The sequence below is a fragment of the Affinundibacterium flavidum genome (assembly GCF_014284175.1).
Lineage (GTDB): Bacteria > Pseudomonadota > Gammaproteobacteria > Burkholderiales > Burkholderiaceae_D > Undibacterium > Undibacterium flavidum.
In genome coordinates this window covers 1-230,686 of sequence record NZ_JACOGA010000008.1, presented here as the reverse complement: position 1 = coordinate 230,686, position 230,686 = coordinate 1, and the positions used below count along the sequence as shown (strand labels likewise).

At 45.9% G+C, this 230,686-nt stretch carries 182 protein-coding genes, 1 tRNA gene and 1 pseudogene (1 of these 184 cut by a window edge); 110 read left to right on the top strand and 74 right to left on the bottom strand.

Annotation, left to right across the window (positions count from 1 at the left end):
• The 9 genes from H8K55_RS10390 to H8K55_RS10350 form a co-directional block, all read left to right on the top strand.
• Positions 1-455: the 3' portion of a rhodanese-like domain-containing protein gene (locus tag H8K55_RS10390; protein WP_186942022.1), read on the top strand. Its footprint begins 85 nt before the window's first position; the window shows 455 of its 540 coding nt (coding positions 86-540); its start codon lies off the left edge, out of view; it ends in the stop codon at positions 453-455.
• Positions 456-466: 11 nt separating this feature from the next.
• Entirely contained in the window at positions 467-1,468 is a 1,002-nt protein-coding gene (locus tag H8K55_RS10385) for a cytochrome b/b6 domain-containing protein (RefSeq protein ID WP_230408558.1), read from the top strand.
• A gap of 245 nt (positions 1,469-1,713) precedes the next feature.
• Positions 1,714-2,721 carry a sulfate ABC transporter substrate-binding protein gene (locus H8K55_RS10380; RefSeq protein WP_186942021.1) on the top strand — a complete coding sequence of 336 codons (1,008 nt, stop codon included), beginning with the start codon at positions 1,714-1,716 and terminating at the stop codon, positions 2,719-2,721.
• A gap of 547 nt (positions 2,722-3,268) precedes the next feature.
• Positions 3,269-4,501, top strand: a complete 1,233-nt coding sequence (locus H8K55_RS10375; protein WP_329605019.1) for a sigma-54 interaction domain-containing protein — start codon at positions 3,269-3,271, stop codon at positions 4,499-4,501.
• A 191-nt stretch (positions 4,502-4,692) separates the two neighbouring features.
• Positions 4,693-5,553 (top strand): EAL domain-containing protein, encoded by an 861-nt coding sequence (locus tag H8K55_RS10370; RefSeq protein WP_186942020.1) that lies wholly within the window; start codon positions 4,693-4,695, stop codon positions 5,551-5,553.
• A 160-nt stretch (positions 5,554-5,713) separates the two neighbouring features.
• Positions 5,714-6,568, top strand: a complete 855-nt coding sequence (gene cysT, locus H8K55_RS10365; RefSeq protein ID WP_186942019.1) for a sulfate ABC transporter permease subunit CysT — start codon at positions 5,714-5,716, stop codon at positions 6,566-6,568.
• Positions 6,568-7,467 carry a sulfate ABC transporter permease subunit CysW gene (gene cysW / locus H8K55_RS10360; protein ID WP_186942018.1) on the top strand — a complete coding sequence of 300 codons (900 nt, stop codon included), beginning with the start codon at positions 6,568-6,570 and terminating at the stop codon, positions 7,465-7,467. The genes cysT and cysW overlap by 1 nt, the downstream gene beginning before the upstream one ends.
• Positions 7,468-7,741: 274 nt before the next feature.
• Positions 7,742-8,824, top strand: coding sequence for a sulfate/molybdate ABC transporter ATP-binding protein (locus H8K55_RS10355; RefSeq protein WP_186942017.1), 1,083 nt, complete (start codon positions 7,742-7,744; stop codon positions 8,822-8,824).
• 8 nt (positions 8,825-8,832) lie between these two features.
• Positions 8,833-9,774 (top strand): CysB family HTH-type transcriptional regulator, encoded by a 942-nt coding sequence (locus H8K55_RS10350; RefSeq protein ID WP_186942016.1) that lies wholly within the window; start codon positions 8,833-8,835, stop codon positions 9,772-9,774.
• Positions 9,775-9,842: 68 nt separating this feature from the next.
• On the opposite strand, the gene dxs is transcribed toward H8K55_RS10350, so the two are convergent.
• The 3 genes from dxs to H8K55_RS10335 are packed head-to-tail and all read right to left on the bottom strand — an operon-like array spanning position 9,843 to position 12,831.
• Positions 9,843-11,687, bottom strand: a complete 1,845-nt coding sequence (gene dxs, locus H8K55_RS10345; protein WP_186942015.1) for a 1-deoxy-D-xylulose-5-phosphate synthase — start codon at positions 11,685-11,687, stop codon at positions 9,843-9,845.
• 2 nt (positions 11,688-11,689) lie between these two features.
• Positions 11,690-12,577, bottom strand: a complete 888-nt coding sequence (locus H8K55_RS10340; protein ID WP_186942014.1) for a polyprenyl synthetase family protein — start codon at positions 12,575-12,577, stop codon at positions 11,690-11,692.
• Positions 12,574-12,831, bottom strand: coding sequence for an exodeoxyribonuclease VII small subunit (locus H8K55_RS10335; RefSeq protein ID WP_186942013.1), 258 nt, complete (start codon positions 12,829-12,831; stop codon positions 12,574-12,576). The genes H8K55_RS10340 and H8K55_RS10335 overlap by 4 nt, the downstream gene beginning before the upstream one ends.
• Positions 12,832-13,355: 524 nt before the next feature.
• Between H8K55_RS10335 and H8K55_RS10330 the strand changes: the two genes are divergently transcribed.
• From H8K55_RS10330 to H8K55_RS10305, 6 genes are all read left to right on the top strand, one after another.
• Complete coding sequence (locus tag H8K55_RS10330) at positions 13,356-15,917, top strand: DUF1631 family protein (RefSeq protein ID WP_186942012.1); 2,562 nt, start codon at positions 13,356-13,358, stop codon at positions 15,915-15,917.
• Between the two features lie 569 nt (positions 15,918-16,486).
• Positions 16,487-17,773, top strand: a complete 1,287-nt coding sequence (locus tag H8K55_RS10325) for a Glu/Leu/Phe/Val family dehydrogenase (protein WP_186942011.1) — start codon at positions 16,487-16,489, stop codon at positions 17,771-17,773.
• 301 nt (positions 17,774-18,074) lie between these two features.
• Positions 18,075-18,965, top strand: a complete 891-nt coding sequence (locus tag H8K55_RS10320; RefSeq protein ID WP_186942010.1) for an amino acid ABC transporter substrate-binding protein — start codon at positions 18,075-18,077, stop codon at positions 18,963-18,965.
• 211 nt (positions 18,966-19,176) lie between these two features.
• On the top strand, positions 19,177-20,217 hold the full coding sequence (locus H8K55_RS10315) for a DUF6174 domain-containing protein (RefSeq protein ID WP_186942009.1): 1,041 nt from the start codon (positions 19,177-19,179) through the stop codon (positions 20,215-20,217).
• A 166-nt stretch (positions 20,218-20,383) separates the two neighbouring features.
• Entirely contained in the window at positions 20,384-21,436 is a 1,053-nt protein-coding gene (gene pyrC / locus H8K55_RS10310; RefSeq protein WP_186942008.1) for a dihydroorotase, read from the top strand.
• Positions 21,437-21,443: 7 nt separating this feature from the next.
• Positions 21,444-22,244 carry a DUF3025 domain-containing protein gene (locus tag H8K55_RS10305; protein WP_186942007.1) on the top strand — a complete coding sequence of 267 codons (801 nt, stop codon included), beginning with the start codon at positions 21,444-21,446 and terminating at the stop codon, positions 22,242-22,244.
• A gap of 132 nt (positions 22,245-22,376) precedes the next feature.
• On the opposite strand, the gene H8K55_RS10300 is transcribed toward H8K55_RS10305, so the two are convergent.
• The 5 genes from H8K55_RS10300 to H8K55_RS10280 all read right to left on the bottom strand — a co-directional run bounded on the left by H8K55_RS10300 (position 22,377) and on the right by H8K55_RS10280 (position 26,145).
• Positions 22,377-22,622 carry a YdcH family protein gene (locus H8K55_RS10300; RefSeq protein ID WP_186942006.1) on the bottom strand — a complete coding sequence of 82 codons (246 nt, stop codon included), beginning with the start codon at positions 22,620-22,622 and terminating at the stop codon, positions 22,377-22,379.
• Between the two features lie 90 nt (positions 22,623-22,712).
• Entirely contained in the window at positions 22,713-23,591 is an 879-nt protein-coding gene (locus H8K55_RS10295; protein WP_186942005.1) for a MurR/RpiR family transcriptional regulator, read from the bottom strand.
• Between the two features lie 411 nt (positions 23,592-24,002).
• Positions 24,003-24,455, bottom strand: a complete 453-nt coding sequence (locus H8K55_RS10290; RefSeq protein WP_186942004.1) for a DUF2147 domain-containing protein — start codon at positions 24,453-24,455, stop codon at positions 24,003-24,005.
• A gap of 360 nt (positions 24,456-24,815) precedes the next feature.
• Positions 24,816-25,802 carry an SRPBCC family protein gene (locus H8K55_RS10285; RefSeq protein WP_186942003.1) on the bottom strand — a complete coding sequence of 329 codons (987 nt, stop codon included), beginning with the start codon at positions 25,800-25,802 and terminating at the stop codon, positions 24,816-24,818.
• Positions 25,765-26,145 (bottom strand): ArsR/SmtB family transcription factor, encoded by a 381-nt coding sequence (locus H8K55_RS10280; RefSeq protein ID WP_186942002.1) that lies wholly within the window; start codon positions 26,143-26,145, stop codon positions 25,765-25,767. The genes H8K55_RS10285 and H8K55_RS10280 overlap by 38 nt, the downstream gene beginning before the upstream one ends.
• Before the next feature lie 199 nt (positions 26,146-26,344).
• Between H8K55_RS10280 and H8K55_RS10275 the strand changes: the two genes are divergently transcribed.
• The 12 genes from H8K55_RS10275 (at position 26,345) to H8K55_RS10220 (ending at position 35,397) form a co-directional block, all read left to right on the top strand.
• Positions 26,345-26,569, top strand: a complete 225-nt coding sequence (locus H8K55_RS10275; protein ID WP_186942001.1) for an addiction module protein — start codon at positions 26,345-26,347, stop codon at positions 26,567-26,569.
• Positions 26,566-26,859: a type II toxin-antitoxin system RelE/ParE family toxin gene (locus H8K55_RS10270; RefSeq protein WP_186942000.1), complete on the top strand. Its 294-nt coding sequence runs from the start codon at positions 26,566-26,568 to the stop codon at positions 26,857-26,859. The genes H8K55_RS10275 and H8K55_RS10270 overlap by 4 nt, the downstream gene beginning before the upstream one ends.
• A gap of 98 nt (positions 26,860-26,957) precedes the next feature.
• Positions 26,958-27,425 (top strand): VOC family protein, encoded by a 468-nt coding sequence (locus H8K55_RS10265; RefSeq protein ID WP_186941999.1) that lies wholly within the window; start codon positions 26,958-26,960, stop codon positions 27,423-27,425.
• Between the two features lie 350 nt (positions 27,426-27,775).
• On the top strand, positions 27,776-28,315 hold the full coding sequence (locus tag H8K55_RS10260; RefSeq protein WP_186941998.1) for a hypothetical protein: 540 nt from the start codon (positions 27,776-27,778) through the stop codon (positions 28,313-28,315).
• Between the two features lie 81 nt (positions 28,316-28,396).
• Positions 28,397-28,822: a hypothetical protein gene (locus H8K55_RS10255; RefSeq protein WP_222612438.1), complete on the top strand. Its 426-nt coding sequence runs from the start codon at positions 28,397-28,399 to the stop codon at positions 28,820-28,822.
• Between the two features lie 33 nt (positions 28,823-28,855).
• Complete coding sequence (locus H8K55_RS10250; RefSeq protein WP_186941996.1) at positions 28,856-29,095, top strand: hypothetical protein; 240 nt, start codon at positions 28,856-28,858, stop codon at positions 29,093-29,095.
• Positions 29,085-29,600, top strand: a complete 516-nt coding sequence (locus tag H8K55_RS10245; RefSeq protein ID WP_186941995.1) for a hypothetical protein — start codon at positions 29,085-29,087, stop codon at positions 29,598-29,600. Before H8K55_RS10250 ends, H8K55_RS10245 begins: the two co-directional genes overlap by 11 nt.
• Positions 29,601-29,680: 80 nt before the next feature.
• The gene (locus H8K55_RS10240) at positions 29,681-30,199 is read left to right on the top strand and encodes a hypothetical protein (RefSeq protein WP_186941994.1); all 519 of its coding nucleotides are present in this window, start codon (positions 29,681-29,683) and stop codon (positions 30,197-30,199) included.
• Positions 30,200-30,279: 80 nt separating this feature from the next.
• A complete protein-coding gene (locus H8K55_RS10235) occupies positions 30,280-30,828 on the top strand; it encodes an STM3941 family protein (RefSeq protein WP_186941993.1) in 549 nt (182 codons plus the stop codon).
• 414 nt (positions 30,829-31,242) lie between these two features.
• Entirely contained in the window at positions 31,243-32,322 is a 1,080-nt protein-coding gene (locus tag H8K55_RS10230; protein ID WP_222612437.1) for a potassium channel family protein, read from the top strand.
• 215 nt (positions 32,323-32,537) lie between these two features.
• Positions 32,538-34,325: a hypothetical protein gene (locus tag H8K55_RS10225; protein WP_186941992.1), complete on the top strand. Its 1,788-nt coding sequence runs from the start codon at positions 32,538-32,540 to the stop codon at positions 34,323-34,325.
• Positions 34,326-34,416: 91 nt separating this feature from the next.
• Entirely contained in the window at positions 34,417-35,397 is a 981-nt protein-coding gene (locus tag H8K55_RS10220) for a hypothetical protein (RefSeq protein ID WP_186941991.1), read from the top strand.
• Positions 35,398-35,519: 122 nt separating this feature from the next.
• Here the strand turns inward: H8K55_RS10220 and H8K55_RS10215 are convergent, their stop codons facing one another.
• Positions 35,520-38,339, bottom strand: coding sequence for a valine--tRNA ligase (locus H8K55_RS10215; RefSeq protein ID WP_186941990.1), 2,820 nt, complete (start codon positions 38,337-38,339; stop codon positions 35,520-35,522).
• A gap of 624 nt (positions 38,340-38,963) precedes the next feature.
• On the opposite strand from H8K55_RS10215, the gene H8K55_RS10210 reads away from it, so the two are divergent.
• The 8 genes from H8K55_RS10210 (at position 38,964) to H8K55_RS10175 (ending at position 47,428) form a co-directional block, all read left to right on the top strand.
• Complete coding sequence (locus tag H8K55_RS10210) at positions 38,964-40,958, top strand: tetratricopeptide repeat-containing diguanylate cyclase (RefSeq protein WP_186941989.1); 1,995 nt, start codon at positions 38,964-38,966, stop codon at positions 40,956-40,958.
• Positions 40,959-41,396: 438 nt separating this feature from the next.
• Positions 41,397-43,310 carry a phosphomethylpyrimidine synthase ThiC gene (gene thiC / locus H8K55_RS10205; RefSeq protein ID WP_186941988.1) on the top strand — a complete coding sequence of 638 codons (1,914 nt, stop codon included), beginning with the start codon at positions 41,397-41,399 and terminating at the stop codon, positions 43,308-43,310.
• Positions 43,311-43,330: 20 nt separating this feature from the next.
• Positions 43,331-43,531: a sulfur carrier protein ThiS gene (gene thiS, locus H8K55_RS10200; RefSeq protein ID WP_186941987.1), complete on the top strand. Its 201-nt coding sequence runs from the start codon at positions 43,331-43,333 to the stop codon at positions 43,529-43,531.
• 62 nt (positions 43,532-43,593) lie between these two features.
• Positions 43,594-43,827 (top strand): endonuclease domain-containing protein, encoded by a 234-nt coding sequence (locus H8K55_RS22300; protein WP_186942046.1) that lies wholly within the window; start codon positions 43,594-43,596, stop codon positions 43,825-43,827.
• 230 nt (positions 43,828-44,057) lie between these two features.
• On the top strand, positions 44,058-44,852 hold the full coding sequence (locus tag H8K55_RS10190) for a thiazole synthase (protein WP_186941986.1): 795 nt from the start codon (positions 44,058-44,060) through the stop codon (positions 44,850-44,852).
• Complete coding sequence (gene thiD / locus H8K55_RS10185; protein ID WP_186941985.1) at positions 44,852-45,727, top strand: bifunctional hydroxymethylpyrimidine kinase/phosphomethylpyrimidine kinase; 876 nt, start codon at positions 44,852-44,854, stop codon at positions 45,725-45,727. Before H8K55_RS10190 ends, thiD begins: the two co-directional genes overlap by 1 nt.
• Positions 45,724-46,386, top strand: a complete 663-nt coding sequence (gene thiE / locus H8K55_RS10180; protein WP_186941984.1) for a thiamine phosphate synthase — start codon at positions 45,724-45,726, stop codon at positions 46,384-46,386. Before thiD ends, thiE begins: the two co-directional genes overlap by 4 nt.
• Before the next feature lie 166 nt (positions 46,387-46,552).
• The gene (locus H8K55_RS10175; RefSeq protein ID WP_186941983.1) at positions 46,553-47,428 is read left to right on the top strand and encodes a response regulator; all 876 of its coding nucleotides are present in this window, start codon (positions 46,553-46,555) and stop codon (positions 47,426-47,428) included.
• A gap of 163 nt (positions 47,429-47,591) precedes the next feature.
• Here the strand turns inward: H8K55_RS10175 and H8K55_RS10170 are convergent, their stop codons facing one another.
• On the bottom strand, positions 47,592-48,725 hold the full coding sequence (locus H8K55_RS10170; protein ID WP_222612435.1) for a hypothetical protein: 1,134 nt from the start codon (positions 48,723-48,725) through the stop codon (positions 47,592-47,594).
• An 11-nt stretch (positions 48,726-48,736) separates the two neighbouring features.
• Entirely contained in the window at positions 48,737-49,819 is a 1,083-nt protein-coding gene (locus tag H8K55_RS10165) for a lipase family protein (RefSeq protein ID WP_186941981.1), read from the bottom strand.
• Positions 49,820-50,355: 536 nt separating this feature from the next.
• On the opposite strand from H8K55_RS10165, the gene H8K55_RS10160 reads away from it, so the two are divergent.
• From H8K55_RS10160 to H8K55_RS10150, 3 genes are all read left to right on the top strand, one after another.
• Positions 50,356-51,471, top strand: a complete 1,116-nt coding sequence (locus H8K55_RS10160; RefSeq protein ID WP_186941980.1) for an aromatic ring-hydroxylating oxygenase subunit alpha — start codon at positions 50,356-50,358, stop codon at positions 51,469-51,471.
• Between the two features lie 336 nt (positions 51,472-51,807).
• Positions 51,808-52,752, top strand: coding sequence for a DMT family transporter (locus H8K55_RS10155; RefSeq protein ID WP_186941979.1), 945 nt, complete (start codon positions 51,808-51,810; stop codon positions 52,750-52,752).
• Positions 52,753-52,761: 9 nt separating this feature from the next.
• Complete coding sequence (locus H8K55_RS10150) at positions 52,762-53,637, top strand: sulfurtransferase (RefSeq protein WP_186941978.1); 876 nt, start codon at positions 52,762-52,764, stop codon at positions 53,635-53,637.
• Between the two features lie 2 nt (positions 53,638-53,639).
• On the opposite strand, the gene H8K55_RS10145 is transcribed toward H8K55_RS10150, so the two are convergent.
• Entirely contained in the window at positions 53,640-54,344 is a 705-nt protein-coding gene (locus tag H8K55_RS10145; protein WP_408057967.1) for a ZIP family metal transporter, read from the bottom strand.
• Between the two features lie 304 nt (positions 54,345-54,648).
• Positions 54,649-54,978, bottom strand: coding sequence for a hypothetical protein (locus tag H8K55_RS10140; RefSeq protein WP_186941977.1), 330 nt, complete (start codon positions 54,976-54,978; stop codon positions 54,649-54,651).
• Positions 54,979-55,253: 275 nt separating this feature from the next.
• Between H8K55_RS10140 and H8K55_RS10135 the strand changes: the two genes are divergently transcribed.
• The 3 genes from H8K55_RS10135 to H8K55_RS10125 all read left to right on the top strand — a co-directional run bounded on the left by H8K55_RS10135 (position 55,254) and on the right by H8K55_RS10125 (position 59,003).
• Positions 55,254-56,456 carry an RCC1 domain-containing protein gene (locus H8K55_RS10135; protein WP_186941976.1) on the top strand — a complete coding sequence of 401 codons (1,203 nt, stop codon included), beginning with the start codon at positions 55,254-55,256 and terminating at the stop codon, positions 56,454-56,456.
• Positions 56,457-56,651: 195 nt separating this feature from the next.
• Positions 56,652-58,430 (top strand): PglL family O-oligosaccharyltransferase, encoded by a 1,779-nt coding sequence (locus H8K55_RS10130; RefSeq protein WP_186941975.1) that lies wholly within the window; start codon positions 56,652-56,654, stop codon positions 58,428-58,430.
• 24 nt (positions 58,431-58,454) lie between these two features.
• Positions 58,455-59,003: a hypothetical protein gene (locus tag H8K55_RS10125; RefSeq protein WP_222612433.1), complete on the top strand. Its 549-nt coding sequence runs from the start codon at positions 58,455-58,457 to the stop codon at positions 59,001-59,003.
• A 13-nt stretch (positions 59,004-59,016) separates the two neighbouring features.
• On the opposite strand, the gene H8K55_RS10120 is transcribed toward H8K55_RS10125, so the two are convergent.
• The 3 genes from H8K55_RS10120 to H8K55_RS10110 all read right to left on the bottom strand — a co-directional run bounded on the left by H8K55_RS10120 (position 59,017) and on the right by H8K55_RS10110 (position 61,793).
• Complete coding sequence (locus tag H8K55_RS10120; RefSeq protein ID WP_329605017.1) at positions 59,017-59,529, bottom strand: glutathione peroxidase; 513 nt, start codon at positions 59,527-59,529, stop codon at positions 59,017-59,019.
• On the bottom strand, positions 59,526-60,662 hold the full coding sequence (locus H8K55_RS10115) for a PilT/PilU family type 4a pilus ATPase (protein WP_186941974.1): 1,137 nt from the start codon (positions 60,660-60,662) through the stop codon (positions 59,526-59,528). Before H8K55_RS10115 ends, H8K55_RS10120 begins: the two co-directional genes overlap by 4 nt.
• 87 nt (positions 60,663-60,749) lie before the next feature.
• Positions 60,750-61,793 carry a type IV pilus twitching motility protein PilT gene (locus H8K55_RS10110; RefSeq protein WP_186941973.1) on the bottom strand — a complete coding sequence of 348 codons (1,044 nt, stop codon included), beginning with the start codon at positions 61,791-61,793 and terminating at the stop codon, positions 60,750-60,752.
• Positions 61,794-61,918: 125 nt separating this feature from the next.
• On the opposite strand from H8K55_RS10110, the gene H8K55_RS10105 reads away from it, so the two are divergent.
• From H8K55_RS10105 to H8K55_RS10085, 5 genes are all read left to right on the top strand, one after another.
• Positions 61,919-62,635, top strand: coding sequence for a YggS family pyridoxal phosphate-dependent enzyme (locus H8K55_RS10105; RefSeq protein WP_186941972.1), 717 nt, complete (start codon positions 61,919-61,921; stop codon positions 62,633-62,635).
• Positions 62,625-63,461 carry a pyrroline-5-carboxylate reductase gene (proC, locus tag H8K55_RS10100; RefSeq protein WP_230408556.1) on the top strand — a complete coding sequence of 279 codons (837 nt, stop codon included), beginning with the start codon at positions 62,625-62,627 and terminating at the stop codon, positions 63,459-63,461. Before H8K55_RS10105 ends, proC begins: the two co-directional genes overlap by 11 nt.
• A 51-nt stretch (positions 63,462-63,512) precedes the next feature.
• Positions 63,513-64,367 carry a PA4780 family RIO1-like protein kinase gene (locus H8K55_RS10095; RefSeq protein WP_186941971.1) on the top strand — a complete coding sequence of 285 codons (855 nt, stop codon included), beginning with the start codon at positions 63,513-63,515 and terminating at the stop codon, positions 64,365-64,367.
• Between the two features lie 805 nt (positions 64,368-65,172).
• Complete coding sequence (locus H8K55_RS10090) at positions 65,173-67,389, top strand: NHL repeat-containing protein (RefSeq protein WP_186941970.1); 2,217 nt, start codon at positions 65,173-65,175, stop codon at positions 67,387-67,389.
• Positions 67,390-67,584: 195 nt separating this feature from the next.
• Entirely contained in the window at positions 67,585-68,217 is a 633-nt protein-coding gene (locus tag H8K55_RS10085) for a TMEM175 family protein (protein WP_186941969.1), read from the top strand.
• 84 nt (positions 68,218-68,301) lie between these two features.
• Here the strand turns inward: H8K55_RS10085 and H8K55_RS10080 are convergent, their stop codons facing one another.
• From H8K55_RS10080 to H8K55_RS10050, 7 genes are all read right to left on the bottom strand, one after another.
• A complete protein-coding gene (locus H8K55_RS10080; RefSeq protein ID WP_186941968.1) occupies positions 68,302-68,694 on the bottom strand; it encodes a YqjK family protein in 393 nt (130 codons plus the stop codon).
• 3 nt (positions 68,695-68,697) lie between these two features.
• On the bottom strand, positions 68,698-69,123 hold the full coding sequence (locus H8K55_RS10075) for a phage holin family protein (protein WP_186941967.1): 426 nt from the start codon (positions 69,121-69,123) through the stop codon (positions 68,698-68,700).
• Between the two features lie 6 nt (positions 69,124-69,129).
• The gene (locus tag H8K55_RS10070) at positions 69,130-69,441 is read right to left on the bottom strand and encodes an ElaB/YgaM/YqjD family protein (RefSeq protein WP_186941966.1); all 312 of its coding nucleotides are present in this window, start codon (positions 69,439-69,441) and stop codon (positions 69,130-69,132) included.
• Positions 69,442-69,578: 137 nt separating this feature from the next.
• On the bottom strand, positions 69,579-70,445 hold the full coding sequence (gene ubiA, locus H8K55_RS10065; RefSeq protein ID WP_186941965.1) for a 4-hydroxybenzoate octaprenyltransferase: 867 nt from the start codon (positions 70,443-70,445) through the stop codon (positions 69,579-69,581).
• A gap of 110 nt (positions 70,446-70,555) precedes the next feature.
• Complete coding sequence (locus H8K55_RS10060) at positions 70,556-71,500, bottom strand: hydrogen peroxide-inducible genes activator (protein WP_186942041.1); 945 nt, start codon at positions 71,498-71,500, stop codon at positions 70,556-70,558.
• A gap of 179 nt (positions 71,501-71,679) precedes the next feature.
• Positions 71,680-72,438 (bottom strand): LytR/AlgR family response regulator transcription factor, encoded by a 759-nt coding sequence (locus tag H8K55_RS10055; protein ID WP_186941964.1) that lies wholly within the window; start codon positions 72,436-72,438, stop codon positions 71,680-71,682.
• Between the two features lie 9 nt (positions 72,439-72,447).
• Positions 72,448-73,761 carry a histidine kinase gene (locus H8K55_RS10050; protein ID WP_186941963.1) on the bottom strand — a complete coding sequence of 438 codons (1,314 nt, stop codon included), beginning with the start codon at positions 73,759-73,761 and terminating at the stop codon, positions 72,448-72,450.
• Between the two features lie 343 nt (positions 73,762-74,104).
• Between H8K55_RS10050 and H8K55_RS10045 the strand changes: the two genes are divergently transcribed.
• A complete protein-coding gene (locus H8K55_RS10045) occupies positions 74,105-74,998 on the top strand; it encodes an ABC transporter ATP-binding protein (protein ID WP_186942040.1) in 894 nt (297 codons plus the stop codon).
• 34 nt (positions 74,999-75,032) lie between these two features.
• Positions 75,033-78,623, top strand: a complete 3,591-nt coding sequence (locus tag H8K55_RS10040) for an ABC transporter permease/M1 family aminopeptidase (protein ID WP_186941962.1) — start codon at positions 75,033-75,035, stop codon at positions 78,621-78,623.
• A 130-nt stretch (positions 78,624-78,753) separates the two neighbouring features.
• Here H8K55_RS10040 and H8K55_RS10035 read toward each other — a convergent pair whose 3' ends face one another.
• Positions 78,754-79,245 (bottom strand): GNAT family N-acetyltransferase, encoded by a 492-nt coding sequence (locus H8K55_RS10035; RefSeq protein ID WP_186941961.1) that lies wholly within the window; start codon positions 79,243-79,245, stop codon positions 78,754-78,756.
• Positions 79,246-79,424: 179 nt separating this feature from the next.
• Entirely contained in the window at positions 79,425-79,937 is a 513-nt protein-coding gene (locus tag H8K55_RS10030; RefSeq protein WP_186941960.1) for a peptidylprolyl isomerase, read from the bottom strand.
• 519 nt (positions 79,938-80,456) lie between these two features.
• On the opposite strand from H8K55_RS10030, the gene H8K55_RS10025 reads away from it, so the two are divergent.
• From H8K55_RS10025 to H8K55_RS10015, 3 genes are all read left to right on the top strand, one after another.
• Complete coding sequence (locus H8K55_RS10025; RefSeq protein ID WP_186941959.1) at positions 80,457-81,839, top strand: DUF3422 family protein; 1,383 nt, start codon at positions 80,457-80,459, stop codon at positions 81,837-81,839.
• Between the two features lie 208 nt (positions 81,840-82,047).
• A complete protein-coding gene (locus H8K55_RS10020; protein ID WP_186942039.1) occupies positions 82,048-82,983 on the top strand; it encodes a histone deacetylase family protein in 936 nt (311 codons plus the stop codon).
• Between the two features lie 60 nt (positions 82,984-83,043).
• Positions 83,044-85,722: a bifunctional acetate--CoA ligase family protein/GNAT family N-acetyltransferase gene (locus tag H8K55_RS10015; protein WP_186941958.1), complete on the top strand. Its 2,679-nt coding sequence runs from the start codon at positions 83,044-83,046 to the stop codon at positions 85,720-85,722.
• 25 nt (positions 85,723-85,747) lie between these two features.
• Here the strand turns inward: H8K55_RS10015 and H8K55_RS10010 are convergent, their stop codons facing one another.
• Positions 85,748-86,518, bottom strand: coding sequence for a helix-turn-helix domain-containing protein (locus tag H8K55_RS10010; protein ID WP_186941957.1), 771 nt, complete (start codon positions 86,516-86,518; stop codon positions 85,748-85,750).
• Positions 86,519-86,732: 214 nt separating this feature from the next.
• Here H8K55_RS10010 and msrA point away from each other — a divergent pair, with 214 nt between their 5' ends.
• Positions 86,733-87,263 carry a peptide-methionine (S)-S-oxide reductase MsrA gene (gene msrA, locus H8K55_RS10005; RefSeq protein ID WP_186941956.1) on the top strand — a complete coding sequence of 177 codons (531 nt, stop codon included), beginning with the start codon at positions 86,733-86,735 and terminating at the stop codon, positions 87,261-87,263.
• A 145-nt stretch (positions 87,264-87,408) separates the two neighbouring features.
• Here msrA and pdxH read toward each other — a convergent pair whose 3' ends face one another.
• Both pdxH and H8K55_RS09995 read right to left on the bottom strand, forming a co-directional pair.
• Complete coding sequence (gene pdxH / locus H8K55_RS10000) at positions 87,409-88,044, bottom strand: pyridoxamine 5'-phosphate oxidase (RefSeq protein WP_186941955.1); 636 nt, start codon at positions 88,042-88,044, stop codon at positions 87,409-87,411.
• Positions 88,045-88,156: 112 nt separating this feature from the next.
• The gene (locus tag H8K55_RS09995; RefSeq protein WP_186941954.1) at positions 88,157-88,693 is read right to left on the bottom strand and encodes a hemerythrin domain-containing protein; all 537 of its coding nucleotides are present in this window, start codon (positions 88,691-88,693) and stop codon (positions 88,157-88,159) included.
• A 247-nt stretch (positions 88,694-88,940) separates the two neighbouring features.
• Here H8K55_RS09995 and tcdA point away from each other — a divergent pair, with 247 nt between their 5' ends.
• Positions 88,941-89,759, top strand: a complete 819-nt coding sequence (gene tcdA / locus H8K55_RS09990; RefSeq protein WP_186941953.1) for a tRNA cyclic N6-threonylcarbamoyladenosine(37) synthase TcdA — start codon at positions 88,941-88,943, stop codon at positions 89,757-89,759.
• Between the two features lie 57 nt (positions 89,760-89,816).
• Here tcdA and H8K55_RS09985 read toward each other — a convergent pair whose 3' ends face one another.
• The 8 genes from H8K55_RS09985 to H8K55_RS09950 all read right to left on the bottom strand — a co-directional run bounded on the left by H8K55_RS09985 (position 89,817) and on the right by H8K55_RS09950 (position 101,529).
• Entirely contained in the window at positions 89,817-91,874 is a 2,058-nt protein-coding gene (locus H8K55_RS09985) for a sensor histidine kinase (RefSeq protein ID WP_186941952.1), read from the bottom strand.
• A 313-nt stretch (positions 91,875-92,187) separates the two neighbouring features.
• Complete coding sequence (locus tag H8K55_RS09980; RefSeq protein WP_186941951.1) at positions 92,188-93,081, bottom strand: DMT family transporter; 894 nt, start codon at positions 93,079-93,081, stop codon at positions 92,188-92,190.
• Between the two features lie 52 nt (positions 93,082-93,133).
• Complete coding sequence (locus tag H8K55_RS09975; protein WP_186941950.1) at positions 93,134-94,222, bottom strand: M48 family metallopeptidase; 1,089 nt, start codon at positions 94,220-94,222, stop codon at positions 93,134-93,136.
• 32 nt (positions 94,223-94,254) lie between these two features.
• On the bottom strand, positions 94,255-95,478 hold the full coding sequence (locus tag H8K55_RS09970) for a YjgN family protein (RefSeq protein ID WP_186941949.1): 1,224 nt from the start codon (positions 95,476-95,478) through the stop codon (positions 94,255-94,257).
• Between the two features lie 139 nt (positions 95,479-95,617).
• On the bottom strand, positions 95,618-96,610 hold the full coding sequence (locus tag H8K55_RS09965) for a metallophosphoesterase family protein (protein WP_186941948.1): 993 nt from the start codon (positions 96,608-96,610) through the stop codon (positions 95,618-95,620).
• A gap of 627 nt (positions 96,611-97,237) precedes the next feature.
• The gene (locus H8K55_RS09960) at positions 97,238-100,057 is read right to left on the bottom strand and encodes a M16 family metallopeptidase (protein ID WP_186941947.1); all 2,820 of its coding nucleotides are present in this window, start codon (positions 100,055-100,057) and stop codon (positions 97,238-97,240) included.
• A gap of 144 nt (positions 100,058-100,201) precedes the next feature.
• Positions 100,202-100,930, bottom strand: a complete 729-nt coding sequence (locus tag H8K55_RS09955; protein WP_186941946.1) for an SOS response-associated peptidase family protein — start codon at positions 100,928-100,930, stop codon at positions 100,202-100,204.
• A 26-nt stretch (positions 100,931-100,956) separates the two neighbouring features.
• Positions 100,957-101,529: a 5-formyltetrahydrofolate cyclo-ligase gene (locus tag H8K55_RS09950; protein ID WP_186941945.1), complete on the bottom strand. Its 573-nt coding sequence runs from the start codon at positions 101,527-101,529 to the stop codon at positions 100,957-100,959.
• Positions 101,530-101,604: 75 nt separating this feature from the next.
• Here H8K55_RS09950 and H8K55_RS09945 point away from each other — a divergent pair, with 75 nt between their 5' ends.
• The 5 genes from H8K55_RS09945 (at position 101,605) to H8K55_RS09925 (ending at position 107,911) form a co-directional block, all read left to right on the top strand.
• Positions 101,605-103,596, top strand: a complete 1,992-nt coding sequence (locus tag H8K55_RS09945) for a lytic transglycosylase domain-containing protein (protein ID WP_408057966.1) — start codon at positions 101,605-101,607, stop codon at positions 103,594-103,596.
• A 31-nt stretch (positions 103,597-103,627) separates the two neighbouring features.
• Positions 103,628-104,347 carry a glutathione S-transferase family protein gene (locus H8K55_RS09940; RefSeq protein ID WP_186941944.1) on the top strand — a complete coding sequence of 240 codons (720 nt, stop codon included), beginning with the start codon at positions 103,628-103,630 and terminating at the stop codon, positions 104,345-104,347.
• A gap of 33 nt (positions 104,348-104,380) precedes the next feature.
• A complete protein-coding gene (locus H8K55_RS09935) occupies positions 104,381-105,631 on the top strand; it encodes a multifunctional CCA addition/repair protein (RefSeq protein ID WP_186941943.1) in 1,251 nt (416 codons plus the stop codon).
• 360 nt (positions 105,632-105,991) lie between these two features.
• Positions 105,992-106,819, top strand: a complete 828-nt coding sequence (locus H8K55_RS09930; protein WP_186941942.1) for a hypothetical protein — start codon at positions 105,992-105,994, stop codon at positions 106,817-106,819.
• 75 nt (positions 106,820-106,894) lie between these two features.
• Positions 106,895-107,911: a PstS family phosphate ABC transporter substrate-binding protein gene (locus H8K55_RS09925; protein ID WP_222612432.1), complete on the top strand. Its 1,017-nt coding sequence runs from the start codon at positions 106,895-106,897 to the stop codon at positions 107,909-107,911.
• 147 nt (positions 107,912-108,058) lie between these two features.
• Here H8K55_RS09925 and H8K55_RS09920 read toward each other — a convergent pair whose 3' ends face one another.
• The gene (locus tag H8K55_RS09920) at positions 108,059-108,559 is read right to left on the bottom strand and encodes an Lrp/AsnC family transcriptional regulator (RefSeq protein ID WP_186941941.1); all 501 of its coding nucleotides are present in this window, start codon (positions 108,557-108,559) and stop codon (positions 108,059-108,061) included.
• Between the two features lie 201 nt (positions 108,560-108,760).
• Between H8K55_RS09920 and hppD the strand changes: the two genes are divergently transcribed.
• The 3 genes from hppD (at position 108,761) to H8K55_RS09905 (ending at position 111,863) form a co-directional block, all read left to right on the top strand.
• Complete coding sequence (gene hppD, locus H8K55_RS09915) at positions 108,761-109,879, top strand: 4-hydroxyphenylpyruvate dioxygenase (protein WP_186941940.1); 1,119 nt, start codon at positions 108,761-108,763, stop codon at positions 109,877-109,879.
• Between the two features lie 81 nt (positions 109,880-109,960).
• Entirely contained in the window at positions 109,961-110,845 is an 885-nt protein-coding gene (phhA, locus tag H8K55_RS09910; protein ID WP_186941939.1) for a phenylalanine 4-monooxygenase, read from the top strand.
• A gap of 223 nt (positions 110,846-111,068) precedes the next feature.
• Positions 111,069-111,863 (top strand): type IV pili methyl-accepting chemotaxis transducer N-terminal domain-containing protein, encoded by a 795-nt coding sequence (locus H8K55_RS09905; RefSeq protein ID WP_186941938.1) that lies wholly within the window; start codon positions 111,069-111,071, stop codon positions 111,861-111,863.
• A gap of 108 nt (positions 111,864-111,971) precedes the next feature.
• Here H8K55_RS09905 and H8K55_RS09900 read toward each other — a convergent pair whose 3' ends face one another.
• The 3 genes from H8K55_RS09900 to H8K55_RS09890 are packed head-to-tail and all read right to left on the bottom strand — an operon-like array spanning position 111,972 to position 114,750.
• Positions 111,972-112,943, bottom strand: a complete 972-nt coding sequence (locus H8K55_RS09900) for an alpha/beta fold hydrolase (RefSeq protein WP_186941937.1) — start codon at positions 112,941-112,943, stop codon at positions 111,972-111,974.
• A 50-nt stretch (positions 112,944-112,993) separates the two neighbouring features.
• Positions 112,994-113,893 (bottom strand): LpxL/LpxP family acyltransferase, encoded by a 900-nt coding sequence (locus tag H8K55_RS09895; RefSeq protein WP_186941936.1) that lies wholly within the window; start codon positions 113,891-113,893, stop codon positions 112,994-112,996.
• Entirely contained in the window at positions 113,890-114,750 is an 861-nt protein-coding gene (locus H8K55_RS09890; RefSeq protein ID WP_186941935.1) for a lysophospholipid acyltransferase family protein, read from the bottom strand. The genes H8K55_RS09895 and H8K55_RS09890 overlap by 4 nt, the downstream gene beginning before the upstream one ends.
• A 313-nt stretch (positions 114,751-115,063) precedes the next feature.
• Between H8K55_RS09890 and metK the strand changes: the two genes are divergently transcribed.
• The 5 genes from metK to H8K55_RS09865 all read left to right on the top strand — a co-directional run bounded on the left by metK (position 115,064) and on the right by H8K55_RS09865 (position 123,186).
• Positions 115,064-116,242, top strand: coding sequence for a methionine adenosyltransferase (metK, locus tag H8K55_RS09885; protein ID WP_186941934.1), 1,179 nt, complete (start codon positions 115,064-115,066; stop codon positions 116,240-116,242).
• A 16-nt stretch (positions 116,243-116,258) separates the two neighbouring features.
• On the top strand, positions 116,259-117,173 hold the full coding sequence (locus H8K55_RS09880) for a M14 family zinc carboxypeptidase (RefSeq protein WP_230408554.1): 915 nt from the start codon (positions 116,259-116,261) through the stop codon (positions 117,171-117,173).
• Between the two features lie 186 nt (positions 117,174-117,359).
• On the top strand, positions 117,360-119,444 hold the full coding sequence (locus tag H8K55_RS09875; protein WP_186941933.1) for a prolyl oligopeptidase family serine peptidase: 2,085 nt from the start codon (positions 117,360-117,362) through the stop codon (positions 119,442-119,444).
• A gap of 157 nt (positions 119,445-119,601) precedes the next feature.
• A complete protein-coding gene (locus H8K55_RS09870) occupies positions 119,602-121,353 on the top strand; it encodes an ABC transporter ATP-binding protein (protein WP_186941932.1) in 1,752 nt (583 codons plus the stop codon).
• A gap of 87 nt (positions 121,354-121,440) precedes the next feature.
• Positions 121,441-123,186, top strand: a complete 1,746-nt coding sequence (locus tag H8K55_RS09865; RefSeq protein WP_186941931.1) for an ABC transporter ATP-binding protein — start codon at positions 121,441-121,443, stop codon at positions 123,184-123,186.
• Positions 123,187-123,199: 13 nt separating this feature from the next.
• Here the strand turns inward: H8K55_RS09865 and H8K55_RS09860 are convergent, their stop codons facing one another.
• Positions 123,200-123,862 carry a hypothetical protein gene (locus H8K55_RS09860; protein ID WP_186941930.1) on the bottom strand — a complete coding sequence of 221 codons (663 nt, stop codon included), beginning with the start codon at positions 123,860-123,862 and terminating at the stop codon, positions 123,200-123,202.
• Positions 123,863-124,056: 194 nt separating this feature from the next.
• On the opposite strand from H8K55_RS09860, the gene H8K55_RS09855 reads away from it, so the two are divergent.
• On the top strand, positions 124,057-126,300 hold the full coding sequence (locus tag H8K55_RS09855) for a penicillin-binding protein 1A (protein ID WP_186941929.1): 2,244 nt from the start codon (positions 124,057-124,059) through the stop codon (positions 126,298-126,300).
• Between the two features lie 187 nt (positions 126,301-126,487).
• Here H8K55_RS09855 and H8K55_RS09850 read toward each other — a convergent pair whose 3' ends face one another.
• Positions 126,488-127,087: a DUF2242 domain-containing protein gene (locus H8K55_RS09850; RefSeq protein ID WP_222612431.1), complete on the bottom strand. Its 600-nt coding sequence runs from the start codon at positions 127,085-127,087 to the stop codon at positions 126,488-126,490.
• Positions 127,088-127,119: 32 nt separating this feature from the next.
• Positions 127,120-128,193 (bottom strand): 3-deoxy-7-phosphoheptulonate synthase, encoded by a 1,074-nt coding sequence (locus H8K55_RS09845; RefSeq protein ID WP_186941928.1) that lies wholly within the window; start codon positions 128,191-128,193, stop codon positions 127,120-127,122.
• Positions 128,194-128,470: 277 nt separating this feature from the next.
• Here H8K55_RS09845 and H8K55_RS09840 point away from each other — a divergent pair, with 277 nt between their 5' ends.
• On the top strand, positions 128,471-129,010 hold the full coding sequence (locus H8K55_RS09840; protein ID WP_186941927.1) for a hypothetical protein: 540 nt from the start codon (positions 128,471-128,473) through the stop codon (positions 129,008-129,010).
• 288 nt (positions 129,011-129,298) lie between these two features.
• On the opposite strand, the gene H8K55_RS09835 is transcribed toward H8K55_RS09840, so the two are convergent.
• The 7 genes from H8K55_RS09835 to ggt form a co-directional block, all read right to left on the bottom strand.
• Complete coding sequence (locus H8K55_RS09835; RefSeq protein ID WP_186941926.1) at positions 129,299-130,189, bottom strand: S41 family peptidase; 891 nt, start codon at positions 130,187-130,189, stop codon at positions 129,299-129,301.
• Positions 130,190-130,433: 244 nt separating this feature from the next.
• Entirely contained in the window at positions 130,434-130,694 is a 261-nt protein-coding gene (locus tag H8K55_RS09830) for a hypothetical protein (RefSeq protein ID WP_186941925.1), read from the bottom strand.
• 128 nt (positions 130,695-130,822) lie between these two features.
• A complete protein-coding gene (locus H8K55_RS09825) occupies positions 130,823-131,290 on the bottom strand; it encodes a hypothetical protein (protein WP_186941924.1) in 468 nt (155 codons plus the stop codon).
• 126 nt (positions 131,291-131,416) lie between these two features.
• Positions 131,417-132,196, bottom strand: coding sequence for a response regulator (locus H8K55_RS09820; protein ID WP_222612440.1), 780 nt, complete (start codon positions 132,194-132,196; stop codon positions 131,417-131,419).
• Positions 132,197-132,235: 39 nt separating this feature from the next.
• Entirely contained in the window at positions 132,236-133,942 is a 1,707-nt protein-coding gene (locus H8K55_RS22170; RefSeq protein WP_222612430.1) for an ATP-binding protein, read from the bottom strand.
• 131 nt (positions 133,943-134,073) lie between these two features.
• Positions 134,074-134,862, bottom strand: coding sequence for an oxygen-binding di-iron domain-containing protein (locus tag H8K55_RS09810; RefSeq protein WP_186941921.1), 789 nt, complete (start codon positions 134,860-134,862; stop codon positions 134,074-134,076).
• A gap of 173 nt (positions 134,863-135,035) precedes the next feature.
• On the bottom strand, positions 135,036-136,829 hold the full coding sequence (ggt, locus tag H8K55_RS09805) for a gamma-glutamyltransferase (RefSeq protein WP_186941920.1): 1,794 nt from the start codon (positions 136,827-136,829) through the stop codon (positions 135,036-135,038).
• A gap of 256 nt (positions 136,830-137,085) precedes the next feature.
• On the opposite strand from ggt, the gene H8K55_RS09800 reads away from it, so the two are divergent.
• A complete protein-coding gene (locus tag H8K55_RS09800) occupies positions 137,086-139,515 on the top strand; it encodes a GspE/PulE family protein (RefSeq protein ID WP_186941919.1) in 2,430 nt (809 codons plus the stop codon).
• A 121-nt stretch (positions 139,516-139,636) separates the two neighbouring features.
• Here the strand turns inward: H8K55_RS09800 and H8K55_RS09795 are convergent, their stop codons facing one another.
• From H8K55_RS09795 to H8K55_RS09770, 6 genes are all read right to left on the bottom strand, one after another.
• Positions 139,637-140,224 (bottom strand): 50S ribosomal protein L25/general stress protein Ctc, encoded by a 588-nt coding sequence (locus H8K55_RS09795; protein ID WP_186941918.1) that lies wholly within the window; start codon positions 140,222-140,224, stop codon positions 139,637-139,639.
• Positions 140,225-140,364: 140 nt separating this feature from the next.
• Complete coding sequence (locus H8K55_RS09790) at positions 140,365-141,321, bottom strand: ribose-phosphate pyrophosphokinase (protein ID WP_186941917.1); 957 nt, start codon at positions 141,319-141,321, stop codon at positions 140,365-140,367.
• 148 nt (positions 141,322-141,469) lie between these two features.
• A tRNA-Gln gene (locus H8K55_RS09785) sits at positions 141,470-141,546 on the bottom strand.
• 97 nt (positions 141,547-141,643) lie between these two features.
• Positions 141,644-142,531, bottom strand: a complete 888-nt coding sequence (gene ispE / locus H8K55_RS09780; RefSeq protein ID WP_186941916.1) for a 4-(cytidine 5'-diphospho)-2-C-methyl-D-erythritol kinase — start codon at positions 142,529-142,531, stop codon at positions 141,644-141,646.
• Positions 142,532-142,613: 82 nt separating this feature from the next.
• A complete protein-coding gene (gene lolB, locus H8K55_RS09775) occupies positions 142,614-143,249 on the bottom strand; it encodes a lipoprotein insertase outer membrane protein LolB (RefSeq protein ID WP_186941915.1) in 636 nt (211 codons plus the stop codon).
• Between the two features lie 38 nt (positions 143,250-143,287).
• Positions 143,288-145,144 carry a tetratricopeptide repeat protein gene (locus tag H8K55_RS09770; protein ID WP_186941914.1) on the bottom strand — a complete coding sequence of 619 codons (1,857 nt, stop codon included), beginning with the start codon at positions 145,142-145,144 and terminating at the stop codon, positions 143,288-143,290.
• A gap of 188 nt (positions 145,145-145,332) precedes the next feature.
• Between H8K55_RS09770 and mutM the strand changes: the two genes are divergently transcribed.
• The 12 genes from mutM (at position 145,333) to H8K55_RS09710 (ending at position 160,923) form a co-directional block, all read left to right on the top strand.
• Positions 145,333-146,154, top strand: coding sequence for a bifunctional DNA-formamidopyrimidine glycosylase/DNA-(apurinic or apyrimidinic site) lyase (mutM, locus tag H8K55_RS09765; protein WP_186941913.1), 822 nt, complete (start codon positions 145,333-145,335; stop codon positions 146,152-146,154).
• Positions 146,155-146,371: 217 nt separating this feature from the next.
• Positions 146,372-148,297 (top strand): dynamin family protein, encoded by a 1,926-nt coding sequence (locus H8K55_RS09760; protein ID WP_186941912.1) that lies wholly within the window; start codon positions 146,372-146,374, stop codon positions 148,295-148,297.
• Between the two features lie 73 nt (positions 148,298-148,370).
• Entirely contained in the window at positions 148,371-149,483 is a 1,113-nt protein-coding gene (locus H8K55_RS09755; RefSeq protein ID WP_186941911.1) for a WD40/YVTN/BNR-like repeat-containing protein, read from the top strand.
• Between the two features lie 31 nt (positions 149,484-149,514).
• Positions 149,515-150,753 carry an A/G-specific adenine glycosylase gene (mutY, locus tag H8K55_RS09750; RefSeq protein WP_186941910.1) on the top strand — a complete coding sequence of 413 codons (1,239 nt, stop codon included), beginning with the start codon at positions 149,515-149,517 and terminating at the stop codon, positions 150,751-150,753.
• A 250-nt stretch (positions 150,754-151,003) separates the two neighbouring features.
• The gene (locus tag H8K55_RS09745; protein WP_186941909.1) at positions 151,004-152,473 is read left to right on the top strand and encodes an alpha/beta hydrolase; all 1,470 of its coding nucleotides are present in this window, start codon (positions 151,004-151,006) and stop codon (positions 152,471-152,473) included.
• A gap of 1 nt (position 152,474) precedes the next feature.
• A complete protein-coding gene (locus H8K55_RS09740; protein ID WP_186941908.1) occupies positions 152,475-153,308 on the top strand; it encodes an ABC transporter ATP-binding protein in 834 nt (277 codons plus the stop codon).
• On the top strand, positions 153,305-154,468 hold the full coding sequence (locus H8K55_RS09735; RefSeq protein WP_186941907.1) for an ABC transporter permease: 1,164 nt from the start codon (positions 153,305-153,307) through the stop codon (positions 154,466-154,468). The genes H8K55_RS09740 and H8K55_RS09735 overlap by 4 nt, the downstream gene beginning before the upstream one ends.
• A gap of 519 nt (positions 154,469-154,987) precedes the next feature.
• Positions 154,988-156,898: an acetate--CoA ligase family protein gene (locus H8K55_RS09730; RefSeq protein WP_186941906.1), complete on the top strand. Its 1,911-nt coding sequence runs from the start codon at positions 154,988-154,990 to the stop codon at positions 156,896-156,898.
• Between the two features lie 121 nt (positions 156,899-157,019).
• Positions 157,020-157,472 (top strand): hypothetical protein, encoded by a 453-nt coding sequence (locus tag H8K55_RS09725; protein WP_186941905.1) that lies wholly within the window; start codon positions 157,020-157,022, stop codon positions 157,470-157,472.
• A gap of 42 nt (positions 157,473-157,514) precedes the next feature.
• On the top strand, positions 157,515-158,717 hold the full coding sequence (locus H8K55_RS09720) for a cytochrome P450 (RefSeq protein WP_186941904.1): 1,203 nt from the start codon (positions 157,515-157,517) through the stop codon (positions 158,715-158,717).
• 27 nt (positions 158,718-158,744) lie between these two features.
• Positions 158,745-159,584, top strand: a complete 840-nt coding sequence (locus tag H8K55_RS09715; protein WP_186941903.1) for a hypothetical protein — start codon at positions 158,745-158,747, stop codon at positions 159,582-159,584.
• 46 nt (positions 159,585-159,630) lie between these two features.
• Positions 159,631-160,923, top strand: a complete 1,293-nt coding sequence (locus H8K55_RS09710; protein WP_186941902.1) for a glucosidase family protein — start codon at positions 159,631-159,633, stop codon at positions 160,921-160,923.
• 143 nt (positions 160,924-161,066) lie between these two features.
• Here H8K55_RS09710 and rapZ read toward each other — a convergent pair whose 3' ends face one another.
• From rapZ to ilvA, 6 genes are all read right to left on the bottom strand, one after another.
• Positions 161,067-161,930, bottom strand: a complete 864-nt coding sequence (rapZ, locus tag H8K55_RS09705) for an RNase adapter RapZ (protein ID WP_186941901.1) — start codon at positions 161,928-161,930, stop codon at positions 161,067-161,069.
• Between the two features lie 14 nt (positions 161,931-161,944).
• Positions 161,945-162,889: an HPr(Ser) kinase/phosphatase gene (hprK, locus tag H8K55_RS09700; protein ID WP_186941900.1), complete on the bottom strand. Its 945-nt coding sequence runs from the start codon at positions 162,887-162,889 to the stop codon at positions 161,945-161,947.
• A 99-nt stretch (positions 162,890-162,988) separates the two neighbouring features.
• Positions 162,989-163,453 carry a PTS sugar transporter subunit IIA gene (locus H8K55_RS09695; RefSeq protein WP_186941899.1) on the bottom strand — a complete coding sequence of 155 codons (465 nt, stop codon included), beginning with the start codon at positions 163,451-163,453 and terminating at the stop codon, positions 162,989-162,991.
• A gap of 241 nt (positions 163,454-163,694) precedes the next feature.
• Complete coding sequence (locus H8K55_RS09690) at positions 163,695-166,331, bottom strand: bifunctional diguanylate cyclase/phosphodiesterase (protein WP_186941898.1); 2,637 nt, start codon at positions 166,329-166,331, stop codon at positions 163,695-163,697.
• 236 nt (positions 166,332-166,567) lie between these two features.
• Positions 166,568-167,428, bottom strand: coding sequence for an NADPH-dependent 7-cyano-7-deazaguanine reductase QueF (gene queF, locus H8K55_RS09685; protein WP_186941897.1), 861 nt, complete (start codon positions 167,426-167,428; stop codon positions 166,568-166,570).
• A gap of 206 nt (positions 167,429-167,634) precedes the next feature.
• Complete coding sequence (gene ilvA, locus H8K55_RS09680; protein ID WP_186891898.1) at positions 167,635-169,170, bottom strand: threonine ammonia-lyase, biosynthetic; 1,536 nt, start codon at positions 169,168-169,170, stop codon at positions 167,635-167,637.
• Between the two features lie 259 nt (positions 169,171-169,429).
• On the opposite strand from ilvA, the gene H8K55_RS09675 reads away from it, so the two are divergent.
• A complete protein-coding gene (locus H8K55_RS09675) occupies positions 169,430-169,921 on the top strand; it encodes a YqaA family protein (protein WP_186941896.1) in 492 nt (163 codons plus the stop codon).
• 228 nt (positions 169,922-170,149) lie between these two features.
• Here the strand turns inward: H8K55_RS09675 and H8K55_RS09670 are convergent, their stop codons facing one another.
• Complete coding sequence (locus H8K55_RS09670) at positions 170,150-170,569, bottom strand: hypothetical protein (protein ID WP_186941895.1); 420 nt, start codon at positions 170,567-170,569, stop codon at positions 170,150-170,152.
• A 45-nt stretch (positions 170,570-170,614) separates the two neighbouring features.
• Complete coding sequence (locus H8K55_RS09665; protein WP_186941894.1) at positions 170,615-171,634, bottom strand: tetratricopeptide repeat protein; 1,020 nt, start codon at positions 171,632-171,634, stop codon at positions 170,615-170,617.
• Between the two features lie 386 nt (positions 171,635-172,020).
• Between H8K55_RS09665 and H8K55_RS09660 the strand changes: the two genes are divergently transcribed.
• The 3 genes from H8K55_RS09660 (at position 172,021) to H8K55_RS09650 (ending at position 175,150) form a co-directional block, all read left to right on the top strand.
• A complete protein-coding gene (locus tag H8K55_RS09660) occupies positions 172,021-173,463 on the top strand; it encodes an aminopeptidase P N-terminal domain-containing protein (protein WP_186941893.1) in 1,443 nt (480 codons plus the stop codon).
• Positions 173,464-173,637: 174 nt separating this feature from the next.
• Positions 173,638-174,303, top strand: coding sequence for a hypothetical protein (locus H8K55_RS09655; protein ID WP_186941892.1), 666 nt, complete (start codon positions 173,638-173,640; stop codon positions 174,301-174,303).
• A 310-nt stretch (positions 174,304-174,613) separates the two neighbouring features.
• Positions 174,614-175,150: a DUF2058 domain-containing protein gene (locus H8K55_RS09650; protein ID WP_186941891.1), complete on the top strand. Its 537-nt coding sequence runs from the start codon at positions 174,614-174,616 to the stop codon at positions 175,148-175,150.
• Positions 175,151-175,398: 248 nt separating this feature from the next.
• On the opposite strand, the gene H8K55_RS09645 is transcribed toward H8K55_RS09650, so the two are convergent.
• The 3 genes from H8K55_RS09645 to H8K55_RS09635 form a co-directional block, all read right to left on the bottom strand.
• Positions 175,399-176,184: a LytR/AlgR family response regulator transcription factor gene (locus tag H8K55_RS09645; RefSeq protein WP_186941890.1), complete on the bottom strand. Its 786-nt coding sequence runs from the start codon at positions 176,182-176,184 to the stop codon at positions 175,399-175,401.
• A gap of 10 nt (positions 176,185-176,194) precedes the next feature.
• Positions 176,195-177,298 carry a sensor histidine kinase gene (locus H8K55_RS09640; RefSeq protein ID WP_186941889.1) on the bottom strand — a complete coding sequence of 368 codons (1,104 nt, stop codon included), beginning with the start codon at positions 177,296-177,298 and terminating at the stop codon, positions 176,195-176,197.
• Positions 177,299-178,076: 778 nt separating this feature from the next.
• Positions 178,077-179,087, bottom strand: a complete 1,011-nt coding sequence (locus H8K55_RS09635; protein WP_186941888.1) for an ATP-dependent Clp protease proteolytic subunit — start codon at positions 179,085-179,087, stop codon at positions 178,077-178,079.
• A 313-nt stretch (positions 179,088-179,400) separates the two neighbouring features.
• Here H8K55_RS09635 and H8K55_RS09630 point away from each other — a divergent pair, with 313 nt between their 5' ends.
• The 21 genes from H8K55_RS09630 to H8K55_RS09530 all read left to right on the top strand — a co-directional run bounded on the left by H8K55_RS09630 (position 179,401) and on the right by H8K55_RS09530 (position 209,148).
• Entirely contained in the window at positions 179,401-183,393 is a 3,993-nt protein-coding gene (locus tag H8K55_RS09630; protein WP_186941887.1) for a DUF3683 domain-containing protein, read from the top strand.
• A gap of 21 nt (positions 183,394-183,414) precedes the next feature.
• Entirely contained in the window at positions 183,415-183,834 is a 420-nt protein-coding gene (locus H8K55_RS09625) for an HIT family protein (protein ID WP_186941886.1), read from the top strand.
• Positions 183,835-184,333: 499 nt separating this feature from the next.
• Positions 184,334-184,765 (top strand): gamma-butyrobetaine hydroxylase family protein, encoded by a 432-nt coding sequence (locus H8K55_RS09620; protein WP_186941885.1) that lies wholly within the window; start codon positions 184,334-184,336, stop codon positions 184,763-184,765.
• A gap of 176 nt (positions 184,766-184,941) precedes the next feature.
• Complete coding sequence (gene ubiE / locus H8K55_RS09615) at positions 184,942-185,712, top strand: bifunctional demethylmenaquinone methyltransferase/2-methoxy-6-polyprenyl-1,4-benzoquinol methylase UbiE (protein ID WP_186941884.1); 771 nt, start codon at positions 184,942-184,944, stop codon at positions 185,710-185,712.
• Positions 185,713-185,807: 95 nt separating this feature from the next.
• Entirely contained in the window at positions 185,808-186,767 is a 960-nt protein-coding gene (locus H8K55_RS09610) for a Tim44 domain-containing protein (RefSeq protein WP_186941883.1), read from the top strand.
• A gap of 162 nt (positions 186,768-186,929) precedes the next feature.
• Complete coding sequence (locus H8K55_RS09605; RefSeq protein ID WP_186941882.1) at positions 186,930-187,535, top strand: ubiquinone biosynthesis accessory factor UbiJ; 606 nt, start codon at positions 186,930-186,932, stop codon at positions 187,533-187,535.
• Positions 187,532-189,103, top strand: a complete 1,572-nt coding sequence (ubiB, locus tag H8K55_RS09600; protein WP_186941880.1) for a ubiquinone biosynthesis regulatory protein kinase UbiB — start codon at positions 187,532-187,534, stop codon at positions 189,101-189,103. Before H8K55_RS09605 ends, ubiB begins: the two co-directional genes overlap by 4 nt.
• Positions 189,100-189,723: a methyltransferase domain-containing protein gene (locus H8K55_RS09595; protein WP_186941879.1), complete on the top strand. Its 624-nt coding sequence runs from the start codon at positions 189,100-189,102 to the stop codon at positions 189,721-189,723. The genes ubiB and H8K55_RS09595 overlap by 4 nt, the downstream gene beginning before the upstream one ends.
• Before the next feature lie 1,007 nt (positions 189,724-190,730).
• A complete protein-coding gene (locus H8K55_RS09590) occupies positions 190,731-194,792 on the top strand; it encodes an FG-GAP-like repeat-containing protein (RefSeq protein ID WP_186941878.1) in 4,062 nt (1,353 codons plus the stop codon).
• Between the two features lie 122 nt (positions 194,793-194,914).
• Positions 194,915-198,880, top strand: coding sequence for an RHS repeat domain-containing protein (locus H8K55_RS09585; protein WP_186941877.1), 3,966 nt, complete (start codon positions 194,915-194,917; stop codon positions 198,878-198,880).
• 831 nt (positions 198,881-199,711) lie between these two features.
• The gene (locus tag H8K55_RS09580; RefSeq protein WP_186941876.1) at positions 199,712-200,269 is read left to right on the top strand and encodes a hypothetical protein; all 558 of its coding nucleotides are present in this window, start codon (positions 199,712-199,714) and stop codon (positions 200,267-200,269) included.
• Complete coding sequence (locus H8K55_RS09575; protein WP_186941875.1) at positions 200,266-200,820, top strand: hypothetical protein; 555 nt, start codon at positions 200,266-200,268, stop codon at positions 200,818-200,820. The genes H8K55_RS09580 and H8K55_RS09575 overlap by 4 nt, the downstream gene beginning before the upstream one ends.
• 83 nt (positions 200,821-200,903) lie before the next feature.
• Entirely contained in the window at positions 200,904-203,183 is a 2,280-nt protein-coding gene (locus tag H8K55_RS09570; protein ID WP_186941874.1) for a cohesin domain-containing protein, read from the top strand.
• A gap of 9 nt (positions 203,184-203,192) precedes the next feature.
• Positions 203,193-203,663 (top strand): type II secretion system protein, encoded by a 471-nt coding sequence (locus H8K55_RS09565; protein ID WP_186941873.1) that lies wholly within the window; start codon positions 203,193-203,195, stop codon positions 203,661-203,663.
• Positions 203,657-204,046, top strand: a complete 390-nt coding sequence (locus tag H8K55_RS09560; RefSeq protein ID WP_186941872.1) for a type II secretion system protein — start codon at positions 203,657-203,659, stop codon at positions 204,044-204,046. Before H8K55_RS09565 ends, H8K55_RS09560 begins: the two co-directional genes overlap by 7 nt.
• On the top strand, positions 204,021-204,515 hold the full coding sequence (locus tag H8K55_RS09555; protein ID WP_222612429.1) for a type II secretion system protein: 495 nt from the start codon (positions 204,021-204,023) through the stop codon (positions 204,513-204,515). The genes H8K55_RS09560 and H8K55_RS09555 overlap by 26 nt, the downstream gene beginning before the upstream one ends.
• Positions 204,512-204,934 (top strand): type II secretion system major pseudopilin GspG, encoded by a 423-nt coding sequence (gene gspG, locus H8K55_RS09550; RefSeq protein WP_186941871.1) that lies wholly within the window; start codon positions 204,512-204,514, stop codon positions 204,932-204,934. The genes H8K55_RS09555 and gspG overlap by 4 nt, the downstream gene beginning before the upstream one ends.
• A gap of 11 nt (positions 204,935-204,945) precedes the next feature.
• Entirely contained in the window at positions 204,946-206,133 is a 1,188-nt protein-coding gene (locus H8K55_RS09545; RefSeq protein ID WP_186941870.1) for a type II secretion system F family protein, read from the top strand.
• Between the two features lie 3 nt (positions 206,134-206,136).
• The gene (locus H8K55_RS09540; protein WP_186941869.1) at positions 206,137-207,840 is read left to right on the top strand and encodes a GspE/PulE family protein; all 1,704 of its coding nucleotides are present in this window, start codon (positions 206,137-206,139) and stop codon (positions 207,838-207,840) included.
• Positions 207,833-208,627, top strand: a complete 795-nt coding sequence (locus H8K55_RS09535; protein ID WP_186941868.1) for a hypothetical protein — start codon at positions 207,833-207,835, stop codon at positions 208,625-208,627. The genes H8K55_RS09540 and H8K55_RS09535 overlap by 8 nt, the downstream gene beginning before the upstream one ends.
• Positions 208,627-209,148: a hypothetical protein gene (locus H8K55_RS09530; RefSeq protein WP_186941867.1), complete on the top strand. Its 522-nt coding sequence runs from the start codon at positions 208,627-208,629 to the stop codon at positions 209,146-209,148. The genes H8K55_RS09535 and H8K55_RS09530 overlap by 1 nt, the downstream gene beginning before the upstream one ends.
• Positions 209,149-209,355: 207 nt before the next feature.
• On the opposite strand, the gene H8K55_RS09525 is transcribed toward H8K55_RS09530, so the two are convergent.
• From H8K55_RS09525 to kynU, 4 genes are all read right to left on the bottom strand, one after another.
• A complete protein-coding gene (locus tag H8K55_RS09525) occupies positions 209,356-211,467 on the bottom strand; it encodes a M13 family metallopeptidase (RefSeq protein ID WP_186941866.1) in 2,112 nt (703 codons plus the stop codon).
• 208 nt (positions 211,468-211,675) lie between these two features.
• The gene (locus H8K55_RS09520; RefSeq protein ID WP_186941865.1) at positions 211,676-214,525 is read right to left on the bottom strand and encodes a TonB-dependent receptor plug domain-containing protein; all 2,850 of its coding nucleotides are present in this window, start codon (positions 214,523-214,525) and stop codon (positions 211,676-211,678) included.
• A gap of 901 nt (positions 214,526-215,426) precedes the next feature.
• Complete coding sequence (kynA, locus tag H8K55_RS09515; protein WP_186941864.1) at positions 215,427-216,284, bottom strand: tryptophan 2,3-dioxygenase; 858 nt, start codon at positions 216,282-216,284, stop codon at positions 215,427-215,429.
• An 84-nt stretch (positions 216,285-216,368) separates the two neighbouring features.
• Positions 216,369-217,631: a kynureninase gene (kynU, locus tag H8K55_RS09510; protein WP_186941863.1), complete on the bottom strand. Its 1,263-nt coding sequence runs from the start codon at positions 217,629-217,631 to the stop codon at positions 216,369-216,371.
• A 216-nt stretch (positions 217,632-217,847) separates the two neighbouring features.
• Between kynU and H8K55_RS09505 the strand changes: the two genes are divergently transcribed.
• On the top strand, positions 217,848-218,321 hold the full coding sequence (locus H8K55_RS09505) for an Lrp/AsnC family transcriptional regulator (RefSeq protein ID WP_186941862.1): 474 nt from the start codon (positions 217,848-217,850) through the stop codon (positions 218,319-218,321).
• 48 nt (positions 218,322-218,369) lie between these two features.
• Here H8K55_RS09505 and H8K55_RS09500 read toward each other — a convergent pair whose 3' ends face one another.
• Positions 218,370-220,580, bottom strand: coding sequence for a phosphocholine-specific phospholipase C (locus H8K55_RS09500; protein WP_186941861.1), 2,211 nt, complete (start codon positions 220,578-220,580; stop codon positions 218,370-218,372).
• Positions 220,581-220,685: 105 nt separating this feature from the next.
• On the bottom strand, positions 220,686-222,641 hold the full coding sequence (locus H8K55_RS09495; protein ID WP_186941860.1) for a beta-galactosidase: 1,956 nt from the start codon (positions 222,639-222,641) through the stop codon (positions 220,686-220,688).
• A gap of 619 nt (positions 222,642-223,260) precedes the next feature.
• On the opposite strand from H8K55_RS09495, the gene H8K55_RS09490 reads away from it, so the two are divergent.
• The 3 genes from H8K55_RS09490 (at position 223,261) to H8K55_RS09480 (ending at position 230,511) form a co-directional block, all read left to right on the top strand.
• Positions 223,261-226,368 carry a TonB-dependent receptor gene (locus tag H8K55_RS09490; protein ID WP_186941859.1) on the top strand — a complete coding sequence of 1,036 codons (3,108 nt, stop codon included), beginning with the start codon at positions 223,261-223,263 and terminating at the stop codon, positions 226,366-226,368.
• A 187-nt stretch (positions 226,369-226,555) separates the two neighbouring features.
• Positions 226,556-227,200 (top strand): 2-dehydro-3-deoxy-6-phosphogalactonate aldolase, encoded by a 645-nt coding sequence (locus H8K55_RS09485; RefSeq protein WP_222612428.1) that lies wholly within the window; start codon positions 226,556-226,558, stop codon positions 227,198-227,200.
• A gap of 344 nt (positions 227,201-227,544) precedes the next feature.
• Positions 227,545-230,511: a TonB-dependent receptor plug domain-containing protein gene (locus H8K55_RS09480; protein ID WP_186941858.1), complete on the top strand. Its 2,967-nt coding sequence runs from the start codon at positions 227,545-227,547 to the stop codon at positions 230,509-230,511.
• Between the two features lie 67 nt (positions 230,512-230,578).
• On the opposite strand, the pseudogene H8K55_RS09475 reads toward H8K55_RS09480, so the two are convergent.
• A pseudogene (locus H8K55_RS09475) lies at positions 230,579-230,686 on the bottom strand (IS110 family transposase); the annotation flags it as partial.

Genomic DNA, 230,686 nt, shown 5'->3' with positions numbered 1-230,686 from the left:
CTAGTTCAAGCGCACCAACCGCGGCAGCAAAACCCTATGTTGCACCACCATGGGAATACAAAACGCGTCAGCTGCAAAGAAATGAAATCGATGCTCTGTTTTTTTATCCATCACAAATCGTGGTGATCGATGTGCGTCGCCCCGATGAGTTAATTAAGAATGGTAGTTTTCCCGTTTATTTAAGCATACAGCTAGCTGACTTGGAAAAGAGCCTGGATCTGATTCCCAAAGATCGCACGATTATTACCGTCTCGAATCGAGCGCATCGTGCTGGCGCAGCTGGTGATTTGTTGACTGCCAAAGGTTATAAAGTAGCGGGTGCTGCCGGTAGTCTCGATTACGAAGATCAGGGTGGAAAAATTGCACGTATTACGCCTCCGCCACCACGCAATCCAACGGCTGCCGTTAGCACCAATGCTGCAACTGCGCAGGCGAGTGCTGCGAATCCGAAGTAGAGGATTTCATTATGCCAAGCTCACGCGCCCTTGCTAAACCCCCAGCTAAAAAAACTGCTCAAAACGCTGCTGAAAGTTCTGCTGAAAATTTGACGTTCAATTTTGCACAAGACTTCGATCAAGAATCGACATTACAGGAACCACTGCAATTGTCGCGTACTTCGGTGGCGACGGCTGTTGTGCCTGCTGTTCCTGTTGTGTCTTCAGCAGCAATTTTATCTATAGATAGAAATGCTACTAGAAATTTTTTAGCGATGCCCTTATGGGATTTGCCGATTCGTATTTTCCATTGGACATTGGTGATAGCGGTGCTGGTGGCGGTCGTGAGTGCGAAGCTGGGGGGGGAGTGGATGACACTACATGGCAAGGCAGGATTTGCTATCTTGGGCTTGCTCAGTTTTCGTTTGGCGTGGGGATTTGCGGGAAGTAAATACGCACGTTTTGCACAATTCTTTCCTACACCTTCCAAACTTCGACGCTATTTGCAGGGTAGTTGGAAGGCGCGAGGGCATAATCCACTAGGCGCCATTTCGGTGTTTGCTTTACTCGGACTTTTAGCGCTGCAGGCTGGAGGTGGATTGCTGACCGACGACGAAATTAGTTTTACTGGACCGCTGGCACATCTAATAGACACCGAACTAGCTGTTCGTTTGACTGGACTACATCATCAACTCTCGAACATCGTATTAGGATTGGTCGCTTTGCATATTGTGGCGATTATTTTCTATCGCGTAGTGAAGCGTAAAAATCTGCTCACTCCCATGATTACTGGGGTCGAGCAGGTTCCAGCCGAGTCTGCCTTTGAAGATATTGAGGAACAGAATGAGCGTCGCGGACAGCGTCGGCACACTGTCGCACTTGCTGTATCACTTGCGCTTGCCATTGCAGTCGCTTATGGCGCGAGTAGCGGTTTTGGTACGCGCACTCAGGCTGAACTTGTGGTTGCCCCCGCAGTGTCATCGTCGAACTTACAAGACAACGTGCAAAAGCCTGCGCCAGCGCCTGCTTGGTAGTGAGATTTGCTTAACTAGAAGAAAATCATATAAAGAACGAAGAAATGATTAGTTCTGGTTTTAAAGCTTTACCAGTATTCTCAATCCTGTCGAGAAATTTGCTTGCTTGCCTCGCAGTTCTCAACACCGATTTTGGCTAGTTCGCTGACAGTGAACAGCAGGTATTTTTATCCTTTATTTGTATCCGTTATCTGTATCCGCTATTTGTATCCATCAATATTTTGAATAAGACTAGAAAGTAAATTATGAATTTGAAGAAATTAGTATTAGCGGCTTCGCTCTCAGTCAGTAGTGTATTGGCAGTGTCTGCTTTAGCCGCAGATGTGAGCTTATTGAATGTCTCTTATGATCCAACTCGCGAACTGTATCAAGAAGTGAATGGTGCGTTTGCGAAGTATTGGAAGGCGAAGTCCGGTGACAATGTCACGATCAAGCAATCACATGGTGGCTCTGGCAAGCAAGCACGCGCCGTGATTGATGGCTTGGACGCGGATGTGGTGACGCTGGCTTTGGCCTATGATATTGATGCAGTGGCAGAGAAATCTTTGTTGAATAAAGATTGGCAAAAACGCTTGACGCATAACTCTTCTCCTTACACATCCACGATCGTTTTCCTGGTGCGCAAAGGGAATTCAAAGAGTGTGAAAGATTGGAATGATTTGACCAAACCAGGTGTTTCAGTCATCACACCAAATCCTAAGACTTCTGGCGGTGCTCGCTGGAATTACTTGGCGGCTTGGGGTTATGCTTTAAAACAAAAAGGCGGTAGCGAAGCGACTGCTAAAGACTTCGTCAAAAACTTGTATAAAAACGTACCGGTGTTAGATTCAGGTGCACGTGGTTCGACGGTGACTTTCGCCGAGCGCGGTTTGGGTGATGTTTTGATCACTTGGGAAAATGAAGCCTATCTGGCATTGAAAGAATTCGGTGCCGATAAGTTTGAAATCATCACACCTCCATTGAGTATCTTGGCAGAGCCACCAGTGGCTGTGGTTGATAAAACTGTCGACAAACGTGGTACGCGTAAAGTGGCAGAAGGCTATTTGAATTATCTGTACACAGATGAAGCGCAAGACATTATCGGTAAGAATTTCTATCGCCCGATTTCCGAAAAAGCAGCGAAAAAATATGCTGGTCAATTCGGTAAAGTGAATTTGTTTAAGATCGACGACGTATTCGGTGGCTGGACAAAAGCACAGAAAGATCACTTCGCAGATGGCGGTTCATTCGATCAGATCTACCAAGCGAAATAATTTTTTGTCGTACAGGTAGGTCTGTCGGTGGAATAAATACACTGAACCTACCCAACGCATTAATACACACCACACTAGACGATATTTGAAAAAATTTCGCTAAGATAGGGAGTGCAGTATGAGGCTCCCTGAGTATCTGGAACATAGTAAACCGGTATTTTCTTTACGCAGGTTTACTGTGTTTCATATGCGAACTGTGCTTTGCTTGAGGCGTGAACGAAATTACAAACAAAGCTGTAAAAAAATTCTGAAAAAACGCTGAAAAATCGCCGGACATCAAGTAGTAACTGTAAGCACCCTGATCTCGCAGAAATCGAGAAAAGTATAGAGAAAAAAGGATGCTTACAATTTCTTCCTGATTAACATCACTTTGTTTTTCGTACCGGCCTGTACATCCACAAGGCCTATAGTTTCGAAAAATGTTTGCCCGAATCTATGGGTGTCTGCACGGCATCAGTCGTAATTGCTTAGCACTCATTTAGTAACACTCATTTAGTAACACTCAATTAGCAACATTAATTTATCAACGTCAGACGAGAATTTATCCGTGAACAAACTCCTTACTTTTCCTGAATCGAGCGGCAGCCCTTTATCGATACGGGCTAAGGCAATGTTATTTCATGATCAGCGATCATCGGAATTATTGGAGCAAGTCGAACGTATCGCACGCTCGGACGCAACTGCTTTGATCATCGGTGAAACCGGTACTGGTAAAGAATTGATCGCCAGACATATTCATACTTCCAGTGGACGTAAAGGTCCCTTCATCGCCGTCAACTGCGGGGCATTTAGCGAAACCTTGATCGATGCTGAATTATTTGGACACGAGTCCGGCGCATTTACCGGCGCTAATCAAGCACGTTCTGGATGGTTTGAGGCCGCGAATGGAGGTACTTTATTTTTGGATGAAGTCGGCGATTTATCGCTCGCTTTGCAAGTGAAATTACTGCGCGTACTGCAAGAGCGACAAGTCGTGAGAATTGGTTCACGTCGGCCTGTCGCGCTTGACGTGCGGCTGGTTGCGGCGACCAACGTAGATTTGCAAAAAGCAATTGCGGCTGACCGCTTTCGTTCGGATCTTTACTATCGTCTCAGTGTGGCGACAATTGACCTGCCACCCTTGTGCGATAGGCCCGGCGACATCTTGCCTTTAGCACGACACTTTATTGAAATCTATAGTGAACGACTACAAGTGAATCGGGTCAGTTTGTCGAGCGAAGCTGAGTCCGCTTTGTTGGCTTATGAATGGCCGGGCAATATTCGAGAACTTGAAAATGTGGTGCACTATAGTTTGATCGTCTGCCGGAATAATATTATTGAAGCCGATGATTTACGCTTGGTCGGCGCGCTACATCGTAGCCGGGGAAGATCCGTGCCAGTGCGTGCGGACTCTGCTAGAAGCGTGCCTGATTCTCTTCCTGCAGTGCGCGACGCTGAACTGGACGAACAGCGTCCAAACGCATCTGTAGAAAGTGAACCAGCCGTGGCGGATGCTGCGTCTGATCATATCGGTGCAGAGCTACATCCGCTGCAACAAATCGAGCAACTGATAGCATGTTTGATCGAGAACGAACAAGTCAGTTTATTGGACACTGTAGAGCAATCTTTGATTCGCATCGCGTTTGCCAAGTGTAAGGATAATCAGGTGCAAACCGCCAAGGTCTTGGGCATTAGCCGCAACATATTGCGCACCTACTTGAAGCGTTATGGCTTAATCGGACAAGAAGGAAAAGAACCTGAAATTCACATCGCTAATACGGAAGAAGTTGAATTGGTATAGCCGCTAAAATAGTAATATTTGCAGGACAGTAAGCCCGCTCATCTTCAAGCAACTTCAAGCTTTTGAGTGGGCTTTTCTCCACTGAAAATGGCGATATCTTTTCTCAGAATAAGCTTGCGCGAAACGATTCCTTATCAAAATCTGTGCTTGCCCCTATGCTTAAGTCATGATTCACATTCTGACTTACATTTATGAACTATCCCGCATTAACTCGCTATATTCAGCATTTACAAAACAAACTACCCGCTAACACGAATCTTTATTTTGATGAAGATGGGCGGGTGCATGGTCGATTTTTCCATGCGCGACTTGCTAGTGTTTATCAAACCATATGTTCTGCAAATACGCTAGAAGTAAAAGCCTGCGAGGCCTATGCGCGCAGCGTGTCGAATGAAGAACCCGGGTTGAGTATTTGGAAACTGCTAGAAAATATTGCTAGTGATGAAGAGTCGGTTGAACTCGATCGCTTATGTCGCTTGCTACACACGATCAATTATTTCAAACAGTTAGATAACTCGGTGAAAGACCTTTATTTGACCGTGCACAATCGCCTATTAGTTGCGGTCGCAGGTAATCACGGAGCCGCATTCAGACGTGTTCTGGAGAGTTTGGAGTTGCCGCAGCAAAAAGTGATCTTACAGTTGCCGAGAATTACGCCCAGCCAGCGATGGGTATTGAGTCACGTAGCGGAGAACTATCGTAGAAATGGTTTTAGGATTGGTGCCAATGCGGGTAGTTTAGATGAAGCGCATGATTTATTAATACGTATCCGTCCGGCTTCAATTAAGTTAGATGTCGGCTTGGTGAATGAAGCTAGGAATTTTCAACATCTGTTAAAAAATGCGGCAGAGATAGGCACACAGATTGTGGTGCGCAAGATAGAAACCGAGCAATCGTATTTATCTTTGCAAGAATACTACGATGGAACATCGCCCTTCCTGGTGCAAGGCTATTTCTTCGACCTGCCGAAATCTGACACACCGACGCGATTCCTTGCTAAGCCTAAGGAATTAGGGCTTGCTAGTGATGCCATACTCGCGCTCCCCTTGTAATCTGCAATTTACAATTGGTGGTAATGCCCGCTAGATTTATGCATTACCAAGGCAGCATATTCTTAAAACAGATAAAGAAATGCAGAAAAAATCGTTTTCCATATAACACGCCTATGTAATGATGTGACTCTCTTAGTCATATCAGTAATAAAGGCATCACATGGCATTTTTCTCCAGCAATCGGGCAAAAGCACGGCGAGTCATTCCTGGCTTTAGTCTGTCAGTGGGCTTTACCATATTTTACCTGGGCCTCATTGTCTTGATTCCACTCTCAGCGGTGTTTTTCAAGACCTTCACGATGACCTGGGATGCCTTCTGGCACACCGTGACTTCCGAACGCGTGATGGCATCGTATCGCCTGACGTTTGGCGCCTCTTTGCTGGCCGCTTTCATTAATGTCATTTTCGGCGGCATCCTGGCGTGGGTATTGGTGCGCTATAAATTTCCGGGCAAGCGTTTGATTGATGCCTTTGTTGACTTACCGTTTGCTTTGCCGACAGCCGTGGCGGGAATTACCTTAGCGACCTTATATGCGCCGAATGGCTGGATCGGCAAACTGCTTGCGCCTTGGGGCATTAAAGTCGCTTATACACCTTTAGGCGTTTTAGTCGCCTTGATTTTTATTGGTCTGCCCTTCGTCGTGCGTACCGTACAGCCAGTCTTGGAAGAAGCCGAAAAAGAATTAGAAGAGGCGGCGATCAGCCTCGGCGCAAGTCATTGGCAAACCTTCATCAAGGTCATTTTTCCGACCATACTTCCGGCGGTCTTGACTGGCTTTGCGCTCGCCTTTGCGCGTGCAACGGGTGAATATGGCTCAGTGATTTTTATTGCAGGCAATATGCCCATGATTTCTGAAATCACGCCCTTATTCATGATCACCAAATTGGAGCAATATGATTATGCGGGAGCGACGGCGATTGCGGTGGTGATGCTGATTATCTCTTTCATTTTGTTATTGGCGATTAATGGTTTGCAAGCGTGGACGCGCCGTCGTCAAACTGCGGGGAGAGAATAATGGTCAGCACAAGCAACGCTAACGCATCAGCGTCACAAAAACGAATCGAACCGCCATTGCAATTGCAAGCGACGATGGAGCCAGTTTGGGTCAGAGTCATATTGATTGTATTGGCATTGGCTTTTGTAACGCTGTTTTTGTTCGTGCCTTTAGTGGCTGTATTCTCAGAAGCTTTACGCAAAGGTTGGGAAACCTATCTGACAGCAATCCAAGAACCAGACGCGCTGTCAGCGATTAAATTGACTTTGATTTCCGCCGCCATTGCGGTGCCACTCAACCTCGTGTTTGGCGTGGCTGCAGCGTGGGCGATTGCGAAATTTGAATTTCGTGGCAAGAATGTTTTGCTGACTTTGATCGATTTGCCGTTCTCGGTATCGCCCGTGATTTCTGGCTTGATTTATGTCTTGCTATTTGGTGCCCAAGGTTGGTTTGGCGAGTGGTTGCGCGCACATGATATTAAGATTTTATTCGCGGTGCCCGGGATTGTGTTAGCCACGATTTTTGTCACCTTCCCGTTTGTCGCCCGCGAATTAATTCCTTTGATGCAGGCGCAAGGGAGCGAGGAAGAAGAAGCCGCACTCGTGCTCGGCGCTTCAGGCTGGAAGACCTTTTGGCACGTGACTTTGCCTAATATCAAGTGGGGTTTGTTGTACGGCGTGATTCTATGTAATGCACGTGCCATGGGCGAATTCGGCGCGGTGTCGGTCGTGTCAGGTCATATTCGTGGTGAGACTAATACCATGCCTTTGCAAGTCGAGATTTTGTATAACGAATATAACTTCACCGCCGCGTTTGCTGTAGCGTCTTTACTGACTCTGTTGGCCTTAGTGACCTTGGCATTGAAGACGATAGTGGAATGGAAAACTGACGAGTCGCGTCAGCGTATTCCGCAAGAGTAGCAGTTAGTGCCTCTCTCGCAAGCGATCGGCGGATGTAAGGACAAAACTCCCTCTCCCGTGAGCGGGAGAGGGTTGGGGTGAGGGCGGTTCAGATTGGCGAAATGCCTATTTAGTGCTTATTTAATGCCCGTGGCTCTATCTAGTATATGCAGATGAAATGTCAATTGACTTACTTGACGCTCCTCATCTCAAACCCTTCTCCAGCTTCTTTCGCTAGCTGGAGAAGAGAGTAAGTGTGTACGTTTTTGAAAAAATTTGGAAGATTGGAAAAACCATGAGCATCGCTGTCAATCAATTGCAAAAACGCTTCGGCAATTTTACTGCCTTAGATAAAGTGTCTTTAGATTTTCCGAATGGCGAATTAACTGCACTGTTGGGACCATCTGGTTGTGGTAAGACGACTTTGCTGAGGATTATTGCTGGTTTGGAGTATGCCGATAGTGGTCAGGTTTTGCTCGATGGTGAAGACGCGTCGAATCAGCATGTGCGTGAGCGCCAGGTAGGTTTTGTGTTTCAGCATTATGCGCTGTTTAAACACATGACGATCTTTGAAAATATCGCTTTTGGCCTGCGTGTGAAACCACGTCATTTACGTCCATCTGAAGCGCAGATCAAAGAAAAAGTCACCAAGTTACTGGAGCTAGTGCAACTCGATTGGTTAGCGGATCGTTACCCGCCGCAACTGTCTGGCGGACAACGCCAACGTATTGCCTTAGCACGCGCCTTAGCAGTTGAGCCGCGGGTCTTGTTGTTGGATGAACCCTTCGGTGCGCTTGACGCGAAAGTGCGTAAAGAACTGCGCCGTTGGTTGCGTCGTTTGCATGACGAATTGCATGTCACCAGTATTTTTGTCACGCATGATCAGGAAGAGGCTTTGGAAGTTGCCGATCAAATCGTGGTGATGAATCATGGCAAAGTCGAACAAGTTGGTGCACCGAATGAAGTCTACCAACACCCGGCGACGCCGTTTGTGTATGGATTCTTGGGTAACGTGAATCTGTTTCATGGTCGCGTGCATGAAGGCATACTCGATGCCGATGGTGTTGCATTCGATGCGCCGGGTCATGCCGATACCCGCGATGCGGTCGGGACTGGTTATGTGCGTCCGCATGAGCTCGATATCGACCGCTACACGGCGGGCGCGACTGGCTTGGTCGTGAAATTGCGACGCGTGCATGGCATAGGCCCATTGGCGCAGTTGGAATTGGTGCGGGAAGATAATGGTCAGGTCTTAGAAGCGATGATTACGAGCGAGCGTGCTGTGCATTTAAATTTACAAGTGGGCGAAGCCTTGATTGTGAAACCACGTCGCCTGCACGTATTTGTTGAAAACCACATTGAAAGCCAGTTGGCTTAGGACAGATTATGAATTTCCAACAATTACGCTCCATCCGCGAAGCTTGCCGTTGTGGTTATAACCTCACTGAAGTGGCAAATGTTTTATACACGTCGCAACCTGGCGTGAGTCGTCAGATTCGCGAAGTGGAAGAAGAGTTAGGTGTCGATATTTTTGAACGTAACGGCAAACGCTTAACTGGATTGACTGAGCCAGGTAAGGGCATTTTGCCCATCATAGAAAGATTATTGTTAGAAGCCGAGAATTTACGTCAGGCTGGCAATGATTATTCGGATCAGGCACGCGGCACTTTAGCGATTGCGACTACGCATACTCAAGCACGTTATGTGCTGCCGAAAGTCGTACAGCAATTTCGTTTAGCATTTCCCGAAGTGCGCATAGCCTTGCAACAAAGCGCGCCCGAGCATATTGCCGAATGGGTCTTATCAGGTAAAGCGGATATCGGTATTGCGACTGAGGGTTTGTCGGCATTTAAGGACTTAGTGTCTTTCCCTTGCTATGAATGGAATCACGTGGTCGTAGTGCCAGACGGCCATCCCTTATTAGCACATGCGGAATTAAGTTTAGAAGATCTCGCGAAATTTCCTTTGATTACTTACGATGTTGGTTTTACCGGGCGTGGCCATATTGATGATGCATTTAAGCGCGCGGGTTTGCGTACTGATATCGTATTAACTGCGATGGATTCTGACGTTATTCAACAATATGTAGCGCTTGGTTTAGGCGTCGGTTTGGTCGCTTCGATGGCGATTGAATCTGGGAATGAGAATCAACGTGCGCAAGGTTTGCGCACGATTTCTGCGAGTCATTTATTCCAATCGAATGTGACTAGATTGGCAGTGCGTCGTGGTGCCTATCTGCGTGCCTATACTTTCGACTTCATTCAAAAATTTGCACCAGATTTAAGTCGTGAAGACATTCGTGCTGCTTTGGCGGAACAAGAAGTTTAGGCTATAAAAGAAATGCCGCCAGTACCTGCACAGGTATTGACGGCATGGATAGCTAACGAGAACTTCGGTTACATTGTAGTGAAGCGTTGACGAATGGATGCTTCTATACCTTCTGCATTCAAGCCGCACTGCGCTAACAGGAGTGCTGGATCGCCGTGATCAACAAACTTGTCTGGCAATCCTAGTATCAATAGCGGCTTGCTGATATTTGCCGCTGCCAATGCCTCGGCGACAGCCGAGCCTGCACCGCCCATCACACAGCCTTCTTCTATCGTGACTAGTGCTTCGTGACTTGCCGCCATCTCTTTAATCATGTCCAGATCTATCGGTTTGATAAAGCGCATATTGACCACGCTGGCATCGAGTGATTCTGCCGCCGTTAAGGCCGGATGCACCATAGAGCCAAATGCCAGAATCGCGATTTTTTTGCCCTGACGTTTGAGTTCTGCTTTACCTAAAGGAAGTTCCGTTAAGGCAGTTTCGATTGTGGCGCCTATACCAGCCCCACGCGGGTAGCGAATCGCCGCTGGACCCGGATAGTTGTAACCGGTTGTCAGCATTTGGCGGCATTCATTTTCATCACTAGCTGCCATTACTACCATATTGGGAATGCAGCGCAGATAAGCTAAATCGTAATTGCCTGCATGCGTCGCACCATCGGCACCGACCAAACCAGCGCGATCTAAGGCGAAGGTGACATCCAGATTTTGCAAGGCGACATCATGAATCAATTGATCATAAGCGCGTTGTAAAAAGGTTGAGTAAATGGCGACTACCGGTTTCATTCCTTCGGTCGCCATGCCACCCGCAAACGTGACGGAGTGTTGTTCAGCGATGCCGACGTCGTAGTAACGCTTAGGAAAGCGCTGTTCAAATTCCACCATGCCCGAACCTTCGCGCATCGCTGGCGTAATGCCGATCAGCTTGTCATCGGCAGCGGCCATATCGCACAGCCAATCACCAAATACTTGCGTGTAAGTTTTCTTAGCTGGTGCGGCGGCAGGTTTGATGCCTTCGGCTGGATTGAACTTGCCGGGGCCATGATACAAAATCGGATCAGCTTCCGCGAGCTTATAGCCCTGACCTTTTTTCGTTACCACATGCAAAAATTGCGGGCCTTTTAGATTCTTGATATTTTGCAACGTAGGAATTAAAGATTCCAGATCATGTCCGTCGATAGGCCCAATATAGTTGAAGCCAAATTCCTCAAACATGGTCGCGGGCACGATCATGCCTTTGGCATGTTCTTCAAAACGACGTGCTAGTTCTAGCATAGGCGATGGCAAAACGGATTTGCCAACATTACGCGCTGCTGCATAAAACTTGCCAGACATCAGGCGCGCCAGATAACGATTCAAAGCACCGACGGGTGGCGAAATCGACATATCGTTATCGTTGAGCACGACCAGCATGTTGATGTCATCATAGACACCCGCATTATTCAAAGCCTCGAACGCCATACCAGCAGTCATAGAACCATCACCGATGATCGCAACAGCATGACGTGATTCACCTTTGGTACGCGCGGCTAATGCCATGCCGAGCGCCGCAGAAATCGAAGTCGATGAATGCGCAGTACCAAAGGTATCGTATTCACTTTCTACTCTGCGCGGAAAGCCGGAAATCCCATCAAGCTGACGTAAGCTATGCATCTGGTCGCGTCGGCCAGTGAGAATTTTATGCGGATAGGTTTGATGACCCACATCCCACACTAATCGGTCTTCGGGAGTATTGAACACATAATGCAGTGCGATAGTGAGTTCAACTGTGCCCAGATTTGAGGATAAATGACCGCCAGTTTTTGATACTGAGTCAATCACATATTGGCGTAATTCGTCTGCCAGCGCGCTTAATTGCGCACGGTTGAGTTGACGCAGGTCGGCGGGGGAATTGATCGTAGATAATAGGGACATGTTTATGCTTTCCGCTGAACGATGAGATCTGCTAAATCATGCAGATGCTGGGCGGATTCTCCAAATGGGGATAAGGCTTGATGGGCGTCTTTACATAGCTGATCTGCTAACTGGCGCGAAGCCTCTAAACCTAAAAGTGAGACATAGGTCGGCTTATTATCAGCAGCATCTTTGCCAGCGGTTTTACCTAAAGTCGCCGAATCAGCAGTCGCGTCAAGGACATCATCGACGACTTGAAACGCAAGGCCAATCGCACGTGCGTAGTGATCGAGCGCGCTGATTTCTTCTGCAGTAAGTCGCTTACCACTCATCGCTCCCAGCAACACCGAAGCACGTAGTAATGCGCCAGTTTTTAGTCTGTGCATTTGTTCCAATTCAGGCAGGCTTAAAGCCTTACCCACACTGGCTAAATCAATTGCCTGACCGCCACACATACCGACTGAACCTGAAGCCTGTGCTAATAATTGCAACATGGGCAGCTTGTGATCTGCACAAGCTTGTGCTTCGCTAAGCACTAAAAATGCCTGTGCCTGTAAGGCATCACCCACTAATAAGGCAGTCGCTTCGTCATATTTCTTATGAACGGTAGGTTTGCCACGACGAAGTGCATCATCATCCATGCAAGGCATGTCATCATGTACCAAAGAATAGGCATGAATCATTTCGACTGCGCAGGCGGCACGGGATAATAATTCTGTAGGTGCTTCGAACAATTTGCCTGCTGCAAATACCAATAAGGGACGAACGCGTTTACCACCGTCTAATACCGCATACGCCATGGCTTCATGTAAGGTTTGCGGTTCTTGGTTCAGCGCGGGTAAATAGTTGGTGAGGGCAACTTCGACATCGGCTTGTATGGATTTCATCCATGTCTGAAATTGACTACTCATGCCTGATCCTCAGAATTGCTGGTATCTGTCGCGAAAGGTTTCAACATGCCGGCATCGAGGATTTTGACTTGTTGTTCAACTTTTTCTAATTGGGTAGCACAATATTTGATCAGGTCAGAGCCACGTTGGTAAGCGGTGATGGAAGCTTCCAAAGGAAGTTGGCCAGTTTCCATTTGTGATACCAATTCGCTCAGTTCGGCCATCGCACTTTCGAACGAATTTGGTGTGGAATTAGACGGTAATTTCTTTGACATAGAGTAGTATGCACGGTAGATTGCAGGAGCGGCAAATGAAGACTAGCCAGCGATCCTCGAAAACCCTGTATTTTAGAGCAAAGGGACTGGCTGTGTGGAGTTATCCTACTACTTGTTATGAATTGCAAAGTAGCACAAAGAAATCTGAGGAAGTGCGCGTGCGAAATCGGGTAAAGTAAATATATCGCTGTAGTTCGATATGAAAATCAAAATAAAAATATTATTTGCATAAGAAAATCGAATCCAAAACAAGAAAAAGCCAAGAAAAATCCAAAAATATGCTCAAAAAATGAGCGGAATTGCGTTTCGAACATTTCCATGTGGAAATAATTTGAATATAGTCGTAAATATAGCCGTGAATATAGTTGTGAATAAAATCGTGATTGCTGAAACTTAATAAATTGCCGAAATTGCCGAAATTGCCGAAATTGTCCCAATAGCTATTTGATTATTGTATTGTTGTATTCTTGTATTGTTGCTAGTCGAGTAATTACTCATCAGCTTAGTGTTGTTAAAATTCTTGTATGTCCAAAAACCAAGCACATCGAAAGCAAGTCGAGGGGAATCCTAAGGTCAAAGCGCCAATTTCATTGGAAAAGCTGGATACTTGGCAAGCCTTGGTACAACACGCCTATCAATTGACCGCTCTGCAGATCGACGCATTTGCGGCGCGCTTATCGCATGCCTTATTTGTAAAATCCGAAGAAGCTAGTGACGCAAAAGAAGCCGCTCTGTATTTTCACGGTGCGCAATTACTGAAAAACAGTACGTATACTTATTACTATCTTTGTTCCGGCATACTGGAAAAAACGCTGAAGAGTGAAGCTGCAGTGATCCGCAGCCCGGAAAAAAAAGCACCCATTGCTTTGTCCGATGAAGGCATGACGCTCGTCTCTTACGAAGAGATGGATTTGAAGCTCAGTATCAGCCGTGCGAGTCGTTCTCTGGAGTTGGATCATGCCGAAAGTTTGGCTGCGTTGAACATGCGCTTGGCCAGCTTGTTGGATGTAGAAACAATTAATTTGGTTCAAAACCCATTTAGGCCTGAGATTTTTTTGCGTGTACTCAACGCTGCTTGGTGTGAGTTCAATCCTGAAAAATCAGCACACGACTATGTATTGCCTATGCTCAGTGATCTGATTTTTGATTTAGGACCTGTGTATCAAGCATTAAATGAGTTATTGGTGGTTCGTGGTGTCCTGCCCGATTTGCAAGAATCCTACCGCATGAAACGTAAGCAGGCGAGTGCCGAAGCTGAGCGTGTGGGCGAAGTGGTTAAAAACGAAGTCACCAAAAAACTTGAACAATATTTCTCCGAGCAATCTGGTGTGCCATCTGGTGGCTCTGGTGGCGTCAGTGGCATGGGCGGTGGAAGTGGACTCGGCGGCGGTGGTGGCGGTAGTAGTGGTGGTGCCGGTTCTGCCGGAATGGCAGGCTCTGGTGCGGCGATGTCGCAAGCAATGGGTGGAATGCATTTCCCCAATTCATCGGCTAGTTTTCAGCCCGCTAATTCAGAGCTGTTTCAATATCTGGCGGGTGTCCAGAAAAACATGGCGATACATCAATTGGTATCGGGCGCTCAACAAGCTATGCGCTTGTCGAATTTGCGCCAAGAAATGCCATCGATGTTTCATAGCGGCGTCGAGAAGCATACTTTTGATTTGATGTCGCATGTGTTTGACGGTGTTTTGAGCAATCATGAAATTGCTGACCCGATTAAAGAGCTCATTAGTGCACTGCAAGTGCCGGTGTTGAAGGCGGCTTTAATTGATAAAGATTTTTTCTTCCAAGATGCGCATCCGGCACGCCGCTTGATCGACTTATTGTCGAAATACAGTGTTGAGTTAGATCCTGAAAAAGGTCAGAACGATCCATTATTTCAGGAGATGCAGCGCAATGTTATACGCGTACAAAAAGAATTTGATCAGCAGTTAGATTTATTCGATGAAGTTGTCACCGACCTTGAAAATTTCATTAAGAAAGAGGAAGCCGCAACGATAGAAGCTTTGCAAGCGCCGATTAATCGTGCACTGCAAAGGGAGAAATTTAAACAAGCCAGTATTTCCGCTACTAATGACATCTCTATGCGCATAGGTACGGGTGAGGTAATGGCATTTGTTGAGACATTCTTAGAGCATCGTTGGACTAAAGTATTGACGCTTGCCTATAGCGTACAAGATCAAAAGCCACACGCAGTTGAAGATGCGATCAAGACCATGGATGATTTGATCTGGAGTATCAAACCAAAGATGACACTGGCGCAGCGACAAGACATGATCAATCGCTTGCCCGGCATATTGGCACGCCTGAACAAATGGTTAAGTCTGATCAAATGGGAAGATGCAGATCGCGTGCAATTTTTTGCCGATCTGGCTGAATGCCATGCGTCCATCGTACGTGCACCGTTAGAATTGTCTCCAGAGCGCCAGATGGAAATCGCGGTAGAAGCCGCCAAGATTGCCACCGAACGCCGCTTAGAAAAACGCGCAAAAGCAGAGGCCGAGGCGAAATCGAAAGCGCAGGCTGAAGAAGCTGAAAAAATGCGCTTGGTCGCTCAGGAATTAGAAAAAGCCAAAGCCGATGCGGAACAAAAAGCCTTGGAAGAAGCTCAAGCACAAGCCCAAGCACAAGCAAAAGCAACTGTTGCAACTGACAATGCTGAAGTCGTGAACGAGGCTGATACTGTTCCTGGTGAAGAGCAAGCACAGGCGCAAAATAAAGCGAAACCTGCAGCGCCAACGCCAGAAATTAGTCAAGAATCGATAGTCGCGAAGATTGAGCGGGCGATCGAAGAAGCTGCCACCACGGTCGCTGGTCTGGAACGCGGCGTTTGGGTGCAGTTCCGCAAACTAGACAACACTTTACAAAAAGTGAGGTTAGCTTGGGTTAGCCCCATGCGCAGCCTGTTTATTTTTACTTCTAGTCAAAAAGAGAAATCATTCTCGGTAGCAGTCGATGAGCTAGAAAGAAATTTCCGCGATGGACGTGCGACGGTGGTGTCCGTTGATCATGTCGTCGATAAAGCTTTGCTAGAAGCTTTGAATCACCCCAAATCAATATCAGAGCCAGAGGCAGTTCCTGCTTAAATCGCCAGTTTTTTGTTTGTCGATTGATTCTTTGCGCTTTCGTTTCTCACATACCCGCTCCGTCGGGTGGCCGTAAGGTTTACAGACAACAGGCTTGGATGAAGTGATTTTTTCTTTTCCGATTTCCAATCTCCAACCTTACACATAAAGATTCAGTACTGAAAATGTCTGAAGGCTTGTGCCAGCTCAAGAAAAATTCTCTTTTCTAGCATCTAGAGATTTCCTCCCCACTCCTGCCTCAAAATCACATTTAACACATTCCACAATTCGCTCGAAAGTCTTATGGGGCTTGATTCTTGTTAGTTTTTGCAAGGCATAAATCCTCATTCGGATAAAGACTAAAAAATGACCATTTAGGTAGCGAAATAAGTAGTGAAAATAAATATTATGCATTTCGCGCATAGTTGAATGCAAACAAAGCATTGGAGGGCGTGCAAAGATTTGCCTTAAGATTCGCTGCCTTTGATGGGCTCGGTGCAAATTTTTTTCCAGTGCCGAATGCAGTCAAATATAAGAATTTAACCCCAAGAAGATTTACCCGAAATTTACCAAAATAAGCGAGACTTACCATGTCTAGTAATCATCAAATCCCTTCCTACCTGACCCCACATGCGACAGGTCCTTGGAATGTTTATCTGGAACAAATCGACCGCGTAACGCCTTACCTCGGCAGCTTGTCACGCTGGGTCGAAACTTTAAAACGTCCTAAGCGTATTTTGGTGGTGGATGTACCTATCGAACGTGATGACGGCACGATTGCCCACTTCGAAGGTTATCGCGTACAGCACAATACCTCTCGTGGCCCTGGTAAAGGCGGCGTGCGTTTTCATCAAGACGTGACTTTGTCGGAAGTAATGGCGTTGTCAGCTTGGATGACGATTAAAAACTCCGCAGTGAATGTTCCTTACGGTGGCGCTAAGGGTGGTATCCGTGTTGATCCTAAGACGCTGTCACGTGGTGAATTGATGCGCATGACGCGTCGTTATACGTCAGAAATCGGCATTATCATTGGCCCGGACAAAGACATTCCTGCACCAGACGTCAACACCAATGAACAGACTATGGCGTGGATGATGGATACCTACTCCATGAACGAAGGCCGTACCGCAACTGGTGTGGTCACAGGCAAGCCAATTTCTCTCGGTGGCAGTTTGGGGCGTCGTGAAGCAACAGGTCGTGGCGTTTTTGTGGTCGGTTGCGAAGCTGCTGCAAAAAAAGGCGTGACCATCGCTGGTGCAAAAATCGCGGTGCAAGGTTTTGGTAATGTCGGTGGTATTGCCGCTCGTTTGTTCGCCGAAGCCGGTTCCAAAGTCGTCGCAGTACAAGATCATGGTGGCACGATTTTCCACTCAAATGGCTTGGATGTTCCAAAACTGTTGGATCACGTGGCAGCACACGGCAGCGTGGCTGGATTCGAAGGCATAGAAGCCGTATTGCCGAACAATGAGTTCTGGTCAGTCAATTGCGACATCATGATCCCAGCCGCGTTGGAGCAACAAATTACCGAAGCGAACGCGAATGAGATCAAAGCCAAAATTATCCTTGAAGGTGCAAACGGCCCAACTACACCAGAAGCTGATGATATCTTGCGTGATCGTGGCGTGTTAGTCGTACCAGACGTGATCGCAAATGCTGGTGGTGTGACGGTTTCTTATTTTGAATGGGTGCAAGATTTCTCCAGTTATTTCTGGACAGAAGACGAAATCAATAATCGCTTGACCCGCATCATGAAAGAAGCCTTCCATTCAGTATGGCATGTCACAGAAGACAAGAAAGTGTCTCTGCGTACTGCGGCGTTTATTATTGGTTGTACGCGTGTATTGCAAGCGCGGGAAGTCAGAGGTCTCTACCCTTAATTGAGCGCGGCGATAAATTTGATTTTCGGGCGCTGTGCGTTGTTGCTTGTCCTCGCAATACTTGGGTATTGCTGCGGGAAGCGCCTAGCACAGCATCCCGAGAATCAAATTTCTCTTGGCTCAATGGTTCGTGATGTTAGATAAAGAAAAGTGAGTGGCCGCCGAGCCACTCCCGGCCAGAGGTCGTAAAGTTGAGCTCTGATAACCGAAAACAAAAGAAATCCAAACCAGCCCACGCAACACACAAACCCTTCAAAGTGTAAAATACCACGGCAAACATCTCCCCCCAAGAAAGAACACCGTGTTCAAGTTGTTAAGTTACGCCTTAATCCTGCTATTCACCGCAGAAGTTACAGCAGAAGCCAACGCCGCCGACACCTTAGCGCGTATCAAAGAGCGTAAAACTATTGTCATCGCACATCGTGCTGCCAGCATACCAATTTCTTATTTATCTGAAGACAGCAAGCCCATAGGCTATGCAATGGATATTTGTAGCAAAGTTGTTGAGCGTATCAAACGCGAATTGAAGCTTCCACAATTGGCTGTCAGTTACTTATTGGTAAATCCCAGTAATCGATTCATCGCCCTCCAGGAGGAAAAAGCTGATATGGAGTGCGGTACTACCGCCAATACCGCTGAGCGACGCAAGCAAGTTGCCTTCACCATTCCTTATTTTTTCTCTGCAACTCGCATACTGACAAAAGTCGAATCAAGCATTAAAAATTGGTCAGATTTAACGCAAAAACGCGTAGTCATATTGAGAGGCAGTAGCACTGCGAATTTATTGCGACAACAAACTCGATTGAGCGATACATCAGTAAACTTAATAGAAGCCAGCACTTCAAGTGCGGCGTTTGAAACATTATTAGCAGGAAAAGCAGATGCAGTGGTAATGGAGGAAGTGAATCTGGCGGGTTTACGCGCCATCGTTACTCAACCAGAAAAGTGGAAAATCGTTGGTGACGGCATAGGCATAGAAGCACAAAGCATTGTGTTTGCAAAAGATGATTCGGCCTTGAAAGCCTTGGTCGATAAAGAGATCGCCAGAATGATAAATGAAGGTGAGCTCAGCAAACTCTATGAAAAGTGGTTCATGCAGCCATTGCCGACATCGGGCCTTAATTACGGATTACCGATGAATTTTCTGCTACGTGATAGCTTACGATTTCCTTCGGATAAAGTTTTTAACTAGCTCAGTTCCGATAACATGGTGCGATTAACGCTATCGCACTCACTGCACCCATTGCACCTCACTATTCGAGATTTAGTAGGAACATTCCTTTACGGCATCAATCGTGATCATCACATCTGATACAGATTTCAGACAAATTAAATAAGTCATTTCAGCCTTAAATTACTTTTTTGCATTAAAATTCGCTCACTTTTTTCAGGGAGTGGTGTGGATGAAATCATTATCTTTAATCTTGTGCATAGGCGTTTCTGGATTGCTGCTTGCCTGCGGAGGTCAGGAGTCCGCTGTACAAGACAATCCGCAGTATCTGACGGGTCTCGCCTTTGATGCGCAGCCTGTTGCTGGCGCACCAGTTTTAGCAAAATGTCGACGTGGAAGTGGAAGTGCGACAACGCAAGCGGATGGGAAATTCAGCATCGCAGTGCGTCAGCTTGAATTGCCCTGTATGTTAGAGCTGAGCATAGACAATGGCAAACAAAAGCTACATGCCCTGAGCATGCAAGGCGAAGCAGTCAATATTACCGATTTAACAGAACTATTAGCGACCCGTGTTTTGCGATCTGAGTTGTCCGATTTTTTTGCACATTTCAACCCAGATGCTATTTCAAAGGGCGTGACACTAAGCAGCATCACTGCTGCAGAAGAAGACGTGAAGAGCGCGCTGCACAATGTCCTCAAACTGAGCATGTTAAGCGACTTTCATCACATCTCACCAAGTCAACAAGTGCCTGACCTAGAGGCCTACAACGATGAACCGAAGACGGTTACTTACGCAGACAAACTTGGCGCGATGAAACGAGGCTTAGGTACGGTGCAGTTCAGTCAAATTAGCACCTTGATGCGACAAGAAGTAGCGCTTCAGAAGCTTAATCTCAATATTGATGCCTTGTTGCTGACAGCAGGAAAACAAAAGTGGGAAGCGGCAAATCTGCAAAATTATCATTATAGCTATGGTTATCGCTGTTTTTGTGGGCTCGTTGACGTCACCGTTGTGGTACGCAATGGTCGTATTACTGAGGCGTATACTAGGCTCAAACATGTTCCGGTTGATCGAGGAATCAATGACAAGAACATAAGAACTATTCAAAGCCTATTTGATTTTGCCGATCAAGCTTATGTGAGACAAGCAGTATTTGTAGGATTCTCGTTTGACACACAATATGGTTATTTGAAAAACATCAATGTCAACTACGTTGCAGATATAGCCGATGACGAAATTGGAATTGACGTGTTTGATTTTGGTATTGATTGAACCTTGCACGTGATTAGTGGCGGCGGGGTAGCATGCTGACGCCGTCATAAAATCGATCTTTGCGAACTAAAACGGTAAAATAGCGGTTTTCTTGGCGAATGAAGATAAGTAAGCGAGAAAGCTGCTTTACCATTTTGTTGCCTATTACTCGATTCTGAGAGCCACTATGACAAATCCACCGCAAATTCAGGAATTAAAAATCACCCGTTCAGATGACTGGCATCTTCACCTACGCGATGGTGATGCACTCAAAACAGTCTTGCCACACACAGCAGCGCAATTTGCACGGGCGATTGTGATGCCAAATTTGAAGCCGCCAGTGACTACCACTGAATTGGCTGGTGCCTACCGTCAACGCATCTTGGCGGCTTTACCTGAAGGCATGACGTTCGAGCCTTTGATGACTTTGTATTTGACTGACAATACGCCACCTGATGAAATTCGCCGTGCCAAAGACAGTGGTTTTGTACACGCAGTGAAATTGTATCCTGCCGGTGCAACGACCAATTCGGACGCGGGTGTAACGGATTTGCGTAAGTGTTATAAAACTTTAGAAGTGATGCAAGAAGTCGGCATGCCGTTCTTGGTGCATGGTGAAGTGACGAGTCCTGAGATTGATTTGTTTGATCGTGAAGCGGTGTTTATCGATACGGTGATGAAGCCTTTACGTGCCGATATGCCAGAACTCAAAGTTGTGTTTGAACACATCACCACCAGCGAAGCAGCAGCTTATGTCGCCGAAGCGAGCGGCCCGATAGCCGCAACGATTACTGCGCATCATCTGTTATACAACCGTAACGAAATTTTTAAAGGCGGTATCCGCCCACACTACTATTGTTTGCCAGTGTTGAAGCGCGAAACCCATCGCCAGGCTTTGGTGAAAGCGGCGACGTCGGGTAATCCGCGTTTCTTCCTCGGGACTGATTCTGCACCACATGCTAAAGGTGTGAAAGAACACGCCTGCGGTTGCGCTGGTTGCTACACCGCTTTGCATGCGATGGAATTGTATGCACAGGCTTTTGACCAAGTTGATGCCTTGGATAAGTTGGAAGGTTTTGCCAGTTTCTTTGGCCCAGATTTTTATCAGTTACCACGCAATACTGGCAGCATGACTTTGAAGCGCGAGAGCTGGACTTTGCCGAATGAGTTGAGTTATCTCGATGGAAGTCTCGTGCCTTTGAATGGCGGGGAAACCATTAATTGGAAAGTGACGGCGTAAATTTGCGATGACAAAGTTTTACTCGGTCATCGATTGGTCGCGTCCTTGGTTGGCATCGATACTTCCTGCTGCCAATCAAATTCTGGCGCAGGACGATTGGCGTGCCGCATTGAATCAAGCAGCACGCGCTCAGGGTTTGCAAAATCATTGCAGCCTGTCTTTGCAATTTATTTTGCAAGAAGAATTACCTGAAGGTGTTGCCTACGAAAGTCACATCAGTGCAGCGGGAAAAGTACCGACGCGGGAAAATCTGCATGATTTTTTTAATGCGCTTGTGTGGCTAAGTTTTCCGCTTATTAAACGTCAACTCAATGCACTACAAGCTGCGCAGATTGCCAGTTTAGGCATAGGGAAATCGCGTGGCCCAGCCCGCGATGCCGCGACGATATTCGATGAAAATGCGGCGCTCTTGGTGTTAGAAAATTCTGAGTGTGGACAAAGCATTTTAGAGTCTTTGCGAGCGCATCATTGGCAAGAAGTCTTTGTGCATCAACGCGCGCAATTTGCCGAAGTGGCACAGGTGTGGAGTTTTGGTCATGCCTTGATGGAGAAGCTGGTGCAACCCTATAAAGCAATTACCGCACATGCCTGGGTAGTGTGGGTAGAGGCGGATTTCTTTTCCCAAGATCACGCACAACAAGCACGGCAATTAGATACGCAAGTGAGTGCTCAACTGCAAACACATAGTCTAAGTACTGGCGATTACACGCCTTTACCCGTGTTGGGTGTGCCAGATTGGTGGCAGGGACAAGATGCAGATTTTTATGCGGATGCATCGGTGTTTCGACCTAAGCGCTTAAGCACCTAAGCACCTAATTGCCTGAATTATTTAAAACTTCGAAGATAAAAAAGGCGAACCTAAGTTCGCCTAAAATTATCGTACTACTTTTTGCCTGCCAATCGAAACACAATTGAGCCTGCAAGATCACTGCGTGTGTATTTACGCGGCGTGAGTTTGCAATAATTGGAACAATTGATCTTTCAAACTAATACGTACCTTTTTCAAAGTTTCTAAAGCTGCATCTGCCAAATGTTCTACGCCATTTTCTGCGCGGTTGATCGCTTTGTCAGTGTCTGTGTATTCATCAAATAATTTAGCGAAATGAGCATTCGCTAATTTCAAAGTATGAATGGTTTCTTTAAATTCTGGGAATTCGAGTGCTAACGGATGATGTTCAACTTGCATGAGTAAAGCTCCTATCATTTCTGGGGGAAGTGCTACCCAGCAATGATAGGCCTTGCGTCAAAGCCTGAACTGATCTAAATCAAGCGCGCGCTACTTTTTGCCGTGATGCAACCATGGCAGCATTAATTCCGTCGTTTCTGCCGCGATATCAACGGAAGCTTCGGATTGATTCGCAACCGCCGCACAGATTGCTTCGATCAGGCATAGGACGATGCCTTCTGAATTGAATTGCGGTTTGGTTTGTGCATACAAGGTGACATCGGCCATCGCCGCGACCGGTGAAGCCGGTCTGTCAGTCAACGCCAGGATAGGAACTTTACGTTTGCTTGCCTGCGTCACCAAAGTGACCACGTCACTGGAATAACGTGGAAATGAAATCGCAATGACTAAATCACGTTCAGTGAATTTATACAGCGTCCGTGATACTTGCGCCGATCCACCGGTGCCAATATTGGTCTGCACACTATTGCAATAGTTGGTAAGCGCATGACACATAATGCCGCCCAGATAGGCGCTGGCACCATAGCCTACGATGTAAATATGTTCTGCTTCCAAAATCATATTTACTGCGCGTTCGCAGATATCAGGACGAAATTCTCTACGTGTGATTTCCAGATTGCTGATGTCGTCGGCGAGTGATCTGCTGATGACTTCGGAGCTACTCGATGCGCGGCTGATTTCTGAGCGAAGCTCTTCTATCGGTGCCAACATGGTTTCAAATCCAGACACCAGTTCGGCACGAAATTGCGGATAACCATCAAACCCTAGCGCACGTGCAAATCGATTGGCGGTAGCGTTGGAGATGCCGACCGCATCGGCTAGCTCATCAATCGACATCGTGGCAGCTCTAAAAGAGTTAGCGACGACGTAATCTGCGGTGATTTTGTGCGACTTCGATAATGCGCTGTAGTGTTGACCAATACGCTCATTAATTGACCCCCCCCGGGTCTTACTCTTTTTTGGACTCATTATATTTTTCTTGGTGGTACTGATGATTGCTGGCTTGCGAATGCATAAAAAATACTGATAAGCCAGCGAAAATTTTTTTGGTTCTGTTATTGAACTATGATGCATTGAACCTTGGTACTGACTATTTTATTGTTTTATTAATCATCTGGAAGCCTTGCGGAATACGAGCTTAACTTCAGTATTGATTAATTTATAGGCTGGAAAATACCACAGGAAGTCAGTCTCATCAATCTTTGTGATGAAATCTGCTATGACAATACTTGCGTTTGCTATGCAAAATTTTTAGCATTTTGCTTTGCTGCAACTCGTGCGATAAAAACGCGAGGCAAAAAAATGGCAGCCTAAGCTGCCATCCTTGATTTTTCACTGACGTCCTAAATGACTTCCTCAATGACTTTTTCAATGACGAAATTATTCTTCTCTGAGCCAGATTTGGGTGCGACCAAACATAGGCATACCTATATAGCCGCGCACTTCTAATTTCTTATTGTTTTCAACTAACTTAAGTTTGCTGCTGTAGAGTTTGCCATTTGCAGGATCGAGGATTTTGCCGCCACTAAATTCGTCTCCATCTTTTTTGATGTTAAACAAGATAGTCAATCCGATAAATGGTTGGTCTTTGTTAGTGCCTTCGCATTTGTCGCATTTAGGGTTTTGATCTTGGTCAGCATCACGAAATAGTTTTTCGATTTTCCCTTGAAACTCACCGCCACTCTCGCTAATGCGAACCAAGGATTTGACTTTGCCAGTCTTGTCATCGATTGTTTTCCATAAGCCCGCTGGGGAATTTTGCGCGCTGGCGATTTGCGCAAGTAATAGGGTTACCGCAGCGATACTGAATTCAAGCAGACCAGATTGATTCATATTGTCTCCATATTGTTGTTGGCTAGTTATTTGTTGTGATAAAAACTGCTCTCAGATTGTACGTGGCGTTTTTAACAGCGGAAACCAATTTACTAGAGTAAGAACTTTAAAAGATCTATATACAACATACAAGCCAAGCCAAATCTCATGTCACTGATGGTCGATTGCCTTGCTGAATTCGCGTGGTACCAATGCGTGGGGCGAGTGTGATTCTCAATGGAGGGGGAAATGAGAGGGGGCGCAGATGAACTACTAAGATGAAGTAAACCACATCGACTACGATCCATGAATGTCGTGTTGACCACACCAACATAGATCGCAAATTGGCGAGACGCAACAAGTCGTCTCGCCACCAGTTCATCAGGATGTTGGTAACAGTGTTTCCAAATGGCTTTCCAACTTGTCGAAGGAGCCTGTCCATCCCATTGTCATACCACCGCGTGCCTTCATGAATGTCTCTAATTCCTCAGCCGTCACAGCGCCGTGTGGTTCCCATGTGACGGTAACGCGGGTGCGATCAGGTGTTTCTTCCGTGAACTGCACTGTCGTCAACATGGTCTCTGGCCACGTCGGTGACATGGGGTGACGTGAGATGTTTTCGTCTGCATCGCAGAACTGTTGCGTATAGACGAGGCGATTTGGTTTGTCCATTTCCAAATACGCGGCGCGGCCATACATGGTCACATTATTTTCGCTGCTGCCATTCGTCATCTTGTAGAACGAACTACCACCAGCGCGAATGTCGGCACGGATAAATGACATCGTAAAACCCGTCGGCGGCAACCATTTTGAAAATTGTTCGGCTTGGGTCCACAAGTCGTACATGAAATCGATAGAAGTATCAAAACTGCGATTGATAACGAAGCGCTCTTTGTGCTCGATCTGCTCAGCGAGATATTCTGCAAAACGATCCCAAGTCGCATCGCCACCCGCTTGCTTGATGAACTTGCGAGTTTCTGCAGCAGCTTCTGCCGTCGCCAAGGCCATCGTCATTTCCATCTGCGTTTTTTTACCTACGGTGGAAAATAAAACCGTCACGCGAAACAGCGGTGGAGTGAGTTCCGTCGCGCCGTGGTCATACACGAGTTTTTGGTGTTGTTCAATTTCGTGATAAGTCGCGATATTCGGATAATCAGTGCCGTCAGGTCCATGCATGGTGTAACGCCAAGTGCCACCCACGCGCAAATCTTTGCTGTGCGTGGTGAGCGTGAAACCACGCGGCCCCCACCACTGTGCTGCTTGCGCCGGATCGGTCCAGGCATCCCACACCATATCGACGGGGGCATCATACAGACGCACGAGGCGGATTTCATTTGCTTTTGCTTGTGCTTTTGGATTTTGGGACATTCTTCTTACCTTTCTTTTCAGCAGTGACGGTTTGTAGATAGAGATCAAGGCGATCAAAACTTTGCTCCCAAAACAGGCGATATTGATCCACCCAGTCCGCCGCCAGCTTGAGGTTTTCACCATTGAGCTTACAAGGACGACACTGTGCATCGCGTGTTTTAGTTATCAGACCAGCGGTCTCGAGCACCTTGAGATGTTTAGTAACAGCAGGCAGACTCATGTCATTCAGAAATGGCCGCGCCAAATCCGAGACATTCGCCTCACCTTGAGAAAGCTGCGCCAAGAGTGCTCGGCGCGTAGGATCGGCTAATGCCGAAAAAGTTAAACTCAGTTGATCTTGCATAATGTACCGATTGGTTAATTAACCGAATGGTTTAATAGTAGATTGAGATTTTGAAGGCGTCAAGAAGTTTTTGTCATACGTGCATTGCAGGGACATAGAGAAGATCAATGTGGGTTCCATTATTTCTCCCTTCAAAGTTTGACGGCCTTATCAGCTTGTGGCAACCTAACCTAACTACGCCTTTGCATTGGAAATAATCATGTCATTACCTGTCGAAATTTTGGAAGCAGAAGTGCTGCAATTGCCACCTGCTGAGCGTGCGCACTTAGTTGAAAGACTGATCGCGAGCTTGGATGTTGATCCAGATGTGGAAGAGGCTTGGGCTGCAGAAGTAGAGCGACGCCTTCTTCAAATTGAAAGTGGTGAAGCGGTGATATTGTCTGGGGCTGAAACCCTGGCAAGATTGAAAGCAGAATTTCAATGAAATTTACTCTGCACTCATATGCGGAAATCGATCTTCGAGAGGCTGCAGAATTCTACAAACAACGTGCCGGTAATAGTTTCTCGCGCGCGTTTCTCGAAGAATTTGAACACACGGTTACACTTCTTCTCCAGCACCCTAAGCTCGGCACGCCATGGCGACACGATACTCGCATGTTCGCATTGAAACGCTTCCCTTATTCTCTGATTTACAAAGAATTGGATGAGCAGTTAATTATTGTGGCTGTAGCGCACCAGAGTCGTCGACCTGGCTATTGGGCGAGTCGGAAATAACGCTTACGCGCTAACATGCTATTTTCAACTACCGCCGTGTGAATTGAAGTTAATCTGCACCCAATCCAATCCACTCAACTCTATAAAGGAGCAACACCATGAGCAATTCCATTCGCACCTGCCTTTGGTTTCGTGACGGGCGAGGTCAAGAAGCTGCTGAGTATTACTGTTCTTTAATCCCCAACAGCAAAGTCGAAAACTCATTTGTTGGCGACAACGGTTATGGCGTCTTCTCTGTGATTGACTTCAATCTCGGCGGTGTGCCGTACCAAATCCTTGATGCAGGGCCGATGTTCACATTGAGTGAGGCAGTGTCGATTGCAGTCGCGACAGATGATCAAGCTGAGACCGACCGACTCTGGGCTGCGTTCACCAGCAATGGTGGTGAAGAAAGTGTCTGCGGATGGCTGAAAGATCGTTTCGGTGTGTCTTGGCAGATCTATCCTAAGCGTCTGCTTGAATTGACTATGCATACCGACAAAACAGTATCGAGCAAGGCAATGACGGCGATGATGAAGCAGAAGAAGATCGATATTGCTGAGATTGAGGCGGCGGTTAGGGCTTAGTATTCAGCGATCCAAGCGGTTTATACATTCGATGTTTCTGCAGACATGTAGGGCGGGTGCAACCCGCGCGGTTTATGAGTTGATCAACTTTGTACATTGGTTAGGTGCAGGTTACGCCCACAGTACTAGGATGAAGTCTCACTATCTTGATTTCGCAACCATTGGAGATATTCGAAAAAAACACTTGGCTGTTTTCTTTTTTGGGCTAGCGTGAATATCTCACGAAGCCTGATTTTGTGTATTTGATTTACTTTGATTTTCCTTTATGATCCTTGCAGTTAATAAAACAAGTCTGCCTGTTAATTTTCAATCTTGTCCGTTTAAATTAAAGTTATACATAAAGGTTTCACATGCCTATAAAGCAGCTGCTTGCCCTATTTACAGTATTTATTTTGAGTCTTAGTAGCAATGCTACTGAGTCGAAAAATAAAGTATATGAAATTACCTTCTCCGTTACAGCAACCCCTGATCAGGAAAAAGAATTCAAAGATAAGATCGTACCGTGGGCAAGCATAAAGAATTCAGAGGTAGATTCGAAGAGGTTAATCGATTCAACTCGTAAAGTTATCAGCGAAAGTGAAGCCACGGTAATTATTGACTATCCGGTTCGCAAACCTGTTAACTTCAAAATTACTTCTAAGGACGGCTTTACGAGAGGTGATCTACTAAGAAGAATCGGACAAATTTATAGACAAATGTATAGAGACGAAGAAGCAAGTAGTACTATCAAAACTGTGCCAATTGATAAACGCAAAGGCCTTATAAACAGGAATGCCACAGATGGGAAATACGGTATCTGGGGGCATGACATAGACGATCTCGATATTAGTTCAGCTACAATTTCATGTAGTAATGGAAAATGTACTATCGACCTTGGGATCGAATCATGATGCATAACCTAACAATCGACTCGGACAGGATGCGTCAGTCATTTCGGCGTTTGGCCATACAAAATGCGCAACTTGTACAAGATGATTGAACGCTGGAAAAGCGAAGGGGTTGTTCTCCTGCCTCCAGAGACTGAACAGGTTACTCGCTCAACCTTCTCAAAAATCGGCGCGGTTGCGACATCTGATGTCGTGTCTATGTACGCAATCTTGGGGGGGATGCAAGAGATGGATAAGGAGTGTTGGCGCCTCTGGTCACTGGCAGACATACAGGTCGACAACACCAAAAGTATTGCAACGGGCGTTCTCTTTTCCGACTACCTCATAGAATGCTGGAGCTACAGGCTGGTTCCAAATGATAACGATACAAGCTCGGTATTCGCGGACTATTTCAACGACGACAAATGCATACGCGTTGCAAACAGCCTTGAAGAGTTCTTCGGCTTATATGCTGAGAACCCATATTCCGTACTAGAAGATCCGCATCCGGGCCAAAATGCCAAGTATTGATGTACCGCTTAAATTAAAGTTGGGCTTCCTGATATGACCAATACACTTAACGACGATGTCACAGTAACTCTCACGTCCGACGAGGCTGTGGTGTTGTTTGAGTTCCTTCGCAGGTTTAGCGACACCGACAAGTTAACGATCGAAGATCAAGCGGAAGAACGGGTCCTTTGGAACCTATGCTGTATTTTTGAAAAGGCTTCAGTGCTACCGCTTGAAGCCAACTATCCGCAGGCGCTACTAAGTGCACGTGATCGGCTGCGCGATGAAAACTAGACTAGGTTGTATTGCCCAACCGCTCATTCAACCCGGACGCGAAAGCGCGCCGGTTAATTCAAGCACGTTGGGCCACAAAATGAGATTCTTGAAATATCTAATTCCCTTCTTCCTGTTTCCGATCGGGACTTCGTTTCTGGTTGGGGTGACGGAAATCGGGCTATGCCAATTCTCTGACGCACTGTATTCGTCGAAATATTGCGCAGATTTCACCCAGGCGTGGTCGCCGAAGTTCGTCGATTTTTCTCTGTTCGCTTTCATTTATCTGATCTTTTTCACCAAGTTTAACGTTGACCGCAGTGCCCTCGCTGCCATTGTCCTTGGTACCTTCGCTATGTCGGCGGTTGTTTTTTTGGGGATGAATCGTGGGTTTGAATCCGTCCTGCCCGGATATTCAACTTTATATATTCTCTTACACTCGCTGGTTAAGGCCTTGCTACCTATTGTTGCCTGGCTTGTGCCCAACTTTTTATTCAACAAGGGTGCGCTAAAGCGTGCCGGTTGATCGTCACGTTGATGCGGCATTGAACGCCATCGTCATCTCACTGAGCATTTCAGATTGCGTCATCTCCATAGGAAATAAACATGAAAGCCATTTCGCCACCATCCATTAGCAAGGCCTTGTTTGCGGCACTTTTGACGTCGTTGATGATATCCAGCGCAATAGCAGCTGAAGCCACCCCTGCAGAAACAAAAACAAGAATGATCCGACTCATCAATCAGCTTGAGACCGATCCATTCTTGAAGGATGGCAAGAGCGTTCGTAGTGAAGTATTGAGCTGGCTCACTGAAGCTCCTGACGTATCGGTAAATGTTTGTACGAATGTGCTTGGAGATATCAGCAAGATCAAAGGCGATGATGGTGGCACACTGCTTGTGCAGTTGATGTTCTCGGAAGCCAAGTTCATTTTAGAGCATCCTGACAAGGCGACGGATCAGCACGCCATCAACGTTGCGGGGATTGAGGGCGTACTGAGGACGTACGCCTCCATGCAGAGATCTAAACCCACGCTAACTATTCGCGAATTTGATCAACTAACGCAAATGAAAACATCGGGGCAGCTTGGTGCGGAAGTCGAAAAGCGTTTAACCGAATGCAAGTAGATTGGGAGCCGGCATCCGCGTAACATACATTGTGGTCGTGCAGGCCGCTTATCTTAGAAATGATGAGAACTAGGATTTCCATGAATAACACCGATGAAAAAGTAATAGAGCTTAGTAAAACCAAAATACTGTTTCTGATCACAATTGCATGCGGATTTGTCGTTGGTGGTCTTTGGATGCTTCAGTTAGATTCTGCTGAAATCGCAGCTCAACGCCGTTTCAATAACCCCATACTTGTTCACGGAATTGGAGTGGTATCGATCGCGTTCTTTGGTCTTTGTGGATTGTTCGGAGTCAAAAAGATTTTCGACAAAAAACCTGGGCTTATTTTGAGTGCAGCTGGAATATTCGATAATTCAAGCGGTGTATCGGCGGGGCTGGTTCCGTGGTCAGAAATCCTAGGGTTCGACATATTTGAAGTGCAAAAGCAAAAGACGCTGATCGTCAAAATAGCTAAGCCCGAGCGGTATATTGAGAGAGGTGGCTTCGCAAAACGCGCGCTCAACAGAATGAACTACAAATTATGCGGTAGCCCCATCGCCATAACATCGAACTCATTAAAAATCGACTTCGACGAACTACACAATGTCTGCAATGCGTATTTTAAAAAATATGGAAAAAATGCATAAATGACGTTCGACTAGAAGTCGCGAATCAAGATTTTATTAGTATTCTTTTCGGCGGCCATGTAGAGAGGGTGCGACCACATATAGGGCACAATCCGCGCGGTACATCGTTCGTCATGCTATGCGCATTTTGTAGGTGGCGGCAGTTGCGCTGATCCCGCTAGACATTTTCCGTTTTCCATCCACACACACGATCACGAGTCAGCCAGCAAGAAGATGCGCCTATGACTCTGCAATTCAAGAACGCTATCATTTGCGTTTATTGAGTGGTTGCAATTGATTAAAGTCAAACTGAGGCCAAAAACTGTAAGAATCGATTCACGAAAAAACGACAATGTGCGCTTACTTGCACAAATGTCGCCGACGCAAAATTGCACAAGGATACAATGACGCCTAAAGAAAAAATCAGTTCAATTTATGCAGATTCCAGAAAAAAATAATCCGGCTTCGATGTCGACTATGCAGCCACGCGCGGCGAGCGAAAATGCGCAGCTCATGCGCATTCTGGCGCGCATAGGCTGGGCGACTTTAATTCTTCTGGCTTTGATTGTTATCGGCATCCTTGGCTTCTATCTTATTGGCGATCAGGCCAGCTGGGAGAATGCGATCTATATGACGCTGATCACGATCTCCACAGTTGGCTATGGTGAAGGCGTGCCGCTTACATCGTTTGGCGCCAAGGTGTTTGCCGGCGTGATGAGTATTGCAGGCCTAGGTGTGCTGACCTTTTTATTCACTAGCTTGACGGTATTTTTTCTTGAGAAAGACCTGGATTATTCCCTGCGGAGACGACGAATGGAAAAACGTATTAGAAAATTGCGACAACATTTTGTCGTTTGCGGCTTTGGGCGGGTCGGCCGTAATGTGGCAGACGAGTTGCAAAAGACAGGGCGTCGGTTCGTGGCGATTGATCCTGAACAAACTAACTTCGACGAATATTTAGACAAGTTTCCCAATCTGCTTTACTTGCATGGCGACGCTTCTGATGACGATCTTTTGCTCGACGCAGACATTCTAGATGCGCGTGGCTTGTTTGCCGTGACGGGTGATGATTCCCGTAACCTGATGATCATCATTACCGCCAAGCAGTTGAATCCCCAATTGCGCATTGTGGCGCGTTCACATGAACTACGTAATGTGGAAAAGATGCGTAAAGCCGGTGCCGATGAAGTGATTTGCCCAGACTTTACCGGCGGCATGCGCATGGCGTCGGCGATGGTGCGACCGCATGTGGTGAGCTTTTTGGATGAGATGTTGAAATCAGAAAAAAATCTACGGGTTGAAGAAGTCGCGACACCGCCTAATTTTCCAGCCACAGCGATGGGCAAGCTGCGGCTTCGTAGCCCAGACTATATTTTGATCGCAGTTCGCGCTGACAGTGATTGGACCTTTAATCCCGATGATGAATACTTACTGCGCGCTGGCGATGTGATTGTGGCGATGACTAGCGCTGAAGGTCGCGCTGAGATTGAACGGCATTTGTTGGATATGATTTGAGGCTAATTTGAATTGGGTTGATGAGGACGATTGGTACACATACATGGGTGACTTCTTCGTCGGTCATGTAGGACGAGTGCAATCCGCGCAGTTCATTGGTCGATCAACTACGCAAATAGCTTACGCGGCGCGGGTTGCACCCGCCCTACATGGCTGATTAGGCGACGCGGATTGCGTCGCCTCTACTACGTCAAGAAAAAAGTAAGGAATCACGAATGACAATTAACAGCATCGAAATTCATAATGTTCGCGGTATTGATTCACTCAAAATTTCGAAGAAGATTTTAAAAAATCGCCCCACCATTTTGATTGCCGCCAACGGCTTTGGAAAAACTTCTATTGCGGTGGCATTTAAGTGCATTGCACATCAAACATCGCTTAAATTGCCTGACGAAGCGCGACATGGACATAATGCATTGGCACAAGCTGAGATTAATTTGGAGTTGGACGATAACGGAGTGGTAAAGACGCTCTGTGTGACAGAAGTTGCGCATTCAAATGAGATTAGAAAAACCTTTGATATTCATGTTATTGGTGACATGCGGCGCATTAAGGCTAGTGCGAGAAATATGGGCGGATTTTCTAGCGCCACGGCAAAACAAATTATAGATCCAATCGTCATTTGCAGTAAACCGAGTGAGGCTGATAATCCTTACAAAATTTCTTCCACTAAACAGGCGTTTGGTAATCACGCTAATTTGCTACATAACCTCGATAAATCACTTTTTCCATTAAGACAATTTATAATGCGTTCGACCGAATTTATGGAGATTGTAACGCCATTAATAAAAGAACGACGGTGGGTGAAGATTGAAACGATAAGAAAAAAAATTTCCGGTCACGGTGGGAGTGACCTAGAAGCCATTAATAACGTTACTGTCGACATCCAACAAATTCTTGTTGATGACGATTTCAGGCGAGCAGTTGACATTATCGTCGCTACTTCTGAACAAGATGAAAAAACTGCATTTTCGTCACTTTGGCAGCTGGTCTTTCTTGCAAAAACTCATCTAGTACAACTAAAATCTTACTTAGAATACTTGCGTTACAAGGAAATTAAGAAGTCTTTAAAGGCACATGTCGCTGATCTTAATACTTCGTGGAAAATTCCAGCTGTAAAAGAAATTAAGGGTGAGTTAGTTGTCGAGCTGCCGGATCCTTCACACATATCCAATGGTCAGCGAGATATTCTTTTGCTGGTAGCTATGTTTCACGTTGCAAAACATCGACTGACCAAAGAAAAAGCCATTCTCATTATCGACGAAGTTTTTGACTATTTGGATGATGCGAACTTAACTGTTGCCCAATACTACATCACAGAGCTGATTGAGGATTACGTTCGCCAAGGCCGATCAATTTACCCGATTATACTCACGCACTTGAATCCTGCGTTTTTCAAAAATTATGTCTTCAGTAAACAAAACGTCATTTACCTAGATAAAAGTGAGGCATTCGATTCTTGCGATGCAATGAAGAAGTTAATTGCAGCCAGAAATGACGCAAGTGTTGAAGCTCAAATCAAGCATAACATCTCAAAATATCTTGTCCACTACCATGTGGATGATTTTGATTTCTCTGCAGACTTGAAGGCGTTAAACGGAATTCGGTTTAGTTGGGGAAAGTTTGGAAAGTTTCAAGCATTTACCGAAGAAGAATTTAATAAATACAAAAACAACCAAGCATATGATCCACTAGCGATTTGCGCCATAACGCGCAGAACCATCGAGAAGCTTGCCTATAATCAAATTGCACTTCATGGAGATGCAAACGATTTTTTCGATGTTGTTAAGAAGACTAGCCCCAAACTTGATTGGGCCAGTCAGCGTGGAGCTGTCGTTCCTGAATCGCACTATCTACTTCGAGTTATTTTTGATGATGGTTTACATTGGAATTTAAACAGAGATAACACGATTCCTATCGTCGCAAAATTAGGTAATCCGATTATAAAAAAGTTGATTGTTGAACTTGTGTCCCCACACTTGGCTATGAAAAAAGAGCAATGAGCAAGTGCTTATATACAATGGTCAGGCGGCACGGGGTGCAACCACCGACAGCTCCCGCCCTACAAAGTTTGAATGTGGTATCGAGAATCATATGCAAAATAAAGAATTTTCATGGATAGAATTTGTTCGAAATGATGACCGATTTTGGCTTGATATAAGGTCAAATTTAATTGGTTTTGTTGCGTTTGATCCGATTGCTCGGATCAGTAGTAATTTAGGGACTGGGTTTATTTTAGGCGGGGCTTTTCATTTGTCCGATGTTGGTCCCATGTATTTGGCGATTACTGCGAAACATGTTGTTGAAGATGCATACAAATTTCAAGACATAGCAAAGTATTCTGCACATAGAGAGCGTCGCGCACCTTCAGCGCCATCAGTATTCTTCAATGACATAACTTCAATAGAGGAAACAAAACTTCGCGCAATTTGGATGGGAGAATCACATGCTGACATGATGCGCATAAGACATATCAGCTATGCCAAAAACTTAGATCTTGCAGTATGCATTTTGGAGCCGCAGGATCATTCGAAAACTGCGGTGGAAAAAGAGGCCCGAGGATTGTTACTGGATGTTAGTTTACCAAGCGTTGGCGATACCGTACATCTTGTTGGACTGACAGATTTTAAACTTGAAGGAGCTTTCTCTAATTCGGGTCAACCGTTTACTTTGCATAATAGACCTTTTGTGCGGGAAGCCAAAGTGCTTTCAATTGAAGAATCGGCAATGGGGCACTACGGGCAATGTTTTCGGGTAAGTTGCCCAACAGTTGGGGGGATGAGTGGAGGGTTTGTGTATAAGCCGGGAATAGGTGGTTCTTCATTAGGCGTATGTGGAATTATTTCATCCAGCCCACAAGTCCAGAATGCAAATCACTTTTCAACTGAAAGCGATACTTCGATTGCGTCAATTTTAGGCGTGCTGGGGTTAGATTTACCTTTCGGGGATCCATCTGAGAAAATTCGACTTTTTAATCTGGTGAAGCAAGGACACCTTTTGGATGTCAGTAAATCACCGTCTGATTTCATCTTAAATGAATTCGGAAATGATGGATTATCAATTCAAATTTTGTAGACGAGCGAGGGGAGTTGTGTTTGATGAAACCTCCTCGGTAATCCCCCCAGAAAAAAAGCGCTTCAAACCTCGAAGCGCTTTTTGCATTTACAACCCAATCAAAAACCAAATCAAAAACAAAATCACCCCAACTTAGCAAACGATTCCTTCATCTTACTCAAAGTCGCAGAGAAGCCCGCTACGCGTTCTTTCTCTTGTTCGACCACCGCTGCTGGTGCACGTGCCACAAAACTTTCGTTGCTGAGTTTGGCTTGTGCTTTGTTAATTTCGGCTTCGAGTTTTGCCATTTCTTTCGAGAGGCGTTCGCGTTCTGCTGCGACGTCGATTTCTACTTTCAACATCAGTTTGGTTTCGCCGACGATGGAGACTGGTGCTGGTGAATCAGGTAAGACATCGACGATCTGGACTTCCGATAATTTCGCCAAAGCTGCCATGTAAGGTGCGTAGCTTTCCATGCGTGCTTTGTCTGCTGCGTTCGCTGGTTGCAATAACAGCGGTACGCGTACGGCTGGAGATAATTGCATTTCACCGCGCAAGTTACGGCAGGCATCGGTGGCGGCTTTGAGGCCTGTCATCCAGCTTTCGGCGGCTTCGTCGATTGCTTCTGCGTTCACCAATGGGTAGGCTTGCATCATGATGGAGTCGCCCGCTGGGTTCAGCGTTTTGCCTGCCAATGGGGCGACAGTTTGCCACAAGGCTTCAGTGACGAATGGGATTACTGGGTGCGCCATGCGTAAGGTGACTTCTAACACGCGTAACAAGGTGCGACGAGTGGCGCGTTGTTGCGCTTCGCTGCCTTGTTGTACTTGGACTTTCGCTACTTCCAAATACCAATCGCAGTATTCGTCCCACACAAATTTGTAGATGCTGGATGCGATATTGTCGAAGCGGTAGTCGGCAAAACCTTTTTCCAGTTCTGCTTCTGTGCGTTGCAGCGTGGAGATGATCCATTTATCGGCTTGTGAATAATCGAGATCATTGTCGCTGGCTGTGCCAGTGAAGCCGCAATCTTTATCTTCCGTGTTCATCAACACAAAGCGTGTGGCGTTCCACAACTTATTGCAGAAGTTGCGATAGCCTTCGCAACGACCTAAGTCGAAGTTGATGTTGCGGCCGAGTGATGCGTAGCTCGCCATGGTGAAGCGCAGCGCGTCTGTGCCGTAGGCTGGAATGCCGTCAGCGAATTCTTTGCGTGTGGCTTTGTCGATGCTGGCCGCTTGCTTAGGATTCATCAAACCGATAGTGCGTTTTGCGGCTAGTTCATCTACGCTGATGCCATCAATCAAATCGATAGGGTCTAGCGTATTGCCTTTGGACTTAGACATTTTTTGGCCGCTAGAATCGCGTACCAAGCCATGTACATACACGGTGTGGAAAGGCACCTTACCGGTGAAGTGCGCAGTCATCATGACCATACGCGCTACCCAGAAGAAGATGATGTCAAAGCCTGTGACCAACACAGACGATGGCAAGAAGAGTTTGCTATCGACTGTCAACTCTGGCCAGCCCATGGTGGAGAATGGTACTAAAGCAGACGAGAACCAAGTATCGAGCACGTCGTTGTCACGGTTCAATGCGCCTGTGTAACCAGCGGCGGCGGCTTTCGCTTTGGCTTCGGCTTCATCGCGTGCAACGAAGATTTCGCCATTGTCGCCATACCATGCTGGGATTTGATGACCCCACCAGAGTTGACGTGAGATACACCAGTCTTGAATATTATTCAGCCATTGGTTGTAAGTCGTGTTCCAGTTTTCTGGCACGAATTTGACTTCACCATTCGCCACTTTTTCTAGCGCGACTTCGGCAATCGATTTGCCTGGGAAGTGCGTGCCTTCTGGAGCAGGTTTGCTCATCGCCATAAACCATTGATCGGTCAACATTGGTTCGATGACGACATTCGTACGATCACCACGTGGCACCATGAGTTTATGTGGCTTAACGGATTCTAACAAGCCTTGTGCATCGAGATCGGCCACCATTTGTTTACGGGCGACGAATCTGTCCATGCCTTGATAAACCGCCGGGCCATTTTCATTGATCTTGGCATCCAAAGTTAAGATGCTGATCATTGCTAAGTTATGACGTTGGCCAACAGCGTAATCGTTGAAGTCATGCGCAGGTGTGATCTTCACGCAACCAGTACCGAATTCTTTGTCGACATAGCTATCTGCAATGACTGGAATCTCGCGGTCAGTCAAAGGCAATTTCAACATCTTGCCAACGAAAGCAGCGTAGCGCTCATCAGTTGGATCAACCGCTACCGCTACGTCACCCAATAAAGTTTCTGGACGTGTAGTTGCAACAGTTAAGTGACCGCTACCATCCGCGAACGGATAGCGGATGTGCCACATAGAGCCGTCTTCTTCCTCCGACACCACTTCCAAATCAGACACCGCCGTACCTAAGACCGGATCCCAGTTCACTAGGCGTTTGCCGCGATAAATTAAACCTTGTTCGACTAGGCGTACAAACACTTCAGTCACGACTTTGGAACGCTCGGCATCCATCGTAAAGTATTCGCGTTTCCAATCCGCAGAAGCGCCCATGCGGCGCATTTGGCCGGTAATGGTGGAGCCGGATTTTTCTTTCCATTCCCAGACTTTTTCTAAGAATTTTTCACGACCTAAATCATGGCGAGAAATCTTTTGTGCATCGAGCTGGCGTTCGACTACGATTTGCGTCGCGATACCTGCGTGATCTGTACCTGGTACCCATGCGGTGTTGTGACCACGCATACGATAGTAGCGCGTCAAGCCGTCCATAATCGTTTGGTTGAACGCATGACCCATGTGCAAAGTGCCAGTGACGTTGGGTGGCGGCAATTGGATACTAAAAGAAGGCTTGGATTCATCAGTCGTCGCTGTGAAATATCCGCGATTTTCCCACTCTGTACGCCAGAAGGATTCGATGTTGGCAGGTTCAAAAGACTTGGCTAATTCCATGATGTATATGCAAACTCTCAGTTAGTGCGAACGCAAGCTTTGTTTTGCTGCCTGCGTTCGGGTATTTGATTGGCGAAACCTTTGATTATAAAGGACTGTGAATGACTGCAATGCATTACTTGAATTAAACCGCAGTTTTTTCTTCAATCTGATGTGCGCGGCGGCATAGATTTAGTGGAGTTGAAGTACAAAGCGCTGGCAGCTTGAATTGGACACGTTCGGTCTTGGCATTCTGAAAACAACAAAATTGCCAATAAAAATAATTCGTTAAGCAATGAAAAATTGTAGGAATCCACTAAAACTGTGGCTTATTTCTACGTGCATTAAAAAAAATCAAAGATGCTTTTAGGAAAGTGCTAGCATACGGAAATCTGCACATTAGAAGAAAAATACATGCACACTGCACCAGCACTGCTGGTCGCGAATGAATTTTTTTCGTGCACGCACAGGCAACGTGAACGAGGTGATTAGTACATGAAACGCTTTTTCAATTTATTTGCTTTTTCAAGCGACAAAAAATTGAGTGTTTTTGATGAGCTAAAAAACTACTCATTGTTGCAAATAATTTCCCTCCTGATAATCGCTACTGTCGCACTGCCCAGCGCAGCTGACGACAAGCAAATCATGGCGGAAATTGACACCATCCAAGCTTTGTCAGACAAAAATAATGACGAAGGTTTGCGCCAACTTTTACAATTCAAACAAAATTTACCGGCAGATACGAAGCCAGGCATCCGACTTGAAGTGTTGGCGATCTTAAGTAGTCTTTATTACGATGCGGGCAAGGCAAAACTTGGTGAACAGACGGTTAAAGAATTTCGTGAACTTGCCAAGCAACTGAAGGATAAAGAAGCACTGCTGTTGCTAGAAATTTTCGACGCCTACGATATCTATGAAAAGACTGGTTATGCCGAGGCGATTGCGCATCTTGAAAAATTACAAGATGCGGTTTCTAAATCGAAGAGCATAGAAGTGCAGTTTAGATATTCTGCTAGTTACGCCGTGTTTTATAGTAATAGCTTTAAATTTGATCAGGCACTCAGGCAATACTTGAATATGCTCAAATTGAGTGAGCAATTGCCACGTCGTCAGCTGCAGGCAAAGATGCGTACCTGGGACGCAATTTCTGGCCTGTATTTGCAAATGAAAGATCCTGAGAAAGCGCTTGCGGCAACGACTGAAGCTTTAGCGGTATCCTCCGCAAGCCAGGCTCCCAAAGCTTTTGTAGCGATCTCAATTTCGCGCGGGGTGGCTTTGAGTAGCTTGAAGCGAAATGATGAAGCTTTGAAAGAATACGAAACAGCACTGAAAATTGCGAAGGAAGAAAACCTTCCCTACGCCGTTGCTTTGGCGCTTTTCAATATGGCGGATCAATATCTGATCAAGAAGGATTACAAACGTGCTGAATCGGTTGCCAGAGATGCGATGGCAAAGTCTGCGGCATTGGAAAATAATTGGGGCGTCGCTGGCGCTCGTGTCAATTTGGGGCTCGCCTTAGGCTATCAAGGTAAGGTGAAGGAGGGGGCGGATTTAGTCAAGGAGAGTATTGATTTCTTTGACAAAGCCCATGCACAGTCTGATGTGGAAGCGATCGTAGGGGAATTTTCGCAAATGTACGAGGCGGCGGGTATGTACAAAGAAGCCTTGGATCAAGTACGCACACAACAGAAATTAAGCGATCAGATTTTTCAATCGGATAGAGCCAAGACAGTCGCTACTTTGCAAGAAGAATTTGATACCGAGCAAAGAAAAAAACAAATAGAAATTCTAGCGAAAGATAATGCGTTGAAAGATGCAGATATCAAAAATCACCGATTGCAACAATTAGTCGCAGGACTGGCATCATTGGTTGGCGTACTCGCTGGTTGCTTTATCTACATGCTGTATCGTCGCAGCAAGAAATTGAATGAACAACTGCAAGAAGTGAATTTGCAATTGGAGTTTCATGCGATCCGTGATGCCTTAACAGGTTTGCACAATCGTCGTTCATTTATCAGCCTGATGGCGAATCGCGTAGGGCGCGTCGAGGTTGAACGCCGCGAAGGTAGTTATCGCAATCCCGATTGTATGGTGTTGATGGATATTGATCATTTCAAACACATCAATGACACTTGGGGTCATGCGGTTGGTGATGTGGTCTTAAAAGAAGTCGCAGTACGTTTGAAGAGCGTGGTTCGAGATGAAGACATGGTCATGCGCTGGGGTGGGGAGGAATTTTTGATTTACTCACCAAAATCAAATCCAGAGCAGATTACTAGTTTGGTGGAGCGTGTTTTGCGCACGATAGGCGATACACCATTTACGCACGGTGATTTAGTGATTCCAGTGACGGTGACAGCAGGTTTTATTTCGGTGCCATTTTCGGACGTGCCGGAAGAATTTTGTGACTGGGAACGTGCTTTGCAGATCGCAGATATGGCGCTGTATTTGGGCAAAACACATGGCCGTAATCGTGCGTATGGCTTATCGAAATTGATGGTCGCGCATGAGCTTGCCATACCGACACTGACGCATGATTTAGCAGCCGCCATCAAACAGAATATGGTGGAAATGATAGAAGTACTGGGACCACCTCAAGAAACAACGACGCTGAGTACAAACAGCAGCATGCACGCTTAATATTGTAAATACTGAGTGGAATGCGGTGTTGCGAGCTGATTTGTGGAATTGGCTATTCCTGTAATTCGCGGCTATAATGCGCCGACAATTTTGTAATTGTAATTTTTGTAGTAGATTCTGCAATAATTTTTTAAACCGCTAGGGGTCCTGACAATTTAAATTGGACACCTCTATAAATCCCATTTTGGGGATGCAGTGCTAGGCGCAAAACACAGCAATACGTCAGTATTGCGAGGCTTTGCAACAACGCAATGCGCTCCAAAATTGGATTTTAGAGATGTCGAGTTGTCGGGTGAGAAATACCCTTGTACCTGATCTGGATAATGCCAGCGAAGGGAAGCAGCCAAATAAACGATGCAATCTGAATCTCGGTGCGCACTCGTTGAATCTGGAAACTCCTTTGCTGGCTCCGTGCCATCAATAAAGCAAAGGAGCCAAATGAACGCTAACCCACAATTTTTGTCCGCCACCGCCAAGGTTGACGAAGCCGCTATTCAAGCCCTACCCAATTCCCGCAAAATTTACGTCACAGGTAGTCGTCCTGACATCCGCGTGCCTATGCGTGAAATTTCACAGGCCGATACACCCGCGATGTTCGGTGCTGAGAAGAACCCGCCGATTTATGTCTACGATACTTCCGGCCCCTACACCGACCCTGACGTGAAAATCGATATCCGCTCTGGTTTAGCGTCTGTGCGTGGTGCTTGGATTGCAGAACGCAATGACACTGAAGAATTAGCTGGCCCGAGTTCAGAATATGGCATAGAACGCTTGCACGATCCTAAGCTGCACGAGCTGCGCTTTAATCTGCAACGCAAGCCACGTCGTGCACTGCAAGGCAAAAACGTTACGCAAATGCATTACGCCAGACAAGGCATCGTCACACCAGAAATGGAATACGTAGCGATCCGTGAAAATATGCGTCGCCAAGAGTATTTGGAAAACCTCAAAAACTCCGGGCCTATGGGCGAAAAACTCGCTGCTATGATGGGGCGCCAGCATCCGGGACAATCTTTCGGTGCATCGATTCCTGCGCAAATTACGCCAGAATTTGTACGCGATGAAATTGCTCGCGGCCGCGCCATTATTCCTGCGAATATTAATCATCCGGAAGTCGAACCGATGATTATCGGTCGCAATTTTTTAGTCAAAATTAACGCGAATATCGGTAACTCGGCCGTGACTTCCTCCATCGGTGAAGAAGTCGAAAAGATGACTTGGGCGATCCGTTGGGGTGGCGATAATGTGATGGATCTCTCTACAGGGAAGCATATCCACGAAACGCGTGAATGGATTATTCGCAACTCACCTGTGCCGATTGGTACCGTACCGATTTATCAGGCGTTGGAAAAAGTAAATGGCAAAGCGGAAGATCTGACTTGGGAAATTTTCCGCGACACTTTGATCGAACAAGCAGAGCAGGGTGTTGATTATTTCACTATTCATGCTGGCGTGCGTTTGCAGTACGTACCCATGACGGCAAAACGTATGACCGGCATCGTTTCACGCGGCGGCTCTATTATGGCGAAATGGTGTCTCGCTCATCACAAAGAAAGTTTCTTATACGAGCATTTCGAAGATATCTGTCAAATTATGAAGGCCTATGACGTGTCTTTCTCCTTGGGTGATGGCTTACGCCCAGGCTCGATTTACGATGCGAATGATGAAGCACAGTTGGGGGAATTGAAAACACTCGGTGAACTCACGCAGATCGCCTGGAAACACGATGTACAAGTGATGATAGAGGGCCCAGGCCATGTTCCTATGCATCTTATCAAAGAGAATATGGATCTGCAATTAGAGCAATGCCATGAGGCGCCGTTCTATACGCTGGGGCCACTCACGACGGATATTGCGCCCGGTTACGATCACATCACCTCCGGCATAGGTGCAGCACAAATCGGTTGGTATGGCACTGCAATGTTGTGCTACGTCACGCCGAAAGAACATCTGGGTTTGCCAAATAAAGTCGACGTCAAAGACGGCATCATTACCTACAAAATCGCAGCCCATGCCGCTGACTTGGCGAAGGGACATCCGGGGGCACAAATCCGCGATAACGCTTTGTCGAAAGCTCGTTTCGAATTCCGTTGGGAAGATCAATTTAATATTGGCTTAGATCCAGACAAAGCGCGTGAATTCCATGACGAAACTTTGCCTAAAGATTCCGCTAAAGTCGCCCATTTTTGCTCCATGTGCGGCCCGCATTTTTGCTCTATGAAAATTACGCAAGAAGTACGCGATTATGCAGCGACACAAGGTATTAGCGAAATCGACGCTTTGAAAAAAGGCATGGAAGTCAAAGCAATTGAGTTTGTGAAATCCGGTGCAGAAATCTATAAAAAATCTTAGGTGCTGCGATGGAAATTGTGATGAAAATTCAGCTGAATGGCGAGCCACGTGTTTTGTCTTCAGCCACCGATTTACATAGTCTGATTACTGAACTGCAATTAGGTAATCAGGCGATTGCTGTTGCTGTTAATCGTCAAGTGATACGTCGCGCTATGTGGCAGCAACATACGTTGCAAGCGGGTGATCAGGTGGATGTGGTGCGGGCGATTGGTGGTGGGTAGATCTCGTGCGCAACTTGCCTAATTTAAAAGATGTTGAACATGCTCGCGGGTTACGCAAGCAAATGACAGATGTCGAGCGATTACTGTGGTCTCGTTTGCGTTGTGAACAATTGGGTTTCAAATTTCGTAGGCAACATCCATTCTTGAACTTTGTTTTGGGTTTTGTATGTCTTGAATTGAAGTTGGTTGTTGAGTTAGACGGCTCGCAACATTTAGAAGCGCAGAATTACGACGAGTATAGGACGAAGTGTTTGAATGACGCGGGTTATCTCGTTCTGCGATTTTGGAATAATTAAGTGACAGCGGAACTTGAAAATGTGTTGGAAGAGGTTTATCGGCAAATTGAATTGAGGAAGATGGCGTTGAACAGAAACCCATCCCCATCCCAACCTTCCCCTTGAAGGGGAAGGAGTATTCATCGGCAAAGATAATTATTAGAACCGGAACGTTCCCTCCCCTTCAAGGGGAGGGCTAGGGTGGGGATGGGTTTTAGACAGATAAATGAGAAAAGTAATTAGGACAAAAAATGACAACGAACGAAAAACCAAACAGCCTGACAATAGCAGGCAAAACCTACAAATCACGCCTCTTGGTCGGCAGTGGCAAATACAAAGACTTAGACCAAACCAAGTTAGCCACCGAGGCAAGTGGCGCGGAAATCATCACAGTAGCGATCCGCCGTGTGAACATTGGTCAAGATCCTAACGCACCGAGCTTGCTCGATGTCGTCCCGATGTCGAAATACACTATCCTGCCCAACACCGCGGGTTGCTATAACGCGAAAGATGCGATCTACACTTTGCAATTAGGCCGCGAATTACTCGGTGGTCATAAGCTGTGCAAGCTCGAAGTTTTGGGTGACGAAAAAACGCTTTTCCCGAATATGCCTGAGACTTTGGAGGCTGCGAAAGTCTTGGTCAAAGACGGTTTCGATGTCATGGTGTATTGCAGCGATGATCCTATCCAAGCGCGTATGTTGGAAGATATCGGATGTGTCGCCGTGATGCCACTTGCATCCTTGATCGGTTCCGGTATGGGCATTTTGAATCCATGGAATCTTTCACTGATTATCGAACAGGCGAATGTCCCCATCATCGTCGATGCCGGAGTTGGTACTGCATCCGACGCAGCAATTGCGATGGAGCTTGGTTGTGATGGTGTGTTGATGAATACTGCAATTGCCGGAGCGCGCGATCCTATTCGTATGGCACGTGCTATGGGTCTTGCAGTTGAAGCGGGGCGCGAAGCTTATCTGGCTGGGCGCATCCCACGAAAATTCGCCGCATCACCGTCGTCACCGATGGCAGGGCGTGTGGCTTGATGACTGCACGTATTACGCGCCCTTGTGTGCTGGTGTTTGCCGGGCATGACCCCAGCGGCGGAGCTGGCATACAGGCCGACATTGAAGCGATCACAGCGCAAGGGGCGCACGCCTTAACGATTATTACGGCCTTGACCGTGCAAGACAATAACCAAGTGCGTGCCGTGTATCCGGTCGATACACACATACTGCGTGATCAGTTTGAGACCTTGTTAGCGCAAGTGCCGATAGCTGCGGTTAAGGTCGGCATTGTTGGTTCTTTGGAGAATGCAGAGTGCATCGCAGAATGTGTCGCACGCTTGCGCGTTCTTTCGCCACGATTGCCTGTGGCGGTCGATACAGTGCTAGGTAGTGGCCGTGGTAATGCGCTGGCGATTCACGATGCCGTACAGGCGGTACAACCCGTCTTAGCATGTGCAAGTTTGCTTACGCCGAATTTGCCGGAGTTGGGACGTTTGACTGAGCATTTTAGTGAGCAATTGAGTGAGCATATGACCGAGAACGGCCAGTCCGCACCAAACGCGACGGATGAATTGCGTGCTCGCTATCTGGCTGAGAAATTTGCCTGTGATGTCCTGCTGAAAGGTGGGCACGGCAGTGGAAGTGAAGTCCATAATCGTTGGATAGCGTGGGATGCAGAGACGCGTTCAGTGCATGCGACTCAATCTTGGAGTTGGCTGCGTCAGGAAGGTGAATTTCATGGCAGTGGCTGCACTCTAGCTGCAGCGATTGCGGCGCAATTGGCACTTGGCCATGCGCCTGAAACGAGTTTAATTAATGCGCAAGCTTACGTTCAAGCTTGTCTAGAAAGTGCGTACCAAATAGCGCCTGGGCAATTTATTCCCTCTCGATTCGAACATAAGGACAAAAGATGAATGCAGTTCAAAATGCCGATAAAGATTCCGCGAAGAATTGGCAACAGCAGTTACGTGGCCTGTATTTGGTAACGCCAAATTGGGATGATACGCAACGTTTGCTAGAAGTCACCGAGCGCGCGCTCGCAGCCGGAGTCCGTGTGCTGCAGTACCGACACAAGACCGCCAATATTGAATTGCGTTATGCGCAGGCTAGCGCTTTGCAAAGTTTATGCAAGAAATACGCGGTAGCTTTCATCATCAATGATTTTGTGAATTTATGCGTGCAACTGAATGCAGATGGTGTGCATGTTGGTGGAAGTGATATTTCCGTGGCGCAAGCACGCTCCATAGTTGGGCCTGATAAGATCGTCGGTTCATCTTGTTACGGTGACTTAGACTTGGCACGCTTGGCGCAAACTCAAGGTGCAAGCTATATGGCCTTTGGTGGTTTTTATCCATCGCTTGTAAAGCAATATCCCGTGACGACGAAGCCTGAAATAGTGGAGTTAGCACGAGCGGAATTGAATCTGCCGCAAGTGGTGATAGGTGGCATGACGGTTGAGCTAGCGCGCCCATTGGTAGAGCGCGGCGCTGACATGGTGGCTGCGATCAGTAGTGTGTATAACGCGGAACTACCTGAACAGGTAGTGAGGGATTTTATTGCCCTGTTTCAATAAATAAATATATTCAAAGCGGTTGCATGTTGTGTAAATTTCTCAAATTGAACTTGAACCTTGAATTGGCGTTGTTATCCTGAAGAATTGCCCGGCTTTTTGCTTATCTTTGGGCGCTTTATTGTATGATCCGTAGACTGATATTCAAAAAACAAAACCAGGTTAAGTAATGACTCAATCCACTTCCATGGTGGCTGCTCCAGAAGCCAGCCGTCGTTTTATTCTAGAAATGCGTGGATTTTCAGATGCTGAAAAAAGCATGCTAAGTTCCACTTTCCGTCTGACAAGTCGACGTCAGATGTGTTACGTCGAAGCAGATGAATCAGATACGCGCGCCGATATTTATTTAATTAACGCCGATAATCCTGAAGCGCTAGAAGAACTTGCACGCAGAAATATTGGCGTGCCAAATGCACACTCGCCAGCTGTAGTCATCGGTAGAACCCCAGTAGAAACGCCTTGGCCTTTTGTCGCCAAACCGATCCATTGGATGCGTTTGTTTGAAAATCTTGATCAGGAAATGCAACGTGCTTTGCGTGAGCGCAGCACGCGTGCCGCCGTCAATAATGATTGGGACGGCGCGACTATGCGACGCTCTAGTGATCAAAAAATCAGTGTCGCACCAACGCCAGTTGAAACACCTGTGCGCGAAACTGTGCTGGTCGTTGATGACAGTGCAACTGTCCGTGCATTTATGCGTATCAAGTTATCGCCGTTCCAGTTCGATGTTGATTTTGCCGAAACTGGCGAGCAGGCGATCGAAAAAGCTAGCGCAAAAGCCAATGATAAGCCGTATAACTGCATTTTTCTCGACATCATGATGCCTGGAATCGATGGCTATGAAGTGTGTAAGCGCATCAAATCGAATCAAAAAACTAAATCTTCAGCAGTGGTGATGTTGACTAGTAAGTCTTCGATTATCGATAAGTTGCGTGCGAATTGGTCAGGTTGTGATTCTTTCTTAAGTAAGCCAGTTTCAGAGGATGATTTGCTGGCCACCATCGCTAAATTCTTGCCTAGTGCACGCGATATAGCTAAAGCTTAATTTTTTTGCGAAATTGAAAAGCGCTGCAACCGAAACTGGGAGCAGCGCTTTTTTATTGATATATGATCAAGGACATGCGGTATGCAAGTTGATGTGATCGTGTCCAAAGACGTTCATTTACCTACATTTGTTTAGTCATCAAAATGGAGTGAGCAAAAAATCCTTACTGACCGAGTGAATTCTTAAGCTGTAAGGCTTTCTCTTTTGAATTGTCAAAAGCCTTTAATAAATCGACCGAGAAAAATATTCCTGTCTTGCCATCACGACGAGTTACTCCCAAGGCATATTTGTTATCCACATACAAAGTAAGGCCATGTCCAATGGATTTGACGTCAGCACGGTCAGAATACAAACTAGTGAGGCTTAAACCTAAAGGTATTCGACCATCATTTTTCTTCCAAAAATTGACACCAAGCCATTCGACACTTAATGCTTCTTTAGTTCTTTGTCCTGCCGGTGCCCCAGATACATGCTCGAATACAATATTGGGATGCAAGACGAACCATTGACGTGCTGGCGGTCCTGTTAAACTACTAGCCTTGGTGCTAGATCCGTGTTCAATGAAGCTGGTCCATGCCAAATCGAGAAAGCTTAGTGCGCGGGCATTCTTCCAATAATCATTCCATTCTTTTTCAACATCATCTAAATGCTGAATCACCAGTCCTGCACTTAGTTTGACGAGTGTGAATTGGTATGGGGCAATGGCGTCGCTGAAATCTTTCAAAAGCGTGCTGCATTCTTGCTTGAGTTCAGTTTTTTCACGGCAAGTTGCTTCATCCGACTCTGTAACTTGAACCACTTCTGAAAAATTGGAAAACCGAAACGCAGATTTTCCTATGCCCACACTTGAGAATGTAGATAATTTTTTAGGGCGTTCTAATTGCAGAAAATAATAGGCTGTGCGATCTTGCATTTCACCTTCAAAGTATGCCGCTTGGCGGTTCACTTTTTCTGCCAAGCTAGTATTCGAAAAAGTACTTTCTAGCGTTCGGCGCGCCTTCTGACCAAAGTCAGAGAACGCAGCAGACAGTGCTTGGGTATCTCTTGTATTCGCTTGATTTAGTTGTGTGCAAACTTTTTTATCGAGTGCCACTGCCTCTTCTCGTAGTGCTGCAAAGTAGGTTGACGAAGCCACATATTGATTTGACTGACATTGCTTTTGAATTGCGGCTACTTGTTGTTCCACCTGATTCGCTGTAACGTTCATCTGTTGGGCGGCGCAGGTAATGCTAAAGAGAAGTGTGGCGATGAGTATGGCAGTATTTCGCCAAATTGAATTTGGTGCTTGGGTCATCATGTGTGCCTTCTTTATAAATGTTGAATCAGCTGCGCAGCTGTTTGCAGTGCTTTAGCAGTATCTAGCCAATTTGACCAATGCTGAATGTCGGATTTCACCAAATCTTTAAATACGGTGTCTGTGATGTCTCTTACGGCATCTTTGGCGTGCTCCGCGTATTGTTGTTTGATCGCGAGGATTTCACTTTGTTTAACATCGAATTCTTCGATCAATAAATAGAGTAGTGGGACAGTTACCAAGGGATCCTCAACGTATCCCGTAAACGAGTGCGTATTTGGTTCAAGCACAACGCGCGTTTGAATATCTCCATAACAGTTTTCGTAGTCAACTTCGGAAATCCAAGAACCATTCTGTGGTGGATCAAACCGTGATAGCCATGTGAAGGGGTCGAGTTCATGATGGATGTTGAGGAAGCTGTTCGTACAGCCAGCGATGCCAGGTTTGACGATACTACTGTATGGTGAGGTCAAATGATTGAAGTGATTGAGTATTCGGGAAACATTGGCAATCATCGAGATTGATTTCAGCTTGTGTTCACCAATATTTAAATTTTCAAACACATTGCTTGGGTCACTTTCTGGCCGGTATAGAAGATGTAAGGTGTCGTGTAGCACCGCAGTGCCTAAGCTATGCGCAATGATGTGTACTTTGTCCTGTCCATAGTTTTGAACAAGTTGCGCAATTTGTTTGCCAAGGCTCACACGTATGCTATTTCCGAGCAGGGTTGTGTAGAAGATGACGTCCAACCAATGCGTGTAGAACATCTTGTCAGAACCAAAATTTTTATCGAGTCCAATCAATGTTGCGGTCATTGAACTGATGTCGCCAGCACCGCTGATCGCTGCCAAGCGGGCTTGAATTGTTTGACTTTTTTCGGCCATTTTATTGCGCATTTCGTCGAAAAAAACACTGTAGTTAAACTCGACTAGGTCAACGTAATCCTCAATTTTTCTCTCTTTAAATCCGGAAAATTGTTGTAAGCCCTTGTTAATGCTAGTTATAAAGGATTGCCCAAATTCTCCTAAAGCCTGATCGGAGGTTTTCGCAAAACTTCCCATTCCATGAATAAGTAAGACGACATTTTTGTGTGGCATAGTGACCTCTACTAATTAAGTTGAATAGTAAAAAGAGCAGCGAACCTTGGAAGGTATCGTCGCTTGGCTGAGTTTATTTCTGCGTAAGTAAGAGTTCTATGTCCAAGAAATATAGCTCGCAAAGTAAGATTGAAAGAGTAAATAAGTAAGCTATTTTTTCATTTTTAAATAAAAACTCTTGATGTTATTTATATTGAAGAGCAACTACATATTGCCAAGTGAAAAATCTAGGCAATTTGATATATGCAAGATTCGTTCCAGAATCAAGTTAGCGGGAAGCTTCAAAAAAAATAGGGAATAACGACGACGTAGCCTGAAGTTTGCATGGCTTTGAGGTAAATCATTGATGAAACAAGACCTTAGAAAGGCTTTCGGGTATAATCCCGCGTTCTGTCCAAAATTTCCTCATCAAGTGCGTTTGCTTATCGCTTGTTGTTCCTTGTTTGAATTTTCGACGCTGGTGAAAATCACTCGAAAATAGGTTTTTGTGGATTCTTTCTCTCTTAGGTTGGTGCAAATTAATTTGGGGGGTGGGGATGTCCGATCTGGCTTCTTTGTCTACATTAGCGCGTTCTGACGCGCAACTTCCGGTGCATGTTTATTTTGATCAAGCCTTGTTAGCGCGCGAGATCAAACAATTATTTCAATCTGGCCCACGCTATGTCGGTCACGAATTGATGGTTCCTAACGTCGGCGATTATGCAACGCTCGCTTCTGAGAATGAAGGGCGTATGCTGGTGCGCGGCAAAGATGGTATCGAATTACTCTCAAATGTTTGCCGTCATCGTCAGGCTTTAATGTTTGGCGGCCCCGGCACTACTGGTCGTGGTAACACCAATCATATTGTTTGCCCTTTACATCGTTGGACTTATGATCTGAAAGGCGAGCTGATAGGCGCGCCGCATTTCAAAGATACTCCTTGCCTGAATCTGTCACGTACACCAATTCAAAATTGGAACGGTTTGCTGTTTGAACAAAATGGCTATAACGTGATGGAGAAAATGGGAATCCTATCCGTGACTAAGGATTTGGATTTCACCGGTTACATGCTTGATCACGTTGAAGTGCATGAATGCGATTACAACTGGAAAACTTTCATTGAAGTTTATCTTGAAGATTATCACGTAGAGCCTTTTCATCCTGGCCTCGGTAGTTTTGTCACGTGTGACGATTTGAAATGGGAATTCGGTGAAGACTACAGCGTGCAAACTGTCGGTGTGCATAAAGGCTTATTGAAATCTGGTTCCGCCAAATATCAAGCGTGGCAAGAACAAGTCTTGAAATTCCGTGGTGGCGAGCCGCCAAAATATGGCGCGATCTGGCTGACTCTGTATCCAAATATTATGGTTGAATGGTATCCGCATGTGTTGGTCGTATCGACATTGTGGCCAACCGCAACTGGTAAGACTAAGAATGTAGTCGAGTTCTACTATCCGGAAGAAATCGTTTTGTTTGAGCGTGAATTCATCGAAGCAGAACGTGCCGCGTATATGGAAACCTGTATCGAAGATGATGAGATCGGTGCACGTATGGATGCCGGTCGTAAAATTTTATTGGATCGCGGTGAGAATGAAGTTGGCCCGTATCAATCACCGATGGAAGATGGTATGCAGCACTTCCATGAATGGTATCGACGTAAGATGACGTTCTAAGTAATTACACCATGGGGAAGCAATGCTTCCCCATACTTTTTTCTGTTCAGTATTTTGTAGCGAAATTTAAAAAATATTATCCTAAATTTCTTAGTTGGACGGGTTCGAGTGTGCATTTTTCCGCGTCTTTGGCAAGGCGCGACGACGAAGCAACCTCCACGTTGATAGGAGGAGGATACTTCACCGAAGTATCGAAAAAGTCCAAAGGCGCGGAAAGGTGTGCAATCGTACCCGTAGCGCTCTCACTAAATTGGTGGACAGAACAAACACAACGAAAGTCAAAAAACATGCGGCTCAACAAACGAAATTTAGCGGTCAACTAAGGAATTTAGGATTATGCAAGCACTCTGGATGTTGGTCGCCACTTTTCTGTTTTCTTTGATGGGGGTTTGCGTCAAACTTGCCTCCGAAACTTATAACACAGCAGAGATAGTGACTTATCGTGGGGCAATTGGAGTTATCGGTATTTACTTCTTGATGCGCTGGCAAAACGGCACGCTGCGCAGCACGATGGTGAAAGGGCACATCTGGCGCGGTATTTTTGGTGTGACTTCTCTTTGGTTATGGTTTTATTCGATTTCGAAATTGCCTTTGTCTTTATCGGTGACGCTCAGTTATATGTCGTCCATTTGGGTTGCGGTGATTTTGTTCGCTATGTCTTGGTGGAAAAATCGGGGTAAAGATGTCGTGCATTTGCCTCCACATCTGGTATGGTCGATATTATTGGGCTTTATCGGCGTCGTCATGCTATTGCGACCAACGATACGAGTGGATCAGCTGTCAGATAGTTTGATCGCTTTGTGTTCCGGATTTATTGCAGCCATGGCGTATATTCAAGTGCGTCAAATGGGTGTGGCGGGTGAGCCTGAATATCGCGTGGTTTTTTACTTTTCATTGGTCTGCACGATGATGGGTGTACTCGGTCAATTCTGGCATTTCAATACACTCACAGAATCGCAGTTGGCGGCGCATGTGGATCACCATTTACTTGATCCAAAAGGGATCGCGCTCTTACTCGGTGTCGGCATTTTTGCCATGATCGCGCAGTTAGCGATGACACGCTCCTATCGACTGGGAAATCCCTTGGTTGCAGCGAATTTGCAATATGTAGGTATCGTGTTCACGAGTGCCCTTGATGTCATGATCTGGAAGCTCAATTTGAGTTGGATCAGTTGGTTGGGAATTGCAGTTATTTTGGCAAGCGGTATGATAGCGTCTTCGTTCAATAGTAACTCTGGTTCTAAGACAAATGAGTCTGATAGTGCCAGCACAGCGTCCTAAGGAAAATTTATGTTTACGACTTTGATTAGTGCAACGCAACTTGCTGAACAATTGGCTGCACAAGCAACAAAAAATCATACGGTGATCGTCGATTGCCGTCATGATTTGATGGATGCTCAGGCTGGCAAAAATGCTTACGATGCTGGACATATTCCAGGCGCAGTATTTGCCAATCTCGATACCGATTTATCTGGCAGTAAATATGATGCGGCGGGCGTTTTTGCCGGTCGTCACCCTTTGCCTAAGACAGAAGATTTGCTTGTCGCTTTACGCCGTTTGGGAATTCGTCAAGATACGCAAGTCATTGCCTACGATGCACACGGCGGTATGTTTGCTGCACGTTTGTGGTGGCTGCTGCGTTCTATTGGTCATGCGCAAGTGGCAGTCTTGGATGGCGGTATCGCCGCCTGGATCAGCGCCGGGCAGGCTGTGCAAACTGAGTCAGTCAGTAATGTGGCAGGAAATATTGAAGTACAGGACAGTTTAACCAAACAGGTGAATGTGCAAACTGTGCTGCAAAATTTGCAGGTGGAAACGGATGCGAAATTACAAGTCATCGATGCGCGCGCAGCAGATAGGTTCCGCGGTGAAAATGAAACTATGGACCCGATTGCCGGCCATATTCCCGGAGCCAAGAATCGCTTTTTTAAAGATAATTTGCAAACCGACGGACGTTTTAAATCTGCCCAAGAATTGCGTCAAGAATGGCAAAGCCTGATTGCTGATCCGACCAAGGCCATCATGCAATGCGGTTCGGGCGTGACGGCTTGCCATAATTTATTGGCTTTGGAAGTGGCTGGTTTGAGTGGTGCGGCTTTGTATCCGGGATCGTGGAGTGAGTGGTGTGCTGATGCCTCGCGCCCAATAGCGACAGGCGCAGTTTAGATTTAATGCTGATGCTGGGTCATAAACAACACCAGTATCACACCACAGCTAACCAAAATAATTTGCGGTATGGTTTCTTTTAAACTCGCACGGCGCTGCATTTGTGGCATCAGATCACTGACCGCAATATAGATAAAACCTGACGAAGCCAGCACTAATACATAGGGAATCAAGTTGCTGGCTTGGTCTAGCGTAAAGTAGCCAAGCACGCCACCGATCACCGCCATCAAACTGCATAAGAGATTGTAAATATAGGCACGGGTGCGTGAAAATCCTGCGTTTAACAAGACGATAAAGTCACCAATTTCTTGTGGGATTTCATGCGCGATAATTGCCAGCGCGGTGACCATACCCAGACCTGGATCAGCCAAAAATGCGGCTGCGATCAAGATACCATCAGTGAAGTTATGCATGCCATCACCGATCAAAATCATCCAACCTGCTTTACCCGCTTCGTGCGCATCATGACCATGTTCATGATGATGACCATCACCTTCGTGATGATGTGAGTGGCGCAAGATCGCAAATTTTTCTAGTAAGAAGAAGGCCAGCAAACCACCGAGCAGACAGGCAAATAAGGAGCGTGGATCTGTGCCCGACTCAAAAGCACGAGGTAGCGCGTGCAATAGAGATGTCGATAACATGATGCCTACCGACAAGCTAACCATGCGTTCGACCAATTTGGACAATAAAGTAAACGAAAAAATCGCGGCGAAGCTAATGCTCAACACGCCTGCGATGGCTGTCGTAAAAATGATGGAAGTCAGGGTGGAATGAATTTTGAACCTCGAAACGAGAAATATGCAACTTTGTTGCAATTAGACCATAAATCATTCATTTCTGCAATTTAGAGTCTTTTTGCTAGCACCTTTGAGTGGCTATTGTTCAGCCATTAATGAACAACTAATGACCTATTAATGTTCTATAAATACTTGACGATTGATTGATGATGAGTGGGTGCTAAGCAATCATTTACTGCAAAATTCGAGGAGCTAGGCCACTTAATTAAGCCTAATCAGCTTTGCAGTTTTTTAGTTTTTCTTTCGTTTTCTTAATTTCTTCCAAGCGCTGCTCATCTTCCATTAGTATCGGCTCGCCTTGTGCATTTTCGCCTGTCGTTATTGGAAGACCACTAAGCAGCGCGTTTAAGCGTTTCTGATTTTGGTAGCATTTTTCCTCATCACGCCTTTGTTTATCACGCTCTAGAGTCGCTTGTTCTTCTTTTTGTTTTTGTCGTTCCTTAAATTCGATTTCTTTCGCCCATAAGCTTTGCGTTGGCTTTTTTTCTGCCGGTTTTTGACCTAGGCCATTTTGTACCGGTGTGATTTCAATCTCTTTCACTATGGTGCTACCCAGCGGGCAACGACTCGCCAGAATTTTGCGGCCTTGTGCATCTTTGCATTCGAAGGTTGGTGTTTGAGCATGGGACGTGAGGTTTAATAGCGGCAAAAGAAATATTAATAGTGCAATGTTTTTTATGCGAGCTTGCCCAAGTCGTCGCATGTAAGAGTAAATCTGAATATTCATTCAATTTCCTTTTTCTCAATTAATGAAGGAGTAATTTGTTACAATCTCACGTTTTTCTATTAAATGTTGTCCCACGATCAGGATCGATTATGAATTTGAAATTATGCTCCATCGCTTTGTCCTCCATCACCTGCTTGTTGAGTGCCTGTGGCGGTGGTAATTATCAGGATGAATCCATGTCAAAAGCGGGTTCTCCACCACCAGCACCTGCACCACAACTCAGTATTGCTAACGAAGATCGATTATCCGGTAATTATCTTCATACCTTGGCTTTGAGCACAGACGGTAATGTCTACGCCTGGGGCTATAATTATGAAGGTCAATTAGGCAATAACGCGCTGGGTTATTCTACTATACCTGTACAGGTCAAAGGTTTAAGTGCGATTGCTGCGGTAAAGACGGGTGAGCATCACTCGGTAGCTTTACATAATGATGGTAGTTTATGGGCTTGGGGTAGTAACGCCAATGGTCAATTAGGGATGTCTCAAGTGATGGCGACCCGCGTACCTATGCGTCTCACTGGAATTAGTTCTGTAAAAGCAGTGGCTGCTGGTCAAAATCATACTGTGGCACTTAAGACTAATGGTACGGTGTGGGGATGGGGACGCACCGCAACTTCCTACACAAACTTGCCAAAAGAAATTAACGTCAGCAATGTAAAAGCATTGGCAACGGGTGCAGATTTCACAGTCGTATTGAAAAATGACGGAACTGTTTGGGCTTGGGGTGTTAACGATTATGGCCAACTCGGCAACGGCACGTACAATAATTCCAGTGTGCCAGTACAGGTTTCTGGTTTAACAAACGTCAAAGCAGTAGCTTCAGGTCAATCTCATACATTGGCTCTGTTGAATGATGGCACAGTCAAAGCTTGGGGTAGAAATAGTGCTGGGCAATTGGGAAATGGTAGCTTGAGAACAAATAATATTCCCAAATTTGTTTCTGGCTTAACTGGAGTAAAGGCGATTTCGGCTGGTGCCTACAATAGTATGGCATTGAATGTGGATGGTAATGTTTCTGCTTGGGGTGCGAACGCGCAGGGACAATTGGGCAATGGCAGCTATCATATGGAATCGACGCCTGTTCGCGTCATGACCGTGGTGGATGCCGTGTCTATTTCAACTGGCACTGCATTTGGCTCCGTCATTCAACGTGATGGACAGGCTTTGACATTTGGCGTGAATGCAACAGGTCAACTGGGTAACAACCTAGCCATCAATTCAACTAAACCAGTCCGTGTAGTTGGTTTGAGTGGAGTAAATACTTTGAATTTGGGAAGTGCGCCGCACTAAGTAGCGTGAAAATGACTGAAGTTTCAGTAAATTCAGTCATTGCAGATCCATAAGATGATGAGTGTATCTAACGATGCACTCATCATTTTTATTTCCACTGATGAATAGCAAAGGCTTGGTAACGCGATAAAAACAAGCTTGGTATCATGCTAGGCATTTTGTAGTCAATTCACGCAGGCAGACTGAAATTTGAATATGCTATCTTCTTTGCATCAACAGCATCTGTCACTAAAACTCACTGGCATGTTGGCAGCGTGCATGTTCAGTTTGCCATTTGTATTGCCGTGGCATTCCATGCCAATTCCTTCTTTTTATTCTGAAGTGCTGGCGATGTTTTTTGGCTTGCTTGCTGCACTAACTTTACTAGTGTGGACGATACGTCAAAAGCAAGCAAACAGTGCGCCGGTAATCATCTTATTACCCTTCTGTTTTTTACTTGTGATCGCCGCGCAATGGATAGGTGGCTATTTTTCCTATGGGAGTAAGGCGCTGATTATTGCTGCTTATCTAGTTTGGATGGGAATTGTCATCTGGACCGGACATACGCTGGCAAAGTATGACGATGATGCCAAAATTAATTTCGATAGCATCCACTTGATCGCGGGTTTTTTGGCGCTAGCGGGAGTTATCAACGCCTTGTTTGGCATAGTGCAATATGTGGGTATTCCTCCAGTCTTGCAAACTATGATCAATCCACGGCTTGCACCTGGTGCGGGTGTGTTTGGCAATATCGCTCAGCAAAATCACTTCGCCAGTTATCTGACACTTTCTCTGTGCTCGATTCTGTATTTGTATCAGCAAGCGCGACTGGGTTTACGCTGGGCTTTGCTTATTGCTTCGATCCTAATTCTTGCAATGATACTTTCCGCATCACGTAGCGTGTATTTGTATGGTGTATGGCTTGCTTTCGTTTTTGTTGTTGGATCTAAGCTGGGTCGATTCAAATTTCATTTTTCTTGGCGTATCTCTTTGTTAGTGACTGTTTCTATCTTGGTCACGTTGGCATTACTGATCAAATTGGATGTACCTCAGTTGCACAGATATTGGCAATTCTCAGAAACGATAGGTGCACGCGTTTATCTGTGGCAGCATGCGTGGCAAATGTTTGTGAATTATCCGGTGTTGGGCGTAGGCTTTGATGCTTTTGCTTATCAGTTGATTCAACAATTAGCACAGGCTGGCGTGGTAAATCAGTGGGGCATAGATCAATATGCACATAACCTCATTTTGCAAGTTTTAGCTGTTAGCGGGATAGTGGGTTTTGTGAGTTTGATGTTGCCATTGATATCTTTGGCATGGACTCAACGCAAATTTCAACACACGTCACGACGGCGCTATATTTTTGCCTGTATGGGAATTTTGGCGATTCATAGTATGCTTGAACAGCCTTTATATTATGCCTATTTCCTTGGTATCGCGGCCTTCTTTCTGGGGTATGTCGATGTGCGTTCAGTGCGCCTGCCTGTGGCAAAAATATTTCAAATAGGATGTGTCCTCGTGCTACTGTGTTTGATCGCATTCATGTCAAAGACGAGCTTAGACTTTTATTGTATAGAACAAGGTCTATTTGCGATTGAAGAAACGCATGGCATGGAGAATTCAACTTCACGAGAAGCATTGATACAATCGCTTAATCAGCGTAGTTTGTTTCAAGCAGAATTAGAAGCATATAGCCCTTCCAGCTTTGTTTCTGTGCAGGCCTCAGTGAAGCAGAAACTCGATTTGAATACGCGTTTATTGCGGACTGCTCCCGTCGAAGAAGTCGTTTATAGGCAGGCATCGCTTCTGGCGGAAAACGGACAAATTGCTGAAGCAAAACAACAGTTACGTGCGGCGATGTTGGCTTATCCGGCAGCGATCGACACGTACTTGCCACGCTTCATTTGGCTGGGACAAAATGATGCCAATACATATCAAGAATTAGCACAATTTGCCGAGCAGGAAGCGGCAAGCTATAAACGGAAGCAACCTTAAATGGCAAACTGGCGAGAGTGAAATATGTATGATACTGAGACGAGCTTAACTGCAAGTGCAACAGTCGTTTCATCGACTGCGCATCCGTATTGGCAAACAATGTGTGATTTTGTCGAGGGCTTGGGAATCACTATCATCTTCCGCCAATTACATGCCCCGACCTTTTTACCTGGTCTAGACCTAGGGCCAAATTGCATTTATGTCGATAGCGAAAAGCTCCTGTATCCAGGCGATCTCTTGCATGAAGCGGGACATCTTGCAGTGACAACTGCGCCACAACGTGCTGCAGTTGGTAGTGCGGCTTTAGAGTTGCCATGGCCTACCGATGGTGAAGAAATTGCCGCTGTTTTGTGGTCGTATGCAGCGGCAGTTCATTTAGAGATACCTTTAGAAATAGTGTTTCATAGCGAGGGCTACAAAAATGAATCAGGCTGGTTAATCGATCATTTTCAGCAAAAGCAATTCATAGGTCTGCCATTGCTGCAATGGATGGGGCTTTGCTACGATGAACAGCAAGCTCCTTTGCATCAGGCGCAGCCATTTCCGGTAATGCGCAAATGGATGCGGGATTGATTCTGCCTGAATTTTATTGCGGTGTTTGTGTTGATTTTGCCAGCAATGGCAATATGTCCGCTCGTATGTCTTCAGGCGTGGTTTGAGGTGGATAACGCTTGACGACCTTGCCATCTTGATCAACTAGGAATTTAGTAAAATTCCACTTAATCATTTCGGTACCCAACACCCCTGGTGCGTGTGATTTTAGATATTGAAATAGTGGATGCGCCTCTTTACCATTCACGTCAATCTTGTCAAATACAGGAAAACTGACGCCATAATTTCTTTCGCAAAAATCAGCAATATCCGCAGCGGAACCTGGTTCTTGAAATCCAAATTGATTGCAGGGAAAAGCGAGTACGCTAAAGCCTTGCGGCTGTAATTCGCGATACAGCTTCTCTAAGCCCTGATATTGCGGCGTATAACCGCAGGCGCTGGCAGTATTCACGATTAACACTACTTGTCCTGCGTATTGTTGTAAGTCGACTGTCGTGCCTTGCAGATTGTTTGCCTGAAATGCCAGAGCGCTTTCCGGCACCATCATATGATGCCCAGATGTTGTGTTCCCGCAGAGAGATCGCGATTGCTGGCGTCTTTGCCGCGCAATTTGATGGCTAAGCGCAGTTCGTTGACGGAGTCCGCATTGCGAAGAGCATCTTCATAGGTAATTAAATCTGCTTCATGTAAATTAAACAGAGACTTGTCGAAAGTAATCATGCCTAATTCTTCGGATTTTTTCATGATCTCTTTGATTTCGTGCACGTCGCCTTTGAAAATCAAATCAGAAATCAATGGCGTATTGAGCATAATTTCAATCGCAGCAACCCGGCCTTTTTGACCGCGCAAAGGGACTAATCGTTGTGAAATCACGGCCTTTAAGTTTAAAGATAAATCCATCAACAACTGCGGACGGCGCTCTTCTGGGAAGAAGTTAATCATCCTATCTAAAGCCTGATTCGCACTATTTGCATGCAAAGTCGCCAGACATAAGTGACCTGTTTCAGCGAAGGCAATCGCCAGATCCATGGTTTCGCGTGAGCGGATCTCACCAATCTGGATCACATCGGGCGCTTGGCGCAGAGTGTTTTTTAGCGCAATTTCCCAATCATCTGTATCAATCCCAACTTCGCGTTGTGTGATAATGCAATTGCCATGCGGATGCACATATTCAATTGGATCTTCAATGGTGATGATGTGGCCGTAACTATTCGCATTCCGGTGACCGACCATCGCGGCCAGTGTAGTGGATTTACCGGAACCAGTTGCACCAACCATAATCACCAAACCACGTTTGGTCATTGCGATCTCTTTGAGTTGTGCCGGTAGACGTAATTCTTCAAATGTTGGGATCGCAGACGTAATCGTACGCAATACCATACCCACACGACCTTGTTGCAAAAACGCAGAGACGCGGAAGCGCCCCAAGCCAGGTGGATTAATCGCAAAATTACATTCTTTAGTTGATTCAAATTCTGACGCCTGTCTATCATTCATGATCGCGCGAGCCAGATCCACCGTATGTGCTGCTGTTAATACTTGATTTGATACTGGTGTAACCTTGCCATCGATTTTAAAAGCCGGTGGAAAATCTGATGTGATAAATAAATCTGAACCATTCTTACTCAGCATTAGCTTGAGCAAGTCGTTCATAAATTTGGTGGCCTGATCGCGTTCCATGACATTTCCCTTTTTTCTTGATGCTGTATTTTATTTATTGTGCTTGGCTTAGCTTGGCGTTGCTTGATTTAGTTCAGTTTCTTCGTGCTAGCCAGGGAAGTTTTCTGGGATTTTTGCAGCCGCTCGTGCAGTTGCGGAAGAAATGACATTGCGGCGTAATAAGTCGGATAGATTTTGATCTAAGGTTTGCATACCCACATTGCTACCAGTTTGAATTGCTGAATACATCTGCGCGATTTTTGCTTCACGAATCAAGTTACGAATCGCCGGCGTGCCCACCATAATTTCATGTGCAGCGACGCGGCCCGAGCCATCCTTCGTTTTTAATAAGGTTTGAGAGATAACTGCTTGTAAAGATTCGGACAACATAGAACGCACCATCTCTTTTTCTTCAGCGGGGAAGACGTCAATAATACGATCGATGGTTTTTGCAGCAGAAGAAGTATGCAAAGTGCCGAACACCAAGTGACCAGTTTCCGCAGCGGTCAAGGCCAGACGAATAGTTTCCAGATCACGTAATTCACCTACCAGAATGACGTCAGGATCTTCACGCAGTGCGGAACGCAAAGCGTTGGAGAATGAATGCGTATGTGGTCCGACTTCACGTTGATTGATCAGGCATTTTTTGGAATCATGCACAAATTCGATAGGGTCTTCGACCGTCAGAATATGACCGTATTCACTCTCGTTCACATGGTTCACCATGCCTGCCAATGTAGTAGATTTGCCCGAACCCGTTGGGCCAGTCACCAGTACCAAGCCACGCGCTTTTAAAGAGAAATCGGCAAAACACTTAGGGGCGTTTAATTGTTCCAAAGATAAAATCTTGGAAGGAATCGTACGCATAACTGCCGCCGCACCGCGTTCCTGATTGAAGGCATTCACCCGGAAGCGCGCCAGACCAGGAATCGCGAATGAAAAGTCGCACTCCAGATTTTCTTCGTAGTGTTTGCGTTGACCGTCGTTCATGATGTCATAAATTAACGCATGCACGTCTTTGTGTTCTAATGGCGGCAAGTTAATCCTGCGTACGTCACCGTGTACACGGATCATAGGCGGCAAGCCAGAAGATAAATGCAAATCGGATGCGTTATTCTTGACTGAGAATGCGAGAAGTTCTGAGATATCCATTTATAATCCGATACGAAATGATAGACGGAATGTCGATATTGCTGAAATGATTATGCAACGCGACATTCTGAGTGAAAAATTTGAATGCTGTTTGCAACTCTTACTTGCTTTCCATGTCCTTGATTATGTCCTCAATCCCCCAAAACTTGCAAGTCGTGCATGAGGCAATTGCATTAAGTGCAGCTCGCTATGACAGGAATCCAACTGAAATTGCTTTATTAGCAGTATCTAAGACCTTTGGTGCTGAACAAGTGGTACAAGCGTGGCAGGCAGGTCAGCGCGCTTTTGGTGAAAATTATGTGCAAGAAGGTATCGATAAAATCGCTGAAGTACAGCGTATGCTGACAGGGCAGTTAAATGTCGAACAGCCAGTCTGGCATTTTATTGGACCAATTCAAAGTAATAAAACGCGAGCTATCGCTGAAAATTTTTCATGGGTGCATTCGATAGATAGAGAAAAAATCGCGACCCGTTTATCTGAACAGCGGCCAACAACGGCAGGTGAATTACAAGTTTGCCTACAAGTTAATATCAGCGGCGAAGCGAGTAAGAGCGGTGTGCATCCGGATGAATTACTTGCCTTGGCAAAGCATGTTACTCAATTACCTAATTTGCGCTTGCGTGGCTTGATGTGTGTGCCAGAAGCGAGTGAAGATGAAGCTGTGCAAAGGCAGGCGTTTCATCAGTTAGCGCAACTTAAACAAGATTTACAAACTCAGGGAATTGTTGTCGATACTTTATCAATGGGCATGAGTGCAGATATGCAAGCCGCGATTGCTGAAGGTAGTACGATAGTCAGAATTGGAAGTGCCATTTTTGGAAAGAGACATTATGCAGTCTAGTTTGCGGATAGCTTTTATTGGCGGCGGTAATATGGCTGGCGCATTGATCAGCGGTTTAGTCAAAAACCTTGCAGCGCCTACGCAAGTTCATGTGATCGATTTGAACCCCGACAGTCTACAAAATCTGGTTCATCGTTATGGCGTCAGTACCAGCACCAGTATTGAGAATAGCCTTGATGCGCAATTGCAAGAGGTGGATGTGATTGTATTGGCGGTCAAGCCACAACAATTACATACCGTGGCTGCAAGCTTGTTACCGTGTGTGAAAAATCAGCTGATCTTGTCAGTCGCTGCCGGTATTCGTGCAGCTGACTTATCCCGTTGGTTAGGTGGCTACACCAAGATTGTGCGGGCGATGCCAAATACACCGGCGATGATAGGTTTAGGAATGAGCGGTTTGTACGCGATGGATGCGGTCAGCGAACAAGAACGCGCATTAGCACAGAACATTATGCAAGCCGTGGGCGAGACTCTGTGGGTGGCCCAGGAAAATATGATCGATGCAGTGACCGCAGTTTCTGGTAGCGGTCCAGCCTATGTTTTCTATTTCATCGAAGCGTTACAAGAAGCGGCACAACAGCTAGGATTTGATGCTGCACAAGCACGTCAACTGGCATTGGCAACCTTTAACGGTGCTGCACAATTAGCGAAGCAATCGGACGAGACCGTGAATATTTTGCGTGAACGTGTTACCTCGAAAGGTGGCACAACCTACGCGGCCTTATGTAGCATGGATGCCAGTTCAGTAAAAACAGCAATTCATCAGGCAGTGCAGGCAGCCGCCCAACGTGGCAAAGAATTGGGGGATGAATTTGGACAAAATTAATTTGTCATTGAGCTCGATATTCGACCGTGTTCATCAGCACGTGGGCACGCGATGAAAACGCCCAAACGCCTGCAACCTCTTGTCGATGAGGGCATGATAGACGAGGTGTTGAGCCAACTCATGAGTGGCAAAGAAGCGACCGTCTATGTGGTGCGTTGTGGCGATGAAATTCGCTGCGCCAAAATGTATAAAGAAGCCGGACAGCGCAGCTTTAAGCAAGCGGCAGCCTATCAGGAAGGCCGCACCGTTAAGAACAGTCGGCAAGCGCGTGCCATGCAAAAAGGTTCAAAGTACGGACGCAAGATGCAAGAAGAAGTCTGGCAAAACGCCGAGGTCGATGCACTTTTCAAACTCGCCGATGCGGGTGTGCGTGTACCCACGCCGTATATCTGTTTTGAAGGTGTGTTGCTGATGGATTTGGTCAGTACTGAAGACGGTCAAGTCGCACCGCGCTTGAATGACGTCAATCTTAGTTACGCGCAAGCTTTGGTGTATCACGAAGAATTAATTCAGCAAGTTGTATTAATGCTGTGCGCAGGCATAGTCCATGGCGATCTTTCTGAATTCAATATTCTTTTAAATGAGCAAGGTCCGGTCATCATCGATCTACCGCAAGCGATCAACGCGGCCGGCAATATGGGCGCCGCCAGCATGCTGTACCGCGATGTTGATAATCTAAAAAACTACTTCAGCCAGTTCGCCCCTGAGCTAGCCAAAACCCAGTACGGCAAGGAAATTTGGGGACTATATACAGCGGGTCTATTGCGTCCAGAGACGGTGTTGACTGGTATTGTGGCCGAAGATAAACGCCCCGTCGATGTTGGTGCGGTGATAGAGGAAATCGAATTGGCGCGTCTGGAAGCCGAGGCTGAAGTGCAGAGGCGGTTGATGAATTCTGCGATGTAGTAGTTTCATTTGTATTAGGACTTGCGCAAAATTGCGTCGGGTAGGCGAACGCAGCGGCTCCAGTGTCTATTTTGTGTGAGTCCTATGTATGACTTGTAAGTGTGCTTGCATCCACGTGGACAATGGCGAAAGTTAGCTTCTTCGCTGCACTACTTAGTAAACCGCCAATCCATTGCCGCCTGTTTATTCTTACTATCAAAATTCCCACCGCATGCACTTAATAGTGTAAGTACGAAGAGGCTACAAGTACGAATCAAATCCTAATTTGATTTGCCAAAATGAGCGGGTAGTTACTATTGTCTAAGGTTAATTACATTATCGAGAACAACTAATAATCGGTCAGCGTATTGCTCATTTCATTTTGCGTAAATGCATTTGGACTGACCAACATGTCGGCGCGTGCATTCAATACCGATCGTTATTTCAAAATGGTATATCTAATGCGATGTGATCGCGGCGTTTTGAGAGCATGCCGCAGTAATAATTTTCCCTTGAGTCATTTTGAAAATATTGTTTTAGGGAATAAAGATTCCCTATCGATAAGGGGGCTGACGCTCAGTGAAAAAAGTGCAGCTAATATGGTTTGTGTATTTTCATTTCTATTCTTGTTGTTGAGTTGCATTTTAAATTTGAAAACAATTACTTGTTATTTTTACACTTCAATAATATCATGCAATTTTGTATTTTTACACTCAAGAAATGCAAGAAAACTAATGTATTTCTATAAATAATCTGAAGTGTTACGCCTAAAAGTAGGCTCGTTTTCGAGGTAACACTGACTTTATTGCTTTGAACTGTTGGATCTATGCGCTTTATTATTTTATTTTTTTTACTATGCTGTCTAAGCGCCTGCGGCGGTGACGATCACACTCGTCGTGAGGCAGAAGCTGTCGAGCCACCCGTAGCCAGTTTGGAATTTGTCGCAGGGCAGTTGGGTGGCAAGGGAAATGCAGATGGGCCGGTGGGGCGATTTTCTCACCCTGTGGGGATCGCTGTTAGTGATACTGGTGTGATTTATGTGAAAGATGGTAATGGCGGACCTATTCGCAAAATTAGTCCAGATGGAGTGGTGAGCAGTATTCTGAGTACCGCTCAAGATGCTGCTTGGTTCTTGATGAGAGCTAATGGTGGAATGAGATCTTCGAGTTTAACTTTGGATAATGCTGGTAATCTCTTTGTAGTGGGGCATAAAAGTTGTCAAATACAAAGACTGAGTCCGCAGGGCGAGTTTAGTGTGTATGCTGGGCAAACCGAATGTGGTTACGCTGATGGCAACCGAGGGCTCGCCAAGTTTGGCCAACTGGAATCCATGACCAGTGATCGCTTTGGTAATCTCTATATTGTTGATAAAGATAATTTTGTTGTCAGAAAAGTGGATGTGTTTGGTACTGTGAGTATTGTCGCCGGTCAAGTCGGCGTACAGGGGAGTCTGGATGGCAGCAAATCGCAAGCAAAGTTCAATTGGCCGCGTAATTGGCCTGCCAATATAGCGGTAAATGCGAGCGGAACGATTTATGTATCTGACTACGACGACATCAATGATAGCGCTAGGATACGTAAAATCAATAACGACAGCACAGTCTCGACTTTACAAATCAAAACGGCAGATGGTCTGTCTTTGAGGTCTCTCTCTTTTGGGTCTGGCATGGTGACGGATAGCTTAGGCAATCTTTTTATTTTAGATCAGAATGAAATTTTGAAAATTACCCCATCGGGTATTTCGCAAGTCTTTGTCGGAGGGCACTTGCGCAATCAAGATGGTTACGGCAATGTCGTTGGTTTCCGCACCTGGGCTATAGGAGCAGGGGAAAATGGTGAAGAGATGACCAATCTCACAATCGGTAGACTGGCTATCGACAAGCAAGATAATCTGTACTACGCAGATACATTTGACAGCAGCATACGGAAAATACGCCCTGATACTTGGGTCACGACGATTGCCGGCAAACATAGGCCAGATTACGGTAGACCAGTCGATGGTATAGGTGCATTAGCCAAATTTTCACAATATGATTTTAATGGTTATTATGATGAACTGTTTTTAGATCATGAGTTACGTTATGACTTAGATAAAGATGAACAGGGCAACATCATTGTTCGACATAGTGATCAGTTCCATGTTGAGGGGGAGCTACGCAAAGTGGAGCCCAATGGAACAGTCACAAGTTTATACCAATGGAATGGAGTGCATACGTGGCCGGATCAGGTGGCAACTGATGGCACTAAATACTATATTTCCGAAGATAGAATTTCCCGCAGAAAACCCAATGTTGCAGTATCCGAACCAGGCTCCTTTGAAGACTTCGCTGGATCGACATCGTTCAATGCGACACCACAATATAATGACCCAGTCGATGGTAAAGGCGCAGATGCCGTTTTCTTTACGATTACCGCGTCAACGATTGATAAGGCCGGTAATCTATTTGTGATTGATCGGGATCGCTTGCGTGTGCAACTTTTCCCTGCACCCTATGATAACCCTCGCATAAAATCAGATCGTGAAGAAGGTGGGTTGATCCGTAAAGTCACACCCGATGGTGTGGTGACTACAGTGGCTGGATCTTTGGCTGAACATGGCTATGTTGATGGCCCAGGAAAGCTTGCACGATTTCATGTGCCTACCAGTATCGTTGCCGATAGACGCGGTAACTTATTTGTTGCTGATACCTACAATCACGTGATACGTAAAATTGATTCCGATGGCAACGTCAGTACTTTTGCAGGGACGCCGCTAAAGTCAGGTTCACTAGATAGTGTGGGCTTGCAAGCCAGTTTTAACAAGCCGGATTTACTTATTTTTGATCATCAGGGAAATTTGATCGTTGCTGATAACGGTAATTGCTTGATCCGAAAAATTACGCCAACAGGGAAAGTCACTACGATCGCAGGTAAAGCAGGATCACGTGGTGTCATTCCAGGGCAATTGCCTGCTAGTATTTCTGCGATTCATGGAATGACTTTGGATGCTAATAACACTTTATATATCTTTTCTGAGCGTGCCTTATTAAAGATTGCTTTGTGAGAATGAATGAAATCAATGGTATCCCTCTTTATCGCAAATCTTGATCGGATAAATCATATTAAAAGTCGTTGAGTAGTCAGTAAATGAAATTTGCAAGTGATAATTAAGTTACACTTTTGGATTTAGACGAATAAATTCTTCTATGATCTGTAAAAATAAAAGCAGATCTAAATTCATTTAAAACATTTTTCTATCATGACAAAAAAATTTCACCTGCATAAAGCGCGTTTAGAAACCCTAGTGGACGCAGTCTTTGCGATTGCAATGACGATTCTGGTATTGGAGGTGAAGGTTCCTCCGATTGTCGATAAGTTTTCAGCGATGGAATTGCTGCATGCTCTTGCGCATGATGGTGTGGTGATTTTTGCATATTTTGTGAGTTTTTCGGCTTTAGGTGTGTTTTGGGTTTGGCATCATAAACTCACAGAAAGGATTGCCGAGATCGATTTGCCCTTGTTGGTTTGTAGTTTGGTGTTTTTGTCCTTGATCTGTTTCTTCCCCTTTGTAGCAGCACTATTCGGGCGTTATCCACAAAATCTCACTGCGAATATTGTGTATGTGGTCTTATTAGGCTTGATTTTGGCATCCCAAACTTTGTTCTTTTGGCTCGCGATCGAACGTAAGAAAATTGCGGAATTCATTAAGCATGAAGAGGCGCTCAATACGCATAGAACTAATTTACTTAGCCTAGCGATTTTTTGTATTTCACTGAGCGCGACAGGGCTGCGGATTAGTATTTATGCCGCGCTTACTTGTGTATTGGCAGGCATATTTTTTCTATGGCGCTTTATGCAGTCTAAGAAGCACTCTAAAAAACAGTCTAAGTAGCAATCCACCCCGCAAACGCAGTAGTGATTTAGGTAGACATCAAGCTTGTGCTTGTAGATTCTTATCTTCAGCGCGTTTCGCAGATTACTCTTTAGTTTGCGTATCCTTATTAGTTGCCATGTTGGTCTTTCTAGCACTAACTAGCCAATCACGTAGCACCGGAATCAATGGCATCAGGGCTGGCGCAAATCTTCGCCATAGACGCCAGGAAGAAAACCCCGTTTTCACTAACCATAATGTACGACGGGGTTTGATCAGCGCGAGTCCTGCGGTGACTACAGCAAGGGTCGCGACTAAGAGCGGCGAAGCGCGTAAAGTACGCGCTGCATTCAAGCCCAATTCTATGAAGCGCAATTCATGATGCAGCTCTGCACTTTGCCAGATCAATTGTTGTCTTTGTAGGCGACAACGTGTAATCAGCACTTGGCGGCGGGCTTGTAAAATCTCAGATCGACTTATTTTCTGTGCGTTTGACATCACTCAGAAACCTTCATTATCTGATTCAGCCTTGTTGGCAGGCTGGTGGGCAGGATTAGATGCTGCACTAGTTTGACGTAATGCCTCACTATCATTTTGTAGCTCGTTTAAGCTGGCGGCAAGCAAGCGGGGCTTATTTTTGAGCGCGGTTTTGAGGTAGGCAAAAATGCCGACACTGGCGACGGCAAAGATGATGATCAGGCTGATCAAGGCGAATTCGCGGTGGGCGTCCCAGAATACGATTAAGACCAGTAAAATCAGCAATAAGACGGTGACTATTCCAAAAAATAATCCAAGTAAAGACAGCAACAAATAGCTGGCATAACGCCCGACCTCCTCTTCGATTTCCACTGAAGCGAGTTCCAGACGTGTGTGCAAGCTTTCAATCAGGCTGGCGCCGAGGCGCAGAATGGAATCCGTGATCGCCATATCAGCTTATTTATTTCTGGCGATGAGCAAACCAATTAAGAGGCCGACACCAGCGGCGATGCCCGCTGTTTTCCAAGGATTTTCATGCACATAAGCATCGGTCGCTTGCGCCGCTTCTTTGGTTTTTTTGATGGCAACTTCTTCTATGTGTTGAATTTCTTTCTTGGCAGTTTTTAAGGTCTCTTGCAGTTTGTTTTTAGCGCTTTGAAAGCCTTCGTCAGCTTGTTGTTCAGAATTCTTGATGAGATCTTCTGCGTCCTTTAAGACTTGGGTTAATTCGCGCATCAGATTTTCTTTGTGTTGATCGACAGAGTTCATGGTATTTCCTTGGAGGTTGAACTTGAGTAAAACATCGGGATAAAGACAACAATCTGAAAACAGTCTAGAACGAAATTTGCATTTTGTATTGCGTTAGCGCAAATGCTCGTTAATTGCTTAACGATGAGGGAATCAGGTCAGCGCAGAGCGTAATCGAGAACCACGCCAGCAAAAATGGCTGCGCCCAGCCAATTATTATGTCGGAAGGCAGCAAAGCACAAGTCTCTATCACGGTTTTTGATCAATTGATAATGGTACGTCGCAATTGCAGCCGCCACTACAATACCGCCAGCAAATGCCCAGCGCAATCCTAATTCCCATCCGCTCCACAGTATTAAAACCAGTGTAATTGCATAACTAGTCATAATCGCCAGCACATCCCATTGACCAAAAGTAATCGCCGAAGTTTTGATACCTATCTTGAGATCATCGTCACGATCCACCATCGCATATTCTGTGTCATAGGCAATCGCCCAAAATACGTTGGCGATTAATAAGCACCAAGCTTGTGCCGGTATCAAGTTATTGACCGCGGCAAATCCCATAGGAATGCCAAAGCCAAATGCAATACCCAGATAGGCTTGGGGAATCGCAAAAAAACGCTTGAAATATGGGTAAGAGCCAGCGACGATTAGCGCGATCACTGACAATTGTTTGGTGAGTGTATTCAGCGGCAAAATCAATAAAAACGAAATCAGTGCTAATACGCCTGCCACCATCAAGGCTTCCCATGCGTGTATCTTGCCGCTGGTCAAGGGGCGTTCGGCGGTACGTTTGACATATTTATCAAAATCACGATCTGCATAATCATTGATGGCACAACCTGCCGAGCGCATCAAGGCTGTTCCCAAACAAAAAATCAGTAAATGTTGCCAACTCGGTTTGCCATCGGCGGCGATCCATAATGCAGTTAAGGTCGGCCACAACAACAGCAAGATGCCTATGGGTTTATCCAGTCGGATTAATTTGACATAAAGGTTTAAGCGTTCAGATACCTGGTTCATGTGGAACACGATTTGAATAGAAGTAGACCGGTGTATTATAAAGTCAATCAGACTGGCTCAGTACTTAAATGACCATCCAGCGATCATCGCGTGATCACCAAACCATAGCCTTATTGTGCAACCGCGATTTCATCGAGCATGGTGACGCCGGGTAAATCGCAGCTTAATACGGCCTGACGAATTGCGTCGATCGCTGCATGGCGTGTGAAACTCTTGCGCCAGGCAATGACCACGCGTCTGTCAGGTGCGCGATTACTGAAAGGCACATAGCGCAACATGCTGTCTTTCGCATGTAAATCGGGAACAGATGCCATCGGCAAAACCGTAATCCCGATACCGGATGCCACCATGTGACGTATTGTCTCCAGTGACGAGCCTTCGAAGGTGCGGGCGATGCCATCACTGGCAGTCGAGAAGCGTGCCATTTCAGGGCACACCTCTAACACTTGATCGCGGAAGCAATGACCACTGCCTAGCAATAACATGGTCTCAGTTTTGAGTTCTTCTGCCGAGACGGAAGCGCGATCTGCCCACGGATGATCTTTCGGCATGGCGACGACAAAAGGCTCGTCATACAAAGGCTGCACCATCATGCCTTGATCTGGTAGTGGCAGCGCCATAATTGCTGCATCGAGTTCGCCCTGACGCAATAATTCCATTAATTTGACGGTGAAATTTTCTTGTAAAACTAAAGGCATTTGTGGCACTGTGGCAATCATGGTTTTGACCAAGCCGGGCAGCAAATAAGGACCTATGGTGTAAATAATACCCAAGCGGAAAGGGCCGCTTAAGGGATCTTTATTTTGTTTGGCAAGCTCTTTGATGACAGCGGTTTGTTCTAACACACGTTCGGCCTGTGCGACAATTTGTGCCCCTAGAGGTGTGGTCGACACTTCGGTGCCGCCACGTTCAAATATCGTCACGCCTAGTTCGTCTTCAAGTTTTTTGATGGCGACTGATAAAGTCGGTTGAGCGACAAAACAAGCCTCTGCCGCGTGTCCAAAATGCTTTTGGCGGGCAACTGCAATGATGTATTTTAATTCTGTGAGCGTCATGTCTTTAGTGTGGCACAGACTGGCGGACAAGTCAGTAGGCGCTTTCGCGTATTTTGAAAAAATTTAAAAACACATGTGTTTACAGACTATGCGATACCACAATTTGTGAAGCGAAAAAATGTAATCTTGTTTATTTGAGATGCATAACTTGAATCTTGCACGCCTCTTTGTGCTTCACCTTACATAGACTTAAAGCGCCAAGCATAAGTTTGACTGACTTTTAATTGCTCACTATGGTTTTTTAGTTCGACAAAAATATTTCCCATCTCATCACGGCGGGCGCGGGCGATCGCATGCGGATTAACCATGATGCTGCGGTGAATTTGCCAGAATTGTTCAGGCGCTAGACCTTTCTGTAATTCTTTGATCGAGGTACGGATATGCCCTTCATCGCTGGCACTCACCACGCGGGTGTAGCGCAAATCAGATTCGAAAAATAAGACTTCTTCAATCGGAAATAATTTTATGGTATTGCCTGAGCTAGCGCTGATCCAGCGGATACGTTCACTCTCAGCGGGTTCGCGTAAACGTTGATCGAGTGCTGACATTATCTGCAATAAATCGGCTGGCATTGCCCCAGCTTTAGTTTGTTCTTGCATGCGCAGACTACAGTGACGCAAACGTTCTTCGGTGATGGGTTTGAGTAGGTAATCTACCGCTCCCAATTTGAAAGCTTCAATGGCGTGATTGTCATAGGCGGTTGTGAACACGATACGGCATTTGCCATCGCTGGCACGCGCGACATCCAAGCCACTGAGTTCCGGCATACGAATATCCAAAAAGGCGATATCTGGTTGTAGCCTGACGATCGCATCCAAAGCATCGCCACCGTCTTCGCAATCGGCAATGATCTCTAGTTCGGGCCAAACGATTTGTAACATGCGGCGCAAATCGGAGCGCTGTAAATCTTCATCGTCGGCAATGATGGCGGTGGGCATGGTAAATCCTCAATGTAATAAGTTGTCGTCAAGCACGCTAAGGGGCAATAATATGCGCGCCTCAATACCACCTTGCTCACGCATGCTCAGGTCCAAGCTGGCATCGCTTCCATACAATTGTCTGAGGCGTTCGCGTATATTGCTTAATCCTATGCCAGAACCCGAACTACTCGCGCCAAAACCAACGCCATTATCTGCCACGCTTAAACATAATTGCACGCCATGTTGTGCTTCAAAACTGCTGGCAGTCACATGAATTTCTACTGGGCCTTTCTTTAACTCTATGCCGTGTTTTACCGCGTTCTCGACCAAGCTGATCAACATTAGTGGTGGGACTGCGCAAGCTTCTAGTTCTGGCGGGCAAGTCACACTAAAGCTCAGGCGAGGAATTCGCGTGTGAATCACGTTGAGATAGGCATTTACAGAATCAAACTGATTGCGCACTGTAGTGAGCACCAAATTGCCGTCGCTACGCATTTGTGGAATTGTGGAACGTAAGTAATCCACTAAGTGATCGATAATCGCCACACCGCGCGCCGGATCACTGAGCATGGCGGCACGAACCCCCGACAAAGTATTAAACAGAAAGTGAGGCTCTACCTGACTGGCCAATACCGAGAGCCGCATTTGTGCCTGATTTCTTTCAGTTTTATATTGTTCTAATTGTTCTTGTAGCAGTGCTTCTTCCATTACTTTGCTTTGACGTAAATACGCACGAAAATCCAAAGCACCACCCCACCAGCTTAATAAGATAAACCAGAACACATAATTGAACAGATGCGATTTTCGTTGTTCTTCATCCGTGATGATGAGACCCACTTTGACTTCATCACTCTTCACCAAGTTGTCGATTTTTTGCCTAGTTTCAGGGCTAGTTTTCTTAACTTTTTTATCGAGAAAATGGTCTGCAGAATTGACCAGTCCAAATGAAATAGCGAGACCAAATAATAAGGCGACCGCAATCCCTGCGGTTTCCTTTTTTTGTTGCCATTGCCGTTTTTTTACCAGTGTTGCCAGCCAGCGACCAAATAGCAAATTGATGGCGATGGCGATAAAGATTGCGCAGAACATGCTGTAAGGCTTCACCGTCTCTGCTTGCGCGCTTGAATCGTTCGCGATGAGCAGTGACAGTACCACCAAAATAAAACCTAAGACGCCGATAGGCAAGGCAAAGCTGCGTGCACGATAACGAAACCAGGTTTGACTAAAAATCGGATACTGCTGCGCCCTGATAGCCCAGCTACCTAGTTTGTCTATCATTTTTCCCGGTAAAGGCTGGTCGGGTGTAGAGCCTGGTTTGGCAGGTTTTTCAAAATTCGACATAGGGTTTTGCGCAGAGTAAAAAAAGGGGGGCATATCGACGTTACTGAAATGCAGATGTTGAGCACTATCCCAGTTTTATCGCCAGACCGGTAGATTTGCGATAGAAGCGGCAAAAAAACGCATCAGTTTACATTTGCATGACATGAACGTGGAACTACTTCATGGCAGATTTTCGTCTTTCATGTCGAAATTGATGCTTTTGGTCGCATGCCTGACTGAAATGCCTAATTGTCACGTATATTTCACGCTCTATGCAAAATCTATCGTGCGTGCTTTGTTTTTGTCTTCACGCAATTTCCATCTGGAAAATTATCAATACATATTAGAACAAGGGGATTTCATTATGCTGTCGATTAAAAATCTGAACAAAACCTACGCGAACGGTGTACACGCGACGAATAACGTCAATTTAGAAATCCCAAATGGTTTGTTTGGCTTGCTAGGCCCCAATGGTGCAGGAAAGTCTTCCTTAATGCGCACGATTGCGACCTTGCAAGAACCAGATACTGGCTCAATTCATTTTAACGGCTTAGATGTATTGAAAAATAAGGAAGAGCTGCGCCGTCAGTTAGGTTATTTGCCGCAAGATTTTGGCGTCTACCCTAAAGTTTCAGCGGAAGATTTACTCAACCATTTTGCCGTATTGAAAGGCATTACGAATAAAGCAGATCGTAAGCAATCTGTGGAAGCTTTGTTACGTCAGACGAATTTGTGGGAAGCACGCAAGCGTGCCTTAGGAACTTATTCTGGCGGTATGCGTCAGCGCTTCGGTATCGCTCAGGCTTTGTTGGGATCACCCAAACTGGTGATTGTGGATGAGCCGACCGCCGGTCTTGATCCTGATGAGCGTAATCGTTTTCTAAATTTGTTGTCAGAAATTGGTGAACAAGTCGTCGTGATTTTGTCTACACATATTGTTGCAGACGTAACCGATCTGTGTCCACGTATGGCGATGATTGCAAAAGGGCAGGTATTGGTGCAAGGCGAACCGCAGGCGGCGATTGAACTATTGCAAAACAAAGTCTGGCGTTGCAGCGTCAGTAAAGAAGCACTACCTAGTTATCAAGAAAAATTCACCGTATTGACCACGCGTCTGGTCGGCGGTAAACCGCAAATCAACGTGTATTCAGAAACCCAACCGGATGAGGGCTTCCGTCAAGTCGCGGCCGATTTAGAAGACGTCTATTTCCTGCAATTGCGCAAATCACAAAATAACGCTCCAGCGCTGGCTGTCTAAGCAATTAACTAATTAATTATTTGAGGAGAGCGCTATGTGGTTAGAATTTTTTAAATTTGATTTACGTTTTCAACTCAAGCAGCCCCTGTTGTGGGTAATCGCTTTGATCTTCGGTGCTTTGGCTTTCGGTGCTGCCAGTAGTGATGCGATTACCGTCGGTGGCGCGGTCGGCAATGTCAATCGCAATGCGCCTACGGTGATTGCACAATTTCTCGGTGTGTTTAGTGTTTTGTCGATGTTTGTGGTCACCATCTTCATCGCCGGTGCGGTCTTGCGTGATGTAGAGATCGGGATTTCTGACATGCTGTTCGCAACGCCGATGCGCAAACACGACTACTTAATCGGACGATTTTTGGCGGGTTTGGTCGCTTGTCTGGTGATATTTTTGTTTGTGATCTTTGGTCTGTTAATTGGGCCACACATGCCCTGGGTCGATACAGCCCGTGTTGGCGCTTTTTCACTGCAGCCATTTGTGTGGGGATTGACAGTATTTGTGATTCCCAACTTACTTTTCATTGGTGCATTGTTGATGCTGTTGGCAGCGACCACGCGTTCTATGATGATGGTGTATGTCGGAGTCATAGGATTTTTTGTGTTGTGGGTCGTCGCTGGTTCGTTCACGCGTGACATCAATAATGAATGGATCGCCGTCTTATTAGACCCGTTCGGTTTGCGCGCGTTTGGGCGTATGACACGCTACTTTTCTACTGCTGAATCGAATTCCATCTTGCCGGCGTTGAACAGTTACTTATTGGTTAATCGTGTTTTGTGGACAGCGATAGGATTAGTCTTAGTGGCGATGACCTTGGTGTTATTCAAACCACAGCGGGCGGGCACAGGACGTCGTTGGTTTGGTAAAGCGAAAGTGATCGCGAACGCCGAAGCCGCTGCGCCACAATTAGCCAAAGTCAGTTTGCCACAAGTTCAGCAAAGTGCTGGCAGTGCAACCGCATGGAAGCAATTTTTGGATATTTTGACATTTGATGCAAAAGCCGTCTTTAAGAGCGTGCCTTTTCTGGTCATGTTGTTGTTTGGCCTGGTGAATTTTATCGGTAGTGCGAGTCAGTCTGGCGTGATGTTTGGCACCACCGTGTATCCGGTGACGACGAATATGTTGACGATATTGGCAGGCAGTTTCAATTTCATGTTGATTATTATCGTGACGTTTTATGCAGGCGAACTCATCTTTAAAGAACGTCAGGTCAAAATTGCCGATGTTGTTGATGCGATGCCAGTGCCGAATTGGGTTCCTTTGTTAGCTAAATCAGCTGCTTTAATCGCGGTGATTTTGAGTTTCCTCGGCGCTGGTGCGGTCGCAGGTATGTTGGTGCAGTTGTTTAAAGGCGGTGCTCCGATAGAATTGACTCTGTATGTGAAAGGTGTGTTGTTGGGTTCCAGTGGATTTATTTTGCTCGGTTTGCTGGCCTTGGTCTTGCAGGTTTTGACGAATAATAAATTCATCGGCTACTTGATGATGATCTTGCTGCTGATCTCACAAATTGTGTTCGGCACTTTGGATCTTGATCACAATCTTTACAACTTCGCTGGGACTTCCTCTACGCCTTATTCAGACATGAATGGCTATGGTCATTTCTTAACTGGATGGTCGTGGTTCACACTGTACTGGACTTGTTTAACCGTCGCTTTGCTGATACTGGCGCAAGCATTTTGGGTACGCGGTTTGTCGCAAGAGTGGCGAGTTCGTGTGCGTCTTGCTCTGGCTAAATTGAATAGCACAACTGGCGTTGCTTTTGCGATGAGCTTGATCGCATTCGTGGTGACGGGTGGCTGGATTTTTTACAACACCAATGTCTTGAATCAGTACCAGACCAAAACCGCATCCTTGGATGAAAATGCTGAGTACGAAAAGATGTACAAGCAATATAAAAATTTGCCACATCCGCGATTAACGGATGTACAAGCCAATGTTGATATCTTTCCAGAGCAACGTAAGCTTGTGATCAACGGACATTATGTGCTGAAAAATAAATCCGCCTTAGCGCAAGATACTTTACGGATTCAAGTGAATACGCGCGTAAAAACGGAGTGGAAAAATTTGCCTGCACATACTGTCGTACTGGACGATAAGAAACTCGGATTTAGTATCTTGAAGTTGCAGCAAGCGTTGGCGACAGGGACAAGTCTGAATCTGGATTTTGTGACGATCGTCGAAAATCCTGGCTTTACGAATAGTGGCGCAGAAAATACCGTCAATTGGAACGGCACTTTCTTCAATAACCGTGAATTTTTCCCGCAATTTGGCTATGCCGCTGACGCTGAATTACGTGATCGTAATGAGCGCAGAAAACGTGGCTTAGGTGAACCACAACGTATGCCGAAATTGGAAGACGAGTCAGCGCGTGCGTATCACGCTTTGGGCAGCGAAGCGGATTGGATTAATTTCGATACGACGATTTCTACCAGTGCAGATCAAATCGCAATGGCTCCAGGGTATTTGCAAAAATCTTGGGAAGAAAATGGACGTCGTTATTTCCACTACAAAATGGATAGACCGATGATGCCGTTCTTTGCTTTCTTGTCCGCTCGCTGGGAAGTGAAGAAAGGCGACTGGAAAGGTTTGCCGATTGAAATTTATTACGACAAGAAGCATTCCTATAATATTGATCGCATGATAGAAAGCACCAAGAAATCTTTGGATTATTTCACTGCCAATTTCACGCCCTATCAACATCAGCAAGTCAGGATTTTGGAATTTCCGCGTTACGCTAGTTTTGCGCAATCGTTTGCGAACACGATTCCGTATTCAGAAGCCATAGGCTTTATTGCTGATCTGCGTGACAAAGACGATATCGATTATGTGTTCTATGTCACTGCACATGAAATGGCACATCAATGGTGGGGGCATCAAGTGATCGGTGCCAACATGCAAGGGTCGACTGTATTGATGGAGTCCTTAGCACAATACTTTGCCTTGATGGTAATGGAGAAGGAATACGGTCGTGAAAAAATGCGTCGTTTCTTGAAGTATGAATTGGACGGTTATTTGCGTGGACGTGGTGGTGAATTGATAGAGGAACAGCCGCTAGCACGGGTTGAAGGACAGCAATATATTCACTATCAAAAAGGTAGTTTGATTTTCTATCGCCTGCGCGATGAAATTGGCGAAGAGGCTTTGAATCGTGCGCTAAAACGCTTCTTGGAAGATAAAGCCTACCAGCAAGCACCGTACACGACGACCAATGAACTGTTAGCTTATATCCGTGCTGAAGCGCCGCAAGACAAGCATGCTTTGATCGCTGATATGTTCGAGAAAATTGTGTTCTACGACAATCGCGTGACAGAAGCAAAAGCGGTGAAGCGTGCCGATGGACAGTGGGATGTGACGATGAAATTGCATCTGGCAAAAATCGAAGTCGATGGCAAAGGCAAAGAGACGCCGCGTCACTATGATGAAGCCGTCGAGATCGCGATTTTCTCACGTGCACAAGGTGCTAAAGAAAAGGATGAAAAAGTTTTGTTTATCGAAAAACGTCAGTTACAAGGGAATGATCCTAGTGTGACTATCACAGTGAAAGACAAGCCATTTGAAGTCGGCGTTGATCCTTATAATAAGATGATTGACAGGGTTTCTAAAGATAATCGTAAGGAAGTCAGCGTCGATTAGTACGAGAAACGTCATACATAAAAAAGACCGTCAAATGCATTGTATTGGCGGTCTTTTTTCTTGGCCTGTCGGCTTGTCCGAGTTTTTGAATTTGCGCTTACGTTGTGCTTATTTTGAACTTATTTTGTGCTTACTCAGTCAACCATTTATACATGACCAATGCATCGACATCGTCTAGTAGTGGGTGACGGAAAGCACGAGGCAAACGTCCTACTGTTTCAAATCCTAATTTAGTCCAGAGTCGCACTGCGACTTCGTTGCTAGAAACGACAAAATTGAATTGCATTGCACGATATCCTAGTGTCACTGCAAGTGCCTGTGAATGTTCACACATCAGGCGAGCCAGGCCGCGACCACGTGCTTCGGGGCTGACCATGTAACCGCAATTACAAACATGGTCGCCGCTACCGGTTTGATTGGTTTTGATGAAATAGCTGCCCAAAATTTTGCCGTCTTCTTCGGCGACCAAGGTCTGCCTAGGCGTGTTCATCCAGAGTTGTTTGGCTTGCTCTTTGTTTGTGTCGCGTGGATAGGTATAAGTCTCGCCAGCAGCGACAACGGCACGGAAAATTGGCCAGATTTGCTCGAAGTCTTCAGAAGTGGCTGTACGGATTTGTATCATGGTGAACTGAAGCTAAGTTGGAGCGACGTTGAAATTAAGTTGAAACTAAGTTGAAGCTAAATTAGTAACGACGGTCACAAAGTTTGTAGCGAAGAAATCAGTGCACGCACAGAGTAGGAGTGCACTGATTATTGACGTCAGTTTAAGAACACGGCTGACTGATGAAACTCAGATAGAAATTAAGCGCGGGAATCCAATACTTCATTCCATTTTGCGACCAATTCTGCTTGCTGCGCCAACAATTCAGTCGTATCGCCTTCTATCGTCAATTTTTCAATCACATCGCCACGTACGATGCTATTGACGACTTTTTGATCTTCCGCGCTGACCACTACGCCGAATACAGTGTGTTTACCGTTCAAATGCGGAGTAGGACCGTGGGTGATAAAGAATTGGCTGCCATTCGTACCAGGGCCTGCATTTGCCATTGACAGAATACCGGCCTTATCGTGACGCAATTCGCTGGTGCATTCGTCTTTAAAACGATAGCCTGGGCCGCCCATACCAGAACCATCTGGGCAACCGCCTTGGATCATGAAATCATTGATGACGCGGTGAAAATTCAAACCATCGTAGTAGCCGTGCTGTGCCAGATTGACGAAGCTGGCGCAAGTGACTGGCGTTTGATCGGCAAACAGATTTAAGTTGATCGTACCTTTGCTAGTTTGCATGATGGCTTTGAGTTGAGTCATAGTGTCCTCTGGGATGGAAGTTGTATTATGTAAAGTTGGGCGGACGTGATGTCTGACCCGGAAAACCTGCATTTTACCATTTCAGACCTTGGCGTACTCGATTTGACGAAGGTACCTCCCTGACACGGCAAGGCGCTGCCACTCTATCTGCCGCAGCTTTTTAGTAGTTTTTAGTGGTTTTTTAGCAATTTCTTTTATTAGTAGGACTTACACAAAATTGCGCTGACTAGAGCCTGCCCTCGAATGCTTAAATCGGGGGCGCGGAGCCGAAGACAGTACATTTGTACGGCGAGGCGAACGCAACGACGTCAGCGTCTGTTTTACGTAAGTTCTAATCAATACCAGTTGGCAACTTCTTTGTTACAATCAGTCTCAGGCTCATCAAGGCCACAATGGTGATTAGAGGTTCTCATAAAGACAGCTACGGGGCAGTTTTCCGTTAGCAGGCACCAGTATCGAATTTGCTTTGTTGATTTGCAAATTGTTTTCACTGTTCGTTTTGCTCATTCATTTGCCACTATGTCTATACACTTCTTTCAACTTAATCATCCCGCCCGAGTTCCTTTAGCCGCTGAGATTCATTCACGCCCGTTTCTGAGTTTGAATGCACCAGAATTACTGTCGCATCTGGCGGTGTATCACGAAACCCCCACTGAATCCGCCAGCACCACGCAGGAGCAACAGCATGCATTGTTACTCGCCTTATGCAGTCATTTTGGGGTGAGTGCACCGGCCTTGGAGGCGAAATATTTTTATTTCGATTTCGGACCATTTCGTCTGAAATGGGAATGCCATACCGAATTTGCGACCTATACTTTTGCCCAACATCCTGAAGCTGAATTCAATCTGGAACAAGCTTTAAATCGTATGCCGATCACGCGTATTCCCGAAGCCTGGTTATATCGACTACAGGGTAAATTGCTGGTGGCGGCGCATTTGGTGTTGGACAATCGCCCTTTGTCTGCTAACGAATTCGGGCTTGAGGTGCAAAGCCTGTTTAAGGGACATGCTTTGGCGGGAAGCAAGGTGATGCAGGGCGGTGAATTTTGGTCGGATTTTGTTGTGCATGCGGATGGTTTTAGTCGTTTTGTGATCCGCGATGTCGATATGCGGGCACAGCAGGCAGGGCGTTTGGCACAGCGGATTTTAGAAATTGAAACCTATCGCATGATGGCTTTGCTGGGTTTGCCCGTAGCACAGCGCACGACGCCGCAATTGAATGCGATAGAAAGTGAATTAGTGGATTTAGCTGGTGCAATGGTTGCGGCCGATCACGCCTTGAATGAAACGCAGTTGGATCAAGAAAACGATGCGGAGCGCCATCTGCTAGAAAAAATTACGCATCTAGCCGCACGCATAGAAAAACTGTCATTAGAAAACAATTACCGCTTCTCCGCCTCGAAAGCCTACATAGGCTTAGTTCATGCACGCATAGAAGAATTACGCGAACAAAGGGTAGAAGGCTTACCCATGGTGGCGGAATTTATGGATAGACGTTTAACGCCTGCGATGAATACTTGTGACGCGGTCGCCAATCGTCAGGAAGCGCTAGCACGCCGGATTGCCAATTCAAATGATTTATTACGCACCCGGGTTGGTATTGTGCAGGAAATGCAAAATCGCCAAATCCTACAATCTTTGAATGCCCGCGCCGCTCAACAATTACATCTGCAACAGGCCGTCGAAGGTTTGTCGGTCGCTGCGATTTCTTACTATGTGATCGGGCTGTTTGGCTATGTCGCCAAGGCCGCCAAAGAATTCGGTTGGCTTGCGCACACCGAAAGCGCGATAGGGATAGCTGTGCCAGTGGTCTTAGCAGGCGTCTGGTTGGGTTTGCGACGTATGCACGGTAGTTTGCATGCCAAGCGTATAGAAAAAGAGCACGGAAAAGTTATCGCCTAAGCTTTAGCCTATGCCTTAGCTTTTAAGACTCTTAATTTCTAAAATTCTTCTCCTCTAAAAAGCGTCCTTGCCATGGATTTTGTCGAAAACATCGTCAAAATCCAGTATCTTGCCTTTGATACAGCGCAAACCTCGCAGGCTATTGCTTTACTGCAAGCGGGCATCAGTCTAGAATCATTTGATCCTTCCTTGATCTGGAGCCATGACCTTGTTAGCCGCTTATATTACGCATACAGATTGCCAAAAACACGATATGGGTAATCATCATCCCGAATGCCCTGAGCGTTTGGGCGCGGTCAATGATCAACTCTTGATGAAGGGCTTGCTCGATTATATGGAGCAATTGGATGCACCTTTGGCGACGCGAGAGCAATTGGCGCGCGCCCATAGCACCAGTTATCTGGACGAATTTGCTGAAATTGCGCAACAAGTGCCAGAAGGCAGGCATGTGCAAATCGATCCCGATACCAATATCAATGAATTCTCGTATCAGGCCGCTTTACGTGCCGCTGGTGCTGCGGTGCTGGCTTCGAATTTGGTCGCCAGCGGGCAAGCACCAGTCGCGTTTTGCAATATCCGCCCACCGGGTCATCATGCAGAACGCAGCAATGCCGGTGGCTTCTGTTTTTTTAATAATGTCGTGGTGGGTATCCGTCATGCACTGGCTCAACACGGTATAGAGCGCATCGCTCTGATTGATTTTGACGTGCATCATGGCAACGGCAGTGAAGATATCTTGTTTGATGATCCGCGGGTTTTGATGTGTTCGATTTTTGAAAAAAACCTTTACCCTTTTTGTGGTGACGTGCCTATGGGCGCGAATATGGTAAATGTCGGTTTGCCGACCCGATCTGGGAGTGATGCGTTTCGTCAAGCGGTGAGTGAAGTGTGGATGCCTGCACTGGAAAAATTTCAACCTGAGATGATCTTCATTTCCGCTGGATTTGACGCGCATCGTGAAGACGATATGGGCAACCTCGCGTTGGTGGAGGCGGACTATGAGTGGGTCACTAAGCAGATCGTGCAACTCGCCCAGCGCTATGCGCAAGGTCGGATAGTTTCCTGTCTTGAAGGTGGTTACGACTTGTCTTCACTAGGGCGCAGTGCCGCTGCACATGTGCGTGTTTTGATTGGTGCTGATTAGTCCGGTCTTAGTTTAGTCCCTGTCTTAGTTTCATCTTTATTTTTCTACCTTGAGAACACTATGAACAAGCATTATCTGAACTCTTTGTTTTCTCCCCGTTCGGTGGTGGTCTTCGCCGGTGACTTGAATGCGCCTGCTCTACAGACACCGGTCACACGGGTGTTTTTGCAACATTTAGAAAATAAGGAATTTCAGGGTAGCGTGACCTATCTCGATAGCCGCGTTAAAGGCACGCTCGGTGATCTCGCAACATCACGTGCCGATCTGGCGATCTTGGCTTTGCCGAATGAAGAATTAGCAGCCGCCTTGGAAGTGGTCGGGCGCATACAGTGTCGCGCTGCTTTGATTTTATCTATAGGCGTCGATGCGAATCAGGCTAAGAATTTGCACAAGATCGCTAAGCAACATGGGATTTCTTTACTCGGCCCCAATAGCTTGGGATTTCAAAGACCCAAAGCCCATTTGAATGCTAGCGCTTTGGGCAAGTTAGCGCAACCGGGAGCGCTCGCGGTGGTATCGCAATCGGGTGCCATTACCAGTTCGATTTTGGATTGGGCGGCTAAAAATGGAGTCGGATTTTCCGCAGTGGTGTCGCTAGGTGTGAATACTGCGGTCGATTTGGCACAGGTTTTAGATTTTCTGGCGGACGATGCGGCAACACAAACCATCGTCGTATATATCGAAGGCATTAAAAATGCACGGCGCTTTATGAGCTCATTGCGTGCCGCCGCTAATTCCAAACCTGTGATTGTATTAAAGTCAGGACGTAAGCCTGCTGGATCAAAAGCTGCCTTAACGCACTCTGGAAATATCGTCGGTAGCGATGCGATTTTTGATGCCGCCTTGCAGCGTGCTGGCGCTGTACGTGTGCATTCTATGGTGCAGCTATTCGCTGCAGCGAAGTGTTTGTCAGCGCGTTACTTACCTGTTGGACGTCGCTTAGCGATCATTTCAAACGGTGGTGGTCCAGCGGTGTTGGCGGCAGATTTTGTCAATGAAGTTAATTTAGAAATGGCGCAGTTGCCAGCCGATGTGGTGAAGGATTTGTACAAAAAAATCTCACCGTATGCAGCGTTGGAAGAATTGATCGATTTGTCGCAAGACGCGAATGCTGAGCATTATCGTGCCGCTGTCACTGCTTGCGCACATTGTAGTCAGGTCGATGGCATCTTGGTGATCTTGTCGCCAATTGCCGGTGTTGATACAGGTGCGATTGCGCAAGTCTTGGCTGATTTGCAGGCCACTGTGGGTAAGCCTTTAATCAGTTGCTGGATGGGCGATGAAAAAGTCACTGCCGCACGCACTATTTTGTTCAAGGCTGGCATTCCTAGTTTCCGCACACCAGAAGCTGCAGTGGATGCGTTTAATCATGTGTCGCTGTTTCATCGTAATCAGCAATTGTTGCGTCAAGTACCTCCACCACTATCGCAATTAGCCAAACCTGATCTGGAAGGTGCGCGGATTTTGATAGAAAGTGTATTAGCAGAGCGGCGCAAAGTATTGACTGAAATGGAGTCGAAAGCCTTGCTGTCGGCATTCCATATTCCCGTTACCAAAACCATGTTGGCGCGTAGTTCGACCGAAGCGATGTTGGTTGCGAATCAGCTCGGTTATCCGGTTGCACTAAAAATTGATTCGGCCGACATTTCGCATAAATCGGATGTGCAAGGTGTTTTGTTGAATGTGACAAATGCGACGGGAGTACGTGATGGCTGGCAAGACATGTTGCAAAGAGTAGGGCAACTCCGTCCCGATGCCAAAATGAACGGTGTCACTGTGCAGAATATGTCGGGCAAACCAGAAGGACGCGAATTATTTATCGGTGTTTCTACTGACGAACTTTTTGGCCCCGTGATTTCTTTTGGTGCAGGTGGCGTGATGATAGAGTTGATCGCCGATCGTGCGATTGAACTTCCACCTCTCAATCAATTTTTAGCACATCGCTTGATTGATAGAGTGCGTTGCGCAGAAATGCTAGGACATTGGCGTGGCACGCCGCCCATCCATAGAGAAGCTTTGGAGCAAATCCTATTGCGGGTATCTGAGATGGTCTGCGCCTTGCCACAGTTGCGCGAGATGGATATTAATCCGCTCATTGTCGATCAATATGGCGCATTGGCGGTTGATGCCCGCGTGGTGGTGGATCATTCGCCAGCAGAACCTGGCAATTATGAACATCTGGCAATTTCGCCTTATCCATCTGATAAAGAAACCGAATGGCCATTGCGCGATGGCCGTATGTATGTGGTTCGACCTTTGCACCCACATGATGCCGAAATGTTGCAAGACTTAGTACGTCGTTTGTCGCCCGAGAGTCGCTATTTCCGCTTCGTGTCATCGATGCGTGAATTATCCGAGCGCATGCTGGCGAAATTTACCTTGATTGATTACGACAGAGAGATGGCTTTGGTCGCAATTTATACCGAGCGCCAGCCGCAGGGCGATGGCAGTTTTATTGAGACTGAACGTATCATCGGTGTATCACGTTATGTGACTAATCCTGATAAGAGTACCTGTGAATTTTCTTTATTGATTGCCGATGATTTTGCGGGGCAGGGCTTGGGTACTCGCCTGATGCAATCGATTATTGATGTCGCCAGGAATCGCGGCCTGGCCTATATCGAAGGCCTGGTACTGACGAATAATTCGAATATGCTCAGGCTCATGCGCAGTCTGGAATTCGATGTCAAACCTTACCCAGAAGATCCTGATTTCCGACTTTGCATAAAAGCGCTGTAGCGTACTGATAAGTTTTTATGGCAAACTATTTTTTGCTTTTGCGTGCATAGTAATGCTGTATATATTCGGGTCTGACCAAGGCTTGGAAATAATTCGGAATCCAAGGGCGCGCCGACAGCATAAAACTCATCCTGTGTCTTTCTTCAAACGGCAGCGTCGCATCTAAACGATGTTGATCTGAAATGTCGCGCGCCAGTTGGCGTAAGCGCGTTAAAAATATTGCGCTAGATTGTTTCGATAACATCACGCTGACAAATTGCATCATGTCGTGCTTGCCATCAAAATTCGCATTCAGGTAATCGGCAAAGGATTCACGTCTATGAAATTTCTGGATAGGGCCATTCGGAATCCAACGGAAAATACGTGACAACAAGAGCTTAATTCTATTATTTGGCATTAGCTCTAAAATTCCTAAATGATCAAGGCGTACCAGATAAGCGATCACCTCTGCTTCACTTATTGCATAAATATCGACGATTTGCTGCAAGCTCAAATAATTCATGGCCGAGACCGCAACTATGAATTTTTTGGGGTCGCTGATGAGTTCTTCTTCTTGCTCATAGCTTAGTTCATCGATCAGAGACTCTTCATAACTGCGCGCGGTCAGTTCATGCAAACTGATTTGTGCTGCATCCAGAATTTGATCAAGCCTGTGCAAGCTCAAATTTTTGGACGCAAACATGCGTTTAATGCTTGATTCTGAGACTTCAATTTTTTGTGCCAATTCATGATAAGTGATGTGGCGGGATTTGAGTTCGCGTTTAAGTACATCAATTAAGGCTGAGGCTTTAGTCATATGCTTTGATCATATTTGAGTAGGCTTGCAGAAAAGTATCGAAAAATGATACAGCAAGGTACGAATTCTGCAACTTTTTGATTAGAGATTGTCGGATTTCGAGACCTCCGCGGATAATGCTCAGGCTTTCTTGAAGGTAATTGACTCAATCTGATTTGAGCATGCCGTGGATGGCAAAAATTCGCAAAACAAATTTTGACTTGAGGATGGCAACATGGCCTTGGAAACGGTAACAATCGGTGGTGGTCGTTTTTGGGATCTGGCAGCAGTGTTCCAACATTTGCGTGGCGTGAGAGCCGTTACCTGTGGCTATGCTGGCGGACATAGTGACAATCCCAGTTATGAAACCGTGTGCAGTGGTGACACCGGGCACGCTGAAGTCGTCAGAATCGAGTTTGACAACGAGGTGTTGTCATTTGATAGCTTGCTGGAAGTTTTCTTCAAAGTGCATGATCCGTATGCCCCGGCAAGTGTGAACGGGCAGCAAGTATCTCCATTGCGTTCGGTGATTTTCTTCCACTCGCAAGAGCAACGTCAAATCGCACAGGAAATTTCCAAGCGGATTAGCCGTGCCAACAAATTTGTGATCATGACGGAAATTATGGCATGCACGCCTTTCTTCCCAGCTGAGAGTGCGCATCAAAATTTCTATAAGAATCATAAAGAAGATACCTACTGCCAAGAATTCATCTTGCCGAAAATTATGCGTTCACGCGAAATTTTTAAACGTCGCTTGGCAGCTTAGTTTTCTTCACAGCATCTTACCTCGCACGGTACTTCGCTCAGTATTTCGCTCCAACCGTCTCGCACATGTAAAAAAAGGTTTAGTCGCCAACGCTACTAAACCTTTTCCTTTTCTCTTTCTCAACGGGGAACCGTTTTGATTCTCTTTACGGCTGCAAGCGTGAGATCACCCAGGTGTCGTCGGCTTGCCTTGTGTAGGCGATTCTGTCATGCAGGCGCGAGCTACGGCCTTGCCAAAATTCAATAAAGTCTGGCACTAAACGATAGCCACCCCAATGTTCTGGACGCGGCGGATGATCGCCATATTGCGCGACGACTTCGGCTAGTTTGTCTTCTAATTGCTGGCGATTTGCAACCGGTTGACTTTGTGCAGATGCGCAAGCACTTTGACGACTACCTAAAGGGCGGCTGTGAAAATATTTATCATTGTCTTCTTCTGAAACTTTGTGAATACGGCCTTCAATACGTACCTGACGTTCGAGCGCAGTCCAGAAAAATAAGAGAGCGGCATGTCGGTTTTGCGATAACTCTAGTCCTTTGCGACTGTCGTAGTTCGTGAACCAAGAAAATCCTCGGTGATCAAATTCCTTAATTAAGACGATGCGCGAAGAAGGTCTTCCTTCGGCGTTTACCGTGGATAGACTCATGGCATTCGCTTCTGCGACTTCGGCTTTTAAGGCTTGTTCAAACCAGTGCGAAAACTGTGTAATCGGGTCATGTGCAACATCGGTTTCAGCGAGACTGGCGAGTTGATAATCTTTTCTGAGGCTGGCGATAGACATACATCTTCCTTGAAATTTAATCGGCAACTTCGTAAAGAACGAAGTGTGCAACTAGTTTGAAAATTGATTTTTTTGCGTAGTAAGAATAAAGATAGCGTGATATTTACCTGACTTAGAGAGCATTAATGCCACGTCTTGCCTGCATCGCTAGTCCCAGTTTGTGCATCTGAGCGGGATTAAATAAACGCATTGCCATCGGTGCAATCTGGGTTTCTTCAATCTGCATGTGTTCTTGATACAGCGCTTGAAATTGGCTGACATCCTCACTACTGAGCGCGGCCGAACTACCATCCGCGATTCTACTTAATTGCGCTTCCAGACGGCGCCATTGATCCGCCATTTGCCCATGTTGTTGCAGTATTTTAGGCAGTGTCGCTGCTAGCAAGTCAGCATCGGCATCGGTTGCGGTGCGCTGGAGTTCAGGCAGCAAATCGATTTCCTCATCATCATGATGCAAGGGCGCTGCATTTTGGAAGTATTTCAATACTGCTAGTACCGCTTTTTGAGCTTCGGCATCAGCACCATTTTTTTGCAAATGCGGTAGTAGTTTTTCTAAGGTAGCGAGTTGCTTGCGGATGCGGTCATGGCAATGTTTGAGAACTGCCAGAGGCTGATCGAAGCCGGGAGCGCTTGCAAATAGGATATCCATGGTTGCTTAATTCTCAGAGTTTGTTGAGGAAGTACCGAGGGTTGGTACGAAAAGAAAATTATCCCCCATTCTAGGGATTTGCGCAGAATTCTTGAGGGCGCTTCTTGCGTGAAATCAAGGCACCAATGCTAATTTGACCCGAAGCTTGTAAAATGACGGCAATTTTGCACAATCTGCGCTATCAGTCTGAACTATCATCCTGCGCTGTCTTTTTTATATACAAGATTACCTACTAGAAATTATTCTCATGCAACAAACCAAGCTTACTCCTGACGAAGACATTGATTTTGAACGCCGTTTTGGTGGCATTGCACGCTTGTACGGTGCGCAAGGCTTGGCACGTTTTCAACAGGCACACATTTGTGTGATTGGCGTTGGTGGCGTTGGCTCTTGGGTGGTTGAAGCTTTAGCCCGTAGTGCGATTGGCAGCATCACGATGATCGACCTGGACAATGTGGCGGAATCGAATATCAACAGACAGATTCAGGCAACCAGCCTGACTGTGGGTAAGGCAAAAGTAACGGCCTTGGCGGAACGCATCGCTACTATCAATCCCTACTGTAAGGTACATGAGATCGAAGAATTCATAGAGCCAGATAATTTGCAGCAGATGCTAGGTCAACAGGGATTTGATTACGTGATCGATGCCATTGATAGCGTGAAGGCTAAGACTGCTTTGATTGCATATTGCCGCGAACATCAGATTCCTTTGATCACGATAGGTGCTGCGGGCGGGCAGACGGATCCGGGTAAGATAGAAATCCGTGATTTGTCCCGTACCGAGCAAGAACCTTTGCTAGCGCTGGTTCGCAAACGCTTGCGTCAGAATTTTGGTTTTCCACGTGGCGCTAAAAGTAAATTCGGCATTGACGCCGTATTTTCTATGGAGGCTTTAACTATGCCGGAAACGGCGGAAGCTTGCGCGGTCGATGGTAATACTGAAGCAAATGGTATTTCTGGTTTGAATTGCGCGGGCTTCGGTTCATCGATAGTCGTTACTGCTTCGTTTGGTTTAGCGGCAGCCGCGCATGTGTTACGTAAGTTGGCGTTTGGTGGCAATCAGTAGCATTCAATAGCATTCCACTTTAGAGCCAATAGTACTTGAGATCGGGAGCTAGCTGTATTAGCTCAGCTGCGGTAGTTTGGTCATTCGAGGAATTGAGATCACAACACTCAGGCCTGAGGTGACACGGTTTTCCACTTTGATTCTTCCTTGCATTAAATCGGTGACGAGACTGTGAACAACGCTCAGACCCAGACCAATGCCATCTAGCCCTAATTGCTTACTAAAGAAGGGCTCGAAAATTCTTTGTAAATTCTCGTCTGCGATACCTAAACCGTTGTCACTGACCTCAATACAAATCTCAGTTTCGTCGGCGCTGAGAATGAAATCTAATTGTGGGTTTTGCGTCGTCAGTAGAGCATGACGCATGGCATTGTCTATCAATTGATCAAGTACTTGCGACAAGGCATTTGGGTAGCCTATCTGCTTAATCCCAGTGGGGCTTTGTAAATAGACTTCCACCTTGGCCTGCCTAAATCGATTCTTCCATCCTTCGATTAGTAACTGGCAGCGATGTGACACATCGTACTCGGTGAGACTTTCTTGATGCTGTTCTATCGCCAAAGAGCGGAAGCGCTGCACCAACTCGCTGGCGGTATTTAATGCCCGACTCAGTAATAGAATTCCTTCTGAGATAGACGATAATGTGTTTTGCAATTTACTGCGACTAAGTGACGGCCCATTGATATCGAGCAGTAAATTTTGACATAGATGCTGCATCGTGCTGGCGGCAATAGTCGCATTCCCCAGCGGCGTATTCATTTCATGTGCGACACCAACCACTAAGCGACTCAGCGCCAATTGTTTTTCCTGGCGCATCACCAGACGCATTGCTTGTTCTAATTCTTGTGTGCGTTGTCGCACTTGTTCTTCCAAATCAGCATGCGCACGTTGTAGGGCTTGTTCAGCTTGCGAGCGTATATCGACTTCGATTTGCAGCTTGGATAAAGCTTGACTCAACTCGGTGTTACGTCGTGCTAATGAGGCCTCTAAGGCATAACCTTGCTGGCTCAATTTTTGATTCTTTTGCTGCAAGTGAGGCACTGCCATCACGTCATCGATGGTATCGCTGAGGGTTTTGGAAAGTAAATGGCGACGCTGACGACTGAGTTCTAAATGACGTTCACTGGCGTCTAAGGCAATTTCAAAATATCCGCGTTGTTTGCCCAGTCGCACAATTTTTTTGAACACGGCATCTTGTACTGGGGCTGTCACCATATTATCCGTAGCCAATTCATTCGCCAATGCTAATAATAATTGCCAGCCGTGATTGAATTCCGCACCTTGACACAGCAATAGTATTTCGCAATAGCGTATCCAATACGACCAGCTGATATTGATACTTTCCGCCAGACCTTGCATGCCCTCGACATACAAAAGATGTTCATTGGTTTCTTTGCGCATGCCTAGTGACGCACTCAGCACCGCGATATTGGTATGCGAGATTAAGATAAATTTATCTATCCGCGCCTGTTGTGCAATTCTTAGACATTCTTGATGCAAATTGAGCGAGTTACTCCAAGCTAATTTGGCCTCATCGCCATCGGTTTCATTGCCCAAGAAGTAGTAAGCAGAAGCTGAAGATCGCAATAAATTGACTAAAGCGATAGTGTCCAGTAGTTCGCGTTGTTTGAGCAGAGTCTCGCTCATAGCGATAACTTCACGGTACATTTCGCAATGTATCATGATCAGACAACGACTAACGCGCATGCTCATGGCATCTCTCGGCCGGGCGCAGTGTTCAAACATTTCGGCAGCCATGGCTGTGCTGTGTAGCGCCGCATGATGCAATTGCAAGCTAATTTGAATGAGCTGCATCGCTTCCCATATCCAGGCACGTGCCAGATCACTGCCCAAAGCTTGTGCTAACTCGTGCAAATTCATGGCCCGTTGTAGCAGCTTGGTGTGATTCTGAGGAGGCGATGCACTGCCCGGATAGAGCATTAAGACTTCTAGTAATAGCGTTTGCTCTGGATTAAAAGATGCTTGTGATATTTGTTGAAGCAAGAGCTGAAGTTGATCGAACTGTCCGGCTAAACACATACTGCGACCATGCTCCAATAAAGCATATTGATCGAGCTGATGTGCCGTTGTCGGGACGGCCAGCTTATTCTTCATGTGATTCGCCGTGGTTGCTGATCCTGTGCATAGAACTTACAGGATAAATGATATGCATCGATACACAAGCATAACTCAAAAAATAGCCTGTTGATGAAGACTGCGGCTAGTTGTTTTTGATTGTGGTTTTGGGATGACAGATGATTTAATCAAAAATCAATATCAAATATAAACGCTAGTAAATTTACGACTTGGGTAAATTGTGCTAGCTAGGGCTTTATTGCGAAGGCGCGCCCTCTAAGTGGCATAGGACAGAATAAGCATCAAATGTTAAAGATGCCTGCTCACCTGAGATCGTTAATGAAGTTTCGTTTTATTGGCGACCACCGCGCAATGCCCACACGACGCCACTCAGGCAAAACACCATGCCCAGCCATTCTATCCAGCCAGGTTGATAGTTTTCTAATTTAATTGATAGTAGTACCGAGATAATTGGTGTAATGACGCCAATGAACACAGTCTTCTGCGCCCCGATCCTGTGGATTAAAGTGAAGTAACAGGCAAATGCGATCACCGAGCCAAATAAGGATAAATAAATCAAAGACAGCCAGTAATTGACTGTGACAGGTAGGCTCCAGGGCTGCCCTGTAATGATCACAAATAAGCTGACCCAAAGAGTGCCCCAAGCCATCGCCCATGCCATGGTCAATAAGACGTTTTGATTTTGTTGGCGAACTTTGACCACCACCAGATTGCCAAAGGTGCTAGCCAGCGTAGCTGTCAAAGCTAATCCCAAGCCCAGTAAGAAGTGGGTATCATGCCCAGTATGGGTTTCTTCCCAATTGCTTTTGAGCGCGGGAAAAAATAGCAGAACCACGCCGGTAATTGAGACAAAGGCCGCGCCCCAAATACGCCAGGTAAGTGGTTTGTGAAAGAAAATTCTTTCGGTGATGGGAGACCAAATCACCATCAAAGAAAATAGTACCGCTACCAAAGCCGACACCAGATATTGTTCTGAAGAATAAGTGCAGAGATAACTGAGCGAAAAAGTAAAGAAGCCTTGTAAAGCTAGCCATTTATGCAGCTTCCACGATATACCTAATTTGTCTTTGCGCAATAGGCACCAGACAAACAAGGTCAATGAAGCCAAGCCAAAACGGTAAGCAACGGATACGGCGGGTGCGACTTCACCCAGTTGTTGTGTGATGGCCCAAAAGGTCGAGCCCCAGATCAATGAGGCGATAATAAAGAGTAGTGAAGATGGCATAGCCCGCTAGTGTAACTTTTTTCTAGCGAGCGTGCCTGAGAGAGTCTATTTTTTAGTGCAAGGTGTCAGATGACGGTGCATTCGCCGCTTGCTTAAATCTTTGAATGCGCTGTTTGGTCGGTGGATGGCTTGACAAGAAATCATCAATAGAATTATCAAACCAAGCGGGCAGTAGATCGCCTTTTTTTGCAGCGGAGTACTTTTCTAAAGCCTCAAATAAATGCGCCATATGGATAGGGGATATTCCTTTTGATTTCAAAAGTTGAATTGCATATTCATCCGCTTCACTTTCTTTCTCTTGTGAATACTGTGCACCCAGTACAGTACTGCCAGCAGTCGCAGCGATGGAACTAAAATCCCCAATCATAGAACCCACAAGCACGGTCATCAACGAGGTTTGCACTAGATTATGCATGCTGTGGCGCAGCTCCACATGGGCGATTTCATGTGCCAATAAACCGGCCAATTCTTGTTCACCAGCCTTGCTTAGCGTCGCATCTTTTGCTTTATCAAACTTTGATAACAGTGCATACATCTCGTCTGTCACATAGATTGTACCGTTCGGTAAAGCCAAAGCATTCGGCCCTATCCTGGGACTTGCCCGCATTTCCAGCGTAAGTGGAATGCGTGGTGAGGCAGGTTTAATGCCGCGAAACACCATGACAATTTGAGTGTATTGCGGATCGCTAGTTTCCGTCGGAGTAAAGTAACCAGTGCCTAAAAATGTTTGCGCTTGTTGGCCTAAGTAATTATCTGCTGATTGCGGAATGGAAGGCGCGACGAGCTTGGCGATCCATGGTCCACCGTAGCGATAGACCGCATAGAATAAACTCATGACCAGTACAATTGCTAAGATTGCGATTTTCCAATTGGCTTGCCAACGCTCGATTCTCGAAGCCTGATAATTCAGTAACGTCAGTATCGTATTTTTGTCTTGAGGATCATGTATTTCGCAGTGTGAGCCATCATTAAATTGCAGAATCAAAGGCGCATTTTCATAAGGTTCTGCGACCTGAGTTTGCGCACGTGAAAAATTTCTTTGGGCGAGTTCGGAATGCACCGCGATCTGATGGGGATCAATCGTCAGCGTGCTGGCAATTAATTGACTGCGCTGAGCATTGAAGAAGTTGGCGTTAATCATCTTTTGTCCTTATTTTTTCTGATCTTGAACACTTACCAAGAAAGATCAAAACCAAGAAATTCAGCGGAACTCTCAGCGGCAGCAGTTTCACTTTCGTTTTGAATTTTTTGTGTATCGAAATCGGTATCGTTTGCAATGATTTCCATGTGCTGTAAGCGGTATTCATAACTACGCACGACGGCAAATGGACGGTATAGGCCAAAGCTGAGTATCGTCAAAATCGTGTTGATGGTTTGCAGTCTGGTATAGCTCCAGGCGGACATAGTGGCGTTAAAGCGCATACCATCGAGTCGCGTGTTATCCCAACTGCGATTCCATATTTTTGTTTGCAGGAAGGGGCCGAGTACGCAATACACGAGAAATCCTATGAGCATCGCGCTCAAGATTGGAAGTAAATATGCATAAATTGCGCTGCTATTTCCGATCTTACCCGCCAAACCTGAAACTATCGCTACTAAGAACCCCGCAACGATCATAACCAGAAAAACATAAAGGCCAGTGAGAAAATACGGCCAGATAAAAGCAGAATCACCCAAATCAGATCGTGTATGTTGTTGACCATAGACGATATTCCCATGTTGATAACGTTTCATGCGGGCATGTAACCAAGGCCATAGCAAATACAAGAGGCCGGGAAGCACAACATACCAACTCAAGGGAGCCAGTACAGCGACCAAGGCAGGCAAAATAAATACCATCGCAACCGGCAGATAAGTGGCGTAGGCGACGCCGAGCTTGCCATCAAAATCAAAACGCAGACCGCGGTAGCTGGTGTTGCGCAGACGGAAGCGTAAAGCACTGCGCATCATCCAGGGAATGGCGAGGAATAATAGGCAGGCAAAGACGATGGCAAAATTCTTGGATAAGCCAAATACATAGTGATATAGGAATAGCAAAATCGCGGCGACTATACGGCCACGTAAAATCACTTTCGGATCGCCATGAAAATTGAAAACACTACCCGCGAACTGGGTGTTGCGATCAAAATATTGTAAGCGCCTGACTTTCGCCCACGCCGAGTAAACACCCAATGTCATGAGCGTTAGACAGAGATTGACGATCCAAATCTTAAAATATTCTTTCCCGCTACCGGTGAATTGCGGTTGATAAACACGAGAGGCTAGTTGATCTAAATCTGGTGGTATCGTCAGATCTTGTGGCGTGAGTATCAATGGTGATTGTAGTTCTACCTGTGCTTCTGCCTGCGTCTCTGGAGGCGGGGGATTACTGGTTTGATCATGCAGTTCTGCAGACATCTTGGCTCCGTAAAGATGGCGATTTCAGGAATTAGGAGCCAAGAATCATAACATGATTGAATTGTTAAATAGATAAAATCCTGAACGAAAAAATTATTTCATCGTAGTTGTTGAAGGGGGAATGGCAGAGTGTGTTTTTTTAGTGACAATTTGCTTGTCCACGATCCAGCACTTTATGGGTGCTGCTAACAAATTCCCATTGATAAGTACTTGTATGTAATTGCAGTTTTAAAACGCCATGTTGTTCATTTTGGCGGAATGCACTGCCATTTTTGATCAAGAAGAGTGGGGTCAAATTAGCACCACCCGTTCCGACTACAAAGCTGGGTATGCCGTTCTTGGGATCCGGTAATCCTTGCGCGTTCAGAGCAGTAAAGCGTTCGTAGTGATGATCATGGCTACTTAAGATGAGATCGGCTTTCGCGTCGGCCAAGATGGTCCAGGCGTCTTGCATCACGCTCTGATTGCCATGGGCACCAGAAGACACGACAGGGTGATGCCAGAACGCTAGCACGCACTTGCCTTGGTATTCTTTTAGCGTATTTTTTAGCCACTGCAATTGCGCTTGCATGGCTTGTGCTTTGATATTGCTGTTTAAAGACAGGATTAGCCAGTTACCCAATTTCTTTTGGTAATAGCCACGTCGTTCTGTACCAGCTAGTTCATCGAAATAGTTGTAGTAACCCGCCGCCATAGGAACACCGTAATCGTGATTGCCAGGGGAAGGTAGTGTACGAGTTTTGAATTTACCCCAGGTTTTGTCATAGCATTCGCGAAACTCTTCGGGTTTGCCTATGGGATAGGTATTGTCGCCCAAGGTAAGTGCGTTGGCATTTTTATCTTGAGTGAGCGCGGCATCGACTAAGTCGGCGGTGCGCGCAGCCATGCTTTGTTCTGGCGGCGTTTTGCGACAATCAGCAATATCTCCGGCGGCGTACAGAGTGACACTACTATCTTTTAATGTGAGCTCTGGTTTTGTCACCCGATTGCGGGTCTGTGGTGTATTAGATTTTTCGTCGGCGTATGAAGTTTGCGGTAACCATAGCGGTAACAACAAAAATGTCGAATAGGCTAATGCGCCGAAGGTAGCAGCACTATGAAGGGGCGCGGTGCGAGCTAAAGAAATGGTCATCAAACAAGGCCAGTAAGCGAAAGGGGGAATACGATATTTTACCCCTTCGCCTGTGCAGCGTGCTGATCCTCGATGATGAATAATCTGGCGATGTTTACGATCTGCTGTTTTGTGAATCGCAAAAACCGCAACATGTTGAGCCAGTTTTTTCTGGCTTGATTGTTGTGGTGGCTTCAGGAGTGGTAGCAGTAGAATTGATATCTACGATAGTTGCGTCGACGGTTGTTAGCGGTGACGTACTGGATTGATTGTTGATGATGTTGGTATTCGTGGTCATGACATATCCCTGATAAATGTGAACGTTAACTTGTGCTGAAATAGATTGGATTAGATTAAATTAATTTAGTTAGGCTAGGCAAAATCAACAAGCTAACAGACCAAATGTCTTCACCATAAATACTTTGTGAGTTGAGTGCACTTCACTTGATATTGGATAAGTTTTCTTGGAACGATGTAATATTGTCGATGCGGTCGGGAACGGGTTTGTGTTGGTTAATAATACAAAAAAAGGGCAAAATTCGATTAAGAATATTGCCCTTTTTGTTGCTTATTGCGCCGCTGAGATTCACACTATAGTTACATAAGAATCACGTAAAAAATAACACCAAAGTAAGGTCAAGCCATACTCTATTTGCCAAGCTTGGCCTGATCACCAGCATTGATAATCGTGACGTTTTCAGCTTTTAAATATTGACGTAAAGCTTGATTAACTTGCGCCACACTTAATGCTGCTACCTTCGCTTCCAGATCTTTGTCAAAATGCATAGTACGTTTGATGCCAAGGTAGGCTGCCAATTGCGCCGCGACGTTTGCGTCTTGCGTCCGTGCTACTTGTTCTGCCTGACGCCAAGCTTTTTTCGCCTCTATCAATTCCGCTTCGTTGAAGCCTTTGTCCAGAACTTTCTGCAATTCTTCGCGCAATGCGGCTTCTACTTTGGCCGTATTTTGTGGCGCGCTCATCGCATAGGCTGTCCATCTACCCGCAGGATCTTGACTAGGTACATCAAGGAAAGAACCTACACCATACGACAGACCTTCTTTTTCACGAATTCTATCGGCCAAGCGGCTGTGTAAAGCACCACCACCCAACATATGATTTGCCATCAATAATGCAGGATAAGATTCCGCATCATCTTTCATTTCTACGGCTTGAAATGCGAGTAGGAAGCTGCTGGCTTTGTCCGGTGTATCAAGTTGGATTTTTTGCGCAGCGACGGTTTTGCTGCTACGTGGAATGCGTTGATATGTTTGCGACGCTTTCCATTCGCCAAACAAACTAGCAATTTGCGTCTTTAATTCTGCTGCATCAAAATCGCCAACGGCCGAGAAGCTGGCGTTATCGGTACCATAGAATTCTTGATGGAAGCGTTTTATGTCATCCAATTTCACTGCTTTAGTTGCCACCACTTGTTCTGGCAAGGTCGCTACGTGACGCACATGACCGGCTGCTGTGTTGTCGATTAAACGTGCCATTGCATTGCTTGCCAAAGCTTGTGGCTCCGGCATAGATTGTTCAATCTGACTGATCAGCGCTAATTTAAATTCTTCAAATTCATTTGCGGGGAATGTGGGTTTTTTCAATACTTCTGCCAGCAAATTCAGTGTCGCGGACAAGTTGTCGCGCGTGGTGGTAATGCTGGCAGTCACGCCTTCAGCACCACCTACGATTTGCACATCGGCATTTAATTTATCAAAACTATCTTTGATTTCTTGACGTGAGAAACGCTCGCTACCTTTATTCAGCAAATGTGCGGCGAATTGCCCAATTTCTGCTTTGCCTTGCAAGTTGCTGTCATTCCCCATACGCAAACGTAGACTGACGCTCACCGTCGCGCCTTTGGTTTTTTTTGGTAACAAAGCCAGTGTCATGCCGTTCGCCAGTTGCGAGCGTTGGGTGCGTGCTTCAATATTGGTCGGGCTAGGATCAAACGCCTCACCTTGTGCGACGACTGCATTACCTTTGTAGTCTTTGACCAAGTTGACGACATTCGGTGTCGCTGGTACCTCGGTGCGATCAACAGTATCGGTAGGGATGAAACGACCTATGGTGCGATTCGTCGCTTTTAAATATTTTTCGGCAGCGACTTGCACATCTTGCACCGTAATTTTTTCCAGAAGATCACGTTCGATAAAAAACAGACGCCAATCTCCAGCGGCCATCGATTCTGTCAGCGCGATCGTTAATTCTGCAGTGTCATTCAGCGCAAGTTGAATATGTTTCTTGGTATTTTGTTTGGCGCGCTCTAACTCGACTGATGTAATCGGTTGATCCTTCAACCCTTCCAATACTTTGAGCATCGCGTCTTGTACAGCATCCAGATTTTGTTCTTTGGAAACCGTCACCCCAAAGATGCCATAGCCAGGCTCCAAATTGCTGACGCTGTTAAACGAAATCGCCGAGGCTAATTTGGTTTCGACCAAGGCTTTATGCAGGCGACCAGCGGGGGCGCTAGTCAGAATATTCGCAAGTAAGCCTAGCGTCGTGGAGTCAGTATGCGCTGAAGGTGCCATGTGATAACCCGCACCGATAAATTGTGTGCCGCCATTGCGGCGTACAGTGACGCTGCGTTCACCATCTTGCACAGGTTCGGATGTGTAGGTCGCTTCGATTTGACGTTTTGGTTTGGGAATCCGACCAAATACTGTGTTGACTTGTTGGAGGATTTCTTGGTCGTTAAATTGTCCTGCGATCATCAACACCGCATTGTCGGGTTGATAGTATTTTTGGTAGAAGGCGCGCAGGCGTGGAATATTCACTTGTTCAATATCAGAACGCGCACCGATCGTCGATTTTCCGTAATTGTGCCAGTCATAGGCAACTGCTTGAATTCGCTCTGTGGTGACGCCGATAGGATCGCTTTCGCCGATTTCAAATTCATTGCGTACCACCGTCATTTCACCTTTTTTGGTGACGGGATTCCACAAATCATTTTGATTGATGGACGCGTGCACCATGCGATCTGCTTCCATTGCCAACATTTGCTTCAAATTGTCTTGATTCGCCGGAAAGGTCGCGTAATAGTTGGTGCGGTCATACCAGGTTGTGCCATTAAAATCGGCACCCGTGCTATTAAGAATCTCTACTGGGGATTTCGTACCTTTTTTCAGGCCAAAGTTGGCACTCGGCTTGAATAGCAAGTGCTCAAGCAAATGCGCCATGCCGGTTTCGCCGTAGTTTTCGTGACGCGAACCGACCATGTAAATGATGTTGGTTGTAATCGTTGGCTTGCTCGCATCTGGGAATAATATGACGCGCAAGCCATTCGCTAATTGATATTCGGTGATGCCTTCGACTGAAGTTACTTTGGTGATGCCCTTGGCAATCGCCGCGGTCTTTTTGGCGCTGCTTGTTTGTGTAGGTGGAAGTGTATTGGGCGGTGTGGTAGAAAGAGCCAGACCAGGTGACAAGATGCCAGCACTTAGCATCAAAAAAGTAATCAGTTTCACAGGAGAAATCCTAAAAATTTACAACAAGGCGCACAACATAGTGGATTTGCCCAGTATTTGCAATTAGCTAAAAGTAATAATTGCAATTTACTTTGGAATTTACCTCTGAATTTACTTCGGAATTTTGCGCGGTAAATGCTTAGTTTAGTCATCACCGAACAGTGAAGCTTGTTTCGGCATAGCGACCATCGTACTTTCACGTGCTTTTTGTTCCGCTTGCTTGCGTGGCGGCAATGCTGCGGCTTGCGCCCACATTTTGTGCGGTGGATAGAGCTGCAAAAATGCCCGCGCGATTTCTGGATTGCGACATGCCAGCCATTCGTCATAGTCTTCTTCTGGCAAAATCACCAGAGAACGTTTTTCATCGCCCGGCTGTTGGAAGCGGTTCATGAGCGGATGTTGATCTGCATTGATGGTGATTTGTGTGAATGAAAAACTGCTTTGTCCGTTGGCTTCTTCCCAAGTTCGATACAGACCCGCAACCGCAAAATCTGCGCGTTCTCCACCATCGGTGACACCGATTTGCCAGCGTTCCGCCTTGCCGCCTTCATAATTTGGTTCAAAGAAATTTTGCATGGGAATCAGACACAGCTGCGTTGAGCGCCAGGCTTTGGCGTAACTCGTCAATTCACCTATGGTTTCGGCACGTGCGTTCATGGTGCTAAAACGTTTGACACCGGGGGCAATCTTATTTTTGGGAATCATGCTATACGCACCCAATCGTGCTCGTCGACGGCGTAGCTCATCATGCGTGATGAAGGGAGCTTGATAGTCTTGCCAGGTTTCTGGTCGCCATTCTTCACCAGTTTGATCTAGTGCCGAAAATTTCGTACTGATCTGATCACGGCGGGTGGGAGTGTAATTGACGCACATAGTAAGAATGAAAGCTGTTGTGTTGATCAGGTTTGGTTACAAATGATCGTTGAAAGCGCGATATCGTGCTCTTCCGCTTGAAAATCACAAGCTCCAAGGCGATAGGCGATGCCTATACTGGTGGCATGTGGTAGTTCAGCCAGGCTACGGTCGTAAAAACCACCGCCATAACCTAGTCGATATGCCTGCGGATTAAAGCCCACACAAGGAATCAGCAAAGTATCTGGTGTCACGTAGGTATCCCGTTGACGTGGAATCGGAATCCCAAAATCATCGGTATCCATCGCGTCGCCGGGTGCCCATTTTACAAAACGTAAAGCCTGACCCTTTGCAATCACCAGCGGCAGCGCAAGTTCAAAGCCAGCTTGATGCAATGCTTGATAGCAAAGCTGCAAATTGGGTTCTGCTTGTATCGGCCAATACACTGCAAGCCTTCCCGGGTGTGTTCTTTGCATCAATGCCTGGACTTGCTGGCTGATGTCTTGATCCCAGTTTTTTCTTAGTGCTGCGCTGCTTTCTTTTCGTAATCGAAGTAATTCGCGGCGCAGAGATGAACGTTCTGGCATTTGTTCTTTCCCGCTGTGGAGTGGCTGTGTCATACTGTTGGTAGGCTAAAAGAGGCTTAAATAAGGTGTGCTTGAAAAATGTTAGAACAAATAAAACTTGGCGCTTGTATGCGCCTCTCGCTCAAAGGGATTTTTTCTGTCAGTCTCGCTATGGTAGCAGTTTTGCCAGCGATTGCAGTCAGCAGTGCTACTGAGATCAGTGCTTTTGCCGCTTATAGCGCGCCGTTGCCGGTGCCGGGCGTGATCAATGATGATGACCGTTTTATGGCATTACGCGATGCGGCGCTGCATGATGACGCCAAAGCCGCTCAAATGCATGCCTCGCAATTGGGTCAATACGCAATTCCATCCTATGTTGACTATTACGTATTGCGCACGCGCATACGCTCAGCCTCGGCGGCTGAAGTTTTGGCGTATTTAAAGAAATATGAAGGCAGTGCAATTGCTGATCGCTTGCGTAATGACTGGTTACTAGTGTTAGGTTTTCGCGGTGATTGGGCGAATTTCGATCAACAATTGCCGCTGTACGTAGTCAATGATGATAGCCAAGTGAAATGCTATGCCTTGCTATCAAAAGCCGTGAAGCAGCAAAGAGTCGCGGTGGAAGCGCGGGCTCTGATCACCTCGCCTAAACAATATGGTGACGGTTGCTATCAATTGCTCAACGCTTTGTATGATCAAGGCCAATTTACCGATGCGGATATCTGGTCGCAAATGCGTATTGCGGCAGAGTCTTCCGCAATGCCGCTAGCGAAGCGTTTAGGCAAAATGCTGAATATCCCTGAAAAACGCTTGGTTGAAGCGATGGATAAGCCAACGAATGTGTTGAAAAAAGAAGCTGCGAATGATCGTCTCAGCCGCGAATTATTTTTGATGGCGCTTGGTCGTGCAGCTAAAAATGATCCCGAAAAATCGGTTGCTGCTTTACAAAAATTTGGCAACAAATTAAGCGCAGCAGAAAAATCTCAGGCATGGGCGAATATCGCCTTACCAGCCTCGCAAAAACTCCAGCCAGAAGCGCTGACTTACTGGAAACGTGCTGATGGCGCAAATCTGAGCATGGAAGCCTATCAGTGGCGTGTGCGTATGGCTTTGCGTGAAGGTGATTGGAAGATGGTGAAGTCCGCGATTGCCGCGATGCCACTAACGCTGAAAAATTTACCAGCTTGGGTGTATTGGCATGGACGTGCTTTACAACAGGAAGGCAAGAAAGAAGAAGCGATGGCGATTTTCGCAAGCATTTCTGATCAAATGCATTTCTACGGACAATTGGCTTTGGAAGAGCGCGGGCAAAAGATAGGTGCTCCTGCTTTGGTGAAACCAGTCACTCCTGAGGAAATGGCACCCATTACACAAAATCCGAATTTGCAACGCGCACTCAAATTTTACGCAATGAATTTGCGCTTTGAAGGCACGCGCGAATGGAACTGGGCATTGCGCAGCATGAGTGAACGCGAATTGCTGGCAGCAGCTGAATTCGCACGACAAAATGAATTGCTCGATAGGATGGTGAATACCTCAGATAAGACCAAAGCTGACGTCGACTTTACTCAACGTTTCCCGACGCCCTATAACGACAGCATGTATAAAGCAACGCAAGCGATCGGTGTTGATATGGCATGGGTCTATGGTTTGATTCGGCAGGAATCACGTTTTGCTACTGCTGCCAAATCCCACGTGGGCGCATCCGGTTTGATGCAGGTGATGCCTAAGACGGCAAAGTGGGTCGCAAAGAAAATTGGTTTAGCGAATTACGTGCCACATCAGGTCAATGAAGTCGAAACGAATATCGCGCTCGGCACCAATTATTTGAACATGGTGCTAACGGATCTCGGAGGTTCACAAGCACTGGCTTCTGCTGCTTACAATGCGGGTCCTGGGCGACCACGCGCGTGGCGCTCAACCTTGAGTCGCCCGGTCGAAGGAGCGATTTTTGCTGAGACGATTCCTTTCTTAGAAACTCGCGATTATGTTAAGAACGTTTTGTCCAATGCGACTTATTACGCAGCGATTTTCGAGAAGAAACCGCAATCCTTAAAAGCGCGTTTAGGAACGGTGGTGCCGAAAGGCATGAGCGCTGATGAACCCGAATATCAATAGTGAAGTTGATAGAAATCAGTAGGAGACTGCTATGCAAACCAATGAACAAAATACCGATCTGGAAACCACACTCGCACCTCTGCAACACGCGATGCGCAAAAGTAATTTTCGTCTGGTCATCGGCAACAAAAATTATTCCTCATGGTCGATGCGGCCGTGGCTGGTGATGAAGGCATTTGGGATTCCTTTTGAAGAGATTAAAGTACTGCTAGATCGTCCGGATACTACACAAAAAATTTCAGAATATTCCTTATCGGGACGTGTGCCAGTATTGCTGGGCGATGATCTGGTCATTTGGGATTCGCTAGCGATTTGTGAATATTTAGCAGAACGTTTCCCAAGTCAAAATTTATGGCCAGAAAGTGCTGCAGCACGCGCTACCGCACGCAGTGTTTGTGCCGAGATGCATTCAGGTTTTGGTCAATTGCGTACCGCAATGCCGATGAATATTCGCGCCAATTTTCCCGGTAAAGGTCGTACCGCAGGTTCGCAAGCGGATATCGGACGCATCAGTGAAATTTGGGAAGAATGTTTGTCAACGTATGGCGCGCATCGTTTCTTGTTTGGTGATTTTTCAATTGCTGATGCCTTCTTTGCACCAATTGTGATGCGGTTTAAAACCTATGGTGTGTCACTGGCACCAGCGCTGCAGGCTTACTGCGAACGCATAGAAGCACATCCCGCCGTGACACAATGGGTACTCGGCGCCTTGGATGAAAAAGACGATTTACCCAAATACGATTTCCCTTAAATAGAAACTGACCAAGTACGAGTTCTGAATCAAATGAAAACCTATGTAGTCGGCGGCGCAGTACGCGATGCTTTGTTGGGCTTACCCGTGCAAGATCGCGATCACGTCGTGATCGGAGCGACGCCTGAACAAATGTTAGCGAAAGGATTTACGCCGGTAGGCAAAGATTTTCCCGTGTTTCTTCATCCGCATACGCATGAAGAATATGCCTTGGCTCGCACTGAAAGAAAAACCGCTGCTGGCTACAAGGGTTTCGTCTTCCACACGGATCCCAGTGTTACTTTAGAACAGGATTTGATCCGTCGCGATTTGACTATCAATGCAATAGCGCGCGATGAGCATGGCGTGCTGATTGACCCTTTCAATGGCCGTCAAGATTTACAGAATGGCGTGTTTCGCCACGTATCAGCAGCGTTCGAAGAAGACCCAGTCAGGATATTAAGACTGGCGCGATTTGCTGCGCGCTTTTCGGTAGTACCTCACGCGTTTGCGGTCGCGCCAGAGACCATGAATTTGATGCGCATGATGGTAGAAAAAGGCGAGGTTGATGCCTTAGTTCCTGAGCGTATTTGGCAAGAAATTTCAAAAGGCTTGATGGAAAAAAAACCTTCACGCATGTTTGAAGTCTTGCGTGAATGCGGTGCCTTAGAGCGCATTATTCCTGAACTAAACGCGCTCTGGGGCGTGCCGCAACCAGCGAAATACCATCCCGAAATCGATACTGGCGTGCACATCATGGCAGTGATTGATTATGCGGCGGAGCAAGGCTTTTCTTTACCCATACGCTTCGCAGCACTCTTACATGATCTCGGTAAAGGCACAACCGATCCAGCCATCTGGCCACGTCATCACGGACATGAAGAGCGCAGTGTAGATTTGGTAAAAACGGTGTGTGAACGCTGGAAAGTGCCGACAGATTGTCGCGATCTGGCACTCATGACCGCACGTGATCATGGTAATGTAGGACGTAGTCAAGAAATGCGTGCAGCGACCCTACAAACCATGTTGGAACGTAACGATGCTTTTCGTAAGCCCCAGCGCTTTCTCGATATGTTAAAAGCCTCCGAAGCGGATTGCTTTGGCCGCCCTGGTTTAGAAAATATTCAATTTCCGCAAGTCGCGTTTCTGACTTCCGTGTTGAATGCCGCGCTGTCAGTCAATGCTGGCGCAGTTGCGCAACAATATTTAGGACAAGCGCAAAAAATTGCGGAAGCGATTCGTATCGCCAGAATTGATGCGATACGTCAGCTTATCAATGAACGCGACGAAGCCTTGCCTACATAGAATTGATGTCAAAAGACGCCGCAGTCGTCGTGTCTGCCTCAGCCTCTACTCGTCACCGTATTTCGTAGGGTGCTCCATGCGCACCATGACCGCGTACCCGAAAGTGATCATGATCGCATCGATACTCTGGTGCGCACGGCGCACCCTAAGGTTCAATCCCTTCTGCCTTTCAAAAATGCAGTGCATCTTATTTGCATAAGCTCTACGACATCGTTGTAATAATCTCGTCACATCTCCTCATTACAATTCACATACAAAATAAAGCACTGAAACGAATCTGACTCTGGTTCATATTTGATTCGATTCAATTGGATTTCAGTGCGTATAAATCGATTTCAATTGCAGATGACTGAGAACATGATGTTACAAAAATCCCTAAAATTCGCCTTCATTTCTATATGCCTTTGCGGGACTGCGGCTAGCGCCGACTATAGACCTGTTACCGCACCCGGATCGAACGCTACACCAGCTTTATTGACGGCTGGCATGTTCCGCCTAGAATCGGAACGCAGCTACAAACTCAGCTTGCAAATGGCACTTGGTATTTTGAGCGGACATACAGAGGTTGAACGCTCTCGTTCATTTGAAACCATCGCACGCTTACGCAAAGATTTGTCGCGCCAGATGAAAACCGAAAAATCGGGTAAGGCATTTAACCGCGTTAATCTTGCCTTAAATGATCAGGTCGAATCTTTACCTAAGCTGAATGCAAAAACCGCAGCAGCGATGTATGACGTCAACGAAGATCTCTTGATTAAGATGAACTTCCTTTCTTTCGCGATCGAATCCGAAACGAATGACACAACATCGCGCATCACGGGTCTCGCATTGCGTCAGGCATCACTCGCGCAGCGCATGGCAAAAATTGTCTTGCTGCGTTCCATGGATAAAAATATGCAAGCGAAGCAGGGTTTGCAAGTCGATTTGGCGCAATCACGGATTGAGTTTGTGAATGGAATGAATTTGTTAGCAGACGAAGCGCAAGATGATAAGGCATTGAAGTCGCGTCTAAATTTGGCGCAACAGCAATGGATGTTTTATGAAAAGGCTTTGAGTGCAACAGCTTTGCGTGCAGAAGACTTGCGTAATATCTCATCTACCAGCGACAGAATTGCGCAGATGATGGTCGAAATTGTGCGTCTCGGTTATGGCTTGCCGCCAGACCCTAGCATTATCGCCGAACGTTAATTTGTTCTGCCTCTTACTTTCTTATCACCCCATTTAAATTCACACAATTTCAGCTCAATTCAATCAGGAATTACTATGAAACCTTCGCTACCGAAAAAAATCCTGGCTTCGATGTCTTTATTGATGTTGGCGAGTGCATTGACTGCGCACCCACTCAAGGCGCAAGCGCAGACCATGATTAAAATCGATGGTTCCAGCACCGTATTTCCGATTACAGAAGCGATGTCTGAAAGTTTCCGTGAAAAAAATCCTGCAACGAAATTTACGATTGGTATCGCCGGTACTGGCGGTGGATTCAAAAAATTCTGTAAAGGCGAAACCGATATTTCAGACGCATCGCGTCCTATCCTGAAAAAGGAAATGGCAGAATGCAGCAAGAATGGTATCTACTACATGGAGCTTCCAGTCGCATTTGATGCCGTGACGCTGGTGGTCAATCCTAAGAATAAATTTCTCAGCAAAATTACAGTCGAGGAATTGAAGAAATTGTGGGAGCCCGCAGCGCAAGGTGTGATTACAACTTGGGATCAGGTTAACCCAGCATGGCCAGCAACACCGATTAAATTGTATGGCCCGGGTGCAGACTCCGGCACTTTCGATTATTTTACCGAAGCGATCAACGGTAAAGCCAAGTCTAGCCGTACCGATTTTACGACTTCAGAAGACGACAATGTGATCGTGCAAGCGGTATCGCGTGATGTGAATGCTTTAGGCTATCTGGGCTTTGCTTACTATTCGGAAAATAGTAAGAAGTTGAAAGCCGCTGCGATTGTGGCTAAAGATAGTAAGAATGCGGTATTACCTTCAGTGAAAGCGGTGATGGATGCCAGCTATAAACCATTGGCGCGTCCACTATTCATTTACGTGAATGCAAAAGCCAATGAACGTCCAGAAGTGCATGCTTTTGTTGACTACTACCTCAATAATGCTGAAGCGGTGGTGAAACAAGTGAAATACATTCCTTTGTCGATGAAAGATTATCGTCACACTATGGTGAATTACAAAGTGAAAAAGACCGGTACAGCATTTGGCGGTGAAGCCGAAGTCGGTGTGACCATCGAAGAATTATTGAAGCGCGAACCAAAAAACTAAATGCAGATATAGATTTAGTCCACTCTTTATAAACCGATCTCAGGATCGGTTTTTTTATTGTTCATTATTGTTCGTTTTTGTTCGCTATTGCGAATAAGGAATGGGCGGTTCAAATCGATCACCGCAGCAACGCTGCCCAGTTCGTTTCTATGCATTTCCCACTGGCAGGGCCGTCGTATCTTTAATCTGTTGTAACGCGAAGCTAGATTTCACATCGAGTACCGCAGGATGCTTAAGCAAGGTTTCCATCATGAAACGTGAGAAGTGGTTCATATCTTCGACTCTTACGCGCAGTAAATAGTCCATTTCACCAGTCATCGCATAGCAGGCAACCACCTCTGGCCATTGCTCCACTGAAGCCGCGAAGTCAATACGCGGCGAGCGTGAGCTGCCTTTGGCTGGGGTGTCGGTGTGTTTCTCCAGGCGCACGTTGATGTAGGCTAATAGGCCCAAGCCAATTTTTTCCGCTTCTATTAGTGCCACGTACTTGCGTATTACTCCGGCGTCTTCTAGTCTTTTGATACGACGTAAGCAAGGTGATGGCGACAGATTGACTCGCTCGGCAACTTCTTGATTCGTAAGCCTACCATCGGCTTGTAAAATAGCTAAAATTTTGCGATCAATTTTATCGAGTTCTATTTGAGACATATTCTGCCTCCATGTTAGATTTGGTAGCAATATTATTGCTCAAATAGCTGTATTTGTGCGGTATTTTGGTATTTTATGGCGTAATACAGGCTTTATACTTGCGGATTGACCTGGCGCAAGGTTTTTTTGTTTTGATCAAATCATTGGTCATTTGAAATAAAGCTGCACGTCATAACAATTGAATTTAACCGGAGATAACAAATGACAATCCAAACTTGGGAAAACCCGATGGGGACAGATGGCTTCGAATTTATCGAATACGCTGCGCCAGAACCAAAAGAATTAGAAAAGCTGTTTATCGAGATGGGCTTTACGGCGATCGCTAAGCATCGTACTAAGAATGTCACTTTGTATCGTCAGGGCGGCGTCAATTTCATTATCAATGCCGAACCAGATTCATTTGCACAACGTTTTGCACGTAAGCATGGCCCTTCTGTATGTGCATTTGCAATCCGTGTTAAAGATGCAAACCATGCATACAAACGTGCTTTGGAATTGGGTGCATGGGGCTTCGACAATCAAACTGGTCCTATGGAATTGAATATCCCTGCGATTAAGGGTATTGGTGATTCTTTGGTGTATTTCGTCGACCGTTGGCAAGGCAAAGACGGCGCCGCCCCCGGTGCTATCGGCAACATCAGTATCTATGATGCCGACTTCGTGGCGATTCCTGGCGTTGATCCTAATCCTAAAGGTCATGGCTTAACTTATATCGATCACTTAACGCACAATGTACATCGTGGTCGTATGGCTGAATGGTCGGATTTCTACGAAACTTTGTTTAACTTCCGCGAAATTCGTTACTTCGACATAGCAGGTAAATTGACTGGTTTGAAGTCCAAAGCAATGACTTCACCGTGCGGCAAGATTCGTATCCCTATTAATGAATCTTCTGATGACAAATCTCAGATCTCTGAATATCTCGACTTGTATCACGGCGAAGGCGTACAACATATCGCGATGGGTACCGATGACGTGTACCAAACTATCCGTGATATGAAAGCTGCTGGCGTTTCTTTCCAAGATACGATCGATACTTACTACGATCTGGTCGATCGTCGTTTGCCAGGTCATGGTGAAAACGTCGAAGAATTGCGCAAATTGCGTATCTTGATGGATGGTAAGAGCACAGAAACTTCCCGTGAATTGTTATTGCAGATTTTCACTACCACTGTCATTGGTCCTATCTTCTTTGAAGTTATTCAACGCAAGGGCGATCAAGGTTTCGGCGAAGGTAACTTCCGCGCCTTGTTTGAATCTATCGAATTGGATCAGATCCGTCGTGGTGTGTTAAAAGACGATTCAACAACAACGGCATAATTTTTAAGTGATTTGAAAATTTAGTCCGCATAAAGAAAAAGAAAAAAGCTGACATCACGTTGGCTTTTTTTTGGAGATAACATGGAAACCTCAGTTTCAAATGAAGACTTTCTCGCCACCGTCGCAGAGAAGTCGGATGGCGCTGCCTTACGCGGCGACTACCAGCGCATGGATGCACATTATGTCGTGCAGCAAGATTGGAACTCCTATACCGAGGCCGAGCATGATCTTTGGCGTAAGTTGTATCAGCGTCAGTCAGCTTTACTGCCAGGACGTGCCTGTGACGAATTCATCGAAGCCTTGGCAAAGATGGATATCAGCGCAGGTATTCCTGTGTTTGAAAAAACCTCGAAAGAATTATTTGCGGCCACTGGCTGGACTATCGTGGCGGTGCCAGGTCTAATCCCAGAATTAACTTTCTTTGATCATCTGGCGAACCGCCGTTTTCCAGTGACAGTGTGGTTGCGCACTCCAGAGGAATTCAATTACATCGTGGAACCCGATGTGTTCCATGATTTCTTTGGGCACGTGCCTTTGCTATTTAATCCTGTATTTGCGGACTATATGCAGCGCTACGGTCAGGGCGGTTTGAAAGCGATGCGCCTTGGTGGTTTGGATGAATTAGCGCGTTTGTATTGGTACACGGTAGAGTTTGGCTTGATCAATACACCCGCCGGTGTACGTATCTATGGCGCAGGTATTTTGTCTTCGGGTGGTGAGGTCGAATATTGCCTGACACCGGGTACGAAATCGCGTCATATACGTTTAGATATTGAACGCTGCCTGCGGACTTTGTACAAAATCGATTCGTATCAAGAAACGTATTTTGTGATTGATAGCTATCAGCAATTATTCGATGGCACGGCGCCAGATTTCACGCCGATTTATGAGAAGCTGAAATCGATGGATGTGTTGCCAGCGAATTCTTTGCTGGATGGCGAAGTTGAATTGTTGCCAGCGCCATAAAATTTATTGCGGTCGTTCTCGGTACGAGAAGTAGTGATAAGCCCCTCAAGGTCTCGGCGTTGAGGGGTTTAATTTTGAGATGCCGTAGCTTACATGTGGTTTGTGTACCTTCAAATATTTCATGCAGTCTCTAGCTCTAAAATATTGCCGTCGTAGTTCTATCGACGGATAGCTTGTGTCATGCGCTAGTTCTACTATGCACACTAATTTCCCTGGAGTGTGTATGAATCGCAGAGACATCTTGAAGGCGGCGCTGGTTTGTAGTGCGGGTTGGAGTTTTGTAACTCCATCTTTGGCGCAGATACTCAATCTGAATGATGCAATCAATAAAGCAGGCCGTCAGCGTATGTTGTCGCAACGTATGGCGAAAGCTTATTTGCAAATCGGTATGAACGTCGATCTTGAGCCGTCTAAGAAAATACTTGATGCTTCACTGTCTCTATTCGACCGCCAATTGATAGAGTTGAAGAATTTTTCGACCACAGCGGAAATTAAATCCGCGTTATTGAATATCGACAAATCCTGGATCGCGTATAAAGATTTATTACTAGGGAAAGCGCCCAACACTGGTGATGCCAAACAGATTTTGCGTGCCAGTGATACTTTGTTGGAAATGACCGATAAGGTCACGCAACAATTGGAAATACACGCGAATTCCAAAGCCGGTAAATTAGTGAACATTTCGGGTCGCCAACGTATGTTATCGCAACGTATGGCGAAAATGTATCAAGCCATACAGTGGGAAATCGCCAGCGCTGATACGGCGAATGCGCTGGAAGCCGCACGTAAAGAATTCAATAGCAATTTGAGTTTGTTAGAAACAAATGCAGACAATACCAAAGCGATACAAAATGAATTGAAATTCGCCAAACAACAATGGGCGTTTTTTGATCATGCGATCCGCCAGGCACCTGATCCGCGTCTGCGTCAGCAATATGCAACCACAGTGGCGACTACGAGTGAACGTATTTTGCAGCAGATGGATATTGTGACTGGCTTATATCAAAGTATGGGTTAGCACTCTTATTGAACCATTATTGAAGTGTCAGTGAGGCTGATCTAAAATACAGTGATTTACTCTAAGAAAAGAGCAGTACCCGAAAATATCGGGCACTGCTTTTTTTGATTATTTAGCCTGTGTCGCAGGGGCAATATCGTTGCTCACAACTGCATGCTTATTCAGAAAAACAAACATGCTGGCATTGAAAATCGTCGTTTGTTCCATCTGCGGTAAATGACCAGATTGATCAATTTCTACATACTCCAGATTCTTAATTGCCGCTTTCACGATTGCCGCATTCGCTACTGGCAAGGTCGGATCTTGTTTTCCCCAAACCAACATCACTGGTAATTTTGCCTGATCGATTGCCGCGTACATGCCAGCGAAGTCAGCAGTTGATAGACGCAAGGCCGAGCGTCGTAATGCGCGTCCGAAGCCATGGTATTGCATTTGCGGGCGATAGCGATCCGCCCAGCCTGGGAATTGTTCAGGATGCAGGAAGTCAGAATTTTGTCCCTCCGCTTTGCCGGGTAAATCGAGGACCTGAAACAGATATGCACCCAATAATGGTGTTTTCAAAATGGCAGGTGGGGTTGAACGGGTAGTGCTAGGATCGACTAATACCAAGCTACGAATTCGTTGTGGATGATTGGCGGCGAAATGCGCTACGACATAGCCACCGAACGATAAGCCAAATAAGTCAATTTGCTGAGTGATGTGCAGGTGATCGAGTAGTTCATTAATTTGACGTGCATACATCGCGCCATCGTATTGTCCATCCGGGCGATCTGATAAACCACGACCGTACAGATCCAAGCGAATCACGCGATAACCTGCATCGCGCAAGGCTGCAAATGTCGGATCCCAGATGTAAGATGGAACGGAGAAGCCGTGTACTAGAACCGCTACCCGCCCATCTTTCGGTCCCGCTTCTTCGTAATGCGTAACGCCATCGCTGAGTTTGACAAATGCACCGCTCGCACCTTGGCGCGCAGCTTCATCAATGACTTGTTTCTCAGGATTCTTAACTTGGTAATAGCCGAATAAGCTAGCGGCAATCAGTGCTACCGCCAGAAAAGATTTATGGGCAAACTTCATAACGACTCCTTGATGGATCCACGAAAATTCACGAAAATCCGCGAAAGTAATTAATGCTGCGTGTCTTGAAAACTTCCTTTGCTGGCGCGGTAGACGCTGGCTTCGCCTTCTGGACGTGTTTTGAAACGCCTATGAGTCCAAAAATATTCCGCTGGCATTTTCAGAATTTCAGTTTCGATATACGCGTTCATCTGGCGCGTAGAACTAACGATGTCAGCATGCGGATAATCGGACCAGGCGTGGTCAAATTTAACATCCCAACCATCGTAACCCGGACGTATGCTTGCAATCACCGGAATAACTTTGGCATGAGTCGCTGCAGCGATGCGTGGTAGTGCAGTTAAGGTGGCAGCAGGAACGCCGAAAAAGGGCACGAACTCGGCATCTTTGGCACCAAAATCCATATCCGGCAGCATGAAGAAGGGCAGGTTCTCTTTCATTGCGCGTATGATGGGTTTGACGCCTTCCGCGCGCGAAAACAATTTCACTGGACGAAAACGTGAACGACCTTTGCGCAAAGCTTTATCAAAACTTTTATTTCTCTGCGTGGTGTAAATAGAGCACAGCGATGATTCCAACATGACCGCGACACCAGCGACGTCTAAGCTAACGAAATGCGGACACATGAAGATAGTCGGGCTGCTGACCATCTCTGCCATTGGCATTGCATAGCTGACGTGAATTAATTTGCGTAAGCGACTTTCTGATGACCACCATAAGATTCCGCGTTCTAATACGCTGCGTACATAGACTTGGAAATGGCGGCGAGTAATTTCTTTTCGTTCCGACTCAGGCATTTGTGGAAAACACAGGCGCAAATTGGTCAGACAAATATGCCGACGCCGACTCAGTAGCAAATACAGCAGACTACCTATGCCTTCACCTATGCGTGCCAATATTGGCAGCGGCAACCAGTGCAACAGCCACATAATGAATACGGCGAACCTCATGTGTTTTCCTGTGAACTGACTTCATCTGGGCCGGTCACTCCGTCGGGCTTTTTGTAGCGGTGATAGCTCCAGAAATATTGGCTAGGCGCGTTTGCGATGAGTTTTTCCATCGCCGTGTTAATCGCTCGTGCTTGCTGTGCCGCATCGCCATCCAAAGATTCTTCAAAGGGAACAAAGCGTTGCACGAAGCCGTGCCCGAAAGGCAGGCGTTCTGCATAGGTCAAAATAATCGGTGCCCCCGTCATTGCCGCCAACTTGGCCGACAAAGTCATGGTGTAAGCCGGTTTGCCGAAAAAATCTGCCCAGACACCTTCGCCTTCTTGCGGCACCTGATCGGGTAACAAGCCGATGGCTTCGCCTTTTTTTAAAGCTTTGGCTAAAGCACGCACACCGGAAAGATTCGCTGGTGCCAGCAACATGCCGCTAGAGGCTCGTGCATCTTCAAGTAAAGGTTTGAGCGATTCTTTGCGTGGCGGGCGATACAAAACCGTCATTTTGGTACGGAGAGCAATTGATTTGCCGGATAATTCAAAGCATCCTAAATGTGGGGTCAAGAAGATCACGCCTTTTTTTGCATCGATGGCATCTTGCGCAATTTTCCAGTTTTCTAAAGTGACTTTAGCAGCGAGGCGTTCTGGCTTACCTAGCCAAACTAAAGGCAGCTCCATAATGTTTTTGCCCGCTTCGCGCAATGCGATACCGAGGCTGGATTCGTACCCAGCCAATGCTATATTGCTACGCATGCGTTTGCGATAGGTTGGCGATAAAGCAAAAACCAGATAGCCGAGAACGACACCTATTAAGTGTAAAAAAGGCAGGGGAAAGACCGACAAAAAGCGGAACAGACGAATTAGCATGAGTCTGGGAGCGTAAGTGAAAATAGTGAATTGCTAAGAATGATGGATTCTTTCATATTGATACACCTCAAAAATCTAAGGCAATTCGACATGAATCCTGTAAGAGGCGTAAAATAGCACATATTGGCATCCGAAAGAAATGACGCAGAGCTATCTGTGGACATAATATCTAGGTAACTCCAGATAACTAAAGATGCCCCCGCCGAGTTAAACAGACAACTTGCGAAGCGGGTAATAAATTTCGCTAAAGCGTCGCAGGATCTCTTTGTTGACTGCGGCTTAATGTCACTTACGCCACTTATAGGAGCCTGCGATGGCAAATGATTTTCTCTTCACTTCAGAATCAGTTTCTGAAGGTCACCCAGACAAAGTTGCGGATCAGATTTCTGATGCGATTTTGGATGCCATTTTTGAACAAGACCCACGTTCTCGCGTTGCTGCTGAAACTTTAGTCAATACTGGCTTAGTCGTATTGGCAGGTGAAATTACGACGAACGCGCACGTTGACTACATTCAGGTTGCGCGCGATACGATTAAACGTATCGGTTATGACAATACCGAATACGGTATCGATTACAAAGGTTGCGCGGTTTTAGTCGCTTACGACAAGCAATCTAACGATATTGCACAAGGTGTCGATCACGCTTCTGATGATCACTTAAATATCGGCGCTGGCGATCAGGGTTTGATGTTTGGTTATGCTTGTGATGAAACGCCAGAACTCATGCCAGCACCGATTTACTATGCGCACCGCCTAGTCGAGCGTCAAGCACAGCTGCGTAAAGACGGGCGTTTGCCATTCTTGCGTCCGGATGCTAAAGGTCAGGTCACGATGCGTTATGTCGATGGCAAACCACATAGTATTGATACGGTGGTACTGTCAACCCAGCATAGCCCGGATCAAAGCGACGGCAATAAAATGAAGCCTTCTTTTATCGAGGCGATTGTTGAAGAAATTATCCGTCCGGTATTGCCCGCAGAATGGTTGAAAGATACAAAGTTCCTGATCAATCCTACAGGTCGTTTTGTCGTTGGTGGTCCACAAGGCGATTGCGGTTTAACTGGTCGTAAGATTATTGTTGATACTTACGGCGGCGCTTGCCCTCATGGCGGTGGTGCATTCTCTGGTAAAGATCCCACTAAAGTCGATCGTTCCGCTGCTTACGCGGCACGTTATGTGGCGAAGAATATTGTGGCGGCTGGTTTGGCGAAGCAATGTCAGATTCAAGTTGCGTATGCGATTGGCGTAGCACGCCCTATGAACGTCACTGTCTACACTGAAGGTACAGGAGTGATACCAGATGAGCAAATCGCTGCTTTGGTGAACGACATGTTTGACTTGCGTCCACGTGGCATTATTCAAATGCTGGATTTGTTGCGTCCTATTTATACCAAGACAGCGGCTTACGGTCACTTTGGTCGTGAAGAGCCGGAATTTACTTGGGAACGTACGGATAAGGCGCAAGCCCTGCGTGCTGCTGCGGGTCTGTAAGTTCATTGGAAATTTTTTGTTTTCTAACTATTTTCCCGTGTTGTTGAAAACGATAGAGCAAACTAAGAGAGCGATGCTACTGTTGAGTACATCGCTCTTTTGCGTTTTGTATTTAGGCGCTACGCCAGTTCTGGCGCAGACTGCCAGTGCACAGAGTAAGATTGTAGGTGATTGGTGCAAGCAAATTACGCCACGCTTACCTAAAATTTCTCTGAACGATTGTCGCAATAGTAAGCTCATTCCAAGTGGCGCTAAGTCGTACAAAGGTCAGCCTTTAATGACACGTGATTTTCAAGTTGATCCACGTCAGAAAAAAGCGATACGTGTGTTACTGATAGGCGGTATCCACGGCGATGAAAAAACCGCGACTGCAGTCGTGTTCAAATGGTTAGCCAGCATGCATAAGACTGGCCAGCAAGAATTTCAATGGAAAGTCGCTCCTTTGATCAACCCTGATGGATTGCTGGCAAGCAAAGCGACGCGCGTGAACGCCCGTGGCGTTGATTTAAACCGTAATTTCCCGACACCAGATTGGGATCAAGAAGCTTTGCAATATTGGGAGCAAAAGACGAAAAGCGATCCGCGTCGTTACCCAGGTAAAAAACCCATTTCAGAGCCTGAGAGTTTGTGGGTTTTTAATACCATCAAATCTTTTAAACCCGATGTCATCATTTCAGTGCATGCACCATTTGGCGTACTCGATTTGGATGGGCCGGCACAACCGCCAACGCGCTTTGGTCGTCTGCATTTTAATCGGGTTGGCGTTTATCCCGGTTCACTTGGTAATTACAGCGGTATGCATCAAGAAATTCCAGTGCTGACGATAGAGTTGCCACACGCGTTAAACATGCCGAATCAGAATGAAATTATCCGTATCTGGCAAGACATGCAGGGTTGGATACGAAATAATGTCGCTCGACGTAAGTCGTAGTTTTTAGCGCGATTTGCTACCAGTAAAGTATTTCTAAGCTTTTTTTCTTATCATTAAATTTTTCAAATTTTCTGTATTTTTCTCTGCACTTTTCTGCAATCTACCTGTCAAATTAAACTTGCGTTTATACTGCTCGATTCATTTTCAGAAATGAATTCAATCAAATTAATTTTTTCGAGAATATTTATGAAAACAAAAATGAAGTTAATTGCCGCTACGGTATTACTGAGTTGCACGTATGGCGCAATGGCACAGGTCGAAGATAAACATCAGTGGCTAGAAGATGTCGGTGGTGAGAAGGCTTTAGACTGGGTCAAAGCACGCAATCAAGAGACTCGCCAAAAATTAGACAATGACGCAGGATTTGTGAAGTTGCGCAGCGATTTGCAAGTGATTCTTGATTCTAAAGATCGTATTCCCGGTATACAAAAAATCGGCAACGCTGTGTACAACTTCTGGATGGATGCCGAGCATCCGCGCGGCGTATGGCGTAAAACCAGCATGGCAGAATATCGTAAGCCTCAGCCAAAATGGGAAACCGTATTGGATATCGATGCGATTGCCAAAACAGAAAATGAAAATTGGGTTTTTAAAGGCAGCCAATGCCGTGAACCTGAATATGATCGCTGCATTATCAATCTCTCACGTGGTGGTGCGGATGCTGTGACCATACGTGAATTTGATTTGAAGACAAAACAATTCGTGAAAGACGGCTTCTCTTTGCCTGAAGCAAAGATGAACGTGTCCTGGCGCGATAAAAATACCTTGTTCATTGGGACTGATTTTGGCCCCGGATCTTTAACTGATTCTGGTTATCCACGCATCGTCAAAGAATGGGCGCGCGGTACACCGATTAGTACTGCGAAAACGATTTTCGAGGGACAGAAAGAGGACATCAGTGTGTCGGCTTCACGTGTCAGTCACCGTGGAATTACGCATGAAATCGTGAATCGCGCGGTGACTTTTTATACCTCAGAAGTATTTTTGATGCGTGGCAGTAAGTTGCAAAAGCTTGATATCCCGGCACAAACTGGCTATGAATTTTTCGGCAAACAATTTATTGTGACGCCGAATGAAGCTTGGACTACAGGCGGCAAGACTTATCCGCAAGGTAGTGTGCTAGCGATTGATTTCGATGCCTTTTTGAAAGGTGATCGCAACTTTACGATCTTGTTTCAACCAACGGAAGTAGCCTCATTCACCGGTATGACGGCGACAAAAAATGTTCTGTTGATGCAGTTGCTGCAAGACGTGAAAAGTAAATTAGTTGAATTGAAATTTGCCGATGGTAAATGGCTGGCACGTAGCGTGAATTTACCGACTATGGGTGCGGTTGGTGTGAGCGCTTTGGATGCGGATAAATCAGATGAGTATTTACTCAGCTATTCAGATTACTTGACACCTAGTGTTTTGCAATTAGCTAAAGCGGGTAGTGATCAACGCGAATTACTAAAATCCGCACCAGAATTTTTTGACGCGAAGAACTATAAAATCGTACAAAAATTTGCTAACTCCAAAGACGGCACTCGAGTGCCTTATTTCATGGTGCACAAGCAAGATCTCAAACTTGATGGCAGTAATCCTACACTGCTTTATGGGTATGGTGGCTTTCAGGTTTCTCTGACACCGTCTTATTCTGGCGGCACCGGCAAAGCTTGGTTAGAAAAAGGTGGTGTGTATGTCGTCGCGAATATTCGTGGTGGTGGCGAATATGGTCCACGTTGGCATCAGGCTGCATTGAAGCAAAATCGCCAGCGCGCTTATGAAGATTTCGCTGCCGTAGCAGAGGATTTGATCAGCAGCAAAATCACCACGCCGCAGCACTTGGGGGCAATGGGTGGCAGTAATGGTGGTTTGTTAGCAGGTGTCGCTTTAACTCAGCGCCCTGATTTATTTAACGCTGTGGTGAGTCAAGTGCCTTTGCTTGATATGCAGCGTTTTAATAAGTTGTTAGCGGGTGCATCGTGGATGGGCGAGTACGGTAACCCTGATGTGCCTGCTGAATGGGATTACATCAAACAATATTCGCCTTACCAAAACGTCAAAGCTGAAGTGAAATATCCGAATGTCTTGTTCATTACATCGACTCGTGATGATCGCGTACATCCAGGTCATGCGCGTAAGATGGCGGCAAAAATGTTGGAACAAGGTCATCAAAATGTTTGGTACTACGAGAACACAGAAGGCGGTCATGGTGGCGCGGCAAACAATGCGCAACGTGCGGATATGAGCGCAATCACGTATTCGTTCCTGTGGAATACGCTGAAGTAGCAGCACTCCATAAATTCAATTCTAGGGCGCTGCGCGTTGTTGCGAATGCGAGCAATATCGACTTAATTGCTCCGCCTCGCGCCTAGCGCAGCATCCCTATAATTGAATTTCTGAAGCACTGCTGAAAAGGAGAGATACTGAAAATGGAAATTGATTTATGACCCTGTACCAACTCCTTGGACAATTTATGCGCCAACATTGGCGTGCCTACAGTGCGTCGGCAGTGATGTTATTTTTGGTAGCGACGTTCACGATTTTAATTCCACGTAAAATCGGGCACATCATTGATGCGATGGTGCAGCAAAATTTAGGCGGTGAAGCCTTGATCTGGGAATTGGCGACCGTTGTGATGATGGGCGTAGCGATTTACTTTTTACGCGTCGGTTGGCGCTTACAATTATTTGCAGCTTCCTACAAATTAGGTGCACAGCTGCGTCTGCGCTTGTACCAACGCTTAAGCTTGCAGGGATCGGCATTTTTTCAGCAGCAGCGTATTGGTGATTTGATGGCGCTTGGCACGAATGATGCGGATGCGATAGAACTGGCAGCCGGTGAAGCGGCTCTGGCCGGTTTTGATGGGGTGATGACATTTACCTTAGTGATAAGCATGATGACTTTGGGCGTGGATTGGCGTCTCGCCTTAGCGACCTTGTTGCCATTCCCGTTTATGGCATGGGCATTTCGTAAAATTACGCATCACGTGCATGATGCTTCGAAAGATTCTTTAGAACGCTTTAGTAAGTTGAATGATCAGGTGCAGGAAACGATTTCTGGTGTGCGCATTTTACGTGCACTGGGTTTAGAGCAACGTAGTGCAGCACAGTTTGCACAGTTGGCTGAAGATGCCGCCGCCGCGAGTTTGAGTTCACAACGCTGGGAGGCAGCATATGAACCGGCTGTGGGCGTGACCCTCACTGCCGCTGGCGCGTTGACCTTGGGTGTCGGCGCTTATCTGGTCTGGCATGATGAAATGACGATAGGTAATTTGACCGCTTTTAGCATGTATCTGGGGCAACTGATCTGGCCTATGTTTGCCGCTGGCTGGGTCTTATCTTTATTAGAACGTGGCAAAGCAGCGTGGGGACGTTTGCGTCCAGTGTTAGAAGCTGATTTGGTGATACAAGATGCAGGTCAGATACAGAGTGATCCGCTTGGTAGCGTACAATTTGAAAACCTTAGTTTTGCCTATCCCGCACAAACCCATCTTGCACTAAAGAATTTAAGTTTTCGTGTGGAAGCTGGTCAGACCTTGGGGATTGTTGGCCCAACCGGTGCAGGTAAATCGACAGTCATACGACTTTTATTACGTCAGTTTGAAACTCAGCAAGGGCAAGTCCTGTGGGGACAGTATCGTATAGATGCCTATCCTTTGCAGCGTTTGCGCAATGCGATCAATTGGGTCGCGCAGGAGCCATTTTTATTTTCTGCATCGATCGCCAGCAATATCGCATTATCGAATCCACAGGCGACGCGAGAACAGATTATGCACGCTGCTGAACTGGCGGCGATACATGAGGATATTATGCGTTTTCCAGAGGGCTACGACACGCCGGTAGGTGAACGTGGCGTGACTTTGTCGGGTGGACAAAAACAACGCGTAGCGATTGCCCGTGCTCTGTTGACTGAAAGCCCTTTACTGCTATTAGACGACGCACTGTCTGCGGTTGATACGGATACCGAGACACGCATTCTGCGTCATCTGGCAGAATTGCGTGCCGCACGTCCGGAGCGTAGCGCGATTATCGTTAGTCATCGCTTAAGTGCTGTCGCTGAAGCCGATCATATTATCGTGTTGCGTGAGGGCGTCTTAATTGAACAAGGTAGTCATCAGCAATTATTGGCGCTAGAAGGCTGGTACGCCAGTCAATGGAAATATCAACAGCTGGAAGCGGCACTGGAAGCAGCTTAAGTTTTCTTCGCCGCCTGAAATTGCCAGCGCACGTTTCAGAACCTCTCTGTACAGAAATCGACCAATCAGAAATCGACCAATCGCATAATGAAACAAATCGCCTCCGAAAAGAAACTCGCTGTACAGCTACTCTTGCAAGCCGCGCAACCGGAAAAGCGTCACGTCGTGCTGGGAATTCTATTCTTGTTTTTAGCGTCAGGATTAGAAGCCTTGGGGCCGATACTAGGCAAAGCCTTCATTGACCATTATTTGCTGCCACGAAAAAACGATGTGTGGATGATGGCGACTTTATTGCTCACTTTTATTTTGACCGGTTGGTGGGCAACCTGGCTGCGCTATTTACAGTTGACGCGCTTGGCGGGTGTTGCGATGCGTTCCGTGCGTCGTTTACGCGAACAAGTCTATGCCCACGTACTGCGCTTACCGATGAGTTTTTTTGATAAAGCGATTACAGGACAATTGGTCAGTCGCGTCACGAATGATACCGAAGCAGTCAAAAATCTTTATGTGCAAGTACTGTTTGTGATGCTCGACAGTTCTATCGTGGTGCTCGGCGCTTTGTTGGCGATGGCATGGTTGGATTGGCGTTTGATGTTGATAGTCTTAATGCTGATACCTGCGGTGGTCGTCATTGTCTGGTTTTACCAGCGCTGGAGTGCGCCTGCAGTGACCCGTGCGCGTCAGATGCGCAGCGATATTAATGCACAAGTGGCGGAAAGTATTAATGGTATGAGTGCGCTGCAGGCATGTAATGCCGAACGCGCTTTTGGTGCACGTTTTGAAGCAACTAATCAACAGCATTATGGAGCGCGTGTGGATGAGTTGCGCGCGAATGCCTGGCTCCTGCGTCCAGCTTTGGATTTACTCAATTCTCTGTTATTGGTCGTGGTGATTTTTGTGTTTGGCCAGCGTAATTTCTCCGGTTTAGAAATCGGTATTTTGTATGCCTTTGTCAGTTACATCGCGCGCGTGGTGGATCCTTTGATACAAATTACTTTGCAATTTGGACAAATTCAGCAAGCAGTGATTTCCGCAGCGCGTGTTAATACTTTGCTGCAAGAACCAGCGGCGCTGGTTAAAGATAATGACGCTGAAATTAGCCGCGGCGAATTACGTTTGGAAAAAGTGGGTTTCGGCTACGACCCCGTCCAGCAGGTTTTGCATGATATTGATTTGCAGATTCCTGCTGGCAGTTTTTATGGGATCGTCGGACATACCGGTAGTGGTAAGTCGACCTTACTTAGTTTGTTACTCCGTTTTTATACTGCGCAGAGTGGCAAGATATGGATCGATGATTTGGACTTGGCAGAACTCAGCGACGAGCATTTCCGCGCCAGCGTCGGTCTGGTGCCGCAAGAGCCATTTTTACTGGCAGCGAACGCACGTGAGAATATCGCCATGGGTCGTGATATCAGCGAGGAAGATATTATCGCCGCGGCCAAAGCGGCGCGTGTTCACGACTTCATACTACAGCTCGAGCATGGCTATTTGACGCCATTGGGCGAAGGTGGGGCGAAGCTTTCAACCGGCCAAAAGCAATTGATCGCGATCGCCCGTGCTTTAGTCGGTAAGCCAAAAATTTTATTCTTAGACGAAGCGACATCCCATATTGATAGCGAGACTGAACAAGTGGTGCAGCTTGCACTGAATGCTTTGCGCGGTACAGTGACTATCGTCGCGATCGCACATCGTCTTTCAACAATACGTGAAGCCGATCAGATCGTCGTTCTCAATCATGGGCGTTTGATCGAGCAGGGCAATCACACTGAGTTAATGACGATAGAAAACGGCGTGTATCAAAAACTCTATCTATTACAGACTTTGGAAGAATAATCTTAAGAAATAATCAGCGCGGACAAATGACTTGCCGCACCTCTTCCTGATGTAAGTAAGTCCGTCCAGGATCGGGCGCTTTGTAACAGCGCCCATCAATCTTGCTGATCTGTGTTCCATCCATGGCTTTAAAAGTTTCTATCTGTAAATCTCGCGGCTTGCCTGCTTTTTCTATTTTGTGGGCAAGCTCATCCCATTTGTCTTTGTATGGATGGTTTTGTTTGCTCCAGTATTCGCGCACGATTTGGTTCGGTGGTTTGGCTGCTTGTAATTTCTGTTCGTCGAATCGCAAATCGCGTTCTAATAATTGGCTGATGCGACCGACATCGCGGTTTAGTTCGGGGCTTTTAACGGGAACCTCACTACCAGGCGGATTATCTCGTTTCGTTTCCGTAGTGATATTGTCGAACGCTTTGTTGCTAGTAATTGATAAGGGCGGGGTTGCTTTGGATCTTGTTCTCGTTTGCTCAGCTTTGTGCTGGTTTTGCTGCATTGGCATCGTAGGAGAGGTCGTTGATAAGACGAGTTTTTCAGTTTGTATAAACACTAATTGCATATTCGTCTTGGAAGCAGCGGGCTGCGAGCGATGCAGATGACTGAACAGCCAAATTGCTGATAAATGTAGCAATAATATGAGAAGAAATACAAGCAATTGATGGCGTGAAGATGCAGGCATAGTAAACCACGAAAAATAAACATGCGCTAGCCTAAGCGTTTTGATAATTCTGACCGTGGATTGATTGCCTTGGCTAGGAACACGCACTATCTGGTACTAAATCACGATACCCATCAAAGAAAAGCCTTGCGGTCAGATTTAGTCCGTTTACACTGTGCGTTTTCATTCTTCACCAGATATTCTGGTCGTCACCTATGAAATGGTTACTTGCTTTTGCTGCTGCCGCTACGATTTTTGTTCTGGCGCTACTGGCTTATGTTTTCTTGATCTTGGCACCTGGTTTACCAGAATTGACTGCGGTGACGGATTACAAACCGAAAATTCCTCTGCGAATTTATACCGCTGACAATACCTTAATCGGTGAATTTGGCGAAGAACATCGAGATTTTGTGCCGATTAAAGAAATCCCGGAATCCATGAAAAAAGCCGTGTTATCCATCGAAGATGCACGATTTTATGAGCATGGCGGTGTCGATTACATCGGTGTGGCAAGAGCTGTGGTTGCTACCGTTACTGGTGGCGTGCAACAAGGAGCATCGACAATTACGATGCAAGTTGCGCGCAACTTTTTCTTAACCCGCGAAAAATCTGTCACTCGTAAGTTACGTGAAATGATGTTGGCGCGACGTATTGAAAACGCACTGAGCAAAGATCAGATTTTAGAGCTGTATATGAATCAGATTTATCTCGGCCAGCGCACGCATGGTTTTTCTAGTGCGGCACGCACTTACTTTAATAAGAGTTTAAAGGAATTAACGATTGCAGAGACTGCGATGCTGGCGGGTATTCCGCAAAATCCAGCGCGGCATAATCCAGCAGTCAATTTTGAGCGCGCCAAGCAACGTCAGGTTTTAGTATTAAAAAGTATGTTGAAACATGGTGATATTACGCAGGCACAGTTTGATGTCGCGAGCAAAGAACGGCTGCACGTGAGCAAGGTTGCGCAGTTTGAATCACATGCGGCGTATGTTGCCGAAATGGTGCGTCAAAAAATCTACGAGCAGTTCAAAGAAGACACTTACACTGCAGGCATCAAGGTCATCACGACCATCGACAGAGACGAGCAAGATGCCGCCTATGAATCGCTGCGCCGTAATGTCTTGACCTATGATCAGCGGCACGGTTATCGCGGCCCTGAAGCTTTCGTAGAATTACCGACCGCAGAGGATTTGCGCGATGATGCGATTGATGAATTTCTGCAAAAATTTCCTTCCAGCGAAGGCTTGATTTCTGCTGTCGTCACAGCCGTGTCGCCTAAACTCATTAAAGCTGATTTAGCGACTGGTGAATCGGTAGAAATCAGTGGTGAAGGCTTGCGTTTAGCGAATGCAGCATTACAGCCGAAAGCGAATCGCGATTTAAAAATTCGTGTCGGTGCCTTGATACGCGTGATGCAAGATGCCAAAGGAAAGTGGTCGGTCACGCAAGTGCCCGAAGTCGAAGCGGCCTATGTGTCACTGAATGCGAATGATGGTGCTTATCGTGCTTTGGTCGGTGGTTTTGATTTTAATCGCAAGAAATTTAACCATGTGACGAGCGGCTGGCGCCAACCAGGTTCGTCGATTAAGCCTTTCATTTATTCCGCTGCGTTGGAAAAAGGATTTTCACCAGAAACCTTGATCAATGACGTGCCTTTGTCCCACACAACCGAAGAAGAATTGAAGTGGGACCCACGAAATGATGATGGCAAATACGATGGCCCCGTCGATATGCAACGTGCTCTCGCACAATCAAAAAATGTGGTGGCAGTACGTACCTTGAAAGCGATCGGCGCCAGTTATGGCCGAGACTATTTGCCCCGTTTCGGGTTTGATCAGAATAAGCACCCGGTGAATTTGACTTTGGCTCTGGGTACTGGTTCGGTCACACCATTGCAATTAGCGAGTGCTTACGCGGTATTTGCGAACGGTGGTTATCAAATCAAGCCTTGGTTGATTCAAAAAGTGATCGATGGCAAAGGTGCGGTCTTGTTTGATGCAAAAGTCGCCGAATTGCCGGGCGAAGATGCCCGTGTATTGGACAGCCGTAACGCGTTTGTGATGGACAGTATGTTACGTGAAGTTGTACGCTCAGGCACGGGTGCTGCTGCGACGCAAAAACTGGGACGTCGCGATTTGGCGGGTAAAACAGGCACCACTAGCGATGCCGTTGATGGCTGGTTCGCTGGTTATGCAGGGAGTGTCGTGGCAGTGTCTTGGATGGGTTTTGATGATCCAAAATCTTTAGGCGGTAGAGAGTTCGGCGCAACTGTGGCCTTGCCGATCTGGATTGATGCCATGCGTCATGCACTTAAAGGCAAGCCAGAATTTGTTCGTCCAGCACCGGAAAATTTGGTCTTTGTTGATGGTAAATGGATGTATGCCGAATATCAGAATGGCGCGGGTGTGAAGACTTTGGATATCGATGAAGTGCCTGCAGTCGTTCCACCTGAACAGTAAGCAAAAAAAAGCCCGCAATAGCTTGCGGGCAAAATCCACACCCTTGGAGGAGTAGTCAGATGAGCCTTCATCATAGCGATCGTTTATGACGCCATGATGACTTGCCGATCTTGCTGCCCTCCATACTTCCAACTATCCTTCCACCTACCTGCGCAATCTGCTGCACGTGGATTTTTCCGCTATTGAATTACGGTTGAGATCGCCCGTTAGCAGAACCAGTTTCGGCCTTCGTGGATTCAGGTTCAGGCACTTTTACATCATCCAGATAGCGTTCGACTAAATCATAAAAGCGTTCGTACAATTTGGCTTCGGAAATCGTTTCACTCGCCACCTTCACCATAGAATCGTTACTTGCGCCAAAAGGTAATGAGATTGAACCTATACCACCCACGCCAAGACTGGCGTTGGAACTATTTTTCTTGAGCGCATAGCGGTCACGCACCGCATTCGCAAAAATTGTCGCGCTATTACTACCTTTGCTATTCGCCGCACAGACGATATTGAACTCTATCTCCACGTGGGTTTCATCATCGGATTGAAATTTACGTCGTCCTTTGACATTATTTTCATTTGCCTCATGAATGATATAACCCTGACTGAGCAAAGCGCGACGTGATGCTTCGCACGCTTCTTGCTCGTTACCGGGAACAGCATAGGTGAACATCTCTGCCATCCCGAATTCATCTTTATGCATGATGGTTTTTTTCGGTGTTGTATTGCAGGCAGTGAGGCCACCTGTCAATAAGATGGCACTTGTGATCAAGAGAAGTTGTTTGAGACTTTGCATGAACGTAATTTGTTTGATCAATCAGAACTGGATTATGCCTGAATTGTTGTTTGGCGCTGGCGCAAACGTGCTGCTGCATCCCGTATCATCGTCTCCGTCGTCGTCCAATCTACACATGCATCTGTCACGGAGCAACCGTAAATCAATTGACTTAAATCTTCGGGAATTTTTTGATTCCCGGCAACGATGTTCGACTCTATCATTAGGCCAACTAAAGCTTGATTGCCATTGACGACTTGATTGATGACATCGGCCATTACCAGCGGTTGTAGTTCAGGCTTTTTATAACTATTCGCATGTGAACAATCGACGATGATATTCGCTGGTAATTTTGCTTTCTTTAAGGCTTGTTCCGCCATTGCGACCGAGACCGTATCGTAGTTTGGACGACCATCACCACCACGCAAGACGACGTGACCATATTGATTACCACGCGTGCGTACTACCGATACTTTCCCCTGACCATTTAAACCCAAGAAAGAGTGCGGATGGGAAGCCGATAAAATCGCATTGATCGCGATACTGATATCGCCGTCGGTACCATTCTTAAAACCTACCGGTGTGGATAAGCCGGAAGACATTTCTCTATGCGTTTGAGATTCTGTGGTGCGGGCGCCGATCGCGGTCCAGGCGATTAAATCGCCCAGATATTGTGGAGAGATAGGATCGAGCGCTTCGGTGGCGGTTGGCAAACCAAGTTCGCAAATATCGAGTAAAAATTGACGGGCTTTTTCCATACCCAAATCGACTTGAAAAGAATCATCCATCAAAGGATCATTGATATAACCTTTCCAGCCCGTGGTGGTGCGTGGTTTTTCAAAGTACACGCGCATGACCAAGAGCATGCTGTCTTTGACTTCTTCCTGTAAATTTTTTAGGCGACGTGCATAGTCCAAACCTGCGACCGGATCGTGAATGGAGCAGGGACCGACCACCACGATCAATCGCTGATCTTTACGATCCAAAATATTCTTTAAGCTTTCACGTCCTGCATCGACTACGGTTGCTGCATGTTCTGACAGTGGTAGCTTGGCATGTAATTCTTCCGGCGTTGGCATGGGAGCGAACGAGGTGACATTGATATTTTCTAAATCCTGGCTATTCATCGTGGGTAATCCAAGTAGGAGAGTAAGTGAGAGAGTAAGTGAGAAGGTAATAAGTTGGCTTCTATTATAGGGCAGCACGGCTTTTTGGTTTATGCGCCATGCCTTGATTTGCATGCAGAAATCGCCACAATTTCAATAAATCCCCTCATTTCTTAGATATCGCAATGCTTATGGCGGAATTAGCCGGTATTTCCGTGCTTATTCCAACGATGGGAGTTTAGATACTTTTCTTACACTGGAGCCAATATCAATTAGCTAAACAATGGTGAGGTGCTTTATGCAGTCCAGTTCCACGGCCCAGCAGCGTGCGCAGTATCGTGAATCTAAGCCTTTGCACGGTGTTCCTGGGAATGTCTATATCTTGCGTAATTCTGGCTTGAAGGAAGGTTTATTGCAGATAGGATTGAGTCGGCGCTCTGGCTGGGCGAAGGCTTTAGAACTTAATCGCGATAAGACGAATACTATTCCGGGCAATTATGAGTGCATATTTGAAATGCGCGCGCAGGATGGTGGCGGGGCGATTGAGGGCATATTTCAAGCTTTGCAAAACGTGCGATGTGGTCGCCGCGAGCAAGATTTTTTTGAAGTGGATGTGCGTCGAGCCGAAATTATTATTGATCAATGCATCCGCGATGCAGACTTAAAATTTCAAAACCGCTTTCGACAAGAGTCGGCCTTGCGTGAGTATTTGGAAAAAGAAAATGCAGCAAACGCAGAGCAGGCAGTCGACACACAATTTACAAGTCCAAGCACACCCGTAGTGCGCGAAGGAATATTCAAGAAAGCTTTTTCCTGGATGTCGGGCGTGATGAATTGAACGATTCAATGTTGCGCGTATTCTGTAAATATAAAAAATAGGGTTTACGCAAAATTAATCTGACTAGAGCTTCATTAAGTAGGGCGCGCCGCGCGCACCAAACATATTGGTGACTGAGGTGCGCACGGCGCACCCTACCTAACTCCATTGATTCCTAAGACCAATACGACTTTCGCTCTCTTTGTCGCGCGCTACAAAGGAACGCAGCGAGGCCAGTATCAATTTTGCGTAAGCCTTAGAAAATGAAGATGAGCTCTTTATGTCAACAGATTCTGGTATTTGTGCGAACTATTTTTTTGCTTCGTCTTTATTTTCCTTGATTGAATTGAGTGAATTCAAGGCGCGTTGAACATCCGCTTTTTTACCTGGGTGCTTTTCTTTTTCCAATAAATTTTCCAATGCTTTGCGATGCGCAATCGTTAAAGCGGCATCGGCTTTGCTGAGGATATCGGGTTGTACGCCAGTTCCTTCCCAATTGGTTTTGGTAATGGGGTTAATTGAGCGTCCAAACGGAATGTTTGCCATAAAATGTGGATGAATGCGTTCAGACTCTACAGGGTGCGCGCCGCCGCCAGTGACTTCGCCAACGGTGATTGTGCGCTTTAGACTCTGTAAGGTATAGGTCAGATCTTCGGCTGCAGAAAATGTGCGTGAGCTAGTCAAGATATAAACCTGTTTATTTTTGTCATAGCGCGGACCCGCTGTATACGGGGTAGTCCAAATTTGCGTGGTCTTATTTTCAGATCGATTGTAGATGTCGTTTAGATGGGTTTCTGGTGCGGTGAAATAGCTGGCGATTAAGGCTACTGTTTGAGGTGAACCGCCACCATTTTTACGTAAATCAATAATCAAGGCATCACTGGCATTGATCAGAGTCATGGCGGCACTAATCGCATGTCCGACAATTTCAGTATTGCCAAAACCGCGTAGCTCAAAATAACCTACATTTCCAGGCAGTCTTTCGATACGTTCTACGCCAAAATTCACTGCTTGCATGAATTGACGTTCTTCGGCATCCATCTTCGATTTTTCTTCAACGCTTGGTTCACCGTTGTCGTCGGTTGCTGGGATTTCATCAGCTTCAAAACCTACACCCAGATGCTTGTCTTTCGTTTGTAGGCGCAATTGTTCGGTGAGCAATTTCGAGAATTCTTTTGCGCTACTAGGGCCTGTTAACACTTAAATCGGGAGTGCGAATGCGGAAAAACGGGCACAGGGCTAGGCGTCAAGGCGCGCCGCAGCTAATTTTAAACTACCGCACTGTAAGCGACTTGCAACAACGCCATGTGCCCGTTTTACCCATTCCCGAAGGGTTCAAGCCAAAAGGCGCGATGGACAGCGTTGTAGCTCTTGCCGAGGCACCAGCCTCGGCAGCGAACTACGCCTTGCCATCCCGCCTTTTGGCTTGAACGCATCTCCCGATTTAAGTGTTAACAGGCCCTAATTTGTCGTAGTCACCATTTTTCAAATGCTGCGCCAGCATTGCATTGACCTTCGTTGCTACCTCAGGAAAGACATATTTCTTGGACATACTTTTCTGTAGATTTTGTATCACCATGGTTCGATCACTGGCATTGAGCGTCAAATCGTTTTTTGCATCTGCCACTTGAGCCATAACAGAATTTGGTACGAGGTATACGGCGCTGGCAACCAGCAGTAGTTGTATGGAGCGAGACAAATACATATTTTTCCTTTAATTGTGATTGCAGACGAAGGCAATTTTCGCCACGCCAAGTTTGACGATCTCAGATCTGACATAGCGAAAAATGACATGCCACAATAAAATTGTTTCAGACGGCTTAATCAGAGGGCTTAAGATTTGTGTAGAGAAATTTGATGGACATCCAAAATCATCTTGCCATCACGTTTTACACAGGTGCCGCCATAGTAGGTTGACTTATTCGGCTGCCAGCTCGCGCTAGCCCCGACACTTTTGTTTTTGCAAGCTTGATGAACTTCATCAGGGATGACAATTTCTGGTGGTTCTGGCGGCTCAGGTGGCTCAGGCAAATCTGCAATAGAAGGCAGATCTGGTAGCGGTGGAGGTGGCGGTGGAAGCGGTGCCATAGGTGATGGTAGTGCGGGTGGCGCAGGCGGCGCAGGTGGAATTGGGGGCGGTAATAATTTTGCACAGGATTTCTTTGTCGAGTTTTGTGTGCATTTAACACTGACGACTTTACTGTGGATGCCGTTCAAGTCTATGTCAATATTCGATTGCGCTAAGCTCAATCCTGTTGCGCCAAGAGTTGCCAGCAAAACAGTTAAGGCGATAGGTTTCATTATTTCTCCTGATTGATTACTTGGTTCACTTAGTTAGCATGGTTAGCTTGCCAACGAATTCATGATGCCGTGTAATTGTGGAGAAATAATGAGCAACGAATGTTAAAAATTAGATGTCGAATATTGTTAGTTAGATAGTTTCGTCGCTGATGTCTCAATATCTTTAAAACTGTCGAAACCATCAAAGCGATAACCCAGTCCATAAATTGCATGAATAGGATTGCAATCAGGTAGTACTTGATTGATTTTTTTACGCAGGTTCTTGATATGACTATCGATCGCCCGGTCGGTCACGTCCAAATTATCTTGCACAACAAAATCAAGTAATTGCGAGCGTGAAAATACTTGTCCCGGATGTTCAATAAAATGACGCAGTAAAACAAATTCGCTGCGAGTCAATTCGAGTGCTTGCTGATGTACGTAAATTTTGAATCCCTCTACATCAACTTGGGCACTGACTTTGCTGTGATTGATTGGCTTATGTGTTGAACTATCTGCTGAACTAAGCGTTGCCTCATCTACCTGGGCTACATTTTGACTACGACGTAAAATCACCTTGATGCGCGCCATCAATTCGCGCGGACTAAAGGGTTTGCATAAGTAATCATCCGCACCGATTTCCAGACCAAGCAGGCGGTCAATTTCTTCCACTTTGGCTGTCACCATGATGATAGGTACTTGAGAAAATTCACGCACTGCCCGACACAAACTAATGCCATCTAATCCGGGTAGCATCAGATCGAGCACGATCAGGTCAGGAGCTTGACGCTGTATGTGCTCTAGCGCTATGCGGCCGTTAGCTATGATTTGGGGCTGATAACCGGAGGCTGTTGCATAGTCTGCAATCAAGGATGCCAGATCGGGTTCGTCTTCGATGATGAGAATGTCAGTCGGTGTGTGTGTCATTGCCATAAATAGACGGTCATTGTGATGGGAAATATAAAATCAATTTGCAGTGCGATTGAAAACGATGGTGATTGCTAAGCCGCCCAATGTGGATGGCGCAAAACTGATACTGGCTTGATGTGCTTCCAAAATACGGCGACATAAAGCGAGTCCCAAACCCGAGCCGCCGAAAGCGCGATTGCGTGAATTGTCGACGCGAAAGAAGCGTTCACCCAATCTCTGTAATGCATCGGCAGGCACTGCTGGCGAGCTATCTTCCCACAATAATGCTAATTGTTGTCCTTGCTGGTATAGGCTGATGCGAATGTGTCCGCCAGCATCGGTATAGCGTAATGAGTTTTCAAATAAATTATGCAAAACCTGACGCAGGCGCTCACTGTCGCCATGGATGTCGCTTGCATGAATGTGAGATATCAGATCGAGTTGCAACTGCAGATTGGCGGCGAGAATTTTTTCATGAAAATTATCTGCTTCTTCCTGAATTAAAGTTGCTAGTGCGATTGTTTGCATTTGGTATTCCAAAGCGCCAACGTCGGCTTTGGAAAGTGCATATAGTTCATCAATTAATTTGTTCAGCGATAGAACCTGACGCAACATCAAGGCGATGTTTTCAGGGGTGGCACTGCGTATGCCGTCTTGCAGTGCTTCCAATTGCGCGCGTAAGACAGAAATCGGTGTACGTAATTCATGTGACGTATCCGCTACCCATTGACGTCGGCTCTGTTCCGCTTGCGCGAGTTTTTCTGCCAGTTGATTAAAACTTTGCGCCAGCTCGCCTAGTTCATCACTGCGTTGTGTATTTAAACGCGTATCAAAATGGCCGTCCGCTAAAGCACGTGCGCCGTCGACCAAACGATGAATAGGTCGGCGGAAATGCAAGGCTAACAGTAATGATGCCAATGCACTTAGGCTGATACTGATGACGATAATAATCGCGATGGTATCGGCTTGCTCCTGTAGAAAATCTTTTGACATTGCATCACTCGGTACACGCGATTTTTGTACCTTCAAATACCCAATGATTTTGCCTTGGTGAATTAGTGGGCGCTGGCCACTTGGACTTTGATCCGGTACTCGTCCTGCTAAATATTGTTGGGCAGTATTGATTAAGCTGATACGGCTATTCAAGCTCTGAAATTCTGGTTCAACTTCAGTCTCACCAGCAAGATCAGGCTCGGGAGGGAGATCGATACTGGATGGCGCTGCCGGTAGTTCCAAGGGCGGCGGTGGTGGTAGCGGAGGTGGAGGCGGCAGTGGCGGTAATATCGATTTCTTGGCGACGCTTGATTCAGTTACCGCTGCAGCTTTTGCGGGGCTTGCCGGTGCGGAAGGCGTGGCGGGTGCGGCCGGGGCAACGGGTGCAGCGATGACCACTCGTGCAATTTTTTCAATCGGGTGCTCTTGACTGGAGAGCTGTGGATTTGTCTTGATTTGATATAGTCGAAGTAACTCTTGATTGATCCAACTTTGTTTTTTCTGTGTATCTTTCGGTAAGAAAGACCAATCCCCATGTTGCGCGTACTGTTCTTGTATGGCGTCGCCAACTTCTTGTAATCTATCCAGTTCAATCTTAAGCGCATAGTCGGCAAAACTATTACTGACTTTTTCACGCATCAAAAATAGTGCGGCGGCGACTATCGTGATCAGCGATAGCAGCACGGCAAAAAATAGACGCCAACCGATAGAAATTTTCACCTTGCGATTCCGACGGATAAAGATCGCAGTGTAGAGTTTTGAGCTGCTCACGCCAAGCGCTTTATTAACCAGGAATGAGATTTGTGGTGCGTTTGAGGTTTATTTTGCGTTCACAGCGCTTCGCACACAATGTCTCCATGATTGTGTGGCATAGCTTACTGCAGCGTTGTTGAGTTTGGTAATTAGCCTAAGAGCGGGCGAAAGCGATAATGCTCTTGCGTGAATAAATCTATACCGCATTGCAGGTTTTCTATCCAATCCAAGAAGCAAGCGATTGCCTCGCCTTGCATATAGCGTCCATGTTGTGGCACTAGCATGTCGATATCCATCTGGCGCACCATATTCACCCAAAAGCGACATACTTTATTTGAAACCATATAGCGTTTGTGAAAGCTGCTCATGGTGTGGAGTTGATCGTAGAATTCGGCCTTGGTCGTGATTGGTGTACTGATGCTTTTTGCGTCAACCAGTGAGGCGCCCATATCTCCAGAGAATAAAATCTTCGAGGTGCTGTCGTAAAATTGGAAGTTGCCTTCTGCATGTAAGAAGTGGGCGGGAATCGCATACAGCGTTGAGCCCAGCATGGGAATCGGCAACCCTTCATCTGGAATACCAATAATGCGTCCATCGGCTCGGTTCAGATTGCAAAAATGCGGCACAAAGCGCGACCACAATTGCGATACATATAAATGGCAATCTGTGCTGTATAACCATTTGTCGAGCGCACCGATAATGTCGGGGTCCTGATGTGAAGCGAATAGGAATGCCAGATTTTTCTTGGGCAGGTATTTCTGCATTGCCAGCGTCAATGCGTTGTAGGTAATGTTGCCTGACGGGTCGATCAGGGCACCCTGATCATGTGAAACGATCAGGAACTGATTGGCTTGCACGGCTTCTTCACTGCTGTCAGTCACCAGATCATTGAACATGATGCAACGATGTTTGCCATTACTAAATAGTTCAATTGCCACACAGACTCCCGTTATAGGTCACTAAAAACTTATTTTAGGTCAAGCAATAAAAGGAAATTTGATGTGGATTAAGTTTTTGCTGCTAATGCACAAAATAGGCGCAAACATCACAGATGAAAAAGCCCGGATGAATGATCCGGGCTATCGCGTGTGTGGATCTTGATTTTCTTAGGCTAGTAGCCGAGTGCGCGACCATCTGGATTACGTGGATCGGCAAAGGCTTCAAAGCCTTCTGGTGTGATTTTAATCGTTTGGGTTCTACCCATAGAAGGACCAAGCTTGAATTGATGACCTTTCTGTTTTAGTAGTTCCAGCGTATCGACATTGAAGCCGCGCTCCAGACGTATCATATCCGGCTCCCACTGGTGGTGTATGCGCGGTGTGATCGTCGCTTCCGCGGCATTGAGTTGATGGTCAATCACGTTCAAAATAATTTGTAGTGTGGTGGTGATGATCCGGCTACCGCCCGGACTGCCGGTGACGAGGAAAGGCTTCCCATCTTTCAATACCATGGTCGGTGTCATCGAACTAAGTGGGCGTTTCTTGGCCGCGACGGCATTGGCTGCGCCGCCGATTAATCCAAATGCATTTGGTACGCCAGCTTTGACCGAGAAATCATCCATTTCATTGTTCAATGTGATACCGGTACCGGTCGCAACGATGCCGCTGCCGAATAACAGATTTAAGGTATAGGTGGTCGCGACGACATTGCCAAATTTGTCGACCACGGAGTAGTGCGTGGTTTGGTCGCTCTCATAAGGCACGGGCTTACCTGGTTTGATTTGCGCGGATGGTGTGGCACGATTTGGATCAATTTTTCTCACCAATTCATCCGCATATTTCTTAGAGGTTAAACCAGCGACTGGCACTTTCACAAAATCAGGGTCGCCCAAATACTCAGCGCGATCTGCGTAGGCTAACTTCATCACTTCCGTCATGTTATGAATCGTCTGTGCGCTATTTACCCCGAGCTTGGCGAGTGGGAAGTGTTCCAACATATTCAGCATTTGGATGATGTGTACACCGCCGGAGCTTGGTGGCGGCATCGATACGACTTGGTATCCGCGATAGTTGCCGGTGACCGCAGTGCGCTCAACAGCCTGATAATTTTTCATATCTTCAGTGCTAATCAGACCACCGTGATTTTTCATTTCAGCGACGATTTTTTGTGCGATTGCGCCTTCATAAAACGCCTTCGGCCCTTGTTCAGCAATCAAGCGTAAAGACTGTGCCAGGTCTTTCTGTACGAGTTTTTCACCTGCCCGCAAAGGGCGCTCGCCGCTGAAAAAAATCGCTCGGCTAGAAGCCCATTTGCCGAGTTGATTCCGACTTGCTTCTAGTAATTGCGCCAAATACGGTGTGACTTCAACGCCTTGCTCAGCTAGTTTGATAGACGGTGCAATCAAGTCTTTCAATGACATCGTGCCGTATTTTCGTAAAGCTAAGTCTAAACCTGCAACTGTGCCGGGTACGCCTACCGCTAGGTGCGTTGAGGTTGAGCGGCGCGGAACGATCTCACCATTCGCGTCTAAAAACATATCGCGATGTGCCAAAGCAGGTGCTAGCTCACGAAAATCCAAAGCGATGTCTTTCCCACTCTTAGCATCATGGATCAGCATAAAACCACCGCCGCCAATGTTGCCAGCATGTGGTAACACCACAGCTAACGCAAAGCCAACCGCCACGGCGGCATCGACCGCATTGCCACCACGCTTTAAGACATCCAGCCCAACTTGGCTGGCCAATCCTTGTTCACTTGATACAACGCCATTCTTGGCACGCACTGGGCTGAGAATATCGTAACTGGTGTCATATTGAATCTGTGCGCCAGTGCCTTGTGCAAGACTGAGCGGTGAATATGCAATTTGTGAAACAGTGAAGACGGTCGTGATTAGAGCGAGATGGACTTTTTTGAATGAAAACACAGCGAGCTTCCTTATTCGAGGCAAGTTTGACCAGAAGCACATTAGGTACACATCAGGTCAAGCTTTTTGTAAAAATTTTTACTTTGCAGAAACTTGATTGTCGCTAACTATGCGACATAAGTCGAGACTTGATTCCGACTTGTGACTCAGGTGAACATCAGATTCATTCAATGCTTACAAACATTTCCTTCTGCTAACTTGCTTTTTTTATCTATCGACATTGGTATTTTCCCTTTTGGAAACTACAATTAGTCTCATGTCGCATCGTTGTTACATGTTCTTTTTGAAAGAAAATGCTATGAATAACGTAACGCAAGCACAGGCGTCTGGCGCCACTTTCCCCAATGTCAGCAGGGCACTTGCTCTTTACGGTGTTGAGGTCAAACAATTAGCCACCCAATATCCGCGCATTGTGACGATCATTGACAGTACCTGGGGCAGTATCGATTGTTTGCATTACTTAGATAGCCTTTTGTTTTCTGAACGACCCGGCAGACAGGGTTTTCCTACCGATGTCTTAGATGAAATTGTTTTTATTAAAAACATTTTTGAATTTAGTCATCCTCAGTTCGCGGTTAACCGTAACGACCCGATTAGCAAAAATAAAATTGAAGAGATACGTGGGCACATACAAGAAATTGTGAGTGGTGTGGACAAGGAGGTTGAGGTCGCTGGATTTTCTGAAATTCAAGGCAAGTTAAAAGAACGCGTTTTCAATGAAAAGAAGCATCAGCACGAAGTCGATTCACATCAGACTTTACGCAACAATGTCTCTATGATGGAAAACAATGCTTATCCGAAAGGCGCCAAGCGGGAATTGCTAGGCCAGTATTTCGTGGAGAATGGCATTCTGAGTGACACAGCACTCGCTGAAGCACTTAATTTGCAAAGTAAGTTGCGCACCAGGCATTTGTTAGGCGAGATATTAATCGCGGATCACAGCATCAATGAGGCTCAGCTAAATTGGGCGCTCAGTCGGCAACGCGGAATTCCTATTGTCGATGTTTCGAACCTGGAAATTTCACCAGAAGCGGTACGCTTGATCCCACTCAAGATCGCTCACGCGAAACACGCGATGCCGATTACGATATTTGATAATCGTATCGTGGTGGCGGTCGAAAATCCCTTTGATTCTGAGGTGCAGCGCTACTTTTCATTTTTGTCTGGATATCGTGCCATCCTTGTGTATTCTAGTAACGAGCAGATCAATGCCGCGCTGAGTAGCTACACCGAATCGAAGCGCGGAGTCGTGAATCATACTGAACTGAATGGTGCAAAAAAAGACAATCGTGCCGCCAGCAATGGTGCGACGATGCCGAGCGAATTGAATGGTAGAAAACAAAAAACCGAAGGGCTCAATGGAATCGAAAGGCCAGATTTATCGGCTTATGCCGACAATCAATCAGAAGATGATGATTTGGATGAGCAAAATGATGATTTTTCGACTCAGGCAAGTGAAAGTCCATTGCTGAAAAAAATCGATGAGAACGACGAAACTGTTATAGGCCTCATTAATAAAACGATTAATGATGCAGTACGTTTTGGTGCTTCTGATATTCATTTTGAAGCATTTCCGCGCACTAGAAATTCGCAAATTCGTTTTCGTAAAGATGGCAAATTAGAGGTCAGTGCGACCTATCCAATTAACTTCCATCCTGCTGTGGTGTCGCGTATCAAGATTATGGCCTCATTGGATATTTCTGAAAAAAGAAAAGCTCAGGATGGCAAGATCACCTTTGGTTATGCGAATAAGAAACTTGATCTCAGAGTGTCGAGTATTCCCACCTCGAATGCATTGGAGGTGGTCACCGTCAGGATACTTGGCGCTGGAAAACCATTACCCCTTTCAAAAATTGGCATGCATCCAGATTCACTGGAGAAATTTAAGCTGCAGATCAATAAGCCGCACGGTTTGATCTTGGTATGTGGTCCGACGGGCAGCGGTAAAACCACAACGCTGCATTCGGTCTTGCGCGAATTAAATAGCAGTGACAAGAAGATCTGGACGGCTGAAGATCCGGTCGAGATCGTACAAAAAAATATTTCGCAAGTGCAGGTCTTGCCTAAGATAGGATGGACTTTTGCAAAGGCCTTACGTTCATTCTTGAGGGCCGATCCAGATGTCATCATGGTCGGTGAAATTCGGGATTCAGAGACAGCAAAAGTAGCGGTGGAAGCGTCAATGACTGGACATCTGGTGCTTTCAACTTTGCATACTAATTCTGCGTCAGAAACCTTGATGCGTATGATGGATTTGGAAGTGGCGGCATTTAATCTGGCGGATGCGACACAGGCGATCTTATCGCAACGATTGGCGCGGCGCGTATGCACTGAATGTGCAGAGCGTTTTGAATTCACACCTGACGATCTGGAGCAATTGGTCAATGAATATACGCTGAATACGGTGGAGAAATCTTTGAGCAAGCAAGAACGGCAAAAGATGATAACCCGCTGGCAATCAGAGTTTGGCGACAATGCGCATATCTATGGTCGTCGTGGTCTAGGATGTGCCGCTTGCCATGGCACTGGCTATAAAGGTCGTATGGGTATTCATGAGTTATTGGTGATGAGTGCCGAGACCCGGCGCTTAATTACCTCTGGTGCCAGCAGTTCAGAGATTTTTAAATTAGCGGTGAAAGAGGGAATGAAGACTTTGCGACAAGATGCGATTGAAAAAGTCTTGCAAGGCACTACCGATTTAGCGGAAATTCGTATGGTTTGTATTTGAAGAAATACCGCGAATGACTGCCCTGAAATTGGGCAAAAAAAAAGCCACCTGCGAGGGTGGCTTTTCAATTTAAGAGCTAGAAACTAAGAACTAGAAACTAGTCTCTTAAACTATATTGCAATTATTTTGCATCAGCTTCTGCAGAAGTTGCGCCAGCTGGTTTAATAGCGATAGCAACAGTTGCGTCATCACCGTGTACTACAGCAGAAACGCCTTTTGGCAATTTCAATGCAGATACGTGTACGGATTGACCAGCTTCAACTTTAGACAAGTCAACTTCGATGAATTCTGGCAAGTCTGCTGGCAAGCATTCTACGTCGAGTTCAACAGCAACGTGGCTGATTACTGCAGCAGACAATTTCACCGCTGGAGAAACTTCAGCGTTGATGAAGTGCAAAGGTACTTTAACGTGGATCTTTTTGTTTGCATCGACGCGTTGGAAATCAGCGTGCAATACCAATTGTTTAAACGCGTGCATCTGGAAATCGCGCAACAATACTTTTTCAACTTTACCATCAACATCCATGTCGAGAATGGAAGAGTGGAAAACTTCTTTTTTCAATGCATGGAACAATGCATTGTGATCCAATGAGATGCTCACTGCTGGCTCTGTACCACCGTAGATGATGCCTGGTGTTTGACCAGCATTACGCAGGCGGCGGCTCGCTCCGGTGCCCTGTTCTTTACGTGCAAATGCGACTACTTTCATTTTAATACTCCAAATTAAGCCGAGTCTTTTGAGAAACCCGGCGTTGACTTTCCCGCGACCAGGAAAGTGAAAAATGCTTGCGAATATCGAAATACTCGCAAGCCGAAAACTTTATCTTTGTTCCAATAACTGTACTGAAATTAATCAGAGAACAAAGAAATAACTGACTCACCTTTAGTAATGCGGCGGAAAGTCTCAGCCAGCAAACTATCGCAAGACAATTGACGAATCTTAGTGCAAGCCTGTGCCGCAGCCGATAAAGGAATAGTATCTGTCACTACCAACTCATCGAGCGGGGAATTGTTGATACGATCAATCGCCGGGCCAGACAAGACCGCGTGCGTACAGTAAGCCAATACTTTTTTCGCACCGCGTTCTTTTAATACTTCTGCAGCTTTCGTCAAAGTACCTGCTGTATCGACCATGTCATCCATGATTACGCAGTTACGGCCTTCAACTTCACCAATAATATTCATTACTTCGGAAACATTGGCTTTTGGACGGCGCTTATCAATAATCGCCAAATCGCAACCCAGGCGTTTTGCCAAAGCACGGGCACGTACCACACCACCAACGTCAGGAGAAACGACTAATAAGTCATCGTAGTTCTTCGCCACCAGATCACCCAACAAAATCGGTGATGCGTAAATATTGTCTACTGGAATATCAAAGAAGCCCTGAATTTGATCTGCATGCAGATCCATAATCAAGACACGGCCAACACCCGCTTCTTCCAACATATTTGCCACTACTTTGGCAGAAATCGCCACACGAGCAGAGCGTGGACGGCGATCTTGACGCGCATAACCAAAGTAAGGAATCGCTGCAGTGATGCGGCCAGCTGAGGCGCGCTTCAGAGCGTCGACCATCAACATAATTTCCATTAAATTGTCATTTGTCGGCGCACAAGTCGATTGCAACACGAAAACATCTTTACCGCGGACGTTTTCATTGATTTCGACCATCACCTCGCCGTCAGAAAACTTGGAAACGTCTGCCTTACCGAGGCGAATACCAAGTTGCTTTGCAACACCTGCAGCTAAAGCAGGATTGGCATTACCGGTAAAGACCATCATGTTGTCGAGAGCGTGTGCCATGAGATCACCTAAGGGAATAAAAAAGCCAAGCAAGACAGAAATTACAGCATTACGTTTAGAATTCTTGTTGTAATGATTACTGAAAATACTGCCGTAAAAAACCGAAAAGCCGCCGCATCATTTTGTATGCGGCGGCTTGGGAATTATATGGCAGGGGAAGAAGGATTCGAACCTTCGCATGCCGGAATCAAAATCCGGTGCCTTAACCAGCTTGGCGATTCCCCTACACAACTTTTTATCAATTGCTTATTTCTTTTGATAATCAGCGAAGCCGCTATTTTATCTTGAAATCAGCAATCAACCAAATTTTTTGTGATGCAAGCTATAAATTAACTTCTAAATTTATAGGATGTTGTTGTAAGGCTTTAGCAATCCATGATGTCCAGTGATGTGGTACTTGCTCAGCTACTTTTTTTGCTGCTTCTTCACTTGGAAAAGCGCAAAAAACACAAGAACCAGATCCCGTCATCTTGGCATCATCCTGATTTATTTCATGTTGCTTGAGCCAGTTAATAGCGTTTGCAATTTCAGGATGTAAAGCACAAGCAACAGCTTGCAGATCATTTTTCCATTCAACTTTCGCTGCATTGGAAAAGTCCGTTATTCTGACGGGCTTCGTGTCTCTTGTCAACTCCTCGGCTGAAAAAATTGTGGGAGTGGGGACGTGCACGCCTGGTTCTATCACAACAAACCACTGCTCTGGCGTCGTGATCGCCTGCATTTGCTCGCCTATGCCTTCGACAAAAGCATTTTGCCCAAAGATAAAGAAGGGCACATCCGCACCTAGTTGTAAGCCTAGTTGCATCACTTGCTGCTTATTTAAATGGCACTGCCAGAGATGATTCAGCGCCATCAAAGTCGTTGCCGCATCGGATGAGCCACCGCCAACTCCACCGCCCATGGGCAATTGTTTGTGCAAGTGAATATCAGCACCCAAGGAAATTTTGCAATGTTGCTGCAACAGGCGCGCGGCCCTGATGACTAAATCGGATTGCTCCGGTACCCCTGTAATAGTGTTGATGCGACGAATAGCACCATCTTCGCGCACTTGAAAATCTAAATGATCGCATCGATCGATTAGCTGAAAAACACTTTGTAGTAAGTGATAGCCGTCTTCACGACGACCTGTAATATGTAAGAATAAATTTAACTTAGCTGGCGCAGGGCAGCTAGTGAGTTTGGTAGCAGTGATATTGGTTGGCGCGTTCATTTGGTCGATATGCTTGATGCTGGAGGGGAATTATTGCAACTCTTTATCGTCACATTTTATTATCACTTTTTATCGCCGCTCATTATTGCCACTCTTCAATCACAATACGAATTTTCATTTCGCCTACTTGCTCGGTGTTTTTATATAAATCGATACGTTTCGGATGAATAATCCCTGCATCAGCTTGCCAGCTAACAAAATCTAATTGCCAGCCTTGTGATTGCAGGCGATAGTAATCGCTTGCAGGCAAAGCGATTGCTTGTCCATTCGCCGCCAAGTCAAATCCTTGCAGCCAGGCTTTTAATCCGCTCACAGGAATTGTCCAGCCCAAATTTTCTATCAATAAAGATTCAATATTCGCCGCGACTTTAGGTTCTTGCTTTGCTTGTTCTAAGCGCGCTCCCGATGCATTTTCTTGAATGGTCGCGATGGTTTGACCTAGTGGCGAACTCAAGGTGATGTGTAAGTCTTGTGGCGTTTGTTGCCAATCAAAGCCCACGATCACGGTTTGTGGCTGATCATTTTGCTGATATTGAATGGAAATACGACCTTGCAGTTGAACTTGTGGCTGCAAGCTTCGGCTTTGATTTTGTTGAGCGGAATTTAAGGCCTTGGTCGTGCTGCATGCGCCTAGCAGCGCGCCAAATGACAGCAACAATAATACTTTCAAAGCAGTGATGAACTTTGTTGATGCTTGGTACAGTGCTAGGTGAGTCATGCTTTTCCGAAAAAATGGAGGAAGATCAAAGGACGTGATTATGGCAGCGTCAGTGCCAATCTTTGCAAAGTATTTTTCAACAAAACATTTTGCGGATCTTTTTTATTCGCGTCGGCGAATAAGCGCATCGCTTCATCTTTCTTATCTTGAACCCATAAAATTTCGGCTAAATGAATCGACACATCAGCATCTTGTCGCATGCTCAGTGATTGGCGCAGAAATTTCTCCGCTTCGCTATAGCTCTTCAATCGAAATTTCACCCAGCCTAAACTGTCTAGAATGTAGGGGTCATTTGGATTAAGTTGATTAGCAATTTCTAACAGCGATAAGGCATCATTTAAATTGACGTTTCTATCTGCATACGAATATCCTAAAGCGTTATAGGCTAGAGCATTATTCGGCGCAATCTGAATCAATTGCTTGAGCGCCATTTCCATTTCGGGATAATACTTCAGAGATTCTGACAGCATCGCAAAGTCATATAGCAGATCGGGACTTCCAGGTAATTCACCGAGCGCCATCTGTAGTAAGACAAAGGCTTCGGTTGTTTGCCCGGCATCACGCATAATTTGCGCTTCAGTTTGTAACAGCAAGGCTTGTTCACTGTCCTTGGAAGTACTGATCGTTTGTAAAAATTGACGTGCCTCGCGAGACTTGCCGTCACTGGCTAACAGCAAAGCTCGGCGCATTTGTATATTGAACCAGACTGGATTTGGCTCGTCTTTATCGTTGATCTTGTTGATCTTATTTATTTTGCTAAGCCATAGGTCGGCTTTTTGCTTGTCTTTGCGCTGTAGGGCGATTTGTGCGAGGCTGATATACGCAGAGCTGCTGTCTTCGTTGACGCTGATTTTGTCTATCATCTCTTTGAAATAATTTTCTGCTGTATCGAGTTGCCCCATCTCCATCTCTATACTGCCCAAGGTATAGAGTACTTGCGTGCGTGGCATAGCGACCTTCTCAGGGCTTTGCAAAAAGCTTAGAAATTCTACTTTCGCCTGACTGAGCTGCTTGCTTTCTAGCAGCATTGTTGCGTATGCCAGATGAACTTCTTTTGCTTGTGGATAGCGTTTTAAGAAGTCGGCGACCAGCGTAAATGCTGCATTTTTCTCTGAAGCATGTGCCAGAGTCAAGATGCCCAATTCTGAACTGGGCTCTATCGCTAAAGCCGCCTGCGCTTCTTGTTGTGCTCTGCCAGAGTCGCCACTACGGTAGGCGGCGCGTGACAGTGCGATATGACCGGCGAGTGATTCTTTGTCCTTCACTAATATTTTTTCTAAGCTTTGTAAGGCGGCTTTCTTGTCGCCAGTGCGGTTCAAAGTTATTTGTGCTTGGTGGATGAGTCCGTTTCTTTCCTCCCCTGAACTTTGTTCCAGAAGCTTTAGGAAGAACTGTTCAATCCCCGTGTAATCGCTCTTGATGACCAACAGGCTTAGATAGTATTGCTCCGCTTCAGGCGTACCCGGCGCGAGTTCGCGCCATAAACGAACTGCTGCCAGAGATTCATCGACTTGTTGTGCGGACATCGCAATTTCCGCCGCACGCTTGGCTAGTCGCGGATCACGGGTTTGTTGTGCCAATCCCATGATGGTAATAAACGGACTCTGCCACTCGCCACGCTGCAACGCGATATCCGAGGCAGTTAATTTGTAGAGTATGTCTTTGCTTAGGCCTGATTCGTTTTGGTTGCTATCGGCTTTGGTCGGCGACGTAGCCTGCTGAGTTTGTGCTTTGGTAGGTTTAGCAGGTTTGGTGGGCTTGACGGGTTTAGTAAGGGGTATTTGCTCATTCGCAGTTTGTGCCCATGCCGAATTGCTGGCGATACCGAATAAACCAAGGCAGAGTGTAGATACGAGAATATGGATGTGACGAAGCTGAGGTGGATTTTTTTTCATGCGCAAGAGGTAATCAGTAAGGGAAATGCAAAGTCTGGGTACAATACTTTGTGTTAGTTGAAATGATTTTACGCTGAAATCTTGTCTTGGCGGGGGCAAGGCAGTCGGTGTTTTGTGTCAACTTGTATTTAACTTGTAATTGTCTTGTAACGAAACCCTGCTTTTGATGCTAATTTAGAGAGTGATTTATGCCGGAATTGCCGGAAGTAGAAGTAACCCGATTGGGCATTCATCCCTATATTGAGGGGCGCAAAGTAACTGGGCTCATATTGCGTCGGGATGGATTGCGCTGGCCATTCCCAGCGAATTTGCAGCAGTTAATTGTGGGTCAAACAGTGGTATCGACCGGACGTCGCGGTAAGTATTTGCTATTGCACTTCAGTCATGGATCTTTGCTTATTCATTTAGGCATGTCGGGAAACCTAAGAATCATGCCGCCCCATACACCGGCACAAAAACATGATCACGTGGATATTGTGCTCGGAGATCAAATGCTCAGACTGACTGATCCGCGTCGATTTGGTGCGGTTTTGTGGCACGACCATGCCGACGGCGCCTTGGAAGAGCACCTCTTATTAAGAAAGCTAGGCGTAGAACCACTCAGCGATCGATTTACTGATGACCTGATGTTTCAGCAAACCAGGCAACGCTCAGCGCCGATCAAACAAGTCTTGCTGGCAGGAGATGTGGTTGTTGGCGTCGGCAATATTTACGCCTGTGAGAGTCTGTTTAGAGCAGGCATTAATCCGAAAATCGCAGCAGATCGTATCAGCCGCAAGCGTTATCAGGTATTAAGTGTTGCGATTCGGCAGATTCTGGCAGAAGCAATCAAACAGGGTGGCAGCACCTTGAAAGATTTTGTTGGCGCTGATGGTAAAACGGGGTATTTTCAACAATCTTATTTTGTCTACGACCGAGCGGGAGAAGCTTGCCGAGTTTGTCAAGGGACAATTAGACACATAACACAAGGCCAACGTAGTAGCTTTTATTGTGTAAATTGTCAAAAATGAGCCAGAATGTCATATTGTTGAGTTTCTTAAGAAGAATAAAGGCGAAGCTCGGCTGCGCAGTATAAAAATTAGGGCTTACGCAAAATTGCGTTAGCTAGGCGTGGAGCCGAAGACAGTATGATTGCTTGGCCTGCCCCTGCGAAGGCAGGGGGCGAAGCGAGCATAACGACGCCAACGTCTGTTTTGCGTAAATCCTAAGAATAATTTTGAGGATACTATGAGTAATTTGGTTCAGAATTTTGAAGAATACAGCGGCTGGCGCAAAGGCGTCGCCCAGGCGATAGAGCAATATCGCGCCTGGATTGCTGGTTCTGATTTCGCTGACGGTATTCTTGATCAACGCATTATGCGTCTGAAAGAGCGGCTGATAGACGATAAGTTGACTATTGCCTTTGTCGCCGAATTTTCGCGCGGCAAGTCGGAATTAATTAATGCGATTTTCTTTGCGGATTATGGGCAAAGAATTCTGCCATCCGCCGCTGGTCGCACCACCATGTGTCCGACCGAACTTTTGTATGACGAGGGCATGCCGCCTTGTATACGCTTGTTACCGATAGAAACTCGCAGCGAAACTCTTAGTACGACTGAATATAAAGGCAATCAACATATTTGGACGGTGTTGCCGTTAGACACCAAGTCTGGTGACGGTATGCTCGAAGCTTTTAAGCAAGTGAGTTTGACCAAGAAGGTGAGTAAAGAAGTCGCCAAGTCCTATGGCTTGTATGACGAATCAGATCCGGATGCAGCTTTGGAAGTCGATGAAAATGGTTTGGTCGAAATTTCGCAATGGCGTCATGCAATCGTCAATTTTCCTCATCCCCTATTAAAGCAAGGCTTAATCATTGTCGATACGCCGGGTTTAAACGCGATTGGTACTGAGCCTGAATTGACCTTAAATCTGATCCCAAATGCGCACGCGGTTTTATTTATTCTGGCGGCCGATACGGGTGTGACGAAGAGCGATGTCGAAGTCTGGCGCGATCATATCGGCAGCGGCCCGGGTCGTATGGTGGTGTTAAATAAAATCGATAGTATGTGGGATGAGTTGCGTACGCCGGAAGAAATCGAAACGCAAATTCAAAATCAAATCACTTCCGTCGCGCACACCTTGAGCCTGGAAGAAAAACAAGTTTTCCCGATTTCTGCGCAAAAAGGCTTGGTTGCAAAAATCAATAAAGACGCGCCTTTGCTGGCCAAGAGCCGTTTGCCGAAATTGGAATATGCCTTATCGAACGAATTGATTCCTTCCAAAAAGAACATCATCCGCGCGCAATTAGCGAGTGATATTCAAGAAATCACCGATGGTCAATATGCGGTGATTAATGCACGTGGTCGTGGTGTCAATGAGCAACTGCACGAATTACAAAGCCTGCGTGGTAAGAATCAAAATGTGATTGAACACATGATGAAACGCGTCACGCTTGAGAAGCAAGAATTTGATGCCAGTTTGATGAAAATGCAGGGCACCCGTTCAGTCTTTACGCGTTTGTCGACCGAGGTGTACACCACCTTGGGTATGGATATTTTGAAAGAAGAAATTAAGACTGCCCGTGAAGAAATGGAGTCGAGTAAATTTTCTTTGGGCTTGAAAGAGGCGATTAAAAATTTCTTCACGCAGGTCAAACAAAACCTGCAAGCATCCAATCGTAAGACCGACGAAATATCCGAAATGATGGCGATCATGTACCGTAAATTTTCAACCGAACATGGTTTGGCATTGACGGCGCCTATGCCATTTTCCTTGAATAAATACATGCAAGAGATTGAGGCAATCGAGTCAGTTTTTCATCGTCAATTTAGTGCGATTACTTTGTTGACGACAGAGAAAAAAGTCTTGATACAAAAGTTTTTTGATTCAATTTCGGCACGCGTTAAACAAAGTTTTTCACAGGCGAATCGCGATGTTGAAGCTTGGCAAAAAGTCGTTATGGCGCCGATTGAAGCGCAGATACGTGAACATAAGAATCAGTTAAAAAATCGTATGCAGTCAATTCAAAGAATTCATGTAGCGACTGATAGTTTGGAAGAGAAAATCGCCAGCTTTGAAGCAATGATGAAGGAAGTCGAAGCGCAGAAAAAATCTTTAGAAAGCTTACGTAATAATATACATAAGGCGCTGGCTGCAGATACTAGTACCAGCTAAATCTTAAATTGATAAACCTAAACGCTGATAGAAATCTTTATCAGCGTTTTTCTATTTTAAAAGAAGAAAAACGATGAACAAATTTAACCCTGCGACATTGCTGCAAGCACTCCCTAAAACTTTACTATGTACGATCTTGGCTTGTGGTTTGTCATTCACTGCATCAGCACAAGATGCATGGAAAAAAATTGACGCAGGAATCAGTGTTGAGCTGCGAGGCCTGTCTGTCGTTAACCGCAATGTGGCGTGGGCCAGCGGTGCTAAAGGTACCGTGATTCGTACTGTGGACGGCGAGAATTGGGAAAATGTTTCCATCAGTGCCAAATTGCCAGAAACTAGTGTTTTAGATTTTCGTGATATCCAAGGCTTTGATAAATTTACTGCGATTGCGATGAGTGCCGGTCCGGGTAAGGCATCGACGATTTACAAGACGATCGATGGCGGCACACATTGGGAATTAATGACCGTGAACGGTGAAGCTACGGGCTTTTGGGATGCGATTGATTTTTGGGATGCGCAAAATGGCGTGATTCTTGGCGATCCTGTGAATGGGCAATTTCAAGTATTGATTACGCATGATGGCGGTAAGACTTGGAAAAATTCTGCACAAGATTTAAGTCAATTGGGCGCTCTGGCGAATGAAGGTGCATTTGCGGCGAGTGGCACTTGCATTTCTGTGAGTGGCAAAAAAGATGTGTGGTTTGCGACTGGCGGTGCAGAAAAAACGCGCGTATTCCATTCGGCGGATCGTGGCATGACGTGGACTTTTGCAGAAACAGCGATTGCCGCTGGTGTGCCGCCGAAAGGTTTGTTCTCCGTCGCTTTTTCGGATACGCAATATGGATTTGCTGTTGGTGGTGATTATCAAAAGGCCAAAGCAGAAGGCTTGAATGCGGTTGTCAGCCAAGATGGCGGTAAGACTTGGGCTGCATCACCTGCATTACCAGTGGGATTTTTATCTGTAGTCATTGCGGTACCAGGGCAGGAAAAAACTTTTGTAGTGGGTGGTTTAGCCGGCTCGGGTGTGACGAAAGATGGCGGTAAGTCGTGGGAAGTCTTAGGTGAGACGCCATTGAATGCGATAGGTTTTGCCGATGCACTGCATGGCTGGGCAGTCGGACCTAAAGGTCTTGTGATGAAATATGCAGGTAAACGTCTGGTCAGCAATCTGAGTTCAGCTAAATAAATACATAAAGCGCAGATTGCCTGAGCAAAAAATGAAGAAGAAAAGTGTAGAAGTACCCAATCAAGGCAGGCAAGGCAGCCAACACCGTCAACGCAGTTCTGCAAGCGATTCGGTTTATTACGATCCGAGTTTTTCCGCAGCATTGATTGGCTGGCAGCAACAGCATGGGCGTCATAGTTTGCCTTGGCAAAATACTGGGGACGCTTACAAAGTTTGGTTGTCTGAAATTATGCTGCAGCAGACGCAAGTCACCGCGGTGATTCCTTACTATCAGCGCTTCTTGGAAAAATTTCCTACTGTACAGACCTTAGCCGCAGCGCCAGTGGAAGAGGTCATGGCCTCGTGGGCTGGCTTGGGGTATTACACGCGCGCCCGTAATTTGCATCAGTGTGCAAAGAGGGTGGTGGATGAGTATCAGGGAATTTTCCCTAGCGATCCCAAGTTGCTGCAAGAGTTGCCGGGTATCGGACGTTCAACGGCAGCGGCGGTGGCCGCATTTTCCTATGGCAGCGTGGCGGCGATTTTGGATGGCAATGTCAAACGTGTATTTGCACGGGTATTCGGTGTAGAAGCCTATCCCGGAGTGAAAGCGGTCGAAGATGATTTATGGTTGCGCGCGGAGGCTCTGTTACCTACCAAGGATATTGGCGCCTATACCCAAGGTCTGATGGATTTAGGTGCCACGCTTTGTACACGTAGTAAGCCAGATTGCCCGCGTTGCCCATTTCAAAACCGATGTATCGCTCATGCGCAAGGGCGCACAGCAGAGCTGCCGATACGCAAACCAAAAATTCAACAAAAAGAAAAGCACACGGTCATGCTTTTGCTTGAGCATGCGGGTGAAGTCTTGTTGGAGCAAAGGCCGATGACTGGTATCTGGGGTGGCTTGGTGTCATTACCAGAATTAGATGGCATGCGAGAGGGAAATCACTTGAGTGCCCATGGAATTGATGTATTGATTTCTGACGCTTCTGATACTGTTCCTGGCTCTACTCCTGGCACCGATAGCGCATCGTCAGAGCGAGACTATATGCTTAGCTTTGTGAGCAGTTTTGGTGAATCAGTGGCAGCTCGTGCTTTCGCTTCCTTTGACCATGTGTTCACCCATTTCAGATTGCATGTGCATGTGATTCACTTCAGTCTTTCTCAACGTCACGCCATGCTGGGTGAAACACGATATGCGTGGACGCCGATGACGCAGATAGAACAGTTAGCATTGCCTGCACCGGTAAAGTCCTTATTGCTTTCGCACTACCAGTCTCTTATTTGAGTCGTGTATTGACGCGTGTTTTGAATCAAGTATTGAGTAACGTATTGAGTCAAGTCGCTCCACGCCGAAGCCATACAAAAAGTCATCTCCATTTTCGTCCTGCCTGATTCGTGTTTCATCACGAATCAGGGGATTTCATCACATCAGTGTTTACTTCAAATCCTGATCAGGCGACACTTGCGGCATCGATTTCTTATCAATGATTAGTATGGAAAGAACCTAATGAAAGGAGTTCATTTTGATTGATTCTATGACTACCAAAACCGCCTTAGCCCGTTTGTTTGGGGTGACAATATTGAGCCTTCCGCTGTGGGCACAGGCACAGACCAAGCCTTGTCGTATCGATAGTTTTCCGCAGGAGGTGAAGTGCGGACAAGTTCAGCGACCGCTTGATCCCGCCAACCCCGATGGCAAGAAGATAGCCGTGCATTACGTAGTTTTGCCTTCGCAAGACAGGAATAAATTACCCGATGCCGTGTTTTTGCTGGCGGGCGGCCCAGGGCAAAGCGCAGTCGCGGCTGCGAGCTTTGGTGAAACTGTGTTAGGTAAACTCAATCGACGTCGGGATCTGGTGTTTGTTGATCAGCGCGGCACTGGTAAGAGCGCACCTTTGCGTTGTCCCGAATTAGAAGAGAGTAATAAGATTCTCGATAAAGAAGCGACACTTAAAATAATCCAGAGCTGTCAGCAAAATTTGCAAAAACTACCTTATGGTGATTTGCAATTTTTTAGTACCAGTATCGCCGTACAGGATTTAGAAGCAGTTCGACTGGCGCAAAATTATGGTCCGATTAACTTGGTGGGCGCTTCGTATGGTACACGGGTTGGTTTGGAATTCTTACGTCAATTTCCACAGTCTGTGCGCCGCCTTGTGATTGATGGCGTGGTGCCACCCGATTTGAGCTTACTCGCTTCGGATGCAAAACCGGCCTTAGAAGGGATTTTTGCTGATTGCCTAAAAAATGCACGCTGTAATACAGCGTATCCAGATTTGGCGGGAAGCTGGAAGCGCTTGCTAGCGAGCACACCACGTCAGTTTAGCTTTACGCATCCACGTCTTGGAAATAGTATGAGTGCGCAAATTGGTCGTGATGATTTGATCGGTATGGTGTTTAAAGGTCTTTATTCACCGACCACTACGGCAGTATTGCCTTATGCAATCACGCAGGCAGAAAAAGGTAAGCTCGATCCTTTGCTGACTATGAGTGGTAGCTTTAATCAAGCTGGTCCTGGTGGCCTGGTAATGGGTATGCATTACTCAGTCTGGTGCGGCGAGGCGTATGCCAATCCGCGCGCTGCAGCAGGTAAAGGCGACGAGTTCACCGAAGTAATGGGTAATATGTATGACAAAATTTGTGCAAGCTGGCCACGAGCACAAATTCCTAAAGAGTTTTTCACGACACCAAATACCAAGTCGCCCGTGCTCTTGTTAAGTGGTGGCATTGATCCTGTGACACCGACCCGCAATGGTGAGCAAATCGCCAAAGCCTTGGGGAGCAAGGCGCGTCATATCAGCATCGAGAATGCTGGCCATGGCTTGTTGATGCAAGGCTGCGTACGTGAAGTGGTAGATAAATTCCTTGCCGCGAAAACCGATGACGAGGCATTAAAAGTTGATGCAAGTTGCGTTCGTCAAATCCCACGCCCTTTGGTCTGGCTTCCTCCTGTACTTGGTACGGATAATGCCGCTGTTAGCGAAGTCAAGAAAGCAGGAGAATAAAATGATTATTGTTGAAGATCTGCATAAAGAATTCGTCAAATTAGGTAAGCCGAAATTTGGTATCGGCAAGCGTAGTAGCGAAAAAGTGAAGGCCGTGAACGGGGTCAGTTTCACCGCGCAAGACGGTGCGATTTTGGGTTTGCTAGGAGCCAATGGCGCGGGTAAAACGACCAGTTTGCGTATGGTTGCTTCCATGTTGAAAATGGATAGCGGCATGATCAAGATTGATGATGTGCAAGTGAAAGAAGGGCAGACCGCAGCACAGGCTAGATTAGGTATTTTATCTGATGCACGCGGTTTGTATCCACGCTTAACCGCCCGTGAAAATATTCAATATTACGGTAAGTTACACGGCATGGATAAAGGCGCGATCGAGCAACGTACCGATCAATTGGCACATTGGTTAGAAATTCACAATTTACTTGATCGCCGCACGGAAGGATTCAGTCAGGGGGAGCGCATGAAAATTGCCTTAGCACGTGCCTTGATTCACGATCCTAAGAATATTATTTTGGATGAACCGACCAATGGCTTAGATGTGGTTGCGACACGCGCGCTACGTGAGTTTTTACGCTGGCTCAGAAGCGCAGAAGGTGGCGGTAAGTGCATCGTATTTTCTACCCATATCATGCAAGAAGTGGAGCGTCTGTGCGATACCGTTGTGATTGTTGCGCAGGGTAAGACCGTTGCCAAAGGTACTGTCACTGAATTAATGCAGCAGGCGCAGGAGCACGATTTTGAAGATGCTTTTGTGAAGCTGGCATTTCTGGACCAAGCCCCTGCATCCTCTACTTCTAATGGCCAGTCAACTTTGAATCAAGGGAGTCTCGCATGAGAGAAATATTCGCAATTTATTGGAAAGAAATCTCAGATGCGATGCGTGATCGCCGCACTTTGATGATGGTCTTGGCGAGTTCATTATTACTCGTGCCTATGTTGTTGTTTGTGTTTTCGACCGTGATGTCGCAGGTTGAGTCGCAGGCAGTTGATCGTAGCGTGATGGCGGTGAACATGAAAGATGCGCCAGGCCTGGAAAATTACATTCTGCGCCAAGGCTATCAAATCAAGCAAGCGCCTGTGGACTATGAAGAAAAATCTCGCAGTAAAGAATTAATCAAACCCGTCTTATTGATTCCAGCACATTTTGAAGACGATGTCGCTCAACTCAAGCGTGTCGAGTTGGAGATCGCCTATGATACTTCAAACCGTCAAGCAGAAATGGGCCTTAATCCTTTACGACGCTTGTTGAATGGTTATGTGCAAGAACGTAGTGGTTTGAATTTGATGATGCGTGGTGTGTCCGCAGAATTGCTGCAGGCGGTCGTGGTTAAAGAGCGTCACATCAGCCGGCCAGATGAGCGACGCGTGACAATTACCGGCATGTTGCCTATGGTCTTGATTATGGCCATCGTGATGGGCGGAATGTTTGCAGCGATTGATAGTACAGCGGGCGAACGTGAGCGTGGCTCACTTGAACCTTTGATGATGAATCCGGTATCAGGCTTGCAATTGGCTATCGGCAAAACGGCGGCAGTGGCAACGGTGAGTATCTTGATCGTGGTGTTGACCGTCAGTAGTTTCTTTCCCGCACAATCGGTGATTGCCAATGAAGCCTTACGAGCTGAATTTCAGTTCGGTGTGAAAGATGCTTTAGCTTTTTTATTGGTGCTTGTGCCATTAGCAGCTGCACTGTCTTCTTTGCAGGTCGCTTTGTCATTAACCTGCAAGACTTTTAAGGAAGCAAATGTCAGAAATCAGCTATTGAGTTTGACAGTCTCGTTCTTGCCGTTGTTTTTTATTTTAAATCCGGGCAAAGAACCAGCTTGGTTAGGATGGGTACCAGTGATGGCGCAGACGCAGATGATGAATCAAGTGCTCAAAGGTGAATTAGTGGGTGCGAATTCGATTGGTATCGCGTTGTTGGTTTCTTGCGTAATCGTGAGTGGTAGTTTGTTATTCGTATCACGCAAAATGCGGGATGTGGTGATGGAGTAAACTTTCGAGTGCATATTGAAGTGCATATTGAGTTAAATACCGAAGTGAACTGCAATTTCAACTGACAACGACTCGATTCAACCCGTCGTTGTCAGCCTGAATCCGCAAGATTTGTCAAACATCCCCCGCACTCAATTTTTGCCTGAAAAACGCTCGTTTTGATCAGGAAGTGGGGGCGCATTTAAGTCAAAAGACTGATAACAAGCTACACAGCTTATGATTCGGTTAGATCTGTGCAGACTAGCGTCACCCAGATACAGTCTAGATGACTTTTTCTATCATTTCTTATCACAGTATTCCAGCATGTAGTGTTTCTGCATCTGAATGAGCAGATAATAATTGCAATTTTTCTCAATCGCGTATTGTCCGTATAGAATGTGCTTAGCAAGTGCTTCATTCATAGGGTAATGGAGCACTGCTTCTGTAGTTTTGAAGAGGTAATCACGTGATTTTGAAAGTGTGGCAATGACAGCTCCTGGCCTGACGAAAGATATTCTTAAAATTGTAGGATACAGAAATGTGCCCGGATATTTCCCAAAAATGCGGCAAGCAGCGATTGTCGTTAGTGTTGAACTCAATACCAAGGCATTCGACCAGCAAATCCTGAATGTTGCTCACGCCGAGTTCTTACGCTTAATTCCTGCCTATCAGGAAAAATTCGACAAGTTATCCGTCCTTCACGACTATCCCTTACGCCAATTATTCTCAGCTTGTATGGGTGTGTTGGTCATGGCTGGTTTTCCGGTAATTGATGAAATGGTGATTGACGAGCGTACAAGTCCATCGAGCTCGATAAAATCCTTGATTATGCCGGCGCTGAGCATGAGCTACTCGGCGAATCACTTGGCGCTCAATTGGTTAATGACGCGCATGAATTTTTTGCACAATCATTTCAACCCAGAAAAATATGAAGAAGATGTACGGCAAGCGGCTTTAGAGGACAGCTTACGCAAGCTCATTCAGCAAATGGCCGTATATGCGCCTACAGGGCAAAATTCTTTACGCTTTATTCAAGCTGCTCAACAATTAGATATCCCGTATGTGAGGATCAATGCTAACGTCTTTCAATTTGGTTGGGGGCGGTACGCACGTTGGTTAGATAGTTCATTCACCGATGAGACGCCGAATATTTCAACCCGTATTGCGCGCAACAAGGTGGCCACTTCGCGGTTTTTGCGAAATGTCGGCATCCCTGTCTGCCAACAATTCATAGTCAAGAATGCGGATGAAGCGGCTGAACATGCGGCGAAAATGCAATTCCCGGTTGTCATCAAACCTTCAGATCAAGATGGCGGGCGCGGCGTTCATGTCGGCTTAAAAAATGTAGCGGAAGTGCGTTACGCTTTTGCAGAAGCTAGTAAATTATCGAATACGATCTTACTTGAGCAGCAGTTCATTGGTCGTGACTACCGGATTCAGGTTTATCAAGGACAGGTTTATTGGGCGGTTCATAGAATACCTGGAGGCGTGACTGGCGACGGTCAACATTCGGTTCAAGAATTACTCGACATCCAAAATGCGCAACCAGCGCGTGGTGAGCCCGGCAGCAATGCCTTGCTAAAGCGGATTTATATCAATCAAGAAGCGGAGTCGCTCTTGGACGAGCAAGGGTTGGAATTGAATTCCATCCCTGCAGTGGGCCAATATGTACGATTACGTCAGGCTGCCAACGTCGCGTCGGGTGGAAGTATCGTGCCGGTATTGGACATCGCGCATCCTGATAATTTGCGCTTGGCTGAACGTGCGGCACGCATGTTGCGTCTTGATTTGGCGGGTATTGATTTGTTGATCCCCGACATTCGACAATCTTGGTTGGAAACTGGCGCCGCTATTTGTGAGGTCAATGCACAGCCGCAGATGTCGCCGCATCTACCACTTGAAATACTGGGAAAATTAGTCCATCAAAAAGGCTTGATCCCGATTATTGTTGTGTTGGGCGAGATTGACGATGTGAATTGGTCCCAGGATTTGCAAGAGCACTTGAACAAATTATTCCCTGAACAAACTTTGAAAATTGGCACTTTAGATGCACATGCGTGTCGGATTGCCGGTGTATCTATCATGGCAACACCAATCGATCCGTATATAGGCAGCCTGGCATTGCTATCTGATCCTGATGTGGCGGCGGTAGTGTTGAATTTTTCGGGAGGCCAATTTCTAAATTCTGGATTAGCAGTCGATAGAATAGCAAACCTTGTTTTGTATAAAGACCGGCAACACAAAAACAATGCTGATTTGAAGGAATGGATGTTCTGTGCGCAATTTTTGATGAAAATGCGGGTAGAAAAGCTCAGTATTCCTAGCCATCTACAACAACTTACTGGCGCGATAAAGCTGCCAGACGATACAATCAAAGACTATTTTGAGGGCGGACTCGTATCGCACTTGAGCCAAGAGCTACAAAGGCAATTTCAACGTAGCATAGGATAGCAGGTGTTGAAGTTAGGAATATTTTGTGACGACCGGTGGCAAAGAATCAAAATGCATCGTGAGGCTTGATCGTCGTAGCAACATTGACAGCACATAAGTAAAAAAGGAAATTGATTTAAACATGAAATATCGACTAGATGAGGCCGCGGTTGAGCAAATGTCTTCGCACTATCTGAATGAGGGGCGTCAACAAGAACAATGGCAATTAAGCGAGATAGAAATTGAAGATGATCGCTTACAAGCAGTCGTCGGCATGCGATCTATCTATACTTCTGAAACAGATGTAGGCGGATTTCATTTGAGTATTTTTTCGACCTTAGAATTTTTATCCCAGTTAATGATTATTTATGGACACGTCTGGTCCGGTCAGAATAAAAAAACCAAAGAAGCCTGGATGGTCGAAAGCCATACAAAAACCATACGCGCGATTCGTAGTACGCAAGGAATTCGTGTTGACATGAAAGTCAACACCATGCGCCGTCGGAATGAAAGTTGTTATTGCATCGCCGATTTTACGATTACCGATGCACTGGATGGCTTGTTTGAAGTGCGCCTAAAAGGGTTTTTAGTTTAGATCTGAGATGTTTAGTCTACGATTTTATCGATTGAAATAATGATGACAGTGAATATACGGGAAGAGGAATTTTTTCAAAATCCTTATCCATATTACGCAGAAATTCGCCGTGCAGGGGAGCCACTGTGGCTGCCTCACGAGCAAGATAGTACGAGTCAAGGCGTGTGGTTGTTTGCGCACTATGCGGATGCTTTGGCGATTTTTAAGAACAATCTTACCATTTCAAAACATATACGTACGGTACGCCCGAGTACGATACAGCATCCATTTGACTTACATCTCTTACATAGAGATGGCGCAGATCATTTGCGCTTGCGACGCATGATTGCTGAATTTTTTTCACTGAAAGCGATTGCTCAGCTGGAGCCTATCATCCAGCAACAAACAGACTATTTGATTGATGCTTTGATAGATAATTTTGCTGATCAACAGTCATTCGATTTCATCACTGAGTTTTGCGATCCTTTGCCCGTCTTTGTAATTGCCCATATGTTTGGTGTACCTCAGAACGACATGCAAAAAGTACGTCGCTGGTCGTTGATTTTGGGCGATAGTTTTGATTCCTTACTGGTAAAACATACCAATTTGGATGAGCGCAGAACAGCTTTGAATGAATTCATATCCTACGTTCAGTATTTAATTCAAACAAAGCGAGATCAGCCTGACGATAGTATGTTGTCGTACTTATTGGAACGAGAAGGGCAGCAATTAATTTCGAGTGAAGAGTTAATTGGCATGTCTTTGTTTATCTTATTCGCAGGACATGAAACGACGATTAATCTCTTAGGTAGTGGCGCGAGTTTGCTGTTAAGCCATCCAGAGCAATGGGCTTTGCTGCAAGCGCAGCCAGAGCTACTACCTAGTGCGATTGAAGAGATGTTGCGCTTTGAAAGCCCTGAGCAAAGAACCTCATTTCGTATCACCAGTGAGGACACGGAAATCTCTGGTTTTACCATACCTGCAGGCCAACAAATCGGTGTTTTTATTGGCTCGGCAAATCGCGACCCCGCTGTATTTGAACGCGCTGAAGAGTTCGATATCCGACGCCAACATAATCCTCATCTTGCTTTTGGAATCGGCATCCATCATTGTTTGGGTAAGACGCTTTCTCGTGCAGAAGCAAAAATAGCGTTTGCGACTTTACTGAAACGTTGTCCTGGTTTAGTTCTGGCAGAGTCAAGCTTCACGTGGCGCAAGAATTCTTTCCTTCGTAGTTTGGAAAAACTGTCGGTGAGTTTTGCATGAGCACCGCTTACTACATCAAATTTTCGTATGCGTGAAATATGTCTGGTGGAGATTTCCACTAACGGTGCCTATAGCGCCGTCTATGTTGAGTTGATAGGTGCGCTGTCGACCGCGTTGAGTCAACTCGGAGTCCAGGTCCATTTTGAGCTGGATAGAATCAGGCACGATATGCCATGTCTGGTTTTTGCATGGTATCGACAGTTCATTGATGAACAACGACCGTTACAAAAGCTGCCATCAAATTGTGTGATCGTGAATTTGGCGCCTTTATCCGGCGTTGAAAAAGCCCCGTGGTTAGAGCGCTATATAAAGTGTTTGAAGGACACGCCTGTACTGGATTATTCGCATAATAATGTGGAGATACTGACACGCATCGGCAATACACAAAACTCTTTATTTAAATTTGGTTATTTGCCTCTAAGCGCATTTCAATTCCCTAGTAAGAACCTTCACTATGTGTTTTACGGCAAGGTGAATGAGCATCGTATTCCTACCCTCAAATACTTGCGGGAAGAACTGAAAATGCCGCTGCGTATTTTGCACAATTGCTGGGGGCACGAAAGGGATTTACGCATAGCGACTGCCAAAGCGACGATTAATATTGGAAAATTCGATGCTAGTGTGCTTGAGGTCTACCGGATCTGGCATTCATTGTGCCTCGGTACGCCAGTCATTTCAGAGCGTGGGGGGGACGAAAAATTGGTTCAGGATTGGCAGCAATACGTGCAGTTTGTTGAGAGTAAAAATGATTGGATGAAAATAGAAGTCGATCACACGGCTCCTGGGCGTTATGCCGCACAGACTTCATTTTTAACTGAGACTGAATGCCTTTTGGCCTGGCTGGATCAGTTAAAGCTGTGCAGGTAAATATTTCCTTTACTCTTTGGCAGAAGAGAAAATTTTGAGGGCTGGTATGCAATATTTTTACTTACGATTTTATTTGTCATTTGCTTTGCTTATTTTATTAACAGCGTGTTCTTCTGGAGGAGGTAGCTCAAGTCAAACTCCGGTGGACGTTTCAGCCGATGCTAAGCTGGCAACAGCGATACGCAATGATAGTCGGTTTACCTTAGTGCGCGCCAAGGCAAAGCAACTGGTAGGAAAAAGCTTTGCTGCGGGCAGTGTTTATCCCTATGTTTTTATTCGTGACCTGAATACTTTTGTCGAACTGGCTATCGAAGTACACGGTGCACCAGCTGTACGCGCTCAATTAAAGAATTTTTTGGTTCATCAAAGTGAGGATGGCAATATAGTTGATGCAATCGCCGTGTTGGACGACTCAACGATTAAGACGACCGTAGAAAGCGATCAAGAAAGTTCTTTGGTGCAGGCGGTCACGAAATATGTGACTATCAGTGGAGATAAGGCATTTCTACTCGAAGAGATACGTGGAATCCCGGTGATTGTCAGGTTGGAAAATGCCTTAACTTTCTTATATACGCAACGTTATTCAAGTAAGTACGGTTTAGTTTTCGGTGGTACGAGAGCGGATTGGGGTGATGTGCAACCCGAAGACACGCCAGGCACGGCGTTAAATGATGCTAGTCATCCAAGCATCAGTATTTATGATAATGCGATGCTTACCTTAGCATTGCAAGGCTTGCAAACGCTGGCAAAAGCCAATACACGTGATAGCTCTTTATGGGCGGGGCGAGAGCGTGATTTACGCGGTGCCATAAGGACTTATCTTTGGAATGGTGTTAAATTTATTCCTCATCTATATCTTGAAAAAGGATCACCGATGCCATCTGGCTTTGATGAATCGGCTATCTATTTTCAAGGGGGAACTGCCGTTGCTATCGAAGCCGGCCTACTCTTGCCGACTGAGGTAAAGCAAGCGTTTTCACGTATGATCAAAAATAAGATCGAGTCAGGATCTGGCAGTATCGGGGTTAGCTTGTATCCGACTTACCCTGCTGATTTTTTTAAAAATAGAGAATATATGGGAGGCGTTTATGTCTATCAAAATGGCGGTGACTGGGCTTGGTTTGGTGCGCGCATAGTGCAACAAATGGTCGCCGCAGGTGAAGTTCAACTCGCCTATCAAGAGCTCGCCCCCATACTTGATAGGGTCGTGCGAGATGAAGGTTTTTACGAGTGGTATACCAGAGAAGGTATTAAGCAAGGTTCGGGAGATTATCGCGGCACCGCGGGTCAAATAGTCAAAGCGATTGACATGCTTTCGGATTGGGCATCCCGCCACTGAGGAAAGAGCCTTAATTGGCTCGACTCTGACCATGGCGAAAGAGGTGGACTTAACTGGCGATTCACCCGCCACACTCACCCAGTACACTCAGTTAGCCTGAATTTGTTTTTCAAGCTTAATTCTTAAAAACTAATCATTTAGAATTAATGATTTTGACGATGGCGAATCAATACCCGCTCTGATTGCTGGAAATGACGAGCCAGTTTTTCTACCATATACACAGAGCGATGTTGACCTCCCGTGCAGCCTATACCTATCGTTAAATAACTGCGATTGTCTTGCTTAAATGAAGGCAACCATTTGTCGATGAAATTTCGTATGTCTTGATAGAGATCTTGCGCCATAGCTTGTGCTTCAAGGAAATCAACCACCGCCTGATCACGCCCGGTCAGTGGACGCAGTGCATGATCGTAGTGAGGATTTGGCAGTATCCTGACATCGAATACAAAATCGACATCCAGAGGTACGCCGACTTTGAAGGCAAAGGACTCAAACATTAAGATCAAAGAGGCGTGCTCAACGCAGATTTCATCTTTAATCCAATTGCGTAAATGATTGGCACTTAAATTTGAGGTGTCAATCACATGCCCAAGAAACTGTAATGGTGAGACCAGCTGACGTTCTGCATCTATGCATTCAGTCAGGCTTAGCGGCGTACAGGGTAGATTTGGCGCTTGCAAAAGATGGGACAGAGGATGGCTGCGACGAGTTTCGGAAAAACGTGCGATTAAGGTTTCTGAGCTGGCGGTCAAGAATAAAATCTTTACTTCATGCCCCAATTGCCGCAGTTTTTCTACTGTGTCTGCAACACTTTGTAATTGGTGCGCGCTACGCGAATCGATCGCCATCGCGGCATTCTTGATGCCTTCAGACTCCAGTGTTTTTACCAAGTCAATCAGCAAACTCGGCGGCAAGTTATCAACGCAATAGTATCCTGCATCTTCGACGACATTTAATGCAACCGATTTGCCTGAACCTGAAATTCCTGAAATCAATAAAATACGCATACTTTATCCCAGCTTTATCCCAGCGTTTCATCCATAGCGCGACGTTGACGTTCCATGAATTCTTCTAAGGTGTTGATGCCGCGTAATTGCAGGATAGTATTGCGTACAGCGGCTTCTAACAGTACCGCGATATTTCGACCTGCTGCCACTGGAATGACGACTTTTTTAATCTGCAGACCTAAGACATCTTCAGATTGAGAATCGATAGGCAAGCGTTCGTAATTTTCTTCTAAGGTGCTGCGCTTCACTAAATGCACAATCAACTTCAAGCGCATTTTGCGGCGGACTGAAGTCTCACCAAAAATAGCCTTAATATCGAGTAAGCCTAATCCACGAACTTCCAATAAATTTTGTAAGATAGGCGGGCAGCGACCTTCTATCATATTCGGTGCGATGCGCGAGAACTCCACCGCATCATCTGCGACCAAGCCGTGGCTACGCGAAATCAACTCCAGACCGAGTTCGCTTTTGCCCAAGCCAGACTCACCTGTAATCAACACGCCAACGCCCAGCACGTCCATAAATACGCCGTGCATAGTGACTTGTGGTGCTAGCTTTTTGGATAGGTAGACGCGCAGATAATCAATCACTTGCGCTGCAGGTAAAGTCGTCGAGAACAGCGGAATATTATTATCGTCACACACACTTAAGAAAGTCTGTGGAGATTCTAAGCCCTGAGCAACGATCAAGGCAGGCGGTTGACCAGCGACTAATTCTTTAATCAGGTTTGCGCGTGAACCAGGAGATAGTCGATGGAAGTAATTAATTTCCTGATGACCCAATACTTGGATACGACCAGGATGAATTAAGTTTAAATGTCCAACCTGATCTGAAGATGCCGTAGCATCGTCCGTAATTTGTTTGTCGCCGCCAGAAAAACCGGCAAACCAGCCCAATTGCAAGGTGTCGCGATTGTCGTCAAAGATTTTCTGTATCGTTAATTCTGTCGTCAGTGGCATGGTGCTTATCCGGCATTGAGGAAGATGAGAATACTGTATTGCGGTATTGCAGTATTACGGAATTAATCGCGGCGTGGATCTATCAGAGATAGTACCTGCTTACAGGCTCTTAGGTTCCCAGGTGATGATGTGTTTGTACACTAAACTTGCATCCTGTTCTGTTTGCAAAGCGGTACGAAACTCATCATCTGACAACATCTCGGCAATTTCTGACAAAATTTCCAGATGCTGCTGCGTGACGTTATCAGGCATGAGCAAAAATATTAAGAGGTTGACGGCTTGTCCATCAGGGGACTCGAAAGGAATGGCCTCATGCAAACGCACAAAGGCTGCGATCGGATTCTTTAAGCCTTTAATGCGACCATGGGGGACAGCAACGCCGTGTCCTAAGCCGGTGGAGCCCAAACGCTCGCGGGCAAATAGATTCTCCGAAACTGTAGAACGGGCGATACTGCAATTATTTTCAAACAATAAACCAGCTTGCTCGAAAGCCCGTTTTTTACTCGATACATCTAAATCTAATAAGACATTATCTAGGGACAGAATTTTTGCGATATTGGTCATATGTAGCTGAATATGAATACAAAGCGAATTACAGAACGGAATACAACGCGGAATTCAAAGCCGAATTCACAGCCGAATTCACAGCGGAATATGAGGCCTGTGCGCGTGGACTAAATTTCTTGCAGAGCGGTGACTTAAGTTTGAGCTTGTTCTTTAGCTATTAAACCTAAATCGCGCGTCATACGGTGCATCTTAGAGCGCGATTATAGGCTTCTTTTGCGGGTGTAGCGAATTTCGGCGCTCAATTTGCCGAGCTTGTGGAGGTATGTTGACTGAGTAGTTGTGAAAAGTCCTCAACGGAAATGGGTTTGCTGAAATAAAAGCCCTGAATCTCATCACAGCCTGCTTCTTTTAAGAAGTTTTGCTGTGCTAAATTTTCTACACCTTCCGCGGTGACGCTCATCCCCAAGGCACTGGACATCGCGATAATTGCCTTAGTTAATACGACGGAATCTTGATTTTCCGGAATTTCGTGAATGAAGGACCGATCAATTTTTAAGTTGTCGATAGGGAAGCGTTGTAAATACGATAAAGAAGAAAATCCTGTTCCAAAATCATCCAGAGAAATACTGATCCCCAAGGTCTTGATCGCATCGAACACCAAGCTTAAATGTTCTGCTTCGACCATCAATAAGCCTTCAGTAATTTCCAGCTGCAAAGCATGGGCTGGTAAGCCGGAGGCCAACAAGACATCTAAGATAAATTGCGGCAGCTTGGGATCTTGGAACTGTTTAGGAGAGATGTTAACGCTGATTTTAAAATCAATATTAAATTGCTGACGCCATTTTTGTGCTTGCTCGCATGCTTTGGATAAAACCCAGCGCCCCATAGGTACAATCAGACCAATCTCTTCTGAGAACGGAACGAACTCGTTTGGTTCAATCACGCCCATCTCGGGCATGTGCCAGCGAATCAAGGCTTCCGCACCAACAATTTTGCCGTCGTCTAAACTGACTTTGGGCTGGTAATACAAGAGAAATTCTTCATCAACCAAAGCGCGTCGCAGATTTCTTTCCAGCGTATAGCGATGCTGGGCACGTATCATTAAATCCGAGGTAAAGAACTGATAATTGTTACGCCCCAATTCTTTCGCCAGATACATGGCGGAATCCGCGCAACGTAGTAGTGTCGGGCCGTCGGTGCCATCGTGCGGGAAAACACTAATGCCGATAGACGTACCGAGATGATATTGATGTTGGTCGATCACAAATGGTTCGCGCATTTTGGTTAAGATGCGATCCGCGAGTTCTTTTAAGTGCTGTGCCGTATCGAATTCTTCCACCACAATCACAAACTCATCACCACCCAGACGAGCCAGCATGTCAGTGGCGCGGATACATGAACTCAGACGCTTAGCGACATCGCATAATAGGCCATCACCCGCTGCGTGGCCGGCAGTATCGTTCACGTTCTTGAAATGATCCAGATCCAAAAAGATGACCGCGACTTTTTGTTCATAAGCATGCGCCAATGCGGTCGCCAAGCGTTGTTGTAGTTGATGGCGATTCGGCAAACCAGTTAAGGCATCGTGTGTCGCGATGTATTGCAATTGGCGCTCAGTTTCGCGAACTTCAGTAGTGTCGGTAAACGAGATTAAGACTGCTTCAGTTTTATTGATGCTGCGAGAATGATGAATGGGCTGCACATTGACCAATAACCAGACGATGGCATTGTCGTGCAATTGCATGCCTATCGATAGATTGGCGATTGCTTCGCCAGTACGTAGTACGATAGAAGCAGGATCATCGCCGATTTGAATCTCGCTGCTATCTTCTCTAAAAATACGTTTGAAATAGCGATGACGTCGTCCGGTTGTATCAATATCTTGAATTTTTAAGATACGTTTGGCACTAGGATTGCAAGTAAGAATCTTGCCACCTGGTGCAATCACCATAATGCCTTCGGTTAAATTATTTACCACCGAGCGATAGCGATCTTCGCTGGTCGCGAGGCTATGCTCCATGTTCTTTTTATCGATGGCAAGAGCGATTACATGCATCGCATCCATAATCAAAGTCTGTTCGTCATCGCTAGGATGTCTTTGACTGTTGTGATAAATATCGACAGTGCCGAGCAAAGTATTGAAGGCTGTTTTGATTGGTACAGACCAGCAAGAATGCATGTCATAGCGTAGCGGTATTTCGCGGTGGTGATGCCACAGATCGCTGCTGGCGATATTCTCGGTGATCTTGATCTTGGCCGATTGTATGGCAACGCCGCATGTCCATTGTCCCAATCCTATCTCTAAATGATCCATCTCATTGAGAAAATCGGGATCCATTCCTGGCGCCGCTGCCAATTTTAATTTTTGTGTTTCCTGATCGAGTAGCATGATGGCGCACATAGAGCCGTTATCGAGTAAGCGCTCCATACGGTCACACACATCTTGCAAAATCTGGGTTAAAGGATTGTCGAGCGCAATCATTTCCAGAATTTCTTTTTCGTGATGCAGGGCCTCGTGACTTAAGCTATTTTTGGGTAAGCCAGTCAGACCTGTATTGACATGAAAGGATTTCGCGATAGGCTGCGTTTGCAGGTTGCGCAGGCGTAGTACGTATGCTGTTTGCCGCTGAATCGGGAAGCTATGTAAGCGAACTTCTACATCGAATAATTGACCCGAGCGCGTCTTTAGCTGACAGAACTCAGCAATCGCTTGCGGCAATAAACTGCTGCCAGCTTGCAAATGCGTTTTGACTTGATTCGGATGGGAGAAGTCCAAAAAAGCATTCCAGCGTAAACCCGAAATTTCGTTGAGGTTCTTTGCATGCAATAACTCTATGGCCAAAGAGTTTGCATGGACTATGGTTCCATCAATTAAGACGATGACGGCATCTTGCGGATGCTGTTGTAGAAGCGCTTGCCAATTAACGGGATACATAAGACCAATAAAATCGAAGAGGAACAAAATAGCTTAGCGAGAAAAGAATCACAGATAAGCTAATTAAAAAACAAATAAATGTACTCTATGCTAACACACGGAACAGGTTTTTATGGTCTTCTATCGATAAGTCCCGCTTGATTTCCAATCTGAAGTTCCATTATGGAAAACTTGTGAACTTGAACCTTGTTCTGTCGCAATAAGAGCTTAGGTTGAAACAAGGCTTCTTATTCAATTTATTGCCGTGCACTACGCAGATTAGACGGCATTTTCCCTGTGGAAAAATTACTACGCCAAGGATTGATATCTAAGCCACCACGACGGGTGTAACGTGCATATACAGACAGCTTTTGCGGTCTGCAATAGTGCATGATGTCGCAAAAAATCCTTTCCACACATTGCTCGTGAAATTCATTGTGATTTCTAAAACCAATCAGATAGCGTAACAAAGCTTCCTGATCAATCGGCGCCCCGACGTAGCGAATTTGCACGCTAGCCCAATCGGGCTGACCTGTTACCAGACAATTGGATTTGAGTAAGTGCGATACTAAGGTTTCTTCGATTGCAGGCTGGCTGTGATCAGCATGCAGAATTTCTGGAATAGGGGAGTATTGGTCAACTTCGATATCCAAGCGATCTAGTAACATGCCATCGAGTTCTTGAAATCCCGCTTTACCGAATTGTTCTTGCGGCGTTATTGTGACCTGTACTGGTGCACCGAAACCATTCGATAAATCAGTTTGCAATAAACTTAGTAGCGCATCAGTTCCCGCTAACTTGGTCTGATTAAATGAATTCAGATAGAGCTTAAAAGATTTTGATTCGACGATATTGGGAGAATCCGCCGGTGCGAAAACACTGACGATCGCAACTTGTGGCTTGCCACGCATATTCAACCACGAAACTTCATACGCATTCCAAAAATCCATCCCAAAAAATGGCAGATTGATCGCTTTACCATCGACAATTTTTAAACCGATTTCCGCGCGTTTTTCAGCGCGGGGAATTGGGAAAATTAAACTAGGGTCGTATTGCGTTTGATACGCAGAAGTCTTGCCTAGTTGTGATTGTTCAGGTGAATTATTGGAAGTGCTCATGGTGCGTGTGTTTCAATCAAAAAAAAAAGCTGGATATTGAACTTCAAGTTTAGGTACTCATGTAGGGCGGATGCAACCCGCGCCGCACATAGGTCGGTTAGCGTTGCACTACGTTCTGGCGGCGCGGGTTGCACCCGCCCTACATTTCTTAATTTATTTCTTAGCTTATTTCTTAGCTCAATAAATGATACCCAGCGTCCCAGTTTTCATCCCAGGAAAAGTTTATAAACCGGATTATCGCTCTCATCCCAATAGCGATATCCGAGGCCATTCAAAAATTCTTTAAACGCCTTCATTTCTTTCTTTGGTACTTGTAGTCCTACCAAAGTACGACCATAGTCAGCACCATGATTGCGATAGTGGAACAGGCTGATATTCCAGTTCGGTGCCATACTATTTAAAAAGCGCATTAATGCGCCAGGACGTTCTGGAAATTCAAAGCGATACAGTAATTCATTTTCGGCCAATTCACTCTTGCCGCCAACTAAGTGACGAATATGTAGTTTTGCTAATTCATCGTCGGTTAAATCTAAAGTCGGGAAGCCATGTTTGACAAAATTCTTGGCAATTTTGCTGGATTCTTCGCGGTTCGTGACTTGCACGCCGACGAAAATATGGGCTTCTTTTTTATCGCTGATACGGTAATTAAATTCAGTCACATTGCGCGCGCCAACCAGTTCGCAAAAGCGTTTGAAACTACCTTGTACTTCCGGGATAGTCACTGCAAAAACGGCTTCACGCGCTTCACCGACTTCCGCACGTTCCGCGACAAAACGCAGACGATCAAAATTCATGTTCGCGCCACAGGCAATCGTTACCATCGTTTCATTTTTTAATGGTTTCTTATTCGCCTTGGCACGTTCAATATAGGCTTTGCATCCCGCGACAGCCAACGCACCCGCAGGCTCTAAGATAGAGCGTGTATCTTGAAATACATCTTTAATCGCAGCACAGACTTCATCTGTATCGACCAAGATGACTTCGTCCACATACTGTTTCGCCAAACGGAAAGTTTCTTCGCCGACGAGTTTGACTGCCGTGCCATCTGAAAATAAACCGACGTCCGTCAAGGTCACGCGTTTGCCAGCTTTCAAGCTGCGATACATGCCATCCGAATCGACAGTTTGTACACCGATGATTTTGATATCAGGACGCACAGCTTTGACATACGCAGAAACACCAGCGATCAAACCACCGCCACCAATCGCGACGAAAATCGCATGGATAGGGCCAGCGTGTTGACGTAAAATTTCCATACCGACCGTACCTTGACCAGCGATCACATCTGGATCGTCAAACGGATGAACGAAAGTGAGTTTGCGTTTTTTCTCTAAGGTCAATGCATGGTCGTACGCATCGGAATACGATTCACCATGCAAAACGATTTCCACTGCATCGCCACCATGGGCACGCACTGCGTCAATCTTGACGGGTGGCGTGGTGGTCGGCATCACAATCACCGCTTTGCAGCCAACGCGTTTTGCACTCAACGCCACACCCTGTGCATGATTGCCGGCAGAAGCGCAAATCACGCCATGTTTTAATTGTGCAGGAGTCAGATGGGCAATTTTGTTATAAGCACCGCGCAACTTGAAGCTGAATACGCTTTGCATGTCTTCACGTTTAAAGTGAATTTGATTGTCCATGCGCTTAGACAGCGTAGGTGCTAATTCCAAGGGAGTTTCAAATGCCACGTCATAGACGCGCGCAGTCAGGATTTTCTTGAGGTAATCAGTAGCCATAGATAAATTCTTTTTTAAAAACTAAAGTCAAATGTCAAATTCGGACATTATGCAACAGCGCTTTTTTAGCGGATGTAGCGATTCTGAGTTGATAAGTACAGAATCGACCGTGTTACCAGCGCGATGGCACTGGCTTTCACTCGTATTTCAGGCTGCAGGCAAGGGTAGTGCCCGTCTATGGCGATGAAATAAGTGCAAATTATTTAAGTCCCGTTCGAACCATTATAATGTATCCCTCTTCATCCTTAATGAAAAAGCCATGATAGAAGCGGCTATTGCCTGGTTGTTTAGTGTTTTCGCTATTTCCGAAATCGGCTTGACTGCGGTTTTTGTGATTAGCTTTGTCTCAGCCACACTGCTGCCGCTTGGTTCGGAGCCAGTCGTATTTGCGATGATCAAGGCGAATCCAGAATTATTTTGGTTGACGATACTCGTTGCCACGGTTGGCAACACTTTAGGTGGGATGTTGAACTACTTCATTGGTTATGAGGCGAAACAGACGTTTGCGAAAGAACGCAATAGTCGTTGGTTTGGCTGGTTGGAACGCTATGGTGCCAAAACCATGTTGCTAGCCTGGCTGCCAGTGATTGGCGATCCGATTTGTGCATTGGGCGGGTGGTTAAAGTTGCCTGCTTTGCCTTGTATGTTGTATATGGCAATCGGCAAATTTTTACGTTATGTCGCGATGACCTATTTGCTATTGAAGGTTCCAGAGGGATTCTGGCATGGCATTTCTTCATGGTTGGCCTGAGTGGATTGCGCTTGTTAGTGCTTTCTAAGGCTTTCTAGCCGTGTCATAGAAGATGGCCCAATTAGCCGCAGACCTTACTGCTACGTTTGCGGCGTGTTGGGCTCTGGTGTATTGAGAAAATAGGCGAGCAATCCACCCGCTAGCGCGATCGAACCAAGCAAAGTAAATAAACACTGACGCAGGATTTTTTCATGATTTTGGATGGGTTTTGAATTTTTTACCTGATTTTTACTTCACGCTGCGCCACTGATCACCTGGTTTTTTGAAGTAGTGCCTATAGACATAAGACCAAGGCATAGCGGCGTACACGAGAATCACCAAACCAATCGCGAACACATTCGGTAATAACTTCTCATCGAGATTTCCATTTAACCAGAGTGGCAAAGGTACGGCAATTAGCCAAATCGTTTTCCATATTAATTCCCACATCAATATCGGTAATAACTGTAAGGGATAACGAATACCTAAGACACACAGCAACCAAAACGCCGCCATCATAGCCGTTTCAGCACCACGGAAAAATTCCCAGGCTGCGAAAGGTTTTTTAGACGCGATTACGTCTGGCCATAAGCTGAGTGCGAGTCCAACTACTACTAACAAGTACATCGCACGTAATACATAAAGACGGGTGAGTGAAACTTCATTCATCATTGTTCTCCAAGGGTTTTTTCATTAAATTTTGTGGAATAGAAATTACTTCAGTAGCTTCAATTGTTCCTCTGCGTCAGCACGGGTTTTTGTGCCCAACGTCGGTGTGAAGGCCAGTGCTTTTTCGAAGAATGAAATAGCTTTGGTTTTATCGCCTAAGGCTTGCCATGTCTTACCGAGTCGATAAAACGCAGCGCCAGTTACTTCCATACTTAATGATTTTTCTAAGTGTGGCAGCGCCTCTTTCGCTTTTCCCTGCTCTTGCAATGATCTACCAAGTCCCAGATAGGCGACCGAAGAATCGGGAAAGCGTTGAATCACTTCGCGAAACATTTTTTCTGCATCAACGAATTTTTTCTCTTTGATAAACGACTGCGCAATCTCTACAGCGATCTCGTTTTGTAACTGTGCGATGACAGCATTGCCGCCGCTATTGACTGCCAAAGCACCGCTCTTGGCTTTTTCTACATTCTCATCCTTGAGGTCAAACTTCGCTTGCAATAAACTAGCCGCCGCTGGACTGACTTTATGCATTTCAGCAATTACGTCTTTGGCTTTTGAACTACTCCCGCCCATTAAACCTGGCACTTCCAAATAAAAGGTCATCAAAGAGTTAGCTGCATTAAAATTTCTTGGATCTAATTCGAGTGCTTTTTTGAAAGAGTCACGAATTTTCCCTAGTGAACTAATGCCCGCCATCATGCCGCCTTTTTCTGCTTTGATGCCGAGCACATTCCCAAGTGCTTCATGACATTCCGAGTTCTTAGGATGGCTTGCAATACATTGTTCAGCAAGCTTAACGCCTTCATCGAGTCGATTAACTTTACCCTCAATCAGAATCAAATCCACTTTGGCTACCAAAGCATCTGCATAATTGGCGTCCGTCGTCAGTTTGCTACTGATCGCACGTTCAACTTCGGTATATTTTTTCGCTTTGATCAGCGCGCTGTATTCATGGGCGTGCGCTGACTGCATGCCTAGCAATGAGGTGAACAGTGGCGCGATCAAGAGAGAGGTCGTGATGGCGTGGCGAATACTGGAGGTTTGATGGGAGAAGAGAGTCATGGTTATTTCCTTAATAAAGAGTGAGTGCTAAGTGTTTGAAGCGATCTCAAGCTGTAATCGATGATGAAGTATCGGCCTTGACACCCATGGTTTCCATCAGAAAAGGACGAGCTACGGTCTACTTACCACGAGTTGCGGTAAAGCTTCGGTGAGTTACATGCGGAAATTGAATTGCAGGAAGCTTGGGGTACAGTAGGTATCCGAGCCTTTACGTGTTGTTTGGTAGCCGAAAATTTGCTATTCAATAAAGATCTAATTCCTCAGTACCGCCTGTAGCTGAACAAATTCATTGTTCGTGAATCGACTTTTGACGTAGGATGATGAGAGTCTATTTTCATGTGCTAGTAAACAACATATCTAGCCAATTAAAAATCGGAGTTCTCATGATGTCTACCCGCCTTTTTTCGCTATCTGCCTTGCTGTGTGTATTGATTGCACCTTTCTGTCTTAACAGTGTTGCCGCCCCAGCAGTCACTGCTAAACAAGGTTTCCATGCGGCGCGTTTGCCTGCTAGTTTCTTTGCTGGAAATCGCGCACGCTTGCTAGCTGAGCTCAAGAAAATGGGACCCGGTACGATTGCGGTGATCAAGTCGATGCCAGAACAAAACCGCAATGGCGATAGCACACATATGTATCGGCAAGACTCGGATTTTTACTATTTAACGGGAGTCGAAGAAGCCGAAGCCGTGGCAGTGTTGGATGCCGACAGTAATCAAGCCTACACACTGTATGTACGCAAGCGTGACCAGCGTCGCGAAGCCTATGATGGCGTGCGGCTCGGCGTTGAAGGTGCGTTACAACTCGGCGCGAATAAAGCTGAAGCCTTTCCAGCAGCGGAAGAGAGTTTAAAGAATGTCGTGAGCAAAGCGCAGCGCGTTGTGCTGGTGTCGAATTTTGACGAAGACTTCCGTAGAAAAATGCTGGATTGGATTTACCCATTTGGAAGCGACAATAATCACTCATCTCACAAACGTATTTTGATCGATGGACGTCACCTCGTGGCAGAAATGCGCGTCATCAAACAAGCGGCAGAAATCGACATGTTGCAAAGCGCAGTCGATGTCACCGTTGCCGGACATTTGGCTGCCATGAAGGCATCCCTCACTGCCATCAACGAGGGCGAAGTGGCTGCTGGCTTTCAAGGTACAGTCCGTAGCATGGGCGCTAGATTTACTGGTTATGACACGATCGCTGGAGCGGGCCGAAATAGCTGTGTTTTACATTATTTGACCAACGATCACGACATCGAAGCAGGTTCGCTGATGCTACTCGACGCTGGTGCTGAAGTGGGCTACTACACAGCTGACGTCACGCGCACGTGGCCGGTATCTGGTCAATTTTCTAAGGAACAAAAAGCGATCTATGAGCTGGTTTTAAAAGCACAAAATGCTGCCATCGATTTGGTCAAACCTGGTCGCGTTCATCATGAAGGCTTTGATACTGCCATGCGAATTTTGAGTGATGGCTTAGTCGATCTTGGCTTACTCCAAGGCGATAAAGACAGTGTCTATAAAAGCGGTGCTTACAGTCGTTTTACTATGCATGGCATTAGCCATTGGATAGGTCTCGATGTGCATGATACAGGCGACTATCAAATGGAAACTGGCAAACGCGGAGGACGACGTGTATTGGTACCCGGCATGGCATTGACAGTAGAACCCGGCATTTACATTCCCAAAGATGCCAACGATGTGGACGTCAAATGGCGCGGCATCGGCGTGCGTATCGAAGATGTGATACTGGTAACGCCAGAAGGTAATCGTAATGTGAGTGATAAGTTGCCGCGCACTGTGAAAGATGTGGAAGCGGTGTTGAAGAAACGGAATTGATTTTCAACAGATATGGATCTCATGGATAATTGGGATCTGAACAAATTAGATGCGAGCACACCGTATCTCCGTTATTTTCGCTAAGTCTCAATGCCTTAGGATGGCTCGTTGAAATAGAGGGTTTAAAAAGGGGCATCGTTTGGCTGGCGAAAAATTCAAATTGGGATATTTAAATTGACCACAGTTATTGAGCTTGACAATCCATGTTTTTACAAACCCGAGATAATTATCATGAAAGTTCTAAGGATCTGCTTAATTTTTTTGTGTGTATTGCCTATAGTGGCTCAAGCTGAAATTTGGGCATACCAAATTCACGGGAAACAGGTTTCTGATTGCACTAAGCGGTCGGAAGCTAGTATTGATGAAGTCTGGACAAACTTAGAAAATGCAACTGGTCTTAAATTTAATATTGCACGTAACAATATGCTTATACATGGATATATCTTGCAAAATAAAGAACATAATGCAGAGTTTTCATTCTATCGTAGTAAGGGCGCTTGCGAATTTGGACGCGAGGGTGTAGTCGCCTATTTGGAAGACAATCAGGAAAAACTACAACAGATAAAAAGAAGCCGAACAGCCGAGGCCGAACTCTTTACACTGAGCCCTGCTAATATTGCGCAAGAGCAAAAACAAGATTGGGTGAATTTTTTTGCCGGTTGTACCAACGGGGTATTAAAACAGAACACGCCGTTGAAAGGAGTTCTTCAAGAAGCGGTCGATCATTGTGATTGCTTGGCCAGGAGTTTTTTGAAAAACAAGGACAAAGATATTGGCAAAAAGGATCGAAAGGATGGAGTGTCTGAGATGGTTGCTGATTGCGAAAAAAAATCACATTGAACTAATATTAATCGGGCGTCGCGTGGCAGGCGAAAGGATTGAAATAGTGGATGATTAAATTGAGCTGACAGCCTATATTTTCCAAATATTCCACACTGAACTACCAAGCTGACATAAAGCATGGTTCCATCGAAAAAGTTTCTCCCGTATTCAAAATAGGAAAGCAGGTCCTGGCAAATGTAGGCATTGCATCCGCCAATGACATTGGAAATTGAGGGGGCGCAGCGTCAGAAAATTTGCTATGCTAGCACCTCGCGATTGCTAGGCAGCGTTGCTTTGAATCGTGACACTTATTTTATGGAACAGTATTATGGCGTCATTGCAAGATCAATTTTTAAAAGCGGGCTTAGTCGACAAAAACAAAGCGAAAAAGCTCCATCAAGACAAGACCCAACAGAAAAAAGTCGAACGTCGGACTGGAAGCGAGAGTGTTGATGAGGCGCGCTTGGCTGCACTCGAAGTGCAGCGTAAAAACGCAGAACGCGCGCGTGAACTTAATGCGCAACGCGATGCCGCTGCGGCCCAAAAAGCAGTTTTTGCGCAAATTGTGCAGATGGTGCAAACAAATCGACAAAGCAAAGGCGTGGGCGACATCGCTTATTACTATACGCATGGCACCAAGATCGATAAGATCTATGTGTCGGCAGAGGTGCAGAAACATTTAATCGCTGGCCGACTCGTGATCGTGTGCCTGGATGGAAAGACGGAATTAATTCCCCGGGTGATCGCGGATAAAATTGCCGAGCGCGATGAATCCTTGGTGGTGCGGGTGAAGAAGGCATCGACCGAGGTTGATGAAGATGATCCGTACGCCGCCTTCCAGATTCCGGATGACTTTACATGGTAGTGATTTGAGAATTCAGTAAGGCGCAATTTTTTGTAAGGAGTTGGCGTATTGCGTCGTATGACGCCTAATCAAGAGGATAGTGATTTTCTTTATTTAGTTTGATCGCGACATCAATTACTCTGCTGCTGATTACATGACCATCGGACGGTGTAATACGCCTGCGCTATCACACCCTACTTATTGCATCACCATCCCTTAGAGGCTTGTGATGCAGGTCTTAAATAGGCTGACAAATACTGGTTGGAAAACTACATCTGTTTAAAGTGATGCAAATAGCTACGGCTCACTGGCAATTTGTCAGTGCGCCCTTTCATAAAAACCGTGGCTGTTTCGTGCTCGCCACGCATCACATGACTCACCATATTGATATTCACAACCACCGAGCGATGCACTTGAATAAAATGCGTGCCGTCGAGTTGATCTAGCAATTCTTTCAGCGAACTTCGAATTAAGGCTTCAGTTGGTTTTCCATCTTCGCCGCGCCAGGCGATTAAGGTGTACTTTTCGTCTGAACGCAAAAAATCGATATCAGCAACGGGGATCATGCGCAAAGACTGACCGACCATGGCTTTAATCCAGCGTAAGGGTTCAGGAGCAGCTTTCTTTTGCATGCGTGCTTCCAGTTTATCCAACAAAACCTCGATGTCTGGTGCTTCCTGTGATGCGCCAATACGTTCTCGTACGCGGGTAACCGTGTCAGCCAGGCGGGCTGGATCCACAGGTTTCACCAAATAATCCAAGGCACCTTGAGTAAAGGCTTCCACTGCATATTCACTATAGGCAGTGACAAAAACCAAGTGCACGCCGCGTCCAATTTGACGTGCTGCTTCTATGCCCGTCATCCCTGGCATATGCACGTCCAGAAAACACACGGTTGGTTTGAGCGCTTGGTATTGTTCGACAGCTTCGCGCCCATTGCGCGCCTCTGCAACAATTTCTAGTTCGGGCCAAATTTGCGCGAGCATGCGTGTTAATGCGCTACGCAGCAGTGGTTCGTCATCGGCGATAAGTGCGGTAGGGCGGGCTGAGGTCATATAGATTCCCTTAGGACAAATTCGTTGTTGATGTTTTCAAATGTGCTGGAAAATTAATTTCTGCATGAAAACCATGCGGTTCGATTGCGCTTAAGCTGAGTTGTGCCTGATCGGCAAATACCAATTGCAATCGCTCACGCAGATTTGCCAAACCGGTACCGAGGCCTTTACTCCCTTGAAGCCCATTCATGCCAACGCCCGTATCGCTCACTCGCGCCACGCAACGATCATTTTTCAATTGTACCGAGACCTCAATTCGACCACCTTCTTCACTTGGGTCGATACCGTGGCGCACTGCGTTTTCCACCAAGGTCAATAGGCTCATCGGCGGGCATGAAATCTGTAGCGCCGCCTCATCCACATCAAAGGAAAACTGTAATCGATCAGGCATGCGCATGTGCATTAGTTCAAGGTAGGCACGTACTAATTCTAGCTCTTGTCCCAAGGTGCTTGCTGCACTATTTAAATTCGGAACCGCAGCTCGCAAATAAGCAATCAAACTACCCAATACCTGCGATGCCTGCGACGAACCCGAGTCGACCAATTCTCTTACATTCGCCAGGGTGTTGAATAAGAAATGTGGCTCCACCTGTGCCTGCAATAAGCGTAAGCGGGAATCGAGTGCATCGCGGGCAAATTCGCTGCGTTCCAATTCAAATGATAGCGCTTGCCTCTGCGCCTGACCGTTGATATGACGATACAGCGCCGACATCGCTATCCACGGTGAAAATAGCAAGCCCGCACCAATCATCTGACCGCAGCCATTCAATTTCGTTTGCACTGTGTACCAAGGAACGGGGTCTCCTATGGTCGTCAAGGTATAGGACAGCGCGGCCGCAAATGGAACCACGATCGCTACCGCTGCCACTTGAAGTACCCAACGTGCTACCCAACGCGGCAAGTGTTTTGGCCAACGCTCGACAATGCCAAACGCTGTCAACTGGATCATGCCAATCAAAGCTAAGCGGACAAAAATCGTAATCCACCAAGATGCCCAAGTGAACTTCATCATAATGCTAAGAATGAGAGTCACCACTAAAACCACTTTGACACGCTGCCAGTTGTATATAGGAGGTGGTGTCGACAACGCGTTTGATAATTCTTTGCTATCCATGATTTAACCCGATGCGAAGGATGAATATTTGCGAACCTAATTTTGCGAACCTAATTGCGCCAAGCACAATTTAAGAATAGGCAGAGTTTAACCCGTCCGTTTGAGTATGGATATTTCGACCAGACGGCCGACGCTAGTCAATAGATAAACGACGCTATAGCTTGACCAGTTGCGGTTGATATGCGCAGCTTTGAGATACGGGGATAAAAAACAAGAATGAAATCCCGCCCTCAATAGTGATAATCAAGGGCGGGTTATTTTAGAGCCTGTTGACATATATTTTAGTCAAGCGTTTCACTCAAAACGCAGGATGGCAAGGCGCATCTCTTGCTGCGGCTGGCCGCCCCAGCAAGAGATGTAACGCTGTCCACCGTGCGTTTTGAGCGAAACCCTTCGGGAATGGCTCAAATGGGCACATGGCGTTGTTGCAATCTGCTTATAGTGCCAGCACTACCGCGCAGCTTGCGGTGTAGTCAGGGTTTCGTGCAGCATGCTGCACGCTGACGCAACGAAGATCCCTTGCAAGGGATCTTTCCCAAAGCGATAGCCTAGCCCTGTGCCCATTTGCGCGCATTCGCTTGCCTAAAATATATGTCAACAGGCCCTAGTGCGGGGTTTAAATCATAGATTCGGTCATAGCGATAGATCAAGGATCACAGCCATAACCACAGTCATATTCACCGCACCATCACCGCTATTTTGGTCAAAGTAAGTTGAAATAATGGCTAAGCCGTCATTTGGAACTTGATTCGAAATCCAATTAAAAACCTAACTGTTTTTAGTTAATATGTAGCGTTGATGTGTTGATCTGCCCATCTTTATCCAACAAGTATTTTCTCCACGAACTATTATCGTTCATTGTGATCCAGCGCCTTTCTTCAGTCCGGTAGAACCAGTCCTTATCCTGCTGATAGAAGGCTTGTGCACCAGTGGTTTCCAGAATATTCAAAATTTCGTTGCCATGCGAATTAACTTCATCAAAATCCGTTGTGGCGCGCTGACCCATTTCGCTATAGAGGGAATTTAATTCTAGTAATAAGCCATGTATGCCTTTATCCATAGGCTTGGCATTCATCCCTATGGTTTGTGCCTCTTTCAATAAAATCGGGTAGCCATGTGATGGGTATTTCGAATTTAGCACCGTAGCGATGTCCATCGCAGTTGTATCGTCGCTGATGTGATGCGACAAAATTTCTTTACACAACATAATTGAGAGAGACTCTGCGCGATCAACTGCACCGATGACCAAAGGATGCACATATTTGAATAAATGGCGATAGGGGTTAATGCCTTCCTCTTTATTTTCCTTTTGCCAGAGTTTAACTGCACGAGATAACTCATCCAGACTGACACTGACTCTGTCATTATCTCTATCAATGGGAGACAGATCGTGCGTCAAGGAAGTATCAACTGCCGATAAATACGCCATCGGTCCCATGTGAATTTCATTAGCGCCTATCGCCACCATGGTCGCAGCCGACGCACATTCTAAAGGGACCAAGGCAGTCAATTTGTCGCAGTATTGGCGTAATAGATTGACAATGCGTAAGGCCGCGCGGCCATTTCCGCCATTCGATTTAATAAATAAGAAGATATGTTCTTGTTTTCCTATTTGCTCCAGTATTTCATGAAACGCCACCACGTCGTCACTACAAACTGTGCCCCGTGGGTTATTCCAATACGAAATGATGGGGCCGCCTAAAGCTCGGCTGATTTGTTCAATAATTAATTGGGTTTTTTCGAATAGAACGGGAGGTTGCTTCACTGGGATATTTTTCTTTTCTTCCATCTTAGACTCACTGTTGTAGGTAAATTTGCAGTGTTATCTTACTATGTATTTTTTGATTTGAATTCCTTAAAGAATTTTCGTTGGGTTGGGTTGATCTATTTTTGAAGCGTGTAATATCTGGTGAAAGCGTCATTTTTTATAATAAATGTTCAATGTTTTTGTAAAAAAACGGAATTTCATCAGGCTTTTTTACAATAGTTCAAAAGATATCTGCACAAAAGTAAAGACTGTTTCTGCGTGGTGCAGCGCAATACGCTAGAATGGATCTAAATACTATTCTATCTAACCCATCAAACCGTCCAATCAATCGCAGATGAACGCTCCAGTCCACCACTTAGGCAGTCCACCACTCAACGATGATCATGCTCCGCAAGGTGCTGCTCCTTCTCGTTTACGTGAAATTCCGTACAACTACACTTCGTTTTCTGACCGTGAAATCGTCATTCGCCTATTGGGTGAAGAAGCTTGGGCTTTGCTCGACAGTTTGCGCGGTAAACGTCAAACAGGGCGTTCGGCACGTATGTTGTATGAAGTGCTCGGCGATATCTGGGTCGTGCGTCGCAATCCGTACTTGCAAGACGATATGCTGGAAAACCCCAAGCGCCGTCAGGCATTGATCGATGCTTTGGATCACCGTTTGCATGAAGTCGAGAAACGTCGGGTCGCTACTGATTCTATTAATTCTGAAGATGCAGACCGTAGCAATTCAGTTGAGATTCTGGTGAATGCAGCACGCAAAGCGGTGGCGGATTTTTCTAAAGAATTCCGTGATACCTACGACTTGCGCAAAAAAGCCAATAAGCTGTTGGCGAAATATACGGCGAAGGACAATATTAAATTTGATGGTTTGAGCCGCGTTTCTCACGTGACTGATGCGACCGATTGGCGGGTGGAATATCCGTTCGTCGTGTTGACGCCAGATACCGAAGATGAAATGGCAGGCTTGGTTAAATCCTGTATCACCCTGGGTTTAACGATCATTCCTCGCGGCGGCGGCACTGGGTATACCGGTGGTGCGATTCCATTGACGCCGATGTCGGCTGTGATTAATACCGAAAAACTGGAACAATTAGGCGCAGTCGAAATGTTGCGCTTGCCAGGTGCTGATCGCGATTACGCGGTGATTTATTCCGGCGCTGGCGTGGTGACGAAACGGGTTTCCGATGCCGCGGATAAAGCGGGATTTGTATTCGCGGTTGATCCAACTTCTGCTGAAGCCTCTTGCATAGGCGGTAATGTCGCCATGAATGCTGGTGGTAAGAAAGCTGTGTTGTGGGGCACCGCGCTCGATAATTTAGCGTCTTGGCGCATGGTTGATCCGAATGGTGATTGGTTGGAAGTCACGCGCCTCGAACATAATTTCAGCAAAATTCATGATGTGGAAATGGCGAAATTCCAGTTGGAATGGACACATCCTGGTGAGAAAACACCGTTTAAGACTGAGCTATTAAATATCCCCGGACGTACCTTTCGCAAAGAAGGTTTGGGTAAAGACGTCACCGACAAATTCCTCGCGGGTTTGCCAGGTGTGCAGAAAGAAGGCTGCGATGGTTTGATTACGTCAGCGCGCTGGATTTTGCATAAGATGCCGAAATTCGCCCGCACGGTTTGCCTGGAATTTTTTGGACAAGCACGCGATGCCATTCCTAGTATCGTTGAGATCAAAGATTATCTTGATGGCGAGACCAAAAAAGGCGGCGCCATTCTTGCTGGCCTTGAGCATTTGGATGAACGTTATTTAAAAGCGGTTGGCTATACCACCAAATCAAAACGTGGCGTGATCCCTAAGATGGCCTTGTTTGGCGACATCGTTGGTGATGACGAAAACGCGGTTGCACAAGCGGCATCCGAAGTGATACGCATGGCGAACGCGCGGGTTGGCGAAGGCTTTGTGGCAGTCAGTCCAGAAGCCCGTAAGAAATTCTGGTTAGATCGCGCTAAAACGGCGGCGATTTCTAAGCATACCAATGCGTTTAAGATCAACGAAGACGTGGTGATTCCGCTCGATCGTATGGGCGAATACACAGATGGCATTGAACGCATCAATATCGAACTCTCGATACAAAATAAGTTGGCGTGTATCGCCGCATTGAAAGAGTTTGTCTTGCGCGGCAATCTACCTTTAGGCAAGAGTGAAGATGCGGATGGCGATGATATTCCGGCGGCAGAATTGCTTGAAGATCGCGTCTCGCAAGCTGATCAATTGCTGAGTGAAATACATGCTCGCTGGACTTATTTGTTGACGCAACTCGACCAGCCTTTACGTGATGCGCGCGTTGAACTCAATAAACTTGGTCTCGATAAACTCGATTTCGTGTTCGAACAACGCTTGCAAAAGCAACCTGATGCGACTCTATTTGATGTGGTGCAAGACCGTACTATCCGCGTCTCTTGGAAAACTGAAGTACGTGCTTTATTGCGTCAGATTTTCAATGGTGGGGCGTTCAAATTAATTTTGGACGAATGCACTGCGATTCATAAAAAAGTGTTGCGTAGTCGTGTCTTCGTTGCCTTGCATATGCATGCTGGTGACGGCAATGTGCATACGAATTTGCCAGTCAATTCAGATGATTACGACATGCTGCAAGTGGCTCATCATGCGGTCGCTCGCATCATGGTGTTGGCGCGTTCTTTGAACGGTGTGATTTCTGGTGAGCACGGTATCGGCATTACTAAATTAGAGTTTTTGACTGAAGATGAGATCAAAGATTTCCGTTCGTATAAATTGCGCATTGATCCAGAAGGGCGCTTCAACAAAGGTAAGCTCTTAAATCTGCCTGAGTTTGCTGCTGATTTGCGTAACGCGTACACGCCTTCGTTTGGTTTGATGGGACACGAGTCTCTGATCATGCAACAAAGTGATATCGGTGCGATTGCGAATAGCGTGAAAGACTGTTTGCGTTGCGGTAAGTGCAAACCAGTTTGCTCAACGCATGTGCCACGTGCAAATCTCTTGTATTCACCACGCAATAAAATTCTGGCGACTTCTTTGTTGATCGAAGCTTTCTTGTATGAAGAGCAAACGCGTCGCGGTATTTCGATTAAGCATTGGGATGAATTCTCCGATGTGGCTGATCACTGCACGGTGTGTCATAAGTGTGCGAACCCTTGTCCCGTCGATATTGACTTTGGTGATGTGTCGATGAATATGCGCAATCTTTTGCGCAAAATGGGGCAGAAGAAATTTAATCCGGGCACAGCCGCGTCTATGTTCTTCTTGAATGCAACCGATCCGGCGACGATTAATGCGACCCGCCAAGTGATGATAGGTTGGGGTTACAAAGCGCAGCGTTTTGGTCATGATTTCTTTAAGAAATTTGCCAAGTCACAGACCAAAGCACCTCCAGCGACAGTCGGTAAAGCGCCGATCAAAGAGCAGGTTATTCATTTTATCAACAAGAAAATGCCGGGCAATTTGCCTAAGAAGACGGCACGTGCTTTGCTTGATATTGAAGACGATAAAATCGTGCCGATTATCCGTAATCCACAAACCACAACGGCGGATACGGAAGCCGTGTTTTATTTCCCTGGCTGCGGTTCTGAGCGTTTGTTCTCACAAGTCGGTTTAGCAACGCAGGCGATGTTGTGGAACGTCGGCGTGCAAACGGTTTTGCCACCAGGTTATTTGTGTTGCGGTTATCCGCAACGCGGTGCGGGACAATTCGATAAAGCCGAAAAGATGATGACGGATAATCGCGTCTTGTTCCATCGTATGGCAAATACCTTGAATTATCTCGATATCAAAACGGTGGTCGTATCCTGCGGTACTTGTTACGATCAATTAGCAACCTACGAATTCGATAAGATATTCCCAGGTTGTCGCATTATCGATATTCACGAATTTCTGATGGAGAAAAACGTTAAACTCGAAGGCGTGACAGGCACGCGTTACATGTATCACGAACCTTGCCACAACCCGATGAAATTGCAGGAATCAGGTAAAACGATTAATAGCCTGATCACGACGGTCGATAATGTGAAGATAGAAAAGAATGAACGTTGCTGCGGTGAGTCAGGGACTTTGGCTGTGAGTCGCCCCGACATTTCTACTCAAGTGCGTTTCCGTAAAGAAGAAGAGATGACCAAAGGCGCGGACAAATTACGCAACGACGGTTTCACTGGCGATGTCAAGATTTTGACTTCTTGCCCTTCTTGTCTACAAGGACTGTCACGTTATAACGACGATAGCGGTACGCAAGCCGATTACATCGTCGTCGAAATGGCACGTCATATACTCGGTGAAAACTGGATGCCTGAATATGTGGCGAAAGCGAATAATGGCGGCATAGAACGCGTTCTGGTTTAAGGTAGATTAGGGTAGAAAGTGATGACGATGAACTGTGAATTATGTACGGTTGATGGCGGCGAACTGATCCTCAAAACCGACAAGTTGCGCGTGGTACTAATCGATGATGCAAACTATCCGGGTTTTTGTCGTGTTATCTGGAATGAGCATGTCAAAGAAATGACGGATTTAGTCATCGCTGATCGCTCGACGATGATGCAAGCGGTTTGTAAAGTCGAACAAGCGATACGCGACGTGATGCAGCCGCATAAAATTAATTTGGCAAGTCTCGGCAATATGGTGCCGCATCTGCACTGGCATGTGATTCCACGTTATCAGGATGATGCACATTTCCCGAATCCTGTGTGGGCGGCGACGGATAGAGTTTCTGCTGAGCTTGAAGCAAAACGCGCCTTATTGCCCGCATTGCGTGAAGTTCTGCGACGTGAGTTTTCGGCTTAAATTATGTTCAGTAAAGTAGGGCTGGTGCAACCCCATAGGCGCTAACCAAAATTCTAAAACCATTAACCACGGAGGCACAGAGACACAGAGAAAGGCAGGAGGAAATCAAAATGTTGCGACGCTCTTCAAACTATGTTTTTCTCTGTGTTCCCTCCGTGTCTCTGTGTCTCTGTGCCTCTGTGTTGAGAGGTTTTAGTTTTGTTTTGGTTAGCGCCTATGGGGTGCAACCCGCGCCGCCAGAATGTTGAGCAATAGTGCACGTCTGCGTATCAGCGCGGGTTGCACCCGCCCTACGAATCAGCCACTGCGACGTGAGTTTTCGGTTTGACTTCTTCATTGTTTTGATGAAAAAGCAAAACCCCTCAACGCCGAGACGCGGAGGCACAGAGGAACAGCAAACATAGAGGAACGACTTTGTTCTCTCTCTTTTCATACTTCTCAGCGCCTCTGCGTCTCGGCGTTGAGGGGTTTAAAGATTTTATAAAGTATTAGAAAAATCATGAGTAATCTACCACCCCCGATTTCCCACAAAGTTCACCCAACAGCACTCAACGCCAGAACAGTATCGCGCTTGTTAGAAGTCGAGTTCGACGACGGCAAACGTTTCGAATTGCCGTTTGAATTAATGCGCGTGTACTCACCCTCAGCAGAAGTGCGCGGTCATGGTGAAGGTCAGGAAGTTTTGCAAATCGGTAAGCGCTTGGTCAGCATTACCGGCATAGAACCCGTCGGTAATTACGCGATTAAGCCGATTTTCACCGATGATCACAGCACCGGGATCTTTACTTGGGAATATTTGTACTGGCTGGGCATGCATCAAGCAGCATTGTGGCAAGACTATTTAGCACGCCTGCAAGCTGCGGACTATGCGGGTGAGGCTGGTCGTGATGCCATTCCAGCACCAAAAGTTGGATCAAAATGCGGTTCATAGGTAATTTTCAGAAATTTCTACCGCAGAAATATTGACTTAAGTCCGGGTCAGACTCCTGATTCGGCTCTATAATCCCGCCTGTCGATTTCCTTATCGCACGTTCAGTCTCGTCGACAAGTCTGAACGCCAGCGTGGAAAATCTCGGTTTATCCCTTAATTCTCTGCAGAGTATCAAGATGAGTGAGCAAGCAAATAAAGTAGATGGAGTGCAAGCCGAAAGCACTACCCATTTCGGTTACACCACGGTGGCCGAAGAAGAAAAAGTTCATAAAGTGGCGGAAGTTTTCCACTCGGTGGCAGCTAAATATGACGTGATGAATGATCTGATGTCGGCGGGTTTGCACCGCATTTGGAAAATTTTCACGATTGCCCAAGCGGGCGTACGTCCTGGTTTTAAAGTGTTGGATATTGCTGGTGGCACGGGCGATCTGGCAAAAGAATTTGTAAAGAAGGCAGGTAAGACAGGCGAGGTTTGGCATACCGATATCAATGAGTCGATGTTACGAGTCGGTCGTGATCGTCTCTTGAATAAAGGTTTGATTACCCCCACTTTATTGTGTGACGCCGAGAAGTTACCTTTCCCGGATAATTATTTTGATCGCGTTAGTGTCGCATTTGGTTTGCGCAATATGACGCACAAAGATCAGGCACTGGCAGAAATGCGCCGGGTTTTGAAGCCGGGCGGAAAATTGTTGGTGTTAGAGTTTTCGAAAGTGCCCGAGGTTTTGCAAAAGCCGTATGACTTGTATTCGTTTAAGATTTTGCCATGGTTAGGGCAAAAGATCGCGAATGATGCCGATAGTTATCGTTATTTAGCCGAATCGATACGCATGCATCCCGATCAGGAAACCTTAAAAACCATGATGCAAGAAGCTGGTTTAGAACGTGTGGAATATTTTAATTTGACGGCAGGTGTGGCGGCATTGCATACCGGAATTAAGTTGTAAGCGCAGTTGTGAACTAAGTTATAAAGTAAATTGTAGGTAGAAATTTTTGTTGGCGATGTCGCCGATGATTTGTTGTAGAAATTGGAGAAATTCGTATGAATAAAATTTTCTTAAGTTTGATGTTAATGTTGGGTGCGATGACCATGGTAGTCGCTGATGCCGATGCGCAGCGTATGGGTAAGCGTAGCTCGTTCGGTCGTCAGTCTAGCAATGTGACACAAAAAGCACCGCCAGCGACCACAGCAAATCCTGCGCAAGCGGCGAAACCGGGTGCACCGAATGCAGCAACGCCGGCAGTTCCACCTAAGCCATCAATTCCTTGGAAAGGTATCGTTGGCGGTTTGATTGGTGGTGCTTTGTTGGCAGGCTTGTTCTCTTCCCTGGGTATGGGCGGTGGATTGGCTAGTGCTATGGGTTCTATCCTGACGTTTGCCTTGATAGGTTTTGCCGTGTTCTTCTTGTTCCGCTTGTTCACTCGCAAAAAGGATGGTGCAGCACCAAGTATGTTTAATCAGCAACCAGCGTATGCCGGTGTGCCGAATAATAATAGTTTGCCAGAAATTGGTTCTCGCATTAATCCGGCTCAGCAAGCACCTGCTGCATTTACGCCAGCGTCAGTAAGCACTGCAAATTTGAACAGTACTGGTTCGGCACCGGTAGCGAACCAAGGTACTTGGACAGTGCCAGCAGATTTCGACGTTGCTGCTTTCTTACGTTCTGCTAAATCGAATTACATCCGTTTGCAGGCTGCATGGGATCGTGGTGATATTAATGATATCCGTGAATTCACATCGCCGGAAATGTTCGCTGAAATGAAACTGGAATTGCAAGATCGTGGCAATGCGAAGAATGAAACGGATGTCGTTAGCTTAGAGGCTGAATTCTTAGGTTTGGAAACGCAAACTTATGACTATCTTGCTAGTGTTAAATTCACAGGCATGATTAAAGAAGGTGGCGCGACGATGGCAGAACCATTTGCCGAGGTCTGGAACCTGGCGAAACCGGTCAATGGTCAATCTGGCTGGTTGTTGGCTGGTATTCAACAACTAAATTAATATAGTCTTAATACCGTTTCAACACTGTTTTGATACTGTTTGGGCAGCGAACAAATTTGTTTTCGAACAAGCTAAACCACTGAGTTTTAAGGTGTTTTAAAGGTTTGCTGTTAAACTAAGAACCGCGCATGATGTCATGCGCGGTTTTTTTATTTTACTCTTATGATTTCCACTCCCTTTATCCTGTCTGTAAATCATTTGTTGGCGCAAGAGCCTTGGGCTGCGGCGCGCTTACAGAAGCATGCGGGTAAGACTGCCTGTATTGATATCGAACTATTCCAGTTGCGTGTGAAAGTCGATGCGGATGGCCTATTGCAAGCTGCTGAAGACAAAAGCGATACGAATCCTGATCAGGTAATTTTAAGAATCAAGCCAGCAGATCTGCCATTGATTGCGCAAAATCGTGAACGCGCGGTGTCCTACGTGAAGATAGAAGGCGATGCTGACTTTGCGAATACCTTGTCGCAATTGAGTCAAGATTTACGCTGGGAAGCGGAAGAAGATTTGAGTAAATTATTTGGTGATGTTGCCGCAGTGCGCATGGTTGCGACCGGTAAAGGTATCCTTGAAAGTGCGAAACGCACGCATCAAAGCCTGCAAGAAAATCTGGCCGAATATTTTTTAGAAGAAAATCCTATGCTGGTGCGTCCGCAAGCGGTACGAGCCTTTGGTGAACAAGTGAACAAAACTCGTGACGATGTTGAACGTTTAATGAAGCGCTTAGAGAGAATAGAAAGATTAGAAAAAATGAAGGTAGTTAAGCAATGATTTTAAATTCCCTACGCTTGTTTAAAATTGTTCGCATCGTTCTGAAATACGGCATCGATGAAATCGCCATGTCGGGCTTGCGCATACCGCGCACGGCCAAAGCGATCAAAGCTTTGCTTTTTTGGCGCGACCTGTCTGCACCGCGTGGCGAGCGTCTGCGTAAGTCTTTAGAAGATCTCGGCCCTATCTTCGTCAAATTTGGACAAGTGCTGTCGACCCGTCGTGATTTAATGCCACCGGATATCGCGAATGAACTGGCACTGTTGCAAGACCGCGTGCCTTCGTTTGATCCAGATCTGGCGATTGCGCAAATTACGAAATCTCTCGGTAAGCATCCAGACGAATTGTTTGCCAGTTTTGAACGTGTACCTGTGGCGTCCGCCTCAATCGCTCAAGTCCATTTCGCGACTTTAAAAGATGGTCGTGAAGCCGCGGTGAAAGTGCTGCGCCCAGGCATGAAAGAAACCATCGATCGCGATGTCGCCCTCATGAAAATTGCCGCCAGCTGGTTAGAGTTTTTATGGGCGGATGGCAAGCGTTTGAAAGCCAAAGAAGTCGTCGGTGAATTTGATAAGTATCTGCACGATGAATTAGATTTGATGCGCGAAGCCGCAAATGGTAGTCAGTTGCGACGTAACTTTGCTGATTCGGATTTATTGATCGTGCCTGAAATGTATTGGGATTTGTGCTCGCCATCGGTGATCGTGATGGAGCGCATGAAAGGTATACCGATTTCGCAAATCGATAAGCTGCAGGAAGCCGGTGTTGATCTCGCGAAGCTGTCGCGTGATGGTGTGACGATTTTCTTTACCCAGATTTTTCGCGACGGATTCTTTCATGCAGATATGCATCCGGGAAATATTTTGGTCTCGACCGAACCTGCTACTTTAGGGCGTTACATCGCACTCGATTTTGGTATTGTTGGCACGCTCAATGACTACGATAAAGATTATTTGTCTCAGAATTTTTTAGCCTTCTTCCGTCGCGATTATAAGCGTGTGGCTGAGGCGCATATAGAATCGGGCTGGGCACCCAAGGAAACCCGTGTGGATGAGCTGGAAGCCGCGGTACGGGCTTGCTGTGAACCTATTTTTGATCGCCCGCTGAAAGATATTTCATTTGGTCAGGTTCTATTGCGCCTATTCCAAACCTCGCGCCGTTTTAATGTAGAAGTGCAACCACAACTAGTTTTGCTGCAAAAAACTTTACTCAATATTGAAGGCCTGGGGCGTCAACTTGATCCTGATTTGGATCTTTGGAAAACTGCGAAACCTTATCTCGAACGTTGGATGAGTGAACAAGTTGGCTGGCGCGGTTTGATTGATAAACTGAAAGCGGAAGCGCCGCGCTACAGCCATATCTTCCCGCAATTGCCACGGCTAGCGCATCAGGCTTTGAGTCGTGCCGCTGACGGAGGCAATAATGATGCATTGTTGGCGAGTTTGATCGCCGAACAACGCGCGACCAACTCCTTATTACGCACCATCATTTATGTGGGCGTCGGTGTGTTGGCTGGCGTTATTCTGGCGTTTTCTTATGTGAACTTTTTTATGCTTCCGGCTCCATGACACCGCAATTTTTTAGCCGTGATCCGAATCATCCAGAGTTTTGGGATGAGCGCTTTCAACAAGGATTTACTCCCTGGAATCTCGGTGCTGTGCCGCAGGAATTGAGAAATTTTGTCGCTGAATCAAAGCGGAGTGCCGAGGTGGTGCACAACTGCTTGATCCCAGGATGCGGTCATGCGCATGAATTAGGATTTTTATCCGAAGCGGGTTGGCAAGTTACCGCGATTGATTTTTCAAGTACTGCGGTAGCCACAGCAAAATCGCAAGTCGGAAAATGGGCTGAACGTGTACAACAAGCTGATTTTTTTGAGTTTGCTCCTGATCACCCGCTGACACTGATTTATGAGCGCGCGTTCTTCTGTGCTCTGCCACCTGCGATGCGTGGTGCAGTGGTGGAACGATGGGCGGCGCTGTTGCCGATTGGGGCTAAATTAATAGGTTTTTTTCTGCTGGACGATACCGAGGGCGCTAGCAAAAAAGGTCCGCCTTTTCGTACGCATCCTCAGGAATTTCAGACATTAATACAACAGCATTTTACGTGCTTGGAAGATACTGATGTGAGTGATTCGCTGGCGGTGTTTGAAGGTAAAGAACGCTGGCAGGTTTGGCAGCGAAGGTGAGATGATTTGACGCTGTTGAGGTTCAAGTGTCAGATACAACATAGGGAGGCGTGGATGGATATTTATAAAGATCTTTGCAAGGGATTGATAACTTCTGTTTTAGATGCATAGATTGAAGTAGATTGACTGAACTCTGCGGACTTCCCCTTCAAGTCGCGAAGACTTTCAGAAAAATGCAGGTTATTTTTCAATAATCACACCATTCACGCGTAACTTGACTGCCATAGTCAACGTCTGGGCTGTAAACTGATGCCGCGTTATTCTTATGGGTGAGCCCCATTAAATAAAATGCACATGATCCTTGATCAAGCCTAAGCAGCGAGCATATCGCAAGTGATAGCCTATTCCATCATACCGACGACGTACATTGCAGTATGGTGAATGCGTAATTTGAGATTAAGGTTTGTCTTTAGCAATATAAATCAGCTTAATAAAAAATTGATGGGTTATACACATTGGCTGTTTGAAATTGCCGTTTTGAAGGATTAGTTTTCGTTTATCTTTAGAGGATAGCTGGTATTGGCAATACCGAGGATTCCTTCTCTACGAATAGATCATCAGCTTAGGTTGCAGGAATACCATTTTAAATTTCAAGATCTGTAACTTTAATCTTGTTGACTCTCCTCTGGCTCATTCTAGATGCCAGTGAGCAGAGCTTTGGTGATAAACCGATTTATATTCTCGTGCGCGTAGTCCAATTGGTGTATAGCATTGTGCTCCACTAGTAGTGCCTCAGCAAAATATTACCGCCCTAAATTTTTCCAAGACGCCCTTGCTTGGCACGTGCTATTTGTTGTTTTTTTCAATTTCTGAACAAAGTCACATTTGATTAAATAAAGTGCAATTAATACGGATTTTTGTGATATATTGCGTCGCTTTGATAATTAATTGCCTTAATTGCAATTGAGCAACTTCAAAATTGCAGGCGTATGCGTGTAACAGCCTAATAATATTTTCTGTTTAAATTGATTGACTATCGCCAGTTCTTTCATGTGGAGCACTTTAACTTGAATACAATTTCAACCTTTGGTGGACATCTAAATGATTTCTTTTCGTCACGTTTTTCACCAAAAATTATTTTTTCGATACTGTTTTTTAGTTGTTCTTTGACTGCGAATAGCCAAGTAAGTATCACCTCTGGTGGAACGCCAAGTTATAGCTATTCGATTGTAGTACCGCCGGGTATCGGGGGAATGACACCTAACATCGGATTGCTTTACAGTGGCAGTTCAGTAAATGGTCCAGTTGGGTATGGATGGACAATTCAAGGGATATCAACAATATCTCGTTGTCCCGCAAATAAATTGGTCGACGGTGTTGGGCGAGGAGTGGAGTTTAGTGTCCATGACAAGCTGTGTTTGGATGGACAGCGCTTGATTCAGACGGATGCCAATGGCGCCGTTGTGAACGCTATAAATACGGCACCCACTTTAGCGAATCCTTTTCAGCAGAATGATAGCCTTGGTGGTACAGGTCTAGTACGTGAATATAGGACAGAAAAAGATATTTATGCACGTATTCGTGCTTATGGTGCTGCGGGTGGCGATGCTGCAAATGGCCCAGCATACTTCCGTGTTTGGACAAAAAGTGGACAAATTTTTGAATACGGTGTTAACGCCAATGCTACCTCCAATGCCCTAATTACCCCACAAGGCAAGACTGTCGTTTCTTCTTGGGCAGTAAGTCGCATAAGTGACACAGTTGGTAATTTTATTGATTTTGAATATGTACAGCGGGATTTGTCATCGGGCAGTGTACCGGCTACGGGTAGCAATCTTGGGCGTGAGTGGAATTTGTCTGAAATACGATATACAGGAAATGCAAGTCAGTTGCCAAAAAATAAAATAGTTTTTGAATATGTTGAGCGCCCACTTATCGCTGACGCAGTGCAAGATCGCGCAGAGGCATATCATAAAGGTAGCAAAAACTTGAGTGTTCAGTTACTTAGTCGTGTCAGAACCTATATTAATTGGATCGCAGGGCAATCACCTAAGCCAGCTAACGCGGTCAATGTAAAAACGATTAAATTAACATATGACAATGGACCAATCACCAAGCGTAGTCGCGTAAAGCAAATTACGGAATGTGCTGGAGCAAGTGAAACTGTTTGCTTACCGCCCACTACTTACAATTATTCGGCCGGTGGAGGATCCAGTTACATGTCAAATGAGGTCTTTAAATTAAGTTCGCTATCTACTTTGACGATGGATAGTACAACTGGAAATTATGGCGTAATTACTGGCAATTTTTTTGGTAGCGGTCGAACCGATATTCTTCGTTGGTCAGACAATCCCGGGGAGAATTTGCTCTATCGTAGCGAAGGTGATGGCAGCTTTTACCAAATGCCAGTAGGTTCGGCTCCAGCGAAATTCAATATAACAGATCAGAATTTATTCAAGAGCAATGGATGTTATTCTGCGGTCACGTCAGACTTCAACGGCGATGGTTTGACAGATATTTTACGATTAAGTAAATTGGTATCGTCAACTGGAACCCCTTGTGGTATCACGACAAATATTTTGTATAAATCGAATGGTGATGGTTCATTCACTCCGCAAGAGATTACAGGGATAGATTTCTCTCAAGCTATAAGTAAAAGTATACCAAAATATGGTTGCATACCCGGTTCAGGCACAAATTGTGAGCCAGGTCCAGTCCGTGGAACCACAGTGACTGCTGGGAGTAATTATTACTTAATTGACGTAAATAATGATGGTCTTTTAGATATTGTTACGACAATTCTTCCATCTGTCTATATTCCAATAGATGCACCGTCAACACCTCTAGATTCTTCATGTGCAACACAAACATGTACACGGGTATTTCTTGGAAAAATTACTGGTGGATTTGAGGAGAAGACGGATACAAATCTGAAGAACCGTTCAGTTTATGCCGATCCTGCCATTGGTGCGTACAGCTATTGGAGCAAGCCGTATACAGTCGACGCTAATGGTGATGGGGCAACAGATTTGATCGTGAATAGTGGTGTTTGGCTGTCTAACGGAGACGGTAATTTTTCGAGTGCATCGACAGCACAGAGTGGGCTGAGTTGCGCAAATGCGTTAGATTTTAATGGTGACGGGCGAGTAGATTGTCTGAATATTTACTCGAGTTTAAATGACACGAACCTGTATCTCGCGGATGGAATTTCTGTGGACAGGAAGGTCACCAACTTTAATCTCAGATCTCCAGGGCAAGAATTGTTCGATTTTAATGGGCAGCTTGTTCAGAATGTCGGTACTGTGCTGATCGATATGAATGGTGATGGTCGTACCGATATTCTCCGATGGAAAGATGATCCTAGTCAAAATGCCGTGTATCTTAGTAATGGCGATGGATCTTTCAGTCTAGATGCTAGTTTTAATCTCACTTCAACAAGCAATCAATTGCGAAAATCTGATGGGACATCAAACTTTATTATTGGTGATTTTACAGGGCGTGGTAGTCCCGAGATACTTAGGCTTAAGTCAAGCCCATCGGCGACGAGTGATGCTACCAAAAATTTATTGTTTGTGAAGTCTGATGCGACGCCGCCAGACCAATTGATCTCTGTGGTCTCAGGTACAGGTTTAACAACGACACTGACTTGGGTTCCTTTGAGTAACTCAAGTAGCGGTACGCTCGGTAAGCGCTACACAACAGACTTGGGTACATCGTCAAAGGCTAGCTATCCGATTATCGACGTTACTATGCCAACTTACGTGGTCGCGACTACTGTTTCAGATAGCGGTGTCGGAACAAGTAAATTGACTAGTGAATATAGTTACTCTGGATTAAAAGTTGCTAATGATGGAAGAGGCTGGCTCGGGTTTAGAGAAACTCGGCGCCAAAATATGGCGCCTGATGGTTCAAATTTGACTGTATTTACACGATATCTTCAAAGTGCCTATTCAGGTATGGCGAGTATGACTGAAACAAGAATGGGCGCTCTAAATTTGAGCGCTCCACAGGTGTTGAGTCGAAGCACTTTCGTTTATTGTGATAAAACTGCAAGTGTTGGTGCAGAGGCAACTGCTACAAGTGATGTACCATGCCCAACATCCGCGCGAGTTCAAAAGCCTTATTTATATAGCAGTAAGGAAGAAGGGACTGATATCACAGGCAATGTTCTACCTAGTGTAACAACAACCAATACGTTTAACGATAGTGGTGACCCCACAAAAATTGTTGTGGTGACAAAAGGTATAGATCCGGCTTTGGGTTCAGAGCAGATTTTTACAAAAACATCAACTAATACTTATCGCACAGACAACACTGCAGGTGATGCCTGGATTCTTGGCCGATTGGAAAAAGCTAATGTTCAAAATGCGGTGCCTAATAGTCTTGCTGGTATTAGTACAAGTGCGGGAAATGCACCTTATGCTGCAGCTACGCAAGGTGTTGTCCCAACTGGTTCCGCAGTGATAACTTTGGGCGCTTGTAGCAGCACGACCCCAACTACTAGCCCAGTCGCGGCAACCACGAGTTGTACCGTCAAGAATACAGGGCAGATGGCCGCGAACTCGATTAGTTACTCTACGATTAATGGCGTGACCGTAACAGGCCCGACCGGGGCATGTGCAGCTGGCGCAACTTGTGGCACGGTTACGGTCAAAACCAACACAGCCGCCGGTACCTATTTTGGCACTGTGACGATCGCACCGGATGTGGGAAGTGCTATGTCTTTGATCATTAACTTGGTCGTGGCTCCAGCGGTTACTACGACTACCCTAACGAGTAGTCCGACAAATTTACTATTTGGTACGATTAATAAGGGAATTGAAAAAACATTGCCAATTACCATATCAAATGTGGGTACGGTGGCGGCGACTGGATTGAACTTTGCCCTTACAGCAGTGAGTGGAAGTGCAGGCAATTTTATCAATGATGGAAGTGGCACTTGTACTTCTAGCTTGGCAGCAGGAGCAAGTTGTACATTATCAATAACTTTTGAGGCGTATTGTACAAGTGGGGCAGTCAGTTATCGAGCTACAACGTCAGGTTCTAATTTCAGTTCAGTTGTGACGAATATGAGTGCGACAACTATTGCTAGTGGCGTTTGCGCAACTTTAAGGAAGACGCCAAAATGAAAATAAATTGCAATCACGTTCTTAAAACAATCAGCGCATCAAAAATTGAGGTTTCCTTGTTAGATACCCCATCGTGTACTCAAGACGACAGCCAACGCAATCATGTTTGTAAAAGGAAAGTAATGCGTCCAATCGTTTCCACTATCTTGTTTGCCGCATCCATGTTCGGCATTGGTCTCGTCCATGCGCAACAGCCATCCAGTCCATACAATTACAGCCGTACTAGCGCGTTTGTATATGACACCAGTAGTGGATTATTGCTGAGTGAGACCGTCGAGCCAGACAATGCAGATTCATGTCTGAAGACCACATACACCTACGACGTCTATGGTAATAAAACAAGTGCAACAACAAATAACTGCGCGGATGCTAGTACCATCGCAAAATTTACCGCGCGTTCAAGCACCAGCTTTTATGGAACACAAAGCATCACCATCAATGGCACTGTTGTCGCTATTCCTGGAGGAGCTTTCCCCACGACTGTCACGAACGCGCTTAGTCAATCAGAGAGCAAGACTTTTGATCCGCGATTTGGCGCAGTAGTGGAGCTAGTTGGCCCGAATAGCTTGACAACAAGTTGGCAAGTAGATGATTTTGGTCGAAAAGTTAAGGAGTCGCGTGCTGATGGTACTAGTACTATCAGTAAATATTGTTTTATTAGTGGAAGAGTTACTGACATTACTAGCAATAGTGCTGCCTGTCCAACACCTGCTGCTAATGAAATACCAGCAGATGCTGTCAGTTTTGTTCATACTGAACCGCGCAACACTTCGGACGTTAAAAATGGTCCTTTCGCACGTACCTATGTTGACAGAGCGGGTCGTAAAATTCGCACTGTGACAGAAGCCTTTGATGGAAGCGCACAACCTGGCGGAACCAATCGTCTGATCGTACAAGACATTGATTACAATCCACAAGGTGCGGCGATCGTTACAACGCAGCCTTATTTCTTAGATACTCTGGCATCGACCACTGGAGGTAGCAGTAGTTATGGCATGAGTGCAACGATCTATGATGCACTTGGACGACCAACTGCCATTTACACTAGTGATCCTCAGGGAAGTCTAGCGAGCTATAGTTTTGGTGGCCGCGGCAGCCGAAAAGCCTCTGTCAATACCGTTAGTTATGTTGGTCTTGTGAAAACGACTACCAATGATTTAGCACAGACACGCAAAGAAGAAAAGAACATTGATGGTAAGGTTGTTCGTGTTACCGATCATCTAGGTGCGCAAGTTGCACACCAGCATGACGCTTTTGGCAATCTTGTGGCGACCAAAGATGCATTGCAAAATGTGATTAGCATCAAATACGATATCCGTGGTCGTAAAGTCGAGATGACTGATCCGAATACTGGTCTTTGGAAATATGACTATAACGCCTTAGGTGAATTGGTTTGGCAACAAAATCCAACTCAGCGCGCTTTGTCGCAAGTAACAACAATGACTTATGATTTACTTGGACGGATGACGCAAAAGGTAGAGCCAGAATACACAAGTAACTGGGCGTACGATAAATATGCAGATGGTAGTGCCTGTAATAAAGGCGTCGGTAAGCTTTGTGAAACCACTACTAGTCATGGCATTAACCGTAAAGTTGTTTATGACAATTTGGGGCGACCGATCAATTCACGTACCAATGTGTTGGGCGGACGCAGCTTTGCCACAGCCATTAGTTATGACAGCAGTAACGCTAGACCTGCAACGCAGACTTATCCGACAGGCTTAACGGTCAATTACAACTATACCGCTAAAGGATTTCTTTCCAGTCTGACTTTGGGAACGGCTGCTACCATCACACCTAGTGGTGCCACGCTTGCTGCTGGTAGCACACTCTGGCAGGCACAAGCCTACAATGCTTGGGGCAGCGCAGAGCAGCAAATTTATGGTAACAATGTTATCAGTAAAGCCAATTTTGATACCATGACCGGACGTATTAGTAGTAATACCGCAGGTCTTGGTACAGCAACCAATATCGTCAACTACAGCTACGCCTGGGATAGTTTGAGTCATCTCACTGGACGCACTGACGCCAATGGCGATGGTGTGAGTGGGGCTGTCACGGATAGTTTTGCATATGATGGCATTGGACGCCTGAAAAGCTATAGCGTCGCTTCACCGACTATTCCTAGTCTGCAACGCGATGTCACGCTGCAATACAATGCCGCTGGCATGCTCTTATATAAGAGTGATGTGGGGATCTACACCTATCAAGCACAAGGGGCAACGACCATTCGGCCACATGCCCTGCAAAGTGTCAGTGGTAGTGTTAACGCCAACTATACCTATGACGCCAATGGCAATTTAAAAACCGCTTCGGCCGGTAGTTATCGCGATATTAGCTATACCAGCTTTAATTTGCCAGATAACCAAAATGGCTTAAGCGGCCCAGCGGGCAGCCCGAAATATACTTGGCAATATGACGAAAACCACCAACGCATCCAAGAGACCCGTGTTTCCAGTGCTGGCACCCGTATCACGTGGAAGCTGCATCCAGATAATGCTGGCGGTTTGTCATTCGAGAGAGAAGAAGGTCCCGATGGGACAAGTAACCGTCACTACCTGACCGCGGGAGGTATCAGCATTGGTGTATTGATCTCATCTGATGCGTTGCCGACACTAGCTGCTAGTCAAACTGCGCCTGTGGCTCTCAGTACCATCACGTTGAAAAAAGTCGAATACTGGCACAAAGACCACCTAGGTAGTTTGGTTGCCACCACAGATCAAAATGGTGTGGTGACAGCGCGCTACTCCTATGACCCATTTGGCAAACGTCGCATGGCTAGCGGCAATTATGATGCCAACGGTACACTCATTATCGACTGGAGTAGTAGCGGCAATGGTAATGACATAGGTTACACCGGACATGAGCATCTAGACGATGTCGGCGTCATTCACATGAACGGACGTATTTACGACCCGCTACTCGGGCGTTTCATGCAGACCGACCCGTTTATTCAAGATCCTTTAAATCTGCAGAATTATAATCGTTACGGCTATTGCTATAACAATCCTTTGGTTTGTACAGATCCAACTGGGCAAGCTTTTGGTTTCGATGACTTCGTTTTTGCTTTAATTATGATTTACGGGGCAGAAAGATCTGGAGTTATAGACAAACAAACTGCGCGGGCGTTTTATGGGATTGCAGTGACGATGTATTTAGGTCCAACAGCGGGACAAGCATTCACAGCATCAGGCATGGCACAAGCAGCGGCAGCGGGATTTGCTGGGGGGGCGGTCAGCACGGGTACCATGAAGGGAGCCTTGTCTGGAGCATTTTCGGCGGGGATGTTTTATGGCGCAGGTAACGTCATTGGAGGGAGTAACTTTTTCGGCGGTGCAGTGGACAAAGCTGCGGAATGGACCTATGGATCAAGTGTCGCGTTGCATGGGGTAGTTGGGTGTGTCACCAGTGTTGCTGGTGGTGGTAAGTGTGGACCAGGCGCTTTGAGTGCTGCATTTAGTAAAGCAATGACACCTGTGACGGGACCGATGACGGACTCAAATCCTGTCGGAGGAGTAATAATAAGTGCTATCGCTGGAGGAACTGGATCAGTTCTTGGTGGTGGAAAATTCGCAAATGGAGCGCAAACTGGGGCTTTTAGTTATCTACTTAACTGTTTAGCACATGAATGCTTAAGTAAAAAATGGGATAAAAACGATCCTGGGTATCACGAATATCAAAATATGAGTCTTCGAATGTGTCACGAGTCTATGGTTGGTTGTTATGAGGCCGTGAGCACACAATTGCTTTGCAATTCGGGACCTGGACAAACTGCATGTATGACAGTTGGAAAAACATTGCATACCAATCTGATTGGTATCTTTAGTGACAATCCTGTTACTCAATACGCGTACACCTCTGGTTTCATTGTCAATGGAACCGGTTCGACGCACATACTGCGCGATGGTTATGTAGTTCGACAAATTATTGTAGATGAAGGCGGCTACTTGAGAATCTATAGTTACGGTGAAGGTGTCAACATAAACAGATTCATAGCTAATTGGAATAAAATTAGTGGACCAGTAATTTTTCGTATGATCGATCATTCCAACGGAGCAGAGGTCAGTGCAAAGCTTAGAAAAAAATAGACTTTTAGCGTGAGAGATTTTATATTTTCAAATTCAACATTGTTTAAGCGCAACTTCATCGGATAGGATCTTACATCGATATGCAAAAAAAAATTCGCATTCATGTGTTTATTCTAATTGTATCCATTCTAGTTGCTGCCTTTACGCTTGCGACGTTCTTTGGTGTGATCTCACCGAGGTTTGTATCGGAAACACCAACATGCGTAACTTATGATTTGACCCTTCCAATTTCTGAGAGAGTATCGATACATAGTTCTATGAATACAATTCTAAGAGATTTTGGATTTAAGGAAACATACGTGGATAAGAAATTGTTAATTTCAGAAACGGAATTAACAAAAATTTTGCTAAATATAGAGTCACCAGATGGCATAGGAAGCATATTGATATGCACAAAAAATAAAGGTGCACGAGAATGGCAATCGGTCGCGAACACCGTTGAACAGTCCATTCAGTCGAAGGTGAGTTTTCAACAAGTTTACCTTCAGAGGGATCCTTCAGTTTACTTCTGTAAGAACGATTGCTTTCTAAATATTTCGTCCCCAATTGACTTTGAAACACTGAATGGCAGCGTGCTTGCTTTCCCTGGATCAACCAAGACATCAAATGGATCAAAGAAAAACTGAAAGACTCAAAACTGGTACCAAGGATAAAACTGGGGTCAGATCAAATTAAAGATTTGATTTGACCTGATCCCAATAATCATACCAAAATAACTTCACGAAAAATAAGACCACCTTACAGCCGTCAAAGAATAATCTGAAACACTTAAAAAATCATCCCATGCCAACCACCAACGCGCAAAACACTAATCCGTTCTTCTTTTAGTCCATGCTATTCCCTCCCTCTTTGCGCGTATTTCGCTGGTCTACATCGCAACATTGGCCGTGGCTGGCGGCTTTGACATTGCTGTGTTTTTCCTTATCGCTGTACTGGGTCGAATTGCCCGCACTGCGTTCGCAAGAGGCGCAATTGGTGCAGCAAATTCGTACGCTAGAAGTTGAACTGCGTAGGCCAATTGCACCAGTGGCGCGCGAGCACAATGTAGATGTTCAACAGCGCTTGGCGAGCTTTGAACGTTTGGCGGTGGTTATTAAGGATTTGCATACTCAGGCAAGTCTGAACGGTTTGATTGTTTCAGAAGCGAGTCATCAACCCAGCGACGATGCTGTAGGTGAAGCGTCTGAGGGCAGGCATGAGATCGCTCGCATTGATATACGCGCGAAAATGACAGGTACTTATGTCGGACTTAAGGCTAGTCTCGCTAGCCTGTTATCGGCGCATGATGGATTGGCACTGGAGTCGCTGTCTCTACGCCGCCAACGTTCTACAGATGCGGTCATGGAAATTGATGTAGGCTTGCGCTTTTTTTATCGTAAGCAGCCATGAGGGTGACCCGACAGCAAGGCTTGGGAATCGCTGCCCTGATCACCATGGTCTTGGTGGTCTGGACGGCCTGGCGTGATGAGGAGCTACCAGCGATCACCGAAGTGCGTACACCAAACCGATCGAGCCGAGCCGCGCTGGCTCCTACCCCTAGCCGGCCAGTGAGCACTGAACTGCATTCTGCGAACAGTACATCAGAGCCGCTGCTTGTTAACAGAGAACCTTTGCTGGAGGCTACTTCTGATCCATTTAGACCTATTAACTTTGTTGCACCACCGCCCAAGGTGCTGACACCGCTACCTGCACCACCGCCACCACCGCCGCCTAAACCAGTCGCGCCCGCCTTTCCTTATCAATACTTTGGCCGTATGCTGGGTCTCGATGGAAAATTGACGACGTATTTGGTACGTGGTGATACCTTGATCGCAATACGGGAACAGGACATTGTAGATAATACTTATCGTGTTGATAGCATCATTGAAACACAGATCGTGCTGACTTATCTCCCATTGAATGAAAAAACCGTGTTACTGACGCCGACGGCGGCACATTAATATGACCATGATGAATATCACACAGAGTTTGAAAATGAATGATTGTTTAGACTGTTTGCCTGCGGCATATCGGGAGCTTGGCTTTGTCTAATACATCGACTTATTTTTCTTGGACAGGAGCCTTGCTTGTACTGACTTTATTGTCGGGTTGCAGTGCCCAGTTGATTCGCGCGGATGCACAACAGCAGATTAATGCTGGCAATTATGAAAAAGCATTGAAGATTTTTGAAGAGGGTTTGGCGCGATATCCTGACAGTGTGGAGTTACGCGCCGGACAGGTCAGTGGGAAAAAATTAATCTTCGCTCGCCTGATGAGTGCCGCCATATCGGCACGTGCCAGCGGCAATGATAGGCTTGCCGATGAAGTTGTGCAGCGCGCCTTGGCGATCGACCCTAGTGATGAGCGCGCGCTAGCCTTGAAGCTTGACATCGCGCGTGATAGTCGGCAGAAAGAAGCGGTCTTTAACGCCAAAGAGTTGATCGCAAAAGGCATGCGGGAGCGTGCCATTTTGCTGATAGAAAGTTCCTTAAAGGACAATCCTAAACATGCGGAGTTACTTGCATTGCAGCGTCAGTTGGAGTTAGATGCTCGCCAAACCGAGTTGACGACAACACGCCTCGCCGAAACCAGGCCTATTTCTCTAGATTTTCGTGACGCTAATTTACGGATGGTGTTAGAGACTATCACGCGCAATAGTGGTATTAATTTTGTGATTGATAAAGAGGTCAGGCAAGATTTGCGTGCCACGGTATTCTTACGTCAGACGCAGGTAGAAGATGCTATCGAGCTAATTACCTCGACCAATCAATTGGGCTATAAGGTGTTAGATACAGCGACGGTATTGCTGTATCCCAAAACCCCAGACAAACTTAAGGAATATCAAGATCTGGTGATTCGTGCATTTTATCTGTCGAGTGCGGATGCGAAACAAACCGCGATGCTGTTGAAAACCATGCTGAAAATTCGTGAACCATTTGTGGACGAAAAACTAAATCTCATCATGGTACGGGAAACGCCAGAGACAGTACGTTTGGCAGAGCGCTTGATCGCTTTGCATGACTTGTCTGAACCTGAGGCGATTTTGGAAGTTGAGGTGCTGGAAATTAAGCGTTCTAGCCTGACGGAATTGGGTATTAAGTATCCCGATAGTCTTACTTTGAGCGCTATCGCTCCAGTAGGTAAAACGGGGTTTAATCTGGGTAATGTCAAACAAATAAATCGCGACTCCATCGGTATCAATGTACCCAACGTCTCCATCAATTTGCATCGTGATGTAGGGGATGTGAATATTTTAGCTAATCCTCAAATTCGTGCACGTAATCGAGAAAAAGCCAAAGTGCTGATTGGAGATAAATTACCAGTCGTGACAACGACGGGGAGTGTGAGCAATAGTGGTTTTATTTCTGAGTCGGTACAGTATGTTGATGTTGGCTTAAAGTTAGATGTGGAACCGACTATTTATTTGAACGATGAAGTGGCGATAAGGATAGGCTTGGAGGTGAGTTCACTGGTACGTGAAGTGAAAACAGCATCGGGCTCTTTGGTTTATCAGATAGGCACTCGTATGGCTAGTACAGTATTGCGTTTGCGTGATGGTGAAACGCAGATATTGGCGGGCTTGATTAGTAATGAAGAGCGCATGAGCGCTAGCCGTATCCCCGGTATGGGAGATATTCCAGTGGTTGGTAGGTTGTTTTCATCACAGCGCGACGACGGCCAGCGCACTGAGATTGTATTGTCGATTACGCCCCGTATCGTGCGTAATATTCGCCGGCCAGATTTAAACCAAACAGAGTTTTGGTCTGGTACTGAAAATGATGTTCGTAGTAAGCCACTCGCTTCTGCTTCAAGCAAGAAGGACAGTGCTTCGCAGTCAGGTGCTGCGTCTGAAGTTGGTGGCGCTTTGTTGTCAGCAGGTGTACCGAATGCAAATGGCAGTGTGGAACAAAAAGAGACGTTATCAATAAAACTGCTGGCACCGGCGGAAATTAAAGTTGGGGAATCATTTACAGTCGATGTACAGATGAAAGCCGATTCACCTCTGCGAGGTATGCCATTACAGTTGGACTTTGATCCCAAAGTGTTAGAAATTTTGGATGCTGAAGAAGGCACTTTTTTTAAACAAGACGGTGCTGCCGTTAGTATGACCAAGACTTTGATTCAACAAGAGGGACGAGTTTCGATGGCAATTTTGCGCAATGTCGCGGATGGTGCTAAAGGGGAGGGAACAATGATGCGCTTTAGATTTAAGGCATTGACAGCGGGTGTCGCCGAAATTCGACTAGCATCTGCGAAAGTGATTGCGAGTGAACCTCTCAACTTATCTCTGCCACCGAACGCTACCAAAATCCTAGTGAAATAAGATACGACAATGCGGCAGTCTAGACATGGATATACGATTATTGAATTGCTAGTGGTAATGGCTGTTCTTGGTATCCTGGCGACTGCCGCGATGCCCTTGCTTGAGTTGACTGTTAAGCGAAATAAAGAGCGTGAATTAAAACAAGCATTATGGGAAATGCGAAGAGCCATTGATGCATATAAGCTTGCCTATGATGGCAATCGGATTGCTAAAGTGTCTGGAGATAATGGCTATCCACCGTCACTCCTCGTTTTGGTAAGTGGTGTGCCAGATAGACTCGCCGCAGGACAGACTATTTTCTTTTTGAGACGTATTCCTAAGGATCCATTCGCACCTAGTGAGGCTTCTCCTGAGCAATCTTGGGGGTTACGCAGTTATACTTCGACCGCTGAGCAACCAAAGGCGGGCGAGAATGTATTTGATATCTATTCAAAGTCAGAAGGGGTCGGGATGAATGGTGTTCCGTACAAGCAATGGTGATCAAAGTGATTAAGGTGCATCGTGGTTTTACGTTGATTGAGTTGTTGGTCGTGATGGTCGTAATAGCGATGCTGTTGTCGTTGTCGGTACCTCGATATTTTGGCAACGTGGATAAAGCAAAAGAATCTGTTTTGCGTCAAAATTTGGCGCACATGCGTGACGCGATAGATAAATACTTTGGTGATACTGGACGTTATCCAGAATCATTGGAGGACATTGTAACTAAGAAATATTTGCGTAAGATACCGACCGATCCAATTACAGAACGTACAGATTCCTGGGTGATCGTTAGCCCCGAAAAGAAGGAATTAGGTAACATATTTGATGTTAAGAGTGGCGCACGTGGACGAGCGCGCGATGGGAGTGAGTATGTGTCCTGGTGATAGGAATGTGGAACACAGGCAATCTGGGTTTACTTATGTCGCCATGCTTTTTGCCTTGGTTATTTTTGGTATCGGTCTGGCGGCAATCGGTGAATCATGGAGTGCAGCTTCACGTCGTGAGAAAGAAGAGGAGTTGATATCAATCGGTAGCGCCTATGCTCACGCGATTGCTGCATATTATGTGCAATCACCTGGCACGCCAAAATCTTACCCTCAGCATCTGGAAGACCTGTTGGAAGATAAACGTTTTGTAGGTGTTGTGCGACATCTACGTAAAGTGTATCGAGACCCTTTGACTCGTGATGGTAAATGGGGTGTAGTGCGCGCCTCCGATGGCGGTATTATGGGGGTTTATAGTTTGAGTGAGATGGAAGTTTTACGCAAACGTCCATTGACTTCCGTTAATGGGGTGATGATCACCGGGACACGTTATTCGGATTGGAAGTTCGTTTATAAAGAGAAACAATGAAACTAGCTAAACAATTCTGCCTCTCTAGGGGCTTTACTTTGCTGGAATTGCTGGTGGTGGTCGCGATTATTGCGATGCTGGCAGGATATGTAGGTCCCAAGTATTTTGCACAATTGGGTAGATCTGAGATTAGTGTGGCAAAAGCACAAATTGATGCATTCGATAAAGCGCTAGATCAGTATCGCTTAGATGTCGGTCGTTATCCTTCTACGGAACAAGGATTGCAGGCGTTGATGAAATCTTCTGGAGACGGAAAATGGGCTGGGCCGTATTTGAAGAAAGATGTTCCCGTTGATCCTTGGGGACATGCATATCAATATCGTGCACCAGGAGCGAATGGCAAAGATTATGATTTGCTGAGTTATGGAAAAGATGGTGTGCTAGGTGGCATTAACGAAAACACAGATATCTCAAACTGAAAGCAAAGTTTATGCAATTTTTGGTTCGTACATTTGATGTCTCATCCGGCGTGGTGATTGAACGCATGATGGAGGGTGAGGAACCATTAGCCTTACAACAAATGTTGGAGCGCGAGGGCGTGACTGTGTTGTCAGTGGTTGGGCATCATAGTCAGTTTTTAGTGAAGCGAAAATCAAATTTTAATGTCGTACTTTTTTGTGAAGAACTACGTACTTTGTTGTCATCAGGAATGTCTTTGGTGGAGGCCATCGAGACACTTTGCGCTAAAAAAGACGGCGGGAATAAGCATGCTGTTTTACTTGAGATCCAACAGCGCTTACTAGAAGGCAAGCCATTTTCTGCTGCCATAGAATCAAATCAATTTATATTTCCGGTGCTATTGGTCGCTTCCATCAAGGCGAGTGAAAGGACTAGTCGTATTGAGGATGCACTGGATGAATATATCGCTTACGAAAAGCTTGCGCAGGAGCTGGGCAGAAAAATAGTTAGTGCGGCGATTTATCCAAGCTTGGTTGTTGGATTTGGGATGCTGGTGTGTTTGTTTATGATTTCTTACGTGGTACCCCGTTTTGCTAAAGTGTATGAAGATTTTTCACAGTCATTAAGTATGTCAACGATTCTCCTGATGAGGTTAGGGCAATTTGTCGGCGATCATATTTTTCTATTATTAGGTGGGGTGTTGTGTGTTGTTGCCGCAGCTTTTGTCGGATATAAAAACGGCAAACTGAAAAGTTTATTTTTACGCAGTTTAGGACGCTTTAAGTTTGCCCAATACTATCTTCGGTTGTATCAGCTTGCCAGAATTTATCAAACAATGTCTATGCTATTGAAAGGCGGGTACACGCTTTCAGATGCGATTCCTCTCGCACAAAATTTGGCGTTTGATGAAAAATTAAAGAACCAAGTTATCAATACGCGGAGTGCCATTCAGGAAGGTAAGCGTTTGAGCACCGCATTTGTAGAAAACGGACTGACGGACAGTGTGACGGAAAGGATGTTGATAGTGGGCGAACGCTCTGGAAATTTGGCGACAATATTGGATATCATTGCACAAGCATATCGACAAGAATTTACTTTGTTTATCGAACGGGCAACTAGGCTGGCCGAACCTGTCTTGTTAATGTTGGTTGGTTTGATGGTTGGTGCCATTATCATTTTGATGTATATGCCTGTATTCGATTTAGCAGGAGGAATTTAAAGTATGCAGAGTAATTCATCCTCCTCGCAGAAATTTTCCGCTCCTCTCAGTAGTTTGTTACTTTCAGCACGAGAATTGTCGCGAAAAAGTGGACATCCTTTGGTGCTCGAACTCGCAAATTTAGCGCATTGCCATATTGGCGACATAGAGCAGGCATCGGTATCGGCATTAGGCGTTCGTTACTTTGCACTAGCTGACCTTAAACTTGTTGCTCCTCAATTTCAGGAGATTAGTTTTACCGACTGCGTAAATCGAGGAATATATCCTTTGCGTATGCATGACGGCGACTATTTTGTTGTGAATGACCCTTGGGACGATCAGGTTTTGCAATGGCTTGCGAATAAAGTGGGGGGATATCCTACTTTGGCATGGGGGATAAAATCAGATATTTTGATCGCGCTGGAGTTTGCGCAACAACGAATTAAAGTGTCGAATGAATTACCAGTCGTCAGTACATCTGATTTTTCCACGAGACATGCTGGAGCAGAGAGTAATGTCATTTCGATCGCAACAATTGAGAGCAGCACTAGTCCAGTAGTGCGCTTTGTTGATGCGGCGATTTATGATGCGTGGAAAGCAGGTGCCAGCGATATTCATTTTGAGTGCGACAGAAATAGTGTGCGAGTTAAGTTGCGTTTGGATGGCGTATTAGTTTCATCATCCGAATTAGATGGGCGAATGCAAGCGGAAGAAGTTATTTCACGTATCAAGGTATTGGCCCAATTGGATATCGCTGAGCGAAGGATTCCACAGGATGGTCGGTTCCGCATAGAGCTGGGGGAACGCGAATTGGATTTTCGCGTATCTATCATGCCTAGCATTTTTGGCGAAGATGCTGTCGTACGTTTGCTCGACAAGACTCAACTAAGGGGAGATGCCAATGATATTTCACTTGTTAGCCTTGGGTTGGATACTGATGCGATTGAACGTGTTAGACGTTTGGCAAAGAAACCGCATGGGATGCTGTTAGTCACAGGGCCAACAGGCAGCGGTAAAACAACAACACTATATGCTGCATTGTCAGAGATTAGAACCGGTCAAGAAAAGATCATTACCATTGAAGATCCGGTGGAGTACGAGTTGCCTGGCGTCCTCCAAATACCCGTGAATGAAAAAAAAGGTTTGACGTTTTCTCAAGGTCTGCGCTCTATTTTGCGGCATGATCCCGATAAAATTTTAGTGGGTGAAATTAGGGATGCTGAGACTGCAGAAATCGCGGTACAGGCAGCGCTTACTGGGCACTTAGTTTTTACGACTGTTCATGCGAACAGTGTATTTGATGTAATCAGCCGTTTCGTGCACATGAATATTGACCTTTATAGCCTAGTGTCAGCGTTAAATGGTGTAGTTGCTCAGCGACTAATTCGTCGCAATTGTTCAGTATGTAGCGTGCCTGAAACGATGACTCGTGAACTTCTTGATCGTATGGATATCGCAAAAGTCGATGTATCAAAAGCCAGTGTGTCCCGTGGACTAGGATGTGAACATTGTCGAAACACTGGTTATAAAGGTCGGCTTGCAATTGCTGAAGTTTTATCGTTTGACGATCAGTTAAGAGCAATGGTACTCAATCGTGCCGATGTCATGGAAATCAAGCGCTATGCTTTATCTTTGGGAATTCGCCCTTTAGGTCTTCGTGCCTTAGATTTGGTTATTTGTGGTGCGACCACATTAGAAGAAATAGATAGGGTCGTGGCTCATGACTAATGCTATTCACGTGTATGTCAATGCAACGCAAATCTCAGTTCGGCGCCAATCAGGATACTGGTGGAATGAAAAGGTCGAATCAATCGGGGCATGGAATTGGAATTCCTTAGTGCCGTCATCTTTGTCATTCGAACCACTGCATAGAAGAAAGAATAGTCGTGAATATTTACATGTGTACCTTGGTTCTGCCCTGTGTAAATTCACGACCGTTGATTTACCAAAAGGATTGAATGATATTGGTGAGCAACAGTTAGCAGCACGGGCTTATATGCAAAATCAATTGGGTTTAAAAGCATCTGAATGGCAATTTACGATTGATTTCACCTCTTCCGATAAGGTGGTAGTTTGTGCAATACGGCGTGTATTGATAGAAAAGATTCAAGAGCTATCGAATGAAAGTGGGTTCCATTTAGCTTCTATTAAGCCGTTTGTCGTTGGTGTCTGGAATACTTTTCAAAAAAATCTTGACGTAAGTGATGCAAATAGAACGGCACTGGTTGCAATTGAAAATGATGCATTCACCGTCTTTGTTACACGATTAGGTGTTTTGGAATCGATGAATGCAATAACGCATGAGTGTGACGTTTTGCTCGTTGAAAGAGAGAGTCGTCGTTTAAGTTTTTCTTTTACAGATGCTGAGCAGAATAATATTTATTTTGCCGTCCCCGAAAAAATTATTGGCACTCCACAAATTCATGTAGATAGGATTTTGCGCAAAGATAAATATTTGAACAAAAGTAGTTATATAGACTTCCGTGACCTTGTATTTTCGACTGCGGCAGAATAATGAACTTAAAGCTTGAATTTGTTCATCAAAATCGCAAACCGTGGATTAGCCTTGGTCTCTTATTCATCGTCACTCTATGGACTGTAAGCCTTGTAGTAAGTTGGGTATCCTTGCATTCGCATATCTCAGATAGACAAAAGCAAGTGGCAGAGCTAGAGGAGCTCTCAAAAAATAAATATCGTAGCCTTGAGCAGACTTCAATTAAGAATGACACTCACCTTGATGTGCGTGTCGCAAACTCAAGAAAAATTTTGAAATCACTGAATTATCCGTGGAATCAAGTATTGTCAACAATTGAGCAAACAAATGGCGGTGATGTGGCAATCTTATCGCTTGATCACACGCAAAACTCAAATCAGACGCAATTGACGGTAGAGGCCTCGGATCTTTTGTTGATATTAAAATTTGTTGAAAAACTGAATATCGATAACGAGGAAAATAAATGGTATATATCGACTTATCAAATTCAGACTCAAAGTAATCCTCCGACAATAAAAAGTACAATTCTGAATCGATTGTAATCGTGTCGATTTTCTTGAATTGCAGTTTTTATAAATAACTTGAGCAATAATCATCACGTTAAGCATTCGTCGTCTGCCCTTCACAAATTTTTCATCGATTGTGAAAACGACGTAACGGGAGTTCACATATCGCGAAAGAAAAAAAGCGGATAAGAAGAAGTCTTATCCGCTTTTTGCTTATTTGCTGAAACTGTAATTACTTGACGACTACCAAACCCGAATTCGTTTCTCTGGTGCTACATACATTTTATCGCCAGCTTTCACATCGAAGGCTTGGTAAAACTCAGGTAAATTCGTGAGTGGGCCATTGGCGCGGAATACACCTGGCGCGTGTGAGTCAGTGGCTAACAAACGAACTGTTTCGGTATCACGTGCCTTACCACGCCATACCTGCGCCCAACCCATGAACACACGTTGATTGCCACTGAAACCATCGATGACTGGCGGTTTCTTACCATTCAGTGATAATTGGTAAGCTTTATAAGCGATGGATAAACCAGCATTGTCGCCAATGTTTTCGCCCAAAGTCAGTTTGCCATTGACCTTGTAGCCTTCGATAGGGCTGTAGTTGCCGTATTGTGCGACCAAGGCGTCAGTTACTTTGCCGAAGTTCGCTTTGTCTTCTGCAGTCCACCAGTCGCGTAAATTGCCATCGCCATCGGATTGACTACCGGAGTCATCGAAGCCGTGACCAATTTCATGTCCAATCACTGCACCGATACCGCCGTAATTGACCGCGTCGTCCGCTTCAGGATTAAAGAATGGTGGCATCAAAATCGCTGCTGGGAACACGATTTCATTTTGACGTGAGTTGTAATAAGCATTAACCGTCTGCGGGCTCATACCCCATTCGCTACGATCCACTGGCTTACCAAGTTTATCGACTTGACGCTGGTAGGCGAAAGTGCGCCCAGCTTTGATATTGGCGACCAGATCGCCTTTGACGATAGTTAGCTTGCTGTAGTCACGCCATTTGTCTGGATAGCCGATCTTTGGTGTGAATTTTGATAATTTGGTCAGTGCTTCTTTCTTGGTTGCTTCGCCCATCCAAGGCAAAGTTTCTATGCTTTGCTTGTAAGCCAATAAGAGATTGTTGACCAGCACCTGCATGCGCGCTTTGTTCTCTGCTGGGAAGTGCTTTTCAACATACAACTGTCCCAAAGCTTCAGACAGACTCTCTTCCACGCGACCTACGCCACGCTTCCAGCGCGGTTGATTTTCCGGTATGCCACGTAGTGTCACGCTAGAGAAAGAAAAGTCTTGATCCACAAAGCGCTTACTCAGATAAGGCGCATAAGCATTTAGTACACGCCAGTTGAAATAGGCTTGCCAAGTTTCGAGCGGCGTATCTTGAATGACTTTATTTAAGCCAGTTAAGTAGCTCGGTTGACGAACGATCACGGAGTCGGTCTTGCCGCTAGTTCCCATGTCAGCGAAGTATTTGTTCCAGTCAAATCCTGGTAACAAGTCGCCGAGTTTGGCAATTTCAACTTTGTTATAGGTTTTGACGGGATTGCGATTTTCTACATTGCTCCATTGGATTTTAGCGATCTCAGTTTCGAGCGCCATAATGGATGTTGCAGCTTGTTGTGCATTGCTAATGCCAGCCATAGACAACATTTTTTCTACGTGTATGAGATAGGCTTCGCGTATTGTTTTGAACTTGGCGTCATCTAATTTCAGGTAGTAGTCGCGATCAGGCAGGCTTAATCCACCTTGACCAACTGAGACTGTATATTTTGAAGAATCTTTCGCATCCTGCGTCACGCCAGACCCGATTGGTGTACCGACACTGATACGTGCCAGATAGGCGAGCATGGAAGGTAATTCAGCTTTATCTTTGAGCTGTTGAATGCGCGCGAAATCCGCTTGCAAAGGCTTGATGTCTAGTGTTTCTAATTGCGCCTCATCCATGAAGCTATTGTAGAGGTCGGCGATTTTTTGTTGATTCGTGCCCGATTTTAAGTCGGACTTTTTAGCCAGATCTTGAATGATCGCGGCAGATTGTTTTGCCGATAATTCTGACAATTGATCAAACGCACCGTAGCGGCCACGATCCGCTGGAATCTCAGCAGTGTCTAGCCATTTACCAGACATGAAGCGGAAAAAATCATCTTGCGGGCGAACACTTTTGTCCAACCATTGCAAATCAATGCCGGATTGTAGCGTGGTCTTTTTTCCTTTGGGCATCGCTTGCTTCTTCGTTGTGCTGGCTTGAGAAGAAGGCGCGCTGGTTTGCGCTAACAGGTTGGCACTTAATGTGCTGATTGTGCTGATAAACAGACCAGAAATGATGGAGAACAGCAGCTTTTGGCGCATAAACGTTCCTTAGTAAGGCGAAGAGAGGATTAAAAGTGGGTTGATAAACTCACTTATCTTTGACCACTTAAGTAGGGCGTAGTTCCAGGACTGTGCCCAGCAGAGCGCAGACATTTTGTGGAAATAAAAAAGCCCCAAGTTTCCTTGGGGCTCTCATTGACTATTTAGTTTCTACTGAGTTACTAAGTAATTTTTCATTGAAGTAAAATTAGAACTTCAAGTTAGCAACTACGTAGAACTGACGTCCCAACGGGTCAGTATAACGACCATCGAAACCCAGTTGATTGCCACCGCCGGCGTTGCGATCAGAGAATGGCGGATCTTGGTTAAACAAGTTTTTAATACCACCTGTGATCGTCAAGTTTTTGCTGAAGTTAACTTTGGATTGTAAATCAACGGTGTAGTAGGCTTTCACTGTACGATTCATATCAACTGCGTCACCAGCACTTCCATCCGCGTTACGTACTGCAACCGTGCCATCGAGGTCAGCGGAAATTGGCTGATCACGGTAGCTAGAGTGGTAACCTAAAGTCACTGAATGGCTGTAACGATCTGAAGGTTTCCAGCTTGCAGTCAATTTTGAAATGAGGCGGAATGTGACGTTATTGTACGAGTCAAATTTGCCAACTGTTTTTTCCACTGGCTCACCAGCCGCTGAAGTTAAATCAGCCTTGAGCATGTAGGTTCCTGTCCAATTGAAAGCGATTTTTCCATAAGAACTGTTGATTCTATAGGTGTGATCCCAGTCAATACCTTGATAGTCCGCTTTTGCTAAGTTGAAAGGTTGTTGAAGTACAGCAAAAACATCTTCTTTCTGGATCGGTTGAAAGAAGCGATAGTAGGTGTTGCTGTATTTGTCAGGCTTAGTAAACAAGTTTTTTTGTGAGACAGTCTTAATCTGATCTTTGATACTGATATTCCATAAATCAAAACCAAGTGAAAGATTAGACAAAGCTTCCAGGCGGAAACCTAAGGTGCCTTGTGTCGATTTTTCTGGTTTTAAATTCGGATTGCCTTGTTGCAGTAAATCATATTCTTGTTCGCCTCCATTCAAGTCTGCCAGCGGATGATTCGCAGGTAAGTTTGGAAAACTAAATGCATTGGAAGATCCAGCATAAGAGAACGGCTGTGTGATATTCAACATCGTTGGTACTTTAAATCCTGTGCCATACGAAGCACGTAACAATAATGTGTCAGTTGGGCGGAAGGCTGCAGCCAATTTATATGTGGCGGCACTTTGTTTATTGCCTTGTGCGCCAGATCCAGCTGGTATCAAATCATTATATTGATCTAACTTAAATAATTTCTTATTTTGCACAGCATCGAAACTGTCATAACGTGCAGCAGCAGTCAAATCAAAAGACTTTGTGATCGGCATGAATAATTCTGCAAATGTACCCCAACTAGTGCGCGAAGCATCTACTGGAACCGCACCTGCGCCGCCGCCAATGTTCGTGTCACGATCTGGATAGGCATGCGTGGAGCCTTGCGCCATGATGCTTGGATTATCAATGTACGATTGTTTCGTCACGTCTAAGCCAAGACCCACGCTTGCACCACCGCCAGCTAATTTGAAGACTTCGCCAGAACCACGCAAGCTTAATACGTTGATTTGTGATGTCGTTTCATCCAATACAGAATGCAAAACTGCTGGCGCCAAAGCTGCTTTTGTTGCAGCTGTTGGTGCCAAGAACGGATTATATTTATTGTCGTTGATTAGGTCGTTGAGTTTAATTGAACTTGTATAACCTGCGACTGGGGTATCTGTCGCTTTATTTTCCGAGAATATGTAGGAAGCTGCGTAATCCCAACCACTAAACGAACCTTCAAAACCGGTCGCTAAGTGCGTAGTATTTGTTTTCCATTCATCTGTGCGACCACCTGCATCTAACAAGCGCAGGTTCATAGTCATCTTAGTGATCTTAGTCGGGTCGTAGCCCAATTTCGCATAGGCGGGGGCGATCGACTCTTTGAATAGCTTGCTAGTCAAATTAACAGACAATGGCTGCGCTGGTGGAGCATAGCGCGCAGTGTTGGTAAAGTTGGTTGCCATACCTTCAACGAAAAACTTCAAGTTGTCGTTGATGTTGAGATTGTATGATACTAAGTAGTTATCGCGTTTTAATTCAGGCATGAGCTGCACCACAGCGCCATAGTTGAAGTTGCAACGATTTCCACCCGCATAGGTGTTTTCTGCCGGGCAATTGCCAGACAATACTTTGTATGGATTGACACCACTGCCAGTTGTATTTGTTACGCCTGCAGCCCATGCAGTTGCAAATACGTTGGCTGGCACAGAATTGCGACTCAACATGTTCATCATGTATGGTTTGCCGCCTTCATTAAAGGGCGTGACGCCACCTAGTTTTGTGAAACTACGGTCTGATGCATTTAATTCAACTTGTTCATCGCGGCTAAAGGCTAACAGTAAGTTGTAACCATCGGTATTAAGGTCACCAAAACCTTTAGAAATAGCGAAGTTAGTCGTTTTACCTTTAGAGGATTCTTGTGGCGTGCTATAGGTAAATTCAATGTTAAAGTCTTTTTGGTTTTTCTTTAAGATGAAATTGATAACGCCAGCGATCGCATCTGAACCGTAAAGTGCAGAAGCACCGTCAGTCAGAATTTCAACACGTTCTACTGCTGACAGAGGAATACTTGCCAAGTTAACCGCAGAACCAGTATTAAAAGGTGCTACGCGGCGACCATTGATTAACACTAAAGTATAGTTTTCACCAACACCGTGGATAGAGGCTGTTTGGGTACCGCCACCGCCGCCGTTAACAGAAGCTGACGATGTCGTAAAACCTTGCATAGATGGTAGCGAAGCTATCAAATCAGCGGCAGTTGTCGCGCCAGTTTGTTCGATTGCGGCCTTTGATAAAGTTTGCACAGGCAAGGCTGTTTCGGCGGCGATACGTTTAATGGATGAACCAGTAATTTCGATACGTTGTGTCGCTTCTTGCGCGAATGCAGGTTGCGCGAGCATGCCTGCTCCCATCACGACGCCACTTGCAAACATCAGGCGCACTGAGCGGGATAAGATTTTTTCTACCATGTTGACTTCCTCCAGTAATTAAACAACAAAATGAGCTTTTAGAAACGTTTTCGATTTTTCTTAAAAACTTATTGGGAAATGAATTTTTTGTGGGAACTGCATACTAAGAACCGTTTGCTTGCCCACTGTGTATATTTGACAAAACTCCCATTAAATATTTATTTGTCAAATTGAATACATGCGAGCAAAAAAATGTTATCTAATTAACCCTGAAAAAACATTCACATCGAATGAAACCATCCACGGTGTAGGGTGTCAAGCCAGCAAATTTTTGTAAAGTTTGAAAAACAACAGTCCTGAATTGAGTCCAGATTAATACCAGTTTAATTGGAAATGTATAATTGTCTTGTCTGTAAACAAATTAACTGAATATTAATTTTCAAGTTACTTTTTTCATTCGAAAGAAATTACTCTGCACAGAATTTTGTTCTAGGAAGCATTTATATTTCGATTCTAAATTTGCAGATGATCAATTACCTATGATTAGTTGTGAAAAAATTCTTAAATTAGTAATTTGATTTCAAATTGGAACTTTTTTACAAAACTTACAAAAAACAAAGAAATAATTTTTTTGGATTATTTTTGTTGCAGCCTTTTTACAACAAAATTAAATTTTTATACTTATTTTTAGTTTTTAAAAATAGGCATTAGTGCAGTCCACTTCGGTTTAAGAGTTGCATGCGAGTGGCTGGTTATGGAGTGGGAGTCATTGTCTGTCTGAGATCAATAGTATGACTTGATGAGAAATGGAGTGCGCATTCTTAAGAACAATGATCGCGATGATGGAATTTGGCGGATGGGTTATTTCGTCATAGATGGAACTTTGCGTATGTGGAATTAGCGGCTATTTAACTAATTCCACATTTTCGGGCGCGGGCTATTGCTTGAAGATTGTGGTCAATTACAACTCTGTACGAATCGAAAAGAGCTCCGGGAATAGGACCACATCGAGCATCTTGCGTAAATAGCTAACACCCGCAGTACCGCCAGTGCCAGTCTTAAAGCCAATGATACGTTCAACCGTGGTCACATGACGGAAGCGCCAGATACGGAATGCGGTTTCCATATCCACCAGTTTTTCTGCCAATTCGTAAAATGCCCAATGTTGTTCGGGAGCCTGATATACCTGTAACCACGCCTGTTTGACTGAATCGTTCGCTTGCACAGGCTGCGTCCAGTCGCGTTGTAAGCGACCAGGCTCAATCTGAAAACCGTTTCTTGCCATGTACATGATGGCTTCATCATAAATCGATGGTGAATTCAGGGCTGCTTCCAGACTGGCATGCGCTTCTGGAGATTTTTCATGAACCTGCAAGAGTGCGCCATTTTTGTTCCCCAACAGGTATTCAAGCTCCCGATATTGATGTGATTGGAAGCCCGAAGAGTTACCAAGGTAAGGGCGGATCGCGGTGTATTCACTCGGCGTCATGGTCGCCAGTACGTCCCAGGCATGTACCAGTTGATCCATAATACGTGCCACGCGCGACAGCATTTTGAAGGCCGGTGGTAAATCACCGAGGCGAATTTGCTGACGCACTGCATGCAATTCATGCAGCATGAGTTTGATCCACAATTCACTGGTTTGATGCTGGATGATGAATAACATTTCATTGTGATTTGGCGACAAAGGGTGCTGCGCCGATAAGATCTGATCTAAGCCCAGATAATCGCCATAGCTCATATCTTTGCTGAAATCTAATTTAGCGCCATGCCAGGACATAGGGCATTTAGCGTCATTGTTTGGGTTATCTGTGCTCATAGCAGGTCTGGGTTTCTCTGTGTTTTGAAAAATTTATATAAAAAATGTTTATCGCTGGTCGCCTTATGCAAATGCAGGCATGGTTTAGGTAACTGCATGCCTTTGAATATTTGCATCGTACAATTGATTGTCGAGAATATCGGATAGGGCATCAACCGCATTCCAGACATCGACAAAACTGGTGTACAGCGGCGTAAAACCAAAACGCATGATCGCTGGCTCACGATAGTCGCCAACGACACCGCGATTGATCAGGGCTTGGATAACTGCATAAGCATGTTCATGTGTGAAACTAACGTGACTGCCGCGTTTTGCATGCTCACGCGGCGTGACTAAACCCAGTTGATGACGGGCACATCGCGTTTCGACCAATTGAATAAATAAATCTGTTAGCGCCAGAGATTTTTGGCGTATCGCGGACATCGAAGTTTGCGCAAAAATTTGCAGGCCAGATTCGATCATGGCAAGCGAAACAATAGGCTGAGTTCCGCACAATGCACGGCGAATATTCGGTGTGACTTGAAAATTTGGCTGCATCGCGAACGGCGCAGCATGTCCCCACCAGCCAGTCAGCGGATGATGGAATTGTGCCTGATGTCGTTGCGGTACCCAGATAAAAGCCGGTGCACCCGGGCCACCATTCAAATACTTATAGCAACAACCGACTGCGAAATCTGCTTGTGCCTGATGTAAGTCGACTTCCACTGCTCCGGCAGAATGCGCGAGATCCCATAAACACAAGGCACCATGCTGATGCGCCAAAGCAGTCACTTGTGCCATATCGTACAGATAGCCAGTGCGATAATTGACATGGGTCAGCATCACTAAAGCGGTATGTTGATTAATCGCGCTAGTTAATTCTTCGGGAGAATCGATTAAATGTATTTGATAGCCGCGATCTAGCCACTTGGTGAGTCCTTCGGCCATGTAAATATCTGTCGGAAAATTGCTGCGTTCCGTGATGATGACTTTACGTTGCGCGCCGTCGGCCTGCTGCGCTTGTATTTGTAAGGCCGCTGCGATCGCCTTAAATAAATTGATGGAAGTAGAATCGGTGATCACTACTTCTTCCGCTTGTGCGCCAATTAAAGGCGCCAACAAATTACCCAAACGAGAAGGTAAATCAAACCAGCCCGCTTTATTCCAACTCGTAATCAGATCATTGCCCCATTCCTCTTGTATCACTTGCTGCGCTCTATCAAATGCGGCTTTGGGTTGAGCTCCTAGCGAATTGCCATCAAGGTAAATCATCTGCGCAGGCAAACGGAATTGTTGGCGTAATGCCGCTAATGGGTCTTGTTGGTCTAGTGCGAGGCAGTCGCTGTGGGTGATGTGGTTGATGTTCATAGGGATAGTCAGAATATTTTTAGAATTGAGTAATGTAAAGGCGACAATGCAAAGGGCGAATTGGAGGTCTATTCCAGTTTATGTGAACTCATTAGTTCAGTATTGTCCGGTATTTTATGTCGATTTTCCTGATCTGTTCTTGCAAATTGCTACCCCTGCTTGCGTCAATTTAGAATAATATGGCAAATATTAATTATAAAGTGATGGGAAATTTCAATGCAACTAGATCCTACCGATTTGAAGATTTTGCAGTTATTGCAAGCTGATGGACGTATCAGCAATCAAGACCTGGCTGAAAAAGTATTTTTGTCACCATCGTCCTGTTTGCGGCGGGTGCGCATGTTGGAAGAGAGTGGGGTGATCAGCCACTATCGCGCCGTTTTGGATACCAATGTATTAGGCTTAGAAGTTGATGCTTTTGTACAGGTGACGATGCGGCGTGATGTCGAACAATGGCATGAGAATTTTTCTAAATCGCTGCAAAGTTGGCCCGAAGTCGTCGGCTCTTACATCATCACAGGTGATGCGAACTATCTGTTGCGCGTAAGAGCCCGCAATCTCAAACACTACTCAGCGTTTGTGTTGGAGCGTTTGTATAAGACGACCGGCGTGTTGGATATACGCTCGAATATCGTTTTACAAACGCTGAAAGAGAGTAGCGAGCTTGCACCAGAATTGTTGTCGGAATAGGGTATAGAGTTCAAGTCATCGTCCATACCCTAGATGTGGTACTGGTTTTTATTTGACCTCTCCTTCGGGCGCTTTAGCCTTAGGCAAAGCAAACACCAATTTACCATTCGCCGGATCGCTGCGATTAATGCCAGCATGTTCTATGTGCCCAGCATAGCGCCGCAGAAAATCTTTGTCATTGACAATGCTCAGTTTGAAATCATACCAAGCGACACTGTTTTCCAGACTCCAATAAATGAGCTTGCTGCTTTCAGCAGCGATCGTCAATTGCTGTGATGGCGCACCATAAAATTGATCTTCTAATTTGACTTCTTGCGCTTGTTTGCCATGATTGAAAATGCGCAGTGTTAGTACTTGACTTTGGTTGTTGACAATGCTGTTACTACTGAGTTCTTCGACTTCGATTTCTATCTGATGTTTTGACAGCCCTTGAAAGACACGCAGAAATCCATTCGGGCCATGTAGTCGTAAAGCATAGCGTTCATTGGCAAAATCTTTGAACTGCCAGGTTTCGGTAAAACTTTGTTGTGCACCTATCGTGTAGTACCAGGGACCGCTATTATGTCCACTGGGATAAACGGTAAAGACGGCAGCCGTACTTCCCATGTTGCGCATTTGTAGGGCAAATCTTCCCGTATCTTCAGTGATCCTTCCATCTACTGCTAGGCGATAAGGCAAACTACGTGCGGGTCGGGTATTGTCGCTATCCAATTCTTGCTGCGGCATAGTCACTGTATTCAAAGGCAGCAAGCTCTTTTCGCCGCGGCAGCTTTGTTGCGCTTGGCGCAGATATTCTTGATGCGGCGTGTTAAATAATTGTTGGGGACGTTGCTGATAGGGCGTGCTGAAATCAAACATCGACGTCAGATCACCACACACCGCACGACGCCATGCAGAAATATTCGGTTCAAACACGCCGAAGCGTTTTTCCAGGAAGCGAATGATAGAAGTGTGATCAAACACTTCCGAGCACACAAAGCCGCCGCGACTCCAGGGCGACGCTACTAAAAATGGCAAACGCGCTCCCAAACCATAAGCTTCACCGCCACTGATTTCACCATCGGTGGATACCGTACTATAACCATCAGCACGGGTTGCGGGAGCCACTGGCGGCGGCACGTGATCGAAGAATCCTCCTTCTTCATCGTAACAAAGGATGAATACGGTCTGTGCCCAGACCTTGGGATCTTCCGTTAACACGTCCATTAATCTAGCACTTAAAGATTCTCCGTAACCAGGTGGATTTTTTTCTGGATGTTCACAAAACTTAGTCGGTGCCACGATCCAAGATACTTCGGGTAAATTACCCGAGCGCACATCTCGCGCGAATAAGTCGACCAAAGCTTGAGCATCAGCAGGATTAGTATTGAGTGGCAGACCCTTGGCATCCAGTTGACTGGTTTCTCCAGCATATGAACGCGCGCGCTGGTAACGCTCATTTTGGTCTGGATCGCTTAAATCGAGATGGCGAAATTGTGGGAAGTAAGCCAGCGAATTATCACCGTAATTATCATATTCCTGATAGACCTTCCAACTAACATTGTGCTGGCTAAGCCGTTCTGCGTAAGTCGTCCACAGATAAGGCGATTTCCACTCTTTTTTGTCGCGGCTCATGCACGCGGTTTCATTGCCATCGTCGACATTCGACAAAGCATGACGACCATCGTGCCCGACTGAGACACCGTTGGTTCCAGAAAATAGATACATACGGTTCGGGTCGGTCGGTCCAAACACTGACGCAAAGTAAGCGTCCCCCACAGTAAATGCATCGGCCAGCGCATAATAAAACGGCAGCTCAGCTCGACTTAAGTAACCCATACTCATCGTGGTTTTTTCACGCACCCAGACATCGTAATACGCCCACATTTTCTGACTATACTTCCAGCTATGCGGCAAGTCGCTTTGCATGCATTGACTACGATCGAAATCCGCGCTGGCTTGCGCTTGTAGGGGAAACGGCAATTGAAATCGACCATACTCTGTAGGCTGCTGCCATACCGGTTTGCCGCCACGAGTCAAAATCGGTCGCGGATCGCCAAAGCCTCGCACGCCTTTCAAACAACCGAAGTAGTGATCGAAAGAGCGATTTTCCTGCATGAAAATGACTACGTGTTTGACGTCTTGTATGCTATTGCTGCTACCCTCAGGTGCAATAGTGAAGGCGTTCGCAATGCTGGTCGGTAACGCAGATAAGGCGGCGGTCGCACCTCCCGATTGGGCGATCAATTTCAAGAAATGGCGGCGTGAAGTATTGGTCATCGTTAATGTAATTTTTTTCAAATATAGGACTTACGCAAAATTGCGCTGGCTAGACGAATCCAATGACGCCAGCGTCTGTTTTGCGTAAGGCCTAAAATAATAATGTTAAGTCAGGCTATTGTGCAGGCTGATGCTCGCTGTGTCTAATTGATGCAAATCGAAGATGAGAATCTCATTACTTCTTTTTTTCAAAAACGTCGCAGGACAATACAACCGCTGTTGCGGTCCCAACTGCCAATAACGACCAAGCGCATGACCATTCACCCAGACCACGCCTTTCGTCCAGTGTTGCATGTCGATATAGGTATCGCCGATAGCTGTTAAATCTAAGCGAAGTTTAAAGAAATTGCCGGGACGCTTGGCAATAGACTTTGAAGGCCGTAATTGTTGAAGAAATGGCTGATCCATCGGCAATCGATAGCATAACCAATCTTGTAATTCTTCTGATTGTGGATGCTCAAGATGAGTGCTTTGCAATATCACTTTCGAGCAAATACCTTTTCTGTCTACCGCAACCCGGCCGTAGTTAATCCTGCCCATTGCTTCTACCAGAATTTGTAAGTTTTGCTTATTATCGGAACTGTTTGTCAAAGTCGGTAGTGGAAATGCTTGCCGGTGATTGAATAGGTTTAATTTTGCGAAGCGTTGAGGATCGATTTTGGTGCGTGAAATCGCGCCACAATATTTTTGATTCAGATGCACGCTGGCGTAGTCGTGTAATTCAGCAATGTGCAAACTATGCTGTGCGTGTTGTGCTCGTTGTGCTCGTTGTGCTTGGTGAGAAAGCTCTTTTTGATACAAGACGAAGCCCGAGGTTTGCCCTAAGCTTTCCATACTAACTGGATCTTTCATTTTCACCGGCGCCGGGAGGTGATCCCATAGCGAGCAAAAAAACTTCGGCAGATATTCACGTTGGGTATCCGTGTGTAGCTGTGGCAAGGCCGGTGGAAGCGGCGCGAGTTTTTGCCCTAAAGCTTGTTGAATAATGGCGCGATATTTCCAATAAAATTGATTCGGCAGGCCTTGTTCATTGATAGGGGCTGCGTAGTCGTAGCTGGTGATGTCGGGTTGATACTCGCCTTTTTCGGTGTTTGCACCTGCGGTAAAACCGAAGTTAGTACCACCGTGAATGACATAGATATTGAAGGATAATTTTTCCTGCATCATCGCGGTAATCGTCGCGCTCATATCGACATTGGTGCCTTGTAACGCAGGATCTCCCCAATGCGTTAGCCAGCCTGGATAGAGTTCGCCGCACATTACTGGCACTTGTGGATACAGTTCGCGCGTTTTGATGATGTCTTTCACTTCGCCACCACTGAGGCCGATTGCCGCATCCGGTATGTTGGTTTTATTCGCGATCAATTGTGGCAAGCCATCCTGAGTATAAAACGGGCCTGGAATTCCATGCTGGATCCAGAGCTGGCGCAATTCTTCCAGATAGTCAGGATCGCTGCCATAGGAGCCAAATTCATTTTCGATTTGCACCATGAGTATGGGACCACCTTGCTCTAGCATCAGCGGTTTGACGATGGCTGCCAGTACCCGAATATAGCGTTTGACGGCTTGCATATAGTGCGGCGCGACGCTTGAATTGGCACGTAGTACGATGTCGTCGTGACGTAATAGATAAGCAGGTATTCCGCCTAAATCCCACTCCCCACAAATGTAAGGGCCTGGACGCAATAAGACATATAGCCCTTCGTTTTGACACAGTTGTATAAAGTGGTAGATGTCGCGGTTCTCGGTGTTGAAATCGAAAACACCTTCTTGTTCTTCGTGATAATTCCACATCACATAAATGGCAATGGTATTCATGCCCATCGCCTTTGCCATTTGGATTCTATGTTTCCAATAAGCCTTAGGAATACGCGCCGGATGCATTTCCCCGCTGCGGATTTGAAATGGTTTTTGATCTAGTAAAAATTGATTCTCTGTCGTAGAAAAAGAAAATCTATTCTGTGCTGACGGAGAGTTAGTCGCGGCGCTGACGGGACTGCTGATTTGGCAACTGAGGACGCTAAGCGTGCTGACTTGTAGAAAGTGACGACGATTGAACATAGTAAGGTGGAAGCGGTTGATACTGAGTGAGTGAAAATTCATTAGTCTTTAGCATAACGTAGGGTTTGCGTATGGCTGGGATATGAATTTTTAAGCATAGATCAAGTTTTTCTTAATGAGTCGGTGGGTTTTGGGTATCCACCTACTCGGAAAAGTGAGGTGCCATTCATCGTCATCGGCACATGTTGCAAAAAATGTGGTGAAACTACAACCGCCCTGATCATATTTATTTAGGCATGCACTACACACCTTTAAAAAAATTGAATGAATTAGGCTTCATTTCCACAGTTCAGCTTCTCTTCCAAACTGCCTTTCAGGTTTCGCTAGCAATGAAATCAGGCTATCAAATTTATCCAATGTTTAGCTACGAATGCGGATCACGGCAGCTCATTAAGTAAAGCTCAATGAGAAGTCAAATTTATGTCGTTGGCGTGTGCTCAGAGATGTCTCTAGACTTTTTTATGTCATCACTATCCTATTTTTTGATTCGCATAATTTCACAAGAATTGTGTAGCACGAGTCGACATCGGTACCTCTGCTGAGCTCACAACTAGTGCAGCGGCACTTCTAAGGATGGATGCAGATTTTTGTCCTGACATCACTTTTAACTGAAAAGATCATGCCTAAAACTACACACACACATACGCTTAAACACTCGGTGATCGCCCATGCGATTGCCATTGCCTTTGGAACGGCAGTACTGACGCTCGGTGTCAGTGCCAATATCATGGCGCAGTCCAATGCGACGGGTACTATTTTTGGTCAAGTGCCGGCGAGCGTGGGCGCTGTCGTGGTTCTTGAAAACGTGGCGACAGGGGTTCATCGTAATTTAACGCCAGATGCTAAAGGTAAGTTTCAAGCGACTTCTATGCCGCCTGGTAAATATCAAGTTAAGTTGATGCGCGATGGCAAAGTGGAGAAAACAGTTGAGGTGGAAGCCTTGATTGGTCAAGGTGTGGAGGCAAACTTTGGCACTGAGACTTCTGTCCAGACTGTGACCGTTCAAGCCAAGATTAATCGTATCGATGTTTCCAATACCAACAACGGCACAGTATTTACAGCAAAAGAATTGGCGAGTCTGCCGATGTCGCAAAACGTGCAGGCGATTATCGCTCTCGCACCGGGAACAGTGAGTAATGTTTCTGGTTACTACGGCAATGTCTCTAGCTTTGGTGGTGCGAGTGTCTCTGAAAATTCTTATTACATTAACGGCTTTCCCGTCACGAATATTTTGACGCAAGTTGGCGCATCAGAATTACCATTTGGCGCGATTGCGAATGCGCAAGTACTGTCTGGTGGATATAGCTCAGAATTTGGTCGTTCGACCGGTGGTGTGGTCAATATTACGACCAAGAGTGGTACGAATAATTGGGTCGTCGGCGGCAAGGTAGCGATGGTGCCAAATATAACCGGAAAGCCGTCTAACACTTACTTTGAAAATACCGGTACTCATCCACTTCAAGACGGAAAACTACAGTATTACAACCAAGCGAATACCTCATCCAATAGGACTGCGGGTATTTATGCTGGTGGTCCGTTGATCAAAAATAAGTTATTTATATTCGCAGCAGCCGAGCAAAGCAAGTCAACTAGTGAATCGATCGCAGCTTCATCGGATCGTCAGGAAAACCCTCGGGGTTGGTCAGTGAACGAAGGCACGGTAGGACGTTATCTGGTTAAACTCGATTACAACCTGACTGATGATCACCATTTTGAATACACCTATATCAAAGATCAGTCGAAGAATGTTAACGCCACGTATGGTTTTAGTTATGCAACGCTGACACATGACAAAATAGTCGGTAGTGGCACGACTGTTTGGAATGCCGGAAATACGCGTGGTGGAAGTAGTGGTAGTAGCCCGGGTAGTGACGATAGCATTTTTAAATACACTGGCTACTTGAGTGATGACTTAACGGTTACTGCTTTGTACGGGCAATCAAAAACTTCTCCTAAGGTTATCCCTTATGGTTATAACGCTACGATTAGTTCAATAGGAAGTTCCATCACTTCGCGGGTTCCGGGGGTAGTCTATCCGACTAATCCACAAGCTTATGGTGATCAGGTTCGCGCTGATAGTCATGATGAACAACAGACGCTTCGTTTAGATTTAGAGTACAAATTAGGTAATCACTCTCTACGCGGTGGGATCGATTACAACAAAGCAAATTCTCTGGTCGGCGCAACTCGTCCAGGTGGACGTAGCTGGAACTACCAGTATCACAATAATCCAACGACTTGGAAGCCAGCAGGTGCGACTGAAACTTTGGCGCAAGGTGGTGGATATGGTACGCAAGGCTTTTATGTTAGTGAAGGTACTTATTTCAAATCCGGTGCACCTTCTACCACGCAATCGGCGCAGTACATACAGGATCGCTATCAAGTCACAGACAATGTATTGTTAGATTTGGGTTTGCGTAACGAGCAATTCCATAACTACAATAACAAACACGAGTTAGTGATCTCACAGACGCGCCAAATCGCACCACGTCTGGGTGTGACTTGGGATGTTAATCGTGACAGTAGTTTCAAGGTGTATGCAAATGCAGGTCGTTACTTTATGCCTGTTCCAACCAATTTGGTGGGGAACATGGGATCGGAGTTGAAAACGACGACACGTTATTACACTTACACAGGTGTTGATCCGACTACGGGCGTGCCGCAAGGATTGCATCCTATCAGCGACGTCATCGTCAATATCAACACTTCGCCTGATGCGCGTTCAGTCGCAGCAGAAAACATCAAACCGTTTTATCAAGATGAGATGTCTTTGGGCTTTGAGAAAGCGATTTCTTCCACGCTCAATTTTGGCGTGATGGGTACGTATCGTACTTTGCGTACAAGCTATGATGACACTTGCGATCCACGTCCCATCTTTGCCTGGGGTAAGCGTAATGGTTACCCGAACTTAGAAGCAGATACGGGTGGCACGGACAATAGTTTGTATCCATCTTGGTGTATGGTGATCAATACGGGCGAAGCAAATACCGTATGGTTTGATCCGCATGGTTCTGGTAGCGGCAGCCCTTTAGTGAAAGCCCATCTCACGGCAGAAGATATTGGCTTGCCTAAGGTGCGTCGTACTTATGAAGCTTTGAACTTCTTCCTCGAACACCCATTCAAAAATGGCTGGTACGGCAAGATCACTTACACCTGGTCACGCAACAAGGGCAATACCGAAGGGCAGACAGACTCCGGTGTTGCAGGTGGTGACGTTGGCCTGAGTGCGGGTTCAGATTATAAAGAATTGGCTTACAACGCTTACGGTTTCCTATCTGGCGATAGAACGCATGTGTTTAAAGGCTACGGCTACTATCAGTTGACACCAGAGTTGACGTTAGGTGCGAATCTGCAGTTAGCTTCCGGTCGTCCTCGTAATTGTTTCGGACAACTGCCAGAATCGGCAGGACAAGACGTCGGTCACTATGGCGGCAATTATTTCTTCTTTTGTGATGCGGAAGGTGGTAAGCCATCTCCGCGCGGTAGTCATGGACGATTGCCTTGGACTTCGCAGCTCGACTTGAATCTCGCCTACCAAGCACCGTTCTTGAAAGGTTTAACGTTGAGAATGGATATGTTCAATGTATTCGATGTGCGTACGATCAATTCTGAAGGAAGTGGTTCGAATGACGGTGAAGGCGGTATTAGCCCAACGTATCGTCAAGGTGGCAATCGCACTTCACCACGTTCAGCACGTTTGACTGCAGAATACAATTACAAGTTTTAAGATCTCAACTTAATCTTGTGGGGGCGCTCTCATCATGCTATGTTCGATGAGAGCGTTTTTTTATTAGGACTTACGCAAAACCGTTCCAGCGTCGTTGTTGCCGTCTCGCCGTGCACAAGCACTGTCTTCGTCGGCACGCCTAGCTGGAACAATTTTGCGTGAGTCCTATATTCTTGAAAGTGAAGTAATGACTTTATCCAATACTCTAAGCGACTACATGGCAGATCTGCCTTTGCTGGCTATCTTGCGCGGCATACAAAATCATGAATGTGTAGCGATTGCAGAAGCGCTAGTGGAAAGTGGTTTTCGTTGCATAGAAGTGCCACTCAATTCGCCGAATGCGATTGAAAGCATACGAATGTTGGCGCAACGTTTTTCGAGTGACTATTTGATTGGTGCTGGCACTGTACTCACCGTGAAGCAAGTGGAAGATGTGCAGCAAGCTGGTGGTCGCCTGATCGTCATGCCGCATGCCGACAGCAAAATCATACGCGCTGCAAAACAGACACAAATGATTTGCACGCCCGGTGTGGCGACTTTGACAGAAGCTTTTTCCGCACTTGAAAACGGTGCAGATGGTTTGAAATTATTTCCTGCCGAAAGCGTAGCGCCAACGGTATTAAAAGCTTGGCGTACCGTATTGCCCGCAACAACGATTTGCTTACCGGTAGGTGGTGTTAAACCCGATGGCATGGCAACTTATTTGACTGCAGGTGCGAACGGGTTTGGTTTGGGATCGAATCTGTACAAGGCTGGCGATAGCTTGACGCAAGTTCGCCAGAATGCAGAAGCCTATGTGCAGGCCTGGCGTCAATTAAAGGCTGCTGCGTAATAATTTATTGATGATGAAATCGCCAGAAGTTGCTCTGCATCCTGGCGATTTCCTATTTCCCGTTTTCCCTCTTCGCCAAAAATGATTCGTCTATGTCATCAAATTTTTCTTGATGCAGGCTTAATTATTTGTCGCTGTTGACTTTCTTCATTCCCCTTTATTCTTTCTTAAGTCGATATCCAATTCTTAAAGTTGCTTTGAGAATCGATATCGCTTTGATGACATATCTTGTGCGGCGAATTTCGCCAAATTGCTTGCCAATCTTAGGTGGAACCAAGCACAGATAGAACGAAACATAGTTAGAACCAAACACAGACAGAACTAAAAAATAACAGGAGAACTCAATGAAATTAACCAGAATTGCCGCAGCACTATTGGCGATAGGATTTGCGTCTAGCAGTTTCGCTGCAGATGACGATGAAATAAAAAAAGACAAACAAGAGAAAGTACAGAAGGTAGAAGTCACCGGTTCTAGCATCAAACGGGTGAATGCTGAAACTGCTTCACCGGTTCAAGTCATCAGTGCTAAGCAGATCGAAAGCATGGGCGCGCGCACTCTGTTGCAGGTGCTGGATAATTTACCCGCAGCGCGTCCGGCACAGCAAGATTTTCGTTCAATGTTTTCTGGCTCTGATGGTGCTTCACAAGCGAATTTGCGTGGTCTGGGAGCGCAGGGAACTTTGATTTTATTGAATGGACGTCGCCTGTCTTTTTATGGTGCACCAGAAGGCTTTCAAACGCAATTCGTTAACATCGATGCGATCCCTGCAGCAGCGATAGAGCGGATGGAAGTACTGACCGATGGCGCTTCAGCGGTTTATGGTTCAGATGCGGTGGCGGGCGTCATTAATATCATTACTAAAAAATCCTATAAAGGTTTTGAAGCTAGCGCGACCGCAGATAGTTCGCGTGAAGTGAAGTCTTACGGTGAGCGACAAGCAAGTGCTTTATTCGGCTTCGGTGATCTGGCGACTGACAATTACAATATTTACGGCTCTGTCAATTTATATAAACGCGATCGTATCGCATTAGAAGATACTTACCTGAAACGCCCAGAGCAGTTCTACATCAACAATCCTACTTATGTTAGTAATTTTCGTATCAACGAAGGTAGTCAACCTGGTGTTCTAAATCCGGGAACACTATTTGTCTTTGATAAGAACGCGGCGAATAAGCGTTACCAACAAGCCGCCTCTGGTTGCAGCACTTTTGTTACCGAAGGTTCGGGTACGCGTTGCGTTTGGAATACCTTGCCATATGCCTTGGATACTGGGCCAACTTCAGATCGCGCAACAGTTTTTGTCAGTGGTCGCGTCAATTTGGGATCAAATTGGGAAGGCTTTGCAGAAGTCGCTTTCACTGATATTGATATGCGCGGTGAAAATGGCCCACGTACATTCAGTAGTGGTGGCACAGCGAACTGGTATTCACGTAATACCGGCACAACACTTAATGCCTTTAGCTATCCTTATTTAGGTCCAAATAATGTGTACCTGAAAAACATGAGTGCAGATCTTAAAGCGAAGATGGGCGGTGCTGCAGGTTTGACTTACCTCATGCAAGATGCGACCGGCCATTTTGGTCAGCAGAATACGGATAAAACCTATCGCGCCATGGCGGGTGTGCGCGGTGCATTTGGTCAGTGGGAATTTGAATCTGCGTTGGCAGTAGCGGGTAGTCATTCGACTTTGTATCAAACCATTAATGTGAATAAAGATGGCTTTGAAAAAGCCTTCGGTCCATTCACGGTAGACCCTGTCACCAAACGTACGTATATTGCCGATAACCCTGCATATCAATTTGGTGTGATCAGTGAAAGTAACGCTGCTTTACTGCGCCAAGCTTATCCAACTTTTGATATTCAATCTTGGACTAAGTTGGTGACTTGGGACGCCAAACTTGAAGGCAGTTTATTTAAGATGGACGCTGGCGATGCGCGTGCTGCCTTTGGTGTCAATTTGATGCATGAAGGTTTTGAAACACCGGGTAACCAAGATGCCGCCAACGGTAAGATCACGCAGCAAGGTGGTTCGTGGTTTGATGGTTCTCGCACAATCGCCGCGATCTTTGGCGAGGCAATTTTTCCACTGGCAAAAAATCTGGAAGTGAACACTGCCGCGCGTATTGATAAATATCCGAATTTTGCAGCCAATCTTGCACCGAAAATTGGTGTCACATATCGCCCATTAAGTGAGTTATTAGTTCGCAGCACTTATTCGCAAGGCTTCCGTGCGCCGAATCTGGCGGAGTCCGGTGTAGGTGGTGTGTACGCACAACGTGGCGGCATGCGTGATACGGTGCGTTGCGACGAGACAAATGCGATTGCCAAAATGTTGATGAAATCGGTCAGCATGACGGATCAGGAATTAGGTAAGTCTTTATTGAATTCCAATTGCAGCATCAATATCGGTGGCTTGACGCCGCCTAACCCTAATCTGCAACCGGAAAAAGCCAAGATCAGCACCTTCGGTTTAGTGTTCCAGCCGACCAAGCAATTTGATATTTCTGCTGATTATTGGTTCGTGTATCGCCGTAATGAAATCGTGCGTCAGGATTTCACGGAAGTTTATGATCAAGCGGTAGAGAAATACGGTCCGGCATTGATAGGCGCGCCGAACGCAGTACGTGCTCCGATTACAGATTTTGATAAAGCGAATATGGCAGCCGTAGCGGGGATGTGTGCCAATTCTGCCAACGCCGCTGCTTGCGCCGCTGGCGTACCTAAATATTCTGTAGGGATTTTGGCGGGTTTGACGAATAAGTATATGAACCGTGGTCGGACCTTGCTTGATGGTTTTGATATCGATGCGCATGCCCGTTTTGATTTGGGTGCGTATGGCAAACTGAACTTTGGCACCGCAGCGACGATCATGAATCGCAATGCGTATAACGGTGACGATGGCTCTGGTTTTTCACAAAATTATGTAGGCTATTATGGCAATCCAAAATTGCGTGCAAATTTCAATTTAGATTGGCAGTATCGTGATTTCGGCGCTAGTTTGTTTGTGAATTACACCGGTGGTTCTAAGTGGGCGTATGACAAGAATGACGAGGAAAACAATAACCCAGCTTCATGTACCGCCGCAGACGTTGCGGTGGCACCGAATAATTGTGGTGGTGCGCCAGCATTTAAAACCGTCAGCCTGGGTTTGAGTTGGACGCCTGTCAAAGATCTTCGTCTGGGCTTGAATGTCAAGAATGTCTTGAACACCAAACCTTTCTTCGATCCTTATGGTTGGGAAGGCTATAACCATGGTTTGAATTTATTTGGACGCGTGTTGAGTGTTTCCGCTAGCTACAAATTCAAATAAGAATTCAAATAGGACTTACGCAAAATTGCACTGCTTGGCGTTTCATTCGTAGATACTGTTATCCGAGTCAAGCAGAATGCAAGCTTGAATCGAAAGGCTTGCCGGATTTTAGTACGCCAAATGCGACATGAATGAGTTTTCTCATCATGGCACCAATAATGACCATGGGAGGTTT

Excerpts from the sequence above, each read along its gene's own strand:
- proC (WP_230408556.1), top strand. The coding sequence starts at position 62,625 with ATGCAGTCTAGTTTGCGGATAGCTTTTATTGGCGGCGGTAATATGGCT.
- H8K55_RS09855 (WP_186941929.1), top strand. The coding sequence starts at position 124,057 with ATGAAATGGTTACTTGCTTTTGCTGCTGCCGCTACGATTTTTGTTCTG.
- hprK (WP_186941900.1), bottom strand. The coding sequence starts at position 162,889 with ATGCCACTGACGACAGAATTAACGATACAGAAAATCTTTGACGACAAT.
- H8K55_RS10150 (WP_186941978.1), top strand. The coding sequence starts at position 52,762 with ATGTTTACGACTTTGATTAGTGCAACGCAACTTGCTGAACAATTGGCT.
- H8K55_RS10055 (WP_186941964.1), bottom strand. The coding sequence starts at position 72,438 with ATGCCCACCGCCATCATTGCCGACGATGAAGATTTACAGCGCTCCGAT.
- H8K55_RS10050 (WP_186941963.1), bottom strand. The coding sequence starts at position 73,761 with ATGTCGAATTTTGAAAAACCTGCCAAACCAGGCTCTACACCCGACCAG.
- H8K55_RS09825 (WP_186941924.1), bottom strand. The coding sequence starts at position 131,290 with ATGAAACCTATCGCCTTAACTGTTTTGCTGGCAACTCTTGGCGCAACA.
- H8K55_RS09480 (WP_186941858.1), top strand. The coding sequence starts at position 227,545 with ATGAAATTAACCAGAATTGCCGCAGCACTATTGGCGATAGGATTTGCG.
- H8K55_RS09745 (WP_186941909.1), top strand. The coding sequence starts at position 151,004 with ATGACTACCAAAACCGCCTTAGCCCGTTTGTTTGGGGTGACAATATTG.
- H8K55_RS09645 (WP_186941890.1), bottom strand. The coding sequence starts at position 176,184 with ATGACCTCAGCCCGCCCTACCGCACTTATCGCCGATGACGAACCACTG.
- H8K55_RS10225 (WP_186941992.1), top strand. The coding sequence starts at position 32,538 with ATGACAATTAACAGCATCGAAATTCATAATGTTCGCGGTATTGATTCA.
- H8K55_RS10035 (WP_186941961.1), bottom strand. The coding sequence starts at position 79,245 with ATGATACAAATCCGTACAGCCACTTCTGAAGACTTCGAGCAAATCTGG.
- H8K55_RS09795 (WP_186941918.1), bottom strand. The coding sequence starts at position 140,224 with ATGAAAGTAGTCGCATTTGCACGTAAAGAACAGGGCACCGGAGCGAGC.
- H8K55_RS09840 (WP_186941927.1), top strand. The coding sequence starts at position 128,471 with ATGCAGTCCAGTTCCACGGCCCAGCAGCGTGCGCAGTATCGTGAATCT.
- H8K55_RS10125 (WP_222612433.1), top strand. The coding sequence starts at position 58,455 with ATGTATGATACTGAGACGAGCTTAACTGCAAGTGCAACAGTCGTTTCA.
- H8K55_RS09925 (WP_222612432.1), top strand. The coding sequence starts at position 106,895 with ATGAAACCTTCGCTACCGAAAAAAATCCTGGCTTCGATGTCTTTATTG.
- H8K55_RS09635 (WP_186941888.1), bottom strand. The coding sequence starts at position 179,087 with ATGGAAGAAAAGAAAAATATCCCAGTGAAGCAACCTCCCGTTCTATTC.
- H8K55_RS10370 (WP_186942020.1), top strand. The coding sequence starts at position 4,693 with ATGAACTATCCCGCATTAACTCGCTATATTCAGCATTTACAAAACAAA.
- H8K55_RS10135 (WP_186941976.1), top strand. The coding sequence starts at position 55,254 with ATGAATTTGAAATTATGCTCCATCGCTTTGTCCTCCATCACCTGCTTG.
- H8K55_RS10340 (WP_186942014.1), bottom strand. The coding sequence starts at position 12,577 with ATGAGTAGTCAATTTCAGACATGGATGAAATCCATACAAGCCGATGTC.
- H8K55_RS10170 (WP_222612435.1), bottom strand. The coding sequence starts at position 48,725 with ATGATGACCCAAGCACCAAATTCAATTTGGCGAAATACTGCCATACTC.
- H8K55_RS09755 (WP_186941911.1), top strand. The coding sequence starts at position 148,371 with ATGAACAAATTTAACCCTGCGACATTGCTGCAAGCACTCCCTAAAACT.
- H8K55_RS09715 (WP_186941903.1), top strand. The coding sequence starts at position 158,745 with ATGCGTGAAATATGTCTGGTGGAGATTTCCACTAACGGTGCCTATAGC.
- lolB (WP_186941915.1), bottom strand. The coding sequence starts at position 143,249 with ATGACTCACCTAGCACTGTACCAAGCATCAACAAAGTTCATCACTGCT.
- H8K55_RS09970 (WP_186941949.1), bottom strand. The coding sequence starts at position 95,478 with ATGTCTGCAGAACTGCATGATCAAACCAGTAATCCCCCGCCTCCAGAG.
- H8K55_RS09560 (WP_186941872.1), top strand. The coding sequence starts at position 203,657 with ATGGTGATCAAAGTGATTAAGGTGCATCGTGGTTTTACGTTGATTGAG.
- H8K55_RS09770 (WP_186941914.1), bottom strand. The coding sequence starts at position 145,144 with ATGAAAAAAAATCCACCTCAGCTTCGTCACATCCATATTCTCGTATCT.
- H8K55_RS10015 (WP_186941958.1), top strand. The coding sequence starts at position 83,044 with ATGAACAAGCATTATCTGAACTCTTTGTTTTCTCCCCGTTCGGTGGTG.
- H8K55_RS09850 (WP_222612431.1), bottom strand. The coding sequence starts at position 127,087 with ATGCAAAGTCTCAAACAACTTCTCTTGATCACAAGTGCCATCTTATTG.
- kynU (WP_186941863.1), bottom strand. The coding sequence starts at position 217,631 with ATGAACATCAACCACATCACCCACAGCGACTGCCTCGCACTAGACCAA.
- H8K55_RS09545 (WP_186941870.1), top strand. The coding sequence starts at position 204,946 with ATGCAATTTTTGGTTCGTACATTTGATGTCTCATCCGGCGTGGTGATT.
- H8K55_RS09485 (WP_222612428.1), top strand. The coding sequence starts at position 226,556 with ATGACTTTATCCAATACTCTAAGCGACTACATGGCAGATCTGCCTTTG.
- thiD (WP_186941985.1), top strand. The coding sequence starts at position 44,852 with ATGACTGCACGTATTACGCGCCCTTGTGTGCTGGTGTTTGCCGGGCAT.
- H8K55_RS10385 (WP_230408558.1), top strand. The coding sequence starts at position 467 with ATGCCAAGCTCACGCGCCCTTGCTAAACCCCCAGCTAAAAAAACTGCT.
- H8K55_RS10010 (WP_186941957.1), bottom strand. The coding sequence starts at position 86,518 with ATGACTAAAGCCTCAGCCTTAATTGATGTACTTAAACGCGAACTCAAA.
- H8K55_RS10380 (WP_186942021.1), top strand. The coding sequence starts at position 1,714 with ATGAATTTGAAGAAATTAGTATTAGCGGCTTCGCTCTCAGTCAGTAGT.
- pdxH (WP_186941955.1), bottom strand. The coding sequence starts at position 88,044 with ATGTCTATCGCCAGCCTCAGAAAAGATTATCAACTCGCCAGTCTCGCT.
- gspG (WP_186941871.1), top strand. The coding sequence starts at position 204,512 with ATGAAACTAGCTAAACAATTCTGCCTCTCTAGGGGCTTTACTTTGCTG.
- H8K55_RS10245 (WP_186941995.1), top strand. The coding sequence starts at position 29,085 with ATGAAAACTAGACTAGGTTGTATTGCCCAACCGCTCATTCAACCCGGA.
- H8K55_RS09735 (WP_186941907.1), top strand. The coding sequence starts at position 153,305 with ATGAGAGAAATATTCGCAATTTATTGGAAAGAAATCTCAGATGCGATG.
- phhA (WP_186941939.1), top strand. The coding sequence starts at position 109,961 with ATGGAAACCTCAGTTTCAAATGAAGACTTTCTCGCCACCGTCGCAGAG.
- H8K55_RS10095 (WP_186941971.1), top strand. The coding sequence starts at position 63,513 with ATGAAAACGCCCAAACGCCTGCAACCTCTTGTCGATGAGGGCATGATA.
- ubiE (WP_186941884.1), top strand. The coding sequence starts at position 184,942 with ATGAGTGAGCAAGCAAATAAAGTAGATGGAGTGCAAGCCGAAAGCACT.
- thiS (WP_186941987.1), top strand. The coding sequence starts at position 43,331 with ATGAAAATTCAGCTGAATGGCGAGCCACGTGTTTTGTCTTCAGCCACC.
- H8K55_RS10260 (WP_186941998.1), top strand. The coding sequence starts at position 27,776 with ATGCCTATAAAGCAGCTGCTTGCCCTATTTACAGTATTTATTTTGAGT.
- H8K55_RS09630 (WP_186941887.1), top strand. The coding sequence starts at position 179,401 with ATGAACGCTCCAGTCCACCACTTAGGCAGTCCACCACTCAACGATGAT.
- H8K55_RS10110 (WP_186941973.1), bottom strand. The coding sequence starts at position 61,793 with ATGGATATCTCAGAACTTCTCGCATTCTCAGTCAAGAATAACGCATCC.
- H8K55_RS10060 (WP_186942041.1), bottom strand. The coding sequence starts at position 71,500 with ATGACGCTCACAGAATTAAAATACATCATTGCAGTTGCCCGCCAAAAG.
- H8K55_RS09940 (WP_186941944.1), top strand. The coding sequence starts at position 103,628 with ATGCAAACCAATGAACAAAATACCGATCTGGAAACCACACTCGCACCT.
- H8K55_RS09670 (WP_186941895.1), bottom strand. The coding sequence starts at position 170,569 with ATGAATGAAGTTTCACTCACCCGTCTTTATGTATTACGTGCGATGTAC.
- H8K55_RS09660 (WP_186941893.1), top strand. The coding sequence starts at position 172,021 with ATGTCTACCCGCCTTTTTTCGCTATCTGCCTTGCTGTGTGTATTGATT.
- H8K55_RS09760 (WP_186941912.1), top strand. The coding sequence starts at position 146,372 with ATGAGTAATTTGGTTCAGAATTTTGAAGAATACAGCGGCTGGCGCAAA.
- mutY (WP_186941910.1), top strand. The coding sequence starts at position 149,515 with ATGAAGAAGAAAAGTGTAGAAGTACCCAATCAAGGCAGGCAAGGCAGC.
- H8K55_RS09935 (WP_186941943.1), top strand. The coding sequence starts at position 104,381 with ATGAAAACCTATGTAGTCGGCGGCGCAGTACGCGATGCTTTGTTGGGC.
- H8K55_RS10070 (WP_186941966.1), bottom strand. The coding sequence starts at position 69,441 with ATGAACTCTGTCGATCAACACAAAGAAAATCTGATGCGCGAATTAACC.
- ggt (WP_186941920.1), bottom strand. The coding sequence starts at position 136,829 with ATGTGCTTCTGGTCAAACTTGCCTCGAATAAGGAAGCTCGCTGTGTTT.
- H8K55_RS09920 (WP_186941941.1), bottom strand. The coding sequence starts at position 108,559 with ATGTCTCAAATAGAACTCGATAAAATTGATCGCAAAATTTTAGCTATT.
- H8K55_RS09950 (WP_186941945.1), bottom strand. The coding sequence starts at position 101,529 with ATGACACAGCCACTCCACAGCGGGAAAGAACAAATGCCAGAACGTTCA.
- H8K55_RS09640 (WP_186941889.1), bottom strand. The coding sequence starts at position 177,298 with ATGGATAGCAAAGAATTATCAAACGCGTTGTCGACACCACCTCCTATA.
- H8K55_RS10265 (WP_186941999.1), top strand. The coding sequence starts at position 26,958 with ATGAGCAATTCCATTCGCACCTGCCTTTGGTTTCGTGACGGGCGAGGT.
- H8K55_RS09650 (WP_186941891.1), top strand. The coding sequence starts at position 174,614 with ATGGCGTCATTGCAAGATCAATTTTTAAAAGCGGGCTTAGTCGACAAA.
- H8K55_RS09625 (WP_186941886.1), top strand. The coding sequence starts at position 183,415 with ATGACGATGAACTGTGAATTATGTACGGTTGATGGCGGCGAACTGATC.
- H8K55_RS09965 (WP_186941948.1), bottom strand. The coding sequence starts at position 96,610 with ATGACCATTTCTTTAGCTCGCACCGCGCCCCTTCATAGTGCTGCTACC.
- H8K55_RS09695 (WP_186941899.1), bottom strand. The coding sequence starts at position 163,453 with ATGACCAATATCGCAAAAATTCTGTCCCTAGATAATGTCTTATTAGAT.
- H8K55_RS09520 (WP_186941865.1), bottom strand. The coding sequence starts at position 214,525 with ATGGTAGAAAAAATCTTATCCCGCTCAGTGCGCCTGATGTTTGCAAGT.
- H8K55_RS09790 (WP_186941917.1), bottom strand. The coding sequence starts at position 141,321 with ATGGCACACGCTCTCGACAACATGATGGTCTTTACCGGTAATGCCAAT.
- H8K55_RS09580 (WP_186941876.1), top strand. The coding sequence starts at position 199,712 with ATGCTATTCCCTCCCTCTTTGCGCGTATTTCGCTGGTCTACATCGCAA.
- H8K55_RS09690 (WP_186941898.1), bottom strand. The coding sequence starts at position 166,331 with ATGTATCCCGTTAATTGGCAAGCGCTTCTACAACAGCATCCGCAAGAT.
- H8K55_RS10230 (WP_222612437.1), top strand. The coding sequence starts at position 31,243 with ATGCAGATTCCAGAAAAAAATAATCCGGCTTCGATGTCGACTATGCAG.
- cysT (WP_186942019.1), top strand. The coding sequence starts at position 5,714 with ATGGCATTTTTCTCCAGCAATCGGGCAAAAGCACGGCGAGTCATTCCT.
- H8K55_RS10255 (WP_222612438.1), top strand. The coding sequence starts at position 28,397 with ATGATTGAACGCTGGAAAAGCGAAGGGGTTGTTCTCCTGCCTCCAGAG.
- thiE (WP_186941984.1), top strand. The coding sequence starts at position 45,724 with ATGAATGCAGTTCAAAATGCCGATAAAGATTCCGCGAAGAATTGGCAA.
- H8K55_RS09495 (WP_186941860.1), bottom strand. The coding sequence starts at position 222,641 with ATGTTCAATCGTCGTCACTTTCTACAAGTCAGCACGCTTAGCGTCCTC.
- H8K55_RS10105 (WP_186941972.1), top strand. The coding sequence starts at position 61,919 with ATGTCCTCAATCCCCCAAAACTTGCAAGTCGTGCATGAGGCAATTGCA.
- H8K55_RS10335 (WP_186942013.1), bottom strand. The coding sequence starts at position 12,831 with ATGTCAAAGAAATTACCGTCTAATTCCACACCAAATTCGTTCGAAAGT.
- H8K55_RS10305 (WP_186942007.1), top strand. The coding sequence starts at position 21,444 with ATGACAAAGTTTTACTCGGTCATCGATTGGTCGCGTCCTTGGTTGGCA.
- H8K55_RS09540 (WP_186941869.1), top strand. The coding sequence starts at position 206,137 with ATGCAGAGTAATTCATCCTCCTCGCAGAAATTTTCCGCTCCTCTCAGT.
- ubiA (WP_186941965.1), bottom strand. The coding sequence starts at position 70,445 with ATGAACCAGGTATCTGAACGCTTAAACCTTTATGTCAAATTAATCCGA.
- H8K55_RS10190 (WP_186941986.1), top strand. The coding sequence starts at position 44,058 with ATGACAACGAACGAAAAACCAAACAGCCTGACAATAGCAGGCAAAACC.
- H8K55_RS10030 (WP_186941960.1), bottom strand. The coding sequence starts at position 79,937 with ATGACTCAACTCAAAGCCATCATGCAAACTAGCAAAGGTACGATCAAC.
- H8K55_RS09500 (WP_186941861.1), bottom strand. The coding sequence starts at position 220,580 with ATGACCAATACTTCACGCCGCCATTTCTTGAAATTGATCGCCCAATCG.
- H8K55_RS09995 (WP_186941954.1), bottom strand. The coding sequence starts at position 88,693 with ATGGATATCCTATTTGCAAGCGCTCCCGGCTTCGATCAGCCTCTGGCA.
- ilvA (WP_186891898.1), bottom strand. The coding sequence starts at position 169,170 with ATGGCTACTGATTACCTCAAGAAAATCCTGACTGCGCGCGTCTATGAC.
- H8K55_RS09725 (WP_186941905.1), top strand. The coding sequence starts at position 157,020 with ATGAAATATCGACTAGATGAGGCCGCGGTTGAGCAAATGTCTTCGCAC.
- H8K55_RS10040 (WP_186941962.1), top strand. The coding sequence starts at position 75,033 with ATGTGGTTAGAATTTTTTAAATTTGATTTACGTTTTCAACTCAAGCAG.
- H8K55_RS09610 (WP_186941883.1), top strand. The coding sequence starts at position 185,808 with ATGAATAAAATTTTCTTAAGTTTGATGTTAATGTTGGGTGCGATGACC.
- H8K55_RS10235 (WP_186941993.1), top strand. The coding sequence starts at position 30,280 with ATGAATAACACCGATGAAAAAGTAATAGAGCTTAGTAAAACCAAAATA.
- H8K55_RS09890 (WP_186941935.1), bottom strand. The coding sequence starts at position 114,750 with ATGCTAATTCGTCTGTTCCGCTTTTTGTCGGTCTTTCCCCTGCCTTTT.
- H8K55_RS10240 (WP_186941994.1), top strand. The coding sequence starts at position 29,681 with ATGAAAGCCATTTCGCCACCATCCATTAGCAAGGCCTTGTTTGCGGCA.
- kynA (WP_186941864.1), bottom strand. The coding sequence starts at position 216,284 with ATGAGCACAGATAACCCAAACAATGACGCTAAATGCCCTATGTCCTGG.
- H8K55_RS10175 (WP_186941983.1), top strand. The coding sequence starts at position 46,553 with ATGACTCAATCCACTTCCATGGTGGCTGCTCCAGAAGCCAGCCGTCGT.
- H8K55_RS09720 (WP_186941904.1), top strand. The coding sequence starts at position 157,515 with ATGACAGTGAATATACGGGAAGAGGAATTTTTTCAAAATCCTTATCCA.
- H8K55_RS09875 (WP_186941933.1), top strand. The coding sequence starts at position 117,360 with ATGAAAACAAAAATGAAGTTAATTGCCGCTACGGTATTACTGAGTTGC.
- H8K55_RS10275 (WP_186942001.1), top strand. The coding sequence starts at position 26,345 with ATGTCATTACCTGTCGAAATTTTGGAAGCAGAAGTGCTGCAATTGCCA.
- H8K55_RS09525 (WP_186941866.1), bottom strand. The coding sequence starts at position 211,467 with ATGCGCCAAAAGCTGCTGTTCTCCATCATTTCTGGTCTGTTTATCAGC.
- H8K55_RS10075 (WP_186941967.1), bottom strand. The coding sequence starts at position 69,123 with ATGGCGATCACGGATTCCATTCTGCGCCTCGGCGCCAGCCTGATTGAA.
- H8K55_RS10090 (WP_186941970.1), top strand. The coding sequence starts at position 65,173 with ATGCGCTTTATTATTTTATTTTTTTTACTATGCTGTCTAAGCGCCTGC.
- H8K55_RS09870 (WP_186941932.1), top strand. The coding sequence starts at position 119,602 with ATGACCCTGTACCAACTCCTTGGACAATTTATGCGCCAACATTGGCGT.
- H8K55_RS10300 (WP_186942006.1), bottom strand. The coding sequence starts at position 22,622 with ATGCAAGTTGAACATCATCCGTTAGCACTCGAATTCCCAGAATTTAAA.
- H8K55_RS10155 (WP_186941979.1), top strand. The coding sequence starts at position 51,808 with ATGCAAGCACTCTGGATGTTGGTCGCCACTTTTCTGTTTTCTTTGATG.
- H8K55_RS10115 (WP_186941974.1), bottom strand. The coding sequence starts at position 60,662 with ATGGAACGCGATCAGGCCACCAAATTTATGAACGACTTGCTCAAGCTA.
- H8K55_RS10350 (WP_186942016.1), top strand. The coding sequence starts at position 8,833 with ATGAATTTCCAACAATTACGCTCCATCCGCGAAGCTTGCCGTTGTGGT.
- queF (WP_186941897.1), bottom strand. The coding sequence starts at position 167,428 with ATGAGCACTTCCAATAATTCACCTGAACAATCACAACTAGGCAAGACT.
- H8K55_RS09665 (WP_186941894.1), bottom strand. The coding sequence starts at position 171,634 with ATGACTCTCTTCTCCCATCAAACCTCCAGTATTCGCCACGCCATCACG.
- H8K55_RS09505 (WP_186941862.1), top strand. The coding sequence starts at position 217,848 with ATGCAACTAGATCCTACCGATTTGAAGATTTTGCAGTTATTGCAAGCT.
- H8K55_RS09595 (WP_186941879.1), top strand. The coding sequence starts at position 189,100 with ATGACACCGCAATTTTTTAGCCGTGATCCGAATCATCCAGAGTTTTGG.
- cysW (WP_186942018.1), top strand. The coding sequence starts at position 6,568 with ATGGTCAGCACAAGCAACGCTAACGCATCAGCGTCACAAAAACGAATC.
- rapZ (WP_186941901.1), bottom strand. The coding sequence starts at position 161,930 with ATGCGTATTTTATTGATTTCAGGAATTTCAGGTTCAGGCAAATCGGTT.
- H8K55_RS09675 (WP_186941896.1), top strand. The coding sequence starts at position 169,430 with ATGATAGAAGCGGCTATTGCCTGGTTGTTTAGTGTTTTCGCTATTTCC.
- H8K55_RS09575 (WP_186941875.1), top strand. The coding sequence starts at position 200,266 with ATGAGGGTGACCCGACAGCAAGGCTTGGGAATCGCTGCCCTGATCACC.
- H8K55_RS09975 (WP_186941950.1), bottom strand. The coding sequence starts at position 94,222 with ATGATTAACGCCAACTTCTTCAATGCTCAGCGCAGTCAATTAATTGCC.
- H8K55_RS10130 (WP_186941975.1), top strand. The coding sequence starts at position 56,652 with ATGCTATCTTCTTTGCATCAACAGCATCTGTCACTAAAACTCACTGGC.
- H8K55_RS10330 (WP_186942012.1), top strand. The coding sequence starts at position 13,356 with ATGTCCAAAAACCAAGCACATCGAAAGCAAGTCGAGGGGAATCCTAAG.
- hppD (WP_186941940.1), top strand. The coding sequence starts at position 108,761 with ATGACAATCCAAACTTGGGAAAACCCGATGGGGACAGATGGCTTCGAA.
- H8K55_RS09710 (WP_186941902.1), top strand. The coding sequence starts at position 159,631 with ATGCAATATTTTTACTTACGATTTTATTTGTCATTTGCTTTGCTTATT.
- msrA (WP_186941956.1), top strand. The coding sequence starts at position 86,733 with ATGGCCTTGGAAACGGTAACAATCGGTGGTGGTCGTTTTTGGGATCTG.
- H8K55_RS22300 (WP_186942046.1), top strand. The coding sequence starts at position 43,594 with ATGACAGATGTCGAGCGATTACTGTGGTCTCGTTTGCGTTGTGAACAA.
- H8K55_RS09800 (WP_186941919.1), top strand. The coding sequence starts at position 137,086 with ATGAATAACGTAACGCAAGCACAGGCGTCTGGCGCCACTTTCCCCAAT.
- H8K55_RS09980 (WP_186941951.1), bottom strand. The coding sequence starts at position 93,081 with ATGCCATCTTCACTACTCTTTATTATCGCCTCATTGATCTGGGGCTCG.
- H8K55_RS09955 (WP_186941946.1), bottom strand. The coding sequence starts at position 100,930 with ATGTGCGTCAATTACACTCCCACCCGCCGTGATCAGATCAGTACGAAA.
- H8K55_RS09895 (WP_186941936.1), bottom strand. The coding sequence starts at position 113,893 with ATGAGGTTCGCCGTATTCATTATGTGGCTGTTGCACTGGTTGCCGCTG.
- H8K55_RS09860 (WP_186941930.1), bottom strand. The coding sequence starts at position 123,862 with ATGCCTGCATCTTCACGCCATCAATTGCTTGTATTTCTTCTCATATTA.
- H8K55_RS09820 (WP_222612440.1), bottom strand. The coding sequence starts at position 132,196 with ATGACACACACACCGACTGACATTCTCATCATCGAAGACGAACCCGAT.
- H8K55_RS09530 (WP_186941867.1), top strand. The coding sequence starts at position 208,627 with ATGAACTTAAAGCTTGAATTTGTTCATCAAAATCGCAAACCGTGGATT.
- H8K55_RS09830 (WP_186941925.1), bottom strand. The coding sequence starts at position 130,694 with ATGTATTTGTCTCGCTCCATACAACTACTGCTGGTTGCCAGCGCCGTA.
- H8K55_RS10355 (WP_186942017.1), top strand. The coding sequence starts at position 7,742 with ATGAGCATCGCTGTCAATCAATTGCAAAAACGCTTCGGCAATTTTACT.
- H8K55_RS10315 (WP_186942009.1), top strand. The coding sequence starts at position 19,177 with ATGAAATCATTATCTTTAATCTTGTGCATAGGCGTTTCTGGATTGCTG.
- tcdA (WP_186941953.1), top strand. The coding sequence starts at position 88,941 with ATGCAACAAACCAAGCTTACTCCTGACGAAGACATTGATTTTGAACGC.
- H8K55_RS10290 (WP_186942004.1), bottom strand. The coding sequence starts at position 24,455 with ATGAATCAATCTGGTCTGCTTGAATTCAGTATCGCTGCGGTAACCCTA.
- ispE (WP_186941916.1), bottom strand. The coding sequence starts at position 142,531 with ATGAACGCGCCAACCAATATCACTGCTACCAAACTCACTAGCTGCCCT.
- H8K55_RS10210 (WP_186941989.1), top strand. The coding sequence starts at position 38,964 with ATGGCGGAAATTGACACCATCCAAGCTTTGTCAGACAAAAATAATGAC.
- H8K55_RS10160 (WP_186941980.1), top strand. The coding sequence starts at position 50,356 with ATGTCCGATCTGGCTTCTTTGTCTACATTAGCGCGTTCTGACGCGCAA.
- H8K55_RS09555 (WP_222612429.1), top strand. The coding sequence starts at position 204,021 with ATGGGAGTGAGTATGTGTCCTGGTGATAGGAATGTGGAACACAGGCAA.
- H8K55_RS10045 (WP_186942040.1), top strand. The coding sequence starts at position 74,105 with ATGCTGTCGATTAAAAATCTGAACAAAACCTACGCGAACGGTGTACAC.
- H8K55_RS09900 (WP_186941937.1), bottom strand. The coding sequence starts at position 112,943 with ATGAAGTTTGCCCATAAATCTTTTCTGGCGGTAGCACTGATTGCCGCT.
- H8K55_RS09490 (WP_186941859.1), top strand. The coding sequence starts at position 223,261 with ATGCCTAAAACTACACACACACATACGCTTAAACACTCGGTGATCGCC.
- H8K55_RS10220 (WP_186941991.1), top strand. The coding sequence starts at position 34,417 with ATGCAAAATAAAGAATTTTCATGGATAGAATTTGTTCGAAATGATGAC.
- pyrC (WP_186942008.1), top strand. The coding sequence starts at position 20,384 with ATGACAAATCCACCGCAAATTCAGGAATTAAAAATCACCCGTTCAGAT.
- H8K55_RS09930 (WP_186941942.1), top strand. The coding sequence starts at position 105,992 with ATGTTACAAAAATCCCTAAAATTCGCCTTCATTTCTATATGCCTTTGC.
- H8K55_RS09585 (WP_186941877.1), top strand. The coding sequence starts at position 194,915 with ATGCGTCCAATCGTTTCCACTATCTTGTTTGCCGCATCCATGTTCGGC.
- H8K55_RS10215 (WP_186941990.1), bottom strand. The coding sequence starts at position 38,339 with ATGGAATTAGCCAAGTCTTTTGAACCTGCCAACATCGAATCCTTCTGG.
- H8K55_RS09535 (WP_186941868.1), top strand. The coding sequence starts at position 207,833 with ATGACTAATGCTATTCACGTGTATGTCAATGCAACGCAAATCTCAGTT.
- ubiB (WP_186941880.1), top strand. The coding sequence starts at position 187,532 with ATGATTTTAAATTCCCTACGCTTGTTTAAAATTGTTCGCATCGTTCTG.
- thiC (WP_186941988.1), top strand. The coding sequence starts at position 41,397 with ATGAACGCTAACCCACAATTTTTGTCCGCCACCGCCAAGGTTGACGAA.
- metK (WP_186941934.1), top strand. The coding sequence starts at position 115,064 with ATGGCAAATGATTTTCTCTTCACTTCAGAATCAGTTTCTGAAGGTCAC.
- H8K55_RS10120 (WP_329605017.1), bottom strand. The coding sequence starts at position 59,529 with ATGATGGTGCCGGAAAGCGCTCTGGCATTTCAGGCAAACAATCTGCAA.
- H8K55_RS09865 (WP_186941931.1), top strand. The coding sequence starts at position 121,441 with ATGAAACAAATCGCCTCCGAAAAGAAACTCGCTGTACAGCTACTCTTG.
- H8K55_RS09845 (WP_186941928.1), bottom strand. The coding sequence starts at position 128,193 with ATGAATAGCCAGGATTTAGAAAATATCAATGTCACCTCGTTCGCTCCC.
- H8K55_RS09945 (WP_408057966.1), top strand. The coding sequence starts at position 101,605 with ATGCGCCTCTCGCTCAAAGGGATTTTTTCTGTCAGTCTCGCTATGGTA.
- mutM (WP_186941913.1), top strand. The coding sequence starts at position 145,333 with ATGCCGGAATTGCCGGAAGTAGAAGTAACCCGATTGGGCATTCATCCC.
- H8K55_RS10250 (WP_186941996.1), top strand. The coding sequence starts at position 28,856 with ATGACCAATACACTTAACGACGATGTCACAGTAACTCTCACGTCCGAC.
- H8K55_RS10285 (WP_186942003.1), bottom strand. The coding sequence starts at position 25,802 with ATGTCCCAAAATCCAAAAGCACAAGCAAAAGCAAATGAAATCCGCCTC.
- H8K55_RS09740 (WP_186941908.1), top strand. The coding sequence starts at position 152,475 with ATGATTATTGTTGAAGATCTGCATAAAGAATTCGTCAAATTAGGTAAG.
- H8K55_RS10270 (WP_186942000.1), top strand. The coding sequence starts at position 26,566 with ATGAAATTTACTCTGCACTCATATGCGGAAATCGATCTTCGAGAGGCT.
- H8K55_RS10080 (WP_186941968.1), bottom strand. The coding sequence starts at position 68,694 with ATGTCAAACGCACAGAAAATAAGTCGATCTGAGATTTTACAAGCCCGC.
- H8K55_RS09565 (WP_186941873.1), top strand. The coding sequence starts at position 203,193 with ATGCGGCAGTCTAGACATGGATATACGATTATTGAATTGCTAGTGGTA.
- H8K55_RS10295 (WP_186942005.1), bottom strand. The coding sequence starts at position 23,591 with ATGAGTCCAAAAAAGAGTAAGACCCGGGGGGGGTCAATTAATGAGCGT.
- dxs (WP_186942015.1), bottom strand. The coding sequence starts at position 11,687 with ATGTCCCTATTATCTACGATCAATTCCCCCGCCGACCTGCGTCAACTC.
- H8K55_RS09905 (WP_186941938.1), top strand. The coding sequence starts at position 111,069 with ATGAATCGCAGAGACATCTTGAAGGCGGCGCTGGTTTGTAGTGCGGGT.
- H8K55_RS09985 (WP_186941952.1), bottom strand. The coding sequence starts at position 91,874 with ATGAAGAATAAGCTGGCCGTCCCGACAACGGCACATCAGCTCGATCAA.
- H8K55_RS10325 (WP_186942011.1), top strand. The coding sequence starts at position 16,487 with ATGTCTAGTAATCATCAAATCCCTTCCTACCTGACCCCACATGCGACA.
- H8K55_RS09620 (WP_186941885.1), top strand. The coding sequence starts at position 184,334 with ATGAGTAATCTACCACCCCCGATTTCCCACAAAGTTCACCCAACAGCA.
- H8K55_RS09605 (WP_186941882.1), top strand. The coding sequence starts at position 186,930 with ATGATTTCCACTCCCTTTATCCTGTCTGTAAATCATTTGTTGGCGCAA.
- H8K55_RS10085 (WP_186941969.1), top strand. The coding sequence starts at position 67,585 with ATGACAAAAAAATTTCACCTGCATAAAGCGCGTTTAGAAACCCTAGTG.
- H8K55_RS10280 (WP_186942002.1), bottom strand. The coding sequence starts at position 26,145 with ATGCAAGATCAACTGAGTTTAACTTTTTCGGCATTAGCCGATCCTACG.
- H8K55_RS10165 (WP_186941981.1), bottom strand. The coding sequence starts at position 49,819 with ATGCCACACAAAAATGTCGTCTTACTTATTCATGGAATGGGAAGTTTT.
- H8K55_RS10025 (WP_186941959.1), top strand. The coding sequence starts at position 80,457 with ATGTCTATACACTTCTTTCAACTTAATCATCCCGCCCGAGTTCCTTTA.